The following is a 230,686-nucleotide window of genomic DNA, read 5'->3' as shown; positions in this document are numbered from 1 at the left end:
AATCGCGTATTATCGAATCAACGTCACGTCCAACGTACCCTATTTCAGTAAACTTCGTTGCCTCAATTTTTATGAATGGTGCACCGGCAAGTTTTGCTAAGCGACGAGCTATTTCAGTTTTACCAACCCCTGTATGACCGATCATCAATATATTCTTAGGTATGATTTCATCACGCAATGGAAATGGAACCTGATTGCGACGCCAACGATTTCTGAGCGCAATAGCAACAGCACGCTTTGCATCATCCTGTCCGATTATGAATCTGTCCAATTCTTTAACTATCTTCTGTGGTGGCAGGTCATCTAACAAAACTTGAGTACTGTCATTAACTTGAACATCGCTGTCATTTGAATCAAAACCACTCTTAGTATCTTTATAGAGGCCATCTTTTTCATCGTAGGTGTCACTACTACAAGACCGCCCTTCTGAAAGGGTTATAGGCTGATTGGAAAAATTAGTGCACAAAGTTTCTTGTTCAGAAGACATATCACTCCTCTATTTTTTCAATAATTACATTATGATTTGTATAAACACATATATCAGCAGCTATCTTCATAGCCTTTTTCGCAATTTCCTCTATTGATATTCCTTTAATGTCAATTAAAGCTCTTGCTGCAGATAGAGCAAAATTTCCCCCAGAGCCAATAGCTGCGATTCCATCTTCAGGTTCAAGAACATCACCTGTTCCCGTAATTACTAATGAAATAGATTTATCTGCAACGATCATCATAGCTTCTAATTTTCTCAGATATTTATCCATTCTCCAGTCTTTTGCAAGTTCAACACATGCTCTCATTAATTGCCCTGGGTGCTTGTCAAGTTTAGATTCTAGTCTTTCAAAGAGAGTAAATGCATCAGCTGTTGCTCCAGCAAACCCAGCAATTACAGAATCACCAGAGAGACGCCTAACTTTTTTTGCTCCGGATTTTATAACAGTGTGGCACATTGAAACCTGTCCATCACCTATTACTACTACGCTTTTATCTTTTCTAATTGACAGTATAGTAGTTCCATACATTTTATTGTTATCGTGTTGAATCATTTTTCTATCACTTTAAATAAGAATCTCATTATACTTTAATCTTTAGTCAAATTTGCTAAATATGTTTAATTATAGCTTATAATATAATACCTTCCTTATAACATTTAAAGTGCAGATGCAAAACATAATTCACCCAGATTTGGAAAAAAGTATAAATAATTGGTTCGAAGCAAAACTTAACGGCCTTACATTACCATTTTATAGCTCTATAGATCTTAGAAACTCTGGTTACAAAATTGCCCCAGTGGACGCTAATTTATTTCCTGCGGGGTTCAATAACTTAAGTGAAGAATCAAGAACGATGGCAGCAAGATTGATAGAAAGCTACTTTAAAAGACATCAATACAAGAAGGTTCTTATAATACCGGAAAATTATACACGCAATAAAATGTATATAGAAAACGTATTTGTTATAGAGAAAGTACTGCAACTCGCAGGTTTTGAGACTAGAATTGGCCTTTTACATAGTGAAGTATACAATTTAATAGAACAGTATGAAACTGTTGTGAAAGAAAACTCTCTGCTGAAGACAACTTCAGGATTTGTGCCTGATGTTATTATACTGAACCGTGATATGACGAGCCACATTCCAGACACGCTAAAAGACGTAAAGCAAGATATAGTACCAAGCCCACTATACGGTTGGCATAGCAGGCAGAAATTTAAGTATTTTGAAATCTATCAAGAATTAGCGTCCGAGTTTTGTAGCGAATTTAAAATGGACCCATGGCTAATTTCTGTGCTTACAGAGAGCTGTGATGGAGTTGATTTTGATGATGATTCATCACTAAAAACAGTAGCGGCTAAAGTTGACCAAATATTGTCTCTAGTGCAAAAGAAATATGAGGAATATGAAATAAAAACACAACCTTACGTTTTTATCAAAGCAAGCAATGGCACATATGGGATGGGTATTATAACAGCAACAAGTGGTGAAGAAATATTAAACCTCAATAAAAAAAAGCGTCATAAAATGAAAAAGATAAAAGAAGGAATAGCAATCAATAGCGTTATTATACAAGAAGGTGTACCAACCATTGACATATTTAAAAGCAGTTCTGCAGAACCGCTAATATACTATATAGGAGATACTCCAACATGTTACTTATACCGATGTAATAGCAGGAAAGATGTATATTCCAGCTTAAACTCCATTGATTGCGAATTTCATGACGTTAGCAAAATAGTGGAAGAAAAACCTCTAGCACTTTGGAACATAGTTAGTAAATTAGCAGTGCTAGCATTGGCAGTAGAAATAAAATCTTTTCACCTCTAACCCTTACATTCCCACAGCGTTGCCATCGGGCAGATCATTACCATCATTACCGGGCTGAATATGGTTATGGCCAGCATTATTAAGTTCAGTAGAAGGGTCATCGTTGATAGGTTGGCTAAATAGTTTGTCAAGCTGAAGTACTAGGAATACTGCGCTATATATTATGCTAACTGTTACGCTTAAGTTGAAATTATAGATTATACCATTACCTAAGTTTATTGGTATGGTTGCAGTCTCCATTCTTTTTAATATGAAGTTTAACAAACCTAATGACAAAGTTAATGTGCTGATAATAAGGTCCTTCTTACACTCAGCAGATTTTTCAGGATCCTTATTATCTAGGTATTTTCTCCATGAATAATAGTAACTTATAGGTTCCGAAATAAACAGAAATAGGATCGTTGATGTTAAGTGAATGTGACTTATTACGTCTGCATTACCCCTAGTAAAAAAATGGATGACTTTCAACATCATCAATGCTTCTATGATGCTGCTTGCAAGACTAGCCGATTTACCCACAACTTTTGCCAGCTCTTTTTTACTCTCAGGGTTTCTGTAATCCTTAATTAGATCCTGTAGAGTAAATGCAGAATGGGCAATATATAGAATAGATGTCGGAAACTTTATTAGTCGAGCAACATCCCGTATAAGAAAGATATTGGATCTATTATTGTCAATGAACTCGCAGCAAAATTGCAGTGAAATCTTACACAATAGGGCTGTTAAACCTGTTGTGATGCAGATTACCTTCCTGAAATCATGATTATAAGCATCATGTACCCTTTGTGTGAACGTGCTCGATTTCTTTTTTAGCTTGCTTGGCATAAAATAGTTAATAAAACAATAACTTTCTTTTATTCTATCACATAAAAGCCTTAAAGAAAAGTCCTATAAATCAGGACTTTAAGGGTGATTTATGCACAAATCAGCCAAGCATTTAATAAACAAGGGATCGATACTGAGAGTTGGCACGCGAAAGTAATATCCATCCTTGATAATTGCTTTATATTCTACATCAAGTTCCACAAGTGTTTCTGAATGCTCAGAAACAAAAGATATAGGTGATAAAACTACAGGTACACCATCAGCTTTTGCACGTGATAGCTCACTTTCAGTGCTTGGCTCTAGCCATTTTACAGGACCAATCTTACTCTGATAACATATTGACCAATCTAAGTTATTGATAGCTAACTTTTCTACTATTAACTCTACGCTTCTTTCTACCTGTGAAGCGTAAGGGTCGCCTTTTTTAATAATACTAAGAGGTAAGCTATGGGCTGAAAATAGGACTCTTGGCTTATCGATTCTGCTGGCTAATTTGTAATGCTTAGCTATTAAATTAGCGTGAGCTTCAATAAAGTCTTCGTTATTATAATAATGGTGAATTATTTTTATATTGCACTTTAGACCATGGTTTTTAGCATTTTTTTGCCAATTTTCGATGGATGACAGAGTTGTGGTAGTTGAATATTGTGGATACAGTGGCAGTAGAATTACTTCGTCAGGATCAAACTGTTTTACACTTTTAATAACTTCGTCAGCAAATGGATGCCAATAGCGCATGCAAATGAATACCTTGTATACATGGTTTCTATCTTCATTTAATTTTAGTTCTAAAGCATTAACTTGTGCTTTCGTATTATTCAAAATCGGCGATTTACCTCCAATTTCTTCGTATATTTTTCGTGCAGTATTTTCTCGTTTCGCAGATATAAACTTTGCTAAAAGAAACCGAAAAGGGTTTGGTAGACTGATTATTCTCCTGTCATAAAAAAGATTGAATAAAAAAGGACGGACCGCATTCAGTGAATCAGGTCCACCAAGATTAAATAAGATAACTGCCTTTTTCATTTGGTCTTTTGCAAATAATTGTTAAAACTGCAAGATTACTTTTTGCCGTCGTTCCAGCGCATGATGCACAACAACATTGTGATTTGAGGGCTATTTCTACTAAGATGGTGTCATCCCAGTGCTCCGACACTGGGATCCAGGATTTTACTAAATTGGTAAGTATAAAAGTGTTATGTGAAAACAACGTCCTCGATGAAATTGTGTGAAAGTGCTGTATTCCAGACTGGAATGACAAAATAGAATACACTTAAATAACAGAAAAGAGGCACATTCAGGCTCCGCAACAAGTTGCTTTTGGGGTGCCTATAAACTCAGCTATAGGCTCATCAAATTTAGTTATAGGCACTAAATTTCTCACACTTGCATACAATAAATGACCAGATCTTCGCACATTACTCTTGGTAGATGCAAAGCTTTTATCAAAAACCGCGTCAACACAAAAACTTGGCACGGCTTCAAGAAGTTCAACAGCAGCTAAAGATAGCATTATACAACTTTGCAGGACCTTCAGAAGAATCTTGAGGGAAACTTTAACGAAAAGAGAGGTGCTACTTGTTTCATCCAGTGGTTGCCCTGAGTTAGGCGAATTATACTCGATGTGTTTTCTATTTTGATCAAAAATAGGAAATTTTATAGTATCCTTCTTAAATTCCGCGTCTATTTCTTTTCTACTATGGTTGATGATTTTTTCCATTAACTCCTCACGCAGATGAAAAGTTCTCACAACAAAACATGTAGCAACCATCAACGTAGCGCATATAAGTGCACATTGTATAAGACTCATACTGCCTAGCATAGCTGGCAGTGCAAAACAAACAAGCGGTGCTATGATTGTCATTTCAAGAAATGGAATAGTGTTTCTTTTTATCGCAAAGGCAGCGCCTTTTTTTAATTCTGTATTATGATGTGAGCTATATTCCAAATAACTTAAAAAGGCCAAATTAAAAGTTAAAAATCCTTTTATTCCACAAAAAATTGATGACTTAAGATTATTTGCTAGTTTTTTACGACAGTAACCCATGCAATACCTCCTTGATGATTTATTCTTGACTATAAATAAAAAACCTCTTTGATGAAACAAAAATTTGCAATAAAATGAATCTATAAATATACAATCTTATATAAGGAAATAATATGACAATTGAGAAGACACTTTCGATATTAAAACCTGATGCAGTAAAAAATAATATTACAGGCAAGATAAATTCATATATTGAAAGCTCTGGGCTAAAAATTATAGCACAAAGAATGATGTTATTGACGAAAAAACAAGCAGAGCTATTTTATGAAATTCATAAAGACAGGCCTTTTTTTGGGAAATTAGTAGAATTTATGACTTCTAGTCCTGTGATAATTCAAGTTTTAGTTGGTGAAAATGCAGTAAGTAAATACAGACAAATCATGGGAGCTACCGATCCAAAGCAGGCAGATAAAGGTACAATCAGAGGTGATTTTGCTGATGATATTAGTGAAAATAGAGTACACGGTTCGGATAGTCTAGAAAATGCTCGTAAGGAAATAGCTTTCTTTTTTGCTGAATGTGAGTTGGTGTAGTTAATTCAACTCAGATTTTTCTATATATAACTAAATTTTCTGGATCCTATGTCGTGACCGTTCAGACAATGGCGTCAACTTAAGGGAAAATATCAGTGATTGTGTGTAAAATTTCTCTCTAAATTTTTTATCATTAAATTATCCAAAGAGTGCAAGAAACAGCACTTTTGTTTCTATTTTATTTCAACAAAAAAGTTTAAAATGTGTCCTTTTTAGACGAGACGTGCAGAAAGGAAAAAATCTTATTTTACAAATTAAAAATACAATATACTCAAAAACTTTTCAGAAAATCCATAGGAGGGTTTGCTAATGAAGGCTCTTAAGTTGACGCCATTGGCTGAACGGTTATGCTCAATTTAGAAAATCTTAAATCGCCAAAATTTCTCTTGGCCTTTACTAATTCCGATTCTCGGAGTGCACACATAATCCGGGTTGAGGTGAGATTCATAAACACAAAATTTGTGGCTTATAGTAAGGTCTAGTTTGTTGTGTTCTTTTGTAATATTTAATCTTTTACACAATATCCCTGGCCCACCTAAATTCGCCTCAAGCGGTTCAATGAGCTTTAATCCCCGTATTAACACTGCTGCTGGGAACCCTTCTGCTTCTGTTACAATATTTAGACAATAGTACATCCCATATATAAAATATACGTACGAAAACCCCGGCATACCAAACATTACTGAGGTTCGATTAGTATAGCCTCTTGCTGCATGACAAGCTGGGTCACTCATTCCTATATAGGCTTCAACTTCGGTTATTATTCCACTAAAGTTAGAAAATTTGAGGACTTTTCCCAATAACTCTCCAGCTACAGTTAAGGTCGGCCGCTCGTAGAAATTTCTTGGCAGTATTACATTGCTCATTATAAGAGTATAAGTTACTTGCAGATGCAAGCAACTTATACTGAATTTTCACTACTTTACCTATTGTGAGCAGCAGAAGCTTGATGTTTTCGCGTTATGCTCACATCTGTTGCACTTGTGAAGATTGTGGCAAAACTTTTACTACTTCAGAGCCTTGTTGTAATTGTGTTTGTGGCAATTGTGATACTAACGCTTCATGTAAAGGCTTTGCTTCATATTGCCTTCCTATTTTTAGATTATTTGCAGCCAATTGCTCTTTAGTAACACCGTTACTCTCAATAAGTTCTACGGAGCCATTATCATAAATGTTAATTTTAATATTACATTCCTTTCCTTCAACATGCCACTTCAGAGTCATCTCATATGACCCATTTGCCACTTCGTAAATTTTTGTTCCATGTTCGTCAATTCGGAGACGTATCCCTCTTTTTTCGCTTGGAGGTAGTAACAATGTAAATGCTTTTACGTTATATTGTTTGCACACATCACTATTTAAAAATTTAGCTATATTTATCCCTTCTTGTATATTGTCTAGCATAACTCTTGCAGTAAGTTCAGGCTTACCTGGCTTTCTACCTGTTCTAAGATTTACTGCTTTATAGTGAGGAAAATGTTTCTTTACTTCACTAATAACTTCGTCAAGAACTTTGCCTACAACATACTTACCCCTATGCTCATTTTGTCCTTCTTTGTCAGTTTTAGCAGCAGAAAAGAATTTACGTCTTGTTTCTTCATCATCAAGATCTATAACTTTACTACAGTCACGTGTATCTTTGGTACCTGTAAACGGCCTCTCGCCTGGTGCAAGTTTGGGCGCATTATCAGGAAGTCCTTTTTCCACTGCATAAGAATCATCACTTACACTTTGATCAGGAGAAGTTTCAATTGTTGATCTAGGTACATTTTTAGTATCCGAAATTGGATTATTATCAGAAGGACTGATATTTAAATTAGAAGAAGTTCCAATCAAAGATACAGTTTCAGTGCTATTAGTTAACATATATGTCTCCATTATTCTTAATATATAAATGTTAGCATATAGATATCATGCCGATTAATCAATATAAATTATGATGTTTAATGTTGAAAGCTCAAATACTCCTTTGCTTGGTCGGTTAGAACGCGTCCTCTTGGTGTACGCTTTACAAAACTAATTTTGATTAAATAAGGTTCTACTGTTTCTTCAATATTGCCAACATCCTCAGATAGTGCAATAGATATAGTGTCAATTCCAACAGGTCCTGAGGTGTTGAATAAAAATCTTAGATAATGCATATCAAGTTTATTAAGTCCCATTTTATCTACACCCAATTTTAGCAATACAGAATCGGCGACTTCATAAGTGATTTTTTTATCATCTTTCACTTCAACAAAATCCCTTATTCTTCTGAGTAACCTCAAAGCAATTCTTGGAGTGCCGCGCGCACGGCAGGCAATTTCCCGCGCGGCACCCTCTTCAATTTCAGCAGAAAGAACTCTTGCGCCTCTTTTTATAATATCGACTAGCTCCTCAAAAGAATAAAACTCAAGATGCAAAGGAATGCCAAAACGATCTCTGAGTGGCGCAGAAAGTAATCCAAGCCGTGTAGTTGCTCCGATTAGCGTAAATGGTGGTAGATCTATCCTTAAAGTGCGAGTAGATGGACCTTCACCTACTAATATGTCCAAGCAAAAATCTTCCATAGCAGTATATAAAACTTCTTCGATGCTGCGATTTAATCTATGGATTTCGTCGATAAATAGAACATCTTTTGCATTTAAAGTGGTAAGCACTGCAGCCAAGTCCCCAGCTTTACTAAGTAAAGGACCAGAAGTTGCGCGAAAGCTGACCCTTAACTCTTTAGAGACAATTTGCGCTAAAGTTGTTTTGCCAAGTCCTGGAGGACCATATAATAAAACGTGATCTAAAGCTTCAGTTCTCGTCTTTGCAGCATTTATAAACACTTTTAAATTTTGTATTAAGTCTTTTTGTCCGACAAAATCATCAAGTTGTTCAGGTCTGATGTTGATATTGCGTGCATCTTCAGTATATTCTTTATCGCACGATATTGATTTCATAATGTTGAGAGCTCCTTAAGCGCTATGCGAATAATATCCTTAGTATCCAGATTTGGCGATTCGTCTTGTATTTTTTTTATCGTATCATAAGCTTTCATTTTTTCATACCCAAGATTGATCAATGCTGAAAGGGCATCTTCATTGATTGGATGAAAATTGTTGTTATTTATTTCTAATTTACTCACTTTGCCACTTAATTCAGTGATGATTCGATTTATGAGTTTCAGGCCAAGGCCACTCATCTTGAGTGCTACTTTATCTTCATTCATAATTGCCAAAAATAGCTGTTCTGGAGTTAATTTACTCAAAATTGACATTGCAGTTTTATAGCTAACGCCGCTTACTTTAACTAGCAATCTCAAGCACTGTTGTTCTTCTTTGCTTATAAAACCATATAGCTGAGTAGTGTTTTCTCTGTTATTTGCATGGGTTTCGATAAGTAATTTGATTCTACTTCCAATTGCACAAGCACTTAAAGTTTTGGCTGAAAGATACACCATATAGCCAACATCATTCACATTCAGGATTATGTGATCGCTGCGCACTTCATCAACTATTCCGCTTAGATTTCCTATCATTTTTAACACTATATAGAGTTCAGTTTAAATACTCCTGGATCTTAGGTCAAGCAAACGAACATTATAACAGAGAGCCAAGTAGCTCATAGAAACGAAAAACTTCCTTGACACATTTTGCCAACATTTGCCGCTTCAAGTCTGTCTGCTATGACTTTCATATACTGATAATCATTATACTCACACCCCGGCACCACCGTTTGAAAGCACAGTTCAATGAATTTTAGAAAGTTTATTTTGTCCATGATATAATGTTGAAAGATGTCATCCCAGTGCCCTCTTCTTGTCATCCCAGTGCTTGGCACTGGGATCCAGAAGACTTAATTTCAACCAAGTGGCTGCATAATAAAGGCTGGATTCCAGTGCCAAGCACTGGAATGACAGCAATCTACGTCATACCGTCACGGTATTTCTTAGCCGCTAACAAGTAGCGGGATACTTAACCATCATCTACACCGTCATACCGCCGCGGTATCTCTTAGCCGCTAACAAGTAGCGGTATGATGATTGTCAGCTTCCCCTGTCATCCCAGTAGCTCCTTCGGTGTCATCCCAGTGCCCTCTTCTTGTCATCCCAGTGCTTGACACTGGGATCCAGAAGACTTAATTTCAACCAAGTGGCTGCATAATAAAGGCTGGATTCCAGTGCCAAGCACTGGAATGACAGCAATCTACGTCATACCGTCACGGTATCTCTTAGCCGCTAACAAGTAGCGGGATACTTAACCATCATCTACACCGTCATACCGCCGCGGTATCTCTTAGCCGCTAACAAGTAGCGGTATGATGATTGTCAGCTTCCCCTGTCATCCCAGTAGCTCCTTCGGTGTCATTCCAGTAGCTCCTTCGGTGTCATCCCAGTGCCCTCTTCTTGTCATCCCAGTGCTTGACACTGGGATCCAGAAGACTTAATTTCAACCAAGTGGCTGCATAATAAAGGCTGGATCCCAGTGTCAGCTACTTGGATGACACCATTTGTTGTGTTTAACAAAGTTCGTACTTAGCTTCATGTTAGCTATAAATATTTAAGAAATTTACCAAACGAAAAAAAAGGCAAGAGAAGCCCCGTGGTTATTATCCGCTTTAAAATATTGGCGTTTTTTATGTTTTAAACGCTTGACAAGCGAAATTCAGCTGCTTTTAATTGCAACTAACTTACGCTGCAAATGTTTAAGAAATTTACTAAGCAGAAAAAAAGACAAAGAATCCCCGAGTTAGCTAGTCTTTTACTATCTCTGTCGAGTATTGGCATTTTTTGATGTCTTGTAACGCTTTATAAGCGCGTTCAGCTTATTTAGATAAAAATCTAGATGTAGATGAAGTTTTGTAAAGACATACAGTATCTATATACTGCAAAAAATTGAACATAAGACGCCGATACATTAAGTAATCCTTACCTTTTAATCTGCAGATTGGCGAAAGCAAATACAATAGCTTCACTATCATGATAAGAGGGCTGGCGAAGTTTGTCAAGGAATTTTTATGGCCTAGCGTTACGCGCTGGAATGACACCGGATCTCACATTTATTCTACTACAACGCAGAAAATTCGTACAATTGTGCATGATGTAGGGTTTCTGGCTACATTTTTCTATTAAACTCACCTTTCCTCTATGTAACAGATTTCGTATTAAATTTTAAATTTAATGCGCCTAGATATACAAGCATTCCCAGCAAAACCATAGGTATAGAAAGCAACTGCCCCATAGTTAAATCAAGCCACAAATAGCCAATTTGATAGTCTGGTTCGCGAAAAAACTCAACGAAAAAACGTGCTATTCCATACCACATAACTGCAATACCAGTTAACGCACCGTGATACAGTCTTATTCTAGTCAAGAAAAACAGTGAATTTACAACTGCGAAAAGTAGCGGTCCTTCAAAAAATGCCTCATAAAGCTGGCTTGGATGACGCAGCAAATTATCACCACTCTCTGGAAATACCATACCCCATGGCATAGTTGTAACTCTGCCAAATAACTCTCCGTTTATAAAATTGCCTATGCGACCTAAAAATAAACCTATGGGAACTCCGCAAGAAATTAGGTCCAGTGCATAAAATGTAGGGATATTATGTCTTTTACACGAAATTATTACTGCAAGCAAAACTCCTATAGCACCACCATGAAATGACATCCCTCCTTCCCAGGTTTTCAATATCTCGATAGGGTTGCTTATATAAAGAACTGGATCATATATCAATACGTAGCCAAGTCTGCCTCCAAGGATAATACCTACAATAGTGGCTATTAATAACGAATCGTAAAAATTCTTAGTAAATATTTTTTGGTCGTCTAGCTTATGTAAATACCAATATGCAAACACTATACCCAAAACGTAGGCTAAGGAATACCAATATATAGAAACAGGACCGATGCTGAAAATTACTGGATTTAAAGACATATTTTGCTACAAATTATTCTTAGACAATCTACTTTTTTCACGATCCCACTCTCTCTGTTTTATGGTTGCTCTCTTATCGTAGAGTTTTTTTCCTTTTACAATGGCAATTTTAGTTTTTGCAAATCCTTTATCATTAAAATAGATCGAAAGCGGCACAACAGTTATCCCAGCAGTCTTGATTTGACCAATTAGTTTGTTTATCTCCTTTTTATGCAAGAGTAATTTACGTTCCCTTTTTGGCTTATGATTTTTTTTGTTCGCAGCTTTATATTCTGCAATGTGCATATTATGCAGCCATATTTCACTATTTCTTTCGATAACGTAAGCGTCGGAAATATTTACTTTTCTTTCTCTTAGCGATTTAACTTCACTGCTTAATAAGACCATACCCGCTTCAAATTCTTCTAAGATGAAATATTCAAACCTTGCTTTCCTATTTTCTGCAATAACTTCCATATCTAAAGATATCTTTAAGCTTCAATATATTACAGAATTTTTGACTTAATTCATAACAAAACAATTATTCCAATAAATATAAGGTGCCAGGCTAGTCTGATAGCAACAGGATAACAAAAATCAAGTAAGTGCTTTTTTTGCCTTTCCAGGTACAAGTTCCTGCTTTACTCCTTTCATTTCAGTTTTAGGCTTTGACATTATATATTGACCAGCACCAACTATGAGCGCAGATCCTGCAACTAGCCCAATTATTGCTAGCACAGATAGGGCGGTAGTAAGTGCAAGTGTAGCACCAACTATCACCGCAGTTACAAAACACACAATAACACCTTTTACAATTGCATTTTTTCCAACCTGTTTTTCTTCCTTTTTCTCTGGGAGCTGTATTGCATCTTTATTTTCAGTAAGATCCTTTGGCGTTTTTTTATTCTCATTTTTTAACGTTTGTTTTTTTTCCGCTTCCTCTACAAGCTGAATTATACCTTGATCTTTAGTAAGGTCTCTTGGCGTTTTTTCATCAACATCTTTTAATGAAGGGTCTGCTCCAGCTTCTAGCAGAGCTTCCACCACTTTTATCTTGCCATTTTTAGCAGCAAGATGTAAAGGAGTACGTCTATCACCATTGTTTGCATTAACCTCTGCTCTTTTTGCGATTAGAATGTTTACTACATCTTCGTGGCCCTTTTCAGCAGCATGATGTAAAGGAGTACATCTATCATTATCTTCTGCATTAACCTTTGCTCCTTTTGCAATTAGAGTTTCTACTACATCTTCGTGGCCCTTTTCAGCAGCAACATGCAAAGAAGTATATCCATCATTACTTTTTGCATTAACCTCTGCTCCTTCTGCGATTAGAATGCTTACTACATTTGTATGGCCATAGTAAGCAGCAAAATGCAAAGGAGTACGTTCATAATTATCTTCTGCATTAACCTTTGCTCCTTTTGCAATTAGAGTTTCTACTACATCTTTGCAGTCCTTTTTGGCAGCAAAATGTAAAGGAGTACACCCACCACTACCTTGTACATCAACATTTGCTTCTTCTGCGATTAGAATTTTTACTACACCTTCGTAGCCATTTGTAGCAGCAATATGTAAAGGAGCCCATCCATCACTATTTTTTTCATCAACGTTGATTCCTTTTGCTTTTGATAGAGCTTGTACTATCTTTTCGTGGCCATGTATAACAGCAATATGTAAAGGAGTCCATCCATCACTATTTTTTTCATCAACGTTGATTCTTTCTGCTTTTAATAGAGCTTGTACTATCTTTTCGTGGCCCTTTTCAGCAGCAATATGTAAAGGGGCCCATCCTTTATCATCTTCTGCATTAACATTTGCTTTGTTTGCAATTAGAGTTTTTACTACATCTTCGTGGCCATTTTTAGCAGCAAAATGCAAAGGAGTATACTCACTACTACCTTGTACATCAACCTTTGCTTCTTCTGCGATTAGAATTTTTACTACACCTTCGTAGCCATTTGTAGCAGCAATATGTAAAGGAGCCCATCCATTACTATTTTTTGCATCAACGTTGATTCCTTTTGCTTTTGATAGAGCTTGTACTATCTTTTCGTAGCCATGTGTAGCAGCAATATGTAAAGGAGTACATCCTTTATCATCTTCTGCATTAACCTTTGCTCCTTCTGCGATTAGAATGTCTACTATATCTTTGTGGCCATAGTGAACAGCAATATGTAAAGAAGTAATTTTATTATCATATTCTGTATTAACATCTGCCCCGTTTTCAATCAGAGCTTTTGCTACCTTTGCACAGTTCCCATAAGAAGCAAGATGCAACAATGTGACTTCCCCATAATTTTGATCACGAGATATAGTGAATTTGTGATCTATGTTAGGTCTACTATCGTTGTCAGGGTTACTCTTTTCCCACTCTTGACATAAACCTGAATCTTTTTTTTGTAACTCAGCTTTTATTTTTTTAACTATATTGTCCTTGCTCAAATCTAAAAGGCTATCTATTTCTTTTAATATTCCCATAAATTCGTCATATTTCATAACTTCCTCACTTAAAATGCATAACTTAGTTGTTATATCTTTTAACATAGAAGTCAAGAACCTAAATATTCGTTATTATCTTTCCTTAAAGAGTCATTTAAGTTATATTACAGACTATGAAAAACCTCAACTTTAGGAAGGAAATCAAATTTTTTTCTCTGTCGTTTATAACTTTATTTGTTCTATGGATTATACTGTCTGGTTATTTTGAGCCGTTCTTTATTTTTTGTGGAGTGTTTTCCTCTATATTCACATTGTTTATCTTTAGACGGTTGATAAACGCTGAAAGCGCTCTGAGTCAGATTTTAAATGGTACGAGTAGACTGTCGTTTTATAAGCTCGTGAGTTATATACCATGGTTAATGTACCAAATCATTTTATCAAGTGTTTATGTAACAAAAAAGGTGCTACAACTCAAATCTAAGCTTGAACCGATCATTATCCTAAGAAAATGCAAAGGGCATAATGATGAAAGCATTGCATTATTTGCTAGTTCAGTTACAATCACTCCCGGAACTTTAACTATCAATGTTGAAAGCAAGCAAAAAACGTATTTGTCTACCATGTGTTTGATAGATAAAGATCTTGAAAGTGGCATTTCTGAAATAGAAAGTAGAATCTTAAAAATACTACGTTCAGTTAAGTAATTGCTTTAAATAAGTTAACAGCATCCTTATATTCCCTTACAAGACTTTCAAGCATTTCTTTTGGAAGGCTATTATTAACAATAGAACATAAATAATTATATAAATCTTCTAACCTTAATATGTTATTTCTCTTCTTGCTGTTAAATTTATACGGAAAAATACCTTCCATAACTTCAATAGTAGTAGCCTTGTTTAAAAATACATTTTCACTTGTCACGCTTATTCTTGCTAAAACAGTGTTAATTTCAGGTTCGTCACTCGTATAAAAATCTGATAGCTGAGTTATTCTAATAACGTACAAAGTTACTATTTTTGACAAGCAATTATCAGCATATTCACAATTTTTTATTACCTCCCACTGAGTAACCTGAGATTTACCTATTTTTGCATTGTTCGGTAATTTACTCATTGAACTTTCTCCATTTAATCCAGTGTAATAAATTATACTAATACTTTGTTAAATAAATAATAACGCGATTACAAAAATATATACTTATAGTGGTATATTATACAAAAATAGCACAATATCTAAGCATTAAAGCTAGTTTAAGCTGGATACATGGGGCTATTCGTTATTTTTGTGTTGTCCAGTGAGGTCCAAAATTAGAGGTCCACTTATATAAAGAGTTTAGTCTGCCTTCTTTGCTATAAAATAAGTTTTCCTTTTGAGCTGTTTTGTTAGTATTAACTAAATTTTAAATTAACTGTGCTACAATGAAAAAGATAAAACTCGGAATACTAATTTCAGGCAGGGGATCAAATATGCAGGCCTTGATAGAAGCATGTCAAGATCAGAATTTTCCCGCAGAAGTTGCATGTGTTATCACAAATAATAGCGAAGCTGCTGGTCTGAAAACAGCAGAGCAAGCAGGAATCCCAGCGTTTGTTGTTAATAATAAACCACTTGATGCTGATAAAATTCACAAAATACTTGTTCAACATAAGGTTGATTTAATTTGCCTTGCAGGGTTTATGAGAATTCTCAAAGCTGATTTTCTGAGTAAATGGCATAACAAGGTTATAAATATTCATCCCTCTTTACTTCCGTCTTTTAAAGGTCTAAACGCTCAAGAGCAAGCTCTAAAAGCAGGTGTAAAAATTACAGGTTGTACTGTACATTATGTCACTCCTGAAGTTGATGCTGGAGCCATAATTGCTCAAGCTGCTGTGCCAGTGTTACCAGCTGATGATATTCAAAGCCTTTCAGAACGCATTCTAGCTGAGGAGCATAAGTGTTATGTAGAAGCAGTAAGATCAATAGCAGAAAGTATTCATTATTGACTTTGAGTGTTTTTTCCAACTTCAACAAAAAATAAATTTTCGGGTTCCAGTAAAGAACTTGCCAGTTCGTTTACTTCCTCTAATTTAACATCATTAATGATATTCGCATGATTATTTATACGGTTAACATCACGATCATTTATCTGCATATTATCGAGCAGCATTGCTGTATTTGTGTTATTGGACAGGAAAAGGACAAGATTATTTACCAAGCCAATTTTTGCATCCTTGAACAATTGTTCGTCAATTCCCTCCTTTCTTATTCTGCTAAATGTATCTTTTACTGCTGATATAGCTTTGTCAGCAGTAGAACTATCAGTATTAATACTTCCAGCTATAATGTTCCCATGTTTATTGGGAATAATCATTGCATAAACACCATAAGTAATACCCAAGTTTTGCCTCAGTTCTGTCATTAATATTGAATTCAGCCTCATGCCACCAAGTGCATCAATTAAGACACGAGCGTTATAATAATTAGGATCTTCATAAGCTATACCTTTTTGAGCAAAAAGTATCACACTCTGTGGTATATCCATAAAAATATTCTTACTTTCTGCAGAACCAAAATTATTTTTTACAGGTATTTTTCTAACTTTTGATCTTTTTGACGGCAATTTAGATAAATATTTATCTAATAGCGTAATAATTTCTTCTTTTTTTGCACAACCAGCAACACTGATAACTATGTTATCTTTAGCAAAATTGCGCTTTATGTATGTTAAAACATCGTCTCTAGTAATATTTGTTATAGTATCAAGAGTTCCATATTCACTTTTTGAGTAAGGGTGCTTTTTAAATAACAACGTTCCCAATTCTTTTTCAGCAACAAAAAAAGGATTTTTTTCAAGATTATTAAAATCAACTTTGGCTTTCTCGAAAACTCTATTCAACCCTTCAGGGTCAACTTTAGGACGCATTATAGTATCGCTCAGTAATGAAATTGCTTCCTCTAGATTGTCAGACAAAGTATTTAATGAAACCCTAAATGCTTCTAAATCAGCAATAAAATTTAAACTAATCCCTTTATCTTCAAGCTTTTTCGCAAAATCTTTGGCATCATTTTTTCCTGCCCCTTCTTGAATTACAGAAGAAGTAAACCAAGTAAGCCCTTGTTTTTCCGCATTCTCATACACGTAACCTGCATCTTTGAACGATATATTGAGTGAAACTTTTGGCAAATCATGATTTTCTACAAATAAAAACTTAAATCCTTTACGGGTGGTGACCTCCTCTATATTTAGGTTACCACTTGCTTGTAAATTAAAGCCTAGACAGAAAAAAAATAGAAATATAATTTTACTTATTCTCATTATTATCTCCTTTTGGTAATAAACGACCAATTAACTTATTAGCAGAAAAAATAGCACGGATTTTATTATTTACATCCTCTAGATTGACATCATTAATCTTGCTATATGAAATATCTATTTCATCAAGTGGAATGCCAAGTGCTAGGTGCGGCACATAAAACATTGCTATATGAGTTAAGTCAGATAGATTATCAAACTGTGCTGCTTTGTATCTATATTTTGAGCTTTGTAATTCCTCGCTCGTCACCCCTTTAGATACGAAGCCATTAATAGTATTATCTAACTCTCTTTCAACAATATCTAAATTAGCGCCACTTTTTGGAATTATCATAATATCAATGTAGCCATCACTAAAAGCTAGGCTATTATAATAAGCAAACACTGATACTGCCACATCTTTATCTAAAACCAAATCTTTATACAGTTTGCTGGATTTGCCGCCACCTAAAATGTCAACCGCTAAATGAGCAGCAGAGGCTTCATTTATGTGCTCAAATAAAGGAACACGATAACGAAAATATAAAACTGGTTCTTTTACTTCAGTGCTCTCTAAAATCACCGATAAACCTGCATTATGCACTGGATCCTGATTTGGGTAATGTCTCATTACAGGCTTAGCTTTAATTTCGCCATATTTTTCTTCTGCTAATTTCACTACTTCATCAAATTCCACATCACCCACAATCAGTAATATTGCATTGCCGGGGTGATAATAGTTATTATGAAACCTCGTTATGTCATCCTGATTGTAAGTTTTGATATCGCTCTCCCAGCCAATAACAGATCTACCATAGCCAGTACGGTAAAATGCACTATCCATTTCTTCCCATAACAAGTTATGAGGTTGGTTATCAAATCTCATCTTTCTTTCTTCTAATACGATGTTTTTTTCTCTATCTATTTTGTCTTGAGTAACATTAAAGCTGCCCATTCTATCTGCTTCAACTTCCATTGCCAGTGGTAAATCTTTTTTGGGGACCAACTCATAATAACAGGTATATTCTTTAGTGGTAAACGCGTTAAATTTAGCCCCAATGCTACTCATAGTGGCTTCTATGTCTTTAAACTTTCCTGTAGTTTTAAACATTAAGTGTTCAAAGTAGTGAGCCAATCCTGCTTTGCCGATTGGATCATCCATTCCCCCAACTTTGTATATTACTGCATGTAAAACGGCTGGAATCCGATGATTAGGAACAACATAAACATCTAGTCCATTACTGAGTTTAGCATGTTTTATGTCGTGCTCTATGCTCAAAGCCTTCAAAGAAATTGAGCAAGTAAAAAAAAGTACAGGTAGTATAAGAAAACTAAAAAACTTATGAAGCATTATTTCGACCTAATATAAAAACAATTATTTTATTCCTCATTGTTGTTTGAAAATAAACATATCATATGTATACCACTTATATAGCGATGTCAACATTATGTAAACATAATTATTTTATTCCTCATTTTGTTTAGAAATAAGCATATCGTATATATACCACTTATATAGCAATGTAAACATTCCACAAACTATAGATAAATCTGCTAAATTAAAGGCTGGCCAATACCAATCATCAATATGAAAATATATGAAATCATATACAGCTCCCCAGTAGATCCTGTCAACTACGTTTCCGATTGCTCCACCAATCATCAGAGAAAAACCAAGGTAAGTTGACTGATCATCAGACTTGTATATCAAGTATGCAAGTATACCAATTATTAGTATTGAAACTGCTGAAAAAAAGAAACCGCCATGTGGTAAAGCGCTACACATTCCAAAACTAATACCTGAATTCCAAACTTCAACTAGCTTTATAAAGCTAGTGATCTCAATTGATTCTCCTTCATCAATCAATGAGTTTATGTACGATTTGCTCGTTTGGTCAATCAATACTATAATTAATATAACAATTAAGCATAACTTTTTCATAAATTTGCCTGTAACCTACAAACTTTAAGTATATCATAATTTATCTGTTTTGTTAACTCCTCAATACTATGGAATTTTTTTTCTGACCTTATGAATTTTAAAAGTTGTATGTTGACTTTATGATTATATACGTCTTCATCAAAATCGAATATGTGCATTTCTATTATGGGCTTTTTCAGATCCTTAAATGTAGGTCTCATACCAATATTGACTACTCCATATAACCAATTTGGGTTATTATCAGAAAACATCACTTTAGCGTAATATGTACCAAATTTTGGTTTTATCATGCAATCTTCTATAGGAATATTTATGGTTGGAAATCCTATTTCTCTACCTCTACATGCACCTTTTGTCACAACACCAGAAACTTGATAAGGTCTGCCGAGCAATTTATTAGCAATTTCTATTTCGCCCCTCTGTACATACTCCCTTATTGAAGAAGAAGAGCAAATTTTGCCGTCAATTATTAATGGCTCTAATTTAGTCAAAGAGTATCCATATGTTTCAGAATATTTCTCTAGAGTTAATATATCACCCAATCGTTTATGACCAAAAGTGCAATTTTCTCCGACAATTATGTGTTTAGCGCCATATTTATCTATTAAAATCTTACTGATAAAGTCATCGCAGCTAACCTCAGAAAAACCTCTATTAAAATTAATAATATACAAGTAATCTATACCATAGCTGCTGATCAGTTCCTTTTTTTGTTCTTGGTCTATTAACCTAAAATTGTTTCTACCAAATAAAACAGTTGATGGGTGAGGCTCAAAAGTTAAAACTGCGGAGGGTAATCCTCTTTCTTGTGCTACCTTCTTTAGAGTGGAAATTGCAAATTCATGTCCTAAATGAATGCCATCGAGATTTCCGAAGGTCAGTGCTATATTATTTTCTATCCCTTGCTCACAATTATAAATAATTTTCATACAATTTGATGTTTTTACATGTTTCTTATATATAATAACTATATTTTAGTAAGCTACGGAGATAAATTGTGAAAAATACTAAAGGAAAAGTTATAATATATGTAAAGCAGCACTGCCCATTCTGCAAAAAAGCAAAAGAGTTGCTGGATAAAAAAGGTGTGAGATATGAAGAAATCGATGTGCTCAAAAACTCAGATCTATTTAACGACATAAAATCAAAGTATAACGTTAGAACAGTTCCACAGATTTTTATCAACGATAAGCACATTGGGGGGTGTGACAAATTGATGGATCTTGAAAAAGAAGGAAAGTTGGATGATATGCTAAATAATAATGACAATCACATTGATGTCACAACCTACACAAGTAGCAATGACGAATATGAAGAAGGCGTTGTACTACGCGATGATTTTATATAATTTTTATCTCGCTTTCATTGTCATGTAATGCACGAGTGAAAAGCTAGTATGCTCACTTTAAACAATTCTTAATGAATTAAAAATACAATTCATTTAGTGAGTTTTTTTAGTGGGAAAAAATGACAAAAAATATTTCAATTATTAGCAGAAACTTAATTAGTATCGAATTAGTTAACAAACAAGATTTAGAGAATTTCATCAAGATTTTCACAGTGCTTGATAAACATATAGCAGCTAAAACACTTTTTACAGAAGAAGTGAGAATAGAGTATAAGCAGCACAACGGCATAGAAGTTGTTGAATTGCTAAAAGATACAGACTTTACATATCATGAGGTTGAAAATGTATTGAACCACCTGAGTAAACATGGAATGAAGGTGCCCAGCAATGTTATAGCACATACCCTTTTTTCTGCATGCAATCACGCACTTGAATCTAAGGATGTAGCATTTTCCTTTTCTGAAGGATTTTCACAATTTAACATCAGAGTAAATAAGAATACCTTTATAATAACTCCTATGAGTGAAGAGAATTTGGAATTGAATTCACAAAATAGCAGAACGCTTATAGAGTCATTAAAGAGCGAAAAAAGTATTTATGATTGTATAGTAGAGGAAAATACTATTAAAGTTATAGTGCATTCTGAAATACATCAAGCTATAAATTTGATTATAAAATCACTGATAAAGTCCCGCCTTTTAGCAAAAGAGGAAGAAGGAAAATTCAAAGAGAAATTGAGACAACTTGCTTTTAAGGATCAAGCTTTTGTTGAGTATTCTAGCATCAGAACCATCAATAGGTATCCACATAATCATCCTCTGAGGAAGCATGAAAGTGTTACTAAGGATATAGAAAATATTTTATGTGATTTCATAACAAATGAGAACAGCGAATTTGCTATAGAGCGGTTAAATAGGCTGAGCTCAGCAGTTTCTCCGGATACTCCAAGAATCATCACTAAAACTATAGATAAACTTGTTAAGTTTCACTAAGGTATACGAGAGCCAATAGATTTCTTGCATTACCTTTTGTTATCCAAGTAGCCAAGGCTACTTGGTTCTTTTTTTGGGTTTCAGCGCTATGTACATAGCTGTACAAACATTGTAGCCGTTATTCAGTAGCCCGCAGAAACGAAAAACTTCCTTGACAAACTCCGCCAGCCCCCTTATCATGAAACTGAAGCTATTGTATTTGCTTTCGCCAATCTGCAGATTAAAAGGTAAGGATTACTTAATGTATCGGCGTCTTATGTTCAATTTTTTGCAGTATATAGATACTGTATGTCTTTACAAAACTTCATCTACATCTAGATTTTTATCTAAATAAGCTGAACGCGCTTATAAAGCGTTACAAGACATCAAAAAATGCCAATACTCGACAAAGATAGTAAAGGACTAGCTAACTCGGGGTTTCTTTGCCTTTTTTTCTGCTTGGTAAATTTCTTAAACATTTGCAGCGTAGGTTAGTTGCAATTAAAAGCAGCTTAATCTCGCTTGTCAAGCGTTTAAAACATAAAAAACGCCAATATTTTAAAGCGGATAATAACCACGGGGCTTCTTTTGCCTTTTTTTTCATTTGGTAAATTTCTTAGTATTTATAGCTAACATGAACTGGGCAGGAAGGTGTCATCCCAGTGCCCCATAAGTGTTGAAAGTATCAAAAATAACGTGATATGAGATGATCAACGGCATGTAAATTACCTCCCGACAGTAAAACAATCGAACGTATAAAAGAGTCATTTAGATCCAATGTGAATTGCAGTAATGCTATTTTGAACCCATGTAGATTATTTTTGATTTTATAAACAAGAAATAACAAAGCAGATCATGTAAATATACACCTTCATGCCATTCATAGTATGGCTTAAAAAGTGCTTATATCCAAGATTTTGCTTTATAAATTTAAAGAACACTTCTATATCCCATCTGCGCCTATATAGCTCTGTTACTTCATAAGCTGGCATTTCAAACAAGTTTGTCAAAAACCATATTTCATCTCCAATTTTATTTCTGATTTTTATTAGCCGTAGATCATTGCCACTTTACCTCGTGCACGATAAAGATTAACTATTATATCTTCTAAAATCTCTGATCCATCCGATTTTTGTTCTCTTATAACTTTGTTCCTGCTTATAACATCATGTTTTCTTCCTACTTTAACTCTTGTGATAAATTTGTACTCCTTTTCATCAAATTCGGCAAAAGTTCCAACTTTTCTGATTCCTCTATCAAATAATAAAATATCCTCTTTTTCAACTTTAGCTTCATTAATTGCTCTCACTAATGCTATATCTTCACTACTTTCTTCTTGTCCTTTACAAAATCTTATACTTGTCGGCAATTGATCCTTTAATCCTACACTCACTTTAACTTGACTGTCGTTACTTTTACCGCCTATTTTTAGCCCATCTTTTATGAGATATCCCGATAAATTTATGATCGTCGAATCAAACTTATGTAAGTTATTTGATGTTTTTTGGGGTAATAGCTTTTTAATCTTGCTCATCAAATCAATATATACTCCCTTAAAATATTCTGGATTTATAACTTTTAACCTTTTTGACAAACCACTGTATGTTACTGTACTTTTATCGCTATTCTTATCCATTATACACCTGTTTATTACCATTTCTAGCGCTCTTAGGCTTGTTTTTTGCCCCATTAATATTAACTTCATTAGACCTTTAAATATAATCTTGCCCAACAATTTAGTATTACATTTATCTACTTCACTTAATTTTCCTAGCCTTTCTAAATCCTCATCTTTTATTAAATTTAGTACTCTTTCTATTTGATCCATTATTGCCTCCTTTTTCTTGCAATAATAGTTCTTTATGTCTTTTTTGTGTTACTTTCAACACTTATGGGGCGCTGGCCTGACAATCGTCATCCCGCTACGTGCTAGCGGCTGAGATACCGCGGCGGTATGACGTAGGACTGCTGTCATCCCGCTGCTTGTTAGCGGCCGAGATACCGCGGCAGTATGACGTAGGACTGCTGTCATCCCGCTGCTTATTAGCGGGATCTAGAGATACCGCGGCGGTATGACGGTTCGCGGCGGTATAGTAACTCGTCATTCCGCTACTTGTTAGCGGGATCTGCTGTGGCGACATAAACTCAAATCATTTCAAATTTCAATCCAAAGAGGTATCATCATGTCAAACAACTTCAATTTCAAAGAATTTTTTCACCATTACGAAGCAAACAGTACGTCAGATGATATACAACGGTACTGTATACTGTGGAAATCAGTGATAGCACAGGCAATGACTGATGCAGCAAGTAACTGTAAAAAAACAGAAAGCTTGGTGGAAAAACGTAAAGCAATTTCTTGGTTGTCAGACTTTAGTCAAGATTTTGTGCACACATGTATATTGGCTGATTGTGATCCGGTATACGTAAAAAACAAAATACAGCCAATCTTAAAAAGCCTTACTAGATAAAGCCTTTTTATATACTCAATGAGGTTTACTCCTTTTACCGAAAAAAATATCATGCAATCTCCTATCTATAGTTTTCTCTATATCTTTGACTAATAGCTGCTTTATCATGTTTACTTTCCGCTCTGCATCTTGAGCATGATGCTCATTGTTACCACTGTTATTGCTGTAATTATTCTTATCACTATAACTACTGCTACTTGGTTTACTACTGTTACTGAACTCACTACCCTTTTTTCTTCTTGTGATTATGAACTTGAGTATCTGCACTATCTTTTCCTTTAAAAAGGACTTCCAGCCTGTGCTAAGGAACAACTTATAGAGAAAATGCGGAGTAAGAAACGCCACTAATATTCGAATAGAAATTCCGTAACCGAGATCTTCCCTGTTTTCATAATACCACTTGCAATATTGAAACAAACGGTAAAACGCATTTTTGAAAGAGCCAAATTCTACAGCATACCAAAAACCATTGCTGAGAAACATGAGCATAATGCTGGATATATAAAGATACATTGTGAAGAGAAACAGTTTCACAGTTATATCTTTTAGACTACCTAATATATAATTTAATAATCTTAATCTATAGAAAAGTGATATCATTTTACACCCACTTCAACATGGCTGGGGTGGAAGGATTCGAACCTTCGCGTGGCGGTATCAAAAACCGCTGCCTTACCACTTGGCTACACCCCAATACTACTTACATCAATAACACTATTAGCCCAATTAGTAAAAGATTTATTTGCTTTTTCTATGGACATCACAGCAATAGCTGGCTGATCATAAGAATGCATTGCTTCGATTTTTTCTACAATTTTATCAACTTGATCATTTTTGCTCTTCATAATTGCTACTACTTCACAACTATTACTAATTTTACCTTCCCATAAATACAGAGAATTCACTTCGGGAAATATATTGACACATACAATTAATTTCTCGTTTAACAATTCTTCAGAAACAGTTTTAGCTTCTTCAAAATTTGAAAAAGTTGTATAAACCAAAACTAAACTATTCATTAGAATCTATATAAACGCATTGCTACTATACTTCACTCAGGTTTATTCATCAAGAGAAAATAGATTAGATTTACTTCGAAATCCTGTCATTTCAGCGCGTGATGCTGGAACCTATAGCCAAAAGTTTACCTACAATCCGATAAGCAACAAATTCGTCATTCCGCTACTATAGTATTTCCCAAAACAAATGATAAAGGTATAATATGGAATTAATGAAATATGAGGTAAGTAATGGCATACAGTGTAGACTTAAGGGAGAAAGCTATCTCTTTGGTGGAAAGAGGGAAGTCAAAATCTGAAGTAGCAGATCTTCTAGAAATAGGAATTGCAACCTTGTACAGATGGCTGAAAAAGAAAGGAAACGGTGAGAGCCTGGAGGCAGGAAAGAATGGAAGTTTTATTCGAAAAATAGATCCAGAAGTACTCAAAGAATATGTCAAAAAACACCCAGCTAGCAGAAATGAAACAAAATCTAGGATTTGGAATAAATTCAATTTGGTATAGGTTAAAACAGCTAAAAATAACCTTAAAAAAAAGTCACAGAACGTAGTCAAGAAGATAGGCAGCGCTTTACCGATAAAATCTCAAAAATAGACCACTCTAGCATTTTATATATAGATGAAGCAGGAGTTGATAATAGATTATACCGAGAATATGGACGAGCTCCAAAAGGAGAAAAAATATATGCTCTGGAAAAAAGCGAGAGAGAGTAAGTATAATAGGCGGATGAGAAGTTCATTGCACCAATAACTTTCACGGGAGAAAGAAGTATTTAATGCGTGAGATATTACTGCCACAGTTAAAGCGTGATAGTTATGGATAATGCTACATTTCATAAGACTCCTAAAACAAAGTCATTAATAGAGTCTTTTGGCTGTCATTTGTTGTACCTTCCAGCATATTCACCAGCTCACTTTTACCCACAAATATAAGAAGTGAGTAAGATAGATATTAAATAAAATTGGGACCAAAATGAATGAAGTAAGTACAAATGTGCAATATACAGATGGCTTAGGGGATAAATGGCTGGAAAGAGAGTTAAAATACGTTAACTTGGGGGATGTAAGGCTTAATAAGAGACTTATTGAAACAAGCTATTGTATAGAGGGTAAGGCATCTGAATCAAAGCTGTAGTAGATGGAAAGAAGCCAAGGGTGCATACAAGCAATGAAAAGCTTAAGGATAAGGAAATTTATTTTTCCCATTATAAAGAAACTATGGAGAGAATAAAAGGAAATCAGTTTGTTTTTTCAGTTCAAGATACAAGTTCATATCTAAATGTGGTAAAAGTGGGCTAAAATGGCTGGTTTTGTATTATATTAAAACTATTATAAAGAAAAGTTCGCACAGATCTAGCAGTAGGGCACTGGGATGACACCTTTGTGTTTGAGGCAAAATCGGCTATAACACTTAACATACTGCCTTTGCAAACAAATGTTCGTACAGCTGTGTGCTTGACACTGGAATCTAGAAAACTTAATTGCAAGTAATGCATTGGGTTTGGTAAGTATGGGTTTTGCGTTATAGAATGAAGCACTGACCTTACCCATCACTGAATTAAAAGAAGTAGATATTCAAGCAACATAATGTTTGTAAAACTTAATTTGTACGCTTCCTAGTAATTCTGATATAGTTACTTTAGTTAAAGTCTACAAAAGTTTATAAATGGCAACCTTAAGTGTAAGAGAAGCTTTATGCACAGCAATCAGAGAAGAGATGCAAAACGACCCTGATGTGCTTATCATGGGTGAAGAAGTTGCAGAGTATGATGGTGCTTATAAAGTAACGAAAGGATTACTGAAAGAGTTTGGAGAAAACAGAGTAGTTGATACTCCTATTACCGAACATGGATTTGCTGGCCTTGCTGTTGGAGCGGCATTTGCTGGATTAAAGCCAATAGTCGAGTTTATGACTTTTAATTTTTCTATGCAGGCTATTGACCAAATTGTGAATTCCGCAGCAAAAACAAATTATATGTCAGGCGGACAACTTGGATGCCCTGTAGTATTTCGTGGACCAAATGGCGCTGCAGCAAGAGTTGCTGCACAACACTCTCAATGCTTTGCATCTTGGTATTCGCATATACCGGGGTTAAAAGTAATAGCACCCTATTTTGCCTCCGATTGCAGAGGTCTGCTTAAAGCTGCAATTCGTGACCCTAATCCGGTAATATTTCTAGAAAACGAAATAGCTTACGGACATGAACATGAAGTTTCTGACTCTGAGCTGTCAAATAAAGATTATCTACTTGAGATAGGCAAAGCTGCTGTTATACGAGAGGGAAAGGATGTAACTATCACTGCTTTCTCATTAAAATTAATGGATGCCTTAAATGCAGCAGATTTACTTTCTGATGAGGGCATAGAAGCTGAAGTTATTGACCTCAGAACCTTAAGACCACTTGACACTCAAACTGTTATTAACTCTATTCAGAAGACTAATAGGTTAGTTAGTGTAGAAGAAGGATGGCCATTTGCAGGAATAGGAGCAGAGCTGTCAGCCGTTGTCATGGAACAAGGATTTGACTACCTTGATGCTCCAGTTATACGCGTAACTGGCAAGGACATCCCCTTACCTTACGCTGCAAATCTGGAAAAAAAAGCATTACCGCAAGTGGAAGATATAGTTGAAGCCGTGTATCAGGTCTGTTTTAGAAAAAAACAACCCTATTAGTTCTTTTTTGTAATATCTCCTATTCCACATCGTTCCATAAAAGAAGCATCTGTAGTGTTTATACTAGCCATTACTTTCGTGACAATAGCTTTAGCACCGAAAAATACAGCACAAAATACACCTAGCGCAAAAAGAGCTGGCCATGGCATTCTACCAAATATCGCAAGCAAAGCTGCACCTATTATCACTACGGTCATAAGCGGTCCGCCTATTCCCCAAACGTAGCCAATAATATTACATATTACTTGAGCAGTTGTGTCAGCATTAGTGTCAGCAGCAGCACTCCCAACATGAGAAAAAGAAATAAATAATACTATAAGAAAAATATTGAAAATTCTCTTGATTGTAGGGTTCATCCCTATACCTTAAACTTAGATATTGTAATTATATCTAAAATACTATAATTTTTAGTAAAATTAGCATAAAGATTACTGCATAGCAAATGGTGTCATGCAAGTAGCTGACACTGGTTCCTTTACGACGGCAGCACTTTCTCCTGTCATCCCAGTGCCCAGACACTGGGATCCAGGAAAGTTTGCTTGTGGGCAAGCAAACTAGCATAGAAAGTAGCTAATTTATGTTAAATTCGATGAGATTGTGGAAAGTCTGGATCCCAGTGTCAAGCACTGGGATGACACCCTTCTTGGTGGAGATTGCTCTTAAATAACAATGCTCGTACAGTTGTGATTAAGCTAATGCATTGTCAATTCTTTTAGAATTGTCCTCAACATTATTTATTACTTGTTCAGCATTAACTTCATCAAAATTAGGAGAAGGCCATTTTGTTTGTACATAAAACACATCATGTATAGTTTTTGCAACAAGAAGAACTCCAGCAAGAGCAAATGCTGCCACTCCCGCATAACATGAGAAAGAGGCATCACATGAAGAGTACATCGCAAAAGCAACACAACTTATTAGAACTGCAAAAACTAACTGATGAAATACATTGGATTTATCGATTTTCCCATACTCGACTAATAATTTTTCAACTTCACTATCCCATACGTATGGTCCATTAATTTTTGTATTAGGATCTGCACCATTTTTTAAGAAAAGCTCTACAATTTCAATATTTCTACTCGATACAGCACGATATAATAGATTTTCCCCTTCATAAGGTTGATTTATATAATCACCAAATTGTCCATTTTTGCTACTCTTGAACTTAGAAAAAAGCTTCTTTAGGTATTCTATATCGTTGCTAAAGGTAGCAGAACCGAAAACAGACTGTAGATCACTAAGAGAGTTAATATCATCATCTAAATCGACATAGTCAAAAGGCCTGGAATCTGGACCGATAAATTGTTCTGAAAGAGAGTCGAATGCAGTTGTTAATTCTCTATAAGTGAAAGACCATTTCTCCTGATGTCTTTCTTTCAATTCCCATTTTTCAGGATTATCACCCTCACTAAAACCTAATATTTTTAAAGCTTCCTTTCTATTCACAATAAATTTCCTACTGAAATATCTTAAGTTAATTATAACCCAAAATTTCAAAAAGCAAAGCTTTTTATATTAAATTGTGCCTATTGCACAATTCCATAACTGTACAAGCATTGTAATTTGATAGACTGGGAAAGGGTGTCATCCCAGTGCCCTGACTACTTGGATCCAGCTGAGTTGGTGAGTATAAAAGTATAGCTTCTACGTCATACCGCCGCGGTATCTCATCCGCTAACAAGCAGCGGGATGACGAAGTTATTATCATGCCGCTGCGAACCGTCATACCGCCGCGGTATCTCTTAGCCGCTAACAAGTAGCGGGATGACGAGGCTTATCGTCATGCCACCGCGAACCGTCATACTGCCGCAGACCGTCATACCGCGATTCATTCGCGGTATCTTTTAGCATAGATCCCGCTAACAAGCAGCGGGATGACGAGCTTATTGTCATACCGCCACGGTATCTCAGCCGCTAACACGTAGGGGAATGACGAATTACTTAACCATCATCTACACCGTCATACCGCCGCGGTATCTCTTAGCCGCTAACAAGTAGCGGGATGACGAGGTTATCGTCATGCCACCGCGAACCGTCATACTGCCGCAGACCGTCATACCGCGATTCATTCGCGGTATCTTTTAGCATAGATCCCGCTAACACGTAGGGGAATGACGAATTACTTAACCATCATCTACACCGTCATACCGCCGCGGTATCTCTTAGCCGCTAACAAGTAGCGGGATGACGAGGTTATCGTCATTCCACCACGAACCGTCATACCGCCGCGGTATCTCTTAGCCGCTAACAAGTAGCGGGATGACGAGGCTTATCGTCATGCCACCGCGAACCGTCATACTGCCGCAGACCGTCATACCGCGATTCATTCGCGGTATCTTTTAGCATAGATCCCGCTAACAAGCAGCGGGATGACGGTTGTCAGGGTGTCATCCCAGTGCCTTGACACATAGCTGTACAAACGTTTTTGGCTTGACTCACCAGTGGGTGTCATGAAAGTAGCTGACACTGGAATCCAGGTTGCTCACAAGCAAACTAGCATAGAAAGTGGTTACAACGTTTTCGATGAGATTGCAGGAAGGCTGGATCCCAGTGTCAAGCACTGGGATGACACCCTACTAGCGGAAGTTACTCTCAAATGTTTGTTCATGTTAGCTATAAATATTAAGAAATTTACCAGATAAAAAAAAGGCAAAAGAAACCCCGTGGTTGGCTAATTACTTACATTATACTTTCAAGTATGGCGTTTTTTTATTCTAAACGCTTAATAACCGCGATTTAGCTGCTTTTAAGCTGCAACTAATCTAAATTATAAACGTTAAGAAATTTACTAAACAGAAAAAAAGGCAAAAGAAACCCTAGGGTAGCTAGTTATTCACTATCCATTTTTTAAGTTGGCGTTTTTTGATGTTTTAAATGCTTTATAAGCGTATTTCAGCTTGTGTAGGTAAAAACCTAGAAATTTGATAAAGACATAAGGTGCACATAGTGCAAAAAATTAAACATGAGACGCCAAATACGTTGAGTTTTTTTGTCATTTAATCTGTACAGAGAAGATAAATAAATAGCTTCAGTTTTCATGATAAGGGGGCTGGCAAAGGGTGTCAAGCAAGTTTTTTCGTTTAATCCGTTTCTATGAGCTACTTGGATGACGAGGAAGGAGCACTTACATATTTATGGCAACCTCATTACCTCCTCTCAAACAGTTTTTCAATATCACTGAGTTTCATTTCTATATAAGTTGGTCTTCCGTGGTTGCATTGCCCGGAATATGGGGTTTTTTCCATTTGCCTCAGCAACTCATTCATCTCCTCTAATCTCATTTTCCTGCCTGCTCTAATTGATCCATGACAAGCGATAGTAGCCAATATTTTGTTCACTTTATCCTCTACTGGCAATGTATCTTCTATTTCCGTTAATCTACCCACTATATTAATTAGCATCTCTTTCACATCTATTGCTCCCAAAATTGCAGGGATTTCTTTTACTATCACTTTATTCTCTGATTTGATTTCAATATCAAAACCCATTTCAAATAACTTATCTTTATAGATTTCAATCATCTCCATTCCAGCTTGATTTTTGATTTCAACCGTTTCAGGAAGAAGTAGTTTTTGTCTTTTTATACTTGATTTTTGTTTTAGGCATTCATATACTAGTCTTTCGTGGGCTGCATGCTGGTCGACTATAATCAATTTGTCTCTTACCTCGGCAATAATGTAAGTATTATAGACCTGACAGCGTGCAAACCCGAGTGGGTGGCTCTCTATCAAATCAACTTGCTCTAACACCTTTTTTTCTAGAACCATAGCCTCCGCTTGTGCTGGGAATTTCTGTATGCCGGTATAATTAAACGATTTTGACTGTTCTGATAAGCCTTTTGCTTTTTCATTTGGAGAGGCAAATTCTTTTATTAGTTGATTTTCAAAAGGACTTGGCCTCCTTTCGTAAAATTCTTTTTGAACATTAGACTTATCAAAAGGATCTGATAATGAACCTTTCACAAAACCCTCTATCGTATTAGTAGCTTTCTGGTCACTAGCTGGAATGACATCAAAGGTGCCTATCCTTCTTGACAACGCTTTAATTAATCCTCTTGTCACTATCTCATATATGAGCTTCTTATTCTGAAACCTTACTTCTGATTTATTTGGATGCACATTTACATCTACTTGATCATAAGGTATCTCTAAATGTAACGCTGCAAAAGGATACCTATCGCTTGGAATAAAATCATGATATGCATACCTAACCGCACCAATAAGTAAATTATCTTTAATTGGCCTTCCATTAACAAACGTATAGATCTGAGTTGACTTACCACGATTGACGGTCGGCTTACAGATGTGTCCCGTAAGTTTAATGCCGTCTTCTTCTTCATTGACCTCCAAAGAATTGCCCTGAAATTCTTCTTCTACTTCACACAATCTATGAAATAACGAAGTCTGCTTAGCGTATTTTAAGAGCTTTTTATTACCTGAAGTGAGAGTAAACCCTATATGATAGTTAATCATTGCTAGGTTATTTACAATATCAACAATGCTTTGAGTTTCTGCTCTTTCGGTTTTTAGAAATTTTAGTCTATTTGGGGTAGCGAAAAACAAATCTCGTACTTCAATATGTGTCCCTTGTGATAAAGAGTAAGGAGTTAGCTCCCCTATTTTCTCTCCACCTTCATAACTTATAGACCATGCTTCACTTGCTTCTCTTGCCTTAGACGATAATTTTATCCTACTTACTGCTGCAATTGAAGGTAGAGCTTCTCCTCTAAAGCCAAGATGCTTGATTTCTATCAACTCACTATCGCTCAATTTTGAAGTAGCATGGCGCATAAACGCAAGTTCTAAATCGTTTTTTTCTACTCCGTTACCATCATCTGTCACAATAATAAGGTTACGCCCACCACTTTCTATTTTGATCTCTATTTCTAAACTTCCAGCATCTATTGCATTTTCCACTAATTCCTTTACTACACTTGCTGGCCTTTCTATCACCTCCCCCGCTGCTATACGGTTTATGGTTTTTGTGTCTAAAAGAATTATTGCCATAGATTTATTATGAAACTGGTTTTTCTTTTACTTCTTTGGTCTGTTTCTCTCTCCACTTTTTTAACCTACCTGCAATTTCACTGTTGGAAATTGACAATATAGATACGGCGGTAATGGCAGCATTATATGCTCCATTTTCTCCTATAGACATGGTTGCAACTGGAACACCCTTTGGCATTTGAACTATAGAGAGTAGACTGTCCAGCCCATTTAATTGTTTACTATGCACAGGAACGCCGATAACTGGTAAACAAGTTAGTGACGCAACCATACCAGGTAAATGAGCTGCACCTCCTGCACCAGCTATAATAACCTTAAAACCTTCTTCTTGTGCAGATTTAGCAAAATTGAAGAGCCTTTCTGGTGTTCTATGTGCAGATATTATGAATATGTCATGTGAAACTTCTAATGCTTTTAACATACCGACGGTATGGATCATAGTGGTGTAATCTGACTCACTCCCCATAATAACAGCAACATCTTTTTTTATTTTTGTCATATTCAACACAATTTTACTTACTAACTAAATAATGTTCCAGCTAAAAAGCAACAAATATTTTAGTTATATTATAAATAGAATATATAGAATTCTCATTAAAATGGAAATTTTAAAAATTTAAATAAATATCTATATTAAGATATAGAGTATAAACTTCTTATGTAAGATAAATTTATAAAATAATTATTTTTGTATTTCAAGCTTTGTAATTTTAGCTTGTTCTTTCTGTAAATGACTTTTTCAGATAGGCTGATAGTAAAATGATAATTTAAAGTTACTAGAAATTTGATTGAAATATTAATATACAATCAACTTAAAGTTTTAAATATTGATATCATATAATTATTGACAAGTTATATGATATTAATATCTTGGTATATTAAATATTATGTTATAATGTTTAATAAAGTTAATTGATATGTGAGTGTAAAAATTATGGAAATAATATCGTTAAATAACTTAGACAGTGCAGGAATAAAAACAAAGTTGCTTTATATAATAAATAAAATTATAGAAAAAAATGCTTGGACTCAGGCTTTTGCAGCTGAGAAACTTGGTATTGATCAGCCAAAGGTATCGCAAATTAAAAATGGTAAAATAGATGGTTTTTCTTTAGAGCGATTGTTAGGATTCCTAAAAAAACTTGATCATGAAATAACAATCACGATGACAGAAAGCCAAGAAATAAAATCTGAGGCAGAAAAAGTAAAACATGAAGTTGAATCGCAATAGATACAAAGTTGACAACTTGTTTTTTGTGATATAGTATAAAACTTATTAAGGTAGTATCTTATGGCTGAGTCTATTGTAGAAAAGTGTACAGAACAGGTAAGTAACCGTTTCAAATTGGTTCTATTGGCAAGTCAAAGAACACATGATTTAAATACAGGGGCAAGTAATCCAGTTCAAACAGCTCAGTTTAAAGACCATAAGAACACCATAGTTTCCTTACATGAAATAGCAGAAAAACAGGTGGATACTCATGACCTATTTAACCTTTTGGTAGGTAGATGCAAGGAGTACATGAAAGGAAATATGAATAATGTTTACAGCAGTAATACAAGTAAGCTAGCGAATTTATTAAATTTTTCTGATAACACAGATCTTGATGTAAGTCAAGAAAGCCAAGATTATGAAGTGGATGGTGAAATAAATGATCAAGATGGCGATGAAGAAGTATCTGTTTAGAAATCTACTGAAGTTACATAGTCTTTAAATGATTCACATTGCTATCTATACACTGTTGTTCTGTATGAGTGTAATGTTGTGTCGCATAGTCTCTAAGTCAAGTGATGTGTACAATAAGGTTTTAGCGTTCAATAATTTCTCAACGCAAGTAGTTGTACTCATAACAGCAATATCAATCATTCTGAATAATTTTTTTTTAATTGATATAGCATTGTTGTATGCTAGCGTTAGCTTTATATCAACTATAGCACTAATGAGATTAATGTTGTTTTAATAATTTATGATAGGATCCGTTCTTATATTTTTAGGCATTTGTTTAGTAATCATTTCAAGTGTGGGAGTAATTAGATTTCCTGATTTCTATACTAGGTTACATGCAGCAGGTATTACAGATTCTAGCGGTGCAACGTTATTGTTAATTGGTTTTGCTTTGCAGAATGGATTTTCAATCAATACTGTTAAAATAATATTATTAATTCTTATAATATGGGTAGCTAGCTCAACTAATGGCTATATTTTAGCGCGCACTTATTATAAAGTTAAGAAAAAAACTGTTAAAGAAGGTTAAGGTGTTAGAAATATTAAATGTAGTGCTACTTTTGTTGTTACTAACAGTTACGGTTTTTATAGTCTTCTCGCGACATTTAGTCGTAAGTGCTGTTCTAATGTGTGTATTTAGTTCACTTATTGCGCTTATATACTTAATTATGAATGCACCTGATGTTGCAATTACTGAAGCTTCTGTTGGTGCGGGGCTCAGTACGGTTTTTACGTTTGCAGCACTCTCCTTGATAAAGAATCATAAAGTAAATCTATCTCATAACCCTATAACGCTTTTTTTTATGTTATTTCTGGCTGTATGTTTGTCATATTTTATGATTCAATTGCCAGATTTTGGCAGCCACAATGCTCCGATCCACTTGCATGTTGCTCCTTATTATGTGGAAAATACCGAAAAAGCTACCGGTATTCCTAATATAGTGACAGCTGTTTTGGCAAGCTTTCGTGGTTATGACACGTTTGGAGAAACTATAGTAGTTTTTACTGCTGCGCTTTGTATAACGTTGATATTAAAAGAAGAAAAAGAAAATGATTAAAGATCCGATATTAAATGCAGTAACATTTTTGATGATACCTTTTATCATTTTATTTGGTTTATACATACAATTTCACGGTGATTACACTCCGGGTGGAGGTTTTCAAGCAGGAATAATTATTGCCTCCGGGATAATATTATATTCAATGCTATTTGGTGTATCTACAACTCTAAAAGCAATACCTTATTCTGTGATTAGATTGACTAACGTGTTAGGTATTTTAATTTATGGAGGAACGGGCGTTGCAACAACTTTACTTGGCCAAAGTTTTTTATCTTACGATATCTTGTCAGCCAATAATAGAACCGGTCAAAAATTGGGTATTTTTTTTGTGGAATTAGGTGTAGCATTTACTGTCTGCTCCTCTATGTTAATTATATATATAAATTTTGCTCGTAGGAAAAAACAATGACTTTATATAATTATACAATTATTATTATATTAATGGTGCTAGGTTTATATATTATTATAAACGATAAAAATTTAATCAAGAAAATGATAGGAGTAAGTGTCTTCCAAGCATCTGTTTTGTTGTTTTACATATCTCTAGGGTATATAAAAAGTTCCTTGCCTCCTATATTGGTTTCAAATTTTTATTCATATAGCAATCCTATACCCCATGTTTTAATGCTTACTGCTATAGTGGTTGGAATTGCAACATTTTCAGTTGGATTGTCCATAGCAGTAAAAATAGAAGAAAAGTATGGAACAATTGATCAAGACAAGTGTACATAAATTAACAGTATCTTAAACTATATGAAGTAACAAATAGCCACAAGTTAAAAGTAAAATTATAGACTTGCTCGTTGTAAGTTTGTTTGTTAATAAGGAATGAAATTATAAACTATAAAGGTAATGATGTCAACTATTAATGATGCAGAAGATAAGAAAAAAATTATCAGAGATCTTGTAACTAAAAGTATAAAAAAAGGTGGTTTTGTCACCTTTGATGATATAAATGATAAATTATCAGATGAAAATTTTTCGTCTGACTTTATAGATGATGCTATATCTTTATTGCAGGACTCCGGAATTAATGTGCTTGAAAGTAGCGAAGATGAAGAAGATGTTCCTTCCAACAGTGATGATAGTAAACTTGATGATGATGACACATCGCCAAATGTTACTGCAACTTTAGTACAAAATGATGATCCAGTAAGGATTTATTTACAAGACATGAGCTCTGTAAAGCTTTTGTCAAGGGCAGATGAAATCGAGATAGCAAAAAAAATTGAATCTGAAAAGCATAACATGTTACGCGCAATAATTGAAACATCAGTAACATTAAAGGTGATAAAAGTATGGCGTGATGATTTAAGTAGTGGAGCTCTCTTACTGAGAGAAATTATAGATCTGGATGCAATTTATAACTCTGATTTTAATGTGGTACCCAAAGAAGAGAGTGAAGAAAGTGCTGAAGATGTTGAGGATTCTGAGGATGTTTCTGAAGATGCTGAGTATTGTAGTGATGATGAGAAAGATAGTAAAAAAAGTGATGATGAGAAAGACGGTGATAATGAAGATATAAGTTCAGTCAATTTAAATGTTTCTATTCTTGAAATGGAAAGTGACTTATTGCCAAAGGTCATAGTTGCATTGGATGAGATAATTACTTTAACAAATGAAGCGTTGATATTAAGAAAAAATTCTAAAAATTTCTCTAATGAGCTAGAAATTTTGTATAATCAAATATGGTCTATGGCATTACAAATTAAGTTAAGTGATGCTGCTGTTGCCAGAATTACACAAGAACTTTATAAGATAAATAGATCCATCACGCTTGATGAGGCTAATCTTATTGCTGAGGCTAGAAAATACGATATCAATAGAGAAAGTTTCTATAAAGTTTATGATGACGTGCTTTTAAAGCACGAGTTGAAAGAGATAAGTCTTTTAAAGATCAATGAAAATCAGTCCTCTTTTACAGGTGAATTAAAAAACAAATTTTTAAGGTTTATAGACGATAACTCTGAACATATAGCTAGTACTTTGAACGGTATTAAGCAGCATATACAGGAAGATAACGTGCAAGAATTTAAGGAGCTAATCAGGAGAATACAAAAACACGAACGAGAAGTCTCTGAAGCAAAGCAAGAGATGATTAAGGCTAACTTAAGGCTAGTAGTTTCCATTGCTAAGAAGTATTCAAAAAGAGGCCTTGATCTGCTTGATTTGATACAAGAAGGCAATATTGGTCTTATGAAAGCCGTGGATAAGTTTGATTACAAACGTGGATATAAATTTTCAACTTATGGCACTTGGTGGGTAAGACAATCGATCACTAGGGCAATACCTGAGCAGTCTAAAGTAGTTAGAATACCAGTTCATATGGTGGAAATTATCAGTAAAATCAACAGAGCATTAAGAAAGATGACTCATGAGATGGGGAGAGAGCCGACGTTAGAGGAATTGAGTGTAGAACTGACAATGCCACTGGAAAGAATACGCAAAGTTATGAAAATAGCAAGGGATCCAGTAAGTCTTGAAGCTCCAACAGGAAAAGATGATAGTAGTACCTTCGGTGATTGTATAGAAGATAAGCGAGTCTCCAGACCAGAGGATGCTGCAATACTTGCTGACTTGCGTGGCATTACAACCAATGTTCTTGCAACTTTAACACCAAAGGAAGAAAGAATTCTAAGAATGCGTTTTGGCCTTGGTAAAGATGGGAAGGAGCATACCTTAGAAGAAGTAGGAAAAATTTTTAATGTAACACGTGAGAGAATTAGGCAAATAGAGGCAAAAGCACTGCGCAAGTTGAAACATCCAAGCCGCGCTAGAAAACTTAGAGGGTTCTTTTAAGTATACGTGTCAAGTTAAGAAGAAGCTGATTTTGCCCGGAAAAAGTGGAGAAAAAGTCAGAGCGTTTTTAAAATAAAACGTTTTTTCAAAAAGGTATGATATGAAGGAAATACACAATAAAGTTTAAAATGGGGGTTGTAAAAAAGTTGCACCGCTATTTTTCTTTTTTTACGAGCCTCATAAAACAACATGATAGGATACTAATCTACGGTAAATATTATGACAAACAAAAATGACAATTCTAATTCAAAGTATAGAAATTTTTATGTTCTGGGTGATAGTTTATCTGATAATGGCGCAATTATTGGAATTTTAAATAATTTATCCTTTGCAAAAAGCGTAAAGTTTGGTGACCCTTTTTATCAAGGAGGATCTTTTAGCGATGGCCCTACTGCTGTTGAATATGTAGCAAAATATTTAGATTTAGACGAATTTAAACCTGGGTGGAGTTATTCATTTTTTGGTAGATGCCACGAACAGCAAGGTCAAAACTATGCAGTTTCATGTGCAACAGCATCTGAAATTTTTGACCCTATTTTTTCTTATTTCTTCAATAAATTTCGTTTAGCTAACCAGCTAGATGCGGTAATTAAACATCATCCAGATATAGGTAAAGAAGATTTATTTTGCATCATAATCGGCGGAAATGATGTTATGATTGCCACTGCTTATGACGATACTAAAGCGGAAGAAGTGTTGGAACAAGCAGTGAGTGAAATATGTAATGCACTTAAGGTTCTAAATGAACATGGTGTTAAGCATGTAGTTGTTGCAAACGCACCTGAAGTTGGCTCAATACCAGCTTTTAATAGAGATGAAGAAGCAAGGGAACTAGCTACGAAGCTCACAGAGAGTTTCAATGCAAAATTGGCTAATGGCTTAGATTATATGAAGAAAAGTACAAATCTTGAAATAAAAGCATTTGATCTTAACTCTAAAATGAAAAGTATGCTTGGCGAATACAAGAGCAAAGGTTTAAATTGTCAAGATGCATGCACATCGAACATTGCAGACCAAATTGGGAGATTTAAAGAAAATATAAAAATACTCTTAAAGTTGATATTTAAAGGGGAACTTGACGTTCACTATAACCCTGAGTGTAGCAAAGAAACACTAAAGGATTACTTCTTTTTTGATTATTTCCATCCAACTGCAGAACTTCATCATGAAGTTGGTAATGAAATGTATGAGTTGATTTGACACAGTTTTTTTGAACATATCCTTTTAAATAGTAACCGTTCACTCAATGGCGTCAACTTAAGAACTTTCATTAGCAAACTCTCCTAAAGACATGATGGCGTTTGGGCTTATCTACCTTATTGCGGCTGTCCTGGTCGGATTTTAACTTTAGCGCGTATACTTGCTCTATCAAAAAGGGCTTGAAAGTTTTTTGGCGCAATAAGTACCTGATAGAGTTTCTGCCTCATTACACCAAATAAAACTGAAAAATTTATCAGCAATTTTATCTGGATTCCAAGGCCCTTGTGATATGAAGCGACAATATATTACACATGACTAAGTTTGCCCAAAATTCTTGTAATACAGCCTCTAAATTTACGCCAGAAAAATTCTCTAACTCTGCACCTATTTTGAGTCGTTTATAGCACTCTTCTATATGCCACCTTAACACATAAGCTTTGCTCCAAAGTCTCGGTCAAAAACTCTGTTTCCCCATTGGCTAATGTAAGCACTATTACTCTTACTTTTTGGCTTTTCGTTTTATTTTCTAGCACAAAATCTAATTCACCAGATGAACCATAGCTTGCTATAATTTCTTTTTTGCAAGCGAAAAATAAAGTCTACTTTCAATTCATAATGCTGCTGAATAAATTTTAATGAAGACGGTCGTAGATAAATAATTTGATTTAATGAACGCATTTGAGTAACGACTTCAGGTTTCTGCTAACGTTTGCTCAATAGGCTGTTTGGATGCTTAAATTCTTTAAAACCTGTATTTATATCTTGCTTTAGAAAAAGCTTGCTTTGAGGGTGGAACTTAATGAGCTCACATTCTATTCCTAAACTTTTCTTAATTAACTTTAAAATCATAGAAAATACTGTCGTAAAAGCTTGTTCGTGTAAAACTCAACACAATGGATTCTCTGAAAAGCTTTCGAGTATATTATATTTTTAATTTGTAGAATAAGATTTTTTCCTTTTTGCATGTTTCACCTAAAAAGGACATATTTTAGACTTCTTTGTTGAAATAAAACAGAAACAAAAGTGCTGTTTATTGCAGCTTTTGGGTAATTTAATGGTAAAAAATTTAGAGAGAAGTTTTATACACAATCACTGATATTTTCCCTTAAGTTGACGCCATTGGCTGAACGGATACATCCGAGTAGCACATCCTTTACTTTGTGGGTATACTTTTTTTTGACATGTAGTTATATCTTTTTTAATACAAAGCATATATACTTATGCATTATATATTTTTTTGTATGAGGAGTTATATGAAAATAAAGAGATTGTGCGTTTTGGCTGTGTTGCTTACTTCATCTTTAGCAGGTGCAGCTAGTAATAGTGCAAGTAAGTCAGAAGATCAGTACTATGCAGGTTTAAACTTTGGTGCCGGATGGGGTGGCGGCTTAAAAATAAAACCTAGCGTTGTTTTTGGTTATCATTATGACAAAAACTCTAAGTTTGAACTTGAGGTTCTCACTGACATAAGTGATATAGCTGATAAAGAAAAAAGGAAAATAGGGGCTAGCTTATTGGCAAATTATCGTTATTATCCTGACCTTGATATTGATCCCGTTAAGCTATATGTCAGTGGAGGCTTAGGAGGATACCTACAAGTAATGCCTTTTAGCTTTGGTGAAGGTGAGGTAGTAGATAAAATACTGGGTTCTATTTCCTATAAACTGAAGGTTGGTGTTGATTATGAAATTACTCCACAGATAGTTGGTGCAGTTGGTATTACTGCAGGTGGACAACTAAGCGGTATAAAAGCATTACAAATACCAGATGCAACTCTGGAGGTAGGAATACGTTATAATTTTTAATGCTGCTAAATTGTAATTTAGTTCATAAAGGTAGAGACAATATTGAGGATGAAATAAACATCATTAAAAAAATCTGGAAATATATGAGATACTTTTCGAATATGGTTTTGAACGCTAACTATAGATTAGAAAAATAACAAGAAGAAGGGTAAACTCCAGTATTTGTAACCGTTCACGGATTGTGAGAATGAATAAAGAACTAGGTCCAAAGCGTGATGGTATGGATTTAGTATAAATAATACAGGATGCTTGTGTCCACTGGTTACATATAAATTCATAAGGTTTTGAGAGTTTTGAGTCTTTTTGCATAATATAACAAAGTTGTAAAGGTGATCTTTAAGTTGCTTATGTGATTGGTATACCTAAGCACTCCGTTCAACAAGCTAGAACTGCCATATTTGAATACATAGAAATTTTTACAATAAATAGCGTAGGCATTCTGCTATTAATTATTGCATTCCTGAACATTTTGATTCATCGTTCTTTTTGTAAAAAATTTTCTTAACTTTCTCTCTACTTTTTCTCCTATGATTGTTGTCCAATAAAAAATTCAAATTTTGTGAAATCTTTAAAAACCCAGTCATTTTTAAGAGTATAGAAAATAGTTGTAAGAAATTTCCTGGCAGTAGCAATAATAGCCTTAGCAGAACCACGCTTTTTTTTTACATAAGCTGTTCAGATAAGCGTATAGCAACCCAAGTACACTGCACTAAAGAATATCACGTTTGTTCCGATCGTGCACTGTTGATTAGATTTGTGGCACAATTCCAAAATATGCAGTAAGTTTCTCAGGCCTATGAAAATCATTAATGTCTCCAATTGTTGCAATAAAAATAGCTGCAGAAATTGGGCCAATTCCTTTTATGCTGATAAGGTTCAGGAAGCTGTTTGGCAAAAGCTATAATTTCCTTCTCAAGTTTTTTAAGACTTTCCCGAATAGCTTCCAAATGATAGCTAATTACTTCAATTTCAACCTTTTCTAAAGGATCCCAAGTATACTTTCCAATAGCACCCACCTTAGTTGTAAGTGCTTCCTTTTTAATTTTTATCCCATGGTAATTAAAAAGACCATGCATTTTATTGATTAAAGATACCCGTAACTGGTCTCTTGTTTGAAGAAGAGAAGCTAACTGCTTGCATTGTTTGCTTTGCTTCAGGCAACATACCTTTGCTTAGAAAAAAAGCAATAGCTCGCGCATCGTGCTTGTCCGTTTTGTTCACAGAGCGACGAACAACTTCAAACTGTCCAGGAGACCACGCGCTTAACATAAGGTGACACTGCGTCATAAAAAAAACAGCTATTGCCTGTTAGCTATTTCATCTGTTTCTTGAAGATTTCTGATAAAATTATTTAAGTCTTTTAAGCGAAACGTTTGAATATACTCCGATTTTCCTTCTTGCAAGTAACAAACAGTAAAACTATTGGTATAATGCCTATGTGACGCATATTTTTCCTCCAATTGCACATTTCAATATATCAGAGTACTGGTTGGTCCAAACTCCTATACGAGGTCATCACATTTTGTGAGCCTCACCGGTGGCAGAATCTGAGTAACGAGGTCTTCTTTCATATACTTTATACAAGAACACTCAGAAAAAGTGCCAACCTGCCACCTATCCACTCTGAGAAGTGATTATCTTCTCTTGCTTCCAACCAAGCAATACCTAATTCATACCTTCTGGGTAAGGTCAGTAGGTGGTAAAATATAAACATTTTATAAAGTGAAAAATGGACTTTTCAGGCCACTGCTGACTCAATACCCAGTCAATATCCTTTTTACCAGTTCTTTTACTGTCGGTACATAGCCATTCTCATAAAACGGATCTTGCTTGAATTTATATACATTATGTCCGGAAAACATGAGTTCATTTTCAATACCGCCGTCATGTATAATGTTTTGCAATGTTTTTTGTATACAAAAACACCCTGGATCTGGTTTTTGCCCTGTTGAATGGTCGCCATGATCTTTCCAATTGCTAAACAGGCAATGGCTCAAACATCCCATGCAATTGATTTGATCTTGTCTTATCTCTGCAAATTTGTCTGGCGTCACAAAAATAACAGTTGAATCTGGGGTTTTCATTGCTTCTGTGTACCCTGCTTTAGTCCATGTATTTGCCAGTTCTTTGTCTTTTGCAGTAAGGTAAATCTTCCTACCTCTGCTACCCATTGCAAATTCACTATTGAATTCCTTGCTGGCATTTTCTGAAAACTTTATTTGACGTGAATTCCGTTCCTGCAACTCACGTATGAAGTTATTTTCTACTGCAGATGAGTAAAATCCTGTTGGACTGAATTTATTTAAAAATACGTCACCTTCTTCTAAAGTGAGTAGCTTCTTTTTCCACTCTGCAGAAATTGGGCTTTCTTTCGTCAAAAGTGGACGAGTGCCAAACTGAAAAGCTATTGGTCCAATTTGCAGATTGTCAAACCAATGTTCCCAATCTTTCAAATGCCACACTCCTCCTGCCATAACAATTGGTGTTTCTGAAAGACCGATCTCGTTCATAAAAGATCTAAGCTCTGCAACTCTTTTAAATGGAGCCTGTGGTAGCTCTGGGTCTTCACTGTTACTCAGTCCATTGTGACCACCAGCAAGCCATGGATCCTCATAAACTACTCCACCTAGCCAATAAGAAGATATTTTTTGGTAAGCACGTTTCCATAATGCTTTAAAAGCACGCACCGATGAGATAATAGGGTAATAATAAACCTGATATTTAGCTGCAATTTCTCCAAGCCTATAAGGCATACCAGCACCGCAGGTAATACCATGAATCAAACCTTTCGCTCCTCCTAATATGCCATGAAGCACGCGTTCTGCTGTTCCCATCTCCCAAAGCACATTCATATGTACTCTTCCACGGCCTTTTGATATTTCATTCGCTATTTTTGCCTGACTGATTCCAGCTTTAATACTATACTCAATCAATTCACTGTGTTTTTCATTTCTTGTTTTGCCTTTGTAAATCAGCGGCACTAACTCACCATTATCATCAATAAGCTTAGCATTTGCACCAGAAAACGTACCCACAGCATCTGCTGCAGCAAATGCTCCGCTTGATCTCCCATCACTAACTGCAATGCCTTTGCCACCCTCGATGATTGGCCACACTTCCTTTCCTGAAACTACTATCTTTTTTATCTTATTTTTCAAAGCTTCCTCTTAATCTTTCACTCTATTTTACTTAATTACGAAAAAAATAATAGCTGTTTATTTTTTCTTGTGTCATTAAAGCTTCTATAGCTACTATCCTATCCACGCTGCACAAATATTGTAGTTTGAGAGCAATTTCCGCTAGGGAAGGGTGTCATCCAAGTAGCCTCTTCTTGTCATTCCAGTGCTTGACACTGGAATGGCTTTGTTGCATCGCTAGCTATGATGGATTAAAGATAAAAAAGATAGAGAATATCAGTAGCTTATTATTCTGGTATTTATAACAAGAACGGTCAGTGAATACCTAAATTTGAGTAAAAGAAATTTCACTACCACTCACTAATCCGGCTAAAATTCAAGAATTTCAATGCTTTAGCTATTTTCAATAGAATTAAATTTATTAATACAAATAACAAATTACTATTCTTAAATTTGATCAGATTGATTGCAAAAAAACAAGATTTTCTATAGGTTGCTTACAATCCTAACTATGTTAGCCTTTCATAGGTAGCGATACAACAAAGCCCACTGGAATCCAGGAATTTTGATTATAAGTAAGCATACTGAGCTGATGACTAAAGGTAGCTGTTTTATGCTAAAACAAACGTTTTTGATACAGAAGCTGGATCCCAGTGGGCTTTGTTGCATAGCAACTGAAAAAATCTGGTGGCTACTGACAAAATTCATTATAAAATAGCCATTTAACCTTTGAAGAAAAAATATGCCACAGAAAATGAAAGTCAGTAACCAAAACGAATATAACAAATTCCTTGAAAAAAGGGGAAATATTTTTCGTTACATCGATGAAGCTATCGAAAATTGGTATGAAATTGGGCCAAAAATGCAGGGCGGCAACTATATTTATAGTGATAAAGTGGTGATTTTGATACATATAACAACCCATCTATTCAGAATAGGTTTGAGTAGGATTTTTAGAGGGATACATTGAACAAATAGGAAAAAATTTGCAGCTATTCACAAGCATCAAAAGAAACTTAATATTAAGATCAATGATTGCAGAGTTGATAAAAATAATATGGAAGATATCGAAATTGCCATAGATAGCACAAGCATTAGCATTTATAACCTGGCCACAGCAAGGAAAATAGCGAAAATAGAAAGTATCGCAGCTATGAACAAGTAAAGAAACTACACGTAATGTTGAATATAAACAGCAAAAAAGCCATAGCTGCAAAATACAGTAACGGTCTGATCACTATGGAGCTTGCGATTTGCTTAAAGAAGTTCATGCCATAAAAGCACTATATGCAGACAGAGCATATGACAGACATAAACTCTATAAATTGTATGATGAATGCGGCATAAAGACAAAAATTCCTCCAAAAAACGATGCAGCAGAGCATCCAAAGTATGGCAGAGAGAAATGCTGCAATTAGACTAATAAAGTCATACAGCGAAGATGGAATGAAGAGGTGGAAAAGGCAAACAAACTACGGAAAAAGATCTTATGTAGAAAGTTTTTTCTCGCGACTGAAACAAACATTCGGGTTTAATTTTCGGAACAAATCTGAAATTAACCGTGGGAAGGAACTGCTACTCAAGTGTTATTTGCTGAATAAATTTATCGAAATAGGCGTGCCTAAGTTTGAAATGGCTACATAAGTTTTTCCTGATCTATCCAATACAAGGTGCTATGCAACAAAGCCATCCCAGTGTCAGCTACTTGGATGACACCATTTGCTGCACATTCAGGTTAAAACGTTCGCACAATTGTGTGCTTGACACTGGTCCTTTTTTCCAGATTCCAGCGTCATGTGCTGCCAAAAGGTAGGCTGTTAGTCTTTCACTTAAATCACAGTTGTACAAGAGATCTATTACATACTTGCTGTAAGAAATTTTAATTGTTGACATACCTAGTTAATAACAAGGTCTATTCTTTTTTAACCTGAGTGCAATTGCGTCTTCCCAAACTTCACCATTATGCAATAACTTTTCTTTATTGTACATTAGCTCCTCTCTTGTTTCAGTAGCAAATTCAAAGTTAGGACCCTCCACAATTGCATCAACTGGACATGCCTCTTGGCAAAGTCCGCAGTATATGCATTTTGTCATATCAATATCATAGCGCGTGGTACGGCGACTACCGTCTTCTCTTTCCTCTGCTTCAATCACTATTGCTTGAGCAGGGCAGATAACTTCGCATAATTTACAAGCTATGCATCGTTCTTCACCGTTTGAATACCTACGCAACGCATGCTCACCACGAAACCTTGGACTTAGAGGACCCTTCTCCATAGGATATCTCAACGTAACCTTTGGTTTGAACATATATTTCAATGTAATAGCAAACCCTTTAATTAACTCTACAAAAGACCAATACCAAGCTAATTTCTTGAGCATAAAATATTTAAAACTTGTGTCAGTCATTATAAATCATATTATCAGTTTTCAAAATAAATATTTTCACCTGGGTGACTTTTACAGCTTTTCTATATAATACATTCACTAGTATGATAGTACTGCATAAATATAAACTAGCAAGATAGATAAAAATTTTGAATATTTTCAAATTAGGTATTTTGGTTTCTTAAGTGTAATATTGCTAAGTAGTTTATATAAATAATGACAAACACAAATGAAACTATTTTCGCTTTATCGACCGTATTTGGTAAGTCAGGAGTTGCAGTAATTAGAATTTCAGGCAACTACGCGCTTAAAGCTTTAAATCATTTTCATATTAAGAAAGAAATTAAACCAAGATTTGCTACTTTAGTTGATCTATATGATGATTCCAATCAATTGATAGATAATGGAATAATCATCTATTTCCCTGCTCCAAACAGTTTCACTGGCGAGGACGTTATAGAGTTACAAGTGCATGGAAGCAAGGCAGTCATAAAAATCATCTTGGAGGAATTATCGAAAATTTTTGTTATGGCCAGACCAGGAGAATTCTCACTTAGGGCTTTTCTAAATGGTAAATTTGACTTAACGCAAATAGAAGGGATTGCAGACTTAATTGATGCTGAGACGAAAATGCAAGCTAAACAAGCGATTAAGCAGATATCAGGAGAATTGGAGAGACTATACAGCAATTGGAGGCAAAGATTAATAACGATACAATCCAAAATCGAAGCATATATAGACTTTCCAGAGGACATTTGGGCAGAAAAAAGTGAATTGGAAAAAATTAATAATGAAGTGCAATCTCTCGTGCAGTTGATACAAGAGCATTTAAATGATAATAGACGGGGCGAAAGGTTGCGTGAGGGTTTACATATTGTAATAACTGGTGAACCAAATGTCGGTAAATCAACTCTGTTTAATTTCTTAGCCAAGCGTGATATTGCTATTGTTTCTGAATATGCAGGCACAACAAGAGATATACTTGAAGCTCATATTGACATTGGCGGATACCCAATCATTCTCTCTGATACTGCTGGAATTCGTGAGAGTTCAGATCCAATAGAATCAGAAGGTATAAGTCGAGCGAAAAAGAGGTCTTTTGAAGCTGATTTAAGAATAGAACTATTTCCTTTTGAACAACGACACGATGTCAATTATCAAGCCACAGGCAATATACCATCTGTCGTTGACACACAACTATGCAAATATTGTAATCAACAAACGGTGTCATCCCAGTGCGTGACACTGGGATCCAGATATAAAAATACTTGCAAATTATGCAATAGACAATGGATTCTAGAAACATGTGCTGAAAACAATGTTCATGATGAGATAAGCTGGATTCCAGTGTCAGCTACTTGCATGACATCAGACCAAAATGACACCATTTATGTTCTGAGCAAAGCTGACGATGTTATCAATAATCACAATATAAAAATTAATGGCATAGATCTTTTACCCATTTCTATTCTAAAGGGAATAGGTACAAACAAGTTGATCTCTCTCATAAAAGAGAAGGCAGAGGAAAAATTTGGGCATGATAGAGACACTCCTGTGATTACTCGGCAAAGACATAGGAGTCACATGCAGAAAGCACTGGAACATTTACAACGTTTTAATATCGATAATCCAATTGAATTAATATCTGAAGATTTGAGGCTTGCTGCATTTGAACTTGGTGCGGTGATTGGAATTATTGATGTTGAGGAAATATTGGACAGTATATTTAGCAACTTTTGCGTGGGCAAGTAAAGCTTTTATAGATTGCTTAAAATCAAATGTTGTGATAGAAAAGAAATGGACGGATGGCCGAGCGGTTTAAGGCACCAGTCTTGAAAACTGACGTACGTGATGAGCGTACCATGGGTTCGAATCCCATTCCGTCCGCACGCTACTTTTAGCATCCCACTATGTTAGCTGATTTTTAGAGCTTATTTGGACTATGTGGTTTGTAACGCTGGAAATCTTATCTGATCTAGCCACATTTTTAAAAATACATCCCTTTGTAAATTGACCTTATTAGCGAAGAAAGCTAATATCTATAAATAGATTACCATCTGAATATGAAAACCGATATAGTAATAATAGGTGCAGGGCCTGTTGGAATATTCACTGCTTTTCAAGCGGGAATGCTTGATATGGGATGTCATATAATAGATGTTTTGGATCAAGCAGGAGGACAATGCACAGCTCTTTACCCAGAAAAGCCAATATACGATATACCTGGTTATCCTGTAATTACTGCCCAAAAATTAATTGAGCAGCTAATGGAGCAAGCTTCGCCATTTAAGCCTATTTACCATTTAAGTCAAAAAGTAGAAAAGATTTCGAATAACTGCGATCAAAGCTTTATTATCATAACTAATACAGGCACAGAGGTAAAATGTAAGGCTGTTATTGTTGCTGCAGGTAACGGAATGTTTGAACCTAACCGTCCACCCTTAAGTGGTATATTAGAATATGAAAATAAATCTGTATTTTACAGTGTAAATAAAATTTCTGATTTTCAGGACAAAACTATAGTCATTGCAGGGGGGGGTGATTCTGCAGCTGATTGGACTGTAGAACTTTCTAAAGTTGCAAAGAAAATTTATGTGATACATAGAAGAAAGGAATTTCGCTGCACTCCTGAAATTAGAAATAAATTAGAATCACTTGAAAATGATGGAAAGATAGAACTGGTAGTGCCATATCAATTACACGAACTAGCAGGAGGTAATGGGCAGTTGAGCGCAGTGATAGTAAAAAACATTGCCTCTAAGGAAGAAAAAGAAATATCCGCTGATTTTTTGCTGCCATTTTTTGGATTGTCAATGAATCTTGGTCCAATAAACAATTGGGGTATAGAGTTAGAACATAGCCGCATAGTTGTTGATCCGACTACCTTAAAAACCAGTAGAGATAGGATATATGCAATCGGAGATATAGCTACTTATTCAGGCAAACTAAAGTTAATATTAAGTGGTTTTGCTGAGAGTGCCATGGCTTGTTATGACATATACAAAGTAATCCACAACTCTCCAGTCAATTTTCAATACTCGACTTCAAAAGGAATTCACGGGAAAGAAAAACTTGCTTGACACCCTTCGCCAGCCCCCTTATCATGGTAGTGGAGGTATTCATTTATCTTCAATCTGTGCAGATTAAACGACAACAGTATTACGTAATTGGCGTCTTATTTTTAATTTTTTGCACTATGCGCACCCTACGTCTTCACAACATTTCTGGGTTTTTACCTATATAAGCTGAAACGCGCTTATAAAGCGTTTAAGACAGTATAGCACGCCAATTTGCAGGATTAGAGAGTGACAACTAGCTAATACGGGATATCTTTTGCCTTTTTTTCTGCTTAGTAAATTTCTTAAACATTCAAACTAAGGTGAGTTGCATTTAAAAGCAGCTAAATTGCAGTGTTTAAGACTTAAAAAACGCCAATGTTCTAAAATAGATATTAATCGGGGCTTCTTTTGCCTTTTTTTTCATTTGGTAAATTTCTTAATGTTTGTGGCTAACATGAAGCTAAGTACGAACTTTGTTAAACACAACAAATGGTGTCATCCCAGTGCTCCTTTTTTTGTCATCCCAGTGCCCAGACACTGGGATCCAGTTGAGCTATTTCAACAAAAATACTGCATTTTGAGATGAACGTTTATTTTCACCAGACTTATTTACAAGCATAACAATTAAAGTCTGGATTCCAGACTGGAATGACATCATAGGGGCGCTGGGATGACACCATTCTTTTTCCTGGATCCCAGTGTCGGCTACTTGGATGATACCATTCTTTTTCCTGGATCCCAGTGTCAAGCACTGGGATGACAGGGGAGGGAGGCTACTTGGATGACAGGAGAAGGCACTAGCCTGACAACCGTCATCCCGCTACTCGTTAGCGGCTAAGAGATACCGCGGCGGTATGACGTAGATTGCTGTCATTCCAGTGCTTGGCACTGGAATCCAGCCTTTATTATGCAGCCACTTGGTTGAAATTAAGTCTTCTGGATCCCAGTGTCTGGGCACTGGGATGACACCATCATAAAGGAACCAGTGTCAGCTACTCGGATGACACCGTCATAAAGGAACCAGTGTCAGCTACTTGGATGACAGGGGAAGGTATTAGGATGACACCCTGACAACCGTCATCCCGCTACTTGTTAGCGGGATCTATGCTAAGCTTACTATTACCCACAAATAAAAACATAGTATTGTATTTACTCAAATAATTTAATTTTATTAACCTGAAAGCTTATTGGATTAAAATTATTAAACTAAGAGTTATAATTTTAGCAACTAAAAGCTGTAAATTGCACCATATAAACAATTATTTCAAGCAAAAGTTATGCCATTAAGAGCTATGCAACAAACATTTATATTTGTGGGTAATAGTAAGATGCTAAGAGATACCGCGGCGGCATGACAAGAAAGGAGTAGCAGGATGACAGAGAGTAATGCAAGAAAATAATTGGGTTTTTTGTAATGCTACAGAGTTCAGTGTTTTCTATAAATTTTCACGTAATTTGTTAGCAAAATTGACAGTTGCTGAAATACTGGGTAGAATGTTTACATAAATGAGCCTTCAAAGTCACTTGAAAATAGCAACGTCCAAGGGGTTTCTAAAACCCGTGAATAATCACTTTGTAAAATTCACAAGACCTATTAAAATATTTTTTTACTTTTCATCGTATATTTCTCAACATATTATCTTTAAAGTACTAAAATAATTAACAACATGGCATTATTAATAGTTGAATCACCTGCGAAAGCAAAGACAATAGGTAAATATTTGGGTAAAGAGTTCAAAGTAGCTGCATCCTTTGGACATGTGAGGGATCTTCCAGCAAAAAACGGTTCTGTCGATCCGGATAATGATTTTGTTATAAAGTATGAAATCATTGAAAAAGCAGAAAAATATATAAAAGAGTTAGTAAAAGCCGCAAGCAAAACATCAGATATATATCTTGCAACAGACCCAGACAGAGAAGGGGAAGCAATGGCTTGGCATGTGATAGAAACATTAAAAGAAAAGAAAGCAATCAATGATGAAAGCAACATTCATAGAGTAGTCTTTAATGAGATAACAAAGAGAGCAGTACAAGAGGCTATAAAAAATCCACGTGAAATAAATATGGACTTAGTGCGCGCACAGCAAACACGCAGAGCTTTGGATTATCTAGTTGGATTTAGTTTGTCACCACTGCTGTGGACGAAATTGTCGGGAAGCAAGTCTGCAGGACGCGTGCAGTCTGTTGCATTAAAGCTTATATGCGAACGAGAAGATGAAATCAGTAAGTTTATAACACAGGAGTATTGGAGCATAAAGGCAGAAATGCAAAATAGCAAAGATGAGGCTTTTTTTGCTATGCTAAGCCACTATGACAATAAAAAGCTAGAAAAATTTGATATTAAGAATGAAGAAGAAGCAAAGAACTTAGTTAGGGAGATTGAGTCAAGGCAATATGCTGTAAGCACAGTAGAACGCAAGCAAGTTAAGAGAAACCCGCTTCCTCCGTTTATTACTTCAAGTCTTCAGCAAGATGCAGTGAATAAACTGTATTTTAATGTGAAAAGTGTTATGCGCATAGCGCAAAATTTATATGAAGGTATCGATATTGGTGGTGAAACTGTAGGGTTGATAACTTACATGCGTACAGATGGGTTTCATATTGCAGATGAGGCTATAAACTCAATTAGAGGGTCAATTAAGTCATTATATGGTGATAAATATTTACCGCAGTCTCCTCGTAAATATGTAAAAAAGGTCAAAAATGCTCAAGAAGCACATGAAGCAATTCGTCCAACTGATATCAACAGAACGCCGGGTAGTATTAAGGATTACTTAACGCCAGAGCAATTTAAATTGTACGATTTAATCTGGAAAAGAACCATTGCAAGTCAGATGGAATCGGCGATCCTTGATCAAGTGGTAGTTGAAATTAGTTCTACTGACCAGAAAGTAATTCTGCGAGCAAGTGGATCAAGTATATTCTTTGATGGTTTTTATAGAGTCTACCAAGATAACATAGAAGCCGAAAATGAAGGCCTGCTACCTGTCATGAAAAAAGGGGAAGCGTGTAAGCTGATTTCAGTTGAGCCAAAACAGCACTTTACTCAACCGCCACCTCGTTATAGTGAAGCAAGTATCGTAAAAAAAATGGAAGAAATCGGTATAGGCCGCCCATCAACTTATGCAACAATTATTTCGGTATTACAAGATCGTGAGTACGTTTCATTGGATAGCAAAAGGTTTATTCCAAGCAGTCGTGGTAAAATCGTTACTATATTTTTAGAAACCTTTTTTCAGCGTTGTATAGAGTATGATTTCACAGCACAAATGGAAGAAAAGCTTGATTTAATCTCAAATGGACATGCAGATTGGAAAAAAGAATTAGGCCACTTTTGGGTGCCATTTTTTGGTCATGTAAACTCTGTCAAGCAAATGACGCATGATGAAGTTTTTAGCGGCATTCACGATTTGGTAGTCGATTGGTTTTGTTCAGAAGAAGGAAGAAAAGAGGTGAATACGAAATGTCCTATTTGCTCTGATGGCATATTGAAATTGAACTTCGGGCGCGCGGGGGTATTTCTTGGATGTTCTAACTATCCTGAATGCAACCATACAAAAGAAATTACAGGTAGTAACGACAATTCAGAATATCCAAAAAGTTTAGGTGTAGATGATATAACAGGACAAGAGGTAGTAATTAAAAAAGGTCCTTTTGGGCTTTACCTGCAGTTTAATAATGAGTCAGAAAAGAAAAAAGCGGTTTCTATACCAAAAGATATAAATGTTAATGAGATTGATCTGAATACCGCTACTCAGTTACTTTCCTTGCCAAAAGTAATTGGAGAACACCCTGAAACCGGAAAGGAAGTAAAAATAGGCCTTGGACGATTTGGATACTATATTTTCTATGATGGTAAATACTTTTCTCTTAAGAAAAGCTCCAAAGAGGTGCTGAATACAGAATTGAGCGAAGCTGTACAAATTATTGCAAACAGTCCACGCAAAGAACTAAAGTCTCTCGGGGTTAATGAAAAGGGAAAAGAAGTTTTCATCTGCAACGGTAGGTACGGATTCTATATAAAATGCGGTAAAACAAACGTTGCTTTGGGCAAGAGTGCAGATATTGAAAGCATAGATTTGAAGAAGGCTTTAGAGTTGATTAAGGGTAAGAAGTAAATACTTAAAAGGTATATATTTATAACTTTTTTATAAATAAAATAAGTTGAGGTATTGTATCTTATAATTGAAAAAAATACTTGTAAGTTCTATTTTTAGTACATACATTAGCATTTTTATAATTTACGGAATAAAATTATGTTAAATAATATTGAACATTATGATTTATACAAAATTTTTGAGGAATATCGTGAAAATAATGATGGGCTAGCAGACTATGAGCGTTTAATAGGTGAGTATATTGAGAAGGCGGTTGAAAAAGGTAATAATTGCTTTGAAGAAAGTGGTCTGCTTTGCCCGATAACAGGAGAACTAATATTGGAGCCTGTTAGAATAATATATGATGATGATTCAAAGTCGCGAAATGTGTTTGAGTACCATGAGCTTTTAAAGTGGTGGAAAAAAGAAGGGGGTAACGCAACAGACCCATGTACCAGAAGACCTATAAAAGATCTTTGTATAGATGAGGAAATAAGACGAACAATAAAGGATAAATTATGGAAGTGCTTCGATGAATATTATTATGAGTTACTGGGTAATGAAAAAAGAGGTATTAATGAGGCAATAAGCTTTCTAAAGTTAATGCGATTTATTGAGTGTGGTGATTACTATCAGGTGTTACAATGTCTTAATGATGGTGTTAATATTAATGCTCAAAACAATAATAATCAAACCCCATTACACATGGCTTCCTTAAAAGGTATGGCTAGTATAGTAAAACTTCTTTTAGAGAGAGGTGCTAAAATCAATATCCAGGATAATCAAGGTGAAACTGCATTACACTATGCTTCTTATTATAGTCACTACGCTACAGTAGAAATTCTTTTAAAGAAAGGTGCTAAAATCAATACCCAGGGTAATCTGGGTAAAACTGCATTACATCATGCTGCTTTTGCTAATAATGTTGGTATGATTAAATTTCTTCTGGAGGCAGGAGCCAAAGCTAATGCGAAAGATAATTTTGATAGAACACCACTTTCCTTTACTGACAATAAGGAAATGATTACTTTACTTAGAAATAAACAAATTATTGAGTCGGTTGTTGAGGGTAATGATAATCAGGTGTTACGGTGTCTTAATGATGGTGCTGATGTTAATGCTAAAAACGATAATAAGAAAGCCATATTACACATGGCTTCCTTAAGAGGTATGACTAGTATAGTAGAACTTCTTTTGAAGAATGGTGTTGACATTAATACCAAGAATAATCAAGGCAACACTGCATTGCACTTTGCTTCTTATCTTAGTAATAATACTATAGTAACATTCCCTTTGAAGAGGGAAGCTAAGGCTGATGTTAAGGATAATAAAGGTGAAACTACATTACACTTTGCTTTTTATAATAACTATAGTGCTATAGTAGAACTTCTTTTGGAAAATGGTGCTGACATTAATATCCAGGATCATCTGGGCAGAACTGCATTACATTATGTCACTTCTGCTAATAATGCTGATATGGTTGAACTTCTTCTGAAGGCAGGAGCCGAAGCTAATATAAAGGATAATGATGGTAGAAAACCATCTTCTTTTACTAAAAATAAAGAAATAATAGGTTTATTTGAAAATCCACCAGCTAGATGCCTTTCTGATGTTATGGTTAGCTGTCTTTCAACGCCCCCTTCTGTTTTTTGTGGAAAGTAACATGGATTGATGTATCAGTCAATAGATGTACTTCAGGTTATTTAATTTGCTATAGCTAAAGTGACTTAGGTTTACCTATAATTTGAAAAACAAAAATTCGTCATTCCGCTACTTGTTAGCGCCGCGGCGGTATGACGTAGAGAGATCTTATTTATTATAGCTATAACACTGAAGTTTACAATCAGAACAAACCACCTGGCCGCGTGGAATTGACTTCAGCTTGTCCGTTGAAACTTGATTTGAGCAGAGTATGCATTTTATTGTGTTGCTTGGAGTAAGTGAGTTATCAACAGCAATTCTATCATCAAAAACAAAACACTCACCTTTCCAATTACCATTTTTATTATAAGTTTTTTCAAGGTAAGAAAGAATGCCGCCTTTCAGGTGGTACACATCGTTAAATCCAAGACTTTTCATATATGCTGTTGATTTTTCACATCTAATTCCACCAGTGCAGTACATAGCCACTTTCAGGTCTTTACTCTCAGAAAATGACTCTGCCCACTGAGGAAACTCACGGAAACATTGTGTATGTGGATTAATTGCATTTTTAAACTTGCCTAATTTCACTTCATACTCATTTCGTGTATCTATTACTAAAACGTCAGGTTGAGAAGTAAAATCATCCCAATGCTCTGGATCAACATATTTACCCTTAAGGGAAATATCAAGATTGCTTACACCAAGATTCACAATCTCTCTTTTTAATTTTACCTTCATCTTACTAAAAGGTTGATATTTTGCTGCACTCTCTTTCCACGTAAGATCTTTCAGTCTGTAATCAAAACGTAGAAAATCAAATATTTCATCAATCGCGTTTCTTTTACCAGATATTGTTGCATTAACACCCTCTTCTGCAAGGAGTATAGTGCCCTTTAATTCAACGTTGTCGCATGCAGTTTTTATTTCGTCTTTCATGTCATAATAATTAGAAAGTTCTACAAAATGATAGAAAGTTGCAATGATGAAGCTCATGGTTACTAATCTATAAACTTAAAATATAATATATGAGATTATCAAGATATTCAATAGATCGGCTGTTAATTACTGGATATCTTCAGTTTTTACATATAACATTTTAATATTAAATATAGATTCAAATTAATGTTTTTAAGAGTATTTAAAAATATATTCTTATTTCTAGTAAGTATATTATTTGTCTGCCCAATATTATCATTAATATCAATTCTATTTACAGATACAGCGAATTCCGGATGGGTAATCAGCACACTTTTTCCTGAATATATACTGAGTACGTTAATTTTGATGATAGGAGTGGGGGGGATATCCTTCATATTTGGAGTAATTCCAGCTTGGCTCACCACATTTTTTTCATTCCCTGGAAGTAAAATTTTTGAGATTGCTTTATTCTTTCCGATATCGATTCCTGGATATATAGTAGCGTTCGTCTATGTAAATACGCTAGAGTTTTCAGGTCCGGTGCAAAGCTCATTAAGAGACATTTTAGATTGGAGCAAAGGTGACTATTGGTTTCCTGAAATAAAATCTCTAGGTGGTGGAATATTAGTGATGGGATTTAGCCTATATCCATACGTTTATATGTTAGTCCGCTCAAGTCTAAAGAATGTTAGTAACTCAGTCACTATTGCATCAACACTTGGTTTTTCCTCATTAAGGAGCTTACTTTTTGTCATTATACCCTCCATACGCCCATCAATTATAGCTGGGTTATCCTTGGTACTAATGGAAGTAATTACGGATTTCGGCACACCACAGTTTCTTGCTATTGATACTTTCACGACAGGAATATATCGCACCTGGTTTTTACTGCATGACAAATATTCAACTACTGTTTTAGCAGTTGCAGAATTGATTTTCGTTGCAACACTAATAGCTATCGAAAAAAAACTACAAAAAAAAGGAATATCCTACTCTTCAATCAATACCAATTCAGATTATCACAATAAACGGAGTATAAGTGGCGCTATACCGTTGATCTTTGCTTATCTTATGTGTGTATTGCCGATATTAATAGGTTTTATTTTGCCAATGATTCCGCTCATATATTGGAGCATAGAGAAGGGGTTTTTCATATACGAAGCAAGATTTTATAACATAATAGCAAATAGCGTTAGTTTATCATTTATCACCGCATTAATCTCAATTAGCATTGCAATAATGATTGGATATACGGCGCGTAAAAATAAGGTAATCAACAATATAGCGCGTCTCATTTCTCTGGGCTATGCGATTCCAAATGCAATTATCGCAATTAGTATAATAATATTTTTAAGCAAAATATCCTCTTTCATTACTCAATATATTGTGGAAATTAGCTTAGTAGGAACTATTGGTGCTTTAATTTACTCATATTTATTTCGTTTTTTTGCTATATCTTTCAAGGCAGTAGAATCAGGGCTCAAAAAAACACCAAATGAAATTGAGTGGACTGCATATACCATGGGTCATGGGCCTATTTCCACATGTTTGAATGTTCATATCCCTCTCATCAAGAAGAGTATATTATCGGGATTTTTGCTCGTATTTATGGATACTATCAAAGAGCTCACAGCAACACTCATTATAAGACCATTTAATTTTGAAACTATATCAACTAGAATATATGAACTTGTAAGCGATGAGCGTTATAGAGAAGCTGCACCATTTTCGTTAATGATAGTTATAATAGGATTAATTTCTACAGTCATCTTATTTAAACTTGATGATAAGGATAAAAAATAAACTATTTTGATAGTTAATGGGGTCTAGTGTTGACGTATGGACTATCCAAAGAAAAGGGTGGTATCATAACCTCAAAAATTTTTATGCTTTCTTCATTCAGAAATTCATACTTACCCTGCATTATTCCTGACGGTGCATTTAAGTATGCTCCACTTGTGTATTTGAATACCTCTCCAGATTTTATCACAGGTTGTTCTCCGATAACACCAACTCCGGCAATTTCATTTACTTTTCCCTTATAATCTATTATTTGCCAATGACGACTTAACAATTGAATAGTTGATTGGCTTTTGTTTTTTATCTTAACATTATACATCCATACATAGCAATTTTCATAAGGAATGGATTGCTCTTCAATGTAAATTGGTAAAACTGTAACTTCAACAAAGTTGGTAGTTAGTGTGTATTCTAGAATCATTATAGAATATTCATGATAAAAAGATGGTATTTTAATTATATACTTTTTTCATAGATTTTTCAAGTATACTTTAATTAGGAAATATCAATTTATAGTATGAATGAACCAGATGCGCTGAGCAAAAAAGTAATAGGAATAATAGGTGGTGGACAATTGGGTAAAATGGCTGCTATCGCTGCAACAAAACTTGGACAAAAAACACATGTCTTTGCCAGTGCTAAAGACGATCCGGCTTGCTCTGTTGCTGATGATTTCACAATAGCAGATTTCTCTGATAAGAAAGCGCTTGAATCTTTTGCACAGAGTGTGGATTTGGTCACTATTGAGTCTGAAAATATTCCATGTAGTGCAATTGATATCGATGTAAATTTTTATCCGGGTAAAAAAGCGTTACACATTGCGCAAAATAGGCTTAGAGAGAAAGATTTCATTAGAAGCTTGAGTATAAAAACTGCTGAATACAAAAGTATACAAAATTATAATGAGCTACTGAAAAGCAGTAGAGCTTTTGGCTATCCAACAAGGCTGAAAACAACAGAAATGGGTTATGATGGAAAAGGGCAATATGTGCTTGAGAATGATTCTGAAGTGAAGCAATTTGCTTCCTTTGATTGGAATACAGAGTACATTCTTGAAGCAAGTGTTGATTTACTGAAAGAGGTTTCAATAGTCGTTGCAAGAGATAAAAACGGTAAAGTAGCTTTTTTTCCTATAGCAGAAAATTACCACGTTGATGGAATACTTGATACTTCAACAGTGCCAGCTAAAATAGATAGTAAATTAACTCAAGAGGTACAACGAGCTGCAAAGAAAATAGCAAATGCGCTTGATGTAATAGGAATTCTGGCTATTGAATTTTTTATTACTAAGGATAACGAATTGTTAGTTAATGAACTAGCTCCAAGACCTCACAATTCTTGCCACTGGAGCTTGGATGCATGTAACGTTAGTCAATTTGAACAGCTGGTTAGGATAATATGCGGGCTACCTATGCAGGAAGTAGTATTACGCTTTCCTTGTATGACAAAAAATATAATAGGTAATGATATATATGATTCTCATAAGTATTTGAGCAACGAAAAAGCTAGTTTAACCATATATGGGAAAAAAGAGGTTAGAGATAAGCGTAAAATGGGACATGTCAATATAGATTTAAGTTAACAGTTTTTCTACGTCATACCGCCACAACTGTACGAACATTGTGATATGATGAGATGTTACATAGTAAACGATGTCATTCTAGCGCGTGACACACAACTTGTACGAACATTGTTATTTAAGCACACCAGGAAGGATGTCTCCCAGTACCTCTTTTCCCGTCATCCCGCTAACACGTAGCGGGATCTCATTTCACTTTATGATGGCAGTGTCTCCTTCTCCCGTCATCCCAGTGCCCAGACACTGGAATCTACCGTCTTAAGAGTCAAGATAAAAATTGTTATTTTTTATCATGGCATTTAAACAAACGATAATTTTTCTCATGACAGCAACTAATGCAACCTTAGCAGCTTTGCCAGAATCAACCAAACGCTGCTTTCATTTTTCTGTTGTGGCGCATAGCAACAAGAGCTGACATGTATAGTGCTTTCCTTGCATCTCCTTTGATTTGAGCTTTGCCAACTTTTCTTCCACTTTCGCTAGTTTTAGGTGCAACTCCAACCAAGCATGCAATTTCTCTATTCTCTAATCTACCAAACCTCTGTCAGTAGAACGCTCGCCGTCTTTGACCCAATACCTTTATAGCTGATTAAAAGCTCATTTTTTCCTTTCAATTCAGCTATCACGTCTTCTATGTCTTGCCTAATTTCCTTCAATTGTTTTTCAGCAAACTCTATCTGTCTTTCTATATATTCTCTAGCTTTTCCCGTTGCATTTTGCAGACGACACTTATTTGCATGATTTAAATTACGCTCAACTGCTCCTAGCTCCTTTAATTCTTCTTGCTTTTGTACATCCTTTTACTTCACCGTCTTTACTGATAAATTCAGCGTATTTTTCCAGTAATTTAGCATCCAATTTGTCAGTTTTTGCGAAGTGATTGCAAGCTTTGGCAAATGCATATACCCGATTCGGGTGAGCTTTATGGACAGTTATCTTGTAACAATTTTGCAACGAGTTTTTCGTAGCCGCCGGTTTACACATAACTTGATGGGTAAATCGACTATATTTGTTTCTATAAACTTAGATATAGCATCATTCATGTTTGCTATGCGCTTATGCTTGCCATTAATTCAATGTTCCCTTGGAAACATCTACTCCCATAAAATTTATTCTAGCCATTTTTTTACCTATAAATATAATCAATGCAAATGTTGTATACAGGATTGTAATTCGATCTTTTAGATCCACCTACCGTTCGTACTACATTTTGCTTTAAGCCAGCAACGGTTTTTACCCAGACACAGTATCACTCCTTTGCTTATCATAGTCTTTTGACTTTTTTTAAGATACAATCCAGGTCTTTTTTTTTAGACTGGATCCTATCATAGGATGACAGAAGCAGACACTCCACATTGTCATTCCAGTGCTTTGACTACTTGGATCCAGCTGAGTTGGTGAGTATAAAAGTATAGCTAATGCGAGCTCTACGTCATGCCGCCGTGGTATCTCTTAGCCGCTAACACGTAGCGGGATGACGGTTGTCAGGGTGTCATCCAGTACCTTCTCTTGTCATCCCAGTACCTTCTCTTGTCATCCCAGTGCCTTCTCTTGTCATCCCAGTGCCTTCTCTTGTCATCCCAGTGCCCAGACACTGGGATCCAGGAAAGTTTGCTTGTTTACAAGCAAACTAGCATAGAAAGTGGTTACAACGTTTTCGATGAGATTATATGGAAAACTGGATTCCAGTGTCAAGCACTGGAATGACATCACAGGGGCACTGGAATGACACCTCTCTTGGGCTCTTTTAGCTATAAACATTAAGAAATTTACCAAACGAAAAAAAAGGCAAAAGAAGCCCCGTGGTTATTATCCGCTTTAAAATATTGGCGTTTTTTATGTTTTAAACGCTTGACAAGCAAGATTTAGCTGCTTTTAATTGCAACTAACTTACGCTGCAAATGTTTAAGAAATTTACTAAGCAGAAAAAAAGACAAAGAATCCCCGAGTTAGCTAGTCTTTTACTATCTCTGTCGAGTATTGGCATTTTTTGATGTCTTGTAACGCTTTATAAGCGCGTTCAGCTTATTTAGATAAAAATCTAGATGTAGATGAAGTTTTGTAAAGACATACAGTATCTATATACTGCAAAAAATTGAACATAAGACGCCGATACATTAAGTAATCCTTACCTTTTAATCTGCAGATTGGCGAAAGCAAATACAATAGCTTCAGTTTCATGATAAGGGGGCTGGCGAAGCTTGTCAAGGAAGTTTTTGTTTCTACTGAATGACAGTTGTGGCTTGGGAGGTAGTGCAAGAAATCTGTTATTTTAATTGTGTGAAATTTAGTTTTGTGTTTCGTAATATTATACAATCAAATTGATAAAAGCTGTATTATCTCCTTGCAGCATTAAGTGTATATTTTTCGCTATTTTCTCTACTAAGGGAGTAACATTATCAAAATTTGAAAATTTTGATAACACATAATCTGCTAAGCTTCTTTGATCTTCAGGTCTACCCACTCCAAATCTCAAGCGCCAATAATCGTTGCCAATAAAACTATCTATGGATTTAAGTCCATTATGTCCAGCAGAGCTACCACCTTTCTTTATTTTTATTCTTCCAAGTTCCAAATCAGCGTCATCGTGTATGACAACGATATTATCTAGCGACAATTTGTAAAAGTTTCGTATTTTTGCAACAGGGATGCCTGAATTATTCATAAATGAATAAGGCTTTATTAACATGATTTTATTATCATTAATCATGCCAGAGGTTATTAGATAATCGGCTTTTTTAGAGAACGACTGGAAATTCCAATATTTGCAGATTGTATCAACGGTGATGAAGCCGATATTATGATGAGTTAGCTCATATTGACCACCAGGGTTACCAAGCCCAACTATCAGATGCACTATTCCTCTGTTTCTGCTTGAGGTTTTTCAACGTCACTATCGGCAGCAGAAATTGTAACAATGGTAAAATTTTCTTCTTCATGAGCTACAAACTTAACACCTTCTGGTAATTTTACATCATTAATATGTATAGACTGGCCAATCATTTTACCGGATAAATCAACTTCAATAACCTGAGGTATTTTATCAGGAGAGCATTTAACAGCAATAGAACGACACAAAACATTAAGCACTCCACCTAACTTGATTCCTGGAGCTTTACTTTCATTCACAAATGATAGAGGTATGTCTATTTTAATTTCGCTGCCTTTATCAACAAATTGAAAATCAACATGTTGCACAGTATCCTTCACTACATGCAATTGGATATCGCGAACAAGAGCATATTCCTTTTTGCCCGAAATATTCAGCTCTATCAAATGTGCAGAAAGAGAGCCTGATTTATATTGCTTCGTGAATTCCTTTGCAGACAATGTCAAATTTACATTATCATGGCCCTTTCCATATATGATCCCAGGAATGTTTCCTTTCTTCCTTAGAGAATGCATCGCTTTTGTTTTTGTTATATCACGTAACTCTGCATTAATTGTTACTATTTCTTGTTGCGTCATTGGTTACTCCTATTCAGCTAATCCTTTTAATATAATTTAGTAATAATATAACATAAAAATATTTATTTCAAACTTCATTCTTTCATACTAATTGTTTGTGAAAGGATTTATTTAGATATATATTTAAGCTTATTTAACAAGAACTATGGGCATTGATAATAAAGTAGTTTTTAGGATTTATAAACCAACAAGAACTGCAACACAATCTGGTTTAGGTAATACAAAATTCTGGCACCTAAAAATTGAATCTGGCTCTTACTACATTGAACCTTTAATGGGGTGGGTTGGCTCAAAAGATCCAAAAAAACAGATTGTATTAAAGTTTGATTCTCTTGAAAAAGCAGTATTCTACGCAAAAAAACGCAACGTTAAATACATAATTGAAATGCCAAAAAATGTTAAGAGGCTGCCAAAATCTTACGCAAGCAATTTCATACTAAAGTAAGTTGCACAACAAATGGTGTTATGCAAGTAGCTGACACTGCTCTCCTTTGTCATCCCAGTGCCCAGACACTGGGATCCAGGAATTTTATTAAGTTGGTAAGCATAAAAATAGCTGTTTTACGTTAAAATACAATGTTTTTGATGATTATGGAAAGGCTGGATCCCAGTGTCAAGCACTGGGATGACACCATTTGTTGTAAACTCACTTTTACTCTATGGTTATACTACCTTGCCGCTATCCTGAACGGATACAAAGTAAGTTTTATTGTGATGTGCTCATCTGTAAAAAATAAGACTTAATCTCACTGTTGATCATGGATTTTAAGTTGTGCTAGCACGCTGCGGCCATTTAAAGAGTCAAGATTTTTAACCTGGCTAGCCAGTATTAAAGAGTTATTTTTCAGGTATTTCTTTACAAGGCTTGCAAGTCTTTTTGGATTATTCAAATAGCTCCACTCTGCTTGTAAAACTTTTATATCACTTTGTACTAAACTAATTTCACTTTTTATTTTTATTAGCTCTCTATTTAACGACTGAACATGTAATTTTATCTTAAATAGTCCTACAATGCTAAGAAAAAACATAACTATTGAGATGATGCAGAAAGTTCTCACAACAACCTCTGTATAGCTCTTAGTTTTGCTGAGCGTGAACGCGGATTTGCACTTACTTCTTCTATACTTGCTTTGATCACTTTTTTATTTAGAAGAGAGAATGTCTTGCAATCAGTAGCACATAAATCTTTAAAAAAAGTTTTGACTATACGATCTTCTAAGGAATGAAAGGTGACGACAATTAATTTGCCATTCTCACTTAAAATCTCAGATGCAGCTTTAATGCCCTTTTCAAGTTCTCCCAGCTCATCGTTTACCCATATTCTGATTGCCTGAAATGTTCTGGTTGCAGGATCAATTTTGCTTTTTCCACGAAATACCACGGAACGTACAATATCCGCAAGCTCAAATGTAGTTTTGATAGTTTTTTTCTTCCGTGCACTTACTATTGCTCTTGCGATTTTGCGAGAATGACGTTCGCCTCCGTAGTTATATATAGTATTTGCGATTTCTTCTTCGCGTAAAGCGTTAACAAACGTTGAAGCGTTTATATAAGAAGAGTTATCCATGCTCATATCGAGTGGGCCATCATGTAAAAATGAGAACCCTCTATCTCCGTTATCAAGCTGCATAGATGAAACTCCGATGTCAAAGACCACTCCATCCACTCCATTTGATGTCATTCCAGCGCGTGACCAGTTATTTTTTCCAGTATCAAGTACTGGGATGACAGGAGATGACTCAACGCTGCTTAGTATACTTTTAATATTACTAAACTTCTCAATGAATAGTTTTATTCTATCGGGATATCTAACGATTAAATCATCATAAAACTTAGTTACCGTTTCATCTCTATCAATTGCATATACCTTGCAATCAGCTGACTCCAATATTGCTTTGCTATACCCTCCAGCTCCAAATGTGGCGTCTACGTATATACCACCATCCTGCGGTGATAGTAGTGATAGCATCTCTTTTAACAAAACTGGAGTGTGTGTCATAGTGCTCCATCAAGAGACTCTGTGCATACAAATAAAAATAACTTCCCACTAAAACATATGGAAGTATATAGGCAATAATATAAAAATACTTGAATATAGTCAATGATATAAAAATATTAAGATTCAATAAGATACTATTATTAATATAATGTTCAAATTTTTCTATTATATAAAAAAAAATAATGTATATTACTAAATACTAAACAAACTATAGAAAATTATGCAGCAAATAACAAAAGCAATATTCTCGAGTTTGATTTGTAACACTTTATTGTGGTATGACCACATGCTTTTTGGCCACTTAATAAACATAATAGGTGGTGTGTTTTTTCCATCGGATGATCAACTAACCAGCGTATTGAAGGCTTTTGGAGTGTTTGCAGTGGGTTTCTTAATGAGACCAGTCGGCGCTGCTATATTTGGTCACATTGGTGATAAGCATGGCAGAAGAGTTGCCTTATTGCTCTCGATTATATTAATGACTTTATCAACCGTATTAATTGCTTTTGTTCCAGGTTATCAAAGCATTGGAATACTAGCGTCAATACTGGTAGTTTGTTTAAGGTTATTGCAGGGTATATCCATTGGGGGAGAAGCAGGAAATGCACCATTTTTAATAGAACACGCTCCTAAAAACAAAAAAGGGTTTTTTGGCAGCATTGAAGTATTAAGCGCAATTTTTGGTTCAGTATTAAGCCTGATAGCGGTACTCATATGCAAAAAAGTATCTGATTTTGAATCTTGGGGGTGGAGATTACCTTTCATTTTCAGTTTAGCAATGGGATTAATTAGCATATATATGAGATATATACTTGATGAAAGTCCAGAGTATAAAAGACAAAAAAATCCGTCTAAATTGCCACTAAAAGAGTTATTAAACAATTACAAAAAGCCTGTTCTAATATCAATAGGTATTGACTTGGTTGAAAATGCGTCTCTCTATATATATTTGGTATTTTTCAATGTGCTTACGAATAAAATATTAACAGTAAATACTCATTTTAATCATATAGTGGAAATACTGAGTCAAATTGCGCTCGGAGGATTGACAATATTATTTGCTATACTTTCTGATAAGATAGGAAGAGAAAAAGTTATGAAGTTTGCATTTATAACTTTTGTAATAGTAAGTTATCCAGTTTTTTCAATGTTATGTACTGGCGATTACTTGCTCACTTTTATGGCACACATTCTTTTTATAATTCCAATAGCTGCATCGCTTGGTCCTGTCAGTGCACTTATGTGCGAATTATTTCCAACAAAGGTTCGGTACAGTGGATTTGGTTTATCAAGAAATATAGCTGCTGGATTTTTTGGTGGCCTTGCACCATTTATATGCACAACAATTATCAAGATTACAGGACAAGAGACTTCAGCTAGTTTTTACATGATTTTCTGTGCATTAATTGGGCTAGTTGCTATATCGCAAATTAAGGGTGAGCTTTCTTCAAAATCACCCAAAGTAAACCAAGTATAGTTGCAGTATAGCAGAATTTAAAAAAATCTAATTATAAGGTGGGAAATGCCAATTCTTAGGTGATAATGTGAATATTTCAGCACCATCTTTTGTTACTCCAATCGTATGCTCAAATTGAGCAGAAAGTGAAAGATCGCGTGTTGTTACTGTCCAGTCATCGAGTTTACTGAGCAGAGTCTCATGTTTTCCAGCATTAATCATTGGCTCTATTGTAAAAAACATACCTTCCTTCAAGACGAGATTTTCATCTTGATCATAGAAATGCACTACATTCGGTGGAGCATGAAAGACTTTTCCTATACCATGTCCGCAGTAGCTGCGTACGATAGAATATCCAAAACCTCTAATATATTTCTCTATAGCAAGCCCTATTTCATTTAGCTTATTGCCGGGCTTAACTTGTTTAATTGCTTCCATCAATGCATTATAAGTAGCGTCACACAAACGTTTTGCTTTTATTGATGGCTTGCCAACCCAAAACATGCGACTTGTATCACCATGCCAGCCATTTAAAATCACCGTAACGTCAATATTCAAAATATCTCCATCTTTAAGCGGTTTATCATCGGGAACACCATGGCACACAACTGCATTTTTTGAAGTGCAAATTGATTTTGGATACCCCCTATAGTTTAGTGGTGCTGGAATTGCACCTGCATTAATTATAAAGTCATGACATAGATCATTTAACTCATTAGTTGTCACCCCTACCTTTACGTACGGTGCAATGAAATCAAGAGTTTCAGCAGCAAGCCTGCCAGCCTTGCGCATAAATTCAAAATCTTCTTGTGAGTGTATAGTTATGTTCATATTCTCCATGTCTTATTGTAATTGGTGATCTTTTACGCTTACTCACAAGTACATAAACATAATAACTTTACATATTATAAAAATAAGTCCTATGGATCCTAGTGTCAAGTCATTTGTATGACAAGTGGTAAAACAGAAATCTAGACTGTAACTTTTGATTTAACCCAATTATACAATTTACTCATTTTACCATCCTGACCTAAAATACCAGAATTATTTTTATAAAAAGTGTCAACTATTAGCTTTATAGAACCTATAGCAGCAGAAAATACGGGATTTTTATCATACTCGCCATCAAGGCCACTAAGAGATTCAGGGCACCCAATTCGAACTTGTTTATTGAATATATAGCCTGCAATTTCCTTCATGCTTGTGAGTTGACTAGTTCCACCTGTGATCACTACTTTATTAATTGGATCTTTCTGCTCTTGAAATTGCTCTCTTACCATTTCAAGTATTTCTTCAACTCTTGGTCTTATGATGTTAATAAGCTCAGATTTGAATACTTGAGTAGGTTCATCATTTTCGTTGTTTTGCACTGTAATGTACTCATTCTCATCTATTGAAGTTACGATAGTGCTACCATACAGTATTTTTATATACTCTGCACGTTCTATGCTTGTGCATAGCCCGTAAGCAATATCTCGAGTGATATGAACACCACCAATTGGAACGCTGCTTGCATACACAAGTTTCCCTCTTTTGAAAATTCCAATTGCAGTGCATCCGCCTCCTATATCAACAATAGCAGTCCCGAGCTCTTTTTCATCTCCACTCAGACAGGCAAGACCTGCAGAATATGCAGAAGCAATACAACCTGCCATATTTAATCCACCATTATTGGTAATACAGTTTTCAATATTGGTAAGCGCTGGACGCGAAGCAGTGACAACATTAACATCAGCAGATAGTCTTTTTCCGTACAATCCACCAACCTCTTTTATGTCAGTCATGTCATCTAAGTGATATTTCAGTGGTATATTGTGAATGATAACATTGTCTTCAATATATTTCTCAAATGTTTGAAAAACTACACGTCTTATATCACGCTCAGAAATCTCATGGTTAGCTGCAATAATTTCATTATGTACATTGAAAGATGAGATGCCACATCCAGCAATGTTCACATATATCTGGTCTATAGTTTCTTCTGATACTTGCTCAGCTAAACCTATAGTTGATGAGATGGAGTAATTTGCGTGTTTTACATTAGTTATCGACCCACCGTTTACACCTTCTGCAATCTTATAACCCGTTCCTGTTACTTTATAGCTGAAGTTGCCATTTATCTTAACAATTAGACAAATAATCTTTGTTGTACCTATGTCTAAAACAGCAAAAACGTTTCTCTTTGGTTTTGCTATTACTGCAGAGTACATTAGTTAACCTTATTACGCAATTTCATTTAAATTGTAGCTTTCTTTTAATTTATATTTCTATTATAGATATAGCAACATTTTAATATACCCTAAATTCTGGACAAAAGGAAAAACAAAACATAGAATTATAATTTTTATGTCCATATTACCAATTGTAATTGCTCCTGATGAAAGACTAATCACACGTGCCAGTGAAGTAACAGATATAAACGATAAAATTAAAGAATTAGTAAATGACATGTTCGAAACTGTGTACGATGCAGAAGGTCTTGGCCTTGCTGCAGTGCAAGTGGGGGTGCTGAAGAGAGTTTTTGTTATGGACATTCAGCTAGAAACAATTGAAAATGAGCCAGCAGGATATGAATCAACTGGCAAATTTTGCATGATTAATCCAGAAATTACGGGATTATCCGATGAACAAGTGATTCTCAAAGAAGGGTGCCTTTCAATTCCAGAGCAAAGCTATGAAATTAAGCGTCCAAAGTATTTAACTGTGAAATATAAAGACTTAGATAATGAAGAACAAACACTAAAAGCTAGTGGTTGGCTTGCAAGGTGTATTCAGCATGAATTAGATCACTTAAACGGCATATTATATATTAGACATTTATCTAAGTTGAAGTATGATATGGCCATGAAAAAAGCACAGAAGGTTAAAAAGCATTATGAGCAATGAAGACCTAGAATTATTAAAATTTTACCATGAAGTGGGCGTTGATTGCACACTAACAGAGGGTGAAGAGGAAAAAAAGTTGGAGAGCAAAGAGGGTGTGCAACCCTCTGTTATCCAAACTGGGACCCAGAAGAAAGATGCAGATACGCGCTGGAATGACACTAAAGATGGAAAAGACATGTTTCCAAGTGACTGGATAATTGAAGCAAGGAAACTTGCAAGTAAATGTAGTAGTGTGGATGAATTAAGAAGTGCAGTTGAATCATTTGAAGGTTGTGAAATAAAAAAAACTGCAACTAATACTGTTTTTTCCGATGGTAATCCAAACGCAAAAATTATGCTCGTTGGTGAAGCTCCAGGGGCAAATGAAGACCTTCAAGGCATACCATTTTGTGGTGCAAGTGGAATGTTGCTCGATAAAATGTTAAATGCAATCAATCTTGATCGCACTAAGGTATACATAAGCAATACTGTATTTTGGCGCCCACCTGGCAATAGAAAGCCAACCGACCTAGAGCTTGATATGTGCAGACCATTTGTTGAGAAGCATGTTGCACTGGTTTCACCGCAAATTCTAATTTTGGTCGGGGGAATTGCGTGTTATAGCCTTCTTGACAGCACAAAAACTATATCGAATTTGCGTGGTAGATTTCATACGTACACTAACCAATATTTGTCCAATTCAATCACCACAGCCGCTATATTTCATCCAGCTTACCTACTTCGCCAACCGGCACAAAAACGTTTAGCCTGGGAGGATTTGAAGAAGATTAGGGAGTATCTTGATAACACCAATAACTGCACAAATACCTAATAAAGTGGTAGACCTCTTGCATAGTTTTTTGCAGCATGTTAACAATCGTTAGAAACGAAAAACCTACTTGACACCCTTCGCCAGCCCCTTTATCATGATAATGAAGGTATTCAGTTATCTTCATCTGTGCAGATTAAACAGCAAGAAAACAACGTAGTTGGCGTCTTATTTTTAATTTTTTGCACTATGTGCACCTTATGTCTTCACAATATTTCTAGGTTTTTACCTATATAAGCTGAAACGCGCTTATAAGTCGTTTAAGACAGTATAGTACGCCAATTTGCAGGATTAGGGAGTGAACACTAATTACCACGGGGTTTCTTTTGCCTTTTTTTCTGCTTAGTAAATTTCTTAAACATTTTAGCTAAAGTTAGTTGCACTTAAAAGCAGCTAAATTGCAGCGTTTAAGGCTTAAAAAACGCCAAATACTGAAAATAGACAATGACTAGGGTTTCTTTTGCCTTTTTTTCGTTTGGTAAATTTCTTAATGTTTGTAGCTAAAAGAGCCCAAGAGAGGTGTCATTCCAGTGCCCCTGTGATGTCATTCCAGCGCGTGACGCTGGAATCCAAAAAAAAGGATGATGTCATCCCAGTGCTTGACACTGGGATCCAGAAAACTTAACTTTAAATAAGTGGCTGCATAATAAAGACTAGATTCCAGTGTCAAGCACTGGAATGACACCGAAGGGGCTACTCGGATGACACCGTCATAAAGGAACCAGTGTCAGCTACTTTCATGACACCATTCTTTTTTCTGGATCCAAGTAGTCAGGGCGCTGGGATGACACCCTTTCCCAATCTATCAAATTACAATGTTCGTGCAGTTATGGAATTGTGCAACAGGCACAGTTTGACATAAAAAGCTTTGCTTTTTGAAATTTTGGGTTATACTTAACTTAAGATATTTCAGTAGGGGATTTATTGTGAATAGAAAGGAAGCTTTAAAAATATTAGGCTTTAATGAGGGCGATCACCCCAGTGAACGAGAAATTACAGTAGCATATAGAAAGTTAGCCCTTGAATATCATCCTGATAAACATTCAGGTGCGAGTAAGGATGTGCAAAAACAAAATGAGGAGAAATTTAAAGAATTAGGTGCTGCGTATAATTTTCTTACCGGAAATGATGTAAAAGAAGCTACAACATTTAGTGGTGAAGATTTAGATAGAGTTAGTTCTACCGATGATTTATTAATTCTTTTGCACTTTGCTATTTTCAATAAGCAAAAGGATTTTTTAGAAAAGTTACTTTCTAGGTTTAAAAGTGGTGAAGGCGAAGAGTTTGGTGATTATATTAACGAAAAGAACTTTACAACATTTGATAATTCACCGTTATATATTGCTTGCCTTCTGGGTTACACTGATATTGTAACACTGCTTTTAAAACACAAAGCAAACCCTGACTTATCAAAGGATTATACACCATTACTTACTGCATGTTCGATGGGTCGTGCTGATGTTGTAGAAATACTTTTAAAATACAAGGCGAACCCTAATTTATCAAGCGGGCCAAACAATTTTCTACCATTGCTTACCGTTATTTTTTCGCATACGAATGATAGTAATAAAGAAAATTACATTAAGATTACAGAGCTATTGCTAAAATATGCTGCAGATCCCAATACATTAGTAGAAGACAGTATTAGAGTTATAGAGTGTACTGAAAGCAACATCTTGAAGCGTACATTTATGTTGCATGGCAATAATAAGATTAAAAAATTAATGGTGCAATATGGTGGCGTTGACCGTCATTACCTTTTTACTTACGGGTTATTTGCCACTTGTTTTACTTCATGCATGATAATCCACGTTTCGTCTATTTATAAACTAAGTAATTATGAAATACCTATTTGTATATTTGCTATATTATTCTGTACATATAGGGCCTTAGAGGCAGCATTTTTTGCAAAAACAAAAGAACCTTCTCCTGAATTTGCTGAAGTTATTACTGAAAAAGTAGTAAATAATGTTGGGCTAAATGCCGAGGACAATTCTAAAAGAATTGACAATGCATTAGCTTAATCACAACTGTACGAGAATTGTTATTTAAGAGCAATCTCTACCAAGAAGGGTGTCATGCCAGTGCCTAGACACTGGCATCCAGATTGTAAGCAAGCAAACTAGCATAGAAAGTAGCTAATCTTATTTAAAACACAACGTTTTCGATGAGATTGCAGAAAGGCTGGATTCCAGTGTCAAGCACTGGAATGACATCTCCTGCTACGCGGATTACCTACAAATCATGATGTTTGTGCAGTCGTGAGCTTAATTCGCGGGCATCAAAAAAGTTCTTTTTTAAAAAACTTAAGTTATACTTATAAGTATTTGATACTTTTTATAGTGATTATGTCGAGTTTAAGCTGCCTTTATGGTGATAATGCAGAATTTGTGGAAGAAATGTATAGCCGTTATCTACAGGGCGATAAATCAATCGGGGAAGATTGGTATAGAATTTTTTCAAGCAATTTAGAAGTTAATAAAGCGGAGCCCTGCAATGCAACTAAGGTGGATGATTCAGTTTCTAGTTTGGCAAATTTTTTCAGGTCTTACGGTCATTTTTTTGCAGACCTTAATCCATTATCGCCAAATGAGAATCAATTAATAGATTATCAGAAATATTTGAGTATCTCTCCTACGGGTGACACTGGAATCTATAGAGATATTTACTGCAAGAATATCGGTTTTGAATTTATGCATATCTCCTCTTATGAAGAGAGAATGTGGCTGCAGGAAAAAATAGAAAGTCAGAGCTACAAACTGGATTCGCGAGACAAAAAAGAAATACTGAGGCACTTGGTCGAATCCGAAATGTTCGAGCAATTTCTCCATATGAAATTTCCTGGATATAAACGTTTTTCTATCGAAGGTGGGGAATCAGCTATCGTTGCAATTGAGAGAATCATTAGTGATTCTGCAGCTTTTAGTACTGAAGAAATAGTCCTTGGCATGGCTCATCGCGGACGACTCAATGTTCTAACCAAAGTTATGGGCAAAGAATATGCGGCAATGCTATCTGAATTTCAAGGCAATCTCGCATACCCAAGTGGTCTTGAGGTGTCCGGTGATGTTAAATATCACCTTGGTTACTCTTCTGATCGAACACTTGCCGGTGGTAAAAAAATACACTTAAGTTTATGTCCTAACCCATCTCACCTTGAGGCGGTAAATCCGGTTTTGGCTGGAAGAATAAGAGCAAAACAGAATATAAGGTCTGTGCTTGGCATATCAATTCATGGTGATGCGGCTTTCATCGGTCAAGGTGTCGTTGCCGAGACCTTGAGCCTAAGCAACATTGAAGGTTATAAAGTGGGTGGTATTGTGCACATTGTTATAAACAATCAAGTTGGTTTTACTGCTAACCCATGCTGCGCACGATCCTCTTTTTATTGCACTGATGTAGCAAAATCGATAGAAGCCCCAGTGTTTCACGTTAATGGAGATAACCCGGAAGCTGTGAGTTTTGCTGCAAGTCTGGCGATGAAATATAGACAGAAATTTAAAAAGGACGTAGTGATTGACATAATATGCTACCGCAAATACGGCCATAATGAAGGAGATGAACCGAATTTCACTCAGCCACTTATGTATAAGCTGATATCAAAACATAAAACTCCTGGAACATTGTATGAAGAAAAATTGACTGCAGAGAAAGTATTAAGCGGTGATGAGGTAAATAAATTACGCAGTGAATTCAGGGCAAAATTAGATAAAAGTCTTGCTGAATCAGCGGCTTATACTCCAAAAAAAGCTGACTGGTTCGGTGGAGTGTGGTCAAAATTAAGAAGAGCAAAGCTGAACGATTTGAGCGAATACTACACGGATTCTGGTGTTCCGCCAGATGAGTTGAAAAAATTAGGTGTGCATATAAATAGCAACATCCCAAGCAGCTTTAACATTAACAATAAGGTTAGAAAAATACTTGATGGCAGAATAGACAGTATAAATTCCGGTAGTAATATAGACTGGGCAACTGCCGAAAGTCTTGCGTTTGCATCACTGCTCACAGAAGGAATAGAAGTGCGTTTATCAGGACAAGATTCTGGTCGTGGGACTTTCTCGCACCGTCATTCAAGGCTTGTTGATCAGGTAACAGAAGAAGCGTTTATTCCGCTAAACAATATAAATGAAAAGCAAGCTCACTTTGAGGTCATAGATAGCGCTTTATCAGAGTATGCTGTAATGGGCTTTGAATATGGATATAGTCTTGATTCCCCGTATTCACTGGTGCTCTGGGAAGGACAATTTGGTGATTTTGCAAATGGTGCGCAAATTATGATCGACCAGTTTATCGCATCTGCAGAAACAAAGTGGTTGCGATCAAGCGGTCTAGTTTTGTTGCTGCCTCATGGTTATGAAGGGCAAGGACCTGAGCATAGCTCCGCACGTATAGAGAGATTTTTGCAACTCTGCGCAGAGGATAATATGCAGGTAGTTAATTGTTCCACTCCGGCAAATTACTTCCATGTCTTACGCAGACAAATGCATAGAGACTTTCGTAAGCCTCTGGTAGTGTTTACACCTAAATCGCTACTGCGTCATAGAAGAGCAGTTTCTAACCTATCTGACTTTGAAGGAAAATTCCTCACGGTAATCCCAGAATATAGAACAGGTTTAGTTTCGAATGATAAAATACGTAAAGTTGTAATATGCAGTGGTAAAGTTTATTACGACATAATTGAAGTATGTGAGGTACAAAAGGTAAACGATATAGCAATAATACGTTTAGAACAATTCTATCCATTTCCTGCCGATAAACTAAGCAGTGAACTTGAAAAGTACAAAAACGCTGAAATTATATGGTGTCAAGAAGAACCAAAAAATATGGGAGGATGGTTTTTTGTCAACCCATTGATAGAAGAAGTGTTGTCCAATCTCGATATTCAAGCAAAAAGACCTAAGTGTATCGCAAGACCTGCTGCTGCATCTCCTGCATGTGGCTATGCTAGTGTCCATGCTCAGCAACAGGAGGAAATTTTGAAGCAAGTTGTGCAGGGAATCTAGCACAATTGTACAAATATTGAGGTTTTTAAGCAAAAGTGGTGTCATCCCAGTGCCCTGACTACTTGGATTCAGGAATTTTATTAAGTTGGTAAGCATAAAAGTAGCCGTTTTATGTTAAAATACAACGTTTTGATGATTATGAAAAAGCTGGATTTCAGACTGGAATGACATCGTTTACTATGTGCCATATTGCAATGTTCGTACAGTAAGCCATAGGATGACAGAAGCGGAGCTATAGAAGCCGGTGTGGTTCTGTCGTATCCGTTCAGCCAATGGCGTCAACTTAAGGAAAAATATAAGCGATAGTGTGTAAAATTTCTCTCTAAATTTTTTATCATTAAATTATCCAAAGAGTGCAAGAAACAGCACTTTTGTTTCTATTTTATTTCAACAAAAAAGTTTAAAATGTGTCCTTTTTAGACGAGACGTGCAGAAAGGAAAAAATCTTATTTTACAAATTAAAAATACAATATACTCAAAAACTTTTCAGAAAATCCATAGGAGGGTTTGCTAATGAAGGCTCTTAAGTTGACGCCATTGGCTGAACGGATACCGTAACTTTTGGAAGGGATTTTGGCCATTGAGACGTGATTCAAAAATATTGACAACATTCTTTCCACGAACCTTTCCCCACGTTCTGACCAGGTGAAAAAGCTGTTTTTACGATAGCCGTCTAATTTGCCGTTCTGCAAGGTTGTTGATTGACTTCAGGCTTTCGTAAAAACTTCCACACCATATCCTCGGCCTTAACATCTTAGCAGCCATTCTCAAACCATTTACAAGCCTTGTCATTTCATGCCCCCCCTTTTTGCATTAGTTGTATAGCATCTTTTAATATTAACAAGGCCTATAATAGTGCAGCACTGCCTTACGTATTGCCAATCCGAATTCTACTTGCTGTAAAATAACACAATCTGCTACATCACTGCTAAGCTCAATCCCTCTGTTTATTGGCCCTGGGTGCATAACAATCGCATCTGGTTTTGCGTATGATAGCTTTTGTGAATCAAGTCCATACAAATGAAAATATTCTTTCTCTGAAGAACTATTATTCATGCGCTCTTTCTGCAGCCTCAAAAGCATAATTACGTCAGCATCCTTTATACCTTCAATTAATGAATAATGGACTGAATCTACTTCAGGAAAATGCTTACAAATCAAAGTTGGTGGTGCGACCAAGCATATTTTTGCTCCAAACATTTTTAGCAATCTTATATTTGATCTTGCAACTCTACTGTGCAGAATATCTCCACATATCACAACTTTGAGGTCCTTTATTTGCTTTTTATGATTGATGATTACAAGATAATCTGCAAGAGCTTGAGTTGGGTGTTCACTGCTTCCATCGCCTGCGTTGATTAGCGAGCAGCTAACATTCTTAGCCAGCATATTAACAGTACCGCTATTTTTTTGCCTGATTATCATGTAATCAGGATTCATTGCATTTAATGTTTTGATCATGTCTTTTAGATCTTCTCCCTTGTTAATAGAAGAAGATCTTATTGGCAAAGTTACAACATTTGCTCCAAGGCTTTTTGCTGCTATTTCAAAAGACGCAAGTGTACGCGTTGAATCTTCAAAAAATAAATTTATTACTGTCTTATTTTCCAAGATATGACTATTTGCAGCTTCTTTTTTAAGGTACTGGTTGGCCAACTTAGTTATATTTTCTACATCATCGACTGTAAGGTCTGAGATGTTTAACAAATTCCTTCTCTTGTTCATAGTTTCCTTTTCAACTACTTGAACCTATTCTACTTTCTTATTACCTTTTTTCAATAGACTTCTTGTGCAGCAATTGTTTTGGTGAAAGAACGGAAAAAGATAGTAAAGCCAAAATTAAGTTAGAAGGAAGAAAAAGTTCAGCGAGTCAAGAGTAAGGTATATTAGCATAAATCTTTCATCCCAATGTTTAGTGGCACTGGGATACCTTACACTATTTCCACTTACACTCATCCGCTATCATAACAGCCTCAAAAAGATGCCTCTCAAGTTCACTTAGAGGCAAATCACTTTGTGAATAATTTCCCCAAGATTTTAGTATATCGGAAGTTTCAACGCCTTCAATAATAGGGTATTCTTGGTTTTTTTTAGCGTATAACTCTTGGGCCTGCTTGCTTACTAAAAATTCCAATAAGACTATAGCATTTTCCCTGTTTTTTGCGTTTTTTGTTACTGCTGCACCACTGATGTTTACCATGACACCGTGATCGTTGCGATTAGGAAAAAAAGCCCCTAGCTTGTCTGCAACATTCTTTTTATTTTCTGATGAAAGAATTCTCGCAAAGTAGTAGCTGTTTACTATTGCAACATCTCCCTCACCAGCTGCTACGGCGTAAATTTGGTCAGTATCACCACCACTTGGTTTTCTTGCCATATTGCTCACAATTCCGCTTACCCATTCTTTCGTCTTTTCAAAACCATTATTTGCAATCATAAAAGCAATTAACGATCTGTTATATGGACTTGTAGAAGAACGCACTAATATTTTTCCTTTCCATTTTTCATTTGCTAAATCTTCATAAGTACTTAAGTCCTTAGGGTCTACTGACTCTTTATTGTAAACCAATATCCTAGTTCTTTTTGTAAGACCAAACCAATAATCTTCACTGTCTCTAAATCTTGCAGGTATAACACTTTTTAAAACCTCTGAATCCACTTGAGATAAAAGCCCTCTTTTTTTTGCTAGAATTAAGTTGACTGCATCAGCAGTTAAAAATAAGTCAGCTTCACCCCCGTTTTCTATTCGTGAAAGTAGCTGAGAATAATCATCAATGATGTAACGTACTTTGATGCCTGTATTTTTCGTGAATTCATCAAACAAAGTACGTACTAATTCCTCTTTACGTGATGAATAAACATTTACCACTTGTGAGTCATTAGTTCCGTCGTTTCTGTATAAATAAGTAATAACTATCAATATAATTGCTATTAAGGACGTGAATATAAAGGCTTTTTTCATATTGGATAAAAAATAACTTCTTTCAGTTAAAGATACTCAAATAACGCAATCTTAGCAAGTGTAAAATTCGTTAGATAAGTCATGAGAGCTACAAAAACTTCCTTGACAAACTCCGCCAGTCCCCTTATCATGAAACTGAAGCTATTTATTTATCTTCTCTGTACAGATTAAATGACAAAAAAACTCAACGTATTTGGCGTCTCATGTTTAATTTTTTGCACTATGTGCACCTTATGTCTTTATCAAATTTCTGGGTTTTTACCTACATAAGCTGAAAAGCGCTTATAAAGCGTTTAAAACATAAAAAAACGCCAACTTAAAAAATGGATAGTGAGTAATTAGCTACCCTAGGGTTTCTTTTGCCTTTTTTTCTGTTTAGTAAATTTCTTAACGTTTATAATTTAGATTAGTTGCGGCTTAAAAGCAACTGAATCGCGGTTATTAAACGTTTAGAATAAAAAAACGCCATACTTGAAAGTATAATGTAAGTAACTAGCCAACCACGGGGCTTCTTTTGCCTTTTTTTTCATTTGGTAAATTTCCTAATATTTATAGCTAACATGAACAAACATTTGAGAGTAACTTCCGCTAGTAGGGTGTCATCCCAGTGCTTGACACTGGGATCCAGCCTTCCTGCAATCTCATCGAAAACGTTGTAACCACTTTCTATGCTAGTTTGCTTGTGAGCAACCTGGATTCCAGTGTCAAGCACTGGAATGACACCCACTGGTGAGTCAAGCCAAAAACGTTTGTACAGCTATGTGTCAAGGCACTGGGATGACACCCTGACAACCGTCATCCCGCTGCTTATTAGCGGCTGAGATACCGCGATTCATTCGCGGTATGACGGTTCGTGGTGGTATGACAGTTCGTGGCGGTATGACGGTTCGCAGCGGCATGATAATAACTTCGTCATCCCGCTGCTTGTTATCGGATGAGATACCGCGGCGGTATGACGTAGAAGCTATACTTTTATACTCACCAACTCAGCTGGATCCAAGTAGTCAGGGTGCTGGGATGACACCCTTTCCCAGTCTATCAAATTACAATGCTTGTACAGTTATGGAATTGTGCAACAGGCACAATTTAATATAAAAAGCTTTGCTTTTTGAAATTTTGGGTTATACTTAACTTAAGATATTTCAGTAGGAAATTTATTGTGAATAGAAAGGAAGCTTTAAAAATATTAGGTTTTAGTGAGGGTGATAACCCCAGTGAACGAGAAATTACAATAGCATATAGAAAATCAGCCCTTAAATATCATCCTGATAAACATTCAGGTGAGAGTAAGGATGTGCAAAAACAAAATGAGGAAAAATTTAAAGAATTAGGTGCTGCATATGAGTGCCTTACTGCACGAAGTTCAAAAACAATCGCAGAGATGACAGATGAAGAATTTGAAGATGTGATGGGGATGTCAGATGAGAGATTTGATATGTTCATGAAGAAGACAATGCAGTGTTGTATGAAGAACTTAGATGAGATTAACTCTGCTGACGATTTGAGTTCTTCTTTAAGTGCTGCTACCTTAGGCAGAGATGTAGAATACCTAAAGAAGCTTTTTTCTAAGTTCAAGAGTAGCAAGAATGGACAATTTGGTGATTATATAAACAAATCTTATGCAGGGGTAAGTCCATTAACTTGTGCTATATTGTCTCAAAATATTGAAATTGTAGAGCTTTGCTTAAAAAATGGTGCAGATCCTAACACAAAAATTGATGAATTATTCTTACGGAATAGTGAAGTTAAAAAATTATTAGTTGAATATGGGAGAATTGATAAATCCAGTGTATTTTGTCAGTTAGCTCTTGCAGTTCTAACAAGTTATGTTGCTTTTGCGATTTACTCTTCATGTGATGCCTCTTTCTTATGTTATGCGGGAGTGGCAGCATTTGCTCTTGCTGGAGTTCTTCTTGTTGCAAAAGCTATACATGATGTGTTTTATGTACAAACAAAATGGCCTTCTCCTAATTTTGATGAAGTTAATGCTGAACAAGTAATAAATAATGTTGAGCTAAATGCTGAGGACAATTCTAAAAGAATTGACAATGCATTAGCTTAATCACAACTGTACGAGCATTGTTATTTAAGAGCAATCTCCACCAAGAAGGGTGTCATCCCAGTGCCTTGACTACTTGGGTCCAGAAAACTTAGCTTTGAGTCAAGATAAAAACTGGATTCCAGCGGGCTTTGTTGCATCGCTAGCTATGATGGATTAAAGATAAAAAAGATAGAGAATATCAGTAGCTTATTATTCTGGTATTTATAACAAGAACGGTCAGTGAATACCTAAATTTGAGTAAAAGAAATTTCACTACCACTCACTAATCCGGCTAAAATTCAAGCATTTCAATGCTTTAGCTATTTTCAATAGAATTAAGTTTATTAATACAAATAACAAATTACTATTCTTAAATTTGATCAGATTGATTGCAAAAAAACAAGATTTTCAATAGGTTGCTTATAATCCTAACTATAGTTAGCCTTTCATAAGTAGCGATGCAACAAAGCCCACTGGGATCCAGTTTTCCATACAGTTTTATCAAAAATGCTTATTTTAGCATAAAGCAAGCTACTTTCTATGTTCTCCAACTTAGCGTCCAATCAAAATTCCTGGATTCCAGACTGGAATGACATCTTCATATTTGAGGGCATAGGGCTGAGCAAGCTGCTTTCGAATTATAATACAGTTGTTGTAGTATGATGTAGATCTATGCTCGCTTATAACTAAAATTTCACTTCCACTAGTGGAATGTTGTTCCAGCTATTGCTTCCATAGTCATCAATAGAAGCGTTTAAGTAATCTGTATCAAAGCGCACGGGCACATCAAATTCGAAGCTCGCAGTGATTATCGCATCTTTTACTGGTGGCTTCATAAATGTTATTTCTCCCGTTGAATAATTTACTGAATATTCACTCTCTTCTTTACCATTTGAATAAATCTTTACTGTCCCATGTACTGGCTTTTTGATCATGCGTATATGCTTATCTTCCCCACTTACATAAGTTTTGATTAGCTGAAAAGTCGTTTTTTTGTTATCTCCTATACCAATCTCTTGATTAATGGCTATAAAATCCGACCAATCCTTAAAACGAAACCCTATTGCTTTACCTTTTCGTGCATGAAAAAATGTTATTAATTCTAATAGCCGCTCGTTTGATCTGACCCCGTAAGCTATGTTGTATCTAGTACGTGCATGAGACCAATTGATGTTGCGCTGTTCACAACCATTATGAGTTGTTACAACGTCAGTGGAAAATTCCGGTCCTCCAGCGGAACCATAAGATATATTTTCTGGAAATCTAATTTCTGTGAATGACATATGTCCTCCTGTGAAAGTAAAATAGTTTGGTTGAAGAAAATGTTGTAATTTGAAAGTGTTTCACATAGTAAATGACGCTATGGAAAGTGGATAAGACCACTGAGTTAAACTGCTGTCATACCCACAATTACTATACTCAGGTTCATTTGAGTTGTCAAGCAAAAAAATAAAATTTTATGGCAAATTGAAACTAGCCTTGTTTATGACTTAATTCATCTACTTTTTTGCGTAATACATTCAAATCAGTTGCTCCTACAAACAGACTATCCCCAATTATTAAAAAAGGTGTACCACCTACTCCCAAATCTCTTACTAGGAGCTTACTGTCGTTTATCATTTGCTCAATTTTGTCTGCATTATTTTTCATGGAATTATTAAAATCGTCCTCATCAATCCCTATGCTTTTCACTATATCCAATATGCTTTCGTCTGAAAATCCTCCTTTGTGACTTAAAGCAGAATAGTGAAAGTCGAAATATTTTTCTTTATCAATAAAGTAAACAGCTAAAGCGCTTTTTGCTGCCCTTAAAGAGGCGTTACCAAGTATTGGAGCATCCCTAAAGATATACTTAATTTTACCGTCGTTAATTAACTGCTTTATATCATTCTTCATAGCTTTGCAATATCCACAAGAATAGTCAAAGAAGCCTGCAGCTACAACACTACTATTTTCATTTCCGGAGTAAGGATAAGTAAGGTCAAATATTTGATTCTTGTATTGTGAAATTTTACTTTTGGTCACATTATCTCGAGCAGCGTAACTACTTTTAATCGACTCCTCTTTGAGAGTTCTTACGATCTTATCAAAATTTCTACTGATATAATCATCTAATCTCTCACCTATATAATCATCGTTTAGCATTTGGCTGCGATTTGAAAGCCAATTATTTATTATCGGCAAGCTTGCTATTGCTATTATTAAAATCAATAAAAACGATACCCTAGACATACAATTTATTTAAAAACCTACAATATAAAACTTTTAGTACACATTTATCTGTATATTAAAAGAAGCATCTAATGTTAATACATAAAAACATTTGTATCAAGTGTATTTTATAGCCGGTTTTGTCTCAAATGCAAACTTTAACAATAAAAACTAAGCGTAAAACTAATCAGAAAGTTTAAGATGCAAACAGCAAAAGCGCGTGGAGCATAGATTTAAGTTGTTTGTTTTATTCCGCTGTGTATAATTTCAACAAACTCCGCGGAATAAACATATGAACGAGCCAATAATTGGTAGAGAAAAAGAAATAGCTATTCTACAAGACAAACTTCTTTCTCAATCAGCTGAATTTATTGCTGTTTATGGTCGCGTCGTGTGAATGTTGCATTATCTGCATTTTATCAGCATAATATAGAAGTAATGTAATGCAGATATTATGCCGATGCCAAATTATACGATTACCTCCAAAACCGCTAATTGCCTTATGAGGATTGAAGCAGCAAAAGAAAAAGTGTTACATTTGCCGCTCACTGTATCGATGCTTTCGTCTCTTCGTGAAACTGCACGGCTTTATACCACACACTACTCTACTATGATTGAAGGAAATCGACTTGAGCCTAAGCAGATTGAAGAGGTTTTAAGTGGTAAAAGCCACTTTCCAAAATATAGGAGAGATGAAAATGAGGTTAAAGGATATTATGCAGCTTTAACCCAAGTTGAACAATGGGCAGCGAGAACGATCCCTATTACTGAGAAAGCCATTCAAACGCTTCATGCTCTAGTAATGGCAAGTGGAAAATCTAAAGTCCCTTATCGTGATGGTCAAAACGTTATTCGTGATAGCCGTACACGTGCAATAATTTATATGCCACCTGAAGCAAAGGATGTATCAAAGCTTATGAGCAGTATGGTGGATTGGATTCGTGACAGTGAACAAGTGCCTTACCCAATTATTGCAGGTATTGCTCATTATCAATTTGTAACAATTCACCCTTACTATGATGGTAACGGTCGTACTGCAAGATTGTTGACTACATTAATTTTACACCTTGGTGGGTATGACCTAAAAGGGCTTTACTCATTGGAAGAATATTATGCTAAAAATCTAGGGGCTTATTATGAAGCAATAACATCGCACAACTATTACATGGGACGAGCTGAAGCAGATATCACTAAGTGGGTGGAGTATTTCGTAGAAGGTATGGCAAATTCATTTGAGAACGTTTTACAACGTATAAATGAAGAAGAATACCACACTGATCAGACTGATCTTATACGTAAGCTTGATCCTAAACAACGCAAAGCTCTTGAGCTCTTCCAGGAGTTTTCCGCTATTACAGCTAGTCAGGTTGGCGAACTATTTAATTTTAAGCCTCGTACTAGTGCGCAACTTTGTAAAAAGTGGGTGGAAATGGGGTTTATCGAGATTGTAGATTTTTCCAATAGAGGAAGGAAATACAAACTTAGTAAGCAATATGAAGATTTGATCTCAAATTAACTGAAAGCTTGTTAGACAGAAAAGCAGTGCATAGATCAAATTTTAATAAAGTGCTTGAAAACTAAATGTAAACTTAAAATTTTAAAAACTGGAATATGTACAACAACTTACGCGACTTCATTAAAGCCTTAGAAGAAAAAAAAGATCTGATTAGGATTAAGGAGGAAGTTTCAACAGTTCTTGAAATGACAGAAATTCATCGCAGAGTTTTGTCAAACAAAGGGCCAGCTATCATTTTTGAAAATGTTGTCACAGAAAATGGCAAAAGTGCGATTCCTGTTTTGGTGAATTTATTCGGTACTATTGAAAGAATTGCGTTGGGACTGAACATCAACCCCGGTGAACTGAGAGATTTGGGTAAACTTCTCGCATTTTTGCGATCACCTGAGCCGCCAAAAAACTTTAAGGATGCTATAAAAATGTTTCCTCTATTAAAAGTCGTGTTATCGATGCGAAGCAAAGTCGTGAGCAAGGCTCCATGTCAAGAGGTAGTGCTAACCGGAGATGAAGTGGACCTAAGTCTACTGCCCATTCAAACATGCTGGCCAAATGAACCTGCACCACTTATCACCTGGCCGATTGTGGTAACAAAAGGACCCACGAAAGATAAACAAGATAATTTCAATCTTGGAATATATCGTATGCAGGTCATAGATAAAAAAACGACTCTAATGCGCTGGCTTGCACATCGTGGTGGTGCAGGTCACCATAAACGATGGAAAGAGAAGGAACAAAATATGAAATTTCCTGCTGCTGCTGTGATCGGTAGTGATCCTGCAACGATTATTGCTGCAGTAACCCCGGTGCCAGAAACATTGTCAGAATACCAATTTGCTGGACTACTGCGAAAGAAGCCGCTTGAGCTTGTAAATTGTAAGACTATTCCGCTTCAAGTGCCAGCTCACGCGGAAATCGTTCTGGAAGGCTATGTGAGTTTGGATAGATATCAAGACGAAGGGTCATACGGAGACCACACTGGCTACTATAATTCTGTTGAGCAATTTCCTGAATTTAATATTACTGCAATTACAATGCGTAAAAACCCGATATATCTTAGCACTTTCACTGGCAAGCCACCTGATGAACCATCAATTCTTGGTGAAGCACTCAATGAAATTTTTGTGCCCATTCTTATCAATCAATTTCCAGAGATAGTGGATTTTTATCTACCACCAGAAGGTTGTTCATATAGAATAGCGGTGGTATCGATAAAAAAGTCTTATCCAGGACACGCAAAAAGAATTGTTATGGGCATACTTTCTTTTCTCAAGCAGTTTTTATACACGAAGTTTATTATCGTTGTTGATGATGATATAAATGTACGTGATTGGAAGGAAGTGATGTGGGCAATATCAACGAGAATGGACCCTGTGCGTGATACAATCATGATAGAAAATGCACCTATTGATTATTTAGACTTTGCTTCCCCTGAAAGTGGCCTTGGAGGTAAAATGGGATTTGATGCGACAAATAAAATCCCGCCTGAAACCAAACGAGAGTGGGGAAAGAAAATTGAGATGAGTGAGGAAATAGTAAGAAAAGTTACGGAAAAGTGGGAAGAATATATGGACTAGACTTCTTGCATAAAAGCAGAAAAAAGTTTGGCGTTTTTTGTAATACCGCGATTGTATCCGTTCAGCCAATGGCGTCAACTTAAGGGAAAATATCAGTGATTGTGTGTAAAATTTCTCTCTAAATTTTTTATCATAAAATTATCCAAAGAGTGAAAAAAAACGCTGTTGTTTCTATAAAAAAGTTTAAAATGTGTCCTTTCTATAAGGAGACATGCAGAAAGGAAAAAATCTTATTTTACAAATTATAGCATTTCTCATAATAGTCCGAACAGGTCATAGGAAGGCAGAATCAACAGCACGACGAAAGGATTCGAATAGAGGAATGTTTTTCCTGGCTCTGTTTTTTATAGCAAACCAATGATGCTCAATTTTGTTGAAATCTGGAGAATAAGGCGGCAGATACAAAATTTCTGCACCAACCCCTTTAGCAAGCTCGATAATCTTATCAGACTTATGAAAAGTAGCATTGTCAAGAATGACAGTCTGTCCAGGTTCCAAGATCGGTGTCAAAAATTGCTCAAACCATCCATTAAAAACATCCATATTACAGTGGCCTTCAAAGGTTAACGGAACAACTATCTTTCTTCCACTTAAGGCTGCAACCATACTGATTCGTTGAGTTTTCTTTCCAGATTTTAAGGCATAAAACCGCTGTCCTTTCTGGCAATATCCGTAGGGGTAGTCTTCGGTGTTATCAATGCCAGACTCATCTATATACACTAAGTTTTTAGGTTCTTTTGTCGCTATAATTTTCAAAAATTCAGCACGTTTTTCTTCGTTTCTTTCCTTGTATCCATATGTCTTTTTTTGCGCGTAAATCCAATTTTTTTAAGGGCTCGATAGATCGTTTGGATACTAACGTTGTTCCAAAGTTTAGCCATTTCCGATAGAGTCTTTCCTCCGTGTTCTCTGGCAAATTTGGCAAAGGTATCCCAGTCGGTAATTTTGTGATTGTAACCCCCATTTCCAAGTTTTTTTGATTGAAAGTCTCCTGTTTCTTTTCTTCTTTGCTGCCACTCCCATAAAGTAGTTCGTCCAATCTTAAATCTTGCTGCCACTGTTTCTCTGCTTTCTCCTTCGTCTAGCGCTTCCATTGCTTTTTTTCTTAAATCATAACTATATGCTGCTGGCATTCAACCTCCTTATCATCATCTATCCTTATCCTATCACATCCGGACTTTTATGGAAAGAGCTATAAAAATACAATATACTCAAAAACTTTTCAGAAGATCCATAGGAGGGTTTGCTAATGAAGACTCTTAAGTTGACGCCATTGGCTGAACGGATACAAGTTACGACTGCTTAGTTCTTTATTCATTTTCACAATCCGTGAACGGTTACTTGTTTTTAGCGTTAAGCAGCAAAATTAATAATTTGAGAATTTTCCTGAAAAAACTTACCACAGACTGGTCATAATTTTCTGTGAAAGACAGATATAGAAAAACTAGAATATCCACCTTAAGTTCATTGAATTTTCTTACCTTTGCTTCTTAACTTGATGCGTATGAACGCTCCCTAAGTTCGCCATTGCCTGAACGGATACAATTATTTTAACTATAAGAGCGTTTTACTTTTTACTCAGCATATCCATCATAACTGGCTTACTTTTAGTGATTCATGGAGTTAAAAAAGTCAGCGTTGCTCTTTGTTAAAAGTAGTTTATCACGTAAAAATTCCATTGCTTCAACAGATCCCATAGGATTAAGTATTCTACGCAACACCCATATTTTATTTAGTATAGCCTTATCAACTAATAGCTCTTCCTTCCTTGTTCCGGATTTTGTAATATCAATAGCTGGAAATATACGTTTATCAGAAAGTTTTCTATCAAGTATGATCTCAGCGTTTCCTGTACCTTTAAACTCTTCAAAAATCACTTCATCCATTTTTGAACCAGTTTCTATAAGGGCTGTAGCGATGATTGTCAAAGAACCACCATTTTCAATATTACGAGCCGCTCCAAAAAAACGCTTTGGTCTCTGCAGTGCGTTTGAATCCACACCACCAGTTAGAACTTTCCCAGACGAAGGAATAACAGCATTATAGGCACGTGCAAGTCTAGTAATATTGTCAAGTAGAATTACCACATCTTTTTTATGCTCAACCATTCTTTTAGCTTTTTCTATTACTATTTCAGCAAGCTGTACGTGACGGTAAGCAGGCTCATCGAACGTAGAACTTACTACCTCACCTTTTACAGAACGTATCATATCTGTTACTTCTTCAGGTCTTTCATCTATAAGTAACACTATTAATTCTACTTCAGGGTGATTTATAGCTATAGAGTTAGCCATTTGCTGAAGCAATACAGTTTTTCCTGTGCGAGGTGGAGCAACTACTAACGCTCTTTGCCCTTTTCCAAGAGGAGCTACTATATCTATAGCACGCATGCTTAAGCCTTTTTTATCATCACCATTATTACACTCAAGTACTATGCTTTCCTCAGGATAAAGAGGAAGCAAATTATCAAAATGGACGTACTTTCTTAATTCACTTACTTCAGTAGAGTTTATACTTTGAACCTTAGTTAAAGTAAAATATCTTTCTTTATCACCAGGTGGCCTTATTTCTCCATATGCCATATCTCCTGTACGTAAATTAAACTTCTTTATTTGCCCGTTAGAAATATAAACATCATCGGTACTTGGGGCATAATTTGCACTTGCTGAACGTAAGAAACCAAAACCATCAGGCAATATTTCCACTATTCCACTCCCTGTGGTTATGCCTCCTTCTTCACTCATTTTCTTCATTAAGCTGAATATTATTTCCTGCTTTAGCATTCTACCATTGTTTTTACCGTTAGTTAAAATTTTTCTTTCTTCAGCTAACTCCAACAATTCTTCTGCTGTTTTCTCTTTTAATTCGCTCAGATCTAATGTTTTTCTGTTTTTTTCAGTACCTTCATTAGCTATCTGGTTTACTGTATCGTTATTGTGAACTCGTTCACTTGTTTCAGGTTGAGCTGTAACTTTTCCTTTTGCTAAAACATCTTCATTGATTGTTGTCATAATCCTCCAAAAATTTTAATTGATGCTTACTAACCTAAAATGTGACTACAAGATAATAAATTAGGCTGAGCTAGTTTTAGTGCGTATTAAGCTTAATTATCATTAAACCCCGTACTTTACTTATATTATACTAATAAACACTAGCAAGTCAAGTTAATTTAATGTTAACAAAGCACAAAAATTTGAGGATTTTCAATAGCTATTCTTTATATTTTTTAACCTTTCTTGCTTCTCTTCTTCTACTTTTGCTTTTTCCACTTCTGCTTCTAAATTTTCTTGGCTACATAAGCCAAGTAGTACAGGATCTTGGGGTTTTATATTTTGCATGTTATGATGAGATCCATCTCTTATCTGCTCAACTGTGTAATTTGTTGTACTAATTAATTTAGCTATAACGTTATTGTCCAAGATAGGAAATTTTTTTACTAGATAATAAATCGCATCAGGTTTATCTCTACGCCTTGCCGTAGAAGCAAAGCCAAGAATGTTACCAATCGCCTTACTCCTTTTTTTTATATTTTTTATAATCAAATTTGGTACACGATTTGGATTTTTTTTGCAATCATCGATTTCTTTTTCAGTAATTATCCCAGAAATAATAGGGTTATATTTTTCAACTTCTATTTCCTCATCAGCTATGTCTTGTACTTCTTCAAGGGCCAACCTGCAGCATTGTGCTATTTGATTAAAAGTTAAACCAGTGTTGTCTACTAACCAAGCAGCTATTTGCATTAGAAACTGTTTATTTCTATCGTTATTGCCCTTAGAAGATTCCATTGACATCAAAAAAGCATCTCCCATTTAAAGTATCCCTTACTGTTATACAGAGCTAAAATATAAACTATTAAAACTAAAAAAGCATTAATTTTGTCATTCAATGACTTTTTGTTTGTCACTTCCCACCTCTTAAGTTAATTAAATGCGCTTACCTTTAAACATATTTCCCCTTCTTAAGGTATAGTATAACTCAGTTAAACATATGTTTCTATTTAAGATTAGAGAGTTAAATTTTAAGTTAATATATTGTAATATTATATATATTAGCTAATAAAGCAACAGGTTTACAAGCATTAAATTATCACTATTCTATAATTAACCATTAATTAACTGAGTTTAAAATGAATGTTAAAAATTTTTTCACTAAAGTAACCGTTGTCCTTTTAGCTTGCTTGTTAATCTTCATGGGAATTGGTAACCTTTTATCAGGTGATGATGAAAAAGAAGAGGTAGCTAGGGTTGGAAAAGAAGTTATAACGTCAGATGAGTATAAATCACTATATCAAAATTATGAAAAGCAAATTTCTGGATCTGATGCGAGTAGAGAACAAGTAAAAAAGCTGAAATATGATTTGCTTAACGCACTTATAGAGCAAAAACTATTGTTTAACCTAATTAGTGAGCTGGGGTTGACAGTTGGAGAAGAGTCTATAAAAAACCATATTAAAAACACCAAATACTTTCAAAATGATAAAGGCGAATTTGACAAAAATAAATTCCATGAAACGCTAAATGACCTGCATATGACAGAGAAAGAGTATATAGCAAAGCTAGAGAAAGTCCTGCCTGCAATGATGTTCATGACTTCATTATTTAAAGATAATTATCCAGTAACTTTTGGCGAGAGAGTTGATGAGCAGATATACAAAAGTCGCTACCAAACTAGAGTAGTGGATATTGTTAAAATAACTGAAGATGCAGTTACAAACATTCCTGAACCAGATGATCAAGCCTTACTTGATTTGTACGAAAGAAATAAATCCCATTTTTATTATCCTGAGTATCGAACTGCGCAATATATTTCCTTAGGCCAAAAGTATTTTGAAGATCAAATCAAGATCTCAGATGAAGAAGTTGATGGTATAATAGAACAACAGGAACTAAAAGATCAAAGAGATATATTCAATGTAATATTTTCTACCAAAGAAGAAGCTGAGACAGCAAGAAGAGCATTTGAGGAGGGTAAAACAAGCTTTGAACAGATAGTAGAAGAGTTTGGCAAAGCAAAACTTGAGGAAACTAGAGTAAATAATATAACTAAGGATTTTTTACCAGAAGATGTGAGGGAAAAGGTATTTGCTCTCAAAGTAGGTGAAGTAAGTGAAGTTTTAGCAAGCAGTTTTGGTTGGCACATAATAAAAGTGGAAGGTGCGCATCAAATCTCTGATGAAGACTTAGTTGATTTAAAAAAAGATATAAAGTCAGTTTTAACTAACCAAAAGTCTTTTGAAAGAGTCAATGATTTCATAAACCAAGTGAACTATAAGATATACAATGGTTCAACAATTGAAGAAATATTGAGTGAATATAATTTACCTATACAAACTATTGGTCCAGTAGATGCGAATGGAAAAGATCAAAACGGTAATAACGCAGGAGATTCTAGTGATTTGATTTCTTTCATTTTTTCGCGAGAAAAGGAGCAGAAAGGTTATTTTAAGGGCGTTGGGGACGCTGTTGTTAGTGTAAAAATCATTGATATCGTTCCACCCAAATTGCAAAGTTTTGAAGAAGGCAGGGCATTAGCGGTAGAGCTTTGGTGTAGTGAGTTTATAAAAGAAAGAATGTTTAAAATTGGGCAAGAGGTTGCAGTTCAACTAAGAGAAAAAACAGATTTGGAAGAAATTCAAGGTGTGGAATTAGTTAAAGGTCAGCAGATGCACCGCAATGAAGTGGATCAACAAAACTACCCCTTTTCTTTTGTAGAAGAGATTTTCAATATGAAAACAACTGATTCAGTGACAGACCCTATTCAATACAATAATGAAATTATAATAGGTGTTCTAAAAGAAATACATTCATCAAATGGTAAATTAAACACGCTTGACACCGGAAAACGTGTGATGATATCGCTAAAAGAGCAATTAATTAGCTATCTGGAATCAAAGTATAAAGTCGAAGTTAATCACGCTATACTTGATGATATATAGCCAGATAAGAATTAAATCCTTATAAGAACCTGTTTTACCTCAAACGCATCCAGTGCTCCGAACTTGGACCCAGAAACTTACTAAGTGGCTGCATGATGCAAACTAGATTCCAGTGCCCGGTGCTGGAATGACACCCTACATTATTGGTAATTATATTATAAGGTGCAAAAGTTGTATAATTCATTTGACTTAAAACGGCTCATTGTATAAAATTGTGACTAATATATGAATAAAGGTTAACATGGCAGTTAAAATAAGGTTGGCGAGGTTTGGCGCAAAGAAACGCCCTTTTTATAGGATAGTTGTAGCTGATTCACGAGCACCAAGAGATGGGCGTTTTATTGAGAAAATAGGACAATATGATCCAATGTTACCAAAAGACAATAAAAATCGTGTTGTGGTGAAGGCTGATAGATTAAAACATTGGCTAAGCGTAGGCGCGCAAGCAACTGAAAGAGTACTATGGTTCATTAAAAAAGGCATAGTAACTTTAGAAACAGAACCAAAGAAAACAGAAAAGAAGAAAGTAGAGAACGAGAAAGCACAGGGACAAGAAGCATAAGTCTCTTTAAAATGCTAAATACTGATTTAACAAATAATGGTAAATTAGACGATGTCGTATCTTCTGATTTATCAGCTATGAAGGACTTTATCTTCAAAAATGTCAATGATGAAGGTGCTAAGCTTGCTACTGATATTATATCTCATCTTGTTAGTTCAGGTGGAAAAAAAATAAGGCCTAAACTAGTTTTTATTATATGTAAAATGCTAAACTATTCTGGGGAGGATAGGATCAACGTTGCTGCATCGGTAGAGTTTATACACAATGCTACTTTACTTCATGATGATGTGCTTGATGAAAGTGAGGCACGCCATGGAGTTAAAACAGCGAATAAGATTTGGGGAAATAAATCAAGCATTTTAGTTGGTGATCTATTGTTGACTCTAGCATTTAGATGGCTTATAGAGTGTGGAAATTTAAATATTCTCTCTATTTTATCTAAAGCATCGCATTTACTTGTGAAGGGTGAAATAAAGCAGATGACAACACGTTTTGACCCCCACACAGTCAGGGAAAATTATTTTGATATCATTGGAGAAAAGACAGCATCTTTATTTTCTGCATGCTGTGAAGCTGCATCTACAGTATCTGGTGCAACAAATGACGAAACAGAGAGGCTAAAGAATTTTGGTTTTAATTTTGGTATGGCATTTCAAATAGTTGATGATATGCTCGATTATACTGCTAATCAAGGCACTTCTGGAAAACAAGTCGGAAAAGACTTTTTCGAAGGTAAAGTCACCTTACCTGCTATTATAGCATACGAAAAGGGCAGTCCAGCAGAGCAAAAATTCTGGGAAAAATGCTTTTCTTCAGCTAGAGACAATTTTGACCAAGCATTACACTATATTAATCACCATAATGCCATTCAGCTTTCTATGGAAAAAGCTAGACACTACATTAATATGGCGCAAAATAATATTAGTACTTTTTCTGATTCTTTTTATAAAACTACTTTAATTGACTTTTTAAATGCGAGCATAGAAAGACGAATGTAGCTAGCGCTTGATATTTTCAGATTAATTGCTATATATTTATTAGATTCTTAAGGGTAATAATATGTCAGACAGCAGTAAAGAGAAAAAGAAGAAGTTTACCGATATGGTAAGTGGGCAGAAAGGTGACGACCAACAAAGTGATAACCATAAGCAAACTGATGATTTAAATGAAGATCTCAATACATTAAAAGAACGTGCAGCTCAGCTTGAAGATCATTTACGCCGTGCTGTTGCAGATAATGAAAACGTCAAACGTATAATGCAAAAGCAAATTAGCGATGCAAGTGACTACGCAGTCACAAAGTTTGCACGTGATATGATCGACTCGTGCGACAATTTAAAAAAAGTAATAGAAATTTTGAAAGACGGTGATCCTGTTCATGAAGGAATCAAAGTAGCGCATCAAAAAATTATAAATGATCTAAAAAAACATGAAATAGAAGAAGTAGACCCACTTGGTGAGCTTTTTGACAGTAATTTACACCAAGCCGTTGTGGAAAGAGAGGACGATGAAAAAGAGCCTGGCACTATTATAGAAGTATTACAAACTGGTTATACTATCAAAAATAGGTTGCTCCGCCCTGCAATGGTTATTATTTCTTGCTGATTGTGGAAACGATTAGCAAAACGCATAAGGTACATGTGTAATGACAAGTATTGTCTTTTCAGGTATCCAGCCAAGTGGCGTACTACATTTAGGTAATTATCTTGGTGCAATCAAACAGTGGATAGACTTACAGGATAAATACAAATCTCTTTTTTGTATTGTCGACCTACATGCAATCACAGCAAATAAGCTTCCCGCAAGTGAATTAAAAAGTAATATTTTCAAAACAGCAGCAGCTTATATTGCATGTGGAATAGATCCAGAAAAGTCCATTATTTTTAATCAGTCCACAGTTAGTAGTCATGCAGAACTGGGCTGGCTGCTTGGGTGCTATACACCAATTGGTTGGCTTAATCGCATGACTCAATTTAAAGATAAAGCTGGCAGCGATAAACAAAAAGCCTCTCTTGGATTATATAGTTATCCAGTACTTATGGCTGCAGATATATTGTTGTATCAAACTAAATACGTTCCTGTTGGTGATGATCAAAAACAGCATTTGGAGCTTGCACGTGATATTGCATCAGCTTTTAACAATCATTATAAACTGGATTATTTCATCGTACCTGAAATCTTAACTTTGGATTGCACATCAAGGATAATGAGCTTAAGAGATGGTACAAGCAAGATGAGTAAATCTGACCCTTCAGAATATTCGTGCATTAACCTTGATGATACGGATGACTTAATTGTCAAAAAAATAGAAAAAGCAAAAACAGATTCAATTCTAGGCTTTGCTACTTTAGAGTGCCGCCCGGAAATAAGCAATTTGATAAACATTTATTCAGTGCTTAGTAATTTAAATGTGGAAAAAGTATGTGAAGAAGTGAACAAACATGACATGAAACACTTCAAAAAAGAGTTAGCTGATTTAATTATCAGTGTTATATCACCCATACGTGAGGGGATGAATGATCTTTTAAAAGACCAATTCCATTTACATGAAATATTAAAAAAAGGCACAAAGAAAGCAGCAGAAATTGCAACCCATAATATAAAAGAAATCAAGGATATTATTGGATTTGCTCAATATCTGTAAGGTTCCAAAGTGTAGGTATAAATAAATCAGGAAATTTTGTTCACTTTTTTTGTCATCTAAGTAGCTGACACTGGAATGGCTTTGTGTTTGAGGCAAAACCGGCTATAACACTTAACATACTGCCTTTGCAAACAAATGTTCGTACAGTTATGTGTCAGCTACTTCTATGACATCATAGGGCTTGCATGATATCCTTCTTGGTAAAGTAAGAAATCTGTCTCTAGTTTTACTTTGCTTTCTTGAGTGGACTTGCTAAACTGATAATACATTATGTTAATTTAATTTTACCAAGGGGGTGAGTATGATTCCAAAAACACGTAAAGAGGCATTTAAAGTTCTAGAATTGTCAGAGAATGCAAGCGCAGAAGAGATTAAGAAGGCATATCGCAAGCTTGCACTCGAATGGCATCCCGATAAATGGTCAGATAAAAGCCAAGAAGAGCAAAAGACAACAACAGAAAAGTTTAAAGAAATATCAGTAGCATATGGAATATTAACAGGCGAGATCAGCGAAGAATTCATTAGCCAACAGTCTAATGATTATTGGGATGATTTGATTGATAGAATTATTAAAGAACAGCGAAACAACCTCTATGGCTCACATTTAAGTAAAGAAGAGAAAGATTTATTTTCTGCTCTTACAAAGAGAGATCTAGCCCGAACAAAAATTTTGTTAACAAAAGTTCAGAACATCAACGTAAAAACCAAACCTTTTGGTATTGAAGATGCTCAAGAATCGATATTGCACCACGTTGTAAGAAATTCTTGTAAAAATCCTGATTGGATAGAGTTTCTTGAAGAAGTTTTATCAAAATATAGCCCTGGTAATTCAACACCAGCTTATGATAGTAATATCGAGCTATACTCAAAACTTAACACAATAGATGTGAATACTATTAGTGTATATGAAGGTACTCCTTTAATAGTTGCGTGTAGATTAGGCAACCTTGATGTCGTAAATGTGCTTTTAAAGCACGGAGCAGACCCGAATATAGGTGGTCATTATGGCATATCACACTACACACCACTTCATTATGCTTTAGAAAACAAAAAAAATGATATTGTTAAGGCACTTTTTGAACATGGTGCTAAAATTGAAAAGTTATGCACTAGCGATTTCACAGCATTTGCTAGGAGAGAAGTGGAAATACTCTTACCATATATGTCGAATAGACAAAAAAGTATGGTCTTAGAAAGTATTGCTTACTTTAATAAGTATGAGAAAAGCTTAAATGATCATGATACTAAAACTGTAAAATTACTATTGAAGACAGGCGCTGACTCTGAATTTTGTGATGAAGAAGGAACCGTTAGTGCATTAAGTTGGGTTCGATACACAAAGAATGATCTTGAAAAACTATTCACTGAACACAAAGAAAATGTAATTAATAACAATTCACATCCAAAACAAGATCCTACTCTAGGAATTTCTCCGAGAAGACGGACAATTATCCGTTCAGCACTACTGCTTGGTGTTATAGGAGCCACACTGGCTGCAATGGGAATTATACCTGAAATTGCTGTTATTGGAGTAATTGCAACTGTTGTGTTGTCAGGAATCGCTGGTGCTATAGTAGGTGGTGTAGCGGGGTATCTTGTTGATGTAGCAATAAATCAATGCCGTGATAATACAGTTAATCAGCAGTGTGCAGCTCAGTAGTTCAAAAATAAGACCAATCCGGTAAAGAAGCATTTGTGGGAGTGGAAACCATTTTTTGATTTTTCTTTACTAAGTCTACTAAATATAGTTTAGAGTTGCTTGGTGATTCTGTTCTTGTAAAAATGATTTCTCTGCCATTTGGTAGCCATGCCGGGGATTCAATTTTATGCCCCTCTGAAAGCAGACGTTCTTCTTTGCCATCTGGCTTCATAACTCCTATGTAAAATTTTCCTGACTGAATCTTTGTAAAAGCTATCAGATCTCCTTTTGGCGACCAAACAGGCGTAGCATATCTTCCACTTCCAAAACTAATTCTTTTAGGTTTTTTACTTTTGTTAGTAAAATCGATAACGTACAGTTGCTGACTTCCACTTATATCAGAACTAAAAACCATATACTTTTGATCTGGAGAAAAAGAGGGAGAAGTGCTTATAGCTGAGCCTTTAGTAATTTTTTTTGTTCGTTTACTACTTAAATCTAAAGATAATATATTCGTTTTACCACCCAATGAGTGGGAAATTAAAAGAGATTTACCATCAGGAGAAAATCTTGGTGCAGAAACAACTCCTTCAAATGCGCTGATCATTGATTCAGTGTTATCTTTTAAATTTTTTAATATTATATAACTTTTACCATTTGCATATGAGATATAAACAATACCCTCTCCATTTGGTGAGAATCTCGGTGTTGACACAAATCTATCGCCATTTGTTAAGTATTTTATATTACTTCCATCTTGATTCATCACAGCAATTTTACGCACAGATTTGTAATTGCTATCTTTTTCTTCAGCGATATACGTGATTTTTGTGTTGAAGTGCCCTTTCTCACCAATCAATCTATCATGTATCACATCCGAAACAAGGTGACCAATTTTTCTCCAGTCTTTTGCTGGAAAAACAACTGACTGAGTAAGTAATTCTCTTCTTGTAAAAGTGTCAAACAAACGAAATGATAGCTCTAATGCACTACCAGATACTTCGCTTAAACTTACTGTGACTACAGTATCGCTTTTCCAAGATTTAGATTCAGTTTCTACGTCACGTTTTACATTAAATAAGCCACAATTAGATAAATTTGTTCCTATTACCTTTGCAATATTTTCGCTTAATTCGCTTTCCAGCGCTGTTTTACATGTACATTTAGATACAACAAGACCAATGTTACCAACACTGCTTTTTTTTATATCAACATATAAAGCAGCTTTTGTAAAATAAGGAATAAATAACGAAATAAATAACACCAGCTGAACGAATAACTTCATTAGACTTCCTGCTTTGCTCTCTATCATCCCAGCAAACGTTTACTTTTGAAGGTAAACTGCACAACAAACGACGTCATGAAAGTAGCTGATACACAACTGTTCGAACTTCTCGTGTTACAGTAGGTGACATTAACCTCTGATGTCATCCCAGTGCTTGACACTGGAATCCAGTTTTCTGGCAATTTCATCGACAATGTTGTATAGTGCGCTTGTTTACAATCAATTTTGCTGGATCCCAGTGTCAAGCACTGGGATGACACCTTTGTGTTTGAGGTAAAATCGGCTAACACACTGCCTCTGCGAACAAATGTTCGTACAGCTGTGTATCGGAGCACTGGGATGACACCATTACCGGCAGGGATTGCTCTAAAATCACAACGTTCATACAGTTGTGTGCTTGACACTGATTTTTTTTATGGATTCCAGCATTGCATGCTGAAATAACATCAAAGAATACATTGTTAACTTCTTACTCAAATAATGGTTAATAAAAGAGGTATATTTCTATACCTGTTCTATCTGGACTTCAATTATAGGTCTTTTTAGTAAATATTCCTTTAAGATACTAAATATTGAACTTTCAATCTTATTTCTTATTTTTTTTGTCGGCTGTAAACTAAACGCTGACTCAACCTTCTCTATGATCCTTTGCATAATAGCTGCATCTTCTGGCGCTTCGAAAACACCAGGTGCAAATACTTTTGGTTTAGCAAGCAATTTATTTTTCTTGTTTACAACTGCTGTCACTACAATAGCTCCAGCATCTCTCATTTTCTTACGCATTTTTATAACACTGCACTCCGGATGACGTAGCAACATACCATCAATACCAAAGTAGTCAACATCGATTGAATCAACTTTTTCTCCGTTCTCCAAATTAACAATATCACCTGGTGCAATCATTATTGCTTTTGCCACACCGCACTCTTTAGCAAATTTTACATGTGCATGCGTGTGAATATATTCGCCGTGAACTGGAATAGACATCTTCGGTTTTATTAAAGAATACATTTCCTTTAGCTCTTCTCTTGTTGGATGCCCAGAAGCATGAACATGCTCTGTTTTTTCAGTAACAACTTCTACCCCCATCTCAATAAAGGCATTGAGCATGTTGTGCGCACGAGTTTCATTTCCAGGAATGATTTTTGACGAAAAAATCATGGTATCACCTTGCTGCATTTTAAATGCTTGATGACTCTTAGCAGCAAGTCTTGCGGTAGCTGCCAGTGGCTCACCTTGACAACCTGTGCAAAGTAGCACCAGTTTTTCCCTTGGAAAATTTACTGCTTCCTTTGCTTCTAGAAACTCAGGAGAATCAGTTAAATAACCACTATCTTGCGCAACTTTCACTATTCTCCATAAAGATCTACCAAGTAAAACTACTTTTCTATTTAGTACTTTTGCAGCTTGGCTTATCGTTTCAATTCGTGCCACATTTGAAGCAAATAGCGAAACAGCAACTAATTTTTTAGACCGCTTTATTATGTTATAAATATTATTATAAATTTCACCTTCTGACTCAGGGTGATGCTTGCTTAATATATTGGTTGAATCGCAAATTGCTGCAAGCAGATTACCTTTATCGCCAATTTCTTTTAAACGCTCCATATTGGAAGTTAATCCAACAACAGGTTTTGGATCGAATTTCCAGTCTCCAGTATGAAGTGCACTACCCATTTCAGTGCTAATTAATATTGAATTTGCCTCAGGAATTGAATGAGTTACATTTATAAACTCAACGGTAAAAGGACCCAAATTTATGCTGCCATTTATGTCTACCTCTTTCACAGGTACCACACCTTCCAATCGAAACTCCTTTAGTTTCTCCTTGAGAAAATTAACCGTAAACTTTGTTGTATATATGGGGCACTGCAATTCTTCCCACAAGTGGGGCACTGCACCGCAGTGGTCCTCATGTGCATGTGTAATTATTATTCCAAGTAAATCTTTTTTTCTTTGAGCAATAAAATCTACATCAGCAATGAGCAGCTCAACACCTGGCATAGTTTCATCTGCAAAACCGATACCAAGGTCGATCATAATCCACTTGCCTTGGTAATGATATAGGCTAACATTCATCCCGATTCTTCCTACTCCTCCAAGAGGAAGAAATAAAAACTCATTTTTGTTTATATTCATTAAATTTAAATTATTAAAACCTGAGAATAGCAAAACTTCGACCTTAAATAAAGAAATTTATTGCTTTTACATAGTTTTAAGGAACTGAGAAGTCTCTGTTGGCTAATAATAACACTATTGTTAAGTTTTCCATTAATAAGATCAAAGAATTGCAGGATTAAATGAAAACCCGTAAACAGTTACCCCTTCATGTCATTTAGCAGATTTCTTATTTTTTTTTTACTTTACTAAAAAACCCTTCAGATTGCTGTTGTACACTTGCATTTTCCTCTTCTTCAAGCGCTTTTAATAGCTCAATTTGCTTTTTAGTTAAATTCTTTGGATTTAAAGTCTCAACTATTACCTGTACATACAAATCACCACGAACATGTGAGTTCATATATTGCATACCCTTCTCCTTACAACGTAACTTGGTACCAGTTTGAGTGCTCTCTGGAACTTTTACTTTTATTTTAGCTCCATCAATTGATTGTACATCGATTTCACCACCAAGCACTGCTAGTGTCATCCTTATAGGCACTTTACAGTGTAAATCTGCTTTATTTCGAGTAAAGATTTTATGGGGAACTATTTTCACGTATACGTATAAATCTCCACTTTTTCCACCTCTTGCTCCAGCTTCTCCTTTACCACTTACCCTTACCTTAGCTCCTTCTTCTATGCCTTTTGGAATTGAAACGGATATATTTACTTCATCTCTTCTACGTCCACTTCCACCACATTTCTTACATTTATTTCGTATTATTTCTCCTTCCCCATAGCATGTAGTACATGTTCTTTCGATGGTAAAAAAGCCTTGTTGAGTTCTAATCCTACCGCTTCCCTGGCATGTGTGGCACTGAACTGGTTTAATTGCTCCTTCGCCACCTGTGCCTTGGCATGTATCACATTTTACATTTGTCACATAATGTATAGGCGCTTGTATTCCTTTAAATGCATCTTCCAAGGTAATTTCAAGATCATAACGTAGGTCTGCTCCAGATACTCCTGTTGTACTTCTTTTTGCTCTCGATCTACTTGCACCACCACCGAATCCTCCACCAAAGAAGTCATTGAATATGTCGCTAAAATCTCCTGCAGAGCTGAAGCCTTGAAATCCACCAGAAGCACCTTCGTGGCCATAACGATCATAGCCTGCCCTTTTCTCAGAGTCAGATAGAACTTCATATGCAGCTGTTACTTCTTTAAATTTTTCCTCTGCTTCTTGATTGCCAGGATTTCTATCAGGATGATATTTTAACGCTAATTTTTTATACGCTTTTTTTATCTCATCAATACTGGCATTTCTGCCTACTTCCAACAGATCATAGTAGTCTTTTTTGCTCATATATAATAGTTTAGTGTTTAACCTTTAAAGATAGGTATTGCATATATTAATTTCAAGTGTGACTTCTGTTTCCTATAAAATGTGGTGCACCCTGAGCGACTTGAACGCCCGACCTTTTGATCCGTAGTCAAATGCTCTAATCCAACTGAGCTAAGGGTGCTCTCATAAAGTTAACTTTAGCAGATTTTGTAGCTTGATTCAATTAATTTGGTTAAAAATAAAACTGTTAATTTTTATCACGCGTGAAACCCGCAAAAAATTGCATTTGCTTTCTTAAGAATCATTTTATGGTCAAGCCCACAACTATACGAACATTTGCTTTTGTTAAGTACAACAAATGGTCAGCGCGTGACTGTGGCCCTACCCAGAAAAAGTAGAGAGAAAGTTAAGAGAATTTTGTCATGAAAATGATGAATCAAAAAGTTCAGGAATGCAATAGTTAATAGTAGAATGACGTCGTTGTTTATTATAAAAAATTTCTATATACTCAAATATGGCAGTTCTGGTTTGTTGTGCAGAGTGTTGCGAAGTATCAATAAGTAACTCCCTCTTAAGTGAACTAAAAAAGCCCTCCGCAACGGCATTATCGTAACAACAACCTTTGTGACTCATGCTAGATATGACACTTTTTGTATCCAATAGATATTGATAATTTTTTGAAGTATATTGTGACCCTTGATCGCTATGTAACAGTAGATCTTTAGCGGGTTTGCGCTTATTAACAGCCATCAACAAAGCATCTACAACTAGTTGTTTAGCCATTGTATGACTCATTAACTACCATGCGTGAGAATTATTGCTGCCAACAACCTTCCTTGGTTTTTATATAAGTAATCCCATACTTTATTTGGTTGCTCAGTGATAAAATTTTGATCTAATATATTAGGAGCAATAACCATATTATTTGGTTGTTTTTTAGTTTTAAATCTTCGTCTAAGTTTGGCTATAATGTCATTTTCCTGCATAACATTTTGCACTGTTTTGATGTTATAATTTTTGCCTAAAGCTTTTATGGATTTTAGGGCTATGTTGTGATGCTTTTTTGAATATCTCCTAGAAGCTCTTCTCTTGCTAATTCTTTATTGTTTTTTTCCTTAGCAACCCATTTATAATAACCACAAGCAGATACATCTAAAAACCTGCATAATTCCTGTATTTTATAGCAGTTTCTATGTTCTTTTATAAAAGAATATTTTACTCTTTTTGGTTGGCCAGGGCTTTTTTTAAAATGTCTCTCTCTCGTTACTCTTGCTAGTTCTTTCTTCAAATCAAACCTTTCTTTGTCATAAGGAGCCAATTTTCCTTTGCCTGGCTGCTCCAGACATTTTTTCATTATATTTTCTTGCTTAACAAATCGCCACTTATACCCAGATCCCTTGCTATTTTTGCTGATGGTTCTTTTACTAGTTTTATAGCTTCCAATTTAAACTCTGTTGTATATTCTCTTCTATTTGTCATATTACACCTCTTTGAAAAAACGTTTTATTTTACTTCAAAATCGTCTTAACTTTCTCTCTACTTTTTCTCCTATGATTGTTGTCCAATAAAAAATTCAAATTTTGTGAAATCTTTAAAAACCCAGTCATTTTTAAGAGTATAGAAAATAGTTGTAAGAGCCTGTTCATAATCTTTTAAGGAGTAAAGCAGTGAAAGCAAGAACGACCATTTGCAGGCTAGTGTTGAGTTTCCGCTCACAATTTTTCCACAATCTTCTACATTTTTCTAACCAAGCAAAAGAGCGCTCCACAACCCATCTTTTGGGCAACACAACAAAGGAATGTAATTCATTTCTTTTTACCACTTCAACGTTTGCACCAATAATCGTTTTTATTTGAGTTGCAAAATTCTCTCCAGTATAGCCTGCATCAACAATCGTTTTTATTTGAGTTGCAAAATTCTCTCCAGTATAGCCTGCATCAACCAGTACATTTTTTACTCTCGAGAGGTTTTCTTTTGCATTTTCGACCATTCTCACAGCACTGCTACGGTCAGTTATCTCTGCTGTCGTTATATAAATTGCATGCTTGCGTATCTACTGCAATATGGCGTTTTATTCCTGAAATCTTTTTGCCTGCATCATAGCCTTTTTCTTCAGCAGTATCTGCATTTTTTACACTTTGTGCATCAATTATGCAGAAGCTGGTTTTTTCTTTCCGACCATTGTTTTGTCGGACCACGCCAACTATTTTTTTTTAACACCAGCTCCAGAACACTTTCTTTATCTGCATCTGGTTTTTCACTCCACTTCTTAAAATAGTCGTAACAATTGCACCATTTTGGAAACTCTTTTGGTAGCATTCTCCACTGACAACCGCTTTTCAGAACGTATAACACTCCACAAAATACATCATATAAATCAAGTGTTCTTGGTTTTGTCTTCTTTCTGCAAGATTCCAGATCTGCTACAATAATCTCAAACTTTTCTCGACTTATGTCACTTGGGTATAAACTCCTCATATATCCTCATTTATATACACTATCTCTTAGTTTATTCCTTTCTTGAGATCATGTACAGGCTCTAAGAGGAAATCAAAACAGAACAGTAAACAAGAAGTCGACTTATTCTGAAAAAGGTGGTAAAAGATTGTGGGATTTGATGAATCGCATGTCTTGTCAAGGAGAAATTCAAGTCTGCTCGCGATAATAAACCTCAAAGAACAGCAGTTTTAGAAGTAAAGTTTAGTAACTTTGTGATAAATGCATCAAAAAATAACGCTAGACGTAAAACCCAGAAACTTCCTAATTTAAATTTAAATGCTGTCTATGTTATAGAAAAATATCCCCCATTTGGCGAAGAGCCTATGAACTGGATTTTATTGACAAATATAAATATTAATAATTTTGAAGAAGCAGTAGAAAAAATACAATGGTATTGCTTAAGATGGAGAATAGAGGTTTTTCATAAAATTTTGAAATCCGGTCTTAAAGTTGAAGAATGTAGGCTCCAAACAGCAGATAGATTAATCCGCTTTCTTACAATTATGAGTATAATTGCATGGAGAATATTCTTTATCACATTGGTAGCTAGCAAACCTTTCTTGTACTGTCATACTGACTGATGATGAATGGAAGGTTTTGTATACCAAAATGCTTAAGACAAAAAACTATCCTGTGACCCCACCACCTATAAGAGAAACCGTGAGGTGGGTGGCCAAATTAGGAGGGTTCTTAGCCCGCAAAAATGACTTAGCTATAGCTCTGTGGAAGGGATGGAAACGTCTCTTTGATTTAGCAGAAGGATGAAGACTTGCTCATGAATTCTATACTTGTGGGTAATAGTAAGGTTCGGAGAGGGGCTGTTGGAAAAGTACTTAACAAGTAACTCGCTGGCTGCCCACTCTACCACAAGTCCGGTTTTGAAGTCGAGTGGGGAGAGGTGACTTTCCTCACTTAGACGACTGTGCTTGACACTGGAATGACAAGAAAAGTGGCGCTGAAATGATATCGTTTACTATGTAACATCGTATCATATTAAAATGTTCGTACAGTTAACGGTTTGCACTAGCTATAGCCACCTTATTCTCCGTAATAGTTAAAAAATCAGTAGAAAGTTACTGTAAGTTTATGTATCTTGAGGTTATGATTGTTAAAAATACGTGATGTATGGACAATTTCATCAGAGTTAAGGGCGCAAAGGAACATAATCTGCAAGGTGTAGATGTCAATATACCGAAAAATAAGCTAGTTGTTATAACTGGGCTAAGTGGTTCTGGCAAGTCTAGCCTCGCTTTTGATACAATTTATGCGGAAGGCCAACGCCGGTACGTTGAAAGCCTATCAGCTTACGCGCGTCAATTTCTCAACATTCAGGATAAACCAGATGTTGAGTCGATTACAGGTCTCTCTCCTGCAATATCTATCAACCAGAAATCGATCTCAAAAAATCCAAGGTCAACAGTTGGAACTGTTACCGAAATTTACGATTACTTGCGCTTAGTATATGCACGAATAGGAGTTCCTTATTCACCTGCAACTCAATTGCCAATAACAAAACAAACGGTGTCTCAAATTGTAGATACTATAATTGCGTTACCTTTAGAAACTAAAATATATATACTTGCCCCTGTTGTGCGTGGTAGAAAGGGAGAACATCTCAAAGAGATATTGGAAATTAAAAGACAAGGTTACGTAAGGTTCAAAATAGATGGTGAAGTGTACAATGTAGATGACTTGCCTAAACTCGATAAGAACAAGAAACACGACATTTTTGTGGTTGCAGATAGAATATCAATATTGGGCGATATAGGAAATCGACTGCCAAGTAGTATAGAATCCGCACTAAAACTTGGTAATGGTCTAATGTATGTAGAAGTAGTAAACCTACCTGACAACCATAATTCTGAGTATAACAATGGCCAAATTCTGACTTTTTCAGAGAATTTTGCATGCCCCGAGTCTGGTTTCACTCTTGAGGAAATAGAACCAAGATTATTTTCTTTTAACAGCCCTTACGGTGCATGCGGTTCATGTAATGGGCTTGGTAAAAAGCTGGCTGTTGATGTAAAACTGATAGTGCCAGATGAAACTCTTTCAATATCTGAGGGTGCTTTAAAGCCAGTAGGGCAGGCAGCACGCCAAATGCACACAAGTTATGGATTTCTAAAAAGTGCAATTCTATCACTGGTTGAAAATTGTAAATTTAGCCTTGATGTTCCGTGGAAGAACATAGATCAAGAAGTAAAAGATATGATACTCTTTGGCTCTGATAAATTTCAAGGTTTGGTCAGTATCCTAGAACGTCAGATGGATTATGATGAAACGCTTGTTGAGCGATATTGCTCTGTCACTCACTGTAAGGAATGCACTGGCTATAGATTAAAAAAAGAAGCGCTTACAGTAAAAATTGATAGCAAACATATAGGTGAAATATCAGGGCTCAGCATCGATGAATCCCTTAAGTGGTTTGAAAATTTGCCAGACAAGCTCACAGAACAACAGAAGCAAATCTCAAGTAAAATATTAAATGAAATAATCAAGAGGCTAGCATTTTTAAAGAATGTAGGGTTGAATTACCTAACGCTTGATCGAGAATCTAGCACTCTCTCTGGCGGCGAGAGTCAGAGGATCAGACTTGCTTCACAAATTGGCTCTGGTTTAACAGGAGTGCTGTACGTGCTTGATGAACCTTCGATAGGCCTTCATCAATGCGATAATGATCGGTTAATTGCTACACTGAAAAACTTGAGAGACATGGGTAACACTGTAATCGTTGTTGAGCATGATGAAGATACAATAATGGCTGCTGATTATGCGATTGATATTGGTCCTGGAGCTGGCGTAAATGGTGGAAAAGTTGTTGCAGAAGGAACACCAGACCAGGTGCAAAGAAATTCAGGGAGCATAACAGGGCAATATTTGAGTGGAGAGAAAAAAATTTTAATTCCAAGGAGAAGAAAGCAAGCAACTCAGTTCATAAAAGTAATAAATGCATGTGAAAATAACTTAAAAAATGTGAACGTTAAATTTCCTATAGGGAATCTTATTTGTGTTACTGGAATATCAGGAGGGGGAAAATCAAGTTTAGTCATAGAAACGTTATATAAATATTCAGCACATAAGATACATCATTCGTCTGCAAAGTATGGCCAATGCGATAAGATAGAAGGTCTTGAATATATAGATAAAATTATAGAAGTTGATCAGTCGCCAATTGGTAGAACTCCGGCGTCAAATCCAGCAACATATGTTGGTATGTTCACTCATATAAGAAATTGGTTTGCAGGTCTTTCGGAGTCAAAAGCAAGGGGATATAATATAGGCCGGTTTTCATTTAATACCAGAGGGGGAAGGTGTGAGGCTTGTAAAGGTGATGGGCACTTAAAGATAGAGATGCATTTTCTACCGGACGTTTATGTGAAGTGTGAGCAGTGTAAAGGGCGAAGGTATAATCGGGAAACATTGGAAGTTACTTATAAAGAAAAATCAATCTCTGATGTGCTTGATATGACGATAGATCAGGCTTGTGATTTTTTTGAAAACCTTCCAATGGTAAAAGAAAAGTTGGTTTCTTTGCAGGAAGTAGGGCTTGGCTATATAAAACTCGGACAGTCGTCAACAACGTTGTCTGGGGGTGAAGCACAACGAATAAAGCTGTCCAAAGAGCTATCAAAACGATTTACTGGAAGAACATTGTATATTCTTGATGAGCCAACAACTGGATTACACTTTGAAGATATAAATAACTTACTAAAAATACTCCATAGATTAGTCGATCTGGGAAACACTGTTATAGTTATCGAGCACAATTTGCATGTTATAAAAACTGCAGATTATATAATAGACATCGGACCAGAGGGCGGAATAAAAGGCGGAGAAGTGATTGCTACTGGAACTCCAGAAGAAGTGGCAAAAACTCCAGAAAGTGTTACAGGCAGGTATCTTAAAACGTATTTATTATAAACTATTTCTTAATTATATTAGGCTACGTTGCATATTTATGATTTGGAGATGAGAATGTCAGTATATCAATATTTTAAAAGGTATGCTAAATATGGAATTGTGCCTGCTAAGGAAGTAAAAAATCACACACCAGTTCCAGAGAATAGTTTCTATAAATCTGTACGTTACGTTGATAATGTGCTAGGACCTGTGAAAGATGTAATTTGTGGCGTTGAGAGTAAAGACAATTATAACAAGTATTATCAGGATAATGATAAATGTGAATACGTGGGCCACAGAGCAGAGGGAGTGTATTCATTGTGTACACTGGGTGCTGTTTTAGCAGCCAACATAATATTGCAACCTTTATTTTTGATAGTGGCATGTTTGTCATACTTTCCAGTCAAGTTATTGTCAAAAATAACAGGGGACTATTGTTTTAAAACGGATACAAAATCATTCGTTAATTATTCAAACATATTTTTAGAAATGGGGCAAGATTGTGCTAATGCAGTAGCTAGAGTATTTAACAAGATTGTAAGTTATGCTTGCGCTGCTATCATTTGGGCTGCCGCGTCAATCATAACGCCACTTGTGTGGGCTTGTGACAAAGTGCAAAGTAAGTTGAGTGAAGTACAGAAGCCAGAAAAACATCAGCTTTTATCTAATCGGAGTGATTCGGAGACTACTTTAGTCAATGGTATACCGCAAACTGAGTTATAAGTTCTGCTTTTTCAGCAGTGGCTCAGTTTGAATTACATTGAGATGAAATAAAAAGTGAAAGAGTGTAAGCACAAGTTACTTTAGCTATACTATATAAATTTTATAATATATTTAATGAATTGTGAACCTTCTCTTACTAAAAAAAGCTACAAATCTCATATTTCCAAACGTATGCGTAAGTTGCGAGTGTATCATTGATGAAAATCTTAATCTGTGTAGTGAATGCAACAAAAAAATCAATTTTCTAACTAAGCATTACTGCAATGTTTGTGGCGTAGTAATCTCAGACAATATTTATACGTGTGGTAAGTGCATCATCAATCCTCCACCGTTTAAAGTAATAAGATCAGTTTTTGCTTATGATCAACATAGTAAAAACATGATTATAAATTTCAAATTTTTTGATAATTTGAATTACGTAAAAATCTATGCAAAGTGGATACACCAAGCTAATCAGGACACGTTTCAGAACGCAGAGGTCATAATTCCTATACCGTTACATAAAATGCGCTTGTTTAAACGTAAATATAATCAAGCAGCACTGCTTGCAAAAGAGTTGAGTAAGTTGTCCAATTTATCCTATACGCCATTTGCAATAAAACGTCTTCGCCATACTGCGCCTCAAGCTGGTCTTTCACTTAAACAGCGTGAAAAAAACTTAAAGAAGGCTTTTAAAACAAGCAATAAAGAAATTATCAAAAATAAAATCGTGATATTAGTTGACGATGTGGTAACAACCGGAGCAACTGTAAGATCTTGCTCTCAAGAAATTTTAAACTCCGGTGCAAGAGAAGTGAGAGTGCTATCACTTGCAAGAACAGTGAATGATTGTGAAAATCAGTATGTTAAGGCATGATTTTTAATAACCTCAACATCACTGAACTCAAAAGTTTGGCTTCCTACAATTTGGAATTTCTCATGTCCTTTTCCTGCAACCAGCAGAATCATACCTTCGTTATGGGCAATATCTATACCTTTCTCTATAGCTTCTCTTCTATCTTCTATCTCTAGCGCATCAGGGCAATGTAGCAAAATATCGTGGCGAATTTTTGCCGGATCTTCATCACGCGGATTATCATCTGTAATTATTACTTTATCTGCATACATTTGTGCTATTTTGCCCATTTCTGAACGTTTCGTCTGATCGCGATTTCCACCGCATCCAAAAACTAGAATTATTTTTTTGTTGATATGCCATTTTAAAGACAATAGGGCTTGTTTAAGCGCACTTGGAGTATGAGCGTAATCCACGAATGCAAAAGGTTTCACTTTTTCCATTCTTCCTGGTGGAGAAACGAGTTTTTCTACGCATATTTCTCTGTAATTTAATCCAGATATACCAATTGCACATAGCAGATTATATGCTTGAAATTTTCCTAAAACTGGGAAAAATGTATTGTAAATTTGGTTATCAATTTTTACTGTAAGATGTTGACCATTAGGGGTTGATGTTTGCTCTAATAAAGTAATATCAGAGCCTTTTTTTCCATAAGTCACAACTTTATTGCTGCGTTTTTCAGCTATTTTAAGCAATGCGCCGTATTCATCTATATCCGCATTTAAAATCGCTGTTTTTCCTTCTGGTAATACTTCGTAAAATAACCTTTTTTTAGTTTCTAAATATCCACCAAGACTTTTATGGTAATCTAAATGATCTTGCGAGAAATTAGTAAAAGCTGCAGCACTCAACTTTAATCCATGGATTCTGTATTGATCAATCCCATGACTTGATGATTCCAACACTAAGTGTTCTACACTTATACCACGCAATGTTGCGTAAAGGTCTTCTGCACCTGGAGTGGTAAGGCTGTTGCTATTACCTTTTCTGCCATTATTGATGCATGTTCCAAGTGTTCCAATAGACGCAGCATTATAGCCAGAGTTTTGCCAGATCTGGCGGCAAAATTCTACTACTGAAGTTTTACCATTTGTACCAGTTACAGCAGCAACATATTTGGGCTGTTTGAATTGATAAAACCTGCTGACTATTTCGCTGTATATTTCTTGAGGGTTTGGGTGTTCAAGCACTGCAAAGCTCGAAGTATCTGTCATTCCAGTGCGTGACACTGGAATCCAGTTTTTATTATACAATTGCCTAGTGTGCTCATTTGCAATTAAATTTTCTGGATCCCAGTGTCTGGGCACTGGGATGACATCTTTCTTGGCCCCTTGTATCACAACGTCTACACAGTTGTGTACGTAACACTGTGATTCAGTAGGAAGGATATGGATTCCAGTATCGCATGTTGCGTATTCTTTACTCCTTTCTGACACACAAACAAAAAGATAACCTTCCTTGACTCTCTTGGGATTACACGTGACGCCTTTGATTTCAACATCAAAGTTAACATCAATAATGTTATGCAGTAATTCTCTCAGTTTCATCTGCCAGCTTTGATATTCAAACATGGCAGTCTTGCTAGTGCAGCATTTAAATCAGAGATCAAATCCTCAGAATCTTCTAGTCCACAAAATATCCGTATAAAACTTCCACCATAATCTGAATTCATTACAGATCTTGACATAGATCTACGATCTATTGGTAATATTAAACTGTCGCACCCTCCCCAAGAAGCACCGATACTAAAAATTTTCATGTGATCAACCATGCAGCTTAGTTCTTCACATGAATATTCTCTACCCAATACTATACTGAATACGCCGCTTGCTCCTTTAAAGTAACTTTTCCATAATTCATGTTGAGGATGAGAGGGAAGTGCTGGATACAAAACTTTTTTGATTTTTGAATGTTTTTCTAGCCATTTTGCCACTTCCATTGCTGTATTTTGGTGCCTTTTCATACGTGTGTGCAGTGTTCTTAGTCCCCTATGTGCAAGGTAGCAGTCGTGCGATTGAATGGTTACCCCATAATTTTTATGGCTCTCATAAAGCAATTTAAAAGTTTCACCTTCAGCAACCATAGCTCCCATCACTAAATCTGAGTGACCGGCTAGATACTTTGTCACCGCATATAGTGCAACATCAACTCCATAATCAAGCGGCTTAAATAACAAAGGAGTGGCCCATGAATTGTCACAAACGGTCACAATTTTATGTTCCTTAGCAACTTTTACTATATGCTCTATATTCGAAATCTCAAACGTTACAGAACCAGGAGTCTCGATCATTATCAATGAAGTATTACTCTGAATTAAATCAGTTATATCCTGTGTTGGATCATAAAAAGTTACTTCTGTTCCTCTTTTTGGTAGCTCATTTTCTGCAAACCTCCTAAGCCTATAATAACTATTATCTTGAATTAAAACGTGCGAGCCTGCTTTAGCGAAAGTTAGAATAGCAAAAGTAAGTGCAAATAGTCCGGAAGGATAAATAAGCGCTTGTCCACTCCCTTCAATTTCAGCCAGTGCATTTGAAAGATAATGAACAGTAGGAGTACCAACATTACTGTAGCTATAATCCCTTGCAACACCATCGTTGATTACATCGTATATACTTTCTCCATTTGCTGCATTTAAGTAGTCCTTGTAAGTAGGAAATAATATGGTAGAAGAATGATAAACTGGCGGATTCATGGAACCTTTATAGTCATTAAATTTTCTTCCTGCTTTAACTAATATAGACTCTTCCTTCACATTTTTATTATTTATTTTTTAAATTGTACTCATCTTGCATATACAAGTGAAGAGAAATTGCATGTATTAGCTCTATCTCACCCTTCAATAACTCATAAATCAACTTGTGTCTTTTTAGAACGCTCATTCCAATAAAGCCGTCAGATATTAATATTAATTTAATGTGCGAAGGTAATGTTGAAGATGAAGCAAAATAATGATCAGTATGCTTTGCTGATTCATCGATAATGTTGATATCAATTACATCTATCGAATCGCGTATCTTTTCTTCTATTGTTTTAATAATATCCATAATGGTTTCTTTAAGCAACAATATGCTCCTCTTGTCATCTCAGTATCAGCTACTTGGATGACAATCGCAATTACTTATTCTCTTCTTTATTATCTATGTCTTGATAATCAGAATCTACTACTTTTTCCTCTTTATCATTTGGATTTCCTTCTGATGAAAAGCCATTTTCAGCACTATTTTGTTGAGATGTTTGATACATAGCTTCTCCAAGTTTCATAGATAATTGAGAAAGATTAGTGACTTTCTGCTGTATTGAATCAGCGTCATCAATGTTATCAGATTTACTCGCTTCTTTTAGCTCATTCAATGCATTTCCAATAGCAGATTTATCTTCAGATGACACTTTATCACCATACTCTGTCAGAGACTTTTCTGTAGAATGAACTAAACTATCTGCCTGATTCTTCACTTCAATAAATTTCTTACGCTTTTCATCTTCTTGTGCTTTTTCTTCAGCTTCTTTTACCATGCGATTTATTTCATCATCAGATAGACCACCTGAAGATTGAATGCGTATTTTTTGCTCTTTTCCAGTAGCTTTATCTTTTGCAGAAACGTGTGCTATTCCATTTGCATCTATGTCGAATGTTACTTCAATCTGTGGAACTCCACGAGGAGCAGGAGGTATCCCTTCCAAACTAAACTGACCAAGTAGCTTGTTATCAACTGCCAGTTTTCTTTCACCTTGATGCACTTTAATTGTAACAGCTGTTTGATTGTCTTCCGCAGTTGAAAATACCTGAGATTTTTTTGTAGGAATGGTAGTATTACGCTCAATAAGTGGAGTAAACACTCCTCCTAGAGTTTCAATACCAAGAGAAAGTGGAGTCACATCAAGTAGTAACACATCTCTTACATCACCTTGAATGATTCCCGCCTGTATTGCAGCTCCAATTGCTACAACTTCATCAGGATTCACTCCTCTATGTGGATCTTTGCCAAAGAATTCTTTAACTTTCTCTATGACTTTTGGCATACGAGTCATGCCACCAACGAGAACCACTTCGCCAATTTGACTAGCAGACAAACCAGCATCCTCAAGAGCTTTTTTACAAGGAGCCATAGTTCTTTCGATTAAATCATTCACTAAGCTTTCAAGTTTTGCTCTCGTTAATTTCATATTTAAGTGTTTTGGACCACTTGCATCAGCTGTAATAAACGGTAGATTTATTTCCGTTTCCATTGCACTTGATAATTCAATTTTCGCTTTTTCAGCAGCTTCTTTGATTCTTTGCATAGCCATTGGATCATTTTTCAAATCAATGCCATTACTTTTCTTGAATTCATCTAGTAAATAACTCACTATTGCGTTATCAAAGTCTTCACCTCCAAGATGAGTGTCACCATTTGTAGCCTTTACTTCAAAAACCCCTTCACCTATTTCAAGTATTGAGACATCAAATGTACCACCACCAAGGTCATACACCACTATTGTGTGCCCATGTTTCTTATCAAGACCATAAGCAAGCGCTGCGGCAGTCGGTTCATTTACTATTCTGAGTACATTTAATCCGGCTATTTTTCCTGCATCTTTTGTTGCTTGACGTTGAGAGTCGTTGAAGTATGCTGGCACTGTTATCACAGCATCTTTTACTTCCTCTCCAAGATAAGCTTCTGCTGCTTCTTTCATGTTTTGTAGTATAAATGCACCAATTTGGCTAGGAGAGTATTCTTTATTATCAGTGGTTTTAACCCATGCATCACCATTTTTTGCTGCAAACACTTTATACGGCACGTTTAGATTTTTCATTTCAGAATCACCGTATTGACGGCCTATTAATCTCTTAGTAGCAAAAAAGGTATTACTTGCATTGGTGGTTGCTTGCCTTTTTGCTGGAGCACCAATCAATTTTTCTCCTGATGAAGTAAATGCAACTATAGATGGAGTAGTTCTTGCTCCTTCTTTATTCTCTATTACCTTTGTGTCTTTGCCCTGCATTATTGCAACACAGGAATTTGTTGTTCCGAGATCTATACCTATTGCTCTTCCCATAATGAGTACCCCATTGTAAATATTATCTGATATAAGAATATATAAGTATAGGACTTATTAATTACAAGCCCAATTTAGGAGTTCTAATTAGTTATTAGAACTTAAAAGGCGCGAAAGCCACTTAGTCAGCCAAAAATTGCCTCGTAGTTTATTTGAATTATCAGCTTCTTCATTGCTGCTATCCCCAATTTGGTATCCAGAGTTCTGTAATGGCTTATAATCGTTTAAATTAACATCATCTCCTTGTTTTAAAACAAATGTATTTACATCTAAACTGTTATCAATACTGACGTTCAATGTAATATTAAACTCTTTTTCGATTGTAGAAACTGTATTCCGTTTATTATTAAAAATATGCGCTATAACTGCACTGTGCGCTACTAAATCAAAAGACTTATTTCGATTCTTATTAGCAATATGTTGTAAGTCCCTTAGTATCGATGCAACAATTACTTCGTTTGATTTTACTCTTCCAGTACCTTTGCAGTGTAAACACTCTGTAGTATTAATTTCTTGTATGTTTGGTTTGATTCTTTGTCTTGAAAATACCATTAAACCAAAGTCATTTATGTAGCTAAATTGAACCTTAGCTTTATCATCTTTAAACGCTTGCCTTATAGCAGACTCAACAGCTCTGCAATACTGATATTTCAACATATCAATAAAATCGACTACTATTAATCCTGATAGGCCCCTAAGATTCACCTGTCTTGATATTTCAGGTACTGCTTCCATGTTGGTTCTATAAGCTGTTTCTTCTATGCTATCTTCTCCTGTCATCTTTCCTGAATTTACGTCTATTGAAACAAACGCCTCAGTTAAAGTTATTATCAAAGACCCACCAGATGGCAATTCTACTCTATTGCTATATAACTCAGAAATTTGATCTTCAATTCCATAGTAAGTAAAGATCGGAACATAACCTCTATACAATCTATAGCGCAATTTACTACCTTTTAGTGCATTGTTAGCATATTGCCTAACTGCTTCAAAAGCTTCCTTTCCAGACACTATAACTTCTATACCATCGCTACAAAAATCACGAACAGATCTCATAATTACATCTGCTTCGTTGTAAATTAATGATGGAGCGTTTACAGAGAAGGCATTTTTCTGAATGTTCTGCCATAATGAGGATAAGTAATCGTAATCCTGCTCAATTTCTTTCTTACTTTTTCCTGAACCAACAGTTCTTACTATTAAACCTGATCTTTTTGGCAAGTTTATTAAATTTAGTATATCCTTTAACTGCTTTCTGACATTAGCATCTTCAATTCTGCGGGACACTCCACCTTTGCTCATGGAATTTGGCATGAAAACACAGTATCTACCCACTAAAGTTATGTATGTTGTAAATGAAGCTCCTTTATTGCCTCGTTCCTCTTTAGTTAGCTGAACCAATATTTTTTGATTTACTGAAATAACATCTTGTAATTTGTATTTTTTATATAAAGGTACCTCTCTTACAAAACCACTACCTGACTCGTTGACATTCTTACTAGCTGCAGAATCTGAAGAAATATTTGCTGGGGCTTCTTCTGTACAATCGTCATTTGAGTAGCTCTCAAAGATAGTTTCCTTTTCTTTTTCTGGAATATTGAAGTAATCTAGAGATATCTCAGAAAAAGACAAAAAACCTTGCTTATTTTTTCCATATTCAATAAATACGGCTTGCAAAGAAGGCTCTATACGCTTTATATAAGCAACATATATATTACCTCTTAATTGTTTTTTTTCCTTGAATTCTTGTTCAAATTCTACAACCTTATTATTAACTGACAAGGCAACTCTTACCTCATTAGAACAGGTGGAATTTTCTATCAACAATAACCTTTTGCCACTATTTGCCACTTATTTACCGTTTGCTTTTTATTCTGAAGTTAACTTTATGCTACTTAATGCACTGTTGATTGTCAAGAATTTTACGATCTGCATTATTCGGTTGACTTTTAGTGTTTTGCGTAATAAACTCGCATAGAATTTATTATATCATTATAAGTATGACGAAAAAAAATGCTTCTTTGCTTGTTAAGTTAGTCAGCACTGCAATCAAGACAACAAAAACTGGTGAAGAAAAATCAACTGGCTATTTTTATGTAAAAAAGCGTAATCCAAAAAAGCTCACCAGAAAACTGGAGTTTAGGAAGTATGACCCAGTAGTCAGAAGGCATGTGTTATTTAAAGAAGAAAAACTAAAGTAATTTTTTTATAAGGAATTTTATTATTATGCAAAATTTACAATTAAGTTATCCTATAATAGTAGAGTTGGGGGATGTAAAAGATACAAAACTGAAATTAATAAAGATCATTGCACAATTAATAAGTAAGCAGTACACAACACAGAAAAAAGCAGCAAACGCTCTAAAGATTGATCAGCCTAAAGTATCTCAAATCAATAGATCAAGAGTCGAAGGGTTCTCCTTAGAATACTTGCTTAACTTATTGATTGCATTGGGCCAAGACATAAACGTAAGAATAAAGCATAATTCTAAACCTGCATAATATGGTATCCGTTCAGCGGAGTGGCAAAATAAGGTAGACAAGATAAATCAATCCCGGTGTCAAGCACTGGGATGACAAGGTATAAACCTTATCGTCATGCCGCCGCGAACCGTCATACCGCGATTCATTCGCGGTATCTCTAGATCCCGCTAACAAGTAGCGGGATGACGGTTATCAGGCCAGCACCCCTACGATGTCATCCCAGTGCTTGACACTGGGATCCAGGAATTTTATTAAGTTAGTAAGCATAAAAGTAGCCGTTTTATGTTAAAATACAACGTTTTGATGATTATGAAAAAGCTGGATTCCAGTGTCAAGCACTGGAATGACACCATTTGTTGTAAACTCACTTCTTCTTGATTTGTAGAACAATAAAACAGTAAGCTAAAAGGGAGCTTATTACTCAACAAAACAAGACTTAAAATTTTGTGCAATGCTATTGATTATAGCTAGATATGCATCTTTTCCAGGCTCTATGTCTGATCCAATAGGATCAAGAACTACCATTTTTGCGTTATTAGAAAGGGCATTAGGCTTTATGCTATCTTCCTGTGAATGAGCAAATATACATTTAACGTTTTCTTCCTTCATTATCTTTTTTAGCTTCATTAAACTCTTCATACCTATGTAAGAATCCTCTTCTATAGAAAGAATGGCGCTTGGGTGATTTAAACCAAAATATTTTTCAAAATATTGATAAGCATCATGAGTGACGATGTATTTTTGATTTTTAAAATCATTCAGTTCTTTCATGATTTCTTTTACTTCTTGGTCTATTTTTTTTATAGCTTTTGTTGCATTAGAGTTGTATCGATGGGAATTTTCTTTATCTATGTTAGACAATGTTGCACTTATAAAAAGTATCATGCTCTTTGCATTTTCGGGACTCAGCCAAATGTGTAGGTCTTTTTCATCTTGAATATTAGTGATTTTTCTAGAAAATGAATGTGGCCGAGCAGGAAGTAGGTTGATTGCCTTTGACAATTGCACTAGTTCTTTATTATTTTTAGCGAAAGTTTGAACAAACGTCTCTAAGTTATCGTCAGTGTAAAATATGACATCACTTGATTCCAAATTACTCGCATCAGATGGCTTTAATATATAATTATGCGCAGATGTTGCATAGCCAAGCAATTCCGGTTCTAAAATCCCTTCTGTAACAGAAGCCACAAGTGAGTGGATAGGTTTGATTGTAGCTACAACTTTTAAATTGGATGAAAAAGCAATATTATAGTATAGTGTAAATGAAAGTAATAGAAAAAAAGTCAGTAAATGTCTCATATAAACGTTGAGAAGAAGTTAAATTTTGTCAATAAGTTAAATAATGTCAATAATCATGTTCTAAAAATAGAAAATCTTGCTCTCACATATGATGGTAAAAGAATCCTTGACAATATCAATATGTTCATGGAAAGAGGAGACGTAATTACAATACTTGGTCCAAATGGTGGAGGTAAAACCTCTTTAGTGAAAGCAATTGCTGGCATAAATAAAAGCTGTACTGGTAGTATCGTATTTGCTGACAACATAAAAATTGGCTATATGCCGCAAAATTTTAGTGTTAGTAATTTGATGCCAATAACAGTTGAATATTTCCTTTTAAATAGCTCCTTGAAAAGACCAAAGAAAAATCAATCCATTATTACAGAAGCGATAGAGTTGGTTGGTATCGGTAACATTTTGAAGAATCAAGTGTTAGAAATTTCTGCAGGGCAAACACAACTACTACTGCTTGCACGTTGTTTAATCGCAGAGCCTGACTTGATCATTCTAGATGAACCAGTTAGTGCAATGGATATTAACGCACGGGCTAAGTTCTATGATATTATAAGCAAAATAGCAAAAAATCGATTAGTGTCGATTCTTATGACTTCTCATGATCTTAACTCTGCTCTACCATGCTCAGATTACATAATTTGTATAAATAATACTGTCTACTGCCAAGGTAAGCCTGGTGAGATTATGAAGAATAAAACCCTAAATGAAATCTTTAGCAGTTACGCAGCGAAATGATTCAAAATATTTTGCGTCTTCTGCACATAACTACAGTGCTGACGCGTTACAATATATTACCTTATTTACTTCCACCATCAAAGAAATCAATAAATAAGATACAAGGCCATAAACTAAAGCGTGCTCTTGAAAAATTAGGTCCGGTGTTCATTAAGTTTGGGCAGTCTATCTCATCACGTACTGATGTTTTAAATGAGGATATAACAAATAACTTATTATTGATATGTGATAGATTGCCATCGTTTTCACATAAAATAGCAGTTAAAACTATAGAAAGTGAGTTTAATTGTAAATTGAGCGACATTTTTTCAAGCTTTTCTGAAAAGCCAATTGCAGCAGCATCGATTTCTCAGGTGCATAGAGCGGTTACAACTGAGGGTAAAGAAGTTGCTGTGAAGGTTTTAAGGCCAAATATTGAGAAAACATTCTCAAGGGATATAAAGATGCTTTCTTGGCTTGCGGAAATTGCAGAAAAATTTAGCGAACAATCAAAAAGGCTGAAGCCGATTGAATTAGTCAAAACTTTTGCTGAAATTTGCCGATTAGAGTTAGATCTACGTTTTGAAGCTGCTCACTCTTCGGAACTAAAGGAAAACACAAAAAATGACAGAGGTTTTTACGTACCTGAAGTAGATTGGAATAGAATTTCGAAAAAGGTTTTAACATTAGAATGGATAGAAGCAACGCCAATATACGAAGTTGAAAAACTGAATAATCGTAAGCAAATAGCTATCAACCTTATAGAATCGTTTTGTAATCAGGTATACAGGGATTGTTTTTTTCATGCTGATATGCATCCTGGAAATCTAATGGTTGATAGTAATAACAATATTATTGCCCTGGATTGTGGAATCATGGGTAGAATAGATCGTGAGACATGCTATTACGTTATAGAGATACTCAAAGGCTTTTTAAATCGGGATTATGATCACGTTGCAAAAATGCACTTTAAAGCTGGTTACGTTTCATCACAGCATAGAAATTTTGTCACAGCTTGCAGGGCAATAGGTGAACCCATTATTGGGCAGCCTATACAGAAAATTTCATTTGCTAGTTTACTTGCTCAGCTATTAAAAATAACGGGTGATTTTGATATGAAAGTTCAAACACAATTGTTATTGCTGCAGAAAACTATGATTTTACTAGAAGGGACATGTAGAAAGATCTACCCAGAAATCAATATGTGGAAAGTAGTTGAAGCGTGGATAAGCAGTCAACATGAAAGTAAAATAGGGTATAGGGAAAAAATTAGAAGTTCTTATCCCATAAAAACAATCCAAGGGATATTTAGCCTTATAGAAAAATTAAACCTAATAGCTGATAAAAAATTAGAAAACATCCAAGTTAAAAATAAATCAAATGGAAAAGTCTATTTTTTACTGTGGTCTGTAATTATAATTCTAATCGTTAAATTTTTAATTTCTTAAACTATGGGAAAAAACTGCGTCAAACCCAATTTTTAATTCAACTTAATTTTTAATCTGCAGGAGTCGAGTTGAGAATGTCCAATTTTCCACTTTCTTTATAGCATAACATACTTTAGCGCCTCTTGCTCCTCTTGAAGTCCAATGGCTCACCACTTATGTGTAAATTAATCGTTAATGTTGTACACGTTCTTTTCTTTTTCTACTCTCTCTTGCTCTTCAATACAATATATAGCAAGCGGATTAGCTTTAAGTCTTTCGACTCCTATTTCTTCTCCTGTTCCATCGCAGTAACCATAAGTGCCTAATTTTATTTTTTCTAACGCCTCCTTAATTTTTTCTTTTCTATCTTTTCGACGCTTGATTAATTCCTCGTTTCCACTATCTCCATCAGAATAGTATGTATCAATACTATTCTCTTCTAGTTCTTGTTTCTCCAACTCAGCGAGTATTGATTGTAACTTTAAGCTGAAGTATTCCAGTTGTTTTACGCTCATATATTCTTCATCTTCTGAAGGAGTGTAATCTTCTGGTGACTTTATTTTTGGTAACTTTTCCATAATTGCATTATCAAAAAAATAATAAAACCTATATAACTTATGAACAAAAAATTATACTACCTCAAAGTAAACACTATAATTTATAATAAACATTTAAAAGCCTAGTATGATCGGCCCAGTAAAAAAATTAGTAATAAATGATAAGAATCTTACCTATATAGTATGTATTTTCATTATAATGTTAAGTTTATCTTCATTTACACTTGAAAACAACAATAAACAAGAAGTTATGTTAACATTAACATGGATATGTGCTACATTTGTTTTGCAGATCTCTACAAATAATTTGTTTACATCTGATTATCATGATGGAATATTAGAGCAAATCTTTATACAGCCACTCTCTTCTAGGCTTATAGTTGCTTATAAAATTTTCGCTCACTGGTTATTATTTGGGTTACCGATTTCAGTAATTTCTTCCATATTCAGCTTTGCAATTCTAGGCAATAGTATTGAACACTCAATAGCAGTTGGAGTGTCTTTATTATTTAATACGCTGATAATCATTAATATTTCAGCTACTGGAAATGCATTGATGATTGGTCGAAACAACTTAGCATCAGGAGTATCGCAAATTCTTGTTTTGCCAATGATAATGCCAACCTTTGTGTATTTTAAAATGCTAACTCAATTTGAAAATTTGTCCTTGAATATTTATACACTACTAATCACCATCTTAGTTTTTGTCATTTTGATTGTCAACAGCACTGTAACTACTCACATGGCACTAAAATTTGCTGTGGAACAGGATTGAAAAATCTTACTGTTATTCAGTAGATTTCTTGCATAACCTAGAAAAAAGGCAAATAGTTATTATAGATTTAGGTTTACCGACAATTTGAAAAACCTTCATTCCAGCACCCTTCCCTATCATCCAAGTAGCCCTTCGTTGTCATCTCAGTGCCCAGACACTGGGATCCAGGAAACTTAATTGCAAGTAATGCATTGGGTTTGGTGAGTATGGGTTTTGCGTTATAGAATGAAGCACTTTTGGTGAATTTGTAAAGAAAACTGGATGCCAGTGTCAAGCACTGGCATGACAAGGTATAAACCTTATCGTCATGCCACCGCGAACCGTCATACCGCCGCGGTATCTCTAGATCCCGCTAACAAGTAGCGGGATGACGAAGTTATCGTCATGCCACCATGAACCGTCATACCGCCGCGGTATCTCTAGATCCCGCTAACAAGCAGCGGGATGACGAATTACTTAGCTGTCATGCCGCCGCGAACCGTCATACCGTGATTTATTCACGGTATCTCTTAGCCGCTAACAAGCAGCGGGATGACGAAGTTATCGTCATGCCACCACGAACCGTCATACCGCCACGGCGCTAACACGTAGCGGGGTGACGAGGCTTTATCGTCATGCCACCACGAACCGTCATACCGCCACGGTATCTCTAGATCCCGCTAACAAGTAGCGGGATGACAGCAGTCCTACGTCATACCGTCACGGTATCTCTAGATCCCGCTAACAAGTAGCGGGATGACGATTGTCAGGCTAGCTGTCATCCCAGTTTGGAATCCAGGAAAAAGAATGGGTGTCATCCCAGTGCCCAGACACTGGGATCCAGGAAAGTTTGCTTGTAAACAAGAAAACTAGCATAGAAAGTGGTTACAACGTTTTCGATGAGATTATATGGAAAACTGGATTCCAGTGTCAAGCACTGGAATGACACCTCTCTTGGGCTCTTTTAGCTATAAACATTAAGAAATTTACCAAATGAAAAAAAAGGCAAAAGAAGCCCTAGTCATTGTCTATTTTCAGTATTGGCGTTTTTTAAGTCTTAAACACTGCAATTTAGCTGCTTTTAAATGCAACTCACCTTTGTTTAAATGTTTAAGAAATTTACTAAGCAGAAAAAAAGGCAAAGAAACCCCGTGGTAATTAGTGTTCACTCTCTAATCCTTCAAATTGGCGTACTATACTGTCTTAAACGCTTTATAAGCGCGTTTCGGCTTGTATAGGTAGAAACCTAAAAGTTTTATAAAGACATAAGGTGCACATAGTGCGAAAAATTAAAAATAAGACGCCAAGTACGTTGTTTTTTTGCTGTTTAATCTGCACAGATGAAGATAACTGAATACCTTCAGTTTCATAATAAGGGGGCTGGCGAAGGGTGTCAAGTAAGTTTTTCGTTTCTCAACGCGCTGCCAAAAGTTTGTTATGCAAGAATGCATAGTATCCTAGCCATTGCTCACAGATTCATTTAAACTTAATTAAGTAGAAGTATTATTGAAACGTAAAAGGTTTGATTAGAGATTGAAGTAATATGGCGCGTGAGGAAGATATAAACCAATTAGTAGAAAATGGATTTGATATTAACTCAAAAGATGCAAGTGGAATCACTCTCTTGCACAAGTTCACAAAAGAAGGTGATTTAGTTGGAGTAAAGTCATTACTAGAGCACGAAGCTGATTTCAATGTCGTAGACAATGAAAATAGAAACCCTCTGCATTACGCCATTATGCATGGACACAAGAAAGTTGCTAAACTTTTTGTTAATCAACTGACAATTAATTCCAAGGATAAAAACGGATTCACTCCACTGCACCTTGCTGCACTACAAGATGACACGGAATTAATAGATTTTTTGATAACAAAAGGCGCAAAAATTAATGAAAAAGATGCCAAAGAGGGCTATACTCCTCTTCATATAGCTTCACTATACGGTTCTAAAAAAAGCGTCCAAATTTTAATTGATAGCGGAGCAAATCTCGAATGTGAAGATAACAATTTTCGTACTCCTTTGTTTTTAACCATTTATCAATGCACCGCACATTATGACAGCAGAGCAGAAATTATAGAATATCTGATAAAGAAAGGTGCAAATATAGAAGCAAAAGATGCAGAAAATAACACTACGCTTTTCCTAGCAGCGTATAACAACAAAATGCAAATAGTAAAGCTTATTGCAAAAAAACAGCAAGCAAGTAACGATAAAATTAAACCTAAAGAGTTTATTTGCACAAAAAACAATCATGGTTTTGATGCATTAGATTGCGCTATTGAGCATAATAATAGAAAAATGGTAACATTTCTTGTTTCAAAGGGAATAGAAGCAAACGATCAAGATTTTAATGGTAATGCCAGGCTGCATAAAGCTAGCCATAATGGTAACACTAAAACAGTTAAGCTCTTATTGAAGCTTAAGGTAAACGTTAATGCTGTTACTAAATGTAACAGAACTCCCTTGCTACTGGCAGTTAAAAAAGGCCATACAAAAATTGTGAAAATGTTATTGGAAGTTAGAGCCAATATGAACATTTGTGAACAACAAGGTTTTGCACCTCTACATCTTGCTGTTCAAAAGGATTATTTTGATATAGCTCAGTTGTTAACAGAAAAAGGTGCAGACCTTAACATTAAGTGTAATAACGGTCATACCGCAATAGATATGTTCATTAGCAAGGCTCATAGCAAAAAAAACATCGAAGAAAATTACAAAAAATTTTGTAGATTTTTGATGCTTTATCTGAAAGAGCTACATAGTAAACACAAAGCCTGTTGTATACTTTCAACCCTAGCTCTAAGCTTAACAATTATAGGCTTACCATTTATTTTCAAGCCTATTATTAAATACAGAGAAAGAAGTAAAATATATAAAAAAACTAAGGCTATGCTGGTCTACATTTAAGTACAAGATAAAGTGTGCAAAAAAACATATATAGCTATACCGCCACGGCGCATAAGTGTTGAAAGTATCAAAAATAACGTGATATGAGATGATCAACGGCATGTAAATTACCTCCCGACAGTAAAACAATCGAACGTATAAAAGAGTCATTTAGATCCAATGTGAATTGCAGTAATGCTATTTTGAACCCATGTAGATTATTTTTGATTTTATAAACAAGAAATAACAAAGCAGATCATGTAAATATACACCTTCATGCCATTCATAGTATGGCTTAAAAAGTGCTTATATCCAAGATTTTGCTTTATAAATTTAAAGAACACTTCTATATCCCATCTGCGCCTATATAGCTCTGTTACTTCATAAGCTGGCATTTCAAACAAGTTTGTCAAAAACCATATTTCATCTCCAATTTTATTTCTGATTTTTATTAGCCGTAGATCATTGCCACTTTACCTCGTGCACGATAAAGATTAACTATTATATCTTCTAAAATCTCTGATCCATCCGATTTTTGTTCTCTTATAACTTTGTTCCTGCTTATAACATCATGTTTTCTTCCTACTTTAACTCTTGTGATAAATTTGTACTCCTTTTCATCAAATTCGGCAAAAGTTCCAACTTTTCTGATTCCTCTATCAAATAATAAAATATCCTCTTTTTCAACTTTAGCTTCATTAATTGCTCTCACTAATGCTATATCTTCACTACTTTCTTCTTGTCCTTTACAAAATCTTATACTTGTCGGCAATTGATCCTTTAATCCTACACTCACTTTAACTTGACTGTCGTTACTTTTACCGCCTATTTTTAGCCCATCTTTTATGAGATATCCCGATAAATTTATGATCGTCGAATCAAACTTATGTAAGTTATTTGATGTTTTTTGGGGTAATAGCTTTTTAATCTTGCTCATCAAATCAATATATACTCCCTTAAAATATTCTGGATTTATAACTTTTAACCTTTTTGACAAACCACTGTATGTTACTGTACTTTTATCGCTATTCTTATCCATTATACACCTGTTTATTACCATTTCTAGCGCTCTTAGGCTTGTTTTTTGCCCCATTAATATTAACTTCATTAGACCTTTAAATATAATCTTGCCCAACAATTTAGTATTACATTTATCTACTTCACTTAATTTTCCTAGCCTTTCTAAATCCTCATCTTTTATTAAATTTAGTACTCTTTCTATTTGATCCATTATTGCCTCCTTTTTCTTGCAATAATAGTTCTTTATGTCTTTTTTGTGTTACTTTCAACACTTATGCGCCACGGCGCTAACGAGTAGCGGAATGACGAGTTACTATACCGCCGCGAACCGTCATACCGTCACGGTATCTCTAGATCCCGCTAACACGTAGCGGGATGACGGTTTTTCAAATCGTCGGTAAATCTAAGTCAGTTTAGCTATAGCCAGTGTAGGTCAAGCTAATATATGACAATTATCTGCTCGATGAAAACGAAATTAAATACATTTTTAATATTTTTATAGAAATCTATTAGTATAGATTTTGTATGCTGTTCTAATGGCTATTTTTAAATGCTTAATACTCCTCTTCATTATTTCTTGCACACACCTGCCTACTAAGCAACATCTTACTAATATAGACAACGAAGATCATCATAATATAGGTGAGTACGATTATTCGTTGCAACAATATAACACCTCTTTGGAGAGTAATGAACCGGCAATACCAGAAATTATGCCTTTACCAATAGAGTTTCCCGATCTCACGACCAGTAGTCAGCTTATTTCTATTAATGTTAGTGAAGAAGTATCAGTAAAGGATTTGCTGATTGAGATAGGAAAACTTTCTGACGTTAACTTGGACATAGATCCCAAAATATCAGGTAATATTATTTTAAAGCTAAAAGATAAGAATATAAACGAAGTAATGCAGAGTATAGCCAACAGCGCCAAATTGCGTTACTCAACAAATAATGATGTAATTAGAATTGAGCAGGACTTGCCATACGCACAAAATTATTACGTAGACTTCATCAATATTCAACACTCTGCTCAAAGCAGTTTTGTCATTAGTAACAATATTACCAACAGTGATGGAAATAACGCTGATAGGGACTATAATAATGTTATGAAGTCTCAATATAGTAGTGACTTATGGAATTCATTAGAAAAAGGCTTGAATGCAATAATGGATGTTAATGGGGTGGATGATGGCGAATTCCTTTCATCCAACAGAGAAGCTGGTGTTATTATTTTGAATGCTAGAAAAGATATTCACAAAGCTGTTGAAGAGTATATTAATAAGGTTAAGAAGTTAGCGTCTTCTCAAGTAATGATAGAGGCAAAAATAGTTGAAGTTGTGTTAGATGACAAATATCTTTCTGGTATAAACTTAAATGACTTACGCGATGGAACTCAGTCTATAATAAATCAAGATAACTCCATTATTAACCTAGCAATGAACTTTGGTGCGAGTGATCTAGGAGATTTAGTAAAAAATTTAGACAAATTTGGCACTTCAACCGTAATTTCAAGCCCTAGAGTACATGCTATAAATAATCAGCAAGCGATGATTTCATTTACCAAAAACCATATTTATTTTACTTCCGATATACAAAAAGATACTAGAAACTCTAATCAGACCTTAATTACCAAGATGAATAGCGTCCCAATAGGTGTTGTGCTAATAATCCACCCAAGCATCAACATTGATACTAGTGAAATATTCATGGATATACATCCAACTTTATCAAGAATTAACGGCTACACTAAAGATCCAGATATAGAGTACGTTGCACAGCAGAGTAAAATGAAATTAAATAGCGACATTCCAATTGTTGAAATCAGAGAAATGAACTCTATGTTAAAAATTAAGAGCGGTGAAATTATGGTAATCGGCGGGCTTATAGAACATAGAGAAGATAAGCAAAGCTTATTGCATCAGAAGTCAAAAAGGCTAGCGAATAATATTAGAACAGTAGAAACTGTCATTTTTTTAAAAGCAACAATCGTACCAACATTTGGTTTGTTAGACAGAAAAGATAAGAATTTATATATATATTAAATCATTACTAAAAATTAAATATCAAACCAACTTCAATATTGTGAGTAGATATGTCATCTGCAACAGGTATCGGAATGCTAAAGTAACGATAGCCGAGAAAGGTTTTGACTTCTGGGATTATTGAATAATCAACACCAAGTTTTATTTGATAAGCAAACCAAGGAACATTGAGTGGCATTGAATTTTGGGGTGACCCATTAATCCTTTTTAATCTAAAAACTGTTGGCCCTATGCCAAGACCGATGTACGGAGCAAATTGTGTATCCTGAACGCTGGGATTATAATAGAAGTTTAACAAAAACGCAAATATACTTGCTGATTTATCAAATACCAGAGGAGAAGTACTATCTTCAATATTGACTCTAGAATACATGGCTTCAAAATCAACTCGGCCATTTTCCCCAGCATAGTAACCTAAAGATACGCTCCTAAGCCACTGGAAATCAATTTTACCGTTAAACTTCTGTATACTCTCAATTTCATTTACTAATCCCACTTTGATAAGCACTAATCCTAAGCTTTTTTCCCAAGAAAGCTTAGGATTAGCTGTATCGATTAAATTAATAAGCCTTTCTCCTATTGCCTTTATACCATTTACAAATGTTTCTGAATTATCATTGTATATCTTACCGCCGTTAGCACTAACATAAAAATCAAGTTTTTTTGATTTTTCTTTTGTAGGCTCAGCTTGATCTGCAATACGTGACCACATATTTTTCTGATCAGCTACTTGGAGAATAGAAGGTTGTTCAATAGGACTACTTTCAAGTTCTTGATATTTTAAATCATTTATTAGTATTTCTTTTTCAGTAATCTCTTCAGAACGTATTACACTTTCATTATTGTCTGTTTCTAATTTTAAGGGTTGTACTTGCTCAATGTGTGTACTATTACTAATATAAGTAATAAAAAAATAGACACATGGAATGAAAATTAAAAATAAAGCAATAGATATTTTAGTTATCACAAATGAACCCATAATTATCATTTATAGTATAACTACTATATCATATATTTCTTTAATGTACAAAAAATTAAGGTAAGATACTTCCGATTAGATAATTATTTTCCACTCTTTTAACATTAACTTTCACAATACTCTTGGCTTGAGCTTTTGATTCAAGCTTTACTAATGCAAAATTTTCTGTTCTACCGATATGATTTTGCTCAACCAGAACACTTTGTTCAGTGCCTATCAAAGATTGATAAAAGCTACTCATCATTTCTCTATTCATTTCTCTTAAATTTTTTACTCGTTCTTTACGCACATTCTCTGGTACTTGTGGCATTCGTGCAGCAGGTGTATTCTTCCGCTCTGAATATGGAAAAGCATGTAGGTAAACTATATTTGTTTTTCTCAGTAAATCAACTGTATCCTGAAACATTTCATCAGTTTCTGTTGGAAATCCAGCAATAATATCAGCGCCAAATGCTATATTAGGCCTCAAGCTCTTCATTTTATGACAAAATTCTATCACTTGTTCTCTGTTGTGACGACGCTTCATTCTCTTTAGTATTAAATTATTACCAGATTGTAGACTCAAATGTAAATGAGGCATAAGTCTTGACTCATTAGCTATTAAATCCATTAATTCGTCGTCAACTTCAGCAACATCGATAGAGGAAAGTCTTAGTCTCTTCAACTCTGGTATATCTTTTAAAACTCTCCTAATCATTGAACCAAGTGATGGCTTACCCAACAAATCTGTACCAAAGTCAGTAATATCAACACCTGTAAACACTACTTCTTGATATCCATTTTCTATAAAGATCCTGATTTGCTCTATAATACTGTTTATTGGCACAGATCGATTATTCCCTCTTGCCTCAGTAATTGAGCAAAATGTGCAGCTATGATTACAACCATTTTGAATTTCAATAAATGCCCTTGATTTATCTTCAAATCCATTAATTAGAACAGGTTCTGACTTGTTTGCTTGGTTATCACTGACTAAGATTTTATCATCATTTAGTAAGTAACTTTCAGCTTTTAGCTTATCTTGATTACCGAGCACTTTACTTACACCAGGAATATCACTATACGATTCAGGATCCAACTGAACAGCACAGCCAACTACGATAATTTCTTTACTTGGGTCATTTTTATAGATCTTACGTATTTTTTGCTTTACTTGACGTTCTGCTTCGTTTGTCACTGCACAGCTATGCACCACAACAACATTTTCTCTTTTTGCTTTTTTTAATGCTTCTTTGATTAACTCACTCTCGTAAAAATTTAGACGACAACCAAATGTTATCACTTCATTCATGCTAGTATTCTTTAGACCTTACAATTTAAATTATATCAAACATCCAAGCAAAGTCATTAAGCCTCTTGCATGACCATTGTTTTGGTAGATAAATGCTATGCAAGCAGCGGACACTGGTTTTCATCCAAGAGGGTGTCATCCAAGTAGCCGACACTGGGATGGCTTTGTTGCATAGCAACGTAAGTTTTTTCCAGAGTAAATAATTTTATGCGACTATTTCAAATTTAGGCATACCAATTGCAGTAAATTTGTTCATTAAGTAGCATTTAATAAGTAGTTCCTTCTCTCTATTTGTCTCAGATTTATTCTTAAAACTAAACCCAAATATTCGCTTCAACCTTGAGAAAAATCCTTCAATATACGATCTTTTTCCGTAATTTACTTCTTCTTTCCATCTTTTTATACCATTCTCACCATGTAATTTCATTAACTGAATAGCGGCATTTCTATCAAGCATATAATCCAATTTTGGATGCTCTGCTGCGTTGTTTTTCGGAGGAATTTTCGTTTTTATGCCATATTGATTACACAGCTTATAGAGCTTTTTTTCTATCATAGGCCCTATCTGCATATAGTGCTTTTATAGCATATTTAACATCAAATTTCCCCAATGCTCCATAGTGATCAGACCATTACTGTATTTTGTAGCTATGACTTGTTTGCTCAACATTATGTGCAATTTTCTTACTTGTTTATAGCCGCGATACTCTCTATCTTTGCTATTTTCTTTGCTGTGTGTTGTTGTATATACTAATTCCTATACTGTCTATAGCAATTTCGATATCTTCCATGTTATTTTTATCAACTCTGCAATCATTGATCTTAATATCAAGTTTCTTTTGATGCTTGTGAATAGCTGATAACCTGCAAATTTTTTCCTATTTGTTCAATGTATCCCTCTAAAAATCCCACTCAAACCTATTCTGAATAGATGGGTTATTATATGTATCAAAATCACCACTTTATTGCTGTAAATATTGTTGCCACCCTGCATTTTGGCCCAATTTCATACCAATTTTCGATAGCTTTATCGATGTAACGAAAAATATTTCCTCTTTTTTCTAGAAATTTGTTATATTCGTTTTGGTTACTGACTTTCATTTTCTGTGGCATATTTTTTCTTCAACAGTTAAATGGTTATTTATAATGAATTTTGTCAGTAGCCACCAGATTTTTTCGGTTGCTATGCAACAAAGCCATCCCAGTGTCTGGGCACTGGGATGACAAGAAAGAGGCTACTTGGATGACACCCTGACAACCGTCATCCCGCTACGTGTTAGCGGGATCTATGCTAAGATACCGCGAATGAATCGCGGTATGACGTAGGGAAACTTAGTCAGCGTTAGCCATACTTTTATACTCACCAACTCAGTATCCAATCTGGATCCAAGTAGTCAGCTACTCGGATGACAGGAGAAGGTACTAGGATGACACCATCTGGATGCAAATTTCCTTAAACGTTCGTATAACTCAAAACTTTACTTTAGATCAAACTGCTGTATAGTGACTTTATAGCTTCAATTTTGTAATGAACATACCTAGTATAGGAAATTGTGATCTTCACAATAAAACCGTCTTACTCAGAGTTGATTTCAATGTTCCTATAAAAAATGGAGAAATTCGTGATGTCACTCGTATTTTGAGAGCATTGCCTACTATTCAGTATTTAGTAAATGCGAGTGCAAAGATTATTATTATATCGCATTTCGGACGCCCAAAGGCCAGAGACAATAATCTGTCGCTAAAAAATGTAATTGACACTTTATCGCAGTTACTAAATAAAAAAGTGAAATTCATTGATGATTGCGTTGGTGAAAAAGTGCAAAAAGCAGTGAGTGCTATGGATGCAAGAGATATAATATTACTAGAGAATCTAAGATTTTATAAAGAGGAAGAGCAAAGTGACTCAAATTTTGCCAAACAACTAGCATCTCTAGCGGATATATATGTAAATGATGCATTTTCTTGCTCTCACAGAGCTCACGCTTCTATTTCACGCATTACAGAATTTTTACCCTCCTATGCAGGATTTTGCTTACAAGATGAGCTAAAGTATCTTGGAAAAGCTGTATCGTTTAAAGCTAAACCTATTACTGCGATAGTTGGGGGAGCCAAAATGTCAACTAAGATAAAAATGCTTATAAAGCTAACAGAAAAGGTTGATTACCTAGTTCTAGGTGGTGCAATAGCCAATAATTTTTTGTCATTTAGCAAAGTAAATATAGGGAAATCTTTCTTTCAAAATGGTGTTGACGACCTTCTACATAATATTGTTGAAACAGCAAATAAAAACAATTGCAAAATAGTTGTGCCAGAAGACGTTCTGGTTGCAGTAAACTCTGATTACAGCACTAGTATTTCAAGAAAAACTGAGTCCATTTTGGACGGTGATATAATTTTGGATATCGGACCACAAACTTTGAGTACAATAAGCAGTATAATAGCAAGCAGTAAGACTCTGCTGTGGAATGGACCTATTGGTGTTTTTGAACATTCAGCTTTTGCAAATGGTACAATAGGGGTAATGAAAGTCGTAAGTGACTTAACGCACAAAGGAAAGTTAACCAGCATAATAGGGGGAGGCGATAGTCTATCTGCAATAAGCGCTGCAGGCCTTACCGATAAGGATTTTACATGTGTTTCCACTGGTGGAGGAGCGTTTTTAAGTTGGCTGGGTGGCGATGAAATGCCGGGAGTTGCTGCTCTGCAAAAATGATTAGATTAAAACTTTTTTAAATTGTTTCTTATAAGCTAGCTTTTTTGTGAACGTGATTATGTCGAAGACAGTTAAACTAATTTTGTGTTTAATAATACCAATAATAGGATTTATTTTTTATATTAAGGATCATTATTTTCACACCGGCTATGTAGAAGAAAATGTTAAGGTCAATTTTGAACCATTTTTTAGTTCACAACCAGCCACCGTTTCCAGAATTAACTGACTTCGATAGAGGAGTGTTGAAAGTTTGTGGAGATTGAGGAGCACATCCAGATAAAGAAGATTTCAAAATTTTACTTAGTTGTCCGCAGCATCAAGAAGTAGTGAAAGGAATATATGATGAGCTTGATCATCAAGTGATTACGCCAGATGCGGATTTGGAGTTATTTAAAGATGAACTGGCTAACATTTGGTTTACAAATAGTGGAAGTGAAAAAGAAACTATAGGGTTTGGACATATTTTTTGTGGTGAGCCAAACGATAAATTAGGTGGTATGCATTTTGTAGGTAGATATGTTGAAGCTCAAGAAGATAAATGGGCAGGTGCAATTTGGAATCCTATGCAATAAATCAGATATTAAGCCACCAGTTTATACATTTGGAATGAAATATTTAGGTAAGAATGGGGAAGTCATTCCGCTACGTGTTAGCGCCGCGGCGGTATGATGTAGGAAAACCTTAGCTATAGCTTTAGAACTCCCAAAAGGTCAGGAACATTGAATGACTTGACAGAAAGTTCAAAATAAATTACCCATATAAAATGTCCTTGAGTCATAATTTTTTATATGTTAGATGTGGTATCAATTGCTTCAGATCATGCTGGTTATGAATTAAAATCAGAAATAAAATCCTATCTGGAAACCCTAGGTTATAGAATGGTAGATCAAGGCTGTACTGCTAAGCAAAAGTGTGTAGATTACCCAGACTATGCTGTTAAAGTTGTAGAAGATATAACAAACAAAAAAGCAAATTATGGGATATTAATTTGTGGTACAGGTTTGGGCATGAGTACTGTGGCAAATCGTTTTGAAGGAATCTACGCTGCTTTATGTAACAGTGTTGAGATCGCAAAATTAGCTCGCGAGCATGGCAACGCAAATGTACTGTGTCTTGGTGCAGGATTTACTGCGAGTGGATTAGCAAAAGACATAGTCAAACAATTCCTCGAAACAGAATTTTCAAAAGAAAGCAGACATAAAAAACGCCTTGATAAACTCAGCAATATAACCTCTAAGAAAACAAAAACTTATAACGAAGATGAAATATCAAAATTCGCTAAAATAGCAGGCCAGTGGTGGGATGAGAACGGCAAATTCAAACCATTGCACATGATGAATCCTGTTAGAGTATCTTACATTATTGAGAAAATAAAAGAGTTAAAAAAATGCGATTTAAAAGAATTATCATTGCTTGATGTTGGATGCGGTGGTGGCATTTTGTCAGAGTCAATGGCACGCGTTGGCATTAACGTTGTGGGAATAGATGTATGTGAAGAAAACATCAAAGTAGCGCATTCACATGCGAAAAAAGTAGGGTTAAATATAGAATACACGCACACCAGCATTGAAGAGTTAAGCAATGACAAGAAGTACGACGTGGTTCTGCTGATGGAAGTAGTTGAGCATGTAGATAATTTAGAATTCTTTATGAGAAGAGCAATAGAACTGCTAAAACCGGAGGGGTTAATCTTTATATCCTCAATAAATAGAACTATCAAATCCTTCTGCCTTGCAATAATTGGTGCAGAGTACATATTAAATTGGCTGCCAAAAGGTACACATAACTGGAATAAATTTCTCAAGCCGTCAGAAATTGCAAATCACTTAAGAGAAAATAATGTAACGCTGCAAAACATGTCTGGCTTGGAGTACAACGTGATAAAGCGTGAGTGGAATCTAACTAAAGGCGTGGATGTTAATTATATACTTTATGGAAACATTGTAGTTTGAGAAGGTTCTAATGTCATCCGAGTAGCTTGACTACTTGGATCCAGAAAAAAGAATGGTGTCATGAAAGTAGCTAACACTGGTTCCTTTATGACGATGTCATCCCATTTGGTGTCATTCCAGTCTGGAATCCAGCCTTTCCATAATCATCAAAAACGTTGTATTTTAACGTAAAACAGCTATTTTTATGCTCACCAACTTAATAAAATTCCTGGATTCCAGCGTTACGCGCTGGAATGACAGCAGTCCTACGTCATACCGCCGCGGTATCTCTTAGCCGCTAACACGTAGCGGGATGACGATTGTTGGTGAACCTAAGTTACTTTAGCTATATATAAAAGGTTTAAGTGGTTGTATTGATGTATCTTTGTATTAGAAAACACCCAATAAGCAGAGTTGTAAGTGGAATAAACCACAAAATGTAAGTGCTAGATTTTACAGGTGGTACGATTATAATTGAATTGCCGTAAGAATTTTTTAACTCTGAGATTATCTCTTCATCAGTGTATCCATCATTGATTTTTTTACGAATTGCTTCTCGCATGTCATACGCAATCTGAGATCCAGATTCAGACAATGATTCGCCAGAACATATTGGACACCTTATTATTTCAAATAAACTGGTTGCTCGTTTTTCCATGCTTTTATCTCTGAGTTTATTATCCAGAGTAAAAGCGTTTACGCCTGAGTGGAATATCAATATGAAAAGTAAACTAACTACTGCTCTCATCCTTGGTTAATTGGGTTATTTTACCAAGTTGGTTCATAAAATCAGTAGTGGATAACTTTCCAATAAAGCTTGACCCTACATCATCATCGTACTTTATTGAAAATTGAATGCCATCATCAGTTGTTTTTTCTGATAAGGAAGACATTAATTTTTCAAACACATCTGAAGTTTTTGAGTCACCAATCATAAACGAGATTAATTCTTTATAATTTGATATGGCCACGTTGATTTTGTCTTTAAATGAAGACGTAACCAAATTATAATTTTGCACTCCACCATCTGCAGCAAGAGAAAAATTATTACTTTGAATTAAAAGTTTCTCTATGTTGAAATTAATTCTGGAAGCTGAGATGTGGTTTACAAATTCGTAATCAAATTTAGTGTCGATACTAAGGTAACTTTCAGGACTTGCAGTATTTTTATACCGATAAGTATAAAAATCAAATCCTAGTTTAGTATTTCCACTTGGTTCTTTATCGAGGTGAAATTGAATGTAATTACTTTTATCATTCACTTCAGTTATAACACTTTGCTGATTTTCTGAAACATCACATTTTAATCCATAATCTTCGTAACGAAGTGTATCTATATAGTCTATCACGCTGTTGAATCGCAATGAAGATGGTAAATCGTTTAGTCTAACAACAAAGTGGCTGCTATCGTTTGTGTGGCATTTTATATTCTTTTTCTCATCACCATGAACAGTAATATCAACTTCATTACTTGGTGTATAAATATATACTGATTTATCAAATAATCTGTTTTTCACCAGTAGAGCTTTAGATGAAATAGTCAATTGCTCATTGGAAAATTTTGGGTTTGTCACGTGGAAGATTAGATTAAAAGGAAATCCGCTAAAATCATATGAGATGTCAAATTTTTCGTCATTGATGTAGGATATTGTTTCAGCTAAAAGATTTTTTGTCTTCCATGCAGAAAGATACCAGAAACCGCTATATGCTGTTGGAACAAACAAGCATAAAGAGACGATAATATAGATAAAAACCTTACGCATAGCTAATCACTCCCTTGTTTATCCAGCGATATATTTCTTGTACCTCTTGGTATATTAACACACAAACCATCAATATCTTTTGTTATTTTAATTTGGCACCCTAGTCTTGATGTCTCTGTTAAGCCAAAAGCCAGATCTAACATATCGTTTTCCTCATCAGATATGGGATTATGCGTTTCTACAGCATCATAAAATTCTGGATCAACAATCACGTGGCATGTAGAGCAAGCAAGAGAACCTTCACATGCACCTTCAAGCAGATCTGGATCACTTCTGTGGGCTAAATTGAGCAGAGTTTCTCCCTCTGCAGCTTCATAGCTTTTCTTACTCCCATCAGGTAAAATAAAAGTAACAGATGGCATATTATTCCTATTAAAATCCTTACTAATTTCTCTATATCCTACAGGTAATAACTAATATTTGCAAACTCTTTGCAATTCCAGTACCTATATTTCTTGTTATCCAAGTATCTCCTTTAGCATAGATCCCGCTAACAAGCAGCGGGATGACGATTGTCAGGGTGTCATCCCAGCGCCCCTATGATGTCATTCAAGTAGCTGACACTGGTTCCTTTATGATGATGTCATCCCAGTGCTTGACACTGGGATCCAGAAGACTTAATTTCAACCAAGTGGCTGCATAATAAAGGCTGGATTCCAGTGTCAAGCACTGGCATGACAGCAGTCCTACGTCATACCGCCGCGGTATCTCTTAGCCGCTAACACGTAGCGGGATACTTAACCATCATCTACACCGTCATACCGCGATTCATTCGCGGTATCTCAAAGCATAGATCCCGCTAACACGTAGCGGGATGACGATTGTCAGGGTGTCATCCCAGTGCTCCGACACTGATTTCCATCCAAGACGGTGTCATCCCAGTGCCCAGACACTGGGATCCAGAAAAATTTGCTTGTGGGCAAGCAAACTAGCACAGACAATGGTTACAACATTTTCGATGAGATTATATGGAAAACTGGATCCCAGTGTCAAGCACTGGGATGACAAGGTTATCGTCATGCCGCCGCGAACCGTCATACCGTCACGGTATCTCATCCGCTAACAAGTAGCGGAATGATGAGCTTATCGTCATGCCACCATGAACCGTCATACCGCGATTCATTCGCGGTATCTCAAAGCATAGATCCCGCTAACACGTAGCGGGATGACGATTGTCAGGGTGTCATCCCAGTGCTCCGACACTGATTTCCATCCAAGACGGTGTCATCCCAGTGCCCAGACACTGGGATCCAGCCTTTCTGCAATCTCATCGAAAACGTTGTAACCACTTTCTATGCTAGTTTGCTTGCTCACAAGCAAACTTTCCTGGATCCCAGTGTCTGGGCACTGGGATGACAAAAAAAGGAGCACTGGGATGACATCATTTGTTGTGTTTAACAAAGTTTGCACTTAGCTTCATGTTAGCTATAAATATTAAGAAATTTACCAAACGAAAAAAAGGCAAAAGAAGCCCTGGGGTTATTATCCGCTTTAAAATATTGGCGTTTTTTATGTTTTAAACGCTTGACAAGCGAGATTCAGCTGCTTTTAATTGCAACTAACCTACGCTGCAAATGTTTAAGAAATTTACTAAGCAGAAAAAAAGACAAAGAATCCCCGAGTTAGCTAGTCTTTTACTATCTCTGTCGAGTATTGGCATTTTTTGATGTCTTGTAACGCTTTATAAGCGCATTCAGCTTATTTAGATAAAAATCTAGATGTAGATGAAGTTTTGTAAAGACATACAGTATCTATATACTGCAAAAAATTGAACATAAGACGCCGATACATTAAGTAATCCTTACCTTTTAATCTGCAGATTGGCGAAAGCAAATACAATAGCTTCAGTTTCATGATAAGGGGGCTGGCGGAGTTTGTCAAGGAAGTTTTGTTTCTATTGAATGACAGTTGTGACCTATGCAAGAAGTCTGTTGTAGTTTGTACGATATCTTTATAAAATAGTTCGCATAAGGTATCTAGCAGTGCAACTAAACAAATACAAAAATCAAAATGTTGCAGTTTTTGGTCTTGGTAAAACTGGGTTATCCGCCATTAACGCTTTAATAAAGAGTGGTGCAAGAATATATGCATGGGATGATCATGAAGAGCAAATAGCAAATGCAAAAATGATGTATAAAAAATGTAATTTTATTCATCCCAAAGAATATAATTGGCAGGAGATCAGTGCATTGGTTTTAAGCCCTGGAGTGCCAATAGAGCCACATTGGATAGTAAAACTTGCAAGAAGTTTTGATTGCAAAATAAAATCAGACATTGAGCTATTTCTTGAAGCTAAAACTACAAACCAGAAGGTAATAGGTGTCACAGGAACAAATGGTAAATCAACCACTACATCACTAATAGGGCACATATTAAAATCTGCAGGGAAAAAAGTAGCTATTGGTGGAAATTTAGGCGTTCCTGTTTTGGATCTAGAAAGAGATGCAGAAATTTATGTAATTGAATTTTCCTCTTTTCAATTGGAGTTGATGAATGAAATTAACGTGGACATTTCAGTACTGCTTAATATTACACCAGACCACATAGATAGACATGGAAGTATGGAGAATTACATAGCAGCTAAATTAAAACTGATAAACGGTAGTGAGATTGCTGTGATAGGATGTGACAATGAGATTACCGCTGATATATTCAACAAATTCACTGGAAACAAAATTCCAATCTCAGTAACATATTCCCCGGTGTCATTCCAGCCACCCTCTTTATCATCCCAGTGCTTGACTACTCGGATCCAGAAGATCTCGTTAAAACTAGAGAGTCATAGCTTATCAGTAAGCGACGTGAAAATAAACCTAATCTCCAACGCAGAAAACATAGCAGCCGCATATGCCGTATGTAAGCTACTTGGAGTAGATAGCAACACTATTATCAATGGAATCAAGTCCTTTTCAGGACTGAGGCATAGGAATGAACTGCTTGGCAAAATAAGAAATGTGTTTTTCGTGAACGATAGCAAAGCAACTAATGCAAAGTCGAGCGAAAAGGCGATCTTATCTTATGAAAACATAAATTGGATCGTTGGTGGAAGAAGCAAAAAAGGTGGAATAGAATCATTAAGCAAGCATTTCACAAGGATTGGAAAAGCTTTTCTTATTGGGGAATCAACCGAAGCCTTTGCAAACACTATGGAGAATAAAGTAGATTTCGTGAAATGTTGCAATTTGAAAAACGCACTTAAACTAGCTTTTGAAGAGGCCTTAAATAGTGCAGAAGAAGTAACAATATTACTTTCTCCCGCGTGTGCTTCTTTTGATCAATGGAAAGATTTCGAGGAACGCGGCGAAGCATTTTGTAGAATGTTTGAAAATCTCAGGTACAATCACACATGATGTTTAGTATAATGCTACTGTGGAACAAAAGTTAATAATAGATAAGCTAATTAGGGTTATTCCATTTGAAGGGATAAGCGATGAAACCCTATTAAAGGTGTGCACTGACCTTAATCTAGCTAATAGCTTTTGCAAATTTCAGAATGGAATATATAGCGCTTTGGAGCGCATAGCAGAGGACTTAAATAGCTCAATGGAAGCTGAACTAAGAAATTCTAATTTAGAAGATATGAAAGTGCGAGAGCGAGTAAAGTTAGCTATTCAAATACGCCTTTCAAACTACGCTAAGCTACCGAATTATAGAGAACTTTTAAAAAATGTTTTATCATTCTCCGTATCACCAAAAAATACATATTTTTCTAGTAAACTTTTATACAGAACTATTAGCGCGATTTGGTATGGCATTCATGACCAATCAACAGATTTTAACTACTATACAAAAAGAGCAATATTAGCTGGAGTGTACTTAAGTACGATACTTTTTTTTATCAATGATTATTCAGAAGATTTTGCGGATACTTTATCGTTTCTTGATAAACGTATCAACAATGTCATGACATTTCAAAAATTCAAAACTCGCTTAAAAGGAATCATAGGAAATTTCTTATAAGCTTTTCATCATACTGGTTATTCATATTTATATTCTCTTGTTTTTTTTGATCTTTATGTTAAAATAGCTTAATATTTATTAACGATAAAATGAAAGTTATTTATCATACCAATGGTAATATCAAGCCAGAAGAAAATACAAAACACGTGATAAACTTTTTTGGAGTACTTGGATGTATTAAGGTTAATGCTCGTAGTAAAAATCCACCTAAGGAGCAAGAAAGTAAGTTAGTTAAGCATTATTTTGACTATCCTTATTTTTCTAGAATTGTTAATCCAGAATTCTTTAAAAAAGAATTGAATGATGAAGAAAGAAAATTCAATAGGAGAATAGTATCACTATGGTTATGTTCTGCTATATTTTCTACTGCTTCTATTGTATCGTTATACTTGGCATACCAGAATCAAAAATCAAAAAAGGTACTTACAGGGTTAGCTTTTGCATCAGTAGTGCTATCAATTTTGGCTACCATATGTTTTATCGTATTTTGCCTATGGATGCTTTTTGACTTTGTTAAGAAAAGGTTCGTTGTACATAGAATCAAAAGCTTTTTGGAAAATGAAGTTAGCCCTGAGTGGATAAAGCGTTACAAAAAAGAACTTGTAGGTGACGATAAGGAAGTGGATGCAGAAGCTCACGATCAAGAGTTAGGAGAAAATAAAGATATAGAAGATATCGTGGAGTTTCTCTTGGAAAGAAAGAAAATTGTAGCGCTATATGAATTTCTAACAAACGGTGAAAAGTTAGTTCAAGCTGGAATGGCAATGGTAAACATGTTGCTTGTAAAAGGTGTGCATCCGAACGATATAATTTTGGATACTAACTCTCTTGGAGGAGGAATTGCAGCAGAAGTTTTAAAAAGGTTTGAAAAGCAAGGGATTTATTTAACGCTAATTCATAGTAATTCTTATAGCTCACTTAAGGATGCAACTAATAACTTTCCTCATGGGATAGGGAATTTTTTCATGAGACGGCTTCCTGCAAAATTCTTGAATTTTTGGTTTAATCGTTGCGGATTGGAATTTAATTCACGAGAGATTATAGAGAATACAAAATGCCCTGTATTAATTGCTGGCAGGAAAGGCGATACTGTAATTCCACAGGAAGCACAACTCGTTGGTAAACTTCCAGATTCATCCACATCTGACACATCTGAATGGTTTAGATGGAATATAGTACTTGAACACGATCCTCAAAACACGGAGTGTAAGAGCAAAAATATTCATGCTGATCATAAAGAACATTTAGTTTATCGTGAGGATAATGATGATATAACAAAATACACCAGTTACGAAGAAAAAGAAAATAAATTTATTGAAAAAGCACATAAATATTTGTTGAAAGGTGAATTTAATAGAAATTTTAAGCTAAAAGACTACTGTAAAAGTAGTATCTTTGGAAGCTTGACGAAAATAGAACTGAAACCCATCAATGAAAAGCATATACAAGTTTAAGTTGATAGAGAAAGAAAAATTATTCTTGCTATACCGTAGGTGCGTTCCAAGATTATACTGAAGTTTTTATTGCACTCAAAACCTTCGTTTTTCCTAATCTCTAGAATTATCAATGCATCATCACTTAACCAGCCTGAGTGAGCTAGTCCATTCAACGTTGATTCAACCAGATTGCTATTGTAAGGTGGGTCTATAAAAACTACATCGCACTTTGAAATAGGTTGTGGCAATTTGTTAGCACTACAACAAATTAGCGTGACATTGTCCGTAATTCCAAAATCTTCTGCTGTTTTTTTAGGCAATTGCAAATTGTAATAATCTGAATCTACCATAAATGCATGCTTAGCGCCGCGAGAAAGTGCTTCAAATGAAAAAGAACCACTACCACAGAATAAATCAAGTACATTCAAGTTATAAATAGGTTTTCTTGAGGAAAGTATACTAAATATTGCTTCTCGGACAACACTCATAGTTGGTCGTGCAGCTAAATGCTTGCCTGTAGTTATTTTCCTTCCGCGATATTTGCCTGCAATGATGCGTAGCATATTAAATAAGCTCCAAAATAATTAATTATTTATACTATATGATTAATGTCAATATGGCTTTAGCAGTTTAATAGAGAGAAGCTATCGAGCCGCTTGTAAGAAAAACACAAACACAAGACTCATCCGTTATCTTTTTCTGATTTGTCTGCTGCATTAATTGCTTGACCAATCTCATCTTGTAAATCACCATAACTATTTCCTTCATCGTGATTGATCCCTTCAATTCTGCTTTCTAATTCTAACTTAATTATGGTGTTGATTTTATCTATATCATCTAGGAAGCCTTGACATTCTTCATTACTATATTCCTCACCAGATGCCTTTTTTTCGATAAATAGACTTTTAAACTCTGCTAGATCAGAATTCTGATCGGTATTTAGTACAACATTTCTCTCTATGAAGCTAAGATCCGACAGCAGTAAGCTAACCTCCAACAGATCTTCACTTTTCACGCTTTTAAGGTCTTCAAGGCTTTCTAAAATACTAAACACCTTAAGCCTTTCTTGTGCAATCTCTTTGTCTTCCTTATCAAATTCAGACAATAAACTATGATTATCTACAAATTTCTCACTCAAAGCTTTATTTAACCTAGTGAGGTCGATATTGTTGTCCGGTGTGTTATCTAATAGTAGATCTACTCTCGCCCTACGCGCATTTAAAATGTCGTCGTAGTCATTTAACTTTATGTTGCCATCATCGTCTTGCTGCAATTTGTAATAATCAAGGCCTTTGAAATTTTTATTAGTCTTCATCTTCAATCCTCTTCTCCTTTTGCATCTGGTTTCCTCATTGGTTCCGGTAATTTCCTTTTGACCGGTTGATCAAGCTTGTCTTTTTCTGGTTCTCTCTTGCGTCCTATGGTGTAATCATGAAGCTTATTCAAGAAATCTTGCCTATGCGATTTTGCTCTACAGAGCAGATTACCTTGGTAACCATCTTTTTCTCCTGTACGGTGGCTAACTCCTATAGAATCAAGGCCATGCTCCCAAGTAAATTTCATAGCATCTTCTATTGTATAGCCCAAATGTGATCCTACATACCCTTTGTAATATTCTAAATATCTATCAATTCTTCTATGCGCAATATCTTCTTTATCAACTCCAAATGCCCTGTAGATCTTTTCCTCAAGCTTATCGACGTCATTTTTAGGTGATGTTGCAAACTTTGTTGCTTCAATAGTAGCACCTACAAATTTACGTGGCACATCAATAACGTGTTTCAGCACACCTCCGACTCTTGGTATCCTGCCTAGTAGATTAGCTGTACCTCCAGCTAGTTGATTAGGGAGCCCAGTAGCAAATTTACCTAGAGACTCAAGTCCTCCACCAATAGCACCTTGCAACATATGCTTAGGTAGAGAAATTAACCCCATTAAATTAGTTACTCCAGCCTTTTCAAAAAATTTAGGTAACGGTATCTGAGATAATATACCACCTCCCTGATACATACTAGATATATTGTAAACGCTGAATCCACCACCAGCTATACTTGAGCCCATTTGTTGTACGAACTCGCGTAAAGAGAACATTAAAAATGAAAGCAGGAATAATACAAAGATTTCCCCTGCATTGATTAAATAACCTCTCTGTATGTCTTGCACCCTTTGGTAATCGCTATTTTCTTGATAATTTTTGCAATCCTCACAATCTTTACATTTCTGACAGTATTCACTGTTGGGATCCTTATATAACTTATGAAGTTTCAGTATTCTACAACCTTGTTGTTCTACTACTCTCTGCACCAAAGACTTTATCTCTCTTTTTAGATCTGGTCTTATGGTACCTTTTCTGTAGTCATCCACTATTTCCCTATAATTTTTACATTTTTCTTCATCTTGCTGAGATTGACAGTAAAGCTCTGTTATTTTACTATTCATACCACCTATCTTTTTGTCTATATTATTGATCAGTAATATAATGTCAGCCCTCTCTGATGCATGAGATAAACTATTTGTTAAGCGCACTAGATCTTTTTCACTACAGCCATTACTAACTACCATATCACTTTCTGCAATATAGTGGTCTGCTGGATTACTTTGAGTGCCAGGAATTGGATTAAAGAAAGGATAATCTATATAACGAAACCCTTTTATATATTCACCATTTTTATCTTTAGGGTAATCAGGTGGAAGAGGTATATACCCAGCGCCGCCAGTAAATTTTATTGTACCACCTTCTCTGCTTATCTTTTCTATACCTTCTATGTTCTTATCTACGTTCAGCGGAGAAGCTTCTCCAAGAGTGTAAGGTACGAAAATTTGCCCTGGGGTCCAACCAAAGTACTGCTTATCAACGATACAAAAACCACCAAACACCCATTTTGGAGCACATAACCTTACCTCAAACCATTTATTGTAGCATACAGTAAAACCTAACTGCCTATAAAAGGTATTCATTATAATGGAAGCCAGTAATGACAAGAGAGTAAATATCATAATCGACTTTAAACAAAAACTGATGCAGAATTTTATCCAACCTTCAAATAGACTTTTCAACGGTGAAAATAAAATAGAAATTAGAAACAGTGGCATGATGGCTATAAGAAAAGCTATACCCATAAAACCAGAGAGGAATATTATGTAAGCATATAAGCACAGCAAGAAATATAAAACTATCCCTATGAAAATTGCCGGTATCATAAGAAGGCTTGCCCACATTTGGTAATGTAAAAACGCTGCAAACTTTTTCCAAACAGAGTAAGCAAAAAACTTGTTGAACATGTTCTCCATAAAACCAAACAACTTATCAGTATTTGAATTAGGAGCAAAGTTAGTAATTATACTTATCAATTGTTCAAGACCTTTGATGAATAAAACGAGAAAATGATCATAGAAAAATCTAAAACTTCCAGGAGATATAAGCACTATTACTAGAGTGATTTTCATCATTCTGATGAGCATATCATGCTTAGTTTCTCGTATCATGCCAAAAAGATAAAGAAGCGATGAAATCATTACAAATAGAACAAGCAAGGAAAGAACAAAATTGTGAAAGCTCGTACTTTTTTCAGCTATATTTTCGAACATAGCTTGTGCAACTGCAGGATCATTGCTATTAAAATGTTCTTTGCAATTTTCGTTAATCAATAATACACATTTTAGATAGTTATAAATGTAATCAAAAAACCCAAAACTACTTGGCTGCTGCACTCCACTTAAGAACTCAAAAGAGTAGCCACCTACATTATCTAAGTAATATCTATCTAATATTTTTACATATATTTTCCATCCCTTTTCTAACTTCATCGTATTACAATTCCTATCCTTTAATTTAGTGCTATCTCTGTCTAAAGTAAAAAGTCCATTGTCGCCCTCAGCTGTGGAATTATAACCTAGATGTACAGTAGGATATTGAGGATCGCGCATTAATTTTAGATTTTCGTTAGGATCATCTTTCCCCGTTTGAAACAAAAGATAAGCACCATGACCGTTGGTAAACCAACATGGAGCACCACGTGATACTGTATTTGCGCTATCATCTTCATTAATGCACTTGCAATTTACAGTGCAACTTGCCTTAGGATTACTTGAAAATTTTTCTATGCTAGGTTTATAATCATTACAAACTAAGTGAAAGTCAGGTAGACTATTATCACCTGACTTTCCTTCAAATTTAGTTGCATATTTTAACTGCTCCAAGCTCTGTAAGTTATAACTGCCTTTAGATTCCTTCTTGTTATTATTACTCCAAGATGTCCATGCACCATTAACTCGCACTTTTAAACTATCTCCATTGGTTTCGAGTCCGGTATTCTCCCACTTCACCACTTGGTTATGGTGAAAACCATAATTAATTTCGCCAGTTTCAGGATCAACAACTTCTCCATCTCCTGGAATAAACGCATCTTGGTCGCTTGAAAAATGAGCGCTTACTGCAATAGGTTTAGGACCAAAATAGTCAGCAGATATGCACCTTGGAAAAGGCATATCATTCTTACTACAACCTGTGATCAGCATATAAGCTGCAAGAAGTAATACCCTAAACCAACATTTGCCTAAGCGTGATTGCATATCTAAACTTTTTCCAAATACAGAAATAAATTTCTAAAACTTTACTTAAAATATCTTTTTAATTAGTTACTCCATAACATCATTCATATCTTACTCCTCTCCATTCTTGTTTTTAGCTTCATGATCACTAGAATTACTTCTTATTATTTCATCAGGAATTTCTTGCTTGCCTGATTGTTTTTTAGGTCTATCAGAATCATCACCCGTTGTTTTATCAGAACTTCCTTTAGAATCTTCTTTTTTGTTTGATTGATTTGGTGTATCAGGCAATCTAGCCTCAATTTTTCCCCGATCTTTACTCATTTTCTGCTTGATACTCTGTATCATACTTTGGGTCTTATCATCAAGGCCAACGGTTGACAGTATAGCTTGTGATGCGCTACCGGCAACTTTGCTAACACTTTGAGCAACCCCAAAACCAGAGCCGAATAGTGCTTGTGCCATAGTTTCTGATATAGAAACAAAAGCTTCCATTGCATTAGCAATAATTAAGTACATAAATGCTTGGATCAGATCTATGGGCAACGCTGCAAAGTGCCCACCAGCCCTTTCTCCGGTACTTAATGCAACATCAACATTAGTGCCAGGACTGTATCCAAGAGGCAGTATTGATTTCATCAAGCACAGATCATACGATAAGAAATTTACGCTAATTAAACATTGATAGCATGCAGAAAAATTTGTGAGATTGTATAGAACTGAATACATCAACTGATTTAAAAGAGATAAAGATGAAAATAAAATAACTGGTTGTACTGCAACGTGAGCCAGCGTTTTTATCCAGTTATCAAACAAGGGTTTAGTCTGTTGAAATAAAATAAACACGATAAACAAAGGTGTTAATGACAGTAAAAACGCTACTAGAACAGTAGATATTACATATTTAAACGTAGCGCTAATAATGCATTTTAAAAACGCAAAAGTAGCGTAGAGTATTGCCAAAAATGCAATAAAGCCAAAAGGACCAGAGAGCATCAACGATAAAAACTTTAACCAAGTTTCTGCTGTGAATAATACTCCTGCTGTCAAGTCTAAGAATGCAAATTTTCTCCCCCCTTCCCCTATATAGCCAGAAAAGCTATCAACTAAATAAGTGCTACCATCTATAAAAAGTCTGGATAAAGTTGTACCAAAAAGTTCCCAGCTTCTATCGCTAAAGGCAAAAGCTATAAATGCTATCTTGAACATTCTTACAATGAAATCAAATTTACTTAGCTGTATTGTTCCAAGCATATAGCCAACGACAGTAAATATAACGTATAGAGTAAGCAAAGCTCTCACTCCTTGTAGAAGACCTCTTGCATATCCTTTGTATGAATCTTTAACGCTGTCACCAATTACTTCTTTTTTCATAAAATCAAATATCTCGTTTATATTCGATGAAATAAAATCGTTAATTTTCTTTTTAACAAACAAGTTTACACTATACTTATTGTTTTCGTAATATTTGCCCTTCTTGTCTGTAATGTCATCTTTCTCCACGTTGCTTACATCAATACCAAAATATATCTTCTTAGACTCTTTGTCCCCCAAATGACTTCCATCTATTATGTAATATTGTATATTATCCTCTGTTATTTCACCCAACTTCTTTACTTCTTTGAAATCATTAGTCTTCGTAGCAGATAGATCACCTGGCGGGTTATCACCCAAATACATATACAGTTTTTCGCCATTAATGTATTCACATGATCTAGTGACTTTAACATGGTAACCGCCCCTATTAGCTTTATAGTGACCATAATCTGCAATAGCGAGCATCACACTACTACCAGATGTTACATTTTTTACTGTATAGTCACTATTTAATTTCAGAGAAAAATCCTCAAAATTATCACTAATTTGCGAACACACATTATCCTTTCTTGCACCTACTTCATTATCTGGAAGACATTGCATACCTTTAGCAGTATCTTGATCATCAAGATCACCAATTTTTGCAACAAGAGCCTCAGCCCAGGAAATATCTTTTTCAGTGTTTGATGTAAAATCAACGTTAATCTGCTTGGGATCCCCTTTATTTTCTTCTATCTTCTTAAGCTTATCTTCAACTTCTTTAAGGTGAGAATACATATCACATTTGTCGTTTTCATTATCATATTTTTTGTATCTTATAGAAGAGACACGGTTTTGTTCTCCCGCTTGACCTGAACCATAGTTCCATATACCCTTCTTAGTATAGCATATATTTTGATGGTAACAGTTAAGCTCATAGGAGGAGTACTTTTTTCTCTCATCAAGACTACAGTTTTTTCCATCACATAACTCGTTCAATCCTATTTTAGCGCGGCGTAAATCAAGTAGCGAACCATATATCCATGGTTTGTTGTCTTCAATATAACCTTTATTAAAATGTACCTTATTATCATATGGAGTGTACCCATTGCCAACTAGCACTTTGCTTTCCTTTGCTTTTGTTTTATCAAGAGGTAAAAATTTTATTTTATTTCTCTTTCCATCCTTGCCCTCACAAAAAAATTCCTCTCCCTCTTGCTTGCTAACATTCAATATTTCACTTGCTGACACTTTTTCACCTCCTTCTTCAGCTCTATAACAATTGTCATCAAAACTGATGCCTTTCCCTCCTGGATTGTCATAATCAATTGTTATTTTTCTGGGAACTAAGCTAAAGCTTAACTTATCACCAGGACTTACTTTAATTCCAGTGTCCACATAACGTCTATTGCTGCCAAATCCTTTACCACCGCACAATTCGTTTTCATTTACGCCTTTTTCATCAACGCCATAATTATTAGGCACATCGTTAATATTTGCAGCTTTACTATAATTTGGTTCTGAGCCATCAGCACAAAAGCTAGCTGGCACAAGTACTTTCCTTGGATTTTTGTCTTCTTTAAAAGGGCAAAAATTTACTGATCCATCGAGGGTGAATTTGATTTCCTCACCCTTACTAATTACTTGACCAGAATCAACCCAATGAATTTTAACTTCTTCACCAGCTTTATGAACTGGAACATCCACGTTAACACTAGTGTTTCTGCTCTGCAACCCAGGTTCGACACAATCCATGTTACAACCAGTGATTGCAAGACACAGTATCAACAATAGTGATCTTTTACTTATCATTGCTGTCTTCCTTGTGGTATCTGAGGCGTTGACCTTTGAGTCCCTTGTGGTATTTGAGGTCTTGACGCACCTGACTGTTGAGGAGCACCTCCTGCTCTTCTTTGAACGCTTTGTTCATCTAACCCTACTGTTCCCATTAAGCTTTGTTGATATTGTCCTCCAGGTTCGTTTTGCACATAAACACCAAACAACGAGTCAGATATTGTCGAAGAAGCTTCCACTAAAGCTTTCATAGCGTGTCCTAAAATAACAAAAGCCATCATAGCGGTAATATTAGGTGTATATTTGGAAGCATAACCATAAAAAATACAAGGGTTAAAAATCTTTAGGTTAATACTAAGTATACACGTAGAGCAGACTTCAAAATCAAATACTGAATATATGATATAATCCATAACTTGACTTATCAGTGATATAAAAATTAAAAGCACTACTGGATGAATCGCAAATCTTGCTAAATTTTTAACCCAGTTGTGAAACATCTGCCTAGTATACGCAAATAAAAGACAAATAATAAAAATAGGTGCTAAAGAAAGTAATAACGCAACTATTGCTATAGATGTAATAAAAGAAAATAAGGCGTTGAAAATAGATAAGCTCACTGTGATTAAACCCCAAATCACCAAGCAAAAAGATACAATGCCTAAAGGGCCAGAAAATATAAGAGATACTATTAACAATACTGAATGCGATGACAAGAACCTATTGAGCGGTAAATCAAGAAACTCAAAAACATTTGAAGTAGTGCCTCTAAAATTTGCTATTTCTATTAGTTGTTTTGGAGTGTTAATAAATATAGAGAATGCATTGTTATAAAAAAAGTCCCAGCTATTATCCTGCAATAGCTGGGCGATGATTCCTATCTTTACGCATATAATTAAAAACTCATATATAGAAATATGAGTTAATCCAAAAAAGTAATAAAGAGTATATAAGATTATATATAGTACTAACAGTGATATTATAGTAGATCTAATGGTATTTGTTCTACTTGATTTTATAAAACTTTCGTAAAGAGACTTTACAGGACTAGTATCAGAGTGAATTGCGTTAGGATCTTTGTAGCTAGAGCCGAAAAATGCAGTTTTCACTTTTTCATCAAAGAAATTATATATTGCACTAAAAGTTCTTGTAGGTGGCTCTTTAGTTGTGAGGTTAATGCTAAACTGACCTTCATTTTTGTAATCGCAGCCATGGTCTCTTATTCCGTAATATATGGTACCTGTTTTGTCTTTTAACTTTTCTTTTAAGCTTTCCATGTATTGAACGTCATGAACTTTGCTAATATCCACAGATATATCCCCCTGATTTTCATCACCAGGCTGATGCTCAGGGAATTTATCAGAAACGCGTATGTATAAGTTGTTTTCCAGATTAGGAGTCCTTGTTACTCTTATATTGAAACCACCTTTGTCATTTTTATCGTAGCAGTACTTGTCATTTCTACTACATAAATTAAAAGTTAATCTTGGTGTTCGATAGTTATCTCTTATCTTGTGATCACAATTAGTGCATAAACCACCTCCTGGAATGTGTTCAAAATCTTCACCATCCATGTGAATTTTCAAAAGTGTAATGCCAGTTTTTATCTGTTTTTCTTTTAGTATTTTACTAATAGCTTCAACATCAGACCGGGATATCTCACCTTCTACACTATTGTATTCAATATATGCGCAACCTTTGTTTCCGCTGCCGGAAGGAAATTTACATATACGTCCACAGAGTAAATTTAAAATGTGCGTATCTATATTACTTGCACTGCTCTCTGAAAGCTTGCTGCAATCTATATTTTCTCCTTGTTTTATAGATTTGGCAATCTTTTCAATCTTTTCTCTACTATTCTCTTCAACTAATTTTGATGGGTCTAAACTCCAATACTCTTTTCCATTCAACCATTCTGGGTTACCTACAATATACTTATTAGGACATATTTCATCCTGACATCCTTCACGATTTAAAACGTGTGCAAAATACTCCTCTTCTTGTTCGCTGCACTTTTCATCAATTTTCACATACCTGATTTTTGTCTCACTCTCTTTATCTTTACACACTTTACTTCCAATAACACTAAAGCTTATCGTATCGTCAGCTTTAAGTGCAAATGGTAATGTTACGTCATTTCTCCCAGGTCGAATTGCAAAATCTGCATACTGCTTAGGACAAAAATTAATCTTGCTAGGCACTATATTAATCTCTGTTACTCTTATTCTATCTGAGATATTAACACCGGAATCAACCCACTTCTGCTCTGTTGACACTATATCTAGTTTTTCACGCAAACCTGATAAATTTTCTGGCTTAATACAGTGATCCTCCCCGCATCCAGACAATAAAAAAAGCACCACAAAACTTATGCATAGCTTACCCAAGTTTTGGTTACTTAAACGTTTAAGCATCTGTTACTTACCTTAACTAGCATCACCGCCACCTTAGTTAATCTTTTCGCTGGAACCTTTACCACTATCTCCACCTCCTCCACCAGTACCTCTTGCCTTCTTGACAGCCGCAGCAGCAGCTTGACCAACACCTCCAGCAGCAGCTCTGGCAGCAGATAAAGCTTTGCCCACCATTTGTCCAGGTGTATGACCTGAGCCAAGTGCTGCTCTATGGTTACCAGCAAGTTCAGCAGCCATGCCAGGAAGAATGTTTAAAAAGTGGTAAAAGAGGAATAATACTAAACACAATTTTAATAATTCTCCGATGAGAGAGCTGCCAAACTCCATGTATGTAAAGTCGAATAGACCAAGTATGCTGCTCTTTTTAAAGCTATAATTTTGCATCATACATGCAAGAGTAGTTTCATTTTTATCACATTCCCCATCTTTCAATTTAAACCACTGTTTTTTCTTACTATATGAGATTTCTGCTTGTTTCTTTTCATATGACTTGTCCGGTTGTTCATTTTTATATGACTCGTCCAGTTCAAAATTTAAATTTTTAAAATAGATTTTATCACATGCTATGAACATAAAGGACAAAAACGCAAAAAGGATAACCGGGTATAAGCTATAGGTAATCAACTCTTTCACCCAGCCGTCAAAATATCCTTTGGTGTGTTGGAATAAAACCATAGGAATAAACAAAGGTGATAGAATAACAATTACACTTAAAGCAACTAGAGATAAAATAAATACATAGCACAGCCACAAAATAACCATCATCAGCAAAATGGCCATAAATATAGCAACAAGAGCTATTAAAATCTGTCCACCAGCAAAAATAATACCGATTATCGAACCTGCAACTAACAAGACAGGAGCAGCACCAAGCAAGATTGCTAACGTTGCAACACCTCCAGTACCAATTTTGCCACCAATTCCATCTAAAGGAGCACCTAAATAAAATAAAATCCTGCAATCAAGCCTATCCCAAGGTGCAAGATAACTGTAAGATATTTTCTTCCCATCACGCATGTATTCATAATCCCTACCTGATTCATAATTACATATACCTTTACTTTCAGATGATGCCTTCAATACTATTTCTGATAAGCCATTTGAAAGCTTCGTCAAATACCCATAGTGCTTCTGCATGGCATCACCAGTTGTAAAATACATCACTAAAGCAAACTTAATGATCAACATATACATTTCTTGAGGTCTCTGAACTCCACCAGACATGGCTTTTATAGAGAACAGTACTAAAGCTAAAACTAAAACAGCAGTTACAGTGTTTTTCAGCCTTTTCTGTGCTACAGATATAAAACTCTCACCATTTGGTGCACCTTTACCTGCAACTAAATTATCTAACGATTCCTTAATGCATTGCACTATCATAGAAGTTATGGGAATAGGAGCTAATGATTTACTCCCTGCCTGATCATAGCAAGCCTTAGAAACATACTGGCTAAAACAGCCAGCATTATCATGACCTACAAAAACTTTTCCTTCTTTTTCCTTATTTCTTATAGTAGTTTTATAGTCATCATTATTACCAATAGGAACTTCTTCCTTTCCTGTACCATCTTTATTTTTGAATATCATCACAGATTTTTCACACATAGGAGCAATCGGGTCAGGTGGCAATTCTGTGCATCCCATATCAACCCCTTGCGGCCAAGGAGTCATTTCGATACCAAGCATTCTCACACTTGCTAACTCCACACACAATCTGCCCATTTTTCTCACTGCTTTGAATGTAGCTCCATGTATGGGTTTGCTCTGTCCTGCTTTGAGAACTCTACATTCCAGACCACCATCAACCTTCGAGGACCATGACCCATCTACGTATCCAGTGTCTTTCTCCCTGACATCAAAGTCTATGTATCCAGGTTTTCCTCTGGAATTAAAGTCTACCTTATTAAAAAGATTACCAAAAGTTAAAGGGTTTCGATGACATACTTCTATATATTCACTGTATTGCACACCATTTTTTGGCCAGTAATAACTCTCTGTACTCTCCTGAACGTTAGAATTTAAGGCTTCTTTTTCTGCTCTTTTCCCGTCATAATCTTTTTTGTTCACGTCTTCCCGAGCTTTATTTTGCAAACAAGAAAAATATTCATCTTCTGTTTGGTAATTTTCATTGGTGCAGCCACTATAACCTGTGTCTTCTAATTTAAAATTTTTGTATTTTCCATCATGATCACGTGCAACTGGGTGTTTAACAAAACTATGTTCACAAACAACAAGCCCTCCTATCGCTTTCCAGACTCCAACGATTGCAGCTATCATTCCAACAATAACAAAAGCAGTAAACAAACCAGCAGAAGAAACGATCAAAACAATGCCAGTAAATATTGCACCAACAGCAATCGCTATTCCAGCAAGTGCTGCAGCTGTTTTAAAAGCTCCACAATCAGGATTAGAGGCACGACTAAAGCTGCCAGTAGAGTTAAATCTACTAACAAATTCCGTCTTGTCAGTACCACTTACTCCATCTGCAAGTACTGGATATGAGAGTAAGAAATCTATATTTAGTAAAAATATCGCAATTAATAGCAATGACAGCTTAGTCTTAAACATTTTTTACCTTCTGATAAAATATAGGCAACCATACTTTTGGGTTGTCCCCAACTTCATTTAATATATCGTGTAACAATAGAACACTTTCTGCACGTCCGGATAATACGTTGATTATATCATCCAGGTCTTTTAAGTCTATTCTAGCTACTACAGCATTAACTCCTTGTTTCACTAAAAAGAATCTAGTACTTGGATCTGTGTGCTTAATTAATATATATTCACGTTCAGTTAACATAAAAACATCCCGATAGACACTAGTAGCTTTCAGATTTGGTAAAAAAATCTGTGTCGCTGTTTGTTGTACAAGCGTATCGCTAATAGCACTTTTACTTGCATCCTCAACACTCTGAGTAGCAAAAATCACAAAAGCATTTAGTTTTCTCAGTACCTTCAACCAGTCTTTTATCTTGGGTGCAAAAACTGGATTATCTATTAATGCCCATGCCTCATCAAGAACGATAATAGATGGAGTGCCATCAAGAGATATACTAATCCTATGAAATAAATAAATCAATACTGGTCCAAGGGCAACAGGATCTTTGAGCAAGCTAGCCATCTCAAAACCAAATACTCTTGCTCGTGAAAAATCTAGCAAATCTTCTTTATTGTCAAATATTGCAGCATGAGAACCATTATCATGCCACATAGATATTGCCCCAGCTAGAGTATCAGGACCTGCAAGCCCTAAAAACGGTACGAGGTTTCTCAAGAACCTGTCTTCTTTTCTTAATTTAAAATTCCCTTCAATTGCATCATTAATTCGTGCAATATCTTCTGAAGTAAATTTATCATTATATACCGAAATTAAAGACTTTATCCACTCCATTAAAAATGTTCTATTATCAGAGGTGTCATCAAGTTGCAAAGGATTAAAATTTGTTTTAGTTCTTGGTTCTATTACAGTATAGATACCACTAAGTGCTCTCAAAAAAATCTCTGCACCGCGATCTTTATCAAAAAAGAATATCCTTGGAGAAAACTTCATCGCTTGGGCACACAAGAAATTCATTAAAACAGTTTTACCAGCACCAGTTGGGCCAATTATCATAGTGTGTCCAACATCCCTTATATGAAAGTTGAAAAAAAATGGAGTACCAGATGTTGTGTCAAAAACTGTAACGGCATCTCCCCAGTGGTTATTGAATTTATTACCAGTAGGATAATTATGTTGAGATGCAAATCCAGCCAAATTAAGACTACTTATTGTAGCTTTTCTCACTATATAATCGAAATTACCAGGAATTTGCGCCCAAAATGCTGGTTCAAGGTTAACTCTCTCACGGATAGGGTAAACACCGCAATTAGAAAGCTCTGATTCTACCAACGACAGAGCGTTATCCAATGATTTAGGACTTTTTTCTATACATAAAATAGTCAGGTGATGTTGACCAAAGGCAATCTTACCACTCATTGCGTCATCAAGCGCTTGAGAAATTTCTGCTATTTGAGAAATAGCTTTATCTGCAGACTGTATCATTCGATTTTGCTGTATCTGCATTTTTCCAATTGCTATTTGCCTGTTTGTAAATTGAAAAGATTGCGTAATTATAAATTCGTAAGGAAGTTGTAAAAAAGAATCAAGCATTCCTGCAGAAGTATTATTTCCATACTCTTTTATACTAACTATTCCAGCATATTTACTCTCATTATGAGTCACAACCTGTATCATCTTACGGCCAAAGAATAATCTATGTACTGGTAAGTATCTTGATATTTCAGTTCTTAGCGGAAAAAGCGTATTTGTAACGAAGCCACAATTTACAATTCTAGATAGAAACTCCATTATTTCACAGAACAAACCACCTGGAGTTTCTTTTACTCCAAGGATTTTAGGCGAATAATTCCTAAGGCTTGTCACTACACGATTTGTCGTTTCCTCTAAATCTTCATATGTGGCACGCATATCACTTTCCCAAGCATGTTTTGAAGTTACATGCCCGAATTTTTTTAGTAGATGTGACAAAAATTCTACTCCTTTCGTGTCCGCTCTACGGATAATCGTAATGTATAGGTCATTAATAAATGATTGCCTTGTTGCGTGTTTTTCTCTCCATTTTAGATTTACGTGATTAGCGAAAAAATTCGGCAAACCTTGACTTGCAAATTCATCAGAAAAAATATTTTTCTTACGTCTGATAGTATGAAAATACAAACTAAATGCCGGAGATGAAATGCTTCTTAGCATCTGGTTCCTGATGTTGTTCTGTATGACTAAATCCTCGTCATCAGCGGTTTCAAATGCAAAACCACTTAATTTTATAACCTTAACCAACCAATTTTCTTTTGTCATCAAGGTTGTGCTATTCCAATAGCAAGAATAAGGAATAAATTCAGCAGCGTGAACTTCCCTGTTCAGAGTAGATTTATTCTTCGATTGAATAGCCCTAAACCTCAGCATCACACAACGTTAAGCAATATCATAAGAATTGGCTCCATGATAAAAACGATTTAAACATTTCGAGCACTTTCCTAATTTTACCATAAATAATTCAATAAACAACGGTTCTTTTGCAGAAGCTATATAGCCAAGTCCATGTATACCTGGTAACATTAAGAGAATCACTCTCAAATCATTTGAATTAATGAAAATTAGCAGGCAAATCAGAACGTTTAATATTGCAAACATATAACTCACACCAAAGAGCATTGCAGGTCTTGTAAGACCTTTAAATAATTGATCTGTTTGTATACTACCTGTGGACATATCTTTAACCTTCTAATAATCGCTCTAACACTAATACTATATCATTATATTAAAAATCCATTGAAACTAGTAGCACTTTAAGTTAAGGTACATTATTTAACCCAGATAATGACAAGTTGGCCATTTCAAGAAGCAGAAAAAATATTGCAAGAGTTTCCTAATAAAAAAGAAATAATATTTGAAACTGGTTATGGACCCTCTGGTTTACCCCACATAGGAACCTTTGGAGAGGTTTTTCGCACTACAGTTGTTGTAAATGCATTAAAAAAAATAGCTCCTGGTATAAAAACCAAAATCATTGCAGTTTCAGATGATATGGATGGTTTACGAAAAATACCAGATAATGTGCCAAATCAAGAGATGCTAAGAGAGCACTTAAATAAACCATTGACTATGATACCTGATCCATTTGGCACTCATCAGAGTTATGGTCATCATATGAATTCATTGTTGTGTAAATTTCTTGATTTGTTTGAATTTGAATACGAATTTAGGAGTGCAACAGAGTGTTATAAATCTGGCGTTTACGATGAAAAACTTTTACTCTTGCTGAAAAATTATGATAAAGTGATGGACGTAATGCTTCCATCATTTCGGGAAGAAAGGCAGCAGACTTATAGTCCATTCTTGCCAATATGCCCAAAAACTTCTCAAGTTTTACAAGTTCCAGTAATTGAAACAAATACAGATAAAGGAACAATCACGTATGAAGATCCAAACGGGGAAAAAATAGAAGTTCCGGTAACAAAAGGAAAATGCAAACTGCAATGGAAACCTGATTGGGGAATGAGGTGGGCCGCATTTGGAGTAAATTACGAAGCTCACGGAAAAGATTTAACTCCATCTGCTGTGCTTTCAAGTCAAATATGTGAAATACTTGGAAAAAAGCCACCACTTCTGTTTTGCTACGAGCTTTTTCTTGATAAAGAAGGAAAGAAAATATCAAAATCAAAAGGAAATGGCATTTCAATTGAAGAGTGGTTAACTTACGCACCAACAGAGAGCTTAGCATTGTACATTTTTCAGAGTCCTAAAAAAGCTAAACGTTTATATTTTGATGTGATACCAAAATCAACTGATGAGTATCTAGAGTTTGTTAAGCGTTATAATGAGAATAAAGAAAAGGATACAGACAGTAGACTTACTGCAGAATCGCCTATAATTTCAGAACCATTTGTTACCTCAGAGGCTTCTGTTATCCCAGACCCCTCTACTGTCATCCGAGTAGCGGACACTGGGATCCAGGAAGAAAAAATATGGATTCCAGTGTCAAGCACTGGAATGACACCTGACCGAGGTGCTAATTTTTCACTAGAACAACGATTAGACAATCCTGCATGGCATATCCACCAGGGCAAAGTTCCAAATATAGATACTTCAGGCATAAATTTCTCGCTACTTTTAAACCTAGCAGCAGCTTGTAACGCCGAAAACAAAGAGATCCTATGGGGTTTTATATCCTCTTATGCACCAAACGTTACACCAGAAAATAATAAAATGCTTGATAGACTTTCAGACTTTGCAGTAAAGTATTACCACGATTTTATCAAACCAACAAAATCATATAAAACTCCAAATGCAAAAGAGAAAGAAGCGTTACTAGATTTGAAGGACACTTTACATTCTCTATCTATAACTGCTACTGCTGAAGAAATTCAATCTCAGGTATTTTCTATTGGAAAAAAATATGATTACACCAACTTACGTGATTGGTTTCAGCTATTATATGAAACGTTACTTGGCCAAAAAACCGGCCCAAGAATGGGATCCTTCATAAAGCTTTATGGAATAGATAATACGATTTCTCTCATAGAAAGCGCTACTAAATGTATACTTTAGAGTTTACCTTCTTTCATTTGAGCTCTTTAGTTTTAATAAGAATTCCTTGACACATTTTGCCAGCCCCCTTATCACTACTCCGCCAACAATGTTGCAAAAAACATAAAACTAGAGAAAACTATTTCTCGAAAACTTCTGTGTCCAAAAACAAAAGTGCCATTTATTTATAGCGCTAATAATCGATTAACCATCAGCTTCAATGAATGATATGAACATATTATTTCAAGGAAAGATAATGGGAAATAAGAGATTAGCTATACGGATTAGTTGTAGCTATGAGCCTAACCGGTTGGCAGAAAAGTATTTATCAGATGCTTATGAAAAGTCAGCATCAAAGGGAGAAAGTCAAAAAAACTTAAAGGATAAAAATGGGATTCAAGGAGGATCAAATGGTAACAGTGAGTTTATATGCAAGGGTTTCTTCGGGGAAACAAGCACAAGAAAATACAATAGCAAGTCAAGTTGCAGCTTTAGAGAAGCAAATTGGTATGGATGGGTACAAATTATTGAGTGAGTATAAATTTATTGATAACGGCTACAGTGTTAGTCCGTCCTAATCTAGAAAAATTACGTGATAAAGTAACAGAAGGTAAAATTGATAAGATTTACATTCACTCTCCTGATCGTTTATCTAGAAAATATGCATATCAAATGATATTACTTGAAGAATTTCAGAAAGCAGGAGTAGAAGCGGTTTTTTTAAATTATGAGATTAACGATAACCCAGAATCTCAATTGCTGTTACAAATGCAAGGTATGATAGCAGAATATGAACGAGCGAAAATTATGGAACGAAGTCGTCGTGGAAAGATTTATGCAGCTAATAAAGGTTGTGTAAGCGTAATGGGAGGAGCTCCTTATGGCTATCGTTATATAGATAAACATATGGGAGGAGGACAAGCTTTATTTGAGATTAACGAAGAAGAAGCTGATATTGTTCGCAAAGTATTTTTGTGGGTAAGCAGGGAAAGAGCAAGTATTGGGGAAGTATGCCGTCGGCTAAATACTATGTCTATTATAACACGAACAGGAAAAAAGTGCTGGGATAGAAGTGTAATTTGGGGGTATGTTAAAAAACCCTACTTACAAAGGACAAGCAGCTTTTGGTAAAACAAAAGTAGGTGTAAAGTTACAACATATAAGACCACAAAAACATTCTTGTGAACAACCGAAAGATAATTACTCTACTTATTCTGTTGAAAAAGCAAATTGGATTTATGTTGAAGTGCCAAATATAGTGGACGAAGATGTGTTTGATATAGTTCAAGAACAATTAGCTGAGAATAGAAAAATAGCAAGGACAAGAGAAAGAGGAGCAAAGTATTTACTACAAGGTTTAATCGTATGTAAGCATTGTCGTTATGCATATTACGGAAGTTCTGTAAGAACCTGTTTAAAATCTCCTCAATAGAAGAGAAATAAAGGAAAGAACAACCATTTGTAAACTTGTGTTGAGTTTACGCTCGCAATTTTTCCATAACCGTCTACATTTTTCCAACCAAGCAAAAGACCGCTCGACAACCCATCTTTTTGGCAATACAGCAAAGGTATGTAATTCGCTTCGTTTTACTACCTCAACAGTTGCACCAATAGTTGCTTTTATTTGTGTTGCAAAATTTTCTCCTGTATAGCCAGCATCAACGAGTATATTTTTGACTTCAGAGAGGTTTTCTTTAGCATTTTCCACCATTTTTACAGCACTGCTACGATCGGTTGCTTCTGCCGTTGTTATATGAATTGCATGTGTTGTGTATCAACTGCGATATGACCCTGAAATCTTTTCACCTGCATCATAGCCCTTTCTTTCAGCAGTATCTGCGTTTTTGACGCTTTGAGCATCAATTATGCAGAAACTGGTTTTCTCTTTCCGACCACTGTTTTGTCACAACCAATTTTTTTTAACCAACAAGCTTGGCTCCTTTCCTTTCTTTTTACTCCACATTTGAAAATAGTAATATATGTTTTCCCACCTTGGAAACTCTTTTGGCAACATTCTCCACTGACAACCACTTTTTAGCACGTATAACACTCCACAAAATACTTTGTATATATCAATTAATCTTGGTCTTGTTTTCTTTTTCCTACTTTCTAAAATTGGTTTGATTTTTTCAAATTGCTCACGACTTATGTCGCTTGGATACCTTTGACTCATTTATATACCTCATTATTTACCTGTTCCTACTTTAGCTCATCTCTTTGAGATTTTAAACAGGTTCTTAGACAATCCCTTCACATAGAAGCATTCAGTTGGCCACCTTCTTAATCATTCTTTGAAATAAAGAATAACAAGAGCTTCCATGTGGTTACTCCGTTCCATGAAATCGTTTCTCGTTAAACTTAGGTCCTTACTATTTGCCGGGGGATTGAAAACATCTTAGTTAGACTGCACCATTCTGACTATTCATTTCCCCATACCTTTGGTCTATGCGTATCAACTTTATTTCGCATATTTTGATTAACGACAATTCAACCATAAGTTCCTTTCGTAACCATATTTAACTATTCTCAGGGGGATTTATTACAAAGTTTAATATTACCCCTTTTTGATCCATGCTTGCACCTTAGTAAGTCGCCACTTTCCTAAAATGTGGATCGCGATTTCAACCCGATGTTAGAGCGGATGGAATTTAACCATCACGATTTCATGACTATCGGATCGCACTAATGTAACCAGACTGCATTCTGTGATTTTTAGCAAAACACGATCTTTCATTTGAGCTTTCTTCAATTTAAAATAAATACAGAAAATTGCTGCCTATAGCTAAACTGACTTAGATTTACCGACGATTTGATAAACGACAAATTCGTCATCCCGCTGCTTGTTAGCGGGATCTAGAGATACCGCGGCGGTATGACGTAGGGATTGTATTAGCTATAATTCTTTGGTTTTCACTTTTCTTTTAACCTTGCAATGATGTTTTCTTTGCCGATAAAAATTAATAATTTAGCGAGCTCTGGTCCTGTTTCTGTTCCTGTTAAAGCTGAACGCAACTGCATAAATAGGTTTTTTGCCTTTATATCCACTGTTTGTCGAATAGTTTTGACCCATTCTGACAACGTGTTTTCATTACAATCACCTTGAGGCAATGCATTGAACGCAATTTTTATAAGCTCCTTATCAAGAATCACAGGCTCTATATCGGATTTGCATATTTTCCACCACTTGGCCACCTCAGAAAACCTTTCTATATTGTTCCTTATAAAATACCAAAACTCTGAGGAGTCCACTCCAATTTGATTTAAACGGTCTTGCACCATTTCAAATGGCATTTGTTGCAGCACTTTGCTATTTAGCTTATATATTTCACTCAAGCTAAATTGTGCAGATGCTGAGCTAAATTTTTTAATATCAAATGAGTCAATCAAAGATTGCATGCTAACACAAGCTTCAATTGGATTGGATGTTCCGAGCTTCACTAAATAACTAACTAGCGCCATCGGTTCAATTTCATCTTCTTTTATAGATTTGATATCCAGCCCACCGACTCGCTTGGATATCTTGCTATCATCAAAATGTAGCAGAGAAAGGTGAGCAAACATAGGAATTTTCGCTTTTAATGCTTTAATCATTTGGATTTGCACTGCAGTATTAGTTACATGATCTTCCCCGCGTACAATATGGGTTACATTAAAGTCAACATCATCAATAACAGAAGGTAACATGTATGTGTAAATTCCATCTTCTCTCTTTACCACGGGGTCACTTATGCTACTGGTTGCAATATTTATTTCACCTTTAACTTCATCATTCCATTTAACAACTTCATTTCTATCCAACTTAAATCTAAAATGTGGTCTTCTTCCTTCTTGCTCATAACGAATTTTCTCTTGCTCAGTTAGAAGTAACGCGCTTCTGTCATATACCGGGGGAAGTCCTTGTTTTAACTGCAATTTTCGTTTAATTTCTAACTCTTCTCTTGTTTCATAGCATGCATAAATATGCCCTTCTTTTATTAACTGCAAAAACACCTCATTGTAACGCTCAAAGCGCTCTGATTGCTTAAAACTTGCATCCCAATCTATACCAGTCCATTTCAAGTCTTGTATGATATCATTTATATATTTGACATCTGAACGCTGAAGGTCAGTATCATCAAAACGGAGTAAAAATTTTCCATTTTGATTACGTGTGTACATCCAACAAATCAAAGCAGTTCGTATGTTTCCTACGTGGAGGTAGCCAGTTGGGCTTGGAGCGAATCTTGTTAGCATTTAAATAGCAATATTGTAAAATAATAACTTATTTACTCTAATTTATTTTAATTTTATATAAATATATGGCTAAAGCAAGTGTTTCTACTCTTCTTTCTTGGCTAATCCATAATTAGCGTTAAAGAAGCTCGTTGCTACGGCTTATTGGCGTAGAAGAAGGAATAGGTATGGTTTGTAGCACCTTTGATGTTTGGTGAATTAAGACCATGTGTTGAATTAAGAAATTTCACAACTTGACGATAAAGCTAGTGTGACCCTATTATATTAATATGTAAATTTCAATTTACACATGACTAACTTAGAAAAGATGAGAGAAAAACTACAAGATCAAATAAATTATCATAATGTTTTGTATCACCAAAAAAATAAGCCAGAAATAAGTGATGCTGAATATGATGAACTGAAGAAAAAGTTAGCTGAAATAGAGGCACAATTTCCAGAAATTTATGCAACACAAGATAGTGTTGGTGCTCCACCTGATGAGAGGTTTTCTAAGGTGGAACATCAAGAACCTATGCTTTCTCTTGAGAATGCTTATGATGAACAAGGTGTAGAAAAATTTTTGTCTAAAATAAAGAGGTTTTTAATTGAAGACAAAATAGAGATATTATGTGAGCCCAAAATTGATGGGTTGTCGTTTTCTGCAATTTATGAGGATGGAAGATTTGTTAAAGCTGCAACTCGAGGTGACGGTTTTGTAGGGGAAGATGTCACTCACAATGTTGCAACAATAAAAGGCTTTCCTAAGTTTTTGCAAGGTGTGCAAGGTAGATTGGAAGTAAGAGGTGAAATATACATCAGTAACAGCGACTTTTTAAAGTTAAATGAAAACGATGAATTTGCCAATCCTCGAAATGCAGCTGCTGGTTCTCTAAAGCAATTGGATGCAAATATTACAGCAAGTAGACCTCTTAGATATTTTGCTTATTCTTTGATTGGTGGAGCAGAGAAAAGTCAAAGTGAAATACTAAATAAGCTTGAGGCACTTGGTTTTTGCGTAAATGAGCATCAGTCCTTAACGAGTAGTTTGGATGGAATGCTGAAGTTCTATAACGAGGTCTATAATTGTCGCTATAACTTGGATTATGATATTGATGGAATAGTCTACAAAGTAAATGATTTGATACTACAAAATCGTCTAGGGAATACTCACAAAGCACCGCGCTCGGCACTTGCATATAAGTTTTCTGCGGTTTATGCAAAAACAAAGTTAAATAAGATATTTATACAGGTGGGTAGAACAGGGGTTTTAACTCCAGTTGCAGATTTAGTGCCAGTCAATATTGGTGGGGTGCTAGTTAGTAGAGCAAGCCTGCATAACCAAGATGAGATAAAACGTAAAGACATAAGAGAGGGAGATATTGTAACAATCAAAAGAGCAGGGGATGTAATTCCCCAGATCATTGAAGTGAACAGAGATTCTCGTCTTCCAAATACACCTGAATTTGTGTTTCCTGGAGTATGCCCTGAATGTGGTAGTAAAGTACGTCAGGTTGAGGGAGAGGCGGCAGTAAGATGTCCTGAGGAATTTGCCTGTAAAGCTCAAATAATAGAAAAACTAAAGCATTTTGTATCGAAAGATGCATTTGACATTGTTGGCCTTGGTGATAAGCAGATAGAGTTTTTTTACGACCTTGGTCTGATAAAACAAATCCATGATATTTTTACTTTAGAAGAAAGATTGGATGAATTTAATCTGGAAGAACAGCCTGGTTGGGGCAAGAAATCAATAGCTCATTTATTAAATGCTATACAAAGCAGAGGGGTAATAACTCTAGATAGGTTTATATTTTCTTTAGGTATTAGATTTATTGGTCAAGTTGCAGCAGAATTGCTTGCAGATTATTATGTTTCTTATAATAACTGGTATAATTCGATGATTGAACTGTCATCAGATAATACTGAGCTAGTAGGTATAGACAGCATAGGAAAAAAAGTGGCTGAATCTTTGGAATCATTTTTTTCTAAGGAACATAACATCAAAATGTTAAATGATCTTACTGCTTGTCTTCAAATTCTTCCTGTGAGCTCCAACTCTAGTGACTCTGTTTTAAATAACAAAATTATAGTGTTTACTGGTAAGCTACTTGCTATGAGTAGAGGAGAGGCGAAAGTAAGAGCTAAAACTCTGGGAGCAAAGGTCAGCTCAAATCTTTCTGCTAAAACTGACTACCTAATTGCAGGAGAAAAACCAGGATCCAAATATAAAAAGGCAGTGGAATTAGGTGTAGAAATTTTAGATGAAGACCAGTGGCATAAAGTGATAAGTTTGGGAGTGTTCAAATGACACTTGGATTGTATATTAAATCAAAGTTGCAAGACTATAATGAGCAAGCTGTTAATTGGATTGATTGGATTACCACAAAAAAACTCCTTTCTTTCTCTCCATTTTTTCTGGGTAAGGTCACTATCCATCTCCTGCTTATTTGTTGTTTCTTTCTTTCGCATGCTATTCTTGGTGTTCTGGAATTCTTTTGGCATTTCATACTCCTTAAATTAATTAATAAAATATTACTACATATATGATGAATAAATTATTTTAGTCTATAATTTTTATTAAAATTTTTATACAAGAGTTATATATATTATACTAAATAATATATATCAATATTTAGATTGATAAATTGATTTTATTTCCATTGCAGCTTATTATTCATAAATACTCTCAATAAAAATAATGAAGTTAAGTGAAATCAGAGAAAGATTTATAAAATTTTTTGTAAGTAACAATCACAAGCAGGTTCCTTCTTCTCCTTTGATTCCAGAACATGACCCAACGCTCATGTTCACAAATGCTGGTATGGTGCAGTTTAAAAATATTTTTACTGGTGCTCAAAAAACTGAAATGAAACGTGCTGTCTCAAGTCAAAAGTGCCTAAGAGCAGGCGGTAAACACAACGATCTTGAAAATGTTGGCTATACAACTCGGCATCACACATTTTTTGAAATGCTCGGAAATTTTAGCTTCGGTGATTACTTTAAGGAAACTGCGATAGAATTCGCGTGGAAATTTATCACTAAGGAGTTGTCTCTTGATAAAAACAGACTATCCATAACCGTCTATCATACTGATGATGAGGCATACGAGATTTGGCGTAAGGTAAGTGGCTTTTCAAGTGATAAAATCATAAGAATTGCAACGGATGACAACTTTTGGAGTATGGGAAGCACTGGCCCGTGCGGTCCATGTTCTGAAATTTTTTATGATCACGTAAATCCTAACCTACAAGATGACGACAGGATTGTTGAAATCTGGAATCTGGTATTCATGGAGTTTAACAAAGATGAAGAAGGTAATTTACACAAATTGCCAAAAAAATGCATCGATACTGGAATGGGCCTTGAGAGAATAGCTACTGTAATGCAAAATGTCCATGATAACTACGATATTGATCTATTTTCTGCTCTGATAAATAAATCACAAGAGTACTGTGGAAGAACGGAAAATAAAATAGTGCATAAGATCGTAGCAGATCATCTTCGTGCAGCTACATTTCTCATCGCAGAGGGGGTGCTCCCTGGAAATGAAGGCAGGAATTACGTATTACGCAGATTAATTAGGAGAGCCGCGCGTTATATCCACCTGCTTGGATATAATGATTCCCTACTCCATCGCATTTTTCCGGCGCTGATAGATAGCACGAGTTCGGCTTATATGGGAGATGTTTATCCTGAATTAGTCAGGGCTAAAAGCTTAATAGAAACGACGTTAAAATCAGAGGAAGAAAACTTTAAAGACACTTTGATGAAAGGCATTAATCTATTGGAAAAATTCACTGCAGATTTAAAACCAGGTGACACTCTGCCTGGAGAATTAGCGTTTAAGCTATATGATACTTATGGATTTCCTTTGGATATTACACTTGATATTTTAAAAGAGAGAAAAATAAATTTTGACCAGAAAGGTTTTGATGATGCAATGGAAGAGCAAAAAGAGAAAGCACGTGCTAAATGGGCTGGATCTGGTGAAAAATCTGTTGAGCAAGTATGGTTTGATTTGATCGATAAATTTGGCAAAACAAAATTTGTTGGTTATGAGTTCAATGAAGTAAGTGATGCGAAAATACTAGCTATAGTTTCCTCTAAAAATGAAATAATTGATTCTGCAAAGGAGGGAGAGAAGATAACCATTATACTTGATAAAACACCTTTTTATGGCGAGTCAGGTGGACAAGTGGGAGATACTGGCAGTCTGATCAAACCTAGTAGAAGTATTATTATAGTCGAGAATACCAATAAGGTTAATGACCTATATTTGCACAGATGCATAGTTAAATCTGGCTCAATGTGTAAAGGTGATACAGTTGCAGCAAGCATTGACAAGGAAAGAAGGCAAACCTTAAGAAGAAATCATTCAGCTACACATCTTCTGCACTTTACACTCAGAAAAATTCTAGGTGATCATGTCACTCAAAAAGGTTCCCTAGTTGCACCAGATAGACTGAGATTCGACTTTAGTCATAACACTCAAGTCGCTCAGGATCAGTTGTTTTGGGTAGAGGATATGGTAAACTCTCTAATCAGAGAAAATCTTTCTGCATCTACAAAAATTCAAAGCATGAATCAGGCAATAGACGAAGGAGCTATGGCGTTGTTTGGTGAGAAATATGGTGATCAGGTTAGAGTTGTAAATATTGGAGATTCGAAAGAGCTATGTGGTGGCACGCACGTTGAACATACTGGAGAAATCGGTTTATTTAAGATAGTAACAGAAAGTTCTGTTGCTTTTGGAGTGAGAAGAATTGAAGCTTTAACTGGTCAAGAAGCAACCAATTATGTACGTGATAATGAAATTCACTTAAAAAAAGTTGCAGAATTCGTAAAAGCGCCAGCAAGTGAAATAATAAACCGATTAAATATTTTAAATCAAGAGCGCAAGAAATCCGAAGCTAAAATAAAAAACCTATATAAAAAGCTTGTGAGTGCAGAGAATATAAAAAGCACTGAAATAAATGGAATAAATTGTGTAAGCCATGCTTTTACCAATATTCCAGCGAATATAATAAGAGAATTTATTTTACAGCAACAAAAACCAAGAACGGTAATAGCTTTCACGGCAACAGAAAAAGATAAAACAGTTTTGATTATTAAAGTAAGTAAAGACTTAATCAATAAGATTAGCGCAAAAGAACTAATATCAATAGCAGTTGAAAAGAATTGTAGTGGGAATGCTGAACTTGCACAAACAGGCTGTGATAGCAATAAAATAGATGATGCCATTACAGCCATTTATAGCAAAATAACAGCTTCTAAGGACTAATACACTCTACGTCATACCGCCACGAACCATCATACCGCGATTCATTCGCGGTATGATGGTTCGTGGCGGTATGACGTAGAAGCTATACTTTTATACTCACCAACTCAGTATCCAATCTGGATCCAAGTAGTCTGGGCACTTTAGACAATGTTACAAAAAATATTATAGAATTTAAGAAGATAATCCCTAGAAAATTCCCACGTTCAAAGGTAAGTCGTGTATAATGTTGTTTAATGTTTTGAATGGAAGAGTAGGCGGCATAATTTAAGGCGTATTGCCAACTTAATCATAAACCCATTTTGGTGAATCTAAATTACCTTAGCTACATTTCTAGCTGTAACTATAAATGTATGGATTTTTTATCGTACTATGTTACAATTAATGTCTTGCTAAAAATTAAATATTAATGAACGAACTAAGAAAGTTAAGTATTACACAAATGCATGACGGGCTCAAAAAAAAGAGTTTTTCTGCCGTTGAACTCGTAGAGGCACACATTAGTGCGGTTGAAAATGAGAAATTAAATGCATTTATAACAAAAACCCCAGAGATAGCAATGAAAGCTGCTAAAGCTGCAGATGAATATTTCTCTAGGCAAAAGGATGATTTAATCTCGCCGCTCATGGGTATACCAGTTGGCATCAAAGATCTATTCTGTACAAAAGGAATAAAAACAACAGCATGCTCAAAAATGCTGGAAAATTTCGTTCCGACTTACGAATCTACGGTGTCTGACTTGCTTTTAAAAAGTGGAGCAGCCATGCTCGGTAAGCTTAATATGGATGAATTTGCTATGGGTTCTGCGAACACAAACAGCTATTTTGGCCCTGTTGAAAATGTGTGGATTAGAAAAAGTGATGGGGAAAAAGTTGTTCCTGGTGGATCATCTGGTGGATCTGCAGCATCGGTTGCTGGATTTTTATGCGCTGGAGCGTTAGGGAGCGATACCGGTGGATCTGTACGCCAACCAGCAGCTTATTGTGGAGTAGTTGGAATAAAGCCAACTTATGGAAGATGCTCGCGTTTTGGTATGATTGCATTTGCGAGTTCTCTGGATCAAGCAGGAGTCATTACTCGTTCTGTCTCTGATTCAGCATTAATGCTGGAAGCAATTTGTGGCTATGATACAAAAGATTCAATATCAAGCGAAAAGCCAGTGCCTAAATTTTCTAGCTTCATAAATGGTGATGTCAAGGGTAAGCGTATTGGTATACCAAAAGAATATAGGATGGATGGAATTTCAGAGGAAATAGTCCATAATTGGGAGAAAGTTGCTTCCTATTTAAAAGAAAATGGCGCTGAAGTTGTTGACGTTACTCTGCCACATACTAAATATGCAATACCAGTCTATTATTTAATCTGTTCTGCTGAAACTTCATCCAATCTTGCTCGTTATGATGGTGTACGTTATGGATTAAGGGTTGATGCTGATACCCTTGAAGAAATGTATTCACTAACAAGAGCAGAAGGTTTTGGTAAAGAGGTGAAAAGAAGAATTTTAATTGGCGCTTATGCGCTTTCCTCAGGTCATTACAATGAATATTACGAAAAAGCGCAGTGCATTAGGGCATTAATCAGAAATGATTTTATAAAAGCGTTTGAAAAAATAGATTACATACTTGTGCCATCTGCTCCAACAGAAGCTTTTGGCTTAAATGAAAAGCCAGATCCGCTAATTATGTGCATCAATGATGTGTTTACTGTGCCGGCAAGTCTGGCAGGATTGCCTGCTATTTCTGTTCCTGTAGGACTCTCCAATGAGGGTTTACCACTTGCCTTGCAAGTAATTGGAAATTATTATGACGAAGCTGGAATATTAAATGTGGCAAGTGTGATAGAGCAAAATTGCGGCAGAACAATTAGCACTGATTTCCATCCAAAAGAGTGTCATTCCAGCGCGTGAAGCTGGCATAAAACGGAACTAGAATTAAATGCAAAAATTGCTTTACAAGCTTCGCCAGCCCCCTTATCATGAAACTGAAGCTATTGTATTTGCTTTCGCCAATCTGCAGATTAAAAGGTAAGGATTACTTAATGTATCGGCGTCTTATGTTCAATTTTTTGCAGTATATAGATACTGTATGTCTTTACAAAACTTCATCTACATCTAGATTTTTATCTAAATAAGCTGAACGCGCTTACAAAGCGTTACAAGACATCAAAAAATGCCAATACTCGACAGAGATAGTAAAAGACTAGCTAACTCGGGGATTCTTTGTCTTTTTTTCTGCTTAGTAAATTTCTTAAACATTTGCAGCATAGGTTAGTTGCAATTAGAAGCAGCTAAATCTTGCTTGTCAAGCGTTTAAAACATAAAAAACGCCAATATTTTAAAGCAGATAATAACCCCAGGGCTTCTTTTGCCTTTTTTTTGGTTTGGTAAATTTCTTAATATTTATGGCTAAAGCAATTTAAAAGCCCGTGAAATTCCAGCGCGTGATGCTGGTTCATTTTATGACGGTGTCATCCCAGTGCCCAGACACTGGGATCCAGGAAAGTTTGCTTGTGAGCAAGCAAACTAGCATAGAAAGTGGTTACAACGTTTTCGATGAGATTGCAGAAAGGCTGGATTCCAGTGTCTGGGCACTGCCGTCATAAAGGAACCAGTGTCAGCTATTTGAATAACATCATCTTTTTTTCTGGATCCCAGTGTCAAGCACTGGGATGACACCGAAGGAGCTACTGGGATGACAGGAGAAGCTGACAACCGTCATCCCGCAGCGGGACTAGAGATACCGTGATGGTATGACGAGGGAGAATAGTTGCTACGTGTTAGCTGGATCTATGCTAAGAGATACCGCGAATGAATCGCGGTATGACGGTTAAGTATCCCGCTACGTGTTAGCGGCTAAGAGATACCGCGGCGGCATGATGTAGAAGCTATACTTTTATACTCACCAACTCAGCTGGATCCAAGTAGTCAAAGCACTGGAATGACAATGTGGAGTGTCTGCTTCTGTCATCCTATGATAGGATCCAGTCTAAAAAAAAGACCTGAATTCCAGCGTCACGCGCTGGAATGACATTGTAGGGTGTTATCCGAGTCCTTTTTCCGCCATCCGAGGACCGTATGACGTCATCCAAGTAGCGTGACTACTTGCTGGATTACCAATCCGCAGAAATTGGGGCATTTGGATCACTTGGAATATCAAAGATTTGTGTTTGTGATATTTCCTTTTGCACAAAATTTTTAACCTGTTCCTCTGTTACACCAATTGCAAAATTTGGGTGAGCAATTACTTCAGCAGCTGATGTACTTGTTCCATTTGCTCCTTGCTCCCCTTTCTCTCCTTTTAGCCCTTTACCTTCTAAGAACACCTTTGCTGTTTGGTTATTTTTACCATCATACTTTGCTTCGTCTGAGCTACCAAGAAATTCTCCTAATTTTTCCACTAAAATTGATTTGTTGCCGTCTTTTGCATCAAGTACTTTTCCTGCTACAGCTAGTGTTTTAAGTTGAGAAGTTTGAACAACTTTGTCAGGAAGCTTATCTAACATAGCTTTCACACCAGCATCAGTTGCGTTGAAACCATCAGTTTTAACAAATGCAGTATCTGCAGCTGTTTTAGTATAGACTTCATCACCTTTAGCAGCTTTAATATATCCTTGTTTGTAAAATCAGGAGAAGCAGTTATAGCATCCACAACAGGCTGTTTTACTACTTCTGTTTTTAGCGTATCTGTAAGTCCTAAAGTTTTAACAAATGCATCATCCACACCTTTTTTGGTATAGATACCTTTATCATCATCACCTTTTGCTAATTCTGGTATTAAAGCATCCACAACAGGCTGTTTTACTACTTCTGTTTTTAGCGTATCTGTAAGTCCTAAAGTTTTAACAAATGCATCATCCACACCTTTTTTGGTATAGATACCTTTATCATCATCACCTTTTGCTAATTCTGGTATTAAAGCATCCACAACAGGCTGTTTTACTACTTCTGTTTTTAGCGTATCTGTAAGTCCTAAAGTTTTAACAAATGCATCATCCACACCTTTTTTAGTATATATACCAGTAGTACCATCATCCTTCGCTAATTTTGGTATTAAAACATCCACGACAGCTTTTTCTGCAACTTTTGTTGCAAGATCTGCAGTTTTAACAAACGCAGTATCTGCATCATTTTTAGTGTATACTTTATCGGTAAAATCAGAAGAAGCAGTTATAGCATCCACGACATCTTTCGCTGCAGCTTTTGTTTTAAGCTCTGTAGCTTTAACAAATGCAGTATCTGCATCATTTTTAGTGTATACTTTATCGGTAAAATCATGAGAAGCAGTTATAGCATCCACAACAGCTTTTTCTGCAACTTTTGTTTTAAGATCTACAGTTTTAACAACTTTATTAGTGAGTTTGCCTAACATAGTATTTACACCAGCATCAGTTGCGTTGTCACCAACAACGTTAACTTTGGTATTGAGATCAGAAGCTTTAGCAACTTGGTCATTTCCTGTGAGTTTGCCTAAAATAGCTTTAGTACCAACTCTGGTAGCATTAGAACCATCAATTTTAACAAATTGCTTCCCTAATTCAGCTATAAGCTGCCCTAATGTGCTATTACCCAGATCACTCAATTTATCAGTCGACTGCATATCACCCTCCATTAATTATAAAAACCATAGCATGCATGAAAAAAGTATAATTTTCGTTAATGCTAGATTTTACATAAGATTTCCTTGAAGCTTGTCGTTTCAGAATTCTTCTCTTGTCATTCAAGTGTGTAGCAGATGATGTCATTCCAGTCTGGAATCCAGCCTTTATTATGCAGCCACTTATTTAAAGTTAAGTTTTCTGGATCCCAGTGTCTGGGCACTGGGATGACACCGAAGGGGCTACTCGGATGACAAACCCTGTCATTCCAGGGCGTGACGCTGGTTTCCATCCAAGACGGCAGTGCTTGACACTGGAATGACAAGAAGAGGGCACTGCCCTCCTTGTATGTATTAGATGTAGGCCGAGTTGTGGTCGTGATAAATGTGGTCACTTGTGTAATCAAACATTTTCACAAAGCCATTCTCTAGATAAAGATTATATTCGTGATGTTGATCTGATAATACAATATTATCTTGCTCCCCTAAATTGAAATGACTTGAATCTGACAGCAATTCGTAATTTGGATTATCTATTTTACTAATGCTGCTTATTACTTTGCCATTACCACTTGATATAGCTAAACTATAACTATCACCATCCTTCATTATCTTGATGGACACCTTATCTTCAGGTAACACTATAAGCTTTTTCGTATCACTATCGTGGATTACGAATTTGCCTTTTTCAAAATAGTATTTGTCTTCCGGCAAAGCACCAACCTTGTATTCTGATGTGTGCAGTTTGTTCCAAAAATCTAACACAGATTGCTTTTCTGCTCCTTCCGCTCTATCATACAAGGCTTTCACATCATTATAATCTATGGTTACATTTGCCTTATGCTTCCCTTCTGAGTCCTGCTCGTAGCTCTTTTCTATTTTGAGAATTGTGTCTTTTAATACTACCTGTTCTTGCTCTTTCTCCTCCACTGAAGCTGTTCTTTTCGTTCTTGTTAAACTTTGTGATGGAATTGGCTGATCAGACTGCATTTCACTATTGTCGTTTGATACAGTTTTCTCTTCAGCAACTTGTGCAACAACATTAGTAGTACTATGAACTTCTGTCTTAGTTTCACTTACCTGCCCTTTTGGACTTTCAGTTTGTTTCTCTTTTGTGAATATTCTCTGATAGTCCGTGTAGCCTCTATTAGTATCACCGATATCGCCATCACCTTGATCGAAAGTTATTTTTTTACTTCCATTTTCCATGTTCTCAATTTCAACTTGAGGAGAAACAGATGCTAGGAAATCGTTATAACTGTAGTTGTAGTCAGCAGAAAAGAATATTTTCCCTTTGAAGTTATGGAAGTTATTAGATAACATTCCAATTTCTTCATCACCATCAAACAATTTTACTTTAGTGAAATATGTTTGATCTTTTATTCTAACTATTTCACCACTGGAGTTTCTTTGTATGTGGTAATCATTTGGGTCGTACTTTATAGCAAAAAGTTTGCCAGAGCCATATTTCTCTAAGTTTATAAGGCCCACATTTACATGTTTATGGGAATAATCTCTCTTTTCATATTCATGTGCAAATATTGGATCTATATATCTATATTCATCTGGTATATCATCACCTCGAACATCATACCTGTATTCAGTACCATATTTATCAGATGGTGCTAGTTTATATGCTCCGTCTTTTTCCACTAATTTTAGATGAGTGATACTAGTTGGTAATTGAAACCTTACATTTGCTCCGTGATCATGAATAAATAGATCACCTTTCTCGGTAATATAAAAGCCCATATTTTTGAACTCATGTAAGCGCTCGTCTCCTTGCTTTACGACAGCTTCATATACATCATCGTCTGTCCTATCTGTTCCCTTATTATCCAGTAATTTTCCTTTTTCCACGATTACTCCATTTGCCTTTTGCTCATCAGAATATTGTGCATGCTCTGAATCCTGATGATTCAAAATTTTGGTACCTCTAAGGAGCAGAGAATCTAAATCTTTTTGAATATGTCCAGTGCTAGGATGCAACAACTCATTCTCATGTAAATGTGCTTCATCAAAGTATTCATCGCGTTCAACTGTTCTGCCGTCTATTAAAGAAGCTTTATACTGACCATTTTCTTTTGTGACCGCCATATAAGCACCACCATCATATTGAGTATTTAAGTTGTGCAATATATCCTCAAAAACGAAAGTTTCTTTAGTTTGACCTTCAACTTGCTTAAAAAATCCTGATTCACTCGATAATTCTCCAAGCTTTGTATTTCCGTCATATATAGACAGTGCACCCATATCTCCTTGACCATGAGCTTGCATAGAAAAAATCTTACCTTCTTGTAGATCAATATGATTTGTACCTCTTATCAAGTTTGAATCGATATTGATCATCTCTTCTAACATCTTTTCTACATCGATGTTCTTAGTCGCTTTTACTTGTTCTAAGCCAGTGTTTATGGTTTTATCAAGTAAGGTACTTTTTAATTCCTGATATTTAGAAGGAATTGAGCGATGCTTGTCTAAATATTCTTTGTAAGAAATCTTTCCTTCGCGATATTCTCCACTTATCTTGAGATATTCTTCTTGCCTCTCCTGGTCCAAACCTTTTAATGCATCATCATAAGCTTTCTTTAAGTTTTCATCATACTTTGATAGCATCCTTAAAGCCTGATCTTTATACTCTTGACTATTTTGATATTCATTACCTTGTTGGTCAGAGTAAGTTAGTTTATCCTGTCCATCGGAAGTTTTTACTACCTTAAGGAAATGATATTCCTTTGATATATCAAGTGTATCATTTGTTGCCCTATTTATAGCACGAGCAACATCATAAAATGCAACGTGTTCTACAGGAGAAAAACTTCCAACGTTTTCTCCATCCATTTTTTCTATATTTGCTTTATAATAGGATACATTTTTAATTTCTCCGCCCACTATTTCTTGACCAGTTGCTATAAAATCTCCTTTTGTAACTTGCAAAGCGTTAAGATGTTCCATTGCAGTTTCTGTATCATTCTCAGCAAGCCAACTTTTGAAGTCAGTATCGTGTCCTTTTATGTCTTTCAAGAAACTTTTTGACTCATCTGAGTTACCTTGACGTAAAGCATCTAGGTAGTCTCTTAATAAACTAGGATCTTTTTCCTGTAAGTACATTATCAACGCATGACCTGTTTTATAAACCAGGCTATTTGCTTCGCTGTCCTTTGAATATTCTAAACTTAAAATTTTATCTAAATCCAAATTTGCAGCTTCAGTTTTGTCGATACTTGATCCTTGAGAATTAAATTTATGATCTGAATGGTGCTCAAAGTAATCTGCAATTCCTTCCATTAATACTGTAGGTAGGTGCTTACCTCCTGTAGCCAAGTAAGTTAAACCATGTGCAAATTCATGCTGAAGGTTATGAACGCCACCTTGCTGATAGACATACATTTCAGCAAAAACATCAGCTTCCCCTTTGTAGTAACATTTACCACCCTCATCTCCAAGGTAAGAACCGAAATGCTCGCTTCCGCCAAGGTGAGTGTAATCATCCTTGTCATCAAACATATAAATTTTAAATGTTTGTTCTGAGTTGCTGTGTTCTAACTTGAATGTATCTTTAAAACTAGTAGCTGTTTCTCTTATCTCACTTTCAATTGTTGCAATTTTACTTGCTCTTAAATTATGAGAATAAACTTCTACTTTAATATTTAAATCTTTAACTTCTACAACATGTGGCGAATTAAACCCTTTGCCGTTATTGTTAAAGTATTCTTCTTTAGTTATATTTTTATTTATTTGTTGATTGATTGTCATAATTCTAACCTCTAATTTATTAACTCTTCAAATATAAGGTGATCTCTACTAAAAAAGTGTGAATTTTCATATTGGTATACTCTATATCTTAGTGAAAAAATATAAGTAATTAATTTAATATGAACAATATAAGATATAGCTATAACTAAAGCAATTTAGATTTACCGATAATTTGGTAAGCTATGAACTCGTCATTCCGCTACGTGTTAGCGGAATCTATGCTGAGATACCGCGAATGAATCGCGGTATGACGTAGGAAAACCTGACCTGCACTAGCTATAGGCTCTATAGCTTGACCACAAAAAAAATCTAGGTTCTAACGTTACATTAGGATAGGGTAAGAATTTAAAAGCAAATTGACTTTCATTCCACCAAAGCACTATACTAAAACCACGATGGGTAATTAGCTCAGTTGGTAGAGCACTTGCTTGACGTGCAAGCGGTCGCTGGTTCGAATCCAGTGTTACCCACGTTTTTGTTTATGAAAAAATTTTATATGACAGCAGTGCATAACGGTAAACACTCAGCAGCGCAGTCCAAGCGCTTAATCTATTCCATAATAATAGTTGCGATAACAATGTTTATGGAAATAGTAGGTGGAATAATTTCACATTCGCTTGCTCTATTATCAGATGCAGGGCATATGCTCACTGACCTCTTTGCCTTAGTTTTAAGCTGGTTAGCACACAAATTTTCAGCTAAGAAATCTGATTTGCAGAGATCATACGGGTATCATCGGTTGCAAATAATTGCAGCATTTGTTAATGGTTTAACTTTATTCTTCATTGCAGTAATTATTATAATTGAATCAATAAAGAGGTTTATTTTTCCAGTCAATGTTGAGTGGAAAGTAATGTTAATAATTGCTACACTCGGTCTTATCTCTAACATAATAGTCTTTTTTATATTACATAGTAAATGCGAGAGCAATATAAACATAAAAAGTGCTGTATTGCATGTTATTGGAGATATTTTAGGTTCTGTAGCTGCTATACTTGCATCCATAATTATCATGCTTACTGGATGGCAAGTAGTAGATCCTATTCTGTCAGTATTTGTCAGTGTAATCATCCTAAACAGTGGCTATAAAATTCTAAAGAATTCTTGCCACATACTCCTTGAAGGTACGCCTGAGGGTATATCAACTGAAGAAATAAAAAGTAAAATTGTATCTAAGCTACCTGAAGTGATAGATGTGCACCACATACATGCATGGTCGCTGTCTGATAATTACTTTATCATAACGATGCATGCCAAAGTAAAGCAAGATGCACAACACACTGATATTTTGTATGAGATAAAAAAAATACTACTAAATAGGTTCGAGATAGCACACTCTACAGTTGAAATTGAATACGATGAGTGTGCGGATAATAAGATACTTAAACATTGACGTTTAAAATTATTATGGTATTACTAGAGTGTAATGATGTTAAAGGTAAGCTATGATAGGTATTTCTCAAATACAAATTCCTTCAAAGGATTCTAGTAAGCTAAAATTTGTTAGCTACTTTGGAGCTTTTGTCTCGTTAAGCATTATCACTAACCCTGTTAATGTTCTTTTTTCTCTTGGTACTATGTTCTTCAGGTCTGAAATTAAAACTCTTTATATCTACAAAGAAATAAAAGCGGCAAAACAGCAAAAAATGAGCAAAAGGGAATATTGGGAAATATTTTTTAAGAACAATACAATCAAGGTAGCAGCCTTCCTCTTGTTTTCTGCTTTTATAACATATCTGACTTTCACCTCCACTTTCTTACTAATTTCGTTACTGGGAACTATACCACTTACAATGCTATTAATTTTATTGCAGAGTGAGCTAAGGCCAAAAGATTTTAACCCATTTACGCTGCTTAAAGCTTCTATAAATTTCTTTTTGGAAGGCATGAAAGAGAACTTACGTGGTACGGTTAATGATCTTGATGTTAATCTTGAACATTTGCTTCCTCATCAATTAAATGATGATATCATTGAAAATATCGATAAATTAAAAGATAAGTATAGTGAACAAGTACCTGAAGACGTAATCAAAGATAATGAATATATTCAATTCATTCAATATATAGACAGTTCATGTGAGTCCAGTGATGAAGATAAAGGTAAAATAATCACATTTTTGAATGATTTTTGTAGTAATGACCAGAAGCATAGCTCCGGCTTTACAGGTGGACAGATTTTACTTTTAGTTCTGAAAGCCTGCAATGATGGAGACAGAGAAGCTGTAAAAAATAAAAAAGACGCGTTAATTACAAATTTGCTTGATAGCCAAACTTTCTCTAGAAAAGAGCGAATTCCTAACACCTGTTTTACCGGTATTGTCTACAGAATGTTAAGCACACTAGAGGGTATTCATCCTGATCCAGAAATTAGATTTACTCCCCCAAGGGAAATGTTGCTCTCAGAAGCACAAAATAAAGCACGTGAGTTTATGTTAGACAGGTTAAAAAACAATAAAGAAATTTTTAAGGCTTGGTATGGCGTTCAAAATGGTTATGAAGACGATGAAAGTCAAAAAATAGTTGATGATTTTATTTCAGAAGTAAGTATTCCTTTAATGAGAAAATTATTGAGTATTACTTCTCAATATAGTGAACAAATTGTGCTGACGTTAATGAAAAATATTAGCTCTATAAAGTTAAATAAATTACAATGTTGTGAGCTGGTTCAGCACATGAGAAATAAACTGCAGGAGCATGGTTTAGATGACCAAGAAAGTTTACTCGAAAACATCGGAGAAAAAGTATTCTTAGAGCTATTAAATCGAGATCTACTCGAGACAGATTTTTCTCTCAAGGATTCATCTTTGGATGGAGCTAAAAGAATAGCTGATAAAATAATAGAAGAAGAAGTGAAGGAATTTGAGTTGAAAGCTGAAAAAACTATTGAGAATCAAATAAATGGAAGAATAGATATATTGCTTGCTTTAAGACAAGAAAAAATAGAAGTATATTATAGGGTTCTTAGAGAAAGCGGATATCATGACTTGAACGCTGCAAGAAAGGAACAAATAGATAGCGTTTTAAACAGTAAACTACAAATCACAGCAGAAGAAGCTCCAAAAGAACTATTGAAGTTAAGGATAAAAAGGGTATATGAGTCAAGTAAAGGTAATGTTACTCAGCTTTATGAAAAAATAATAGAAACAAAAAAGGAATTCATTGAAGATGGGCTTTTAACACCTCAAGAAGTAGAGAATATAACAAAAGCAAAAATCATAGACTTAAACAAAGAGGACAAAATCATACCGTCAAGCAATTTGTCTCGTAGTTTAAGTGTCAATAATTTGGCAGTACATTATCTATAAAATTTATACTCTTTACCTTGCAGAAGATTCACAATATTTCTGTGGTGTTTTAAAAAAATCAGTGCTCCTATAATTAGTAATGTTAAGAATAGATCCACTTTGAAAAAGAATGAAGTTATCACGGCTATTGCAGTAGCAGTCAATGAAGCAAGAGAAGAGTATCTAAAGATAAAAAATACCACTATCCAGGCAAATATAAATATCAAGGCAATTGGCATATTAAGTGCTATCAACACTCCCAGAGTTGTTGAAACTCCTTTGCCTCCTTTAAATTTTAGCCAAATAGGAAACATGTGCCCTAAAATTGCAGATACATATATATAAAAATCGTTATTATCACAAAATTGTTGTGCTATATAAACGGCGATGAATCCTTTCAAGGAATCCAGAAGTAATGCCAGAGCAGCAAGAAATTTATTCCCTGTTCTTGCAACGTTTGTAGCACCGATATTACCTGAACCTATTTCTCTTAAGTTTATCCCTTTTATTCTTGTAATAATTAAGCTAAACGGTATTGAACCGAGTATATAGGATAGTATAAGGACTATAACTAACACAGGTAAAATTTACTATCGAAAGACCTCGTCATCCCACTGCTTGTTAGCGGCTGAGATACCGCGGCGGTATGACGTAGGGAAGTCTTACTTATTATAGCTATACCTCTCCGCATATATCGAAGATTCAATTAATTTTATTATTTTTCAGCCTTTTTAGGTAGCACTGAACTTCATCGTTAATCTGATTACTAAACAGTATAAGCGCTGTCATATTGATGAGAGCTAAACAAGAGAATAAAGTTCCACCAATATTGGCAATAGCCATTATATCTTTAGAAAGACCAGAAAAAAACGCCACAATTATTACCGCTATGCGATATATCACTATACTTTTTGCACCGAATAAATATAGCCACCCCATTTCACAACAATATACAAACGAAATTACTGAAGAAAATGCAAACAAAGGTGCAGCTATTGTTAGAAGTATAGGAAACCACGGAGAAACTGTCTCAAATGCTTTTTGAGTGACTAATATCCCTTCACCAACACTAGTCTGGTATGCACCTGTTATTACTATCGTTATTCCAGTTAAACAGCAAATGAGCATTGTATCAAAACACGGTTCTATCATAGCAACAAGCCCAGTTCTTACTGGTTCTTCATCTTTAGTTGTTGCATGAGTAATTGCAGCAGAACCAACACCCGCTTCGCTGGCAAAAATTGCTCTTTGAATTCCAGCAACAAATGCTCCTACCATCCCTCCGCCAACAGCATTAAAATCTATCATGCTGGAAAATAATATCTTAAATGTGTGACCAAGATTGTGGATATTAAATCCAATAATAACAAGGCAGCTACATATATATATGAGTGACATAATAGGCACTAGTGCAGAAGATACTCTAGCTATCCTTTTAATTCCGCCAATAATCACTAGAGCAAGCAGCGCAGAGATTATGGAAGAAAGAAACCAAGAGTGACCATCTACCCAACTTGAATAGCCAGATAATATTGAAACCATTTGGTTGGTTTGAAACGCTACACTTCCACCAAGGCCTGATAATACAAAGAATACTGCATACATGGCAGCCAGCACAATACCAAGTTTTTTAAATCCAAATTCCTCCAGACCATTCCTTATATACTGAAAGGGGCCACTAAACAATTGGTCCTGATCTTCTGTTCTATGTCTAAATGCTAAAGTCACTTCGGCAAATTTTGCTGACATACCAAAAAAACCTGTAATCATCATCCAAGGCACCGCTCCTGGCCCTCCCATTGAAACTGCAATTGCGACTCCAGCAACAGTTCCAAGGCCTACTGTGCTTGAAAGTGCAGTCATAAATGCCTGAAAATGTGTAATATGACCATTATGGTGATTCGTGTCATATTTTCCACATAAAATAGCAAACGCATGCTTAAACATTCTTATGTTGAGAAATCCAAAACGTAATGTTAGAAACACATAACCAAAAACTAGTAGAAGAAGTATGAACGGTATATAAAAGATTTTGAAAAACAGCACTTCATTCATGAAGTTATTTATTCCATTCAACACAGCGTCATAACTTTCGTAAAAACCTGAAGCAGCATACGCATCATTAAACAATAGACAAAATAACACCATACAAAGCAATCTATAAGTCATGTTTAATACCTTTTAGAATTGTAATAAGAATCTATTGTATTCAAAACTTCCCTTCTCAGTAGATATATTGCAACAGCATTTGGAACCATAAGGCACATGAACAAACTGTCACCTAGATAAGATATAAATTCTATATCCTTTGACATACAACTGATATACACTGAAACCACTATAAGAATTTGGAACGGTATCAGTATTTTTTTATTACCAAATAAATACAGCAAAGCAACTTCACAGTAGTAACAATAAGCTATTATTGTAGAAAATGCAAAGGAAAACATCATTAGCGGAAAAACTAACTTGCTGAACAAGGGCAAAGCTGTTGAGAATACCGAACTAATTAGTGTAATATCACCCACGTTATCAGTGCTATGCATACCAGTGATAATTATCACAATACCAGTCAAAAATGAGATTAATATTGTGTCTATAAGTGGTGCAATCATTGCAACACACCCAACTTTAATTGGATCTTCTTCTTTTACAGCTGAATGTGCTATAGCTGCTGTTCCGGTACCTGCTTCGTTAGCAAACACTGATCTTCTCACTCCGGCTATTAATCCGCTCAATACTCCGCCTCCTATAGCCGATTTATTGAAAATATCTTGAAATATTATAGATAAAGCATTCAGCAAATTACTTCTGTTTACATAAATTAAATATATACACATACCCACATATAGCACTATCATAATTGGTGCTAAGCTCGTTGAAACGAAAGCAATGCGCTTTATTCCTCCCAATATTACAATAAAGACAAGCAGAGATATAATAATGGACGCGTTGTATTCAAAGAGGTTATTTGACAATGCTGCTATCTGATTCGCTTGAAATGGTATACCGCCCAAAATCATTGCAATAAGTAGCATAATTGCATAAGTAAAGGCAAGAAATCTACCAGTTTTTGCAAATCCAATCTTTGCAAGCCCGTATTTCATGTAATAAAAAGCACCACCAGTTGTATTTTCAGAGCGATAAGTGAATGCAAGCACCACCTCGGCAAACTTTATCGACATACCAAGTATTCCGGTAATTACCATCCAAAAAACTGCACTTGGGCCCCCTATTGTGATAGCTATTGCAACTCCTGATATTGTTCCAAGGCCAACTGTTCCTGAAATTACTGTTGCAAACGCTTGAATATGAGTGATTATGCCATTGTTATTGTTATTACACTTTAGATTGAATAGCGTCTGTATTCCATGCTTGAACAATCTAAAGTTAGTGAATTTGAATTGGATGGTACAAAAAACCCCAGTTGCAATTACCCAAATAATTATAAATGGAATGTTGAATATCTTTATGTACAGAAATGAATTTAACAGTTCACTTATTTTTACAATCATGCTGCTCACTACTTTTTATTACAACTTATAGCTAACGAGCTTTATACGAGTAATATATATAAAGCCCAGTGCTTACTGGAATAGTAAGTACATACACTACACCTAAAATTGGTAGCGTTATCCAGGGCTTACTGATGAAAAATATAATAAGTACTCCAAAAAATGACACAAATATATAAGATAGGCTTTTGGGAATATAAATATATTTTGCAGAGAAAGTTGGAATGTGACTTATCGAAAAAAATGAAATGGCCAGAAAGTAACAAGCTACGTTTCTTGTGTTAAAAAATCGCTCTATGAGAAGTAAGTATTCACTCTCATGAGATTGAAAGGTAATAATTATTGGCAACAAAGAAAGTAAAGCACACACTGGAGCTGGAACACCAGAAAAGAAAAATTTTTCCCAGTATGATTGTTCTGAGTGTAGCGAAACATTGAATCTTGCAAGTCTTATTGATATGCAGATTACGTATATCATTACTAAAATCCAACCTATGACTTTGATTTCGTTTAGCTTCCAAAAATACAAAAGAAATGCAGGCGCTGCACCAAAATTTAGAAAATCTGCAAAAGAATCAAGCTGGGCTCCAAAATCGCTAGTTGATTTTAGAATTCTAGCTATTCTGCCATCCATTCCATCTATTATTGCTGCAATGATGATAAAAATTACTGAGAATTCCCATTGTTCATTAAATGTAAATTTAAGTGAAGTGAGACCAGAACATAAACCCAATAAAGTTATAAAGTTTGGGAATAATTTAGTAATAGGTAAGAATCTACTGTTACTTCCATCGTTATTCATATAACGTCAAAAGTAAGCTTCTCTTGAACGTTTTCCTTATTTAAGTTTACTATAATTGTTTCACCACCAATAACAGTTTGCCCTTCTGAAACTCTTACTTCTATATCAGCAGGAACATAAATATTTACTCTACTGCCAAATCTTATAATTCCAAACCTTTCACCTGCTTTTACGTTCTGGGATACTCCTAAATTACAAACGATACGACGTGCAATTAATCCAGCTATTTGCTCCACAATAATTTCTTTTCCCTTTTCGTATTCAATCACAATAACCTGCTTTTCATTTTCATTACTAGACCTATTGCTCATTGCGGATACAAACTTGCCTTTTTTATAACTCATTTCCTTTATCGTACCAGATATTGGTATACGATTCACATGGACGTTCAAAACACTTAAAAATATGCTAACAAGCGTGAACTTCTTCTCTTCTCCATTTTCTGCCAATAAAGGATAATTAACTTCTTCAATTTTTGAAATCACACCATCAGCAGGACTTAATATAAGATCCTTATTGTTTGGCACAACTCTTGCTGGATCACGAAAGAAATAAGTACACAATAATGTCGGAAACAAGCACGTAACACCAAACCCCCAAGATATAGAGAATGCTATACACGTTACTATAAAGGAAACTACTATAAATGAATAACCTTCCCTATTTATATTAGGTAAACCAAAACACATAATCTTATTCACAATAACCTATTGTTAACAATTTATCATTTATAATTTCTCATGAAAAGCTTTTTTTAACTGCTTCAGCAAAGTCTTTTTGATACAAGGTAACATTACAGATTGTTATATTAGCACACACCGTCATACTGTAACAACCCGTCCAACACAAAATCTAATGCCTAAGTTTAGATCAGAACACTGATTCTTCTAAAAGTTGCTCACTGTCCTCGTCTATTATGATAGAATTATCATGATTTCTGAGTAAATCTCTGATTTTCGTTTCTATTTCATTTGCGACTTCTTTGTTTGTTTTTAAGTAAGTTTTTACATTCTCTCTTCCTTGTCCAAGACGTGTGTTGTTATATGAATAGTAAGCACCTGCTTTTTCAAGCACACCAAGCTTTGCTCCCATATCTATTATTTCTCCGAGTTTTGATATACCTTCATTGTACATTATATCAAATTTCGCTTCTCTAAATGGAGGAGCAACTTTATTTTTTACAACTTTAACTCTTGTTTCATTACCTGTAATATTTTCTTTGTCTTTTATTACACCAACTTTTCTTATATCAAGCCTTACAGAAGTATAGAATTTTAATGCATTTCCACCCGTGGTAGTTTCAGGATTTCCATACACTACTCCTATTTTCATACGAATTTGATTAATAAATATCAATATACAGTTCGCTTTTGAAACGGCAGAGGTTAGTTTCCGTAGCCCATGACTTAAAAGCCTTGCTTGCAGCCCCATGTGCTGATCACCCATATCACCCTCAATTTCAGCTCTTGGAGTTAACGCTGCAACAGAGTCAATAACTATCACGTCAACCGCGCCAGAACACACTAAATACTCAACAATATGCAACGCCTGCTCTCCAGTGTCTGGTTGCGAAATTACTAAATCATCAGTGCTCACCCCAAGTTTGCGAGCATATAAGACATCCAATGCATGTTCTGCATCGATAAATGCGCATGATCCTCCTTTTTTTTGTGCTTCAGCAATCACGTGCAAGGCAAGAGTGGTTTTACCAGAACTCTCGGGACCAAATATTTCAATTATACGCCCTTTTGGCAGACCTCCAACACCTAGAGCCGAATCAAGCGCAATTGATCCTGTGGATATTGTGTCTATTTTCTCTAAAGGATTTTGCTTCAGCTTCATTATTGCACCTTTACCGAATGCTTTTTCAATCTGGCTTATTGCGTTATCTAGCGCTTTTTGTTTATCACTATTTCTTTCTTCTGGATTACTTGCCATAGATCATTTATTAATTTATATAATTCTCTATGATAATCGAACGCAAGTAACCTGCCAAGGGTTTTTTAATGATGAAGAACGTTATCGTAGAAAAATTAGCTACCTAAATTATATTAAGATAGAAAGTTAGATAGACTCTGCAGTGTGATACAAAATAACAATAGAATATAATGGCAGTAGTTTCTCTGGCTGGCAAAAGCAGCAACACTCTGCTAACTCAATCCAGGAGAAGATAGAAAATGCTATATTTAATTTTAGTGGTGAGAAAGTTACCTTGTACTGTGGTGGCAGGACTGATGCAGGGGTTCATGCTTTAGGACAAGTTGCTCATTTTGATATGGAAAAGGAATTTGAGCTTTATAGAATAAGAAACGCAATAAATTATCATTTAAAATCAATTCCTATAGTCGTGCTCAATGTAGAAGTTGTAGATGATGCGTTTCACGCACGGTTTTCAGCAAAAAAAAGATATTACGAATACAGAATAGTTAATCGCTATGCTCCTGCCGCTCTGGAGACGGGTTATGTATGGCAAGTGTTTAGCCCACTTGATGTAAATATTATGCGTGAAGCTGCTAAACATCTACTTGGAAAACATGACCTTTCAAGTTTCTATTCAAAAGATTGTCAAGCTGCGAATCCGATAAGAACAATTGATGATATCGATATAATACAAAACGGGAGCCATATACACATCAAAATATCTGCTATTTCCTTTTTACATAACCAAGTGAGGATTATTGTGGGTACTTTAGTTGAATTTGGAAAAAATAGAACCAATCCGCAAGAAATGCTACATATATTAAGCCAATGCAAAAGAAGTGCCGCTGGGGTTACTGCACCACCTTTTGGCTTATATTTGGTAAAGATAGATTACTAATTAATAAAAAATAACATTCTTAGTGAAATAAGTGTCATACCGCCACGGTATCTCCAGATCCCGCTAACAAGCAGCGGATGACGTGTTTAAGTTCTCATTGGCATCACTACATATAATACACTTGAATCGTCTTCATCAGTGATAATTGTAGCACTATTACCATCGGCTAAGCTAAACTTACATTTATTTTTTATACAGGATAGAACATCAAGCAAATAACGCGAGTTGAACCCTATTTCTATAGGGGCTTTATTGTAGTCCGCTTCTATGGATTCAGTTGCATCACTGCACTCTTGAGAGTTTGAATGCAAAGTTAGCAGCTTTTCTTGTAGTGAGAATTTAATGGATTTTACTTTATCAGATACAACAACGGAAACTCGATCTATAACATCTAAAAGTTTTTTACTTTCAATAATCATATGCTTATCTTGAGATGCTGGAATAACTGCTTTATAATTTGGAAAAGTCCCATCTATTAATTTTGATATTAGAATATATTCACCGCATGTAAACTTGATTTTTCTGTCTGAAAGTTTTATATTAACTTCATTACAATCGTCCAATATTTTTAACAGCTCCATAACAGTTTTACGTGGAATGATCACACCAAATTCATCATTGATGTTCCCAGGCTTTGGCCTCTTTATACATGATAAACGATGGCCATCAGTTGCAACGCAGTACAGAAACTGCTCATCCGTATGCAGATATATTCCATTTAAATTATACCTTGTATCATCTAGTGATACAGCAAATTTTGTTTTAGTTAATAAGTCTATCAGGTCCGTATTTAGTAGAATAAAATCATGTTTATAATTGTCTTCTTCAAGAGCAGGAAAGCTGCTTGAAACTACATTCGGTAAAGAAAAGTTTGCATTTCCACAAGACATCAATAATTTTCCTTGGTTGTTTACTTCAAAATTGACATCCAAATCAGCGGGTAACTTCTTCACTATGTCATGTAAAGTATGCGCTGAAATTTTTACTTCTCCTTCTGTTAATACGGTTGCAGCAAGTGAGGCAAACATTGAAATGTCAAGATCAGTTGCCATTAGTTTTATGCTGCCGTGTTGTGCTTTGATATTTATACATGCCAAAACATCTATTGCATTACGCCTTTCAACCACTCCACTTACTCTGGATAATGTATTTAAAAGACTTGTGCGGCTCACGCTAAAACGCATCTGCTCGCACACAGAATTTTGCTTTTTGATTTCTGTATCTACACCTGCAACCTCTGACATTGCTAACTCTCAAAAATATATTTTAAATGATATCCACATCCCATATAAAGTAAAGTGCTATTTATATTTCCATTGAAAGAGTAGTCTAGTTTATACTATAGCTGGGTATTCTGTTACAATAAGTTTACTTTGTATGGCATAAATCATGCATTTTTTGATACGCTTTTTGAAAACCAAGTAGGGAATAAGTATCATCAATGGTCACTGTTTTTGTTTTTCCATTAACTACCATTGATAATCCCTGCTTCATTTTTAGAATGAGATCTTGATCTATTTTTGTATGCTCTGCCCACGCAAAACTTCCCTGTATTATGGGCAATGTATATTTAATTTTTTTGTCGATATTGAGAGCTACAGGCTCCTTGTCATACTGAAAACCAGAGGTAACGCTTACCTCATCTGCTTTTTTATCAACATAACTAACCATTACATATGGCTTGCGGTTGGTTGTATAATGTTCGCTTTTTTTTTTAGGATAGGATACAATATAACATACTTTCTCTCCATCTTCCAATGCAGTATACACGAGCCAATCTTTATATTTTTCCTTCAGTTGCACATCACTAACTGATGCAAAAGCGTCTATCGAAAAAAATATTAGAAATATAAAAAAACTACGCATGCAAACCAAATTTCAAACTTTCAGATTGTATATATCGTTTTACCTTAGCCATCGCCTGCTCAGCCAACTGCCTTATTCTTTCTCTTGAAACACAATACTTTTTACTAAGTTCATCCAGAGTTTGAGTGTTTTCAGACAAATATCTACTGATAAAAATGTCTCTTGCCCTTTCGTTGAGGCTCGCTAGTGCATTGTTTAAAATTGTTTCTTTTAATTCTTTTTCTTCATGATTCTGATAGGTTACTTCTTGACTGACCAAGTTACATGGGATCATATCTTGCAACTCCCTTTTAGAGTCATCACCTATTTTTATGCAATCGTTTAGCGACTGATCCTTACAAGCCAAACGGTAATTCATCTGCAGAACGTCTCCTTCGGATACAGAAAGCTCATTAGATATTGCTTTTATTTCTTCATTACTTAAAGTTTCCCTGTTTGTATACTGTAAAATTCTTTTTTTTATTTTACGTAAACTAAAAAATAATCTTCTTTGTGCTTGCGTTGTACCTATCTTCACAAATGACCAAGATTTCAATATAAAGTCTTTTATTGAAGCTTCAATCCACCACACTGCATAAGTTGAAAAACGAAACCCTAAATCAGGATTAAACTTTTTTACTGCATGCATTAAACCCATATTCCCTTCCATGACCAGGTCCATCAACAATAGTCCATAATTTTTGAATTTCATTGCAATTTTCACTACCAAATTCAAATGGCTGGTAATCAATTTATGAGCAGAAGAAATATCCTTGTATTGGTTCCAATTTTTTGCTAGTTGTACTTCTTCCTCTTGAGACAGCATGGGAAATTTTCGCACCCTAGCAATATATTGCATGAGATTGGTTCTGCTATCAACACATAAGCTTGCCATTGGGGTCAACATAACAACTTAAATTAAAACTTCATGCATATAATATATTGATTTTCCAGCAAAAATTCAAGCTTTGATTTGAAAAAAGTACAAATTTTCCATCTAATTTCTTGGAGACAGTAGGCCGCAGTGTTAGCTAATTGGACAACATTATGTAACTTTAGATAATATTCTACCAGTACAATGGTGAACATTATAGCTTAAACACATAGCAAGTAGTGTTATTCCAGTGCCTTGACACTGGAATCCACATTTCTTTTTTCTAGATCCCAGTGTCATGCTACTTGGATGACAAGAAAAAACCCACTGGGATAACAAGACTGAGATAGACTAGAAATTAAACGCTACTCCAGCTTCTGCACCAACAGTGCTGTAAAAAACTGTATGTCCTCCTTTATCTTTACCGGTCGCACCAGAAGTTTTATCGAAATTAGCACCGTAAGAGCCGAAATAACGAGCTCCAGCGTAGAGTTTGATTTCTGGAGTTACGTCATAACTAACACCAGCTTTTACTTGACCAGCAAAACCAAATTTACTGTTTTGATCATTTATAGCGGTTTTCAAAGGAGTGCTAATATACGCTGCACCAACACCAACACCAATGTATGGAGTGATAGGCATATCTTCAATTGCTACATCGTAATAAACGTTAACTAGTCCTGAAATTGCTGTTAAATTATCTGCAACTGTGTCACCTGCTACATCTGCATCTTTATTCAACCATGAGTAAAGTCCTTCAACGTCAACCCTGATGTCGTCCATTTTATAACCAAACGCACCACCGCCAGCTATAAAAGATGCTTTTAAGGGACTATCCTTTTCTTTGCCTGTTACATTTGTAATACCATCAACTTTTGTGAAAAGAGGTAAAATTTCACCGTTGTATTGCAAACGAACGTAGTAGCTAGTTTCTTCATCACTTATTGGACCAACAGGATCTGAGAAAGCAGAGTTTGATAAACTTAGCAACGTTGCTAAAGCGGCTGCTGAAAAAAACTTTTTATAATGCATAATTGTCCTCGTAAAAAAAATTAAAATTCCACTTTAGCAGTCTAAGTAACAACTAAAGTTAAGTCAAGTGCTAACTTAATAACACAAAATATTCTACATTTTAACTAATTTTTAGGAGAAGACAAAGATTTTATTAATGAATAAATAGAGTTACACGACTTTTGATTTTTTGGTATAGCTAATACAGGTAAGATTTACTATCGAAAGACCTCGTCATCCCGCTGCTTGTTAGCGGGATCTAGAGATACCGTGACGGTATGACGTAGGACTTGCTGTCATTCCGCTACGTGTTAGCGGCTGAGATACCACGAATGAATCGCGGTATGACGGTTAATTATTCCGCGCGGGATGACAAGAAAGGAGCAGCAGGATGACGCCTCACCATGTCATTCCAGTGCTTGACATTGAAATCTAGTCCTTATTATGCAGCCTACTTGACACGTTCATTAAAGTTAAGTTTCCTGGATCCAAGTAGTCAGGGCACTGGGATGACAGGGGAAGGTACTAGCCTGACAACCGTCATCCCGCTACGTGTTAGCGGGATCTAGAGATACCGTGACGGTATGACGTAGGACTGCTGTCATTCCGCCACGTGTTAGCGGATGAGATACCGCGAATGAATCGCGGTATGACGGTTCGTGGCAGCAGACGATAACCTCGTCATTCCGCTACTTGTTAGCGGCTGAGATACCGCGGCGGTATGACATAGGGCTGTGCTAGCTATAGGTGCATTATATGAAGAAGTACTGGCGTTAGAAATATTAAAAAAGAAATACTTACACTAAAAGAAACTTCAGTAGTAAATTCAAAAAGGAAGTTTAAATCCAGGTGGTAAACCCATCATACCTGCAAGATCAGAAGTTGCATTTGCCATATCTTCTTCTGCTTTTTTAACGGCATCATTAAACGCTGCTGTCACTAAATCCTCTACTATATCTTTTTCCTCATTTCTCATAAGTTCTAAGTCTATGTTCACCTTTTTAGCTTTATAGCTACCTATTTTTATGACTTCCACTAATACAGAAACTTTGCCGCCACCAGAAATACCTTGAAACTCTTTTCCAATATATTTTTCTTGAGCTTCTGCAAACTTTTTTTGCATCTCTTGCGCTTGTTTCATTATTTGACTAAGATCCACAACTTACTCCTTATTTTCTATATTAACTACTTTTGCACCTTTAAACGTGTCAAGTACATCCTTAACTGCAGGTGCATAATTTAAATTACTCACTTCCCTGTTTATATAACCCGTATCAACTGTAATAACCCACTCCTGCTGAGTCACCTGGTTTAAGTAATTTTTTAAATCATTGCAAAAATTACTATCCAACTTAGATACAGCTTTTAATTTTAAATACCCAGGTTTACAATCTATTAATTGTAGATTATTACACAGTTGTTTGTAAAGATAAATTTGGTTACTCCGCCGTAATAGTTGCAAAACTTTGTCAAAATCGTAATTTTGTTGTTTATTTTCTACATGGATCCCAGTGTCACGCACTGGGATGACAGAGTGGGGTTGTTGTTTACTTTCCACATATTTTTTTGGATCCGAGTAGTCAGCTACTTGGATGACAGAGGGGGAAGGTGCAACAGGTCTGCCCTGTCTATTTCCTTGCTCTGCATTCTGTGAAAGAACTTTTTTGATCACCTGTTCCGGAGAAGGTAGATCAGAGAGATAGCAAAGACTAATTAGCATCATTTCAGCAGCAACATCGTTGCATGTTGAAGTTTTTATATCTTGAATACCTTTAAGCAACACCTTCCACAATCTCGAAAAAAATATTAAAGATCTCTTTATACTTAAATCTTTTATCCTATTCTTTTCATGCTCTGTAACTGCACTATCAATCTCTTTCGTAATTAAAAAACGGCATACTAACTGAATTGTTTGCAATAGACCTTCAAAAATACTAAGTGGGTTTGCTGTTTTTACCGCCTTGTCAAACACTAACAGAGCTTTCTGTAAATCACCTTCTAATATTGCTCCTAATAGATCGAATATAATATCTTTATCCACTAGGCCAAGTATGTCTATCACATTTTTAGTGGATATTGCACCATCTTTGCTATATAGCACTGCTTGATTCATCAAAAACAAGGCGTTACGCATTGAATTTCCAGAGTGTCGTGCAATTAATTCTAATGCTCCCTTTTCAATGGAATAACTCTCTTTTTGTGCAACATCATTTAAACGTTCCACTATTTTAGCTACAGGAATATTGTGTAAATCAAATCTTTGACAACGTGCAATAATAGTGATTGGTATCTTTTTTATTTCCGTAGTTGCTAAAATGAACTTTACACTAGATGGTGGCTCTTCTAGGGTTTTAAGTAATGCGTTAAATGCGCTGCTGGATAACATATGTACTTCATCTATAATGTAGACTTTGAATTTAGAGCTTATAGGTGAATAGCAAATATCTCCCAGGATTACTTTAATATCGTCAATGCTAGTGTGACTTGCTGCATCGATTTCAATTACATCTGGATGGCTTGAATTTTTTATTGCTAGACAGTTTTCACATGATCCGCAAGGTTCAAAAATTGGCCCCAGAGAACAATTCAAACATAAAGCTATTATCCTTGCAGTGGTGGTTTTACCAACTCCACTACTACCGGAGAGCAGTATAGATTGTGGGATTTTGTTTAAAGTAAAAGCATTTTCTAATACACGCACTAATATATCTTGACCTACTAGATCTTTAAAGCTACTAGGACGATGTTTTAATGCTATGTTCATAGCCTCGGATAAAACAAATAATGAAATAGGTATGCAACCCAAAAAGGTTCCGATATGGCTGCTTCATTTCTGATCTGACCAAATTACAGAGTTTTTGCCTGCATACCTTATAAAATATTATACTTTTTTTTTTATTTAGCAAGGTATATCCTATGTTAGTTTTATAATTTGATATGTCAGATTTTTTGCAGTGCTACTTTGGAGTAAATAACTGTTACCCAAAATACTCTTCTTCTGTCATCCCAGTGCCCAGACACTGGGATCCAGAAAACTTAATTTTAAATGAATACATCAGGCTGTTGTATAATAAGAACTGGATTCCAGTGTCAAGCACTGGAATGACACCCTTCCGGTGGGAATTGCTCTCAAACTACAATGTTCGTACAGTTGTACTGGGATCCAGATATAAAAATATTTGCAAATTATGCAATGTACAACGGATTCTAGGAGTATATGTTAAAAATAATGTCCATAATGAAATAAGCTGGATGCCAGTATCATGCACTGGAATAACAACCTATAGGTACTGGGATGACAAAGGAGAGGTGTTATGATTTTATATCATTTTCCTCTTTGTCCATTTTCACGAAAAGTTAGAGCTTTTCTAAAAGAAAAAAAATTAGGCTGCGATCTAGTGTATGAAAATCCGTGGGAAAAGCGGAATGAATTCATGGAGATCAATCCAACTGGACAAGTACCAGTATTAATAGATAATAACTTTATAATAGCGGATAGTAATGCCATTTGTGAATATATAGAAGAAACTTACAATAGCGACGTCAAATTACTTGGTTCATCCACTATTATTAAGTCTAAAATACGCGCTCTAATCAATTGGTTCGACAACAAATTTTACAATGAAGTTACTAAGTATATTATGAATGAAAAAGTAATTACTAACCGCAGCCCTGACTCTAGATTTCTTCATGCAGCTCAGCATAACCTGCCTTGCCATATGGAATACATCGAACACTTAATTAACAAGAACGTTTGGCTTGCAACTGATAAGTTCACTTTGGCTGATATTACTTTAGCGTCGCATATTTCTGTAATAGACTACGTAAATAGTTTTCCATGGGAAAAAAGTAAAATTTTAAAAGAATGGTACTCCATTGTTAAATCAAGGCCTTGTTTTCGCGAAATATTATTAGAGAGAGTTTCCGGGTTAACCCCTCCTAAACATTACGCTGACCTTGATTTTTAACTTATGTTAGCTTTAAAGCTACAGTCATTCCTTCATCAGTTGGAATCAATATAGAGAAATATTTCTTTTCATCTGATAATCTATTATTAAACTCCCTCATAGCATGCCATGATTTTTCTGATACTTCTTTTGGAGGCGATTCTAAAAATACTGTGTTAAACAGTAGAGTGTTATCTGCAACGATTAGCCCATCTCGTTTAATGTATGACTCTGCCCAATCTAAATACTTAGGATAACTGCTTTTGTCAGCATCGATAAATATCATGTCAAATGGTGCCTTTGCTGATAATTCATTAATTTTTTCCAGTGCATCGCCTTCTATTAGAGTAATTTTATCACTTAGATTAAAAGCACTAAAATTTTTTTTTGCTATTCTTGAGTGTTGAGGATTATTTTCTATTGTATATATATGACCGTCTTTCAGTAGAGCTTTTGCCATACAAATCGACGAATAACCGTATAACGTGCCAATCTCAACAATACTTTTGATTTTATGGATTTTTATAAATAAACTTAATAGCTTTCCTTCTTCAGGGCCAATCTGAATATGTTGCTTTTTTTCAAGAATACAATATTCTTCTATTGTTTTATATTCTTTTGCAAATAGATTTCTTATGTATGACAATTTTGTACTAGGATTATTACGCATTACGTTTTATATTATAAATTAGGGAGGCTTAATTCATACACAATTTATAAATATAATAATATAGTTTAAAATAATAAAAACATTTATTTTAAGTTATTATTTCATAGTATAAAATTTTAAGTGACAAGAATTATTATATATTGTACTATAGTTAACTAGTATAATAAACAATCGATTATTATGCTAGAATTAAAGGGATTGTTTATGCGCATTTCTCTTTTTAAAATATAATTTTTATAATCAATTAGAGGGGGTTATATGTCTTATACTATTGCTGGTGAAGTTGAAACGTTAAACAAAAAATCTAACAAGAATGAAGGGGTTATGTTACTACATAATCCAGCTTATCGTGAAAAGTATAAAGAACGTTTTAATGAAGCTCAGAAAAAAGTTATGGATATGGTTCAGTTTTATGATGGGACAATAATATTAATAGAGAATAAAATCGCTATGTATTACTACACTTGGCACAGTAAAAAAAGAGAGTTTGAGCGTAAAAAACAACAAACAGTAGTGAAAAACAATGACTCAGCATAGAGTCTTTTATATGGTAAGCTACAGTGGTATTACTTCACTATAGCTTTTCCATATAATTCATCTATTACGTTAGTGAAGTATTTCAGCTCTTTATACCCTTCATGTTTAACTTTATTATGCTCTATATATGACTTACCATCGTTGAGCTTGATGAAAAATATTGGAGTGGCTGTGATACCAAGTTTATTAATTGCCAGTGATTTATCATTTATGATTTTATCCATCATTTTCTTATCATTAATGCATTGGTTAAATGCATCTTGCTTTAAGTTGCTTAGTGCAGCAATTCTTTGTAGTAAAGTCAAATCACTCAAATTGGAGTAATTCCACGAATCTATTGAGTTAAAAACAGCTTTGTTAAAATTAAAGTAGTCTTCTTGTTTTTCGTAGCAATGACTTAGCATTGCAGCCTTTAGCCCTCTGTAATCCAAAGGAAAATGACGAAATATATATAACATCTTACCTGTATCTATATATTTCTCTTTAATTTTAGGAAAAACATTCTTATGAAAAAGAGAGCAGTGATAGCAAGTTAATGAAGCATATTCTATCATTAGAATTGGTGCTTTTGGATCTCCTAATAATTTATCATCAGGTAATAGTGATAGTAACTCTTTTGATGTTATTTCATTAGTTTCTTTTTGAATATGTTGGTTAACAACTGCATAAGAATCAACACTCATAAGAATTAGTAAAAACAATAGTCTAAAAATCATTACAATACAAACACTTAACTTACTAAAAAAATTACATATTTATATTAATAATGTCAAGATAACTTTTGTTTAGCAAGGCTTTCAGCCCTATCTTTAAATGCAGCAATTATTTTACTTTGTGTATATTTATATACTGAGTTTAATAAAGTGGAAAATGAGTTGGACTTAAACTTAAACTCTATATAAAACTTTACCATGGTTTTATTTTCATCTATGGGAATGAATTGCCATTCATTGTATAGATGTTTAAATATTCCATTTGATGATACAGCTTTTATCCAACTTTCATTTGTTCCACTTGGAGAAAGAGAAGTAACTTCTGATGTGTACCTTCCTTTAATTCCATGAAAAGCTGCGAGGAGATCCACAACCATTTGGTTGTTAATTTTTTCTTTTATATAAACGGCTTTGCACCAAGGAACAAAATCAGGATACCTTTCAACATCAATTACAATTTTGAATACTTCATTAGGCGAACATAGGAAGGTACCTTGTTCTCTGTATTGATGAAGCATAAATTTAGTACCAATCAAAAAAGGATCCGTATCTACCGTCAGCCTTAGTAGATTCCTGAGACCTGAAGTTAAGGTGGGCATCGCATATTAGTTTCAACGAAACCAGCAGAGGCAATTCCCTTCTCTAGAAATTATCGCTCGGGAAATTTAACTTAACTCATAACGCATAGCACAGACCCCTACTTGAATTATAGATGATTTACACAGGGCATGTCTATAGGTATATTAAAGTCAGCGATTATTATTTAATCTTTATTAAATTTTGCATTTTAAGTATTATAGTTTATCTTATGAACATTACTAAAGTTTTAATCATTATTGTTTTTATTGTAATTTCTTCAAGTGCTTATACTAATTGTACAGATCACAAAATTTTTGTGCATACTATGAAGCAACAAGTGGATGGTATATCTACAAAAGGAAATAGAAAAAACCTAGAGCATGTACACGAAAAGCTTCAGGAGGTCATTCAGAATAATGTTAACCTCAAAGGAATATCGCAATTCGTTATAGGGAAACATTGGGCTTTAGTTAAACAAAAAGAAAAAGAAGATTTTTTAAGAGAGTATGAAGTGTATCTTACGCGTTTGTGCGTTAAAATTTTATATAAATACATGCATGATAGTGAAATGATCATAATGAGTGCAAAAGCAGTTGACGATGAAACTTGCTTAATTGGTACAAGGTTCTCTTATGGCGATGAAGAATTTACAAATATTGATTTTAAAGTTACTAAAAATAACAGTTCTTTCTTGATAAGTGATGTTGTAATGAGTGGAATAAGTATTGCTATTAATCAACGTTCTCAATTTAGTGAGAAGATTGATACGCATGGTATAGCGAGCGTTATAGATGAATTAAGGTGCAATAATGATCTATATGCCTCATTGGCCTAAGCCACTTGGTAGCAGGCCGAATGATTTTTCTCTTGATCGCATAAAAGGCTTTCTTAGCAAACTAGATAACCCCGAGAAAAAAATGCCTCCCGTAATTCATATAGCTGGAACTAATGGGAAAGGCTCAACACTAGCATTTATAAGATATATAATGCAAGCAGCAGGGTATAAGGTACACGCATACACTTCTCCACATTTGGTGAATTTTAATGAAAGAATAGTTATTGCAGGCAGTTATATCGACGATAATGAATTATATAGCTTGTTAGAAGAATGCCGTGCCGTAATTGCAGAACAACCTATCACTCTGTTTGAAGCTGCAACTATTGCAGCTTTTTTAGCTTTTTCTCGTCATAAAGCCGATATAACTTTAGTTGAAGTGGGTATGGGTGGAAGGCTTGATGCAACAAATGTTATAGATAATCCGATTTTAACAATCATTACTTCCATTGCACTTGATCATACAGAATATCTTGGCCCTACTGTAGAAACCATAGCAGGTGAAAAAGCTGGAATAATGAAACCTAATATTCCTTGTGTAATAGCACCACAAAAAAAGTCTATAATGAATACACTAGAATTCCATGCAATAAATAAGAAATCTCCTTTATATAGAGGAGGCTTTGAATGGAATTGCAAAAAAAAGAACAACAAAATGGTTTTTCAATCAGCTATTCAATCAATAGAATTTCCTTTGCCGTCTTTAAAGGGTGATCACCAAATAATCAATGCAGGAAACGCCATTGCAGCATGTAGCATTTTGAGTGGAAAATATGGATTTGACATTGGAGAAGAGGATATCACTTCAGGTTTACAGCATACCTATTGGCCTGCACGACTGGAGCGTATAAAAGAGGGCAATTTAATTTCTTTATTACCAAAAGATTGGCAATTATTTTTAGATGGTGCGCACAATAATGATGGTGCTAGAGTGCTATCTCAGTGGGTAAGAGATAACTTTGCTGAAGGTGTCTATATAATTTTTGGTGTTACTCGTAACAGAAATGTAGAAGAGTTCTTAGAACACTTAAAACCATATATCAAACTACTATGTGCGGTTTGTGTTAAGTCTGAACCTAAAGCAACAAATACAAATTTGATTAGGGAAAAAGCCAATAACATAGAAATAAAGGCAGTTGAATGTGAATCAATTGGCGATGCAATATCAAATCACATATTAAAAGCCTCTATCTATAATGTAAAAACCATACTAATCTGTGGCTCGTTATTTCTAGCCAGAGATTTGAGTATGGAGAATAGCTAACTTTAATGATATAGCTGACCCAAGCAACGCGTCATACCGCCGCGAACCGTCATACCGCGATTCATTCGCGGTATCTCTTAGCCGCTAACACGTAACAAAATATCAACTGTTCTCCCTCGTCATACCGCGATTCATTCGTGGTATCTCTTAGCCGTTAACAAGTAGCGGGATGACGATCGTCAGGGTGTCATCCAAGTAGCCTCTTTTTTGTCATCCCAGTGCCCAGACACTGGGATCCAGGAAAGTTTGCTTGTGGGCAAGCAAACTAGCACAGACAGTGGTTACAACATTTTCGATGAGATTATATGGAAAACTGGATCCCAGTGTCAAGCACTGGGATGACAAGGTTATCGTCATGCCGCCGCGAACCGTCATACCGCGATTCATTCGCGGTATCTCATCCGCTAACAAGTAGCGGGATGACGAGATGCCACCGCGAACCGTCATAACGCCGCGGCGCTAACACGTAGCGGGATACTTAACCATCATCTACACCGTCATACCGCCGCGGTATCTCTTAGCCGCTAACAAGCAGCGGGATGACGAGTTACTATACCGCCGCAAACCGTCATACCGTCACGGTATCTCTAGATACCGGCTAACAAGCAGCGGGATGACGGTTGTCAGGGTAGCTGTCATCCCAGTGCCCCTTTTTTTGTCATCCGAGTAGCTGACACTGGTTCACTCTATAATGGCAGTGCTCCTTTCTTGTCATCCCAGCGCCTCCTTCTCCTGTCATTCCAGTGCTCCTTTTTTTGTCATCCGAGTAGCCCCTTTTTTGTCATCCCAGTGCCCAGACACTGGGATCCAGGAAACTTAACTCTACACCAAGTAAATGTACAATAAGAACTAGATTCCAGCGTCACGCGCTGGAATGACATCATAGGGGCACTGGGCATAAGTGTTGAAAGTAACACAAAAAAGACATAAAGAACTATTATTGCAAGAAAAAGGAGGCAATAATGGATCAAATAGAAAGAGTACTAAATTTAATAAAAGATGAGGATTTAGAAAGGCTAGGAAAATTAAGTGAAGTAGATAAATGTAATACTAAATTGTTGGGCAAGATTATATTTAAAGGTCTAATGAAGTTAATATTAATGGGGCAAAAAACAAGCCTAAGAGCGCTAGAAATGGTAATAAACAGGTGTATAATGGATAAGAATAGCGATAAAAGTACAGTAACATACAGTGGTTTGTCAAAAAGGTTAAAAGTTATAAATCCAGAATATTTTAAGGGAGTATATATTGATTTGATGAGCAAGATTAAAAAGCTATTACCCCAAAAAACATCAAATAACTTACATAAGTTTGATTCGACGATCATAAATTTATCGGGATATCTCATAAAAGATGGGCTAAAAATAGGCGGTAAAAGTAACGACAGTCAAGTTAAAGTGAGTGTAGGATTAAAGGATCAATTGCCGACAAGTATAAGATTTTGTAAAGGACAAGAAGAAAGTAGTGAAGATATAGCATTAGTGAGAGCAATTAATGAAGCTAAAGTTGAAAAAGAGGATATTTTATTATTTGATAGAGGAATCAGAAAAGTTGGAACTTTTGCCGAATTTGATGAAAAGGAGTACAAATTTATCACAAGAGTTAAAGTAGGAAGAAAACATGATGTTATAAGCAGGAACAAAGTTATAAGAGAACAAAAATCGGATGGATCAGAGATTTTAGAAGATATAATAGTTAATCTTTATCGTGCACGAGGTAAAGTGGCAATGATCTACGGCTAATAAAAATCAGAAATAAAATTGGAGATGAAATATGGTTTTTGACAAACTTGTTTGAAATGCCAGCTTATGAAGTAACAGAGCTATATAGGCGCAGATGGGATATAGAAGTGTTCTTTAAATTTATAAAGCAAAATCTTGGATATAAGCACTTTTTAAGCCATACTATGAATGGCATGAAGGTGTATATTTACATGATCTGCTTTGTTATTTCTTGTTTATAAAATCAAAAATAATCTACATGGGTTCAAAATAGCATTACTGCAATTCACATTGGATCTAAATGACTCTTTTATACGTTCGATTGTTTTACTGTCGGGAGGTAATTTACATGCCGTTGATCATCTCATATCACGTTATTTTTGATACTTTCAACACTTATGGCCAGCGCCCCTATGATGTCATCCCAGTCTGGGATCCAGGAAACTTAATTGCAAGTAATGCATTGGGTTTGGTGAGTATGGGTTTTGCGTTATAGAATGAAACACTTTTGGTGAATTTGTAAAGAAAACTGGATCCCAGACGGCTTTGTTGCATAGCACCTTAAGCAGTGATGGTTTACGACAAATTTATGTAATGATTTCAAATTTAGCCATACCAATATCAGTGAATTTGTTGAGCAAATAGCACTTAATTAGTAATTCTTTTTCACGATTTACTTCAGATTTATTCCTAAAGCTAAATCCAAATACTTGCTTCAACCTTGAGAAAAATCCTTCTATGTAAGATCTCTTTCCATAAATTGCTTCCTTTTTCCACTCTTTTACACCATCTTGTCCATATAATTTTATTAACCTAATAGCAGCATTTCTGTCAGACATATAATCTATTTTTGAATGTTCTGCTGCATCCTTTTTTGGTAGAACTTTTGTCTTTATATCGTATTTCTTACACAATTTATAAAGTTTGTGCCTATCGTATGCCCTATCTGCATATAATGCTTTTATTTTGTGCTGAAAATTAACTTCTTCAAGCAAATCGCAAGCTCCATAGTGGTCAGAGTAGACGCCATTACTGTATCTTGCAGCTATAGCTTTTTTACTATTCACACTTAACATAACATGTAACTTTCTTACTTGCTCGTAGCTTCGGTACTTTCTATCTGCACTGTTTTCCTTACTGTGGCCAGGAGTGTTACTGTAAATGCTGATACTTGTGCTATCTATGATAATTTCAATATTTTCCATGTTGCTTTTATCAACCCTGCAATCATTTATCTTAATATCAAGTTTTTTAAACCTTCTTGATGCTTGTGAATAGCTGATAACTGCCAAATTTTTTCCTATTTGTTGCAGATATCCTTTTATAAACCCACCGTTTGTCTTAAACCAATTCTAAAAAGATTGACAATTATATGCACCAAAATTACGACTTTATCACTGTAAATATAGTTGCCGCCCTGCATTTTTGGACTATTTTCATACCAATTTTCGATAGCTTCATCGATGTAACGAAAAATATTTCCCCTTTTTTCAAGGAATTTGTTATATTCGTTTTGGTTACTGACTTTCATTTTCTGTGGCATATTTTTTCTTCAACAGTTAAATGGTTATTTATAATGAATTTTGTCAGTAGCCACCAGATTTTTTCGGTTGCTATGCAACAAAGCCATTCCAGTGTCAAGCACTGGAATGACATCACAGGGGCACTGGAATGACACCTCTCTTGGGCTCTTTTAGCTATAAACATTAAGAAATTTACCAAATGAAAAAAAAGGCAAAAGAAGCCCTAGTCATTGTCTATTTTCAGTATTGGCGTTTTTTAAAGTCTTAAACACTGCAATTTAGCTGCTTTTAAATGCAACTCACCTTAGTTTAAATGTTTAAGAAATTTACTAAGCAGAAAAAAAGGCAAAAGAAATCCCGTGTTAGCTAGTTGTCACTCTCTAATCCTGCAAATTGGCGTACTATACTGTCTTAAACGACTTATAAGCGCGTTTCAGCTTATATAGGTAAAAACCTAGAAATATTGTGAAGACATAAGGTGCACATAGTGCAAAAAATTAAAAATAAGACGCCAACTACGTTGTTTTCTTGCTGTTTAATCTGCACAGATGAAGATAACTGAATACCTTCAGTTTCATGATAAGGGGGCTGGCGGAGGGTGTCAAGCAAGTTTTTGTTTCTATTCTCTTCTATTTGCCATATTTTGAAAAAACGTTTTATTTTACTCCAAAAACGTCTGTGTGCTGCAGTAACAAACAAAGTAATGTTTGTGAGAAGCTTTATTGAAGATGAAGGAAGGTCCTTCGAAATCGGTTTTCAGGAGCAGCCACCTTAAGTGGCTCTATTTAAGAGATAGGGTCATAAGCGTTAAGGAAAAATCAGCATATAAGCTGGAAGGTGTGGATCAGAAAGACGAACGTGAGTGAACCACTGATGAACGTGTCGAAAAGGGAAGTGAACATCGAAAGGGGGAGTGAGTCGTTCTCCTCTTAAAAGCGTACAGGGAACCTGACTACTGTGTAGGCGGTGTTCGGCATAAAGGTGGCGTGAGTCTGATCTGGGCTTTGATAAGGAACTGCAGGAACCAGTCGATTTGATGCAAAGCGAGATAAGCAAGAGGCTAATCCTCAAGTTTTAGAGTAGCGATACAAATCACTGGGGCGGATTAACTCGTAGTAGTGAAGAAGTGGTTGTAATGACCATGGAGCGAAGGGGTTAAGCTAGTCGACTTTAGTAAATCATTCAACTTGTAGGAGGATGAAAGTGATTGAACGAACAAAGCCTTTTGACATACCAAAATCTCTAGTGTTTTTGGCTTATAAAAGAGTTAAAGAAAACAGAGGAGGAGCAGGTATTGATGATCTAACAATTGAAAAGTTTGATCAAGACTTAAGCAAGAACCTTTACAAGCTATGGAATAGGCTATCATCTGGTAGTTATTTTCCACCCGCAGTGAAGGCTTGTGATATAACTAAGACAGATGGAGGGACAAGGACACTTGGAATACCAACTGTCTCCGATCGTATAGCACAGGAAGTTGTAAGAAGTGTTTTAGAACCAGAGCTTGAGAAGGTATTTGATGAAGATTCATATGGTTATAGGCCAAATAAATCGGCATTAGATGCCATAGGACAAACCAGGAAGCGATGCTTCGACCAAAATTGGTTAATAGAGTTTGATATCAAGGGAATGTTTGATAACATAGACCACAATCTACTGATGAAAGCAGTCAGAAAACACACTGCAAACAAATGGGTTCTCTTATACATACAAAGATGGCTAGATGCAGATATACAGCTTGAAGATGGAACAAAGATAAAGCGTCTCAGCGGAGTACCGCAGGGAGGTGTAGTGAGTCCTATCTTAAGCAACCTATTTATGCACTATAGTTTTGATGTATGGATGAGGAGAGAATATCCAAGTATAAAGTGGGCAAGATATGCTGATGATGGTGTTATACATTGTGTAAGCAAGAACCAAGCACAACTAATTTTGAGTCAACTTGAACAGAGACTGAAGATTTGTAAATTGGAAATAAAACATACAAAGACCAAAATTATCTATTGTCAAGATGGAAAGCGGAAGGAGAATCATGAGAATGTATCATTCACATTCCTTGGGTACGAATTTCGAAAAAGACTTGTACGAAATAGAAAAGATGGTAGTTTATTTGTAAGTTTTACTCCGACTGTAAGTAAAGAAAGTTTGAAAAAGATGAGAAAAGAAATTAGAGGCTGGAAATTTGCTAGAAGAACAAACTTGGAAATAGAAGATATATCACGAATATGTAATCCAATTCTAAGGGGTTGGTTTAACTATTACGGGAAGTATCACATAACTGCGCTAGAGGACATAATAAGAATGTTTAATAGGAAACTCAGGAAGTGGTTTCAGACAAAGTATAAGAAGCTGAGTGGGCATAAAACCAAAGCAGCTAAGTTACTAGAAAGAATCGCAAAGAGTAGACCAAATCTTTTTGTACACTGGAAATTAAGTATAGGACTAGGGCAATGATTAGTGGGAGCTTTATGAGATGCGAGTGTGCGCCGTGGTACGCATTAAGAAATACTTAGCGGAGCTAAGCGGGGTTCAGAATAAATGGCCTCGAGGTGAACAACTAACTTTAACCCGAAAGGGAAGGAGGACAAGAGCATGTATGTAAAGCGAGAGTTATCTGAAGATGTGTAAGATAACGGCTTGCAACACCTGATCAATATGGTTAAAGCTAAACTGCTTGAATTCTAATCTTCAGGGGTGGGACTTCACATCCATGGGTATCGCATTTAAAACCCCATGTCTACGGTAAGCACAGATTAAACTTTCGTTTGTGTGACATTCTGGCTGTAGAACGATAAGTAGTGAACTTATTTAAGAGGATGAATGGAAAACCTAAGTTGATCTAGAACAGTTCTTAGTGACGGAACATGGGATGACCTAAGGAACGCGAGTTCTATGGTTACGGAGTCATCGTAGTAGTCGTGAAAGTAACGAATCACCGGGGAGTGTGGGAAAGCCACATACAGGGCAAAGGGTGACAGATAATTGAATGTTGAAATTGGGAGGTACGCAAGATGCGGAAAGCTGAAACAATACTTAACATTATACGTGAACGTGGACAAAGAAATTTGCCGGTTAAAAACGTATATCGCCTACTTTATCAGAGTGATCTTTACCTTCGAGCGTATGGCAAACTTTGTCGTAATAAAGGTGCTATGACAGAAGGTGTGACAACTGAAACAGTTGATGGTATGTCTTTGGAGAAAATCGATAAAATCATAGAGGATTTACGCTATGAGCGATATCGGTGGACACCAGTAAAACGTATCTATATTTTAAAGAAGAGTGGTAAACGCAGGCCGTTAGGGTTGCCAACATGGTCAAATAAGTTACTTCAAGAAGTAATCCGATTAATATTGGAAGCCTACTATGAGCCTAAATTTAGTGAATGTTCACATGGATTTCGACCAAAGCGTGGATGCCACACTGCATTAAGAGCAGTAATGCAAAAAGGCAGAGGTACAAAATGGTTTATAGAGGGAGATCTCAGTGCATGTTATGACTCAATTGATCATACTATGTTGTTGAAAATACTGAGTGAAAGCTTCCAAGATAACCGTTTTATTCAGCTAATCAATCGACTGCTAAAAGCAGGATATATGGAAAATTGGAAGTACAATAAGAGTCATAGTGGGGTACCACAAGGTTCTATTATTGGTCCAATTCTGAGTAACATATTACTCGATCGGTTAGATAAACATGTGGAGCATATACTAATACCAGCAAATAACCGAGGTAAGCGAAGAAGGACAAATCCAAAATATTTAAGGTTAACCATGCAAGTATCGATGATGAGAAAACAAGGGAACTGGGATCAAGCAAAACAACTGCGTCAATTAGTGCAGGGTATGCCATCTAAGGATTCTTGCGATCTAAATTATCGACGTCTTTGGTATGTTAGGTATGCTGATGATTTTCTGGTAGGGTTTGCAGGACCAAAGAATGAAGCTGAACAAATTAAGAATGAGATTGCTGGGTTTCTCAATGAGGAGCTCAAACTTATGCTTAATGAAGATAAAACGTTTATTACACATGCGTGTGATAGCAAAGCCAATTTTTTGGGTTATGAAATACATGTTTTGCATGCAGATGACAAACATGATCATCGGACACAACGATGTATTAACGGTAGTATTGGGTTACGTGTACCACATCATATAAAGCAGAAAAAGTGTTCTGAATATATGCGTTGTGGTAAACCGATACATTTACCTCAACGTACAATTGATACAGCTTACAGTATTGTTGCTCAGTATCAAACTGAATATCGAGGAATTGTACAATACTATAAAATGGCCTACAACCTTCACACACTAAGTTATCTGAAATATGTGATGGAAGTATCATTAGTAAAGACTTTAGCATCTAAATACAAAACAACTTGCAGGAAAATTTATAGAAAATTTGGTGCGACGATTGAAAACGATGAAGGTGAAAAACGAAAAGTCATCCAAATCAGAGTAGATCGTTTACCATCAAAGATACCATTAATTACACACTTTGGTGCTGTGTCGCTAAAATGGAATAAATGGGTAAGCATAAGTGATAACCTTATACCAATATGGAATAAGCGTAGTGAAATAGAGCAAAGACTATTGGCACAAACTTGTGAATTATGTAAATCACAAGAGCAGATTGAAGTACATCACGTACGTAAACTTGCTGATTTGCTAGGTAAACGTAATACTGAACTACCGGAATGGAAAAAGAGAATGATTGAACGACAGAGGAAAACTCTTGTTGTTTGTCATGAATGCCATAAGAAAATCCAATATGGAAAATATGATGGTGACTCCTTAAAACGTTAGATTATTGGAGAGCCACGTGATACGGAAACGATCATGCGTGGTTCGGAGAGGGGTTGTTGGAAAAGTACTTAACAAGTAACTCGCTGGCTGCCCACTCTACCTCACGTAGGGTTCTGCGAGGGGCCAGGAAGGAAGTTTTCCTGGTCTACTCTCCTTGTTTTAGGAGTCTTATGAAATGTAGCATTATCCATAACTATAGTTGTACCACGCTTTAACTGTGGCAGTAATATCTCACGCATTAAATACTTCTTTCTCCCGTGAAAGTTATTGGTGCAATGAACTTCTCATCCGCCTATTATACTTACTCTCTCTCGCTTTTTTCCAGAGCATATATTTTTTCTCCTTTTGGAGCTCGTCCATATTCTCGGTATAATCTATTATCAACTCCTGCTTCATCTATATATAAAATGCTAGAGTGGTCTATTTTTGAGATTTTATCGGTAAAGCGCTGCCTATCTTCTTGACTACGTTCTGTGACTTTTTTTTAAGGTTATTTTTAGCTGTTTTAACCTATACCAAATTGAATTTATTCCAAATCCTAGATTTTGTTTCATTTCTGCTAGCTGGGTGTTTTTTGACATATTCTTTGAGTACTTCTGGATCTATTTTTCGAATAAAACTTCCATTCTTTCCTGCCTCCAGGCTCTCACCGTTTCCTTTCTTTTTCAGCCATCTGTACAAGGTTGCAATTCCTATTTCTAGAAGATCTGCTACTTCAGATTTTGACTTCCCTCTTTCCACCAAAGAGATAGCTTTCTCCCTTAAGTCTACACTGTATGCCATTACTTACCTCATATTTCATTAATTCCATATTATACCTTTATCATTTGTTTTAGGAAATACTATAGTAGCGGAATGACGAATTTGTCGTTTTTCAAATTGTCGGTAAATCTAAGTCAGTTTAGCTATAGAATGAAACAAAGATGGTATGAATTCCTCTATGGCCATTTTGATATAGGTTTGAGAGCTCTTTTTTTGGTGATATATAACAATAGAGTCGAGCAAGCCTGAAGGGTATTTGCAGAGTGTTCAGCCAGTTTCTTTTTCTTTAAAAGATGTAGTAGAAACGTTCAAAGAAGAACCTTTGAAGTGGTTGACTAAAATAGACTATTCGCTAGACTCTGTGGACAAAATTTTAGAGAAGCCAAATGAGAGCCTACACGAAATTTAAAAAGCCCATAAAAACTTCAGAGGTTTTGTCAAAGCGAGAGAAAAGACTTTTAAGCCTCTTATGAGTAACTATTTATCACGCAGTTGATCTATGGATATAATACTACCATTTGATAATTTTTCAGTACATTTTTCACTTTTGTATTCTTTATCAGAATCGATACTGATTTTGTCAAATATTAAAACATCTCCTGAAATTTTATCACGAAACTCACTAATAGCAAAAAACGGTATAGTAATTCGCTCTTGTTTTCCTTGAAAACTCAAACTGACGCTAAATTTATCCTCAGAAACTTTTAAATCATAGAATTGATGCTGTAATATAATAAGCATTTGAGTGGGGTATGACTTTTTCAAACGATCTGGCATGGTCACACCATTAAAATATGTGAAAAATAATATTTCTAAATGAGGGATAAAACCATTACCTGATATAACATCTAAAGTCTTTTTGATAACTTGAAACTTGGCAGAATTAAGCAATTTTTTGTAATCTGTTTGCTCCATATAACTTCCACATACGTAAATTTTGGGGGAACTTCTGTTACCCGGCGTTCCCTAAACCGTGCTTATAGCAATGAAGTTATAGTGCTTAAATTAAGCAGCTATTGCAACATCGTCTTCAGCAGCAAAATTATCGTTTGCATTTAAATTATGAACTCTTAGCGGTGGTGTCTAACCGAGCAAAGCTACCATCTTTACTATGCATGTCGATCCTTATTCGCCCCCATATAAATTAAAAAACATGGTGGAGGCGCCGAGTACTGCCCTCGGGTCCAATACACCTATTACAAGGTAATTTTATTGCTATAGTACACAAAATATACATAGCTATTATATAGCAACATTAAATAAATGTCAAGATATTATGACCTTAAGTTGATTTATTGCTAAAACAAAATTAAGATTTCCAGTAAAAAATTCTGTGACCTTACCCAGAAGGTATGAATTAGGTATTGCTTGGTTGGAAGCAAGAGAAGATAATCACTTCTCAGAGTGGATAGGTGGCAGGTTGGCACTTTTTCTGAGTGTTCTTGTATAAAGTATATGAAAGAAGACCTCGTTACTCAGATTCTGCCACCGGTGAGGCTCACAAAATGTGATGACCTCGTATAGGAGTTTGGACCAACCAGTACTCTGATATATTGAAATGTGCAATTGGAGGAAAAATATGCGTCACATAGGCATTATACCAATAGTTTTACTGTTTGTTACTTGCAAGAAGGAAAATCGGAGTATATTCAAACGTTTCGCTTAAAAGACTTAAATAATTTTATCAGAAATCTTCAAGAAACAGATGAAATAGCTAACAGGCAATAGCTGTTTTTTTTATGACGCAGTGTCACCTTATGTTAAGCGCGTGGTCTCCTGGACAGTTTGAAGTTGTTCGTCGCTCTGTGAACAAAACGGACAAGCACGATGCGCGAGCTATTGCTTTTTTTCTAAGCAAAGGTATGTTGCCTGAAGCAAAGCAAACAATGCAAGCAGTTAGCTTCTCTTCTTCAAACAAGAGACCAGTTACGGGTATCTTTAATCAATAAAATGCATGGTCTTTTTAATTACCATGGGATAAAAATTAAAAAGGAAGCACTTACAACTAAGGTGGGTGCTATTGGAAAGTATACTTGGGATCCTTTAGAAAAGGTTGAAATTGAAGTAATTAGCTATCATTTGGAAGCTATTCGGGAAAGTCTTAAAAAACTTGAGAAGGAAATTATAGCTTTTGCCGAACAGCTTCCTGAACCTTATCAGCATAAAAGGAATTGGCCCAATTTCTGCAGCTGTTTTTATTGCAACAATTGGAGACATTAATGATTTTCATAGGCCTGAGAAACTTACTGCATATTTTGGAATTGTGCCACAAATCTAATCAACAGTGCACGATCGGAACAAACGTGATATTCTTTAGTGCAGTGTACTTGGGTTGCTATACGCTTATCTGAACAGCTTATGTAAAAAAAAAGCGTGGTTCTGCTAAGGCTATTATTGCTACTGCCAGGAAATTTCTTACAACTATTTTCTATACTCTTAAAAATGACTGGGTTTTTAAAGATTTCACAAAATTTGAATTTTTTATTGGACAACAATCATAGGAGAAAAAGTGAAGAGAAAGTTAAGAAAATTTTTTACAAAAAGAACGATGAATCAAAATGTTCAGGAATGCAATAGTGAATAGTAGAATGACGTCGTTGTTTGTTATAAAAAATTTCTATGTATTCAAATATGGCAGTTCTAGTTTGTTGAGCGAGAAGTATCAATAAGCAGCTCCCTTTTTAGTGAGCTTTTCTGCAACAATAACAACAACCTTTATGACTCATGCTAGATACAATATTCTTTATACCCAGTAGATATTGATAATTCTTTGAAGTATATTGTGAGCCTTGATCGCTATGTAACAGTAGATTTTCAGGGGGTTTGCGTTTGTTAACAGCCATAAGCAAAGAATTCACAATTAATTATTGTATTACTCATTAACTACCATGCGTGAGAATTATTGCTGCCAACAGCCTCCCTTGGTTTTTATGTAAGTAATCCCACACTTTATTTGGCTGATCAGTAGTGAATTTTTGATCCAATATGTTCGGAGCTATAACTCTATTGTCTGTTTGCCGTTTTTTAACCTTAAACCTTCGTCTAAGTTGGGCTTGAATACCATTTTCCTGCATAACACTTTGCACTGTTTTGATGTTATAATTTTTGCCTAAAGCTTTTATGTATTTTAGACGCTAACTATGGATTAGAAAAATAGTAAGAGAGGAGGGAAAAAGAGGGTAAACTCCAGTATTTTAGCGATAATATGAGGTTACCCAATGAATAAGAATATAACACTGTTTTGTAGATGATTATTGTAAAATAATAGATGAAAATTTTGCAAGCAGACTACTGCCAAGTGGCAAAAAACCTACCAGAGTGCCAGAAATAACGTATTCTGAAATTATAACAATAATTCTACTATATCAGCAATCTAGATATGAAAATTTTAAATCATTTTATCAATACTATCTAAAGTTATTACATAAGTCAGACTTTTCAACACTGCCTTCATATGATAGGTTCATTGCGTTAAAGCCGCGAGTTTTATGGTATTTAGCGATTCTGCTGCAATGGTTAAGCAAAAGAGACAGTATATCGATTCAACACCTATCGCAACATGTTATAGGAAACGAATCTCAAAAAACAAAGTTTTTTCCGGAATTGCTGAAATAGGAAAAAGCACTTATGGTTGGTTTTATGGTTTCAAATTACATATGGTAATCAATGAAAAAGGTAAGGGGTTACTTTGACAAAAGGTAATGTTGACGATAGGAAACCAGTTCCAGACCTGACTAAAAAATTAGCGGGTTTATTATTTGGAGATAAAGGCTATATTAAAAAAGATCTATTTTTTTGATAGAAATCTCAAGCTTGTGACCAAGATAAAAAAAGGTATGAAAAATGTATTAATCTCGCTAAATGAGAAGATTTTTCTGAGAAAAAGATCTATCATTGAAACCGTCTTTGGTTACCTAAAAAACAGATTAGATATCCGCCATAGATCTCCTATTAATTTTTTAGTTCACATTTTTTCCACCCTTATTTCATATTCTTTAAAACGGAAAAAACCTCCTATTTCCAACACTTTCTTCATCAGCTAATCCATAGTTAGCGTCTTGACTACTTGGATCCAGAAAAATTGATTGTGCACTATACAACATTTTCGATCAAAAGCTGGATTCCAGTGTCAAGCACTGGAATGACACCACCTGCCACGTAAATTGCCCGCAAATTGCAATGTTCGTACAGTTATGTGTCACGCACTGGGATGACAAAAAAAGGAGCTACTCGGATGACACCACTTTTGCTTCAATATTTGCGATGCTCCTGAACAGACAATGGCGTCAACTTAAGGGAAAATATCAGTGATTGTGTGTAAAATTTCTCTCTAAATTTTTTATCATTAAATTATCCAAAGAGTGCAAGAAACAGCACTTTTGTTTCTATTTTATTTCAACAAAAAAGTTTAAAATGTGTCCTTTTTAGACGAGACGTGCAGAAAGGAAAAAATCTTATTTTACAAATTAAAAATACAATATACTCAAAAACTTTTCAGAAAATCCATAGGAGGGTTTGCTAATGAAGGCTCTTAAGTTGACGCCATTGCCTGAACAGATACCAGCAAAGAAAATAGCAAAGATAGAGAGTATCGCGGCTATAAACAAGTAAGAAAATTGCACATAATGTTGAGCAAACAAGTCATAGCTACAAAATACAGTAATGGCGTTTACTCTGATCACTATGGAGCATTGGGGAAATTTGATGTTAAATATGCTATAAAAGCACTATATGCAGATAGGGCATATGATAGAAAAAAGCTCTATAAGCTGTGTAATCAATATGGCATAAAAACGAAAATTCCTCCGAAAAACAACGCAGCAGAGCATCCAAAATTGGATTATATGCTTGATAGAAATGCCGCTATTCAGTTAATGAAATTACATGGTGAGAATGGTATAAAAAGATGGAAAGAAGAAGTAAATTACGGAAAAAGATCGTATATTGAAGAATTTTTCTCAAGGTTGAAGCGAATATTTGGGTTTAGTTTTAAGAATAAATCTGAGACAAATAGAGAGAAGGAACTACTTATTAAATGCTACTTAATGAACAAATTTACTGCAATTGGTATGCCTAAATTTGAAATAGTCGCATAAAATTATTTACTCTGGAAAAAACTTACGTTGCTATGCAACAAAGCCATCCCAGTGTCGGCTACTTTCATGACACCACTTACTACGCAAATTACCTGCAAATTGCAATGTTCGTACAGCTGTGTGTCAAGCACTGGGGTGACATCTTACTGGTGGACTCAAATTGCAATGTTTGTACAGTTGTGGGTTTAGGCTACCTATAAATTCTAAACTGTTGTTACGTATTAGGACCACCAACCCAGGACCCAAAGTCAGTTTAGCTATATCAGAAAACAGGTTATGTGGAAATCTTAAAATACTTCTTGTTCGCCAAGCAAAATAAATACATTCCTATAAACAAGCAGATGCTCAATACTGACACATAAGAAAACTTAAAAATTAAATCTCTAATATATATTGATAAGCATTTACCTGCAGAAAATTTGTATAGTAATCCAACACATACAACGGCACTATCAACAACTGATGCTATAATTAAAGTAATGAAATTTGCCATATGAAAATTCAACTTGGACTTCAATTTTTCAAAAATAATTATGCTTGAGAGAAGAGAGACTAAAATTGCAGTATATGAAATCAATATCATCAAATTAAAACTTTGCCATTTAAAAACACAACATAGCGCTGTACACACTATTAAGTTGTATGTAGCTTTGCTTCTGCCATAAAATTCAACCATTGAATTTACAACTAAAGCAGCTCCCACAAATAAGGCAGCACATACCATCAATTTATTTGAAGTGTTGAGTAAAGAAAGACTGATAAGCAAGAGTATCGATAAAATAGACATAATTACCTACCCAAAATTAATAACATACATTCATTCTAAATAAACATTACATATAGTAAAAGAGTTATTTAGCATAATAAGAAAAATATTTTAAACTGACATGCTATAGCTAAGGTTTCCCTACATCATACCACCGCGGTATCTCTAGATCCCGCTAACAAGCAGCGGGATGACGAGTTTGTCGTTTATCAAATCGTCTGTAAACCTAAGTCACTTTAGCTATATAATAACTATTTCCCAAATCTTTCAGATCTACTTTTAAAACATCCTTTATGTTTAGCACCTTTTTCTCTGTTACTTTGCCAATACATGAATAAACCGCACCTTTAAACAATTCTTCAAACCTCTTCTGGCTTTGTGGTGCAATAGTAACCAAAATTCTACTTTGCGATTCAGAAAACATTATTATCTTGTTTATTATGTCTGTATTTTGTATTTTTCCTATTGGCACTAGTGAAAGATCGATTTCAGCACCAAGGTCTCCTGCAATTAGCGATTTTGCCAGAGCAATAATTAATCCGCCCAAGTTTGGTGCAATTGCAGAGGCAATTATGCCATCTTTTATTGCCTGGTTGTAACATTCATACAACTTTCTAGCACTTTGTGCATCAACTTTTGGTACGTTGTCATTACCTATTCCACTATATAACTGATATTCAGATCTACCAAGCTCATCGTGGGTTGTACCAAGCACATATATCAAGTCCCCCGGCATTTTCACATCAAGCGATACCGCACTTTCAATATTCTCTATAACTCCAATTGCTGAGATGAGTAATGAAGGTGGTGCAGATATCATCACTTTCTCGCCATTTTCGTCATATCCCTTAAAGTCGTTAAACATACTATCTTTTCCGGATATGAATGGTGTTTTAAATGCAGTTGCAAAGTCGTAACAAGCCTCTGCAGCTCTCTTTAGTTGCCACAGCCTTTCTGGATTATAAGCATCACACCAGCAAAAATTGTCGAGCAACGCTAGATGATTTATATTTCCTCCTGCGGCTACATAGTTGCGTATCGCGGTGTCAATTGCACATGCTGCCATGTGGTAGGTGTCAATTTCTCCATAACTCGAGCCAAACCCCTGTGATTTCACAACACCTTTGTTTGAAGAAAAGATTGGCCTTGAAACAATAGCTTCACTGCACACTCTTCCCTTGCCCTGCAATGGTTTTAGCACTGACGATCCTTGAACTTCATGGTCATATTGCACCACTATGAACTCTTTGCTGCATATGTTTGGTCTGCTCAGCATTTTTTTTAATGCAAAGGTGTCATTCCAGTGCTTGACACTGGAATCCATTTCACATTCAATTCCACCGTTGGATGGGTTTTTGCATAAAATGTTTGCAGGCTCAGCCTGCTGGATCCCAGTGTCAAGCACTGGGATGACAGGGAAGAGTGTTGGGATGACAGGAGAGGGTTCCGGAATGACAGCAGGCTCCTTAGACCACGGCTTTGTCTGTAAATGCACTTTGGGATTACCATCATGCAGAAATTCAGTTTCGATGTCCATTGTTACTGTCCCTTCAGGACATTTAACAACAGCTTTACCACTCTCATTAAACTCTCCAATTATACAAACCTCCACATCATGTTTTTTCATGATTTGCTTAAACATAGGAAGATTTTCTTCTGGCACTGCTAAGGTCATTCTCTCTTGTGATTCTGATATCCATATTTCCCACGGAGCCATACCATCGTTTTTAAGGAGAACCTTGCTCAAATCAACTTCAAATCCGTCTTTTCCCATTTCACCAATAGACGATGATAGACCGCCTGCTCCATTATCCGTTATTGCGTTATAAAGATCAAGATCTCTTGCTTCCAAGGCGGCATTGGATAATTTTTTTTGTGTTATAGGGTCACCAATTTGTACGATTGTTGAAGGGCTGTTTCCCGACAATGCCTCTGAAGAAAATGTCGCACCGTGAACTCCATCTCTTCCAACTCTTCCACCAATAATTACAATCTTATCGCCGTTTTTAGGTCCTTTTATGTGTGAAGGTGCATTATTTATACTGCGCGGAATAATTCCGACACTTCCAACAAAGACCAGCGGCTTCCCACAAAATCTATCGTCAAAATATACCGACCCAAGTTGTGTTGGAATACCAGAGCAATTACCAGCAACATTAACGCCATGAATCACTTCTTTCATTATATATTTCGGCGGTAAGATCTCATCAGTGCGCTCTTTATCCCTATAAAATTTGCCTTTTGCTTCTTTGGCAAAGCAAAAGTAATAGGTATTCATTATAGGTTCCGCGCCTTTCCCGAAACCCACTATATCACGATTAACTCCAAGCACTCCGGTCATTGCTCCACCAAATGGATCAAGAGCTGAAGGGCTATTGTGAGTTTCAACTTTATCTACAATCAAGTAATCGTCATCAAAAATTATTCCCCCTGCGTTGTCGGAGAAAACTGACACGCATATGTCAGAATTTATCTCACGCGTTGCACGCTTAATATAATGAGCATATAGACCGTCTTTTATTTCATCAATAGGAGAGCAAAAAATATTGTGTTTACAATGTTCGGACCAAGTTTGTGCTAGGGACTCAAGTTCAATATCATATGGATTTCTATTAAGTTTTTTAAAGTAATCCTTTATAGCTTTCATTGCTGCCAGAGAGAGCCCTAAAGTACCATTGCCATCGATTCCATCTTTGCTGATCTTTTCAAGCTCTTGGTCACTTACATTGAGGTCAACAGACTTAGCCCCATTACTACTTGATGTCATCCCAGTACTCTCTTTTGTCATCCCAGCCCCTTCTTTTGTCATTCCAATGCTTGACACTGGAATCCAGTTTTCATTATACAATTGCTTGAAGTTTCCTGGATCCCAGTGTCTGGGCACTGGGATGACATCCTTTGGATTGAGGTCAACAGACTTAGCCCCATTACTACCTGATGTCATCCCAGCTCTCTCTCCTGTCATCCCAGTGCTTGACACTGGGATCCATTCTTTTTTTTCCTGGTCACGCGCTGGAATGACACCGGTGTGGGTATCTCCAGCTCTCCCTTCTGTCATTCCTGTTTCCCCCTCTGTCATTCCAGTGCTTGACACTGGAATCCAGTTTTCATTATACAATTGCTTGAAATTTTCTGGATCCCAGTGTCTGGGCACTGGGATGACACCTTTTAATTTACCGTAATGCCTCCAATAGCAATTGCCGTTTTCTTTATAAACAAGCATGCAATACTCAGTGATAGGGTTGAATTCTTGTTTTATATCATCTTCAGTTGCTTGACTTAGAATCAATTTTGAACTTCTTGCTTTTATACAAACATTTTCATCAATGTAGTTCTTGTTTATTAAATATTCTCTAACAATTTGTTTCGCTGTGTTGCCTACATTGTCGGTCATGCCAGGTAAAAAGCTTATCTCCAAGCCCCACTTTGCTTGTGGCTCTATAAAATCATATTGAACTTCTTCAAGGTTTTCATTGTAGGAATAATAACGGCAATCTTGTATGACTTTATTATAAAATAGCCCGCAAATTTCTTCATATAATTTGGGTGGTAATCCTTTGCGTATGTAAATCGAGTAAACGTTGACTAACCATCTGCGGCCAACTTGCTCACATTTATTTAAAACTTCTATTCTAATGTTTGTCATATAAAAGATTTTAATATATAATAGCATACAAGCACATTTATATTTTAAATAATTTCTATACAATAAAATATTGTATTAATTGTTACTGTTAGTGGGAAGAGTTTTTACTGTTAATGTGGATGAATCCCTTTTTGATGTGCTGGTTCAGCACATATTTTCTGAATATGAAAGAGAAAAAATTCCTGAAGTAAAGATCATACTTCCTTGCAAGAGGGATGTGATAGCGCTGCTGAGTGCATTCAAGAATCATAACGCTAAAAAATGCATAATTTTGCCAGAGATAGTTTCGCTAGAGAACATCGATGAGGAGGATTTAATATTAAATCTTGATAGAGTTAAAGTTATCAATCCAACAAAGAGGACGCTGCTACTCATTCAATTCATATTGGAGTGGAATAGAAAAAATAATGATAATTTCCCCATTGATTTAGCTTATAGCCTGCCATCATTGCTTGATAAAATTCAATCTACCCAAACAACGGATTGTTATCAATTCGATGAACATTCAAAAAAAATAGAGAATTTCATAAGCTTACTCATTGAGAGTTGGAATAAAATTTTAAAAGATTTAGGAGTAGTAGATATATTAGAACATAAGAGTGATTACATAAACAATATGATAATCTCTTTACAAAAAGACCAACATATAATCTTTGTTGGAATTGGAAAGGATAAGTCGTTAATTAAGGCTATATATGACCTGCCGTTTGGAAAAATAATTTTGCCTAATCTGAATTTGAAAATTAAAGAGAAAGATTGGCAATCACTTGATAAAAAACATTATCAATATTGCCTGAAAGATCTGCTCGATTATTTAAAAGTGGATAGAAGGGATGTGAGTTTTCTGCCAGAAGCGTGTTCTGGTGTCATCCCAGTGCTCCGACACTGGGATCCAGAAAACTTAACTTTAAATGAGCGCACCAGGTGGCTGTATAATGAAAACTGGATCCCAGTGTCAAGCACTGGGATGACAGAAGAAAGGGCTGGGATAACAGGAAGTCCTGAGGAATATCTAGATTACGTCTTTGATACAACTGCCGATCTAAGCAAAGTTAGTAATGGACATATTGGCAATATTGAAGTCATCACTTGTGATTCCAGAGAGGAAGAAGCACAAGTGACATCATTAATTATAGAAAATGAAGGTTATGAAAATGTTTCTTTGGTCGTCTTTGATAAATTACTTGCAACTCGTATAGCATGTTTATCAAGGCAACACAGTGCCATACCGGAAAATTACCCTTATATAACGCTTCTGCTTTATAGTATCGAAGTTTTGACCTCAAATTGGAGCAGTGTGTCATTACTTTCGCTCCTTAAGCATAGGCTAGTGACTTTTGGTTACACTCAAGAAGAGTACACTCGGATTTTATCTGAATTTGAAATAGAGGTATTACGCAACTTTAGTACAAATGGCCTGAGCGATATTATAAATGCTATCAATGCCCATAAAAAGCTAAAATACAAAGAAGATATATTACTTATTATCAGTAAGGTAGAGGTTATATTTAATCCTTTACTTCGTTCTATAAATTGCCCTATTTCTGATGTGGTGGCAACTCATTTGCAGTGTATTAATATGCTATCTGGTATAAATTTTTCAGAGCTAAATAGTGAAATAGGTAATTTTACCTGTAATTTCTCAAATGCATGTGAGGGTATAGAAATTAAGTGCTCCTTAGAGTTATATAGCCAAATTCTGACTTTATTTTTAGAGAAAGAGTTTTTCTCTGTAGCAAGTGACTTGAATAAATTCAGCTTATATCACAACAAAGTTGTAATACTTGCTGGATTTAATGAAGCGCCAAGCTTTCAAAGTCCGCTTTTGAATGCACTTACGAGAGAAAAATTTAATCTTCCTTCTGCGCAAGAAGAGCAGGGGTATTTTTTTTATACTTTACACAATTTGTTTTGCGCAAGTAAGGTTTATATTACAAGATCGCTAAGCCATAGAAAACCAATTCTATTGCAGCGTTTGGAAATTCTGCTCAAGGAGGGGAAACAGCCGTATCGTGATTGGCTGAGGGTATTAAATACGCCTGAATGTACTGTTCCATGTACTCAACCTATGCCAAAACCTCAAACCGAAGTTAGAAAAGAAAAAATGCAGGTGATGTCTTGCAGTGCAATAGAAAAGCTAATTCGTAATCCTTATTCATTTTACGTTGAATATATACTGGGCCTTAAACAATTAAGAGACTTGAATTTTAAGCCATCGATATTGGAATTTGGCACTATGGTACACAACATTCTTGCAAGATATTTACGCAACAAAAAATCGCTGATGAGCATTGCACGAGAAGCATTCTCGACTAGTCAGTTTAATTTTTCAAATATGTGGTGGGTAAGACTACAGAGGGTGATTCAATCTTTTGTCGAATTTGATGAGACTCGAAGCAACCATATTGAGCTAGAAAAGAGCTTTTCCTGTCCGATATTCCATATTCCAGCGCGTGACACACAACTGTACGGATGCTGTACAACCTCCACTAAGAAGGGTGTCATCCCAGTGCCCAGACACTGGGATCCAGAAAACTTCAAACAATTGTATAATGGAAACTGGATTCCAGTGTCAAGCACTGGAATGACAAAAGAAAGGGCTTGGATGACAAATAGGCCACAAGAAATTTCACTGACAGCAAGATGTGATAGAGTTGAGTATCTACCAAGTGGGCAAGTAGCAATTATAGACTATAAGCTTGGTTCACCACCTTCCAATGAAGAAGTGATGTCGGGGTTTTTTCCGCAATTAATTTTACAAGCCTTAGCGGTAGAGTATGTGACCGGAAGGGAAGTCTCAGAACTTGCTTATTGGAAACTTGATTATGATAAAATAAAAGTTATTTCTATACAAAATTATAGATACAAAATGCAAGAATTAAAAAATGATCTGCCTGGTTTTTTATCTAATTATTTAAGTAATTCCACACCCTTTATTGCCTCTCCATATTTTGATAAATTCCTGAGATTTAACAGCTATAAACAGCTAGAAAGGGTAGGGGAGTGGTTGTAAATGGTGTCATGTAAGTAGCTGACACTGGTTCACTCTATAATGGTGTCATCCCAGTGCCCAGAGGTGTCATCTCAGTGCTCCTTTTTTTGTCATCCCAGTGCCCAGACACTGGGATCCAGAAGACTTGATTCTAACCAAGTGGCTGCATAATAAAGACTGGATGCCAGTGTCAGCTACTTGCATGACAGCAGTCCTACGTCATGCCGCCGCGAACCGTCATACCGCCGCGGTATCTCAGCCGCTAACAAGCAGCGGGATGACAGCAGTCCTACGTCATACCGTCACAGTATCTCTAGATCCCGCTAACACGTAGCGGGATGACGATTGTCAGGCTAGCTGTCATCCCAGTTTGGAATCCAGGAAAAAGAATGGTGTCATCCCAGTGCCCAGAGGTGTCATCTCAGTGCTCCTTTTTTTGTCATCCCAGTGCCCAGACACTGGGATCCAGAAGACTTGATTCTAACCAAGTGGCTGCATAATAAAGACTGGATGCCAGTGTCAGCTACTTGCATGACAGCAGTCCTACGTCATGCTGCCACGAACCGTCATACCGCCGCGGTATCTCAGCCGCTAACAAGTAGCGGGATGACAGCAGTCCTACGTCATACCGTCACAGTATCTCTAGATCCCGCTAACACGTAGCGGGATGACGATTGTCAGGCTAGCTGTCATCCCAGTTTGGAATCCAGGAAAAAGAATGGTGTCATCCCAGTGCCCAGACACTGGGATCCAGGAAAGTTTTCTTGTAAACAAGAAAACTAGCATAGAAAGTGGTTACAACGTTTTCGATGAGATTATATGGAAAACTGGATTCCAGTGTCAAGCACTGGAATGACATCATAGGGGCACTGGAATGACACCTTCCTGCCCAGTTCATGTTGCTATAAATATTAAAAAATTTACCAAACGAAAAAAAAGGCAAAAGAAGCCCTGGTCATTGTCTATTTTCAGTATTGGCGTTTTTTAAGTCTTAAACACTGCAATTTAGCTGCTTTTAAATGCAACTAACCTTAGTTTGAATGTTTAAGAAATTTACTAAGCAGAAAAAAAGGCAAAAGATATCCCGTGTTAGCTAGTTGTCACTCTCTAATCCTGCAAATTGGCGTACTATACTGTCTTAAACGACTTATAAGCGCGTTTCAGCTTATATAGGTAAAAACCTAGAAATATTGTGAAGACATAAGGTGCACATAGTGCAAAAAATTAAAAATAAGACGCCAACTACGTTGTTTTCTTGCTGTTTAATCTGCACAGATGAAGATAACTGAATACCTTCAGTCTCATGATAAGGGGGCTGGCGAAGGGTGTCAAGTAAGTTTTTTCGTTTCTATTTCCAATAAAAGTTTGTATGCAATAACACAGAAGCATATGCTGCTATTCCTTCATTTCTTCCAATAGAACCTAATTTTTCTGCAGTGGTTGCTTTGATATTTACAAATTCATCATCAATTTCTAATGCTTTTGATATGAATTTCTTCATTTCTACTTTGTAAGGCGATATTTTAGGCTCCTCACAAACTATAGTAATATCTAAATTAGACACGCTGTACCCTTTTTCCTGTGCTTTTTTAGCAGCAAAGTCAAGAAAGTGAGATGAATTGCAATCTTTCCATTCAGAGGAACTAGGAGGGAAATGTTCTCCTATGTCGCCACATCCCAGTGCTCCGAGTATTGCATCAACGATTGCATGTATTGCAACATCACCATCGGAATGTGCTTCTATTGCCATGTTGTGCTCAATTTTCACACCGCAAATTTTTATAAAGCTCTCAGCACCATTTTGAACTTTAATGAACTTATGTATATCATAACCAGTTCCGACACGAAATTTTGGCTCTTCAAAAAGAAGCTTTGCCATATTGATATCCTCTTTTGTGGTTAACTTAAAATTGCTTTTCTCACCTTTAATAATTGCAACATGTTTTTTGTGCTCTACCATTAGTGATGAATCGTCAGTAAATTCTTTGTCTGATTGATGGCACGATAATAATTCTTTGAAATTAAAAATTTGAGGAGTTTGTATGGCTCTGAGTTTTCCTCTTGAAATCGTAGATTCAACGAAATTATTACCCACCAATGACATAGTATCTTCAACTTCTATTGCTGGAACTACTCCTGTATATTGATCATTAATCATGAATTGAGCCAAGTTATCTATCAGAACATTTGACACAAAAGGCCTACAAGCATCGTGTATAACTACAAAATCTGGGTTAATTTTTTGTAAGCTTTCAAGCCCTAGTTTAACTGAACTTTGCCTACTTTCTCCTCCGTATACAGGGCTTAGTAATTTAGTGTCTGTAATTAGTGATATAGCTTTCTCATAGAAATTTTCATGATCTCTATTAATTGCTATTCTTATGTAATCTATATATTGGTTAGTCAGAAATCTTTTAATTGTATGAAATAAAACAGATTTACCTGCCAGTTTTGTATACTGCTTAGGAATCGTAGAATTGCATCTACTGCCTACTCCCGCTGCAACTATTAATGCTGCTATTTTGTATTTCTTAAGTCTGTTAGTGTGCATATTTGTCATTTTCAGCGTAAGTGTATAGTAACAAGTTATTTACAGTTTTAAAAAAAGAGTGTATCATCTTAATTAAGATATAATACGATGCTAGAATGCACATTACTAAGTGTAATAAAGAAAATGAGATACACCTTATATTCTTTCATGGAATAGGGGATAACTATAAAAGTGCTCACAATTATGTACAAGGTTTAAATGGATCAAATAATAACCATGCACATAAATATCCAAGCGCATTTCAGAACTACATAACTTATGCTGCAGTTAGCTTTCTGTTCCTCGTGGCATCTGTATCAGCGCCCATTGCAATATTACTACTTATAAGCCCCATAACAGCTGGAGTAGTTGGTTTAGCAAGCTTAGCTGCTCTAACTTGCATTTTTTTATCCGTGGTGCTTATTTTTATTCCCTTTATAAATAGAGATCAAAGTTTGCTTAAGCCCTCGATAGAAAAAATCAATGAATTAATGGACAAGGGTGTGAGGCCTGAAAATATTATACTTTTTGGCCATTCCTTTGGAGGAGCAGTTGCATCGGCAGTTTTGAAACACTTTGCAGACAAAAACGTTAAACTTGGAGGTGTTATTTTTACTAGCACTTTCAGCTCTTTTCATACAGCAATAGGGCATTTTCCGATCCCTCAAGCAAAAATTTTAAGTATGTTGCCCTCATCCATTTTTAAAAAATTGCTAAAGGCTTTAGATCTAGATTTTGATCTAGTGAACGATATACGAAAGTTGCGAGATGAGGGAAAATTGAATATGCCAATAATAGTTATTAATAGCGAAGGAGATGACTTAATACCGCAACCTGCACAATTGGCACATGCAATAGAAAATGATAAATTGATATGTGAAAAATTTATCAAAACTGTTAATTTGCAAAAATCTAGAGACAGTTCACATAACGAAGTTTTATTCAGTCAAGAATTGGGTGAAAATTTTACTGATCTAATACTTAATAAAATTGATAAAACAATGAATAGATAGTATTTACAATAAACTGTATATTTTTCAGTAAATTAGTTATGCTAAACCCATGCAAAAACGCCATATAACTATTTGTTTTATACTGCTTTTTATAATAGGGATGTTATTCCTGATGCGTCCTATGATTTTTCCATGTTTAATATCTATTGTTATTGCATATTTGTTTAATCCGCTAGTAGTCAAGTTTGAAAAGTATAGAATACCGCGTTTATGTTCTGTAATTTTTATAATACTTGTTTTATTAATAGCTTTTATACTAGTTATAACATATGTTTTACCTATTATATATGTTCAAATTACCTCAATATTAAATTTCTTAGTGAGTAAAGTGCCTTCATTAAAGCTTAAAGTAATCCCCTCTGTATTAGAATTTCTTAATATAAAAATCGAGGATAGCTTATTTGATCACTTATCTAAAAATCTAGCAGAAAATTACAGCGACTATGTATCTTATTTCATGAATGCTCTTGATATTGCTAGTAACTTTATAATCCAAGTGTTAAGTTCAAGCTTTAACACGGTATCATTAATGGTGATTACTCCTGTAGTGTTTTTCTATATATTACGTGATTGGCCTTTAATTATAGAAAAAGCTAATAAATTAATTCCTATTCCTTATAGAGAAAAAGTTGCAAATTATTTTTCCAAAGTGGATTTCATCATATCTAATTATTTAAAGGGGCAGGTAAATGTATGTATTGTCATGATGGTCTTTTATTCTGTGAGCCTGAGCATAATCGGATTGGAACACTCTATTGTTATTGGAATTTTATCAGGAATGTTAACGTTCATACCTTACGTAGGGCCATTATTATATACCATTATTGGGTTTTTGAGCGCTATTACTCAATTTAGTGGATGGTTTGAAAGTGCTGCTGTTTTGCTATTATTTGGTGTTGGACAATTAATAGATTCAAACATATTAGTTCCTTTATTAATAGGAAAAAAAGTTCATATACATCCAACTGTAATTATTCTGGGAATTACTATATGCGCTTCATATTTTGGATTTACAGGTATATTACTTTTTATTCCAATAATAGCAATGTTCAATGTATCAGTAGAATATGCAATCAATAAATATTTTAAAAGTGAGCTTTATAAAAACGGCTAACAGACCTTTTGCATAATCAATTTATGGTAAGAGGAGAAATGAGCCCAGAATACCTGAGATATTTGAGGAGCGTAAGTAAATTTCTGCGCAAAAATTACTACCAGAAAGAGGTTACGTAAGAGGTTTAACGTGCAATTAAATTTATTTAACAACAATCAAGCTGATTATAGTCGGCAAAATTACATCATCTTAGATGAAAATAAGCACGTATATAATTCGGTAGTTAATGATTTATCTTGGAAATGTCTGATTCTTTTTGGACCTAAAAGCTCCGGTAAAACTCATCTTGCTCATATTTGGCAGTCAATAAACGATGCAATTTTTATCAATGTGAATAACTTTGTAAGCGAGATTAGGTATAGCGATGCTTTTATTTTAGAAGACGTACAAAACATTAAAGATGAAGCAATGTTATTACATTGTTACAATTACATGAAAGAAAGTGACAAGAGGCTGCTAATCACTTCTTCAATTTCACCAAAAAAGCTTAACTTCAAACTAAGAGATTTAAGCTCTCGAATATTGTCAACTATCAGCGTAAAAATTTTGCCTGCAAGCGAGGAATTATTAAGAATTATGCTAATAAAACGATTTTCAGATAAACAGTTAAAAATTGATTTAAAAGTGATTAATTATATTTTAGCAAGAATAGAACGTTCTTTCTATAGCATTGATAAAATTATAGAGAAGATAGATAATGAATCTATAGGGTCAAATGTGACCGTTCCTTTTATTAGCACTTTATTAAAAAAAGATGCCGTTTGATTTCTTCCTTTGTAAAGGTATATATTAAAAATTTATTAATACCCATAACACTAACGTAATTGAAATCTCTATCTGTCCATGTTAGAATTATAATAAATGTTATGTTATAATAAATATAGATAGATACAGCTAAGAAGTATTCTATATTTATAGTAGAGCTCACTTTATAAGGTGTTTTTTATAGATTTAACGTTATAATTTAACTATGATAAGAGTAAGATTAAATTTAAGAAAAAGGTTAAAGCAAAAGTTTGTGATGTTCACTCTATTGATAAATGCTTTATTTGTCTCATATTTTCTCATAAGAAACACAGGGAACACTTCTAATCAAATTATAGCCAAAGAAATAAATATAGGAGCTGATAATGAAAAATAAACAGTCGCAAAATAAAAAAGAAAATCTTTACATAACATATTACATAGATGCTTTGGCTTCAGAGAGGTCCGCTACACAAAATACTCTGGAAAGTTATCGTTCGGATTTACACCAGTTTGAAGAATTTTTATTAGAAAGCAGCACTACCTTGGTTGGTGTAAACAAAACCAATATTAAAGATTATGTGAAATCTCTATGTACACAAAAAAAATATAAAAGTAGCTCTATATCAAGAAAAATATCCGCTATGAAAAATTTCTACAAGTGTCTATTTAATGACGGAATAATAGATTTTAATCCAGCGCCGGCTAATGATGCTGAATTAAAGAATCCAAAAGTTTCTCGTCCTTTGCCTAAGTATTTAAGTGTCGAAGAAATATTTTTGCTAATGGACACAGTGAGAAAATCAGCAAGCGAATCGAATAAAGAGATAAGCAGTAAAAGGCTATGTGCGATTTTAGATATCCTTTACTCTTCTGGAATGCGTGTTTCTGAACTAATTAATATGAAGTTATATGAAGTGTCACATTTAATAAACAGTAATAACAAAGAATGCTATATAATAATAAAAGGAAAAAGTGGTAGAGAGAGGCAAATTCTTTTTAATGAACAAGCATTGCAGAGCCTTAGAAATTATTTATCAGTTCGTGACAATCTGATCCCTAACGGAAAGGAATCCGATTGGCTATTCCCAGGTGATAAACCTAATAAACCAATTACAAGGCAGAGGGTCGGTCAATTAATGAAGGAGTTAGCAAGAAAATGCAATATTGATGAAAATAAGATCTCTCCACACGTGATTAGGCATTCTTTTGCTACCCATCTACTGGATAGCGGAGCAAATATTGTGTTGATACAGAAAGTTCTTGGCCATACTAACCTTTCTACAACACAAATATATACTCATATTGCTAACGAAAAGTTAAAGGACAAATTAGCTGATTCGCATCCTATTACTCAGATGATCAATAATTAAACTCATTGCTTTTAATTTGTAGTAAAGTTAAATTTAAATAAATTTATGTGAGTTTGTGATTTCAAGTTTATTGTTTAACTTCTTCCTTATATTATGGGAAGTATTCTATACTTTAATTACTCTCCCTGTAATTTTCTTTCCTGAGTGTGTAATAACCATTTTCCTCGTCTGCTCGGTGAGAGTTGTATTGTTCATGCTGCGTTTATTATGTGGCATTAAATATGAAGTGAGGGGAATGGAAAACATTCCTAAGCAACCTTTTATAATTGCATCCAAACACCAATCTCCATTTGAAACATTTATTTTTATACTACTATTTAGAAAAGCGGTTTTTATTTTAAAACGTGAATTGAAATGGATTCCATTCATTGGTTTGCACCTCATAGCGCTGAAAATGATTTTTATTAACCGTTCAGATGGTATCAGTTCTATACGCCATATAATCAAACTAGCAAAAATGCGTATAAAAGAAAATAGAAGCATAATAATATTTCCTGAAGGTACAAGAACGACTATAAACCAAAATATAAAATATCAACCAGGTATTGCTGCTTTATATAGCGTATTATCTGTTCCTGTGTTACCGGTTGCTTTAAACACTGGTTTGTTTTGGCCAAAAAGCATACTTTCTCTGAGAAAGAATCCCGGAAAAGCAGTAATAGAAATATTGCCCCCAATATATCCTGGGTTAAACAAAAATGAATTCTTGCAAAGTTTAGAAAAAATTATTGAAGAGAGAAGCAGTAGATTAACCATAGAAAAAACTGATATTGCAAATTAACAAAAAAACTTTATAATTAAAAGAAAAGTATAGTATTTTAGGTATTAATATATGGCAAATCATAAGAGTGCTAAAAAAATGATAAAGGTAATAGCAAAGCGCACTTTAATAAATAAGATGCGGAAAAGTAAAACTCGCACCTCTATTAGAAAATTGGTTGATATAATCAAGTCTGGCGACAAAGAAAATGTTGTTCTGGCATTTCGGAATGCTGAATCTAATTTACACAAGTGTGTAAATAAAGGTGTTATTCATAGGAATACTGCTGCGCGTAAAATAAGTCGCTTAAATGCAAAAGTAAAAGCATTGATGACCGCTTAATACGGTTAATGTAAAGTTAACTGTATTAATATATACTCTTCAGTTTGTATATTCTGTATAAAATTTAAGTAGCTTAAGTGATGGATAAAAAAGTGCTATTAGAACTAAGTAATGGATTAAAAATCGAGCTACCTGTATTAAGTGGAACAATAGGTCCTGACGTGTTAAATATCAAGGATTTATATAAGACGACAGGATTATTCACTTATGATCCGGGGTTTGTTTCTACAGCTTCATGCTCTTCCACAGTTACATTCATTGATGGAGATGAAGGAGTTCTTAAATATAGGGGACATGATATAGCTGATTTGGCAGAGAATAATAGTTTTACTGCTGTGATTTATTTATTGCTCTATGGTGAATTACCCAGTTCAGAGCAACACAAAAAATTTCTTCTCAAAATACAAAAATTATCCAAAGTATCAGAGCAAGTTACAAATGTAATCAAAGCATTTCCAAAAACTGCTCACCCTATGTCGATTTTAATTGCATGTTTTGCAAGTTTGTCAGCATCTTACCATGAAAAGCATGGCAACAATATCAATGGTGAAGATCTAGATTTTGGAATTTCTGCAATAGCACAAGTTCCTGCAATTGTTGCAATGATTTATAGGCATATCAACAATCAGGAATTCATAAATGCTAACAATGAATTAAGTTACAGTGAAAATTTCTTAAAGATGATATTTGGCGATGCTGTTGATAATGATAAAAGCGCCCTTTTTGCAAAAGCTCTGGATAAAATATTTACTCTCCATGCTGACCATGAGCAAAATGCTTCTACAGCAACTGTCAGACTGGTGGGATCGGCTGGTTCTAATCTGTTTGCAAGCCTCTCTGCAGGAGTTGCTACACTTTGGGGACCAGCACATGGTGGAGCTAATGAGGCAGTTATAAATATGCTAAAAGAGATAGAGCAAAGTGGAGATATAGATAAATTCATCGAAAAAGCTAAAGATGATAAAGATCCATTTAAATTGATGGGATTTGGACATCGTGTTTATAAAAATTATGATCCGCGCGCGCGCATATTGAAAGACGCTTGCCATGAGGTTCTAAGTAAACTAGAACAAAATAATGAATTGCTCAAAATTGCAAAAAAACTTGAAGAAATAGCTTTAAAGGATGAATATTTTATTGTGCGTAAGTTATATCCAAATGTTGATTTTTACTCAGGTATAATAATGAATGCTATCGATATTCCCTCAAATATGTTCACGCCTATTTTTGCACTTGCAAGAACCACTGGTTGGGTTACTCAGTGGTATGAAATGATAAATGATAAAGAAACTAAGATCTGTAGACCAAGGCAACTCTATTTTGGTAAATAAATTTATTTTCACTTCATTAGACTTCTTGCATAACCCAAACTAAGTAGAAAAAAGGTGTCATCTGAGTAGCTGACACTGGAGTAATGCCCTCCTTTGTCATCCCAGTGCCTTGACTACTTGGATCCAGATTGGGCACTAAGTTGGTAAGCATAAAAGTGTTATGTTAAAACACAACGTTCTTGATGGGATTATATGGAAAACTGGATCCCAGTGTCTGGGCACTGGGATGACACCATCTGCCACGCAAATTGCCTGCAAATTGCAATGTTCGTACAGTTGTGGAATGGATCGCGGTATGACGGTTCGTGGCAGCATGACGGTTCGCGGCGGGATGACGATAAGCTCGTCATCCCGCTACTTGTTAGCGGCTAAGAGCTTATCCGCAAACGAAAAAAAGTATAGTATATGAGTTTTAAAAATGGGGTTAGAAATGAGAAAAAAGTATCCTACAGATCTTAGTGAAAGAGAGTGGTCGCTAATAGAGAAACACTTTAGAGTATCATACAAGAAAGGAGGAAGGCTGCTAAAACATAGCAAAAGAGAAGTATTATCGGCAATTTTTTATGTACTACGTACAGGATGTCAATGGCGCTATTTACCGCACGCCATGGAAGACAGTATATGAACAATTTAGGAGGTGGAAAAAGCAAGGAATTTTCGAAAAAATGAACTACGATATCACTAAATATAGTAGGTCAAAAATGGGAAGAAACGAGGAGCCAAGTGCTTGCATAGTAATCTGTAAAAACGACAGAAAAAGGGGGATCAAAGGTTATGATGGGAGTAAAAAAGTAAAAGGTAGAAAAAGGCACATAATCTCGGCTTTGAAAACCGT

228 protein-coding genes, 4 tRNA genes, 3 other RNA genes and 23 pseudogenes (2 of these 258 only partly in view) are annotated in these 230,686 nt (G+C 35.4%); 124 read left to right on the top strand and 134 right to left on the bottom strand.

Going from position 1 to position 230,686, the window contains the following annotated elements:
* Together hslU and hslV are read right to left on the bottom strand one after the other, a co-directional pair.
* Positions 1–487: the 5' end (the start) of an ATP-dependent protease ATPase subunit HslU gene (gene hslU / locus OPR43_RS07235; RefSeq protein WP_265034692.1), read on the bottom strand. It extends 1,004 nt beyond the left edge of the window; only the first 487 of its 1,491 coding nucleotides appear in the window; its start codon is at positions 485–487; its stop codon lies beyond the left edge, outside the window.
* Position 488: 1 nt separating this feature from the next.
* Complete coding sequence (gene hslV, locus OPR43_RS07230; RefSeq protein WP_265026236.1) at positions 489–1,043, bottom strand: ATP-dependent protease subunit HslV; 555 nt, start codon at positions 1,041–1,043, stop codon at positions 489–491.
* Between the two features lie 115 nt (positions 1,044–1,158).
* Here hslV and gshA point away from each other — a divergent pair, with 115 nt between their 5' ends.
* Positions 1,159–2,319 carry a glutamate--cysteine ligase gene (gene gshA / locus OPR43_RS07225; protein ID WP_265034691.1) on the top strand — a complete coding sequence of 387 codons (1,161 nt, stop codon included), beginning with the start codon at positions 1,159–1,161 and terminating at the stop codon, positions 2,317–2,319.
* A gap of 3 nt (positions 2,320–2,322) precedes the next feature.
* On the opposite strand, the gene OPR43_RS07220 is transcribed toward gshA, so the two are convergent.
* Positions 2,323–3,144, bottom strand: a complete 822-nt coding sequence (locus OPR43_RS07220) for a hypothetical protein (RefSeq protein WP_265034690.1) — start codon at positions 3,142–3,144, stop codon at positions 2,323–2,325.
* A 78-nt stretch (positions 3,145–3,222) separates the two neighbouring features.
* Positions 3,223–4,170 carry a ferrochelatase gene (gene hemH, locus OPR43_RS07215; protein ID WP_265034689.1) on the bottom strand — a complete coding sequence of 316 codons (948 nt, stop codon included), beginning with the start codon at positions 4,168–4,170 and terminating at the stop codon, positions 3,223–3,225.
* Positions 4,171–4,178: 8 nt separating this feature from the next.
* Between hemH and OPR43_RS07210 the strand changes: the two genes are divergently transcribed.
* Positions 4,179–4,376, top strand: a complete 198-nt coding sequence (locus OPR43_RS07210) for a hypothetical protein (protein WP_265026233.1) — start codon at positions 4,179–4,181, stop codon at positions 4,374–4,376.
* 65 nt (positions 4,377–4,441) lie between these two features.
* Here the strand turns inward: OPR43_RS07210 and OPR43_RS07205 are convergent, their stop codons facing one another.
* Positions 4,442–5,191: a hypothetical protein gene (locus tag OPR43_RS07205; RefSeq protein ID WP_265034688.1), complete on the bottom strand. Its 750-nt coding sequence runs from the start codon at positions 5,189–5,191 to the stop codon at positions 4,442–4,444.
* Positions 5,192–5,304: 113 nt separating this feature from the next.
* Between OPR43_RS07205 and ndk the strand changes: the two genes are divergently transcribed.
* Positions 5,305–5,724, top strand: a complete 420-nt coding sequence (ndk, locus tag OPR43_RS07200; protein ID WP_265034687.1) for a nucleoside-diphosphate kinase — start codon at positions 5,305–5,307, stop codon at positions 5,722–5,724.
* Between the two features lie 356 nt (positions 5,725–6,080).
* On the opposite strand, the gene OPR43_RS07195 is transcribed toward ndk, so the two are convergent.
* The 4 genes from OPR43_RS07195 to ruvA form a co-directional block, all read right to left on the bottom strand.
* On the bottom strand, positions 6,081–6,590 hold the full coding sequence (locus tag OPR43_RS07195; protein ID WP_265026230.1) for a DNA-3-methyladenine glycosylase: 510 nt from the start codon (positions 6,588–6,590) through the stop codon (positions 6,081–6,083).
* Positions 6,591–6,690: 100 nt separating this feature from the next.
* Positions 6,691–7,590, bottom strand: a complete 900-nt coding sequence (locus OPR43_RS07190) for a hypothetical protein (protein WP_265034686.1) — start codon at positions 7,588–7,590, stop codon at positions 6,691–6,693.
* A 77-nt stretch (positions 7,591–7,667) separates the two neighbouring features.
* Positions 7,668–8,648: a Holliday junction branch migration DNA helicase RuvB gene (gene ruvB, locus OPR43_RS07185; RefSeq protein WP_265026228.1), complete on the bottom strand. Its 981-nt coding sequence runs from the start codon at positions 8,646–8,648 to the stop codon at positions 7,668–7,670.
* Positions 8,645–9,226, bottom strand: coding sequence for a Holliday junction branch migration protein RuvA (gene ruvA, locus OPR43_RS07180; RefSeq protein ID WP_265034685.1), 582 nt, complete (start codon positions 9,224–9,226; stop codon positions 8,645–8,647). Before ruvA ends, ruvB begins: the two co-directional genes overlap by 4 nt.
* Positions 9,227–9,474: 248 nt before the next feature.
* On the opposite strand from ruvA, the gene OPR43_RS07175 reads away from it, so the two are divergent.
* Positions 9,475–9,654 (top strand): WPE palindromic element domain-containing protein, encoded by a 180-nt coding sequence (locus OPR43_RS07175; RefSeq protein ID WP_265034684.1) that lies wholly within the window; start codon positions 9,475–9,477, stop codon positions 9,652–9,654.
* A gap of 351 nt (positions 9,655–10,005) precedes the next feature.
* On the top strand, positions 10,006–10,134 hold the full coding sequence (locus tag OPR43_RS07165; protein WP_265034683.1) for a hypothetical protein: 129 nt from the start codon (positions 10,006–10,008) through the stop codon (positions 10,132–10,134).
* A 698-nt stretch (positions 10,135–10,832) separates the two neighbouring features.
* Here OPR43_RS07165 and lgt read toward each other — a convergent pair.
* The 3 genes from lgt to OPR43_RS07145 form a co-directional block, all read right to left on the bottom strand.
* Complete coding sequence (gene lgt / locus OPR43_RS07155; protein ID WP_265026223.1) at positions 10,833–11,624, bottom strand: prolipoprotein diacylglyceryl transferase; 792 nt, start codon at positions 11,622–11,624, stop codon at positions 10,833–10,835.
* Positions 11,625–11,630: 6 nt separating this feature from the next.
* The gene (smpB, locus tag OPR43_RS07150) at positions 11,631–12,080 is read right to left on the bottom strand and encodes an SsrA-binding protein SmpB (protein WP_265034682.1); all 450 of its coding nucleotides are present in this window, start codon (positions 12,078–12,080) and stop codon (positions 11,631–11,633) included.
* Between the two features lie 120 nt (positions 12,081–12,200).
* Entirely contained in the window at positions 12,201–14,147 is a 1,947-nt protein-coding gene (locus tag OPR43_RS07145; protein ID WP_265034681.1) for an ankyrin repeat domain-containing protein, read from the bottom strand.
* Between the two features lie 68 nt (positions 14,148–14,215).
* Here OPR43_RS07145 and OPR43_RS07140 point away from each other — a divergent pair, with 68 nt between their 5' ends.
* Positions 14,216–14,746 (top strand): Na+/H+ antiporter subunit E, encoded by a 531-nt coding sequence (locus OPR43_RS07140; protein ID WP_265034680.1) that lies wholly within the window; start codon positions 14,216–14,218, stop codon positions 14,744–14,746.
* Here OPR43_RS07140 and OPR43_RS07135 read toward each other — a convergent pair.
* A complete protein-coding gene (locus OPR43_RS07135; RefSeq protein WP_006279382.1) occupies positions 14,739–15,155 on the bottom strand; it encodes a hypothetical protein in 417 nt (138 codons plus the stop codon). The two genes, OPR43_RS07140 and OPR43_RS07135, sit on opposite strands and share 8 nt — an antisense overlap.
* A gap of 305 nt (positions 15,156–15,460) precedes the next feature.
* Between OPR43_RS07135 and purN the strand changes: the two genes are divergently transcribed.
* Positions 15,461–16,027 (top strand): phosphoribosylglycinamide formyltransferase, encoded by a 567-nt coding sequence (gene purN, locus OPR43_RS07130; protein WP_265026218.1) that lies wholly within the window; start codon positions 15,461–15,463, stop codon positions 16,025–16,027.
* Here purN and OPR43_RS07125 read toward each other — a convergent pair.
* The 4 genes from OPR43_RS07125 to ribF form a co-directional block, all read right to left on the bottom strand.
* Positions 16,021–17,340 (bottom strand): M16 family metallopeptidase, encoded by a 1,320-nt coding sequence (locus tag OPR43_RS07125; protein WP_265034679.1) that lies wholly within the window; start codon positions 17,338–17,340, stop codon positions 16,021–16,023. The two genes, purN and OPR43_RS07125, sit on opposite strands and share 7 nt — an antisense overlap.
* Positions 17,327–18,667: a M16 family metallopeptidase gene (locus OPR43_RS07120; protein WP_265034678.1), complete on the bottom strand. Its 1,341-nt coding sequence runs from the start codon at positions 18,665–18,667 to the stop codon at positions 17,327–17,329. Before OPR43_RS07120 ends, OPR43_RS07125 begins: the two co-directional genes overlap by 14 nt.
* A 114-nt stretch (positions 18,668–18,781) precedes the next feature.
* Positions 18,782–19,258 (bottom strand): signal peptidase II, encoded by a 477-nt coding sequence (gene lspA, locus OPR43_RS07115; protein ID WP_265034677.1) that lies wholly within the window; start codon positions 19,256–19,258, stop codon positions 18,782–18,784.
* Positions 19,255–20,187, bottom strand: coding sequence for a riboflavin biosynthesis protein RibF (ribF, locus tag OPR43_RS07110; RefSeq protein ID WP_265034676.1), 933 nt, complete (start codon positions 20,185–20,187; stop codon positions 19,255–19,257). The genes lspA and ribF overlap by 4 nt, the downstream gene beginning before the upstream one ends.
* A gap of 68 nt (positions 20,188–20,255) precedes the next feature.
* Here ribF and grxC point away from each other — a divergent pair, with 68 nt between their 5' ends.
* Together grxC and OPR43_RS07100 are read left to right on the top strand one after the other, a co-directional pair.
* Complete coding sequence (grxC, locus tag OPR43_RS07105; protein WP_265034675.1) at positions 20,256–20,606, top strand: glutaredoxin 3; 351 nt, start codon at positions 20,256–20,258, stop codon at positions 20,604–20,606.
* 119 nt (positions 20,607–20,725) lie between these two features.
* Positions 20,726–21,598: a hypothetical protein gene (locus tag OPR43_RS07100; RefSeq protein ID WP_265034674.1), complete on the top strand. Its 873-nt coding sequence runs from the start codon at positions 20,726–20,728 to the stop codon at positions 21,596–21,598.
* Between the two features lie 806 nt (positions 21,599–22,404).
* Here the strand turns inward: OPR43_RS07100 and OPR43_RS08285 are convergent.
* The 3 genes from OPR43_RS08285 to OPR43_RS07090 all read right to left on the bottom strand — a co-directional run bounded on the left by OPR43_RS08285 (position 22,405) and on the right by OPR43_RS07090 (position 23,682).
* Complete coding sequence (locus tag OPR43_RS08285) at positions 22,405–22,620, bottom strand: transposase (RefSeq protein WP_406832901.1); 216 nt, start codon at positions 22,618–22,620, stop codon at positions 22,405–22,407.
* 5 nt (positions 22,621–22,625) lie between these two features.
* A complete protein-coding gene (locus OPR43_RS07095) occupies positions 22,626–23,405 on the bottom strand; it encodes a hypothetical protein (protein WP_265034540.1) in 780 nt (259 codons plus the stop codon).
* A 94-nt stretch (positions 23,406–23,499) separates the two neighbouring features.
* Positions 23,500–23,682 carry a hypothetical protein gene (locus tag OPR43_RS07090; RefSeq protein ID WP_265034673.1) on the bottom strand — a complete coding sequence of 61 codons (183 nt, stop codon included), beginning with the start codon at positions 23,680–23,682 and terminating at the stop codon, positions 23,500–23,502.
* Between the two features lie 78 nt (positions 23,683–23,760).
* Here OPR43_RS07090 and OPR43_RS07085 point away from each other — a divergent pair, with 78 nt between their 5' ends.
* Entirely contained in the window at positions 23,761–24,048 is a 288-nt protein-coding gene (locus tag OPR43_RS07085; protein WP_265025998.1) for a hypothetical protein, read from the top strand.
* Positions 24,049–24,063: 15 nt separating this feature from the next.
* On the opposite strand, the gene OPR43_RS07080 is transcribed toward OPR43_RS07085, so the two are convergent.
* From OPR43_RS07080 to cutA, 3 genes are all read right to left on the bottom strand, one after another.
* Entirely contained in the window at positions 24,064–24,648 is a 585-nt protein-coding gene (locus tag OPR43_RS07080; protein WP_320157463.1) for a hypothetical protein, read from the bottom strand.
* Positions 24,649–24,666: 18 nt separating this feature from the next.
* Positions 24,667–24,741: transfer RNA gene (locus OPR43_RS07075), tRNA-Gln, on the bottom strand.
* Complete coding sequence (gene cutA, locus OPR43_RS07070; protein ID WP_265034671.1) at positions 24,732–25,067, bottom strand: divalent-cation tolerance protein CutA; 336 nt, start codon at positions 25,065–25,067, stop codon at positions 24,732–24,734. The genes OPR43_RS07075 and cutA overlap by 10 nt, the downstream gene beginning before the upstream one ends.
* A gap of 231 nt (positions 25,068–25,298) precedes the next feature.
* On the opposite strand from cutA, the gene OPR43_RS07065 reads away from it, so the two are divergent.
* The 3 genes from OPR43_RS07065 (at position 25,299) to OPR43_RS07055 (ending at position 26,201) form a co-directional block, all read left to right on the top strand.
* Positions 25,299–25,571 carry a transposase gene (locus OPR43_RS07065; RefSeq protein ID WP_265025750.1) on the top strand — a complete coding sequence of 91 codons (273 nt, stop codon included), beginning with the start codon at positions 25,299–25,301 and terminating at the stop codon, positions 25,569–25,571.
* 311 nt (positions 25,572–25,882) lie between these two features.
* On the top strand, positions 25,883–25,999 hold the full coding sequence (locus tag OPR43_RS07060) for a transposase (protein WP_265034670.1): 117 nt from the start codon (positions 25,883–25,885) through the stop codon (positions 25,997–25,999).
* A gap of 40 nt (positions 26,000–26,039) precedes the next feature.
* Complete coding sequence (locus tag OPR43_RS07055; protein ID WP_265034669.1) at positions 26,040–26,201, top strand: transposase; 162 nt, start codon at positions 26,040–26,042, stop codon at positions 26,199–26,201.
* A gap of 160 nt (positions 26,202–26,361) precedes the next feature.
* Here the strand turns inward: OPR43_RS07055 and OPR43_RS07050 are convergent, their stop codons facing one another.
* Positions 26,362–26,604: a hypothetical protein gene (locus OPR43_RS07050; RefSeq protein WP_265034668.1), complete on the bottom strand. Its 243-nt coding sequence runs from the start codon at positions 26,602–26,604 to the stop codon at positions 26,362–26,364.
* Between the two features lie 128 nt (positions 26,605–26,732).
* Here OPR43_RS07050 and OPR43_RS07045 point away from each other — a divergent pair, with 128 nt between their 5' ends.
* Entirely contained in the window at positions 26,733–27,740 is a 1,008-nt protein-coding gene (locus OPR43_RS07045) for a pyruvate dehydrogenase complex E1 component subunit beta (protein ID WP_265034667.1), read from the top strand.
* Here the strand turns inward: OPR43_RS07045 and OPR43_RS07040 are convergent.
* From OPR43_RS07040 to OPR43_RS07020, 5 genes are all read right to left on the bottom strand, one after another.
* Positions 27,737–28,096, bottom strand: coding sequence for a TrbC/VirB2 family protein (locus tag OPR43_RS07040; RefSeq protein WP_265034666.1), 360 nt, complete (start codon positions 28,094–28,096; stop codon positions 27,737–27,739). The two genes, OPR43_RS07045 and OPR43_RS07040, sit on opposite strands and share 4 nt — an antisense overlap.
* 331 nt (positions 28,097–28,427) lie before the next feature.
* Positions 28,428–29,189, bottom strand: coding sequence for a hypothetical protein (locus OPR43_RS07035; protein WP_265034665.1), 762 nt, complete (start codon positions 29,187–29,189; stop codon positions 28,428–28,430).
* A 64-nt stretch (positions 29,190–29,253) separates the two neighbouring features.
* Complete coding sequence (locus OPR43_RS07030) at positions 29,254–29,499, bottom strand: hypothetical protein (RefSeq protein ID WP_265034664.1); 246 nt, start codon at positions 29,497–29,499, stop codon at positions 29,254–29,256.
* Positions 29,493–29,636 (bottom strand): hypothetical protein, encoded by a 144-nt coding sequence (locus OPR43_RS07025; RefSeq protein WP_265034663.1) that lies wholly within the window; start codon positions 29,634–29,636, stop codon positions 29,493–29,495. Before OPR43_RS07025 ends, OPR43_RS07030 begins: the two co-directional genes overlap by 7 nt.
* A 430-nt stretch (positions 29,637–30,066) precedes the next feature.
* Positions 30,067–30,210, bottom strand: coding sequence for a hypothetical protein (locus tag OPR43_RS07020; protein WP_265034662.1), 144 nt, complete (start codon positions 30,208–30,210; stop codon positions 30,067–30,069).
* Here OPR43_RS07020 and OPR43_RS07015 point away from each other — a divergent pair.
* Positions 30,194–30,385 carry a hypothetical protein gene (locus OPR43_RS07015; RefSeq protein ID WP_265034661.1) on the top strand — a complete coding sequence of 64 codons (192 nt, stop codon included), beginning with the start codon at positions 30,194–30,196 and terminating at the stop codon, positions 30,383–30,385. The genes OPR43_RS07020 and OPR43_RS07015 overlap by 17 nt on opposite strands.
* A 504-nt stretch (positions 30,386–30,889) precedes the next feature.
* Here the strand turns inward: OPR43_RS07015 and mutL are convergent.
* Together mutL and purE are read right to left on the bottom strand one after the other, a co-directional pair.
* The gene (mutL, locus tag OPR43_RS07010; protein WP_265034660.1) at positions 30,890–32,749 is read right to left on the bottom strand and encodes a DNA mismatch repair endonuclease MutL; all 1,860 of its coding nucleotides are present in this window, start codon (positions 32,747–32,749) and stop codon (positions 30,890–30,892) included.
* Positions 32,750–32,756: 7 nt separating this feature from the next.
* The gene (gene purE, locus OPR43_RS07005) at positions 32,757–33,248 is read right to left on the bottom strand and encodes a 5-(carboxyamino)imidazole ribonucleotide mutase (RefSeq protein ID WP_265034659.1); all 492 of its coding nucleotides are present in this window, start codon (positions 33,246–33,248) and stop codon (positions 32,757–32,759) included.
* A 435-nt stretch (positions 33,249–33,683) separates the two neighbouring features.
* Here purE and OPR43_RS07000 point away from each other — a divergent pair, with 435 nt between their 5' ends.
* The 9 genes from OPR43_RS07000 to OPR43_RS06960 all read left to right on the top strand — a co-directional run bounded on the left by OPR43_RS07000 (position 33,684) and on the right by OPR43_RS06960 (position 39,535).
* Positions 33,684–33,980 (top strand): helix-turn-helix domain-containing protein, encoded by a 297-nt coding sequence (locus tag OPR43_RS07000; protein WP_010081926.1) that lies wholly within the window; start codon positions 33,684–33,686, stop codon positions 33,978–33,980.
* Positions 33,981–34,040: 60 nt separating this feature from the next.
* Positions 34,041–34,436: a DNA-directed RNA polymerase subunit omega gene (gene rpoZ, locus OPR43_RS06995; protein WP_265034658.1), complete on the top strand. Its 396-nt coding sequence runs from the start codon at positions 34,041–34,043 to the stop codon at positions 34,434–34,436.
* 28 nt (positions 34,437–34,464) lie between these two features.
* Positions 34,465–34,710: a monovalent cation/H+ antiporter complex subunit F gene (locus tag OPR43_RS06990; RefSeq protein ID WP_320109922.1), complete on the top strand. Its 246-nt coding sequence runs from the start codon at positions 34,465–34,467 to the stop codon at positions 34,708–34,710.
* Positions 34,711–34,716: 6 nt separating this feature from the next.
* Entirely contained in the window at positions 34,717–35,004 is a 288-nt protein-coding gene (mnhG, locus tag OPR43_RS06985; protein ID WP_265026105.1) for a monovalent cation/H(+) antiporter subunit G, read from the top strand.
* A gap of 1 nt (position 35,005) precedes the next feature.
* Positions 35,006–35,533, top strand: a complete 528-nt coding sequence (locus OPR43_RS06980; RefSeq protein ID WP_250294918.1) for a DUF4040 domain-containing protein — start codon at positions 35,006–35,008, stop codon at positions 35,531–35,533.
* Complete coding sequence (locus OPR43_RS06975) at positions 35,526–35,945, top strand: Na(+)/H(+) antiporter subunit B (RefSeq protein WP_265026104.1); 420 nt, start codon at positions 35,526–35,528, stop codon at positions 35,943–35,945. Before OPR43_RS06980 ends, OPR43_RS06975 begins: the two co-directional genes overlap by 8 nt.
* Positions 35,942–36,268 (top strand): cation:proton antiporter subunit C, encoded by a 327-nt coding sequence (locus OPR43_RS06970; protein ID WP_265026103.1) that lies wholly within the window; start codon positions 35,942–35,944, stop codon positions 36,266–36,268. Before OPR43_RS06975 ends, OPR43_RS06970 begins: the two co-directional genes overlap by 4 nt.
* 123 nt (positions 36,269–36,391) lie before the next feature.
* Entirely contained in the window at positions 36,392–38,335 is a 1,944-nt protein-coding gene (gene rpoD, locus OPR43_RS06965; RefSeq protein ID WP_265034657.1) for an RNA polymerase sigma factor RpoD, read from the top strand.
* Between the two features lie 219 nt (positions 38,336–38,554).
* The gene (locus tag OPR43_RS06960) at positions 38,555–39,535 is read left to right on the top strand and encodes an SGNH/GDSL hydrolase family protein (RefSeq protein WP_265034656.1); all 981 of its coding nucleotides are present in this window, start codon (positions 38,555–38,557) and stop codon (positions 39,533–39,535) included.
* 70 nt (positions 39,536–39,605) lie between these two features.
* Here OPR43_RS06960 and OPR43_RS06955 read toward each other — a convergent pair.
* Positions 39,606–40,500, bottom strand: a pseudogene (locus tag OPR43_RS06955) (transposase).
* Positions 40,501–40,788: 288 nt separating this feature from the next.
* Here OPR43_RS06955 and OPR43_RS06950 point away from each other — a divergent pair.
* Positions 40,789–41,340, top strand: a complete 552-nt coding sequence (locus OPR43_RS06950; protein ID WP_265034655.1) for an outer membrane beta-barrel protein — start codon at positions 40,789–40,791, stop codon at positions 41,338–41,340.
* A gap of 125 nt (positions 41,341–41,465) precedes the next feature.
* Here the strand turns inward: OPR43_RS06950 and OPR43_RS06945 are convergent.
* Positions 41,466–41,699, bottom strand: a pseudogene (locus OPR43_RS06945) (hypothetical protein); the annotation flags it as partial.
* 8 nt (positions 41,700–41,707) lie between these two features.
* Between OPR43_RS06945 and OPR43_RS08560 the strand changes: the two are divergent.
* A pseudogene (locus tag OPR43_RS08560) lies at positions 41,708–41,832 on the top strand (IS3 family transposase); the annotation flags it as partial.
* A 33-nt stretch (positions 41,833–41,865) separates the two neighbouring features.
* Here OPR43_RS08560 and OPR43_RS06940 read toward each other — a convergent pair.
* Positions 41,866–42,800, bottom strand: a pseudogene (locus OPR43_RS06940) (transposase).
* Between the two features lie 294 nt (positions 42,801–43,094).
* The gene (locus OPR43_RS06935) at positions 43,095–44,498 is read right to left on the bottom strand and encodes an NAD(P)H-dependent flavin oxidoreductase (RefSeq protein WP_265034654.1); all 1,404 of its coding nucleotides are present in this window, start codon (positions 44,496–44,498) and stop codon (positions 43,095–43,097) included.
* Positions 44,499–44,623: 125 nt separating this feature from the next.
* Here OPR43_RS06935 and OPR43_RS06930 point away from each other — a divergent pair, with 125 nt between their 5' ends.
* Positions 44,624–44,782 carry a hypothetical protein gene (locus OPR43_RS06930; protein ID WP_265026097.1) on the top strand — a complete coding sequence of 53 codons (159 nt, stop codon included), beginning with the start codon at positions 44,624–44,626 and terminating at the stop codon, positions 44,780–44,782.
* A 217-nt stretch (positions 44,783–44,999) separates the two neighbouring features.
* Here the strand turns inward: OPR43_RS06930 and OPR43_RS06925 are convergent, their stop codons facing one another.
* Positions 45,000–45,185, bottom strand: a complete 186-nt coding sequence (locus OPR43_RS06925; protein WP_265034653.1) for a hypothetical protein — start codon at positions 45,183–45,185, stop codon at positions 45,000–45,002.
* Positions 45,186–45,219: 34 nt separating this feature from the next.
* Between OPR43_RS06925 and OPR43_RS08555 the strand changes: the two are divergent.
* Positions 45,220–46,121: pseudogene (locus OPR43_RS08555) on the top strand (IS5 family transposase).
* A gap of 57 nt (positions 46,122–46,178) precedes the next feature.
* Here the strand turns inward: OPR43_RS08555 and OPR43_RS06905 are convergent.
* Positions 46,179–46,370 (bottom strand): hypothetical protein, encoded by a 192-nt coding sequence (locus tag OPR43_RS06905; protein WP_265026092.1) that lies wholly within the window; start codon positions 46,368–46,370, stop codon positions 46,179–46,181.
* A 6-nt stretch (positions 46,371–46,376) separates the two neighbouring features.
* Complete coding sequence (gene nuoI, locus OPR43_RS06900) at positions 46,377–46,859, bottom strand: NADH-quinone oxidoreductase subunit NuoI (RefSeq protein ID WP_265035700.1); 483 nt, start codon at positions 46,857–46,859, stop codon at positions 46,377–46,379.
* A gap of 222 nt (positions 46,860–47,081) precedes the next feature.
* Here nuoI and mnmE point away from each other — a divergent pair, with 222 nt between their 5' ends.
* From mnmE to OPR43_RS06885, 3 genes are all read left to right on the top strand, one after another.
* Positions 47,082–48,617: a tRNA uridine-5-carboxymethylaminomethyl(34) synthesis GTPase MnmE gene (mnmE, locus tag OPR43_RS06895; RefSeq protein WP_265034651.1), complete on the top strand. Its 1,536-nt coding sequence runs from the start codon at positions 47,082–47,084 to the stop codon at positions 48,615–48,617.
* 47 nt (positions 48,618–48,664) lie between these two features.
* Positions 48,665–48,752: transfer RNA gene (locus tag OPR43_RS06890), tRNA-Ser, on the top strand.
* 176 nt (positions 48,753–48,928) lie between these two features.
* Positions 48,929–49,945 carry an NAD(P)/FAD-dependent oxidoreductase gene (locus tag OPR43_RS06885; RefSeq protein WP_265034650.1) on the top strand — a complete coding sequence of 339 codons (1,017 nt, stop codon included), beginning with the start codon at positions 48,929–48,931 and terminating at the stop codon, positions 49,943–49,945.
* A gap of 584 nt (positions 49,946–50,529) precedes the next feature.
* Here the strand turns inward: OPR43_RS06885 and OPR43_RS06880 are convergent.
* A complete protein-coding gene (locus OPR43_RS06880) occupies positions 50,530–50,676 on the bottom strand; it encodes a hypothetical protein (protein WP_265034649.1) in 147 nt (48 codons plus the stop codon).
* Between the two features lie 116 nt (positions 50,677–50,792).
* Positions 50,793–50,906 (bottom strand): annotated as a pseudogene (locus OPR43_RS06875) (WPE palindromic element domain-containing protein); the annotation flags it as partial.
* Between the two features lie 685 nt (positions 50,907–51,591).
* On the opposite strand from OPR43_RS06875, the gene topA reads away from it, so the two are divergent.
* Together topA and OPR43_RS06865 are read left to right on the top strand one after the other, a co-directional pair.
* On the top strand, positions 51,592–54,042 hold the full coding sequence (topA, locus tag OPR43_RS06870; RefSeq protein WP_265034647.1) for a type I DNA topoisomerase: 2,451 nt from the start codon (positions 51,592–51,594) through the stop codon (positions 54,040–54,042).
* Positions 54,043–54,180: 138 nt separating this feature from the next.
* Complete coding sequence (locus tag OPR43_RS06865; RefSeq protein WP_265034646.1) at positions 54,181–55,683, top strand: ankyrin repeat domain-containing protein; 1,503 nt, start codon at positions 54,181–54,183, stop codon at positions 55,681–55,683.
* A 147-nt stretch (positions 55,684–55,830) separates the two neighbouring features.
* Here OPR43_RS06865 and trhO read toward each other — a convergent pair whose 3' ends face one another.
* Positions 55,831–56,658 (bottom strand): oxygen-dependent tRNA uridine(34) hydroxylase TrhO, encoded by an 828-nt coding sequence (gene trhO, locus OPR43_RS06860; protein ID WP_265034645.1) that lies wholly within the window; start codon positions 56,656–56,658, stop codon positions 55,831–55,833.
* A 129-nt stretch (positions 56,659–56,787) separates the two neighbouring features.
* Between trhO and OPR43_RS06855 the strand changes: the two genes are divergently transcribed.
* The gene (locus tag OPR43_RS06855; protein WP_265034644.1) at positions 56,788–58,386 is read left to right on the top strand and encodes an ABC transporter permease; all 1,599 of its coding nucleotides are present in this window, start codon (positions 56,788–56,790) and stop codon (positions 58,384–58,386) included.
* A 13-nt stretch (positions 58,387–58,399) separates the two neighbouring features.
* Here OPR43_RS06855 and apaG read toward each other — a convergent pair whose 3' ends face one another.
* Positions 58,400–58,801: a Co2+/Mg2+ efflux protein ApaG gene (gene apaG / locus OPR43_RS06850; RefSeq protein WP_265026666.1), complete on the bottom strand. Its 402-nt coding sequence runs from the start codon at positions 58,799–58,801 to the stop codon at positions 58,400–58,402.
* 99 nt (positions 58,802–58,900) lie between these two features.
* On the opposite strand from apaG, the gene OPR43_RS06845 reads away from it, so the two are divergent.
* Together OPR43_RS06845 and OPR43_RS06840 are read left to right on the top strand one after the other, a co-directional pair.
* Positions 58,901–59,965: a 5-(carboxyamino)imidazole ribonucleotide synthase gene (locus tag OPR43_RS06845; RefSeq protein WP_265034643.1), complete on the top strand. Its 1,065-nt coding sequence runs from the start codon at positions 58,901–58,903 to the stop codon at positions 59,963–59,965.
* 85 nt (positions 59,966–60,050) lie between these two features.
* Positions 60,051–60,224, top strand: coding sequence for a hypothetical protein (locus OPR43_RS06840; protein ID WP_265034642.1), 174 nt, complete (start codon positions 60,051–60,053; stop codon positions 60,222–60,224).
* Here the strand turns inward: OPR43_RS06840 and OPR43_RS08550 are convergent.
* Positions 60,221–61,084: pseudogene (locus OPR43_RS08550) on the bottom strand (transposase). The gene OPR43_RS06840 and the pseudogene OPR43_RS08550 overlap by 4 nt on opposite strands.
* A gap of 387 nt (positions 61,085–61,471) precedes the next feature.
* Between OPR43_RS08550 and OPR43_RS06820 the strand changes: the two are divergent.
* Complete coding sequence (locus OPR43_RS06820; protein WP_265034641.1) at positions 61,472–61,669, top strand: hypothetical protein; 198 nt, start codon at positions 61,472–61,474, stop codon at positions 61,667–61,669.
* Between the two features lie 601 nt (positions 61,670–62,270).
* On the opposite strand, the gene pth is transcribed toward OPR43_RS06820, so the two are convergent.
* Both pth and OPR43_RS06810 read right to left on the bottom strand, forming a co-directional pair.
* The gene (pth, locus tag OPR43_RS06815) at positions 62,271–62,819 is read right to left on the bottom strand and encodes an aminoacyl-tRNA hydrolase (protein ID WP_265034640.1); all 549 of its coding nucleotides are present in this window, start codon (positions 62,817–62,819) and stop codon (positions 62,271–62,273) included.
* Complete coding sequence (locus tag OPR43_RS06810; RefSeq protein ID WP_164224796.1) at positions 62,819–63,430, bottom strand: 50S ribosomal protein L25/general stress protein Ctc; 612 nt, start codon at positions 63,428–63,430, stop codon at positions 62,819–62,821. Before OPR43_RS06810 ends, pth begins: the two co-directional genes overlap by 1 nt.
* A gap of 145 nt (positions 63,431–63,575) precedes the next feature.
* On the opposite strand from OPR43_RS06810, the gene OPR43_RS06805 reads away from it, so the two are divergent.
* Together OPR43_RS06805 and OPR43_RS06800 are read left to right on the top strand one after the other, a co-directional pair.
* Positions 63,576–63,875, top strand: coding sequence for an ETC complex I subunit (locus tag OPR43_RS06805; RefSeq protein ID WP_265034639.1), 300 nt, complete (start codon positions 63,576–63,578; stop codon positions 63,873–63,875).
* A 131-nt stretch (positions 63,876–64,006) separates the two neighbouring features.
* Positions 64,007–64,174, top strand: coding sequence for a hypothetical protein (locus OPR43_RS06800; RefSeq protein WP_264374318.1), 168 nt, complete (start codon positions 64,007–64,009; stop codon positions 64,172–64,174).
* Between the two features lie 2 nt (positions 64,175–64,176).
* Here the strand turns inward: OPR43_RS06800 and ftsL are convergent, their stop codons facing one another.
* A complete protein-coding gene (gene ftsL / locus OPR43_RS06795; RefSeq protein ID WP_265016323.1) occupies positions 64,177–64,488 on the bottom strand; it encodes a cell division protein FtsL in 312 nt (103 codons plus the stop codon).
* Positions 64,485–65,429: a 16S rRNA (cytosine(1402)-N(4))-methyltransferase RsmH gene (gene rsmH, locus OPR43_RS06790; protein ID WP_265034638.1), complete on the bottom strand. Its 945-nt coding sequence runs from the start codon at positions 65,427–65,429 to the stop codon at positions 64,485–64,487. The genes ftsL and rsmH overlap by 4 nt, the downstream gene beginning before the upstream one ends.
* A 220-nt stretch (positions 65,430–65,649) precedes the next feature.
* Here rsmH and OPR43_RS06785 point away from each other — a divergent pair, with 220 nt between their 5' ends.
* Positions 65,650–66,906, top strand: coding sequence for an MFS transporter (locus OPR43_RS06785; protein ID WP_265034637.1), 1,257 nt, complete (start codon positions 65,650–65,652; stop codon positions 66,904–66,906).
* Between the two features lie 27 nt (positions 66,907–66,933).
* Here the strand turns inward: OPR43_RS06785 and map are convergent, their stop codons facing one another.
* Both map and ftsA read right to left on the bottom strand, forming a co-directional pair.
* Complete coding sequence (gene map, locus OPR43_RS06780) at positions 66,934–67,716, bottom strand: type I methionyl aminopeptidase (RefSeq protein ID WP_265034636.1); 783 nt, start codon at positions 67,714–67,716, stop codon at positions 66,934–66,936.
* A 140-nt stretch (positions 67,717–67,856) separates the two neighbouring features.
* Complete coding sequence (gene ftsA, locus OPR43_RS06775) at positions 67,857–69,095, bottom strand: cell division protein FtsA (protein ID WP_265034635.1); 1,239 nt, start codon at positions 69,093–69,095, stop codon at positions 67,857–67,859.
* Positions 69,096–69,231: 136 nt separating this feature from the next.
* Between ftsA and def the strand changes: the two genes are divergently transcribed.
* The 6 genes from def (at position 69,232) to OPR43_RS06740 (ending at position 75,582) form a co-directional block, all read left to right on the top strand.
* Positions 69,232–69,771, top strand: coding sequence for a peptide deformylase (gene def / locus OPR43_RS06770; RefSeq protein ID WP_265034634.1), 540 nt, complete (start codon positions 69,232–69,234; stop codon positions 69,769–69,771).
* Entirely contained in the window at positions 69,761–70,582 is an 822-nt protein-coding gene (locus tag OPR43_RS06765) for a uracil-DNA glycosylase (protein WP_265034633.1), read from the top strand. The genes def and OPR43_RS06765 overlap by 11 nt, the downstream gene beginning before the upstream one ends.
* A 487-nt stretch (positions 70,583–71,069) precedes the next feature.
* Positions 71,070–71,204: a hypothetical protein gene (locus OPR43_RS06760; protein WP_265034632.1), complete on the top strand. Its 135-nt coding sequence runs from the start codon at positions 71,070–71,072 to the stop codon at positions 71,202–71,204.
* A gap of 99 nt (positions 71,205–71,303) precedes the next feature.
* Positions 71,304–71,441, top strand: coding sequence for a hypothetical protein (locus OPR43_RS06755; RefSeq protein WP_265034631.1), 138 nt, complete (start codon positions 71,304–71,306; stop codon positions 71,439–71,441).
* Between the two features lie 64 nt (positions 71,442–71,505).
* Positions 71,506–72,603: an ankyrin repeat domain-containing protein gene (locus tag OPR43_RS08280; RefSeq protein ID WP_406832632.1), complete on the top strand. Its 1,098-nt coding sequence runs from the start codon at positions 71,506–71,508 to the stop codon at positions 72,601–72,603.
* Positions 72,604–72,927: 324 nt separating this feature from the next.
* Positions 72,928–75,582 carry a 2-oxoglutarate dehydrogenase E1 component gene (locus tag OPR43_RS06740; RefSeq protein ID WP_265034630.1) on the top strand — a complete coding sequence of 885 codons (2,655 nt, stop codon included), beginning with the start codon at positions 72,928–72,930 and terminating at the stop codon, positions 75,580–75,582.
* 660 nt (positions 75,583–76,242) lie between these two features.
* Here OPR43_RS06740 and OPR43_RS06735 read toward each other — a convergent pair.
* The 5 genes from OPR43_RS06735 to OPR43_RS06715 form a co-directional block, all read right to left on the bottom strand.
* Complete coding sequence (locus OPR43_RS06735) at positions 76,243–76,374, bottom strand: hypothetical protein (RefSeq protein WP_265026067.1); 132 nt, start codon at positions 76,372–76,374, stop codon at positions 76,243–76,245.
* A gap of 45 nt (positions 76,375–76,419) precedes the next feature.
* Positions 76,420–77,307: an aspartate carbamoyltransferase catalytic subunit gene (locus OPR43_RS06730; protein ID WP_265034629.1), complete on the bottom strand. Its 888-nt coding sequence runs from the start codon at positions 77,305–77,307 to the stop codon at positions 76,420–76,422.
* A gap of 211 nt (positions 77,308–77,518) precedes the next feature.
* Positions 77,519–78,544, bottom strand: a complete 1,026-nt coding sequence (locus tag OPR43_RS06725; RefSeq protein WP_265034628.1) for an extracellular solute-binding protein — start codon at positions 78,542–78,544, stop codon at positions 77,519–77,521.
* Between the two features lie 526 nt (positions 78,545–79,070).
* Complete coding sequence (locus tag OPR43_RS06720; RefSeq protein ID WP_265034627.1) at positions 79,071–79,256, bottom strand: hypothetical protein; 186 nt, start codon at positions 79,254–79,256, stop codon at positions 79,071–79,073.
* Positions 79,211–79,336 carry a hypothetical protein gene (locus OPR43_RS06715; protein WP_265034417.1) on the bottom strand — a complete coding sequence of 42 codons (126 nt, stop codon included), beginning with the start codon at positions 79,334–79,336 and terminating at the stop codon, positions 79,211–79,213. The genes OPR43_RS06720 and OPR43_RS06715 overlap by 46 nt, the downstream gene beginning before the upstream one ends.
* A 51-nt stretch (positions 79,337–79,387) precedes the next feature.
* Between OPR43_RS06715 and OPR43_RS06710 the strand changes: the two genes are divergently transcribed.
* Together OPR43_RS06710 and OPR43_RS08275 are read left to right on the top strand one after the other, a co-directional pair.
* Positions 79,388–79,639: a hypothetical protein gene (locus tag OPR43_RS06710; RefSeq protein ID WP_265034626.1), complete on the top strand. Its 252-nt coding sequence runs from the start codon at positions 79,388–79,390 to the stop codon at positions 79,637–79,639.
* A 64-nt stretch (positions 79,640–79,703) separates the two neighbouring features.
* The gene (locus tag OPR43_RS08275) at positions 79,704–80,606 is read left to right on the top strand and encodes a DnaJ domain-containing protein (protein ID WP_406832628.1); all 903 of its coding nucleotides are present in this window, start codon (positions 79,704–79,706) and stop codon (positions 80,604–80,606) included.
* A gap of 665 nt (positions 80,607–81,271) precedes the next feature.
* On the opposite strand, the gene OPR43_RS06700 is transcribed toward OPR43_RS08275, so the two are convergent.
* Together OPR43_RS06700 and OPR43_RS06695 are read right to left on the bottom strand one after the other, a co-directional pair.
* Positions 81,272–81,868, bottom strand: a complete 597-nt coding sequence (locus OPR43_RS06700; protein ID WP_265034625.1) for a TIGR02217 family protein — start codon at positions 81,866–81,868, stop codon at positions 81,272–81,274.
* Positions 81,869–82,058: 190 nt separating this feature from the next.
* Positions 82,059–82,817 (bottom strand): DsbA family protein, encoded by a 759-nt coding sequence (locus tag OPR43_RS06695; RefSeq protein WP_265034624.1) that lies wholly within the window; start codon positions 82,815–82,817, stop codon positions 82,059–82,061.
* 433 nt (positions 82,818–83,250) lie between these two features.
* Here OPR43_RS06695 and OPR43_RS06690 point away from each other — a divergent pair, with 433 nt between their 5' ends.
* Positions 83,251–84,312: a Fic family protein gene (locus OPR43_RS06690; protein WP_265034623.1), complete on the top strand. Its 1,062-nt coding sequence runs from the start codon at positions 83,251–83,253 to the stop codon at positions 84,310–84,312.
* 95 nt (positions 84,313–84,407) lie between these two features.
* The gene (locus OPR43_RS06685; protein ID WP_265034622.1) at positions 84,408–85,886 is read left to right on the top strand and encodes a UbiD family decarboxylase; all 1,479 of its coding nucleotides are present in this window, start codon (positions 84,408–84,410) and stop codon (positions 85,884–85,886) included.
* 273 nt (positions 85,887–86,159) lie between these two features.
* Here the strand turns inward: OPR43_RS06685 and OPR43_RS06680 are convergent.
* A protein-coding gene (locus OPR43_RS06680) for an IS630 family transposase (protein ID WP_264705388.1) occupies positions 86,160–87,019 on the bottom strand; the annotation gives its coding sequence in 2 pieces (ribosomal slippage) (positions 86,160–86,695 and positions 86,695–87,019; 861 coding nt in all).
* Positions 87,020–87,227: 208 nt separating this feature from the next.
* Between OPR43_RS06680 and OPR43_RS06675 the strand changes: the two are divergent.
* Positions 87,228–87,380, top strand: a pseudogene (locus OPR43_RS06675) (IS4 family transposase); the annotation flags it as partial.
* A 113-nt stretch (positions 87,381–87,493) separates the two neighbouring features.
* Here the strand turns inward: OPR43_RS06675 and rho are convergent.
* A complete protein-coding gene (rho, locus tag OPR43_RS06670) occupies positions 87,494–88,897 on the bottom strand; it encodes a transcription termination factor Rho (RefSeq protein ID WP_265034621.1) in 1,404 nt (467 codons plus the stop codon).
* A gap of 192 nt (positions 88,898–89,089) precedes the next feature.
* Positions 89,090–89,698 (bottom strand): cell cycle transcriptional regulator TrcR, encoded by a 609-nt coding sequence (locus OPR43_RS06665; protein WP_265026455.1) that lies wholly within the window; start codon positions 89,696–89,698, stop codon positions 89,090–89,092.
* 317 nt (positions 89,699–90,015) lie between these two features.
* Between OPR43_RS06665 and OPR43_RS06660 the strand changes: the two genes are divergently transcribed.
* The 6 genes from OPR43_RS06660 (at position 90,016) to OPR43_RS06635 (ending at position 96,690) form a co-directional block, all read left to right on the top strand.
* Positions 90,016–91,824 (top strand): peptidylprolyl isomerase, encoded by a 1,809-nt coding sequence (locus OPR43_RS06660; protein WP_265034620.1) that lies wholly within the window; start codon positions 90,016–90,018, stop codon positions 91,822–91,824.
* A 241-nt stretch (positions 91,825–92,065) separates the two neighbouring features.
* Entirely contained in the window at positions 92,066–92,386 is a 321-nt protein-coding gene (gene rpsP, locus OPR43_RS06655; protein WP_006279266.1) for a 30S ribosomal protein S16, read from the top strand.
* Positions 92,387–92,397: 11 nt separating this feature from the next.
* A complete protein-coding gene (locus OPR43_RS06650) occupies positions 92,398–93,384 on the top strand; it encodes a polyprenyl synthetase family protein (RefSeq protein WP_265034619.1) in 987 nt (328 codons plus the stop codon).
* A 61-nt stretch (positions 93,385–93,445) separates the two neighbouring features.
* Positions 93,446–93,991 carry a nucleotide exchange factor GrpE gene (locus tag OPR43_RS06645; protein ID WP_320157462.1) on the top strand — a complete coding sequence of 182 codons (546 nt, stop codon included), beginning with the start codon at positions 93,446–93,448 and terminating at the stop codon, positions 93,989–93,991.
* A 40-nt stretch (positions 93,992–94,031) separates the two neighbouring features.
* Positions 94,032–95,030, top strand: a complete 999-nt coding sequence (gene trpS / locus OPR43_RS06640) for a tryptophan--tRNA ligase (protein ID WP_265034618.1) — start codon at positions 94,032–94,034, stop codon at positions 95,028–95,030.
* Positions 95,031–95,331: 301 nt separating this feature from the next.
* Positions 95,332–96,690 (top strand): ankyrin repeat domain-containing protein, encoded by a 1,359-nt coding sequence (locus OPR43_RS06635; protein ID WP_265034617.1) that lies wholly within the window; start codon positions 95,332–95,334, stop codon positions 96,688–96,690.
* Position 96,691: 1 nt separating this feature from the next.
* On the opposite strand, the gene OPR43_RS06630 is transcribed toward OPR43_RS06635, so the two are convergent.
* From OPR43_RS06630 to OPR43_RS06585, 7 genes and pseudogenes are all read right to left on the bottom strand, one after another.
* The gene (locus OPR43_RS06630) at positions 96,692–97,954 is read right to left on the bottom strand and encodes a Tol-Pal system protein TolB (protein WP_265035696.1); all 1,263 of its coding nucleotides are present in this window, start codon (positions 97,952–97,954) and stop codon (positions 96,692–96,694) included.
* 23 nt (positions 97,955–97,977) lie between these two features.
* Positions 97,978–98,358 carry a hypothetical protein gene (locus tag OPR43_RS06625; protein WP_265034616.1) on the bottom strand — a complete coding sequence of 127 codons (381 nt, stop codon included), beginning with the start codon at positions 98,356–98,358 and terminating at the stop codon, positions 97,978–97,980.
* A 100-nt stretch (positions 98,359–98,458) separates the two neighbouring features.
* Complete coding sequence (locus tag OPR43_RS06620; RefSeq protein WP_265034615.1) at positions 98,459–100,093, bottom strand: ribonuclease J; 1,635 nt, start codon at positions 100,091–100,093, stop codon at positions 98,459–98,461.
* Positions 100,094–100,301: 208 nt separating this feature from the next.
* Positions 100,302–101,420 carry a molecular chaperone DnaJ gene (gene dnaJ, locus OPR43_RS06615; RefSeq protein ID WP_265034614.1) on the bottom strand — a complete coding sequence of 373 codons (1,119 nt, stop codon included), beginning with the start codon at positions 101,418–101,420 and terminating at the stop codon, positions 100,302–100,304.
* 82 nt (positions 101,421–101,502) lie between these two features.
* Positions 101,503–101,580, bottom strand: a tRNA-Arg gene (locus tag OPR43_RS06610).
* 239 nt (positions 101,581–101,819) lie between these two features.
* A pseudogene (locus OPR43_RS08545) lies at positions 101,820–102,878 on the bottom strand (IS3 family transposase).
* A gap of 163 nt (positions 102,879–103,041) precedes the next feature.
* A pseudogene (locus tag OPR43_RS06585) lies at positions 103,042–103,877 on the bottom strand (IS5 family transposase).
* Between the two features lie 61 nt (positions 103,878–103,938).
* Between OPR43_RS06585 and OPR43_RS06580 the strand changes: the two are divergent.
* From OPR43_RS06580 to OPR43_RS06565, 4 genes and pseudogenes are all read left to right on the top strand, one after another.
* Positions 103,939–104,663 (top strand): annotated as a pseudogene (locus OPR43_RS06580) (IS4 family transposase); the annotation flags it as partial.
* Positions 104,664–105,023: 360 nt separating this feature from the next.
* Positions 105,024–107,819 (top strand): excinuclease ABC subunit UvrA, encoded by a 2,796-nt coding sequence (gene uvrA / locus OPR43_RS06575; protein WP_265034610.1) that lies wholly within the window; start codon positions 105,024–105,026, stop codon positions 107,817–107,819.
* A 54-nt stretch (positions 107,820–107,873) separates the two neighbouring features.
* On the top strand, positions 107,874–108,521 hold the full coding sequence (locus tag OPR43_RS06570; protein ID WP_265034609.1) for a hypothetical protein: 648 nt from the start codon (positions 107,874–107,876) through the stop codon (positions 108,519–108,521).
* Positions 108,522–108,642: 121 nt separating this feature from the next.
* Positions 108,643–109,377, top strand: coding sequence for a ComF family protein (locus OPR43_RS06565; RefSeq protein WP_265026435.1), 735 nt, complete (start codon positions 108,643–108,645; stop codon positions 109,375–109,377).
* On the opposite strand, the gene murE is transcribed toward OPR43_RS06565, so the two are convergent.
* The 5 genes and pseudogenes from murE to OPR43_RS06540 all read right to left on the bottom strand — a co-directional run bounded on the left by murE (position 109,359) and on the right by OPR43_RS06540 (position 116,250).
* Entirely contained in the window at positions 109,359–110,906 is a 1,548-nt protein-coding gene (gene murE / locus OPR43_RS06560) for a UDP-N-acetylmuramoyl-L-alanyl-D-glutamate--2,6-diaminopimelate ligase (RefSeq protein WP_265035694.1), read from the bottom strand. The genes OPR43_RS06565 and murE overlap by 19 nt on opposite strands.
* Positions 110,881–112,114: pseudogene (gene metC, locus OPR43_RS06555) on the bottom strand (cystathionine beta-lyase). The gene murE and the pseudogene metC overlap by 26 nt, the downstream one beginning before the upstream one ends.
* 7 nt (positions 112,115–112,121) lie before the next feature.
* Positions 112,122–112,406, bottom strand: a complete 285-nt coding sequence (locus OPR43_RS06550) for a BolA family protein (protein WP_265034607.1) — start codon at positions 112,404–112,406, stop codon at positions 112,122–112,124.
* Positions 112,407–112,476: 70 nt separating this feature from the next.
* Positions 112,477–114,399: a molecular chaperone DnaK gene (gene dnaK / locus OPR43_RS06545; protein ID WP_265034606.1), complete on the bottom strand. Its 1,923-nt coding sequence runs from the start codon at positions 114,397–114,399 to the stop codon at positions 112,477–112,479.
* An 87-nt stretch (positions 114,400–114,486) separates the two neighbouring features.
* A complete protein-coding gene (locus OPR43_RS06540; protein ID WP_265034605.1) occupies positions 114,487–116,250 on the bottom strand; it encodes an Rne/Rng family ribonuclease in 1,764 nt (587 codons plus the stop codon).
* 149 nt (positions 116,251–116,399) lie between these two features.
* Here OPR43_RS06540 and rpmG point away from each other — a divergent pair, with 149 nt between their 5' ends.
* Together rpmG and OPR43_RS06530 are read left to right on the top strand one after the other, a co-directional pair.
* Entirely contained in the window at positions 116,400–116,600 is a 201-nt protein-coding gene (gene rpmG, locus OPR43_RS06535; protein WP_265026429.1) for a 50S ribosomal protein L33, read from the top strand.
* A gap of 25 nt (positions 116,601–116,625) precedes the next feature.
* Positions 116,626–116,901, top strand: a complete 276-nt coding sequence (locus OPR43_RS06530; RefSeq protein WP_265026428.1) for a helix-turn-helix domain-containing protein — start codon at positions 116,626–116,628, stop codon at positions 116,899–116,901.
* 12 nt (positions 116,902–116,913) lie between these two features.
* Here the strand turns inward: OPR43_RS06530 and OPR43_RS06525 are convergent, their stop codons facing one another.
* From OPR43_RS06525 to OPR43_RS06515, 3 genes are all read right to left on the bottom strand, one after another.
* Positions 116,914–117,057, bottom strand: coding sequence for a hypothetical protein (locus tag OPR43_RS06525; protein ID WP_174515970.1), 144 nt, complete (start codon positions 117,055–117,057; stop codon positions 116,914–116,916).
* Between the two features lie 77 nt (positions 117,058–117,134).
* The gene (locus tag OPR43_RS06520) at positions 117,135–117,311 is read right to left on the bottom strand and encodes a hypothetical protein (RefSeq protein ID WP_265034604.1); all 177 of its coding nucleotides are present in this window, start codon (positions 117,309–117,311) and stop codon (positions 117,135–117,137) included.
* Positions 117,301–118,182 carry a zinc ABC transporter substrate-binding protein gene (locus tag OPR43_RS06515; RefSeq protein ID WP_265034603.1) on the bottom strand — a complete coding sequence of 294 codons (882 nt, stop codon included), beginning with the start codon at positions 118,180–118,182 and terminating at the stop codon, positions 117,301–117,303. The genes OPR43_RS06520 and OPR43_RS06515 overlap by 11 nt, the downstream gene beginning before the upstream one ends.
* Here OPR43_RS06515 and OPR43_RS06510 point away from each other — a divergent pair.
* Together OPR43_RS06510 and ubiB are read left to right on the top strand one after the other, a co-directional pair.
* Positions 118,174–118,914 carry a metal ABC transporter ATP-binding protein gene (locus OPR43_RS06510; protein WP_265026426.1) on the top strand — a complete coding sequence of 247 codons (741 nt, stop codon included), beginning with the start codon at positions 118,174–118,176 and terminating at the stop codon, positions 118,912–118,914. The two genes, OPR43_RS06515 and OPR43_RS06510, sit on opposite strands and share 9 nt — an antisense overlap.
* Positions 118,911–120,341 carry a 2-polyprenylphenol 6-hydroxylase gene (gene ubiB, locus OPR43_RS06505; RefSeq protein ID WP_265034602.1) on the top strand — a complete coding sequence of 477 codons (1,431 nt, stop codon included), beginning with the start codon at positions 118,911–118,913 and terminating at the stop codon, positions 120,339–120,341. The genes OPR43_RS06510 and ubiB overlap by 4 nt, the downstream gene beginning before the upstream one ends.
* 164 nt (positions 120,342–120,505) lie before the next feature.
* Here ubiB and OPR43_RS06500 read toward each other — a convergent pair whose 3' ends face one another.
* Positions 120,506–120,898: a TraR/DksA family transcriptional regulator gene (locus tag OPR43_RS06500; RefSeq protein ID WP_064124828.1), complete on the bottom strand. Its 393-nt coding sequence runs from the start codon at positions 120,896–120,898 to the stop codon at positions 120,506–120,508.
* A 106-nt stretch (positions 120,899–121,004) separates the two neighbouring features.
* Here OPR43_RS06500 and OPR43_RS06495 point away from each other — a divergent pair, with 106 nt between their 5' ends.
* Entirely contained in the window at positions 121,005–121,652 is a 648-nt protein-coding gene (locus tag OPR43_RS06495) for a heme exporter protein CcmB (RefSeq protein WP_265034601.1), read from the top strand.
* Between the two features lie 73 nt (positions 121,653–121,725).
* Here the strand turns inward: OPR43_RS06495 and OPR43_RS06490 are convergent, their stop codons facing one another.
* Positions 121,726–121,926, bottom strand: coding sequence for a hypothetical protein (locus OPR43_RS06490; RefSeq protein WP_265034600.1), 201 nt, complete (start codon positions 121,924–121,926; stop codon positions 121,726–121,728).
* A gap of 118 nt (positions 121,927–122,044) precedes the next feature.
* On the opposite strand from OPR43_RS06490, the gene OPR43_RS06485 reads away from it, so the two are divergent.
* The 3 genes from OPR43_RS06485 (at position 122,045) to OPR43_RS06475 (ending at position 124,539) form a co-directional block, all read left to right on the top strand.
* Positions 122,045–122,236, top strand: coding sequence for a hypothetical protein (locus OPR43_RS06485; RefSeq protein ID WP_265034599.1), 192 nt, complete (start codon positions 122,045–122,047; stop codon positions 122,234–122,236).
* A 206-nt stretch (positions 122,237–122,442) separates the two neighbouring features.
* The gene (locus tag OPR43_RS06480) at positions 122,443–122,577 is read left to right on the top strand and encodes a hypothetical protein (protein ID WP_265035739.1); all 135 of its coding nucleotides are present in this window, start codon (positions 122,443–122,445) and stop codon (positions 122,575–122,577) included.
* Between the two features lie 597 nt (positions 122,578–123,174).
* Positions 123,175–124,539: an ankyrin repeat domain-containing protein gene (locus OPR43_RS06475; protein WP_265034598.1), complete on the top strand. Its 1,365-nt coding sequence runs from the start codon at positions 123,175–123,177 to the stop codon at positions 124,537–124,539.
* 209 nt (positions 124,540–124,748) lie between these two features.
* Here OPR43_RS06475 and OPR43_RS08270 read toward each other — a convergent pair whose 3' ends face one another.
* Both OPR43_RS08270 and OPR43_RS06470 read right to left on the bottom strand, forming a co-directional pair.
* Positions 124,749–124,913 (bottom strand): transposase, encoded by a 165-nt coding sequence (locus OPR43_RS08270; RefSeq protein WP_353285420.1) that lies wholly within the window; start codon positions 124,911–124,913, stop codon positions 124,749–124,751.
* Between the two features lie 56 nt (positions 124,914–124,969).
* Positions 124,970–125,749 carry a hypothetical protein gene (locus OPR43_RS06470; RefSeq protein WP_265034540.1) on the bottom strand — a complete coding sequence of 260 codons (780 nt, stop codon included), beginning with the start codon at positions 125,747–125,749 and terminating at the stop codon, positions 124,970–124,972.
* Positions 125,750–125,783: 34 nt separating this feature from the next.
* On the opposite strand from OPR43_RS06470, the gene OPR43_RS06465 reads away from it, so the two are divergent.
* Positions 125,784–125,909 (top strand): hypothetical protein, encoded by a 126-nt coding sequence (locus OPR43_RS06465; RefSeq protein WP_265034597.1) that lies wholly within the window; start codon positions 125,784–125,786, stop codon positions 125,907–125,909.
* A gap of 165 nt (positions 125,910–126,074) precedes the next feature.
* Positions 126,075–127,580 (top strand): type II secretion system protein GspD, encoded by a 1,506-nt coding sequence (locus OPR43_RS06460; protein WP_265034596.1) that lies wholly within the window; start codon positions 126,075–126,077, stop codon positions 127,578–127,580.
* Between the two features lie 7 nt (positions 127,581–127,587).
* Here OPR43_RS06460 and OPR43_RS06455 read toward each other — a convergent pair whose 3' ends face one another.
* From OPR43_RS06455 to OPR43_RS08540, 4 genes and pseudogenes are all read right to left on the bottom strand, one after another.
* A complete protein-coding gene (locus OPR43_RS06455) occupies positions 127,588–128,547 on the bottom strand; it encodes an outer membrane protein (protein WP_265034595.1) in 960 nt (319 codons plus the stop codon).
* Between the two features lie 67 nt (positions 128,548–128,614).
* Positions 128,615–129,850 (bottom strand): tRNA (N(6)-L-threonylcarbamoyladenosine(37)-C(2))-methylthiotransferase MtaB, encoded by a 1,236-nt coding sequence (gene mtaB, locus OPR43_RS06450; RefSeq protein ID WP_265034594.1) that lies wholly within the window; start codon positions 129,848–129,850, stop codon positions 128,615–128,617.
* Between the two features lie 25 nt (positions 129,851–129,875).
* Positions 129,876–130,028, bottom strand: a complete 153-nt coding sequence (locus tag OPR43_RS06445; protein WP_265026175.1) for a hypothetical protein — start codon at positions 130,026–130,028, stop codon at positions 129,876–129,878.
* Positions 130,029–130,055: 27 nt separating this feature from the next.
* Positions 130,056–130,963 (bottom strand): annotated as a pseudogene (locus OPR43_RS08540) (transposase).
* A 415-nt stretch (positions 130,964–131,378) separates the two neighbouring features.
* On the opposite strand from OPR43_RS08540, the gene OPR43_RS06430 reads away from it, so the two are divergent.
* From OPR43_RS06430 to ubiG, 3 genes and pseudogenes are all read left to right on the top strand, one after another.
* Complete coding sequence (locus tag OPR43_RS06430) at positions 131,379–132,566, top strand: phosphoglycerate kinase (RefSeq protein WP_265034592.1); 1,188 nt, start codon at positions 131,379–131,381, stop codon at positions 132,564–132,566.
* Between the two features lie 58 nt (positions 132,567–132,624).
* Positions 132,625–133,202: pseudogene (locus OPR43_RS08535) on the top strand (EndoU domain-containing protein); the annotation flags it as partial.
* A gap of 152 nt (positions 133,203–133,354) precedes the next feature.
* Complete coding sequence (gene ubiG / locus OPR43_RS06420) at positions 133,355–134,518, top strand: bifunctional 2-polyprenyl-6-hydroxyphenol methylase/3-demethylubiquinol 3-O-methyltransferase UbiG (RefSeq protein ID WP_265034590.1); 1,164 nt, start codon at positions 133,355–133,357, stop codon at positions 134,516–134,518.
* 340 nt (positions 134,519–134,858) lie between these two features.
* Here the strand turns inward: ubiG and OPR43_RS06415 are convergent, their stop codons facing one another.
* From OPR43_RS06415 to OPR43_RS06405, 3 genes are read right to left on the bottom strand one after another with little or no spacing between them, the layout of a single operon-like run.
* A complete protein-coding gene (locus OPR43_RS06415) occupies positions 134,859–135,245 on the bottom strand; it encodes a cytochrome c-type biogenesis protein (RefSeq protein WP_265034589.1) in 387 nt (128 codons plus the stop codon).
* A complete protein-coding gene (locus tag OPR43_RS06410; RefSeq protein WP_265034588.1) occupies positions 135,229–136,260 on the bottom strand; it encodes a hypothetical protein in 1,032 nt (343 codons plus the stop codon). The genes OPR43_RS06415 and OPR43_RS06410 overlap by 17 nt, the downstream gene beginning before the upstream one ends.
* Before the next feature lie 2 nt (positions 136,261–136,262).
* Complete coding sequence (locus OPR43_RS06405; RefSeq protein ID WP_265034587.1) at positions 136,263–136,622, bottom strand: ferredoxin family 2Fe-2S iron-sulfur cluster binding protein; 360 nt, start codon at positions 136,620–136,622, stop codon at positions 136,263–136,265.
* A gap of 143 nt (positions 136,623–136,765) precedes the next feature.
* Between OPR43_RS06405 and OPR43_RS06400 the strand changes: the two genes are divergently transcribed.
* Entirely contained in the window at positions 136,766–136,903 is a 138-nt protein-coding gene (locus tag OPR43_RS06400) for a hypothetical protein (protein WP_265034586.1), read from the top strand.
* A gap of 171 nt (positions 136,904–137,074) precedes the next feature.
* On the top strand, positions 137,075–137,323 hold the full coding sequence (locus OPR43_RS06390) for a hypothetical protein (protein WP_265034585.1): 249 nt from the start codon (positions 137,075–137,077) through the stop codon (positions 137,321–137,323).
* 161 nt (positions 137,324–137,484) lie between these two features.
* Here OPR43_RS06390 and OPR43_RS06385 read toward each other — a convergent pair whose 3' ends face one another.
* Entirely contained in the window at positions 137,485–137,661 is a 177-nt protein-coding gene (locus OPR43_RS06385) for a hypothetical protein (RefSeq protein ID WP_265034584.1), read from the bottom strand.
* 557 nt (positions 137,662–138,218) lie between these two features.
* Here OPR43_RS06385 and murD point away from each other — a divergent pair.
* The 3 genes from murD to OPR43_RS06370 all read left to right on the top strand — a co-directional run bounded on the left by murD (position 138,219) and on the right by OPR43_RS06370 (position 141,674).
* Positions 138,219–139,610, top strand: a complete 1,392-nt coding sequence (murD, locus tag OPR43_RS06380; RefSeq protein ID WP_265035693.1) for a UDP-N-acetylmuramoyl-L-alanine--D-glutamate ligase — start codon at positions 138,219–138,221, stop codon at positions 139,608–139,610.
* 19 nt (positions 139,611–139,629) lie between these two features.
* Positions 139,630–140,220: a COQ9 family protein gene (locus OPR43_RS06375; RefSeq protein ID WP_265026269.1), complete on the top strand. Its 591-nt coding sequence runs from the start codon at positions 139,630–139,632 to the stop codon at positions 140,218–140,220.
* Between the two features lie 89 nt (positions 140,221–140,309).
* Positions 140,310–141,674, top strand: a complete 1,365-nt coding sequence (locus tag OPR43_RS06370) for a hypothetical protein (RefSeq protein ID WP_265034583.1) — start codon at positions 140,310–140,312, stop codon at positions 141,672–141,674.
* Here OPR43_RS06370 and rsmD read toward each other — a convergent pair.
* The 8 genes from rsmD to OPR43_RS06330 all read right to left on the bottom strand — a co-directional run bounded on the left by rsmD (position 141,671) and on the right by OPR43_RS06330 (position 156,983).
* Positions 141,671–142,219, bottom strand: a complete 549-nt coding sequence (rsmD, locus tag OPR43_RS06365) for a 16S rRNA (guanine(966)-N(2))-methyltransferase RsmD (protein WP_265034582.1) — start codon at positions 142,217–142,219, stop codon at positions 141,671–141,673. The two genes, OPR43_RS06370 and rsmD, sit on opposite strands and share 4 nt — an antisense overlap.
* Before the next feature lie 119 nt (positions 142,220–142,338).
* Positions 142,339–142,971 carry a WD_0853 family protein gene (locus OPR43_RS06360; RefSeq protein WP_265034581.1) on the bottom strand — a complete coding sequence of 211 codons (633 nt, stop codon included), beginning with the start codon at positions 142,969–142,971 and terminating at the stop codon, positions 142,339–142,341.
* 2 nt (positions 142,972–142,973) lie between these two features.
* Entirely contained in the window at positions 142,974–146,228 is a 3,255-nt protein-coding gene (locus tag OPR43_RS06355; RefSeq protein WP_265034580.1) for a TrbL/VirB6 family protein, read from the bottom strand.
* Positions 146,229–146,318: 90 nt separating this feature from the next.
* Positions 146,319–149,315, bottom strand: coding sequence for a TrbL/VirB6 family protein (locus tag OPR43_RS06350; protein WP_265034579.1), 2,997 nt, complete (start codon positions 149,313–149,315; stop codon positions 146,319–146,321).
* Positions 149,312–151,711: a TrbL/VirB6 family protein gene (locus OPR43_RS06345; RefSeq protein ID WP_265034578.1), complete on the bottom strand. Its 2,400-nt coding sequence runs from the start codon at positions 151,709–151,711 to the stop codon at positions 149,312–149,314. Before OPR43_RS06345 ends, OPR43_RS06350 begins: the two co-directional genes overlap by 4 nt.
* 33 nt (positions 151,712–151,744) lie before the next feature.
* Entirely contained in the window at positions 151,745–154,279 is a 2,535-nt protein-coding gene (locus OPR43_RS06340) for a TrbL/VirB6 family protein (protein WP_265034577.1), read from the bottom strand.
* A complete protein-coding gene (locus OPR43_RS06335; RefSeq protein WP_265034576.1) occupies positions 154,272–156,677 on the bottom strand; it encodes a VirB4 family type IV secretion/conjugal transfer ATPase in 2,406 nt (801 codons plus the stop codon). The genes OPR43_RS06340 and OPR43_RS06335 overlap by 8 nt, the downstream gene beginning before the upstream one ends.
* Positions 156,678–156,686: 9 nt before the next feature.
* Positions 156,687–156,983: a type IV secretion system protein VirB3 gene (locus OPR43_RS06330; RefSeq protein WP_253307377.1), complete on the bottom strand. Its 297-nt coding sequence runs from the start codon at positions 156,981–156,983 to the stop codon at positions 156,687–156,689.
* 108 nt (positions 156,984–157,091) lie between these two features.
* Between OPR43_RS06330 and lysS the strand changes: the two genes are divergently transcribed.
* From lysS to OPR43_RS06310, 4 genes are all read left to right on the top strand, one after another.
* On the top strand, positions 157,092–158,822 hold the full coding sequence (lysS, locus tag OPR43_RS06325) for a lysine--tRNA ligase (RefSeq protein ID WP_265034575.1): 1,731 nt from the start codon (positions 157,092–157,094) through the stop codon (positions 158,820–158,822).
* 199 nt (positions 158,823–159,021) lie between these two features.
* A complete protein-coding gene (locus OPR43_RS06320; RefSeq protein WP_265034574.1) occupies positions 159,022–159,336 on the top strand; it encodes a hypothetical protein in 315 nt (104 codons plus the stop codon).
* Positions 159,337–159,362: 26 nt separating this feature from the next.
* Positions 159,363–159,932: a recombinase family protein gene (locus OPR43_RS06315; RefSeq protein WP_265034573.1), complete on the top strand. Its 570-nt coding sequence runs from the start codon at positions 159,363–159,365 to the stop codon at positions 159,930–159,932.
* Positions 159,889–160,233 carry a recombinase family protein gene (locus OPR43_RS06310; RefSeq protein ID WP_265034572.1) on the top strand — a complete coding sequence of 115 codons (345 nt, stop codon included), beginning with the start codon at positions 159,889–159,891 and terminating at the stop codon, positions 160,231–160,233. Before OPR43_RS06315 ends, OPR43_RS06310 begins: the two co-directional genes overlap by 44 nt.
* Here the strand turns inward: OPR43_RS06310 and OPR43_RS06305 are convergent.
* Positions 160,216–160,974 (bottom strand): annotated as a pseudogene (locus OPR43_RS06305) (IS5 family transposase). The gene OPR43_RS06310 and the pseudogene OPR43_RS06305 sit on opposite strands and share 18 nt — an antisense overlap.
* A gap of 737 nt (positions 160,975–161,711) precedes the next feature.
* On the bottom strand, positions 161,712–163,034 hold the full coding sequence (gltX, locus tag OPR43_RS06300) for a glutamate--tRNA ligase (protein WP_265034571.1): 1,323 nt from the start codon (positions 163,032–163,034) through the stop codon (positions 161,712–161,714).
* Positions 163,035–163,323: 289 nt separating this feature from the next.
* On the opposite strand from gltX, the gene ligA reads away from it, so the two are divergent.
* Complete coding sequence (ligA, locus tag OPR43_RS06295; RefSeq protein ID WP_265034570.1) at positions 163,324–165,321, top strand: NAD-dependent DNA ligase LigA; 1,998 nt, start codon at positions 163,324–163,326, stop codon at positions 165,319–165,321.
* A 20-nt stretch (positions 165,322–165,341) separates the two neighbouring features.
* On the opposite strand, the gene OPR43_RS06290 is transcribed toward ligA, so the two are convergent.
* Complete coding sequence (locus tag OPR43_RS06290; protein WP_265034569.1) at positions 165,342–165,515, bottom strand: hypothetical protein; 174 nt, start codon at positions 165,513–165,515, stop codon at positions 165,342–165,344.
* A gap of 196 nt (positions 165,516–165,711) precedes the next feature.
* Between OPR43_RS06290 and alaS the strand changes: the two genes are divergently transcribed.
* From alaS to OPR43_RS06275, 3 genes are all read left to right on the top strand, one after another.
* Complete coding sequence (gene alaS / locus OPR43_RS06285) at positions 165,712–168,294, top strand: alanine--tRNA ligase (protein ID WP_265034568.1); 2,583 nt, start codon at positions 165,712–165,714, stop codon at positions 168,292–168,294.
* A 406-nt stretch (positions 168,295–168,700) separates the two neighbouring features.
* Complete coding sequence (gene gatA / locus OPR43_RS06280; protein WP_265034567.1) at positions 168,701–170,197, top strand: Asp-tRNA(Asn)/Glu-tRNA(Gln) amidotransferase subunit GatA; 1,497 nt, start codon at positions 168,701–168,703, stop codon at positions 170,195–170,197.
* 518 nt (positions 170,198–170,715) lie between these two features.
* Positions 170,716–170,892, top strand: a complete 177-nt coding sequence (locus tag OPR43_RS06275) for a hypothetical protein (RefSeq protein ID WP_265034566.1) — start codon at positions 170,716–170,718, stop codon at positions 170,890–170,892.
* On the opposite strand, the gene OPR43_RS06270 is transcribed toward OPR43_RS06275, so the two are convergent.
* From OPR43_RS06270 to OPR43_RS06250, 5 genes are all read right to left on the bottom strand, one after another.
* Positions 170,813–171,001 (bottom strand): hypothetical protein, encoded by a 189-nt coding sequence (locus OPR43_RS06270; protein ID WP_265034565.1) that lies wholly within the window; start codon positions 170,999–171,001, stop codon positions 170,813–170,815. The genes OPR43_RS06275 and OPR43_RS06270 overlap by 80 nt on opposite strands.
* A 398-nt stretch (positions 171,002–171,399) precedes the next feature.
* Positions 171,400–171,801: a hypothetical protein gene (locus OPR43_RS06265; RefSeq protein ID WP_265034564.1), complete on the bottom strand. Its 402-nt coding sequence runs from the start codon at positions 171,799–171,801 to the stop codon at positions 171,400–171,402.
* Entirely contained in the window at positions 171,798–172,886 is a 1,089-nt protein-coding gene (locus OPR43_RS06260) for a hypothetical protein (RefSeq protein ID WP_265034563.1), read from the bottom strand. Before OPR43_RS06260 ends, OPR43_RS06265 begins: the two co-directional genes overlap by 4 nt.
* A 116-nt stretch (positions 172,887–173,002) precedes the next feature.
* Positions 173,003–173,209 (bottom strand): WPE palindromic element domain-containing protein, encoded by a 207-nt coding sequence (locus tag OPR43_RS06255; protein WP_265034562.1) that lies wholly within the window; start codon positions 173,207–173,209, stop codon positions 173,003–173,005.
* A gap of 28 nt (positions 173,210–173,237) precedes the next feature.
* Positions 173,238–176,639 (bottom strand): peptidase M2, encoded by a 3,402-nt coding sequence (locus OPR43_RS06250; RefSeq protein ID WP_265034561.1) that lies wholly within the window; start codon positions 176,637–176,639, stop codon positions 173,238–173,240.
* A gap of 397 nt (positions 176,640–177,036) precedes the next feature.
* Here OPR43_RS06250 and OPR43_RS06245 point away from each other — a divergent pair.
* The 3 genes from OPR43_RS06245 (at position 177,037) to OPR43_RS06235 (ending at position 179,944) form a co-directional block, all read left to right on the top strand.
* Positions 177,037–177,109 (top strand) — tRNA-Val (locus OPR43_RS06245).
* Between the two features lie 26 nt (positions 177,110–177,135).
* On the top strand, positions 177,136–178,032 hold the full coding sequence (locus tag OPR43_RS06240) for a cation diffusion facilitator family transporter (protein ID WP_265034560.1): 897 nt from the start codon (positions 177,136–177,138) through the stop codon (positions 178,030–178,032).
* Between the two features lie 52 nt (positions 178,033–178,084).
* On the top strand, positions 178,085–179,944 hold the full coding sequence (locus tag OPR43_RS06235) for a hypothetical protein (RefSeq protein WP_265034559.1): 1,860 nt from the start codon (positions 178,085–178,087) through the stop codon (positions 179,942–179,944).
* Here OPR43_RS06235 and plsY read toward each other — a convergent pair.
* From plsY to recA, 6 genes are all read right to left on the bottom strand, one after another.
* Positions 179,935–180,501: a glycerol-3-phosphate 1-O-acyltransferase PlsY gene (plsY, locus tag OPR43_RS06230; RefSeq protein WP_265034558.1), complete on the bottom strand. Its 567-nt coding sequence runs from the start codon at positions 180,499–180,501 to the stop codon at positions 179,935–179,937. The genes OPR43_RS06235 and plsY overlap by 10 nt on opposite strands.
* A 124-nt stretch (positions 180,502–180,625) precedes the next feature.
* Entirely contained in the window at positions 180,626–182,092 is a 1,467-nt protein-coding gene (locus OPR43_RS06225; protein WP_265034557.1) for an alanine/glycine:cation symporter family protein, read from the bottom strand.
* 2 nt (positions 182,093–182,094) lie between these two features.
* Complete coding sequence (locus tag OPR43_RS06220; protein ID WP_265034556.1) at positions 182,095–183,438, bottom strand: alanine/glycine:cation symporter family protein; 1,344 nt, start codon at positions 183,436–183,438, stop codon at positions 182,095–182,097.
* Positions 183,439–183,469: 31 nt separating this feature from the next.
* Positions 183,470–184,240, bottom strand: coding sequence for a CDP-alcohol phosphatidyltransferase family protein (locus tag OPR43_RS06215; RefSeq protein WP_265026190.1), 771 nt, complete (start codon positions 184,238–184,240; stop codon positions 183,470–183,472).
* A complete protein-coding gene (locus tag OPR43_RS06210) occupies positions 184,237–184,929 on the bottom strand; it encodes a phosphatidylserine decarboxylase (RefSeq protein WP_265035692.1) in 693 nt (230 codons plus the stop codon). The genes OPR43_RS06215 and OPR43_RS06210 overlap by 4 nt, the downstream gene beginning before the upstream one ends.
* A 181-nt stretch (positions 184,930–185,110) precedes the next feature.
* Complete coding sequence (recA, locus tag OPR43_RS06205) at positions 185,111–186,178, bottom strand: recombinase RecA (RefSeq protein ID WP_265026191.1); 1,068 nt, start codon at positions 186,176–186,178, stop codon at positions 185,111–185,113.
* Positions 186,179–186,332: 154 nt separating this feature from the next.
* On the opposite strand from recA, the gene truA reads away from it, so the two are divergent.
* Positions 186,333–187,058 carry a tRNA pseudouridine(38-40) synthase TruA gene (truA, locus tag OPR43_RS06200; RefSeq protein WP_265035690.1) on the top strand — a complete coding sequence of 242 codons (726 nt, stop codon included), beginning with the start codon at positions 186,333–186,335 and terminating at the stop codon, positions 187,056–187,058.
* An 86-nt stretch (positions 187,059–187,144) separates the two neighbouring features.
* Here truA and dnaN read toward each other — a convergent pair whose 3' ends face one another.
* From dnaN to OPR43_RS06175, 5 genes are all read right to left on the bottom strand, one after another.
* A complete protein-coding gene (gene dnaN / locus OPR43_RS06195) occupies positions 187,145–188,302 on the bottom strand; it encodes a DNA polymerase III subunit beta (protein WP_265034555.1) in 1,158 nt (385 codons plus the stop codon).
* Positions 188,303–188,426: 124 nt separating this feature from the next.
* Entirely contained in the window at positions 188,427–188,924 is a 498-nt protein-coding gene (locus tag OPR43_RS06190; RefSeq protein ID WP_265034554.1) for an invasion associated locus B family protein, read from the bottom strand.
* The gene (locus tag OPR43_RS06185; RefSeq protein WP_265034553.1) at positions 188,917–189,810 is read right to left on the bottom strand and encodes an RNA polymerase factor sigma-32; all 894 of its coding nucleotides are present in this window, start codon (positions 189,808–189,810) and stop codon (positions 188,917–188,919) included. Before OPR43_RS06185 ends, OPR43_RS06190 begins: the two co-directional genes overlap by 8 nt.
* Before the next feature lie 138 nt (positions 189,811–189,948).
* Positions 189,949–190,116: a hypothetical protein gene (locus OPR43_RS06180; protein ID WP_265034552.1), complete on the bottom strand. Its 168-nt coding sequence runs from the start codon at positions 190,114–190,116 to the stop codon at positions 189,949–189,951.
* Positions 190,117–190,128: 12 nt separating this feature from the next.
* Positions 190,129–190,809, bottom strand: a complete 681-nt coding sequence (locus OPR43_RS06175) for an acyloxyacyl hydrolase (RefSeq protein ID WP_265034551.1) — start codon at positions 190,807–190,809, stop codon at positions 190,129–190,131.
* Positions 190,810–191,192: 383 nt separating this feature from the next.
* Between OPR43_RS06175 and OPR43_RS06170 the strand changes: the two genes are divergently transcribed.
* Positions 191,193–191,357: a hypothetical protein gene (locus tag OPR43_RS06170; RefSeq protein ID WP_265034550.1), complete on the top strand. Its 165-nt coding sequence runs from the start codon at positions 191,193–191,195 to the stop codon at positions 191,355–191,357.
* 257 nt (positions 191,358–191,614) lie between these two features.
* On the opposite strand, the gene OPR43_RS06165 is transcribed toward OPR43_RS06170, so the two are convergent.
* From OPR43_RS06165 to ffs, 3 genes are all read right to left on the bottom strand, one after another.
* Positions 191,615–191,929 (bottom strand): YbaB/EbfC family nucleoid-associated protein, encoded by a 315-nt coding sequence (locus OPR43_RS06165; RefSeq protein WP_320109942.1) that lies wholly within the window; start codon positions 191,927–191,929, stop codon positions 191,615–191,617.
* Between the two features lie 21 nt (positions 191,930–191,950).
* Entirely contained in the window at positions 191,951–193,552 is a 1,602-nt protein-coding gene (gene dnaX, locus OPR43_RS06160) for a DNA polymerase III subunit gamma/tau (protein WP_265034549.1), read from the bottom strand.
* 15 nt (positions 193,553–193,567) lie between these two features.
* Positions 193,568–193,667: signal recognition particle sRNA small type (ffs, locus tag OPR43_RS06155), an RNA gene on the bottom strand.
* A gap of 112 nt (positions 193,668–193,779) precedes the next feature.
* On the opposite strand from ffs, the pseudogene OPR43_RS08265 reads away from it, so the two are divergent.
* Positions 193,780–193,995: pseudogene (locus OPR43_RS08265) on the top strand (WPE palindromic element domain-containing protein); the annotation flags it as partial.
* A 107-nt stretch (positions 193,996–194,102) separates the two neighbouring features.
* Complete coding sequence (locus tag OPR43_RS06145; protein ID WP_265034548.1) at positions 194,103–194,756, top strand: glutathione S-transferase family protein; 654 nt, start codon at positions 194,103–194,105, stop codon at positions 194,754–194,756.
* 1 nt (position 194,757) lies between these two features.
* Here OPR43_RS06145 and OPR43_RS06140 read toward each other — a convergent pair whose 3' ends face one another.
* The gene (locus OPR43_RS06140; RefSeq protein WP_265034547.1) at positions 194,758–195,405 is read right to left on the bottom strand and encodes an O-methyltransferase; all 648 of its coding nucleotides are present in this window, start codon (positions 195,403–195,405) and stop codon (positions 194,758–194,760) included.
* Between the two features lie 258 nt (positions 195,406–195,663).
* On the opposite strand from OPR43_RS06140, the gene OPR43_RS06135 reads away from it, so the two are divergent.
* Positions 195,664–195,942: a DUF2671 domain-containing protein gene (locus OPR43_RS06135; RefSeq protein WP_250295262.1), complete on the top strand. Its 279-nt coding sequence runs from the start codon at positions 195,664–195,666 to the stop codon at positions 195,940–195,942.
* A gap of 29 nt (positions 195,943–195,971) precedes the next feature.
* Here OPR43_RS06135 and OPR43_RS06130 read toward each other — a convergent pair whose 3' ends face one another.
* The 3 genes from OPR43_RS06130 to ssrS form a co-directional block, all read right to left on the bottom strand.
* The gene (locus tag OPR43_RS06130; protein WP_265034546.1) at positions 195,972–196,658 is read right to left on the bottom strand and encodes a DsbA family protein; all 687 of its coding nucleotides are present in this window, start codon (positions 196,656–196,658) and stop codon (positions 195,972–195,974) included.
* Between the two features lie 53 nt (positions 196,659–196,711).
* On the bottom strand, positions 196,712–197,173 hold the full coding sequence (locus tag OPR43_RS06125; RefSeq protein WP_341812822.1) for a type II toxin-antitoxin system RatA family toxin: 462 nt from the start codon (positions 197,171–197,173) through the stop codon (positions 196,712–196,714).
* 19 nt (positions 197,174–197,192) lie between these two features.
* Positions 197,193–197,354, bottom strand: a non-coding RNA gene (gene ssrS / locus OPR43_RS06120) — 6S RNA.
* 109 nt (positions 197,355–197,463) lie between these two features.
* Here ssrS and OPR43_RS06115 point away from each other — a divergent pair.
* The 7 genes from OPR43_RS06115 to OPR43_RS08260 all read left to right on the top strand — a co-directional run bounded on the left by OPR43_RS06115 (position 197,464) and on the right by OPR43_RS08260 (position 201,296).
* The gene (locus tag OPR43_RS06115) at positions 197,464–198,069 is read left to right on the top strand and encodes an MlaC/ttg2D family ABC transporter substrate-binding protein (RefSeq protein WP_265034545.1); all 606 of its coding nucleotides are present in this window, start codon (positions 197,464–197,466) and stop codon (positions 198,067–198,069) included.
* Entirely contained in the window at positions 198,044–199,333 is a 1,290-nt protein-coding gene (locus tag OPR43_RS06110) for a bifunctional folylpolyglutamate synthase/dihydrofolate synthase (RefSeq protein ID WP_265034544.1), read from the top strand. The genes OPR43_RS06115 and OPR43_RS06110 overlap by 26 nt, the downstream gene beginning before the upstream one ends.
* Positions 199,334–199,540: 207 nt before the next feature.
* The gene (locus OPR43_RS06105) at positions 199,541–199,675 is read left to right on the top strand and encodes a hypothetical protein (protein WP_265034543.1); all 135 of its coding nucleotides are present in this window, start codon (positions 199,541–199,543) and stop codon (positions 199,673–199,675) included.
* Complete coding sequence (locus tag OPR43_RS06100) at positions 199,639–199,782, top strand: hypothetical protein (protein WP_265034542.1); 144 nt, start codon at positions 199,639–199,641, stop codon at positions 199,780–199,782. The genes OPR43_RS06105 and OPR43_RS06100 overlap by 37 nt, the downstream gene beginning before the upstream one ends.
* Before the next feature lie 259 nt (positions 199,783–200,041).
* Positions 200,042–200,179 (top strand): hypothetical protein, encoded by a 138-nt coding sequence (locus OPR43_RS06095; protein WP_265034541.1) that lies wholly within the window; start codon positions 200,042–200,044, stop codon positions 200,177–200,179.
* A gap of 116 nt (positions 200,180–200,295) precedes the next feature.
* Positions 200,296–201,075 (top strand): hypothetical protein, encoded by a 780-nt coding sequence (locus OPR43_RS06090; RefSeq protein ID WP_265034540.1) that lies wholly within the window; start codon positions 200,296–200,298, stop codon positions 201,073–201,075.
* Positions 201,076–201,131: 56 nt separating this feature from the next.
* Positions 201,132–201,296: a transposase gene (locus tag OPR43_RS08260; protein ID WP_353285420.1), complete on the top strand. Its 165-nt coding sequence runs from the start codon at positions 201,132–201,134 to the stop codon at positions 201,294–201,296.
* Positions 201,297–201,465: 169 nt separating this feature from the next.
* Here the strand turns inward: OPR43_RS08260 and OPR43_RS06085 are convergent, their stop codons facing one another.
* From OPR43_RS06085 to OPR43_RS06070, 3 genes and pseudogenes are all read right to left on the bottom strand, one after another.
* Positions 201,466–201,609: a hypothetical protein gene (locus OPR43_RS06085; RefSeq protein ID WP_265034539.1), complete on the bottom strand. Its 144-nt coding sequence runs from the start codon at positions 201,607–201,609 to the stop codon at positions 201,466–201,468.
* A gap of 32 nt (positions 201,610–201,641) precedes the next feature.
* Positions 201,642–202,597: pseudogene (locus OPR43_RS06080) on the bottom strand (IS5 family transposase).
* Positions 202,582–202,761 (bottom strand): hypothetical protein, encoded by a 180-nt coding sequence (locus OPR43_RS06070; protein ID WP_265034536.1) that lies wholly within the window; start codon positions 202,759–202,761, stop codon positions 202,582–202,584. The pseudogene OPR43_RS06080 and the gene OPR43_RS06070 overlap by 16 nt, the downstream one beginning before the upstream one ends.
* A gap of 544 nt (positions 202,762–203,305) precedes the next feature.
* Here OPR43_RS06070 and OPR43_RS06065 point away from each other — a divergent pair.
* The 3 genes from OPR43_RS06065 (at position 203,306) to OPR43_RS06055 (ending at position 207,382) form a co-directional block, all read left to right on the top strand.
* Positions 203,306–203,443: a hypothetical protein gene (locus OPR43_RS06065; RefSeq protein WP_265034535.1), complete on the top strand. Its 138-nt coding sequence runs from the start codon at positions 203,306–203,308 to the stop codon at positions 203,441–203,443.
* Between the two features lie 331 nt (positions 203,444–203,774).
* Positions 203,775–205,031, top strand: a complete 1,257-nt coding sequence (ltrA, locus tag OPR43_RS06060) for a group II intron reverse transcriptase/maturase (RefSeq protein WP_265034304.1) — start codon at positions 203,775–203,777, stop codon at positions 205,029–205,031.
* Positions 205,032–205,588: 557 nt separating this feature from the next.
* Positions 205,589–207,382 (top strand): reverse transcriptase/maturase family protein, encoded by a 1,794-nt coding sequence (locus OPR43_RS06055; RefSeq protein ID WP_265034303.1) that lies wholly within the window; start codon positions 205,589–205,591, stop codon positions 207,380–207,382.
* A 101-nt stretch (positions 207,383–207,483) separates the two neighbouring features.
* On the opposite strand, the gene OPR43_RS06050 is transcribed toward OPR43_RS06055, so the two are convergent.
* Both OPR43_RS06050 and OPR43_RS06045 read right to left on the bottom strand, forming a co-directional pair.
* Positions 207,484–207,621, bottom strand: a complete 138-nt coding sequence (locus OPR43_RS06050) for a hypothetical protein (protein ID WP_265034534.1) — start codon at positions 207,619–207,621, stop codon at positions 207,484–207,486.
* Positions 207,622–207,892: 271 nt separating this feature from the next.
* The gene (locus OPR43_RS06045) at positions 207,893–208,165 is read right to left on the bottom strand and encodes a transposase (RefSeq protein WP_265025750.1); all 273 of its coding nucleotides are present in this window, start codon (positions 208,163–208,165) and stop codon (positions 207,893–207,895) included.
* 72 nt (positions 208,166–208,237) lie between these two features.
* Here OPR43_RS06045 and OPR43_RS06040 point away from each other — a divergent pair, with 72 nt between their 5' ends.
* Together OPR43_RS06040 and OPR43_RS06035 are read left to right on the top strand one after the other, a co-directional pair.
* Positions 208,238–208,393, top strand: coding sequence for a hypothetical protein (locus tag OPR43_RS06040; protein ID WP_265034533.1), 156 nt, complete (start codon positions 208,238–208,240; stop codon positions 208,391–208,393).
* 7 nt (positions 208,394–208,400) lie between these two features.
* Positions 208,401–208,553 carry a hypothetical protein gene (locus OPR43_RS06035; protein WP_265034532.1) on the top strand — a complete coding sequence of 51 codons (153 nt, stop codon included), beginning with the start codon at positions 208,401–208,403 and terminating at the stop codon, positions 208,551–208,553.
* Between the two features lie 68 nt (positions 208,554–208,621).
* Here the strand turns inward: OPR43_RS06035 and OPR43_RS06030 are convergent, their stop codons facing one another.
* Together OPR43_RS06030 and ssrA are read right to left on the bottom strand one after the other, a co-directional pair.
* Entirely contained in the window at positions 208,622–209,059 is a 438-nt protein-coding gene (locus OPR43_RS06030; RefSeq protein WP_265025749.1) for a ClpXP protease specificity-enhancing factor SspB, read from the bottom strand.
* A gap of 23 nt (positions 209,060–209,082) precedes the next feature.
* Positions 209,083–209,418, bottom strand: a transfer-messenger RNA (tmRNA) gene (gene ssrA / locus OPR43_RS06025).
* A 292-nt stretch (positions 209,419–209,710) separates the two neighbouring features.
* Between ssrA and OPR43_RS06020 the strand changes: the two are divergent.
* A pseudogene (locus OPR43_RS06020) lies at positions 209,711–210,645 on the top strand (transposase).
* Positions 210,646–210,678: 33 nt separating this feature from the next.
* On the opposite strand, the pseudogene OPR43_RS08530 reads toward OPR43_RS06020, so the two are convergent.
* Positions 210,679–211,266, bottom strand: a pseudogene (locus OPR43_RS08530) (IS3 family transposase); the annotation flags it as partial.
* A gap of 139 nt (positions 211,267–211,405) precedes the next feature.
* Here OPR43_RS08530 and OPR43_RS06010 point away from each other — a divergent pair.
* Positions 211,406–212,187, top strand: a pseudogene (locus OPR43_RS06010) (IS982 family transposase).
* Between the two features lie 519 nt (positions 212,188–212,706).
* Positions 212,707–213,240 (top strand): annotated as a pseudogene (locus OPR43_RS06005) (transposase); the annotation flags it as partial.
* Between the two features lie 2 nt (positions 213,241–213,242).
* On the opposite strand, the gene OPR43_RS06000 reads toward OPR43_RS06005, so the two are convergent.
* From OPR43_RS06000 to OPR43_RS05990, 3 genes are all read right to left on the bottom strand, one after another.
* Positions 213,243–213,371: a hypothetical protein gene (locus OPR43_RS06000; protein WP_265034529.1), complete on the bottom strand. Its 129-nt coding sequence runs from the start codon at positions 213,369–213,371 to the stop codon at positions 213,243–213,245.
* Between the two features lie 143 nt (positions 213,372–213,514).
* Positions 213,515–214,027 carry a hypothetical protein gene (locus OPR43_RS05995; protein WP_265034528.1) on the bottom strand — a complete coding sequence of 171 codons (513 nt, stop codon included), beginning with the start codon at positions 214,025–214,027 and terminating at the stop codon, positions 213,515–213,517.
* A 205-nt stretch (positions 214,028–214,232) separates the two neighbouring features.
* Positions 214,233–217,652, bottom strand: coding sequence for an AIR synthase-related protein (locus tag OPR43_RS05990; RefSeq protein ID WP_265034527.1), 3,420 nt, complete (start codon positions 217,650–217,652; stop codon positions 214,233–214,235).
* A 91-nt stretch (positions 217,653–217,743) separates the two neighbouring features.
* On the opposite strand from OPR43_RS05990, the gene OPR43_RS05985 reads away from it, so the two are divergent.
* The 5 genes from OPR43_RS05985 to OPR43_RS08425 all read left to right on the top strand — a co-directional run bounded on the left by OPR43_RS05985 (position 217,744) and on the right by OPR43_RS08425 (position 221,500).
* Positions 217,744–220,665, top strand: coding sequence for a WPE palindromic element domain-containing protein (locus tag OPR43_RS05985; RefSeq protein WP_265035688.1), 2,922 nt, complete (start codon positions 217,744–217,746; stop codon positions 220,663–220,665).
* Positions 220,666–220,789: 124 nt separating this feature from the next.
* Positions 220,790–220,978, top strand: coding sequence for a WPE palindromic element domain-containing protein (locus tag OPR43_RS05980; RefSeq protein WP_265035686.1), 189 nt, complete (start codon positions 220,790–220,792; stop codon positions 220,976–220,978).
* A 4-nt stretch (positions 220,979–220,982) separates the two neighbouring features.
* On the top strand, positions 220,983–221,144 hold the full coding sequence (locus OPR43_RS05975) for a hypothetical protein (RefSeq protein WP_265034526.1): 162 nt from the start codon (positions 220,983–220,985) through the stop codon (positions 221,142–221,144).
* Positions 221,092–221,307 (top strand): WPE palindromic element domain-containing protein, encoded by a 216-nt coding sequence (locus tag OPR43_RS05970; protein ID WP_265034525.1) that lies wholly within the window; start codon positions 221,092–221,094, stop codon positions 221,305–221,307. The genes OPR43_RS05975 and OPR43_RS05970 overlap by 53 nt, the downstream gene beginning before the upstream one ends.
* A gap of 4 nt (positions 221,308–221,311) precedes the next feature.
* Positions 221,312–221,500 (top strand): hypothetical protein, encoded by a 189-nt coding sequence (locus OPR43_RS08425; RefSeq protein WP_265034524.1) that lies wholly within the window; start codon positions 221,312–221,314, stop codon positions 221,498–221,500.
* Positions 221,501–221,992: 492 nt separating this feature from the next.
* Here OPR43_RS08425 and ispD read toward each other — a convergent pair whose 3' ends face one another.
* Complete coding sequence (gene ispD / locus OPR43_RS05960) at positions 221,993–223,204, bottom strand: 2-C-methyl-D-erythritol 4-phosphate cytidylyltransferase (protein WP_265034523.1); 1,212 nt, start codon at positions 223,202–223,204, stop codon at positions 221,993–221,995.
* 86 nt (positions 223,205–223,290) lie between these two features.
* Between ispD and OPR43_RS05955 the strand changes: the two genes are divergently transcribed.
* The 7 genes from OPR43_RS05955 to OPR43_RS05925 all read left to right on the top strand — a co-directional run bounded on the left by OPR43_RS05955 (position 223,291) and on the right by OPR43_RS05925 (position 229,851).
* Positions 223,291–224,187 carry a PGAP1-like alpha/beta domain-containing protein gene (locus OPR43_RS05955; RefSeq protein WP_265034522.1) on the top strand — a complete coding sequence of 299 codons (897 nt, stop codon included), beginning with the start codon at positions 223,291–223,293 and terminating at the stop codon, positions 224,185–224,187.
* 49 nt (positions 224,188–224,236) lie between these two features.
* Complete coding sequence (locus OPR43_RS05950; protein WP_265034521.1) at positions 224,237–225,301, top strand: AI-2E family transporter; 1,065 nt, start codon at positions 224,237–224,239, stop codon at positions 225,299–225,301.
* A gap of 129 nt (positions 225,302–225,430) precedes the next feature.
* Positions 225,431–226,066: a DnaA ATPase domain-containing protein gene (locus OPR43_RS05945; RefSeq protein WP_265034520.1), complete on the top strand. Its 636-nt coding sequence runs from the start codon at positions 225,431–225,433 to the stop codon at positions 226,064–226,066.
* A 365-nt stretch (positions 226,067–226,431) separates the two neighbouring features.
* On the top strand, positions 226,432–227,418 hold the full coding sequence (locus OPR43_RS05940) for a tyrosine recombinase (protein ID WP_265026006.1): 987 nt from the start codon (positions 226,432–226,434) through the stop codon (positions 227,416–227,418).
* Positions 227,419–227,473: 55 nt separating this feature from the next.
* Positions 227,474–228,199, top strand: coding sequence for a lysophospholipid acyltransferase family protein (locus OPR43_RS05935; protein ID WP_320157461.1), 726 nt, complete (start codon positions 227,474–227,476; stop codon positions 228,197–228,199).
* Between the two features lie 51 nt (positions 228,200–228,250).
* On the top strand, positions 228,251–228,520 hold the full coding sequence (gene rpsT / locus OPR43_RS05930; RefSeq protein WP_012673338.1) for a 30S ribosomal protein S20: 270 nt from the start codon (positions 228,251–228,253) through the stop codon (positions 228,518–228,520).
* A gap of 80 nt (positions 228,521–228,600) precedes the next feature.
* The gene (locus OPR43_RS05925) at positions 228,601–229,851 is read left to right on the top strand and encodes a citrate synthase (protein WP_265035684.1); all 1,251 of its coding nucleotides are present in this window, start codon (positions 228,601–228,603) and stop codon (positions 229,849–229,851) included.
* Positions 229,852–229,867: 16 nt separating this feature from the next.
* Here OPR43_RS05925 and OPR43_RS05920 read toward each other — a convergent pair whose 3' ends face one another.
* Positions 229,868–230,002: a hypothetical protein gene (locus tag OPR43_RS05920; RefSeq protein ID WP_265026009.1), complete on the bottom strand. Its 135-nt coding sequence runs from the start codon at positions 230,000–230,002 to the stop codon at positions 229,868–229,870.
* A gap of 37 nt (positions 230,003–230,039) precedes the next feature.
* Complete coding sequence (locus OPR43_RS05915; protein ID WP_265034519.1) at positions 230,040–230,201, bottom strand: hypothetical protein; 162 nt, start codon at positions 230,199–230,201, stop codon at positions 230,040–230,042.
* Positions 230,202–230,281: 80 nt separating this feature from the next.
* Here OPR43_RS05915 and OPR43_RS05910 point away from each other — a divergent pair.
* Positions 230,282–230,672 (top strand): annotated as a pseudogene (locus OPR43_RS05910) (transposase); the annotation flags it as partial.
* Positions 230,672–230,686: pseudogene (locus OPR43_RS05905) on the top strand (Rpn family recombination-promoting nuclease/putative transposase) (its annotated part continues 624 nt past the right edge of the window); the annotation flags it as partial. The pseudogenes OPR43_RS05910 and OPR43_RS05905, both read left to right, overlap by 1 nt.

The organism is Wolbachia endosymbiont (group A) of Apoderus coryli (genome assembly GCF_947251615.1).
GTDB lineage: Bacteria > Pseudomonadota > Alphaproteobacteria > Rickettsiales > Anaplasmataceae > Wolbachia.
Note: the sequence above shows the minus strand (reverse complement) of the source record. Positions and strands in the feature narration are given on the sequence as shown.

Bases quoted from the DNA above. Each gene is read 5' to 3' on its own strand.
- ispD (WP_265034523.1), bottom strand. From the start codon at position 223,204: ATGACAAATATGCACACTAACAGACTTAAGAAATACAAAATAGCAGCA.
- OPR43_RS07095 (WP_265034540.1), bottom strand. From the start codon at position 23,405: ATGGATCAAATAGAAAGAGTACTAAATTTAATAAAAGATGAGGATTTA.
- rsmH (WP_265034638.1), bottom strand. From the start codon at position 65,429: ATGACACACACTCCAGTTTTGTTAAAAGAGATGCTATCACTACTATCA.
- OPR43_RS06735 (WP_265026067.1), bottom strand. From the start codon at position 76,374: ATGACAAGGCTTGTAAATGGTTTGAGAATGGCTGCTAAGATGTTAAGG.
- OPR43_RS06470 (WP_265034540.1), bottom strand. From the start codon at position 125,749: ATGGATCAAATAGAAAGAGTACTAAATTTAATAAAAGATGAGGATTTA.
- cutA (WP_265034671.1), bottom strand. From the start codon at position 25,067: ATGAATAGTTTAGTTTTGGTTTATACAACTTTTTCAAATTTTGAAGAA.
- OPR43_RS06310 (WP_265034572.1), top strand. From the start codon at position 159,889: ATGTTAAAAAACCCTACTTACAAAGGACAAGCAGCTTTTGGTAAAACA.
- mnmE (WP_265034651.1), top strand. From the start codon at position 47,082: ATGACAAACACAAATGAAACTATTTTCGCTTTATCGACCGTATTTGGT.
- gshA (WP_265034691.1), top strand. From the start codon at position 1,159: ATGCAAAACATAATTCACCCAGATTTGGAAAAAAGTATAAATAATTGG.
- OPR43_RS06430 (WP_265034592.1), top strand. From the start codon at position 131,379: ATGAACATACCTAGTATAGGAAATTGTGATCTTCACAATAAAACCGTC.
- OPR43_RS06215 (WP_265026190.1), bottom strand. From the start codon at position 184,240: ATGAATAACGATGGAAGTAACAGTAGATTCTTACCTATTACTAAATTA.
- OPR43_RS06250 (WP_265034561.1), bottom strand. From the start codon at position 176,639: ATGACAATCAATCAACAAATAAATAAAAATATAACTAAAGAAGAATAC.
- OPR43_RS06970 (WP_265026103.1), top strand. From the start codon at position 35,942: ATGACTTTATATAATTATACAATTATTATTATATTAATGGTGCTAGGT.
- trhO (WP_265034645.1), bottom strand. From the start codon at position 56,658: ATGAGCTTCATCATTGCAACTTTCTATCATTTTGTAGAACTTTCTAAT.
- OPR43_RS06360 (WP_265034581.1), bottom strand. From the start codon at position 142,971: ATGAAGACTAATAAAAATTTCAAAGGCCTTGATTATTACAAATTGCAG.
- OPR43_RS06695 (WP_265034624.1), bottom strand. From the start codon at position 82,817: ATGTCTAGGGTATCGTTTTTATTGATTTTAATAATAGCAATAGCAAGC.
- OPR43_RS06185 (WP_265034553.1), bottom strand. From the start codon at position 189,810: ATGTTGACCCCAATGGCAAGCTTATGTGTTGATAGCAGAACCAATCTC.
- dnaJ (WP_265034614.1), bottom strand. From the start codon at position 101,420: ATGAGCAAAAAAGACTACTATGATCTGTTGGAAGTAGGCAGAAATGCC.
- rpoD (WP_265034657.1), top strand. From the start codon at position 36,392: ATGTCAACTATTAATGATGCAGAAGATAAGAAAAAAATTATCAGAGAT.
- OPR43_RS06240 (WP_265034560.1), top strand. From the start codon at position 177,136: ATGACAGCAGTGCATAACGGTAAACACTCAGCAGCGCAGTCCAAGCGC.
- OPR43_RS05920 (WP_265026009.1), bottom strand. From the start codon at position 230,002: ATGCTTACCAACTTAGTGCCCAATCTGGATCCAAGTAGTCAAGGCACT.
- dnaN (WP_265034555.1), bottom strand. From the start codon at position 188,302: ATGTCAGAGGTTGCAGGTGTAGATACAGAAATCAAAAAGCAAAATTCT.
- smpB (WP_265034682.1), bottom strand. From the start codon at position 12,080: ATGGAAGTTATTGCAGAAAATAGGAAAGCAAGGTTTGAATATTTCATC.
- ribF (WP_265034676.1), bottom strand. From the start codon at position 20,187: ATGAAAATTATTTATAATTGTGAGCAAGGGATAGAAAATAATATAGCA.
- OPR43_RS06810 (WP_164224796.1), bottom strand. From the start codon at position 63,430: ATGACGCAACAAGAAATAGTAACAATTAATGCAGAGTTACGTGATATA.
- OPR43_RS06210 (WP_265035692.1), bottom strand. From the start codon at position 184,929: ATGTGTTTTGGTTTACCTAATATAAATAGGGAAGGTTATTCATTTATA.
- OPR43_RS06510 (WP_265026426.1), top strand. From the start codon at position 118,174: ATGTCTCATATAAACGTTGAGAAGAAGTTAAATTTTGTCAATAAGTTA.
- OPR43_RS06990 (WP_320109922.1), top strand. From the start codon at position 34,465: ATGATTCACATTGCTATCTATACACTGTTGTTCTGTATGAGTGTAATG.
- hslV (WP_265026236.1), bottom strand. From the start codon at position 1,043: ATGATTCAACACGATAACAATAAAATGTATGGAACTACTATACTGTCA.
- ndk (WP_265034687.1), top strand. From the start codon at position 5,305: ATGACAATTGAGAAGACACTTTCGATATTAAAACCTGATGCAGTAAAA.
- OPR43_RS06730 (WP_265034629.1), bottom strand. From the start codon at position 77,307: ATGAACAAGAGAAGGAATTTGTTAAACATCTCAGACCTTACAGTCGAT.
- OPR43_RS05975 (WP_265034526.1), top strand. From the start codon at position 220,983: ATGACGATTGTCAGGCTAGCTGTCATCCCAGTTTGGAATCCAGGAAAA.
- OPR43_RS06950 (WP_265034655.1), top strand. From the start codon at position 40,789: ATGAAAATAAAGAGATTGTGCGTTTTGGCTGTGTTGCTTACTTCATCT.
- OPR43_RS06885 (WP_265034650.1), top strand. From the start codon at position 48,929: ATGAAAACCGATATAGTAATAATAGGTGCAGGGCCTGTTGGAATATTC.
- OPR43_RS06495 (WP_265034601.1), top strand. From the start codon at position 121,005: ATGATCGGCCCAGTAAAAAAATTAGTAATAAATGATAAGAATCTTACC.
- OPR43_RS06345 (WP_265034578.1), bottom strand. From the start codon at position 151,711: ATGCTTAAACGTTTAAGTAACCAAAACTTGGGTAAGCTATGCATAAGT.
- alaS (WP_265034568.1), top strand. From the start codon at position 165,712: ATGAAGTTAAGTGAAATCAGAGAAAGATTTATAAAATTTTTTGTAAGT.
- OPR43_RS07025 (WP_265034663.1), bottom strand. From the start codon at position 29,636: ATGACAATAAGCTCGTCATCCCGCTGCTTGTTAGCGGGATCTATGCTA.
- OPR43_RS07175 (WP_265034684.1), top strand. From the start codon at position 9,475: ATGTTGAAAGATGTCATCCCAGTGCCCTCTTCTTGTCATCCCAGTGCT.
- OPR43_RS07060 (WP_265034670.1), top strand. From the start codon at position 25,883: ATGGATAATGCTACATTTCATAAGACTCCTAAAACAAAGTCATTAATA.
- OPR43_RS06460 (WP_265034596.1), top strand. From the start codon at position 126,075: ATGGCTATTTTTAAATGCTTAATACTCCTCTTCATTATTTCTTGCACA.
- OPR43_RS05950 (WP_265034521.1), top strand. From the start codon at position 224,237: ATGCAAAAACGCCATATAACTATTTGTTTTATACTGCTTTTTATAATA.
- OPR43_RS07000 (WP_010081926.1), top strand. From the start codon at position 33,684: ATGGAAATAATATCGTTAAATAACTTAGACAGTGCAGGAATAAAAACA.
- OPR43_RS06390 (WP_265034585.1), top strand. From the start codon at position 137,075: ATGACGATTGTCAGGGTGTCATCCCAGTGCTCCGACACTGATTTCCAT.
- OPR43_RS06975 (WP_265026104.1), top strand. From the start codon at position 35,526: ATGATTAAAGATCCGATATTAAATGCAGTAACATTTTTGATGATACCT.
- OPR43_RS06700 (WP_265034625.1), bottom strand. From the start codon at position 81,868: ATGTCATTCACAGAAATTAGATTTCCAGAAAATATATCTTATGGTTCC.
- OPR43_RS06685 (WP_265034622.1), top strand. From the start codon at position 84,408: ATGTACAACAACTTACGCGACTTCATTAAAGCCTTAGAAGAAAAAAAA.
- gltX (WP_265034571.1), bottom strand. From the start codon at position 163,034: ATGCTAACAAGATTCGCTCCAAGCCCAACTGGCTACCTCCACGTAGGA.
- OPR43_RS06065 (WP_265034535.1), top strand. From the start codon at position 203,306: ATGAAGGAAGGTCCTTCGAAATCGGTTTTCAGGAGCAGCCACCTTAAG.
- OPR43_RS06070 (WP_265034536.1), bottom strand. From the start codon at position 202,761: ATGTTTATAGCTAAAAGAGCCCAAGAGAGGTGTCATTCCAGTGCCCCT.
- dnaX (WP_265034549.1), bottom strand. From the start codon at position 193,552: ATGAACATAGCATTAAAACATCGTCCTAGTAGCTTTAAAGATCTAGTA.
- OPR43_RS06855 (WP_265034644.1), top strand. From the start codon at position 56,788: ATGTTTTTAAGAGTATTTAAAAATATATTCTTATTTCTAGTAAGTATA.
- OPR43_RS06405 (WP_265034587.1), bottom strand. From the start codon at position 136,622: ATGCCATCTGTTACTTTTATTTTACCTGATGGGAGTAAGAAAAGCTAT.
- rho (WP_265034621.1), bottom strand. From the start codon at position 88,897: ATGACAACAATCAATGAAGATGTTTTAGCAAAAGGAAAAGTTACAGCT.
- OPR43_RS06340 (WP_265034577.1), bottom strand. From the start codon at position 154,279: ATGTTTAAGACTAAGCTGTCATTGCTATTAATTGCGATATTTTTACTA.
- OPR43_RS06650 (WP_265034619.1), top strand. From the start codon at position 92,398: ATGCTAAATACTGATTTAACAAATAATGGTAAATTAGACGATGTCGTA.
- OPR43_RS06140 (WP_265034547.1), bottom strand. From the start codon at position 195,405: ATGCGTAATAATCCTAGTACAAAATTGTCATACATAAGAAATCTATTT.
- OPR43_RS06475 (WP_265034598.1), top strand. From the start codon at position 123,175: ATGGCGCGTGAGGAAGATATAAACCAATTAGTAGAAAATGGATTTGAT.
- topA (WP_265034647.1), top strand. From the start codon at position 51,592: ATGGCATTATTAATAGTTGAATCACCTGCGAAAGCAAAGACAATAGGT.
- OPR43_RS05995 (WP_265034528.1), bottom strand. From the start codon at position 214,027: ATGTCTATTTTATCGATACTCTTGCTTATCAGTCTTTCTTTACTCAAC.
- dnaK (WP_265034606.1), bottom strand. From the start codon at position 114,399: ATGGGAAGAGCAATAGGTATAGATCTCGGAACAACAAATTCCTGTGTT.
- OPR43_RS06465 (WP_265034597.1), top strand. From the start codon at position 125,784: ATGTCTTTTTTGTGTTACTTTCAACACTTATGCGCCACGGCGCTAACG.
- OPR43_RS06645 (WP_320157462.1), top strand. From the start codon at position 93,446: ATGTCAGACAGCAGTAAAGAGAAAAAGAAGAAGTTTACCGATATGGTA.
- OPR43_RS06165 (WP_320109942.1), bottom strand. From the start codon at position 191,929: ATGAAACAAGCGCAAGAGATGCAAAAAAAGTTTGCAGAAGCTCAAGAA.
- OPR43_RS07145 (WP_265034681.1), bottom strand. From the start codon at position 14,147: ATGTTAAAAGATATAACAACTAAGTTATGCATTTTAAGTGAGGAAGTT.
- OPR43_RS06660 (WP_265034620.1), top strand. From the start codon at position 90,016: ATGAATGTTAAAAATTTTTTCACTAAAGTAACCGTTGTCCTTTTAGCT.
- OPR43_RS06805 (WP_265034639.1), top strand. From the start codon at position 63,576: ATGGGCATTGATAATAAAGTAGTTTTTAGGATTTATAAACCAACAAGA.
- rpoZ (WP_265034658.1), top strand. From the start codon at position 34,041: ATGGCTGAGTCTATTGTAGAAAAGTGTACAGAACAGGTAAGTAACCGT.
- mutL (WP_265034660.1), bottom strand. From the start codon at position 32,749: ATGGCAATAATTCTTTTAGACACAAAAACCATAAACCGTATAGCAGCG.
- OPR43_RS08270 (WP_353285420.1), bottom strand. From the start codon at position 124,913: ATGCCAGCTTATGAAGTAACAGAGCTATATAGGCGCAGATGGGATATA.
- OPR43_RS06110 (WP_265034544.1), top strand. From the start codon at position 198,044: ATGATCTATATGCCTCATTGGCCTAAGCCACTTGGTAGCAGGCCGAAT.
- lgt (WP_265026223.1), bottom strand. From the start codon at position 11,624: ATGTCTTTAAATCCAGTAATTTTCAGCATCGGTCCTGTTTCTATATAT.
- OPR43_RS06415 (WP_265034589.1), bottom strand. From the start codon at position 135,245: ATGAGAGCAGTAGTTAGTTTACTTTTCATATTGATATTCCACTCAGGC.
- OPR43_RS06500 (WP_064124828.1), bottom strand. From the start codon at position 120,898: ATGGAAAAGTTACCAAAAATAAAGTCACCAGAAGATTACACTCCTTCA.
- OPR43_RS05915 (WP_265034519.1), bottom strand. From the start codon at position 230,201: ATGACGAGCTTATCGTCATCCCGCCGCGAACCGTCATGCTGCCACGAA.
- OPR43_RS06355 (WP_265034580.1), bottom strand. From the start codon at position 146,228: ATGCAATCACGCTTAGGCAAATGTTGGTTTAGGGTATTACTTCTTGCA.
- OPR43_RS06865 (WP_265034646.1), top strand. From the start codon at position 54,181: ATGTTAAATAATATTGAACATTATGATTTATACAAAATTTTTGAGGAA.
- OPR43_RS07125 (WP_265034679.1), bottom strand. From the start codon at position 17,340: ATGAGAATAAGTAAAATTATATTTCTATTTTTTTTCTGTCTAGGCTTT.
- OPR43_RS05955 (WP_265034522.1), top strand. From the start codon at position 223,291: ATGCACATTACTAAGTGTAATAAAGAAAATGAGATACACCTTATATTC.
- OPR43_RS07190 (WP_265034686.1), bottom strand. From the start codon at position 7,590: ATGTTAACTAATAGCACTGAAACTGTATCTTTGATTGGAACTTCTTCT.
- OPR43_RS06190 (WP_265034554.1), bottom strand. From the start codon at position 188,924: ATGCGTAGTTTTTTTATATTTCTAATATTTTTTTCGATAGACGCTTTT.
- OPR43_RS07100 (WP_265034674.1), top strand. From the start codon at position 20,726: ATGACAAAAAATATTTCAATTATTAGCAGAAACTTAATTAGTATCGAA.
- OPR43_RS07205 (WP_265034688.1), bottom strand. From the start codon at position 5,191: ATGGGTTACTGTCGTAAAAAACTAGCAAATAATCTTAAGTCATCAATT.
- ftsA (WP_265034635.1), bottom strand. From the start codon at position 69,095: ATGTACTCTGCAGTAATAGCAAAACCAAAGAGAAACGTTTTTGCTGTT.
- OPR43_RS07045 (WP_265034667.1), top strand. From the start codon at position 26,733: ATGGCAACCTTAAGTGTAAGAGAAGCTTTATGCACAGCAATCAGAGAA.
- purE (WP_265034659.1), bottom strand. From the start codon at position 33,248: ATGACAAAAATAAAAAAAGATGTTGCTGTTATTATGGGGAGTGAGTCA.
- OPR43_RS06055 (WP_265034303.1), top strand. From the start codon at position 205,589: ATGCGGAAAGCTGAAACAATACTTAACATTATACGTGAACGTGGACAA.
- OPR43_RS07085 (WP_265025998.1), top strand. From the start codon at position 23,761: ATGTCAAACAACTTCAATTTCAAAGAATTTTTTCACCATTACGAAGCA.
- trpS (WP_265034618.1), top strand. From the start codon at position 94,032: ATGACAAGTATTGTCTTTTCAGGTATCCAGCCAAGTGGCGTACTACAT.
- OPR43_RS06410 (WP_265034588.1), bottom strand. From the start codon at position 136,260: ATGCGTAAGGTTTTTATCTATATTATCGTCTCTTTATGCTTGTTTGTT.
- OPR43_RS06630 (WP_265035696.1), bottom strand. From the start codon at position 97,954: ATGAAGTTATTCGTTCAGCTGGTGTTATTTATTTCGTTATTTATTCCT.
- OPR43_RS06905 (WP_265026092.1), bottom strand. From the start codon at position 46,370: ATGTCAACAATTAAAATTTCTTACAGCAAGTATGTAATAGATCTCTTG.
- OPR43_RS06030 (WP_265025749.1), bottom strand. From the start codon at position 209,059: ATGGAGCAAACAGATTACAAAAAATTGCTTAATTCTGCCAAGTTTCAA.
- OPR43_RS06710 (WP_265034626.1), top strand. From the start codon at position 79,388: ATGACGGTTCGTGGTGGTATGACAGTTCGTGGCGGTATGACGGTTCGC.
- OPR43_RS07220 (WP_265034690.1), bottom strand. From the start codon at position 3,144: ATGCCAAGCAAGCTAAAAAAGAAATCGAGCACGTTCACACAAAGGGTA.
- OPR43_RS06040 (WP_265034533.1), top strand. From the start codon at position 208,238: ATGACGAATTTGTCGTTTTTCAAATTGTCGGTAAATCTAAGTCAGTTT.
- OPR43_RS06845 (WP_265034643.1), top strand. From the start codon at position 58,901: ATGAATGAACCAGATGCGCTGAGCAAAAAAGTAATAGGAATAATAGGT.
- OPR43_RS06960 (WP_265034656.1), top strand. From the start codon at position 38,555: ATGACAAACAAAAATGACAATTCTAATTCAAAGTATAGAAATTTTTAT.
- OPR43_RS06485 (WP_265034599.1), top strand. From the start codon at position 122,045: ATGAACCGTCATACCGCCGCGGTATCTCTAGATCCCGCTAACAAGCAG.
- def (WP_265034634.1), top strand. From the start codon at position 69,232: ATGTCCATATTACCAATTGTAATTGCTCCTGATGAAAGACTAATCACA.
- OPR43_RS07065 (WP_265025750.1), top strand. From the start codon at position 25,299: ATGGCATACAGTGTAGACTTAAGGGAGAAAGCTATCTCTTTGGTGGAA.
- OPR43_RS06045 (WP_265025750.1), bottom strand. From the start codon at position 208,165: ATGGCATACAGTGTAGACTTAAGGGAGAAAGCTATCTCTTTGGTGGAA.
- OPR43_RS07080 (WP_320157463.1), bottom strand. From the start codon at position 24,648: ATGATATCACTTTTCTATAGATTAAGATTATTAAATTATATATTAGGT.
- map (WP_265034636.1), bottom strand. From the start codon at position 67,716: ATGAACATAACTATACACTCACAAGAAGATTTTGAATTTATGCGCAAG.
- OPR43_RS06550 (WP_265034607.1), bottom strand. From the start codon at position 112,406: ATGGATATTATTAAAACAATAGAAGAAAAGATACGCGATTCGATAGAT.
- uvrA (WP_265034610.1), top strand. From the start codon at position 105,024: ATGGACAATTTCATCAGAGTTAAGGGCGCAAAGGAACATAATCTGCAA.
- ltrA (WP_265034304.1), top strand. From the start codon at position 203,775: ATGAAAGTGATTGAACGAACAAAGCCTTTTGACATACCAAAATCTCTA.
- OPR43_RS06760 (WP_265034632.1), top strand. From the start codon at position 71,070: ATGTTTGTAGCTAAAAGAGCCCAAGAGAGGTGTCATTCCAGTGCCCCT.
- OPR43_RS06635 (WP_265034617.1), top strand. From the start codon at position 95,332: ATGATTCCAAAAACACGTAAAGAGGCATTTAAAGTTCTAGAATTGTCA.
- OPR43_RS06725 (WP_265034628.1), bottom strand. From the start codon at position 78,544: ATGAAAAAAGCCTTTATATTCACGTCCTTAATAGCAATTATATTGATA.
- OPR43_RS06175 (WP_265034551.1), bottom strand. From the start codon at position 190,809: ATGCATTATAAAAAGTTTTTTTCAGCAGCCGCTTTAGCAACGTTGCTA.
- OPR43_RS07120 (WP_265034678.1), bottom strand. From the start codon at position 18,667: ATGCTTCATAAGTTTTTTAGTTTTCTTATACTACCTGTACTTTTTTTT.
- OPR43_RS06090 (WP_265034540.1), top strand. From the start codon at position 200,296: ATGGATCAAATAGAAAGAGTACTAAATTTAATAAAAGATGAGGATTTA.
- OPR43_RS05925 (WP_265035684.1), top strand. From the start codon at position 228,601: ATGGATAAAAAAGTGCTATTAGAACTAAGTAATGGATTAAAAATCGAG.
- OPR43_RS06100 (WP_265034542.1), top strand. From the start codon at position 199,639: ATGGAAAACTGGATCCCAGTGTCAAGCACTGGGATGACAAGGTTATCG.
- hemH (WP_265034689.1), bottom strand. From the start codon at position 4,170: ATGAAAAAGGCAGTTATCTTATTTAATCTTGGTGGACCTGATTCACTG.
- OPR43_RS07090 (WP_265034673.1), bottom strand. From the start codon at position 23,682: ATGACGAGTTACTATACCGCCGCGAACCGTCATACCGCCGCGGTATCT.
- OPR43_RS06225 (WP_265034557.1), bottom strand. From the start codon at position 182,092: ATGACTTATAGATTGCTTTGTATGGTGTTATTTTGTCTATTGTTTAAT.
- lysS (WP_265034575.1), top strand. From the start codon at position 157,092: ATGACAAGTTGGCCATTTCAAGAAGCAGAAAAAATATTGCAAGAGTTT.
- OPR43_RS06370 (WP_265034583.1), top strand. From the start codon at position 140,310: ATGAAAGTTATTTATCATACCAATGGTAATATCAAGCCAGAAGAAAAT.
- OPR43_RS06235 (WP_265034559.1), top strand. From the start codon at position 178,085: ATGATAGGTATTTCTCAAATACAAATTCCTTCAAAGGATTCTAGTAAG.
- ruvB (WP_265026228.1), bottom strand. From the start codon at position 8,648: ATGAAATCAATATCGTGCGATAAAGAATATACTGAAGATGCACGCAAT.
- rpsP (WP_006279266.1), top strand. From the start codon at position 92,066: ATGGCAGTTAAAATAAGGTTGGCGAGGTTTGGCGCAAAGAAACGCCCT.
- OPR43_RS05940 (WP_265026006.1), top strand. From the start codon at position 226,432: ATGAAAAATAAACAGTCGCAAAATAAAAAAGAAAATCTTTACATAACA.
- OPR43_RS06690 (WP_265034623.1), top strand. From the start codon at position 83,251: ATGCCGATGCCAAATTATACGATTACCTCCAAAACCGCTAATTGCCTT.
- OPR43_RS06740 (WP_265034630.1), top strand. From the start codon at position 72,928: ATGTCGAGTTTAAGCTGCCTTTATGGTGATAATGCAGAATTTGTGGAA.
- ubiG (WP_265034590.1), top strand. From the start codon at position 133,355: ATGTTAGATGTGGTATCAATTGCTTCAGATCATGCTGGTTATGAATTA.
- OPR43_RS06320 (WP_265034574.1), top strand. From the start codon at position 159,022: ATGAATGATATGAACATATTATTTCAAGGAAAGATAATGGGAAATAAG.
- OPR43_RS06260 (WP_265034563.1), bottom strand. From the start codon at position 172,886: ATGCAGTCGACTGATAAATTGAGTGATCTGGGTAATAGCACATTAGGG.
- rpmG (WP_265026429.1), top strand. From the start codon at position 116,400: ATGACGAAAAAAAATGCTTCTTTGCTTGTTAAGTTAGTCAGCACTGCA.
- OPR43_RS06785 (WP_265034637.1), top strand. From the start codon at position 65,650: ATGCAGCAAATAACAAAAGCAATATTCTCGAGTTTGATTTGTAACACT.
- OPR43_RS06145 (WP_265034548.1), top strand. From the start codon at position 194,103: ATGATTTTATATCATTTTCCTCTTTGTCCATTTTCACGAAAAGTTAGA.
- OPR43_RS06350 (WP_265034579.1), bottom strand. From the start codon at position 149,315: ATGATAAGTAAAAGATCACTATTGTTGATACTGTGTCTTGCAATCACT.
- ruvA (WP_265034685.1), bottom strand. From the start codon at position 9,226: ATGATAGGAAATCTAAGCGGAATAGTTGATGAAGTGCGCAGCGATCAC.
- OPR43_RS06335 (WP_265034576.1), bottom strand. From the start codon at position 156,677: ATGCTGAGGTTTAGGGCTATTCAATCGAAGAATAAATCTACTCTGAAC.
- mnhG (WP_265026105.1), top strand. From the start codon at position 34,717: ATGATAGGATCCGTTCTTATATTTTTAGGCATTTGTTTAGTAATCATT.
- OPR43_RS06800 (WP_264374318.1), top strand. From the start codon at position 64,007: ATGTTTTTGATGATTATGGAAAGGCTGGATCCCAGTGTCAAGCACTGG.
- OPR43_RS08260 (WP_353285420.1), top strand. From the start codon at position 201,132: ATGCCAGCTTATGAAGTAACAGAGCTATATAGGCGCAGATGGGATATA.
- OPR43_RS06135 (WP_250295262.1), top strand. From the start codon at position 195,664: ATGTCTTATACTATTGCTGGTGAAGTTGAAACGTTAAACAAAAAATCT.
- nuoI (WP_265035700.1), bottom strand. From the start codon at position 46,859: ATGCTCAAGAAATTAGCTTGGTATTGGTCTTTTGTAGAGTTAATTAAA.
- OPR43_RS06925 (WP_265034653.1), bottom strand. From the start codon at position 45,185: ATGAATTTTGTCAGTAGCCACCAGATTTTTTCAGTTGCTATGCAACAA.
- OPR43_RS07040 (WP_265034666.1), bottom strand. From the start codon at position 28,096: ATGAACCCTACAATCAAGAGAATTTTCAATATTTTTCTTATAGTATTA.
- OPR43_RS06330 (WP_253307377.1), bottom strand. From the start codon at position 156,983: ATGTCCACAGGTAGTATACAAACAGATCAATTATTTAAAGGTCTTACA.
- OPR43_RS07165 (WP_265034683.1), top strand. From the start codon at position 10,006: ATGATGATTGTCAGCTTCCCCTGTCATCCCAGTAGCTCCTTCGGTGTC.
- rpsT (WP_012673338.1), top strand. From the start codon at position 228,251: ATGGCAAATCATAAGAGTGCTAAAAAAATGATAAAGGTAATAGCAAAG.
- OPR43_RS06620 (WP_265034615.1), bottom strand. From the start codon at position 100,093: ATGAATATAAACAAAAATGAGTTTTTATTTCTTCCTCTTGGAGGAGTA.
- lspA (WP_265034677.1), bottom strand. From the start codon at position 19,258: ATGAAAAAGTTATGCTTAATTGTTATATTAATTATAGTATTGATTGAC.
- OPR43_RS06515 (WP_265034603.1), bottom strand. From the start codon at position 118,182: ATGAGACATTTACTGACTTTTTTTCTATTACTTTCATTTACACTATAC.
- OPR43_RS07195 (WP_265026230.1), bottom strand. From the start codon at position 6,590: ATGAGCAATGTAATACTGCCAAGAAATTTCTACGAGCGGCCGACCTTA.
- OPR43_RS06125 (WP_341812822.1), bottom strand. From the start codon at position 197,173: ATGCTTCATCAATACAGAGAACAAGGTACCTTCCTATGTTCGCCTAAT.
- murE (WP_265035694.1), bottom strand. From the start codon at position 110,906: ATGAAACTGAGAGAATTACTGCATAACATTATTGATGTTAACTTTGAT.
- OPR43_RS06570 (WP_265034609.1), top strand. From the start codon at position 107,874: ATGTCAGTATATCAATATTTTAAAAGGTATGCTAAATATGGAATTGTG.
- OPR43_RS06085 (WP_265034539.1), bottom strand. From the start codon at position 201,609: ATGCAACAAAGCCGTCTGGGATCCAGTTTTCTTTACAAATTCACCAAA.
- OPR43_RS06665 (WP_265026455.1), bottom strand. From the start codon at position 89,698: ATGGGAGATGCTTTTTTGATGTCAATGGAATCTTCTAAGGGCAATAAC.
- OPR43_RS06765 (WP_265034633.1), top strand. From the start codon at position 69,761: ATGAGCAATGAAGACCTAGAATTATTAAAATTTTACCATGAAGTGGGC.
- purN (WP_265026218.1), top strand. From the start codon at position 15,461: ATGAAAAAGATAAAACTCGGAATACTAATTTCAGGCAGGGGATCAAAT.
- OPR43_RS06290 (WP_265034569.1), bottom strand. From the start codon at position 165,515: ATGCCAAAAGAATTCCAGAACACCAAGAATAGCATGCGAAAGAAAGAA.
- OPR43_RS06050 (WP_265034534.1), bottom strand. From the start codon at position 207,621: ATGCGTGAGATATTACTGCCACAGTTAAAGCGTGGTACAACTATAGTT.
- OPR43_RS07135 (WP_006279382.1), bottom strand. From the start codon at position 15,155: ATGAGTAAATTACCGAACAATGCAAAAATAGGTAAATCTCAGGTTACT.
- mtaB (WP_265034594.1), bottom strand. From the start codon at position 129,850: ATGAATGAAGTGATAACATTTGGTTGTCGTCTAAATTTTTACGAGAGT.
- OPR43_RS07140 (WP_265034680.1), top strand. From the start codon at position 14,216: ATGAAAAACCTCAACTTTAGGAAGGAAATCAAATTTTTTTCTCTGTCG.
- OPR43_RS08425 (WP_265034524.1), top strand. From the start codon at position 221,312: ATGACGATTGTCAGGCTAGCTGTCATCCCAGTTTGGAATCCAGGAAAA.
- OPR43_RS07055 (WP_265034669.1), top strand. From the start codon at position 26,040: ATGAATGAAGTAAGTACAAATGTGCAATATACAGATGGCTTAGGGGAT.
- OPR43_RS06400 (WP_265034586.1), top strand. From the start codon at position 136,766: ATGACGATTGTCAGGGTGTCATCCCAGCGCCCCTATGATGTCATTCAA.
- OPR43_RS06130 (WP_265034546.1), bottom strand. From the start codon at position 196,658: ATGATTTTTAGACTATTGTTTTTACTAATTCTTATGAGTGTTGATTCT.
- OPR43_RS06115 (WP_265034545.1), top strand. From the start codon at position 197,464: ATGAACATTACTAAAGTTTTAATCATTATTGTTTTTATTGTAATTTCT.
- ubiB (WP_265034602.1), top strand. From the start codon at position 118,911: ATGATTCAAAATATTTTGCGTCTTCTGCACATAACTACAGTGCTGACG.
- OPR43_RS06170 (WP_265034550.1), top strand. From the start codon at position 191,193: ATGTCATTCCAGTGCTTGACATTGAAATCTAGTCCTTATTATGCAGCC.
- recA (WP_265026191.1), bottom strand. From the start codon at position 186,178: ATGGCAAGTAATCCAGAAGAAAGAAATAGTGATAAACAAAAAGCGCTA.
- OPR43_RS06220 (WP_265034556.1), bottom strand. From the start codon at position 183,438: ATGATTGTAAAAATAAGTGAACTGTTAAATTCATTTCTGTACATAAAG.
- gatA (WP_265034567.1), top strand. From the start codon at position 168,701: ATGAACGAACTAAGAAAGTTAAGTATTACACAAATGCATGACGGGCTC.
- OPR43_RS07015 (WP_265034661.1), top strand. From the start codon at position 30,194: ATGAAAGTAGCTGACACTGGAATCCAGGTTGCTCACAAGCAAACTAGC.
- OPR43_RS05990 (WP_265034527.1), bottom strand. From the start codon at position 217,652: ATGACAAACATTAGAATAGAAGTTTTAAATAAATGTGAGCAAGTTGGC.
- rsmD (WP_265034582.1), bottom strand. From the start codon at position 142,219: ATGCTACGCATCATTGCAGGCAAATATCGCGGAAGGAAAATAACTACA.
- OPR43_RS06530 (WP_265026428.1), top strand. From the start codon at position 116,626: ATGCAAAATTTACAATTAAGTTATCCTATAATAGTAGAGTTGGGGGAT.
- ligA (WP_265034570.1), top strand. From the start codon at position 163,324: ATGACTAACTTAGAAAAGATGAGAGAAAAACTACAAGATCAAATAAAT.